This is a genomic window from Nonomuraea sp. NPDC052129 (assembly GCF_040680095.1).
Lineage (GTDB): Bacteria > Actinomycetota > Actinomycetes > Streptosporangiales > Streptosporangiaceae > Nonomuraea.
The window spans coordinates 1-228,500 of record NZ_JBFAVX010000012.1 but is presented as its reverse complement, the minus strand read 5'-3'; the positions used below and the strand labels follow the sequence as shown (position 1 = coordinate 228,500).

208 protein-coding genes and 1 pseudogene (1 of these 209 running past the window's edge) are annotated in these 228,500 nt (G+C 69.2%); 91 read left to right on the top strand and 118 right to left on the bottom strand.

The genetic code is table 11. The features are described from left to right. Window positions 1–2,402: the 5' portion of a S8 family serine peptidase gene (locus tag AB0L53_RS26780; protein WP_363999034.1), read on the bottom strand. 1,396 nt of this gene lie to the left of the window's left edge; only the first 2,402 of its 3,798 coding nucleotides appear in the window; the start codon lies at window positions 2,400–2,402; the stop codon falls past the left edge of the window. Window positions 2,403–2,556: 154 nt separating this feature from the next. On the opposite strand from AB0L53_RS26780, the gene AB0L53_RS26775 reads away from it, so the two are divergent. Further along, window positions 2,557–3,579, top strand: a complete 1,023-nt coding sequence (locus AB0L53_RS26775; RefSeq protein ID WP_363999031.1) for a helix-turn-helix domain-containing protein — start codon at window positions 2,557–2,559, stop codon at window positions 3,577–3,579. Here the strand turns inward: AB0L53_RS26775 and AB0L53_RS26770 are convergent. Beyond that, window positions 3,576–4,085, bottom strand: a complete 510-nt coding sequence (locus tag AB0L53_RS26770; protein WP_363999028.1) for a hypothetical protein — start codon at window positions 4,083–4,085, stop codon at window positions 3,576–3,578. The two genes, AB0L53_RS26775 and AB0L53_RS26770, sit on opposite strands and share 4 nt — an antisense overlap. 146 nt (window positions 4,086–4,231) lie before the next feature. Between AB0L53_RS26770 and AB0L53_RS26765 the strand changes: the two genes are divergently transcribed. The 4 genes from AB0L53_RS26765 to AB0L53_RS26750 all read left to right on the top strand — a co-directional run bounded on the left by AB0L53_RS26765 (window position 4,232) and on the right by AB0L53_RS26750 (window position 9,415). Then, the gene (locus AB0L53_RS26765) at window positions 4,232–5,413 is read left to right on the top strand and encodes a sensor histidine kinase (RefSeq protein WP_363999025.1); all 1,182 of its coding nucleotides are present in this window, start codon (window positions 4,232–4,234) and stop codon (window positions 5,411–5,413) included. Then, window positions 5,413–6,063, top strand: a complete 651-nt coding sequence (locus AB0L53_RS26760) for a response regulator transcription factor (RefSeq protein WP_363999022.1) — start codon at window positions 5,413–5,415, stop codon at window positions 6,061–6,063. The genes AB0L53_RS26765 and AB0L53_RS26760 overlap by 1 nt, the downstream gene beginning before the upstream one ends. Window positions 6,064–6,168: 105 nt before the next feature. Continuing rightward, window positions 6,169–6,921, top strand: coding sequence for an ABC transporter ATP-binding protein (locus AB0L53_RS26755; RefSeq protein ID WP_363999020.1), 753 nt, complete (start codon window positions 6,169–6,171; stop codon window positions 6,919–6,921). Window position 6,922: 1 nt separating this feature from the next. Further along, window positions 6,923–9,415: an FtsX-like permease family protein gene (locus AB0L53_RS26750; RefSeq protein WP_363999017.1), complete on the top strand. Its 2,493-nt coding sequence runs from the start codon at window positions 6,923–6,925 to the stop codon at window positions 9,413–9,415. Window positions 9,416–9,540: 125 nt separating this feature from the next. On the opposite strand, the gene AB0L53_RS26745 is transcribed toward AB0L53_RS26750, so the two are convergent. The 5 genes from AB0L53_RS26745 to rph all read right to left on the bottom strand — a co-directional run bounded on the left by AB0L53_RS26745 (window position 9,541) and on the right by rph (window position 15,013). Next, complete coding sequence (locus AB0L53_RS26745; RefSeq protein ID WP_363999014.1) at window positions 9,541–9,810, bottom strand: hypothetical protein; 270 nt, start codon at window positions 9,808–9,810, stop codon at window positions 9,541–9,543. Beyond that, on the bottom strand, window positions 9,807–10,334 hold the full coding sequence (locus AB0L53_RS26740) for a toxin glutamine deamidase domain-containing protein (RefSeq protein WP_363999011.1): 528 nt from the start codon (window positions 10,332–10,334) through the stop codon (window positions 9,807–9,809). Before AB0L53_RS26740 ends, AB0L53_RS26745 begins: the two co-directional genes overlap by 4 nt. Window positions 10,335–12,025: 1,691 nt before the next feature. After that, window positions 12,026–13,642 (bottom strand): molybdopterin-dependent oxidoreductase, encoded by a 1,617-nt coding sequence (locus AB0L53_RS26735; protein WP_363999008.1) that lies wholly within the window; start codon window positions 13,640–13,642, stop codon window positions 12,026–12,028. A 64-nt stretch (window positions 13,643–13,706) separates the two neighbouring features. After that, complete coding sequence (rdgB, locus tag AB0L53_RS26730) at window positions 13,707–14,297, bottom strand: RdgB/HAM1 family non-canonical purine NTP pyrophosphatase (RefSeq protein ID WP_363999005.1); 591 nt, start codon at window positions 14,295–14,297, stop codon at window positions 13,707–13,709. After that, on the bottom strand, window positions 14,294–15,013 hold the full coding sequence (rph, locus tag AB0L53_RS26725; RefSeq protein ID WP_225290424.1) for a ribonuclease PH: 720 nt from the start codon (window positions 15,011–15,013) through the stop codon (window positions 14,294–14,296). The genes rdgB and rph overlap by 4 nt, the downstream gene beginning before the upstream one ends. Window positions 15,014–15,066: 53 nt before the next feature. Between rph and AB0L53_RS26720 the strand changes: the two genes are divergently transcribed. Continuing rightward, a complete protein-coding gene (locus tag AB0L53_RS26720) occupies window positions 15,067–16,320 on the top strand; it encodes an MFS transporter (protein WP_363999001.1) in 1,254 nt (417 codons plus the stop codon). Window positions 16,321–16,330: 10 nt separating this feature from the next. Here the strand turns inward: AB0L53_RS26720 and AB0L53_RS26715 are convergent, their stop codons facing one another. From AB0L53_RS26715 to AB0L53_RS26705, 3 genes are read right to left on the bottom strand one after another with little or no spacing between them, the layout of a single operon-like run. Beyond that, window positions 16,331–17,083, bottom strand: coding sequence for an MBL fold metallo-hydrolase (locus tag AB0L53_RS26715; protein WP_363998998.1), 753 nt, complete (start codon window positions 17,081–17,083; stop codon window positions 16,331–16,333). Continuing rightward, window positions 17,080–17,904 (bottom strand): glutamate racemase, encoded by an 825-nt coding sequence (gene murI / locus AB0L53_RS26710; RefSeq protein WP_357942769.1) that lies wholly within the window; start codon window positions 17,902–17,904, stop codon window positions 17,080–17,082. The genes AB0L53_RS26715 and murI overlap by 4 nt, the downstream gene beginning before the upstream one ends. Window positions 17,905–17,964: 60 nt before the next feature. Next, window positions 17,965–18,756, bottom strand: a complete 792-nt coding sequence (locus tag AB0L53_RS26705) for a thioesterase family protein (RefSeq protein ID WP_363998994.1) — start codon at window positions 18,754–18,756, stop codon at window positions 17,965–17,967. Between the two features lie 125 nt (window positions 18,757–18,881). Here AB0L53_RS26705 and AB0L53_RS26700 point away from each other — a divergent pair, with 125 nt between their 5' ends. Then, entirely contained in the window at window positions 18,882–19,205 is a 324-nt protein-coding gene (locus AB0L53_RS26700; RefSeq protein WP_363998991.1) for a hypothetical protein, read from the top strand. Between the two features lie 167 nt (window positions 19,206–19,372). Continuing rightward, entirely contained in the window at window positions 19,373–21,214 is a 1,842-nt protein-coding gene (locus AB0L53_RS26695; RefSeq protein ID WP_363998988.1) for a DUF3352 domain-containing protein, read from the top strand. Between the two features lie 70 nt (window positions 21,215–21,284). Here the strand turns inward: AB0L53_RS26695 and AB0L53_RS26690 are convergent, their stop codons facing one another. The 5 genes from AB0L53_RS26690 to clpS all read right to left on the bottom strand — a co-directional run bounded on the left by AB0L53_RS26690 (window position 21,285) and on the right by clpS (window position 23,902). Continuing rightward, window positions 21,285–22,232, bottom strand: coding sequence for a cysteine synthase (locus AB0L53_RS26690; RefSeq protein WP_363998985.1), 948 nt, complete (start codon window positions 22,230–22,232; stop codon window positions 21,285–21,287). A gap of 1 nt (window position 22,233) precedes the next feature. Then, window positions 22,234–22,506, bottom strand: coding sequence for a MoaD/ThiS family protein (locus AB0L53_RS26685; RefSeq protein WP_225290416.1), 273 nt, complete (start codon window positions 22,504–22,506; stop codon window positions 22,234–22,236). Between the two features lie 140 nt (window positions 22,507–22,646). Then, window positions 22,647–23,048 carry a M67 family metallopeptidase gene (locus AB0L53_RS26680; RefSeq protein ID WP_357646593.1) on the bottom strand — a complete coding sequence of 134 codons (402 nt, stop codon included), beginning with the start codon at window positions 23,046–23,048 and terminating at the stop codon, window positions 22,647–22,649. Between the two features lie 10 nt (window positions 23,049–23,058). Next, window positions 23,059–23,589, bottom strand: a complete 531-nt coding sequence (locus AB0L53_RS26675) for a DUF2017 domain-containing protein (RefSeq protein WP_363998980.1) — start codon at window positions 23,587–23,589, stop codon at window positions 23,059–23,061. A gap of 10 nt (window positions 23,590–23,599) precedes the next feature. Beyond that, window positions 23,600–23,902 (bottom strand): ATP-dependent Clp protease adapter ClpS, encoded by a 303-nt coding sequence (gene clpS, locus AB0L53_RS26670; RefSeq protein ID WP_219526749.1) that lies wholly within the window; start codon window positions 23,900–23,902, stop codon window positions 23,600–23,602. Between the two features lie 37 nt (window positions 23,903–23,939). Between clpS and AB0L53_RS26665 the strand changes: the two genes are divergently transcribed. The 3 genes from AB0L53_RS26665 to AB0L53_RS26655 all read left to right on the top strand — a co-directional run bounded on the left by AB0L53_RS26665 (window position 23,940) and on the right by AB0L53_RS26655 (window position 26,655). Beyond that, window positions 23,940–25,223 carry a nicotinate phosphoribosyltransferase gene (locus tag AB0L53_RS26665; protein WP_363998977.1) on the top strand — a complete coding sequence of 428 codons (1,284 nt, stop codon included), beginning with the start codon at window positions 23,940–23,942 and terminating at the stop codon, window positions 25,221–25,223. Between the two features lie 15 nt (window positions 25,224–25,238). After that, complete coding sequence (locus tag AB0L53_RS26660; protein ID WP_363998974.1) at window positions 25,239–25,808, top strand: nicotinamidase; 570 nt, start codon at window positions 25,239–25,241, stop codon at window positions 25,806–25,808. Window positions 25,809–26,010: 202 nt separating this feature from the next. Continuing rightward, on the top strand, window positions 26,011–26,655 hold the full coding sequence (locus tag AB0L53_RS26655) for a hypothetical protein (protein ID WP_363998971.1): 645 nt from the start codon (window positions 26,011–26,013) through the stop codon (window positions 26,653–26,655). On the opposite strand, the gene AB0L53_RS26650 is transcribed toward AB0L53_RS26655, so the two are convergent. Further along, a complete protein-coding gene (locus AB0L53_RS26650; RefSeq protein ID WP_363998968.1) occupies window positions 26,645–27,022 on the bottom strand; it encodes an anti-sigma factor antagonist in 378 nt (125 codons plus the stop codon). The two genes, AB0L53_RS26655 and AB0L53_RS26650, sit on opposite strands and share 11 nt — an antisense overlap. A 270-nt stretch (window positions 27,023–27,292) precedes the next feature. Between AB0L53_RS26650 and AB0L53_RS26645 the strand changes: the two genes are divergently transcribed. After that, on the top strand, window positions 27,293–27,421 hold the full coding sequence (locus tag AB0L53_RS26645; RefSeq protein ID WP_363998965.1) for a hypothetical protein: 129 nt from the start codon (window positions 27,293–27,295) through the stop codon (window positions 27,419–27,421). Here the strand turns inward: AB0L53_RS26645 and AB0L53_RS26640 are convergent. The 6 genes from AB0L53_RS26640 to AB0L53_RS26615 all read right to left on the bottom strand — a co-directional run bounded on the left by AB0L53_RS26640 (window position 27,418) and on the right by AB0L53_RS26615 (window position 35,553). Further along, on the bottom strand, window positions 27,418–29,166 hold the full coding sequence (locus AB0L53_RS26640) for a DEAD/DEAH box helicase (RefSeq protein ID WP_357942745.1): 1,749 nt from the start codon (window positions 29,164–29,166) through the stop codon (window positions 27,418–27,420). The genes AB0L53_RS26645 and AB0L53_RS26640 overlap by 4 nt on opposite strands. Before the next feature lie 133 nt (window positions 29,167–29,299). Continuing rightward, on the bottom strand, window positions 29,300–29,965 hold the full coding sequence (locus AB0L53_RS26635) for a hypothetical protein (protein ID WP_363998961.1): 666 nt from the start codon (window positions 29,963–29,965) through the stop codon (window positions 29,300–29,302). A gap of 844 nt (window positions 29,966–30,809) precedes the next feature. Continuing rightward, the gene (locus AB0L53_RS26630; protein ID WP_363998958.1) at window positions 30,810–32,354 is read right to left on the bottom strand and encodes an MFS transporter; all 1,545 of its coding nucleotides are present in this window, start codon (window positions 32,352–32,354) and stop codon (window positions 30,810–30,812) included. 156 nt (window positions 32,355–32,510) lie between these two features. Continuing rightward, window positions 32,511–33,494 (bottom strand): zinc metalloprotease, encoded by a 984-nt coding sequence (locus tag AB0L53_RS26625; protein ID WP_363998955.1) that lies wholly within the window; start codon window positions 33,492–33,494, stop codon window positions 32,511–32,513. Window positions 33,495–33,571: 77 nt separating this feature from the next. Then, window positions 33,572–33,823 (bottom strand): DUF3039 domain-containing protein, encoded by a 252-nt coding sequence (locus tag AB0L53_RS26620; protein ID WP_357646610.1) that lies wholly within the window; start codon window positions 33,821–33,823, stop codon window positions 33,572–33,574. A gap of 119 nt (window positions 33,824–33,942) precedes the next feature. Continuing rightward, entirely contained in the window at window positions 33,943–35,553 is a 1,611-nt protein-coding gene (locus tag AB0L53_RS26615; RefSeq protein ID WP_363998951.1) for an MFS transporter, read from the bottom strand. A gap of 153 nt (window positions 35,554–35,706) precedes the next feature. On the opposite strand from AB0L53_RS26615, the gene AB0L53_RS26610 reads away from it, so the two are divergent. Beyond that, window positions 35,707–36,318, top strand: coding sequence for a TetR family transcriptional regulator (locus tag AB0L53_RS26610; RefSeq protein WP_363998948.1), 612 nt, complete (start codon window positions 35,707–35,709; stop codon window positions 36,316–36,318). Here the strand turns inward: AB0L53_RS26610 and AB0L53_RS26605 are convergent, their stop codons facing one another. Further along, window positions 36,319–36,897, bottom strand: a complete 579-nt coding sequence (locus AB0L53_RS26605; protein WP_225290402.1) for a YqgE/AlgH family protein — start codon at window positions 36,895–36,897, stop codon at window positions 36,319–36,321. A 121-nt stretch (window positions 36,898–37,018) separates the two neighbouring features. Between AB0L53_RS26605 and AB0L53_RS26600 the strand changes: the two genes are divergently transcribed. Beyond that, complete coding sequence (locus AB0L53_RS26600) at window positions 37,019–37,567, top strand: hypothetical protein (RefSeq protein WP_363998944.1); 549 nt, start codon at window positions 37,019–37,021, stop codon at window positions 37,565–37,567. A 45-nt stretch (window positions 37,568–37,612) separates the two neighbouring features. On the opposite strand, the gene AB0L53_RS26595 is transcribed toward AB0L53_RS26600, so the two are convergent. Beyond that, window positions 37,613–38,224, bottom strand: a complete 612-nt coding sequence (locus tag AB0L53_RS26595) for a TetR/AcrR family transcriptional regulator (protein ID WP_363998941.1) — start codon at window positions 38,222–38,224, stop codon at window positions 37,613–37,615. Window positions 38,225–38,290: 66 nt separating this feature from the next. Here AB0L53_RS26595 and AB0L53_RS26590 point away from each other — a divergent pair, with 66 nt between their 5' ends. Next, on the top strand, window positions 38,291–39,691 hold the full coding sequence (locus AB0L53_RS26590) for an MFS transporter (protein WP_363998938.1): 1,401 nt from the start codon (window positions 38,291–38,293) through the stop codon (window positions 39,689–39,691). A 253-nt stretch (window positions 39,692–39,944) separates the two neighbouring features. Here AB0L53_RS26590 and AB0L53_RS26585 read toward each other — a convergent pair whose 3' ends face one another. Genes AB0L53_RS26585 through AB0L53_RS26570 form a run of 4 tightly spaced genes read right to left on the bottom strand, consistent with a single transcriptional unit; the run spans window position 39,945 to window position 43,523 of the window. Continuing rightward, on the bottom strand, window positions 39,945–41,354 hold the full coding sequence (locus tag AB0L53_RS26585; protein WP_357942727.1) for an NAD-dependent malic enzyme: 1,410 nt from the start codon (window positions 41,352–41,354) through the stop codon (window positions 39,945–39,947). A 56-nt stretch (window positions 41,355–41,410) separates the two neighbouring features. After that, window positions 41,411–42,040: a cytidylate kinase-like family protein gene (locus AB0L53_RS26580; protein WP_363998935.1), complete on the bottom strand. Its 630-nt coding sequence runs from the start codon at window positions 42,038–42,040 to the stop codon at window positions 41,411–41,413. 9 nt (window positions 42,041–42,049) lie between these two features. Beyond that, a complete protein-coding gene (locus AB0L53_RS26575; protein WP_363998932.1) occupies window positions 42,050–42,988 on the bottom strand; it encodes a tetratricopeptide repeat protein in 939 nt (312 codons plus the stop codon). Further along, on the bottom strand, window positions 42,972–43,523 hold the full coding sequence (locus AB0L53_RS26570) for a MarR family transcriptional regulator (RefSeq protein WP_358537253.1): 552 nt from the start codon (window positions 43,521–43,523) through the stop codon (window positions 42,972–42,974). The genes AB0L53_RS26575 and AB0L53_RS26570 overlap by 17 nt, the downstream gene beginning before the upstream one ends. Window positions 43,524–43,755: 232 nt before the next feature. On the opposite strand from AB0L53_RS26570, the gene AB0L53_RS26565 reads away from it, so the two are divergent. The 3 genes from AB0L53_RS26565 to AB0L53_RS26555 all read left to right on the top strand — a co-directional run bounded on the left by AB0L53_RS26565 (window position 43,756) and on the right by AB0L53_RS26555 (window position 46,120). Further along, a complete protein-coding gene (locus AB0L53_RS26565; protein ID WP_363998929.1) occupies window positions 43,756–45,117 on the top strand; it encodes a hypothetical protein in 1,362 nt (453 codons plus the stop codon). Between the two features lie 27 nt (window positions 45,118–45,144). After that, window positions 45,145–45,816, top strand: coding sequence for a DUF4230 domain-containing protein (locus tag AB0L53_RS26560; RefSeq protein WP_363998926.1), 672 nt, complete (start codon window positions 45,145–45,147; stop codon window positions 45,814–45,816). 151 nt (window positions 45,817–45,967) lie between these two features. Then, window positions 45,968–46,120 carry a hypothetical protein gene (locus tag AB0L53_RS26555; protein WP_358427105.1) on the top strand — a complete coding sequence of 51 codons (153 nt, stop codon included), beginning with the start codon at window positions 45,968–45,970 and terminating at the stop codon, window positions 46,118–46,120. Between the two features lie 106 nt (window positions 46,121–46,226). On the opposite strand, the gene AB0L53_RS26550 is transcribed toward AB0L53_RS26555, so the two are convergent. Beyond that, the gene (locus tag AB0L53_RS26550; protein WP_363998923.1) at window positions 46,227–47,411 is read right to left on the bottom strand and encodes an acetyl-CoA C-acetyltransferase; all 1,185 of its coding nucleotides are present in this window, start codon (window positions 47,409–47,411) and stop codon (window positions 46,227–46,229) included. An 84-nt stretch (window positions 47,412–47,495) separates the two neighbouring features. Here AB0L53_RS26550 and mce point away from each other — a divergent pair, with 84 nt between their 5' ends. The 3 genes from mce to AB0L53_RS26535 all read left to right on the top strand — a co-directional run bounded on the left by mce (window position 47,496) and on the right by AB0L53_RS26535 (window position 50,620). Then, entirely contained in the window at window positions 47,496–47,945 is a 450-nt protein-coding gene (gene mce / locus AB0L53_RS26545; protein WP_357942713.1) for a methylmalonyl-CoA epimerase, read from the top strand. Between the two features lie 166 nt (window positions 47,946–48,111). After that, window positions 48,112–49,404 carry a DivIVA domain-containing protein gene (locus AB0L53_RS26540; protein ID WP_363998919.1) on the top strand — a complete coding sequence of 431 codons (1,293 nt, stop codon included), beginning with the start codon at window positions 48,112–48,114 and terminating at the stop codon, window positions 49,402–49,404. A 130-nt stretch (window positions 49,405–49,534) separates the two neighbouring features. Continuing rightward, window positions 49,535–50,620, top strand: coding sequence for an AI-2E family transporter (locus AB0L53_RS26535; protein ID WP_358537239.1), 1,086 nt, complete (start codon window positions 49,535–49,537; stop codon window positions 50,618–50,620). A gap of 125 nt (window positions 50,621–50,745) precedes the next feature. On the opposite strand, the gene AB0L53_RS26530 is transcribed toward AB0L53_RS26535, so the two are convergent. From AB0L53_RS26530 to AB0L53_RS26505, 6 genes are all read right to left on the bottom strand, one after another. Beyond that, window positions 50,746–51,537, bottom strand: coding sequence for an alpha/beta fold hydrolase (locus AB0L53_RS26530; RefSeq protein WP_358427090.1), 792 nt, complete (start codon window positions 51,535–51,537; stop codon window positions 50,746–50,748). A 212-nt stretch (window positions 51,538–51,749) separates the two neighbouring features. After that, entirely contained in the window at window positions 51,750–52,511 is a 762-nt protein-coding gene (locus AB0L53_RS26525) for an SDR family NAD(P)-dependent oxidoreductase (protein ID WP_363998915.1), read from the bottom strand. A 113-nt stretch (window positions 52,512–52,624) separates the two neighbouring features. Continuing rightward, a complete protein-coding gene (locus tag AB0L53_RS26520; protein WP_363998912.1) occupies window positions 52,625–58,762 on the bottom strand; it encodes an RHS repeat-associated core domain-containing protein in 6,138 nt (2,045 codons plus the stop codon). A 138-nt stretch (window positions 58,763–58,900) separates the two neighbouring features. After that, complete coding sequence (locus tag AB0L53_RS26515) at window positions 58,901–62,008, bottom strand: LamG-like jellyroll fold domain-containing protein (protein ID WP_363998909.1); 3,108 nt, start codon at window positions 62,006–62,008, stop codon at window positions 58,901–58,903. Window positions 62,009–62,377: 369 nt separating this feature from the next. Continuing rightward, window positions 62,378–63,082: an alpha/beta fold hydrolase gene (locus AB0L53_RS26510; protein ID WP_357942699.1), complete on the bottom strand. Its 705-nt coding sequence runs from the start codon at window positions 63,080–63,082 to the stop codon at window positions 62,378–62,380. An 80-nt stretch (window positions 63,083–63,162) separates the two neighbouring features. Next, complete coding sequence (locus AB0L53_RS26505; RefSeq protein WP_225290383.1) at window positions 63,163–63,453, bottom strand: ATP/GTP-binding protein; 291 nt, start codon at window positions 63,451–63,453, stop codon at window positions 63,163–63,165. Between the two features lie 134 nt (window positions 63,454–63,587). Between AB0L53_RS26505 and nucS the strand changes: the two genes are divergently transcribed. The 5 genes from nucS to AB0L53_RS26480 all read left to right on the top strand — a co-directional run bounded on the left by nucS (window position 63,588) and on the right by AB0L53_RS26480 (window position 68,390). Beyond that, complete coding sequence (gene nucS, locus AB0L53_RS26500) at window positions 63,588–64,250, top strand: endonuclease NucS (protein WP_358537218.1); 663 nt, start codon at window positions 63,588–63,590, stop codon at window positions 64,248–64,250. 74 nt (window positions 64,251–64,324) lie between these two features. Next, complete coding sequence (locus AB0L53_RS26495; protein ID WP_363998904.1) at window positions 64,325–65,629, top strand: carotenoid oxygenase family protein; 1,305 nt, start codon at window positions 64,325–64,327, stop codon at window positions 65,627–65,629. 3 nt (window positions 65,630–65,632) lie between these two features. After that, a complete protein-coding gene (locus tag AB0L53_RS26490; protein ID WP_363998901.1) occupies window positions 65,633–66,193 on the top strand; it encodes a GNAT family N-acetyltransferase in 561 nt (186 codons plus the stop codon). 37 nt (window positions 66,194–66,230) lie between these two features. Continuing rightward, complete coding sequence (locus tag AB0L53_RS26485; RefSeq protein WP_363998898.1) at window positions 66,231–67,703, top strand: aldehyde dehydrogenase family protein; 1,473 nt, start codon at window positions 66,231–66,233, stop codon at window positions 67,701–67,703. Window positions 67,704–67,847: 144 nt separating this feature from the next. Then, window positions 67,848–68,390 (top strand): TetR/AcrR family transcriptional regulator, encoded by a 543-nt coding sequence (locus AB0L53_RS26480; RefSeq protein ID WP_363998895.1) that lies wholly within the window; start codon window positions 67,848–67,850, stop codon window positions 68,388–68,390. A gap of 201 nt (window positions 68,391–68,591) precedes the next feature. Here the strand turns inward: AB0L53_RS26480 and AB0L53_RS26475 are convergent, their stop codons facing one another. From AB0L53_RS26475 to AB0L53_RS26460, 4 genes are all read right to left on the bottom strand, one after another. Next, window positions 68,592–68,909: an STAS domain-containing protein gene (locus AB0L53_RS26475; RefSeq protein ID WP_363998892.1), complete on the bottom strand. Its 318-nt coding sequence runs from the start codon at window positions 68,907–68,909 to the stop codon at window positions 68,592–68,594. Between the two features lie 87 nt (window positions 68,910–68,996). Beyond that, window positions 68,997–70,166: a histidine kinase gene (locus tag AB0L53_RS26470; RefSeq protein WP_363998889.1), complete on the bottom strand. Its 1,170-nt coding sequence runs from the start codon at window positions 70,164–70,166 to the stop codon at window positions 68,997–68,999. Window positions 70,167–70,201: 35 nt separating this feature from the next. Next, window positions 70,202–71,311, bottom strand: a complete 1,110-nt coding sequence (locus tag AB0L53_RS26465; RefSeq protein WP_363998886.1) for an ABC transporter permease — start codon at window positions 71,309–71,311, stop codon at window positions 70,202–70,204. After that, window positions 71,308–72,204 carry an ATP-binding cassette domain-containing protein gene (locus AB0L53_RS26460; RefSeq protein ID WP_357942680.1) on the bottom strand — a complete coding sequence of 299 codons (897 nt, stop codon included), beginning with the start codon at window positions 72,202–72,204 and terminating at the stop codon, window positions 71,308–71,310. The genes AB0L53_RS26465 and AB0L53_RS26460 overlap by 4 nt, the downstream gene beginning before the upstream one ends. A gap of 127 nt (window positions 72,205–72,331) precedes the next feature. Between AB0L53_RS26460 and AB0L53_RS26455 the strand changes: the two genes are divergently transcribed. Beyond that, window positions 72,332–72,922 (top strand): cob(I)yrinic acid a,c-diamide adenosyltransferase, encoded by a 591-nt coding sequence (locus tag AB0L53_RS26455; RefSeq protein WP_363998883.1) that lies wholly within the window; start codon window positions 72,332–72,334, stop codon window positions 72,920–72,922. Window positions 72,923–72,937: 15 nt separating this feature from the next. Here AB0L53_RS26455 and AB0L53_RS26450 read toward each other — a convergent pair whose 3' ends face one another. The 19 genes from AB0L53_RS26450 to rpmE all read right to left on the bottom strand — a co-directional run bounded on the left by AB0L53_RS26450 (window position 72,938) and on the right by rpmE (window position 90,178). Next, window positions 72,938–73,318 (bottom strand): DUF2550 domain-containing protein, encoded by a 381-nt coding sequence (locus AB0L53_RS26450; RefSeq protein WP_357942676.1) that lies wholly within the window; start codon window positions 73,316–73,318, stop codon window positions 72,938–72,940. Window positions 73,319–73,382: 64 nt separating this feature from the next. Next, complete coding sequence (locus AB0L53_RS26445) at window positions 73,383–73,784, bottom strand: F0F1 ATP synthase subunit epsilon (RefSeq protein ID WP_225290371.1); 402 nt, start codon at window positions 73,782–73,784, stop codon at window positions 73,383–73,385. Window positions 73,785–73,845: 61 nt separating this feature from the next. After that, window positions 73,846–75,291 carry a F0F1 ATP synthase subunit beta gene (atpD, locus tag AB0L53_RS26440; RefSeq protein ID WP_357942674.1) on the bottom strand — a complete coding sequence of 482 codons (1,446 nt, stop codon included), beginning with the start codon at window positions 75,289–75,291 and terminating at the stop codon, window positions 73,846–73,848. A gap of 1 nt (window position 75,292) precedes the next feature. Beyond that, a complete protein-coding gene (locus tag AB0L53_RS26435) occupies window positions 75,293–76,195 on the bottom strand; it encodes a F0F1 ATP synthase subunit gamma (RefSeq protein WP_358427041.1) in 903 nt (300 codons plus the stop codon). 3 nt (window positions 76,196–76,198) lie between these two features. Beyond that, window positions 76,199–77,848 carry a F0F1 ATP synthase subunit alpha gene (gene atpA / locus AB0L53_RS26430; protein ID WP_358427038.1) on the bottom strand — a complete coding sequence of 550 codons (1,650 nt, stop codon included), beginning with the start codon at window positions 77,846–77,848 and terminating at the stop codon, window positions 76,199–76,201. Window positions 77,849–77,872: 24 nt separating this feature from the next. Further along, the gene (locus AB0L53_RS26425; protein ID WP_363998878.1) at window positions 77,873–78,694 is read right to left on the bottom strand and encodes a F0F1 ATP synthase subunit delta; all 822 of its coding nucleotides are present in this window, start codon (window positions 78,692–78,694) and stop codon (window positions 77,873–77,875) included. Next, a complete protein-coding gene (locus tag AB0L53_RS26420; RefSeq protein ID WP_363998875.1) occupies window positions 78,691–79,242 on the bottom strand; it encodes a F0F1 ATP synthase subunit B in 552 nt (183 codons plus the stop codon). The genes AB0L53_RS26425 and AB0L53_RS26420 overlap by 4 nt, the downstream gene beginning before the upstream one ends. A gap of 28 nt (window positions 79,243–79,270) precedes the next feature. Continuing rightward, complete coding sequence (gene atpE / locus AB0L53_RS26415) at window positions 79,271–79,510, bottom strand: ATP synthase F0 subunit C (RefSeq protein ID WP_357942664.1); 240 nt, start codon at window positions 79,508–79,510, stop codon at window positions 79,271–79,273. 74 nt (window positions 79,511–79,584) lie between these two features. Continuing rightward, window positions 79,585–80,376 (bottom strand): F0F1 ATP synthase subunit A, encoded by a 792-nt coding sequence (gene atpB, locus AB0L53_RS26410; protein WP_363998872.1) that lies wholly within the window; start codon window positions 80,374–80,376, stop codon window positions 79,585–79,587. Between the two features lie 67 nt (window positions 80,377–80,443). Next, window positions 80,444–80,659: an AtpZ/AtpI family protein gene (locus AB0L53_RS26405; protein WP_214641702.1), complete on the bottom strand. Its 216-nt coding sequence runs from the start codon at window positions 80,657–80,659 to the stop codon at window positions 80,444–80,446. Between the two features lie 65 nt (window positions 80,660–80,724). After that, entirely contained in the window at window positions 80,725–81,147 is a 423-nt protein-coding gene (locus AB0L53_RS26400; protein ID WP_363998869.1) for a hypothetical protein, read from the bottom strand. 131 nt (window positions 81,148–81,278) lie between these two features. Beyond that, entirely contained in the window at window positions 81,279–82,568 is a 1,290-nt protein-coding gene (locus AB0L53_RS26395; protein ID WP_363998866.1) for an MraY family glycosyltransferase, read from the bottom strand. A gap of 70 nt (window positions 82,569–82,638) precedes the next feature. Further along, complete coding sequence (gene glyA / locus AB0L53_RS26390; protein ID WP_363998863.1) at window positions 82,639–83,904, bottom strand: serine hydroxymethyltransferase; 1,266 nt, start codon at window positions 83,902–83,904, stop codon at window positions 82,639–82,641. Window positions 83,905–84,441: 537 nt separating this feature from the next. Next, window positions 84,442–84,819, bottom strand: coding sequence for a hypothetical protein (locus tag AB0L53_RS26385; protein WP_225290361.1), 378 nt, complete (start codon window positions 84,817–84,819; stop codon window positions 84,442–84,444). Then, window positions 84,819–86,786, bottom strand: coding sequence for a hypothetical protein (locus tag AB0L53_RS26380; protein ID WP_363998860.1), 1,968 nt, complete (start codon window positions 86,784–86,786; stop codon window positions 84,819–84,821). Before AB0L53_RS26380 ends, AB0L53_RS26385 begins: the two co-directional genes overlap by 1 nt. A 415-nt stretch (window positions 86,787–87,201) precedes the next feature. Continuing rightward, window positions 87,202–87,849, bottom strand: coding sequence for an L-threonylcarbamoyladenylate synthase (locus AB0L53_RS26375; RefSeq protein ID WP_363998857.1), 648 nt, complete (start codon window positions 87,847–87,849; stop codon window positions 87,202–87,204). A 117-nt stretch (window positions 87,850–87,966) separates the two neighbouring features. Then, the gene (gene prmC / locus AB0L53_RS26370) at window positions 87,967–88,821 is read right to left on the bottom strand and encodes a peptide chain release factor N(5)-glutamine methyltransferase (RefSeq protein ID WP_363998854.1); all 855 of its coding nucleotides are present in this window, start codon (window positions 88,819–88,821) and stop codon (window positions 87,967–87,969) included. Next, window positions 88,818–89,870 (bottom strand): peptide chain release factor 1, encoded by a 1,053-nt coding sequence (gene prfA, locus AB0L53_RS26365; protein WP_358537171.1) that lies wholly within the window; start codon window positions 89,868–89,870, stop codon window positions 88,818–88,820. Before prfA ends, prmC begins: the two co-directional genes overlap by 4 nt. 89 nt (window positions 89,871–89,959) lie before the next feature. Further along, window positions 89,960–90,178: a 50S ribosomal protein L31 gene (gene rpmE, locus AB0L53_RS26360; protein WP_225290356.1), complete on the bottom strand. Its 219-nt coding sequence runs from the start codon at window positions 90,176–90,178 to the stop codon at window positions 89,960–89,962. Between the two features lie 277 nt (window positions 90,179–90,455). Here rpmE and AB0L53_RS26355 point away from each other — a divergent pair, with 277 nt between their 5' ends. Next, complete coding sequence (locus AB0L53_RS26355) at window positions 90,456–91,430, top strand: hypothetical protein (RefSeq protein WP_363998849.1); 975 nt, start codon at window positions 90,456–90,458, stop codon at window positions 91,428–91,430. A gap of 103 nt (window positions 91,431–91,533) precedes the next feature. Here the strand turns inward: AB0L53_RS26355 and AB0L53_RS26350 are convergent, their stop codons facing one another. From AB0L53_RS26350 to thrC, 5 genes are all read right to left on the bottom strand, one after another. Continuing rightward, entirely contained in the window at window positions 91,534–92,169 is a 636-nt protein-coding gene (locus AB0L53_RS26350; protein ID WP_358427004.1) for a response regulator transcription factor, read from the bottom strand. Between the two features lie 9 nt (window positions 92,170–92,178). Beyond that, window positions 92,179–93,390 carry a sensor domain-containing protein gene (locus AB0L53_RS26345; RefSeq protein WP_363998846.1) on the bottom strand — a complete coding sequence of 404 codons (1,212 nt, stop codon included), beginning with the start codon at window positions 93,388–93,390 and terminating at the stop codon, window positions 92,179–92,181. Between the two features lie 527 nt (window positions 93,391–93,917). Then, the gene (gene rho / locus AB0L53_RS26340; protein WP_363998843.1) at window positions 93,918–96,041 is read right to left on the bottom strand and encodes a transcription termination factor Rho; all 2,124 of its coding nucleotides are present in this window, start codon (window positions 96,039–96,041) and stop codon (window positions 93,918–93,920) included. A gap of 456 nt (window positions 96,042–96,497) precedes the next feature. After that, window positions 96,498–97,469: a homoserine kinase gene (locus AB0L53_RS26335; protein ID WP_363998840.1), complete on the bottom strand. Its 972-nt coding sequence runs from the start codon at window positions 97,467–97,469 to the stop codon at window positions 96,498–96,500. A gap of 191 nt (window positions 97,470–97,660) precedes the next feature. Beyond that, window positions 97,661–98,719, bottom strand: a complete 1,059-nt coding sequence (thrC, locus tag AB0L53_RS26330; RefSeq protein WP_358537157.1) for a threonine synthase — start codon at window positions 98,717–98,719, stop codon at window positions 97,661–97,663. 158 nt (window positions 98,720–98,877) lie between these two features. On the opposite strand from thrC, the gene AB0L53_RS26325 reads away from it, so the two are divergent. Then, window positions 98,878–100,392, top strand: coding sequence for a glycosyltransferase (locus AB0L53_RS26325; protein WP_363998836.1), 1,515 nt, complete (start codon window positions 98,878–98,880; stop codon window positions 100,390–100,392). A 58-nt stretch (window positions 100,393–100,450) separates the two neighbouring features. Here AB0L53_RS26325 and AB0L53_RS26320 read toward each other — a convergent pair whose 3' ends face one another. Next, window positions 100,451–102,100: a glycosyltransferase gene (locus AB0L53_RS26320; RefSeq protein WP_363998833.1), complete on the bottom strand. Its 1,650-nt coding sequence runs from the start codon at window positions 102,098–102,100 to the stop codon at window positions 100,451–100,453. Continuing rightward, window positions 102,097–103,206: a glycosyltransferase gene (locus tag AB0L53_RS26315; RefSeq protein WP_363998830.1), complete on the bottom strand. Its 1,110-nt coding sequence runs from the start codon at window positions 103,204–103,206 to the stop codon at window positions 102,097–102,099. The genes AB0L53_RS26320 and AB0L53_RS26315 overlap by 4 nt, the downstream gene beginning before the upstream one ends. 237 nt (window positions 103,207–103,443) lie before the next feature. Between AB0L53_RS26315 and AB0L53_RS26310 the strand changes: the two genes are divergently transcribed. The 6 genes from AB0L53_RS26310 to AB0L53_RS26285 all read left to right on the top strand — a co-directional run bounded on the left by AB0L53_RS26310 (window position 103,444) and on the right by AB0L53_RS26285 (window position 111,056). Beyond that, on the top strand, window positions 103,444–103,881 hold the full coding sequence (locus AB0L53_RS26310; protein WP_358537146.1) for a hypothetical protein: 438 nt from the start codon (window positions 103,444–103,446) through the stop codon (window positions 103,879–103,881). Then, window positions 103,878–105,374: a glycosyltransferase family 2 protein gene (locus AB0L53_RS26305; RefSeq protein ID WP_363998826.1), complete on the top strand. Its 1,497-nt coding sequence runs from the start codon at window positions 103,878–103,880 to the stop codon at window positions 105,372–105,374. Before AB0L53_RS26310 ends, AB0L53_RS26305 begins: the two co-directional genes overlap by 4 nt. Beyond that, complete coding sequence (locus tag AB0L53_RS26300; protein WP_363998823.1) at window positions 105,371–107,302, top strand: glycosyltransferase; 1,932 nt, start codon at window positions 105,371–105,373, stop codon at window positions 107,300–107,302. Before AB0L53_RS26305 ends, AB0L53_RS26300 begins: the two co-directional genes overlap by 4 nt. Next, complete coding sequence (locus AB0L53_RS26295) at window positions 107,299–108,975, top strand: glycosyltransferase (protein WP_363998820.1); 1,677 nt, start codon at window positions 107,299–107,301, stop codon at window positions 108,973–108,975. Before AB0L53_RS26300 ends, AB0L53_RS26295 begins: the two co-directional genes overlap by 4 nt. Before the next feature lie 213 nt (window positions 108,976–109,188). Then, window positions 109,189–109,641 carry a hypothetical protein gene (locus AB0L53_RS26290; RefSeq protein WP_363998818.1) on the top strand — a complete coding sequence of 151 codons (453 nt, stop codon included), beginning with the start codon at window positions 109,189–109,191 and terminating at the stop codon, window positions 109,639–109,641. 407 nt (window positions 109,642–110,048) lie between these two features. Then, a complete protein-coding gene (locus AB0L53_RS26285) occupies window positions 110,049–111,056 on the top strand; it encodes a phosphotransferase (RefSeq protein WP_363998815.1) in 1,008 nt (335 codons plus the stop codon). Window positions 111,057–111,490: 434 nt separating this feature from the next. Here the strand turns inward: AB0L53_RS26285 and AB0L53_RS26280 are convergent, their stop codons facing one another. Then, window positions 111,491–111,886 (bottom strand): RidA family protein, encoded by a 396-nt coding sequence (locus tag AB0L53_RS26280; protein ID WP_363999175.1) that lies wholly within the window; start codon window positions 111,884–111,886, stop codon window positions 111,491–111,493. Between the two features lie 126 nt (window positions 111,887–112,012). Between AB0L53_RS26280 and AB0L53_RS26275 the strand changes: the two genes are divergently transcribed. Next, window positions 112,013–113,002: a WYL domain-containing protein gene (locus tag AB0L53_RS26275; protein WP_363998812.1), complete on the top strand. Its 990-nt coding sequence runs from the start codon at window positions 112,013–112,015 to the stop codon at window positions 113,000–113,002. A gap of 125 nt (window positions 113,003–113,127) precedes the next feature. After that, window positions 113,128–115,377, top strand: coding sequence for a hypothetical protein (locus AB0L53_RS26270; protein ID WP_363998809.1), 2,250 nt, complete (start codon window positions 113,128–113,130; stop codon window positions 115,375–115,377). A gap of 67 nt (window positions 115,378–115,444) precedes the next feature. Here AB0L53_RS26270 and AB0L53_RS26265 read toward each other — a convergent pair whose 3' ends face one another. Beyond that, window positions 115,445–116,089, bottom strand: a complete 645-nt coding sequence (locus AB0L53_RS26265; RefSeq protein ID WP_363998806.1) for an NYN domain-containing protein — start codon at window positions 116,087–116,089, stop codon at window positions 115,445–115,447. 174 nt (window positions 116,090–116,263) lie between these two features. Continuing rightward, window positions 116,264–116,698, bottom strand: a complete 435-nt coding sequence (locus AB0L53_RS26260; protein WP_363998803.1) for a nitroreductase family deazaflavin-dependent oxidoreductase — start codon at window positions 116,696–116,698, stop codon at window positions 116,264–116,266. 80 nt (window positions 116,699–116,778) lie between these two features. Between AB0L53_RS26260 and AB0L53_RS26255 the strand changes: the two genes are divergently transcribed. Then, complete coding sequence (locus AB0L53_RS26255; RefSeq protein WP_363998800.1) at window positions 116,779–120,147, top strand: serine/threonine-protein kinase; 3,369 nt, start codon at window positions 116,779–116,781, stop codon at window positions 120,145–120,147. On the opposite strand, the gene AB0L53_RS26250 is transcribed toward AB0L53_RS26255, so the two are convergent. Next, window positions 120,144–120,356: a DUF397 domain-containing protein gene (locus AB0L53_RS26250; protein WP_357942597.1), complete on the bottom strand. Its 213-nt coding sequence runs from the start codon at window positions 120,354–120,356 to the stop codon at window positions 120,144–120,146. The genes AB0L53_RS26255 and AB0L53_RS26250 overlap by 4 nt on opposite strands. After that, a complete protein-coding gene (locus tag AB0L53_RS26245) occupies window positions 120,347–121,168 on the bottom strand; it encodes a helix-turn-helix transcriptional regulator (protein ID WP_363998797.1) in 822 nt (273 codons plus the stop codon). Before AB0L53_RS26245 ends, AB0L53_RS26250 begins: the two co-directional genes overlap by 10 nt. A 238-nt stretch (window positions 121,169–121,406) precedes the next feature. Between AB0L53_RS26245 and AB0L53_RS26240 the strand changes: the two genes are divergently transcribed. Continuing rightward, complete coding sequence (locus AB0L53_RS26240; RefSeq protein ID WP_363998795.1) at window positions 121,407–121,817, top strand: ATP-binding protein; 411 nt, start codon at window positions 121,407–121,409, stop codon at window positions 121,815–121,817. A 105-nt stretch (window positions 121,818–121,922) separates the two neighbouring features. Continuing rightward, window positions 121,923–122,138, top strand: a complete 216-nt coding sequence (locus AB0L53_RS26235) for a hypothetical protein (RefSeq protein WP_363998793.1) — start codon at window positions 121,923–121,925, stop codon at window positions 122,136–122,138. A gap of 42 nt (window positions 122,139–122,180) precedes the next feature. Here AB0L53_RS26235 and AB0L53_RS26230 read toward each other — a convergent pair whose 3' ends face one another. After that, complete coding sequence (locus AB0L53_RS26230; RefSeq protein WP_363998790.1) at window positions 122,181–122,702, bottom strand: hypothetical protein; 522 nt, start codon at window positions 122,700–122,702, stop codon at window positions 122,181–122,183. Between the two features lie 103 nt (window positions 122,703–122,805). Next, the gene (locus AB0L53_RS26225; protein WP_363998787.1) at window positions 122,806–123,756 is read right to left on the bottom strand and encodes an NADP-dependent oxidoreductase; all 951 of its coding nucleotides are present in this window, start codon (window positions 123,754–123,756) and stop codon (window positions 122,806–122,808) included. A 48-nt stretch (window positions 123,757–123,804) separates the two neighbouring features. On the opposite strand from AB0L53_RS26225, the gene AB0L53_RS26220 reads away from it, so the two are divergent. From AB0L53_RS26220 to AB0L53_RS26205, 4 genes are all read left to right on the top strand, one after another. Further along, entirely contained in the window at window positions 123,805–124,425 is a 621-nt protein-coding gene (locus AB0L53_RS26220; RefSeq protein ID WP_363998784.1) for a helix-turn-helix domain-containing protein, read from the top strand. Between the two features lie 74 nt (window positions 124,426–124,499). Further along, window positions 124,500–124,859, top strand: coding sequence for a nuclear transport factor 2 family protein (locus AB0L53_RS26215; RefSeq protein WP_363998781.1), 360 nt, complete (start codon window positions 124,500–124,502; stop codon window positions 124,857–124,859). A 93-nt stretch (window positions 124,860–124,952) separates the two neighbouring features. After that, entirely contained in the window at window positions 124,953–125,498 is a 546-nt protein-coding gene (locus AB0L53_RS26210; protein ID WP_363998778.1) for a GNAT family protein, read from the top strand. A 52-nt stretch (window positions 125,499–125,550) separates the two neighbouring features. Beyond that, entirely contained in the window at window positions 125,551–125,781 is a 231-nt protein-coding gene (locus AB0L53_RS26205) for a hypothetical protein (RefSeq protein ID WP_363998775.1), read from the top strand. A gap of 39 nt (window positions 125,782–125,820) precedes the next feature. Here AB0L53_RS26205 and AB0L53_RS26200 read toward each other — a convergent pair whose 3' ends face one another. After that, window positions 125,821–126,393, bottom strand: coding sequence for a helix-turn-helix domain-containing protein (locus tag AB0L53_RS26200; protein WP_363998772.1), 573 nt, complete (start codon window positions 126,391–126,393; stop codon window positions 125,821–125,823). Window positions 126,394–126,503: 110 nt separating this feature from the next. On the opposite strand from AB0L53_RS26200, the gene AB0L53_RS26195 reads away from it, so the two are divergent. After that, the gene (locus AB0L53_RS26195; RefSeq protein ID WP_363998769.1) at window positions 126,504–127,439 is read left to right on the top strand and encodes an SDR family oxidoreductase; all 936 of its coding nucleotides are present in this window, start codon (window positions 126,504–126,506) and stop codon (window positions 127,437–127,439) included. Between the two features lie 103 nt (window positions 127,440–127,542). Here the strand turns inward: AB0L53_RS26195 and AB0L53_RS26190 are convergent, their stop codons facing one another. The 7 genes from AB0L53_RS26190 to AB0L53_RS26160 form a co-directional block, all read right to left on the bottom strand. Beyond that, window positions 127,543–128,316, bottom strand: a complete 774-nt coding sequence (locus AB0L53_RS26190) for a TIGR03084 family metal-binding protein (RefSeq protein WP_363998766.1) — start codon at window positions 128,314–128,316, stop codon at window positions 127,543–127,545. A 257-nt stretch (window positions 128,317–128,573) separates the two neighbouring features. Further along, window positions 128,574–129,173 carry a hypothetical protein gene (locus AB0L53_RS26185; protein WP_363998763.1) on the bottom strand — a complete coding sequence of 200 codons (600 nt, stop codon included), beginning with the start codon at window positions 129,171–129,173 and terminating at the stop codon, window positions 128,574–128,576. A gap of 170 nt (window positions 129,174–129,343) precedes the next feature. After that, entirely contained in the window at window positions 129,344–129,805 is a 462-nt protein-coding gene (locus AB0L53_RS26180; RefSeq protein WP_363998760.1) for a hypothetical protein, read from the bottom strand. A gap of 250 nt (window positions 129,806–130,055) precedes the next feature. Then, window positions 130,056–131,345, bottom strand: coding sequence for a homoserine dehydrogenase (locus AB0L53_RS26175; RefSeq protein WP_358537083.1), 1,290 nt, complete (start codon window positions 131,343–131,345; stop codon window positions 130,056–130,058). After that, the gene (gene lysA / locus AB0L53_RS26170; RefSeq protein ID WP_363998757.1) at window positions 131,342–132,724 is read right to left on the bottom strand and encodes a diaminopimelate decarboxylase; all 1,383 of its coding nucleotides are present in this window, start codon (window positions 132,722–132,724) and stop codon (window positions 131,342–131,344) included. Before lysA ends, AB0L53_RS26175 begins: the two co-directional genes overlap by 4 nt. Window positions 132,725–132,845: 121 nt before the next feature. Continuing rightward, the gene (locus AB0L53_RS26165) at window positions 132,846–133,448 is read right to left on the bottom strand and encodes an anticodon-binding protein (protein ID WP_363998754.1); all 603 of its coding nucleotides are present in this window, start codon (window positions 133,446–133,448) and stop codon (window positions 132,846–132,848) included. A gap of 16 nt (window positions 133,449–133,464) precedes the next feature. Beyond that, on the bottom strand, window positions 133,465–135,312 hold the full coding sequence (locus AB0L53_RS26160; RefSeq protein WP_363998752.1) for a hypothetical protein: 1,848 nt from the start codon (window positions 135,310–135,312) through the stop codon (window positions 133,465–133,467). Window positions 135,313–135,382: 70 nt separating this feature from the next. Here AB0L53_RS26160 and AB0L53_RS26155 point away from each other — a divergent pair, with 70 nt between their 5' ends. Continuing rightward, entirely contained in the window at window positions 135,383–137,017 is a 1,635-nt protein-coding gene (locus AB0L53_RS26155) for an asparagine synthetase B family protein (RefSeq protein WP_363998750.1), read from the top strand. Between the two features lie 261 nt (window positions 137,018–137,278). After that, the gene (gene treS, locus AB0L53_RS26150; RefSeq protein ID WP_363998747.1) at window positions 137,279–138,988 is read left to right on the top strand and encodes a maltose alpha-D-glucosyltransferase; all 1,710 of its coding nucleotides are present in this window, start codon (window positions 137,279–137,281) and stop codon (window positions 138,986–138,988) included. Here the strand turns inward: treS and AB0L53_RS26145 are convergent. From AB0L53_RS26145 to AB0L53_RS26135, 3 genes are read right to left on the bottom strand one after another with little or no spacing between them, the layout of a single operon-like run. After that, window positions 138,980–141,247 carry an FtsX-like permease family protein gene (locus AB0L53_RS26145; protein WP_363998744.1) on the bottom strand — a complete coding sequence of 756 codons (2,268 nt, stop codon included), beginning with the start codon at window positions 141,245–141,247 and terminating at the stop codon, window positions 138,980–138,982. The genes treS and AB0L53_RS26145 overlap by 9 nt on opposite strands. Before the next feature lie 40 nt (window positions 141,248–141,287). Next, a complete protein-coding gene (locus AB0L53_RS26140; RefSeq protein WP_358537066.1) occupies window positions 141,288–142,013 on the bottom strand; it encodes an ABC transporter ATP-binding protein in 726 nt (241 codons plus the stop codon). Then, window positions 142,010–142,516: a PadR family transcriptional regulator gene (locus tag AB0L53_RS26135; protein ID WP_358177959.1), complete on the bottom strand. Its 507-nt coding sequence runs from the start codon at window positions 142,514–142,516 to the stop codon at window positions 142,010–142,012. Before AB0L53_RS26135 ends, AB0L53_RS26140 begins: the two co-directional genes overlap by 4 nt. A gap of 128 nt (window positions 142,517–142,644) precedes the next feature. On the opposite strand from AB0L53_RS26135, the gene AB0L53_RS26130 reads away from it, so the two are divergent. The 8 genes from AB0L53_RS26130 (at window position 142,645) to AB0L53_RS26095 (ending at window position 150,441) form a co-directional block, all read left to right on the top strand. Beyond that, window positions 142,645–143,892: an ABC transporter substrate-binding protein gene (locus AB0L53_RS26130; RefSeq protein WP_363998739.1), complete on the top strand. Its 1,248-nt coding sequence runs from the start codon at window positions 142,645–142,647 to the stop codon at window positions 143,890–143,892. A 7-nt stretch (window positions 143,893–143,899) separates the two neighbouring features. Continuing rightward, window positions 143,900–145,225 carry an ABC transporter substrate-binding protein gene (locus tag AB0L53_RS26125; protein WP_363998736.1) on the top strand — a complete coding sequence of 442 codons (1,326 nt, stop codon included), beginning with the start codon at window positions 143,900–143,902 and terminating at the stop codon, window positions 145,223–145,225. A gap of 11 nt (window positions 145,226–145,236) precedes the next feature. After that, complete coding sequence (locus AB0L53_RS26120; protein ID WP_363998733.1) at window positions 145,237–146,616, top strand: ABC transporter permease subunit; 1,380 nt, start codon at window positions 145,237–145,239, stop codon at window positions 146,614–146,616. After that, window positions 146,613–147,512, top strand: coding sequence for a carbohydrate ABC transporter permease (locus AB0L53_RS26115; RefSeq protein ID WP_363998730.1), 900 nt, complete (start codon window positions 146,613–146,615; stop codon window positions 147,510–147,512). Before AB0L53_RS26120 ends, AB0L53_RS26115 begins: the two co-directional genes overlap by 4 nt. 102 nt (window positions 147,513–147,614) lie before the next feature. Beyond that, window positions 147,615–148,976, top strand: a complete 1,362-nt coding sequence (locus AB0L53_RS26110) for a M1 family metallopeptidase (RefSeq protein ID WP_363998727.1) — start codon at window positions 147,615–147,617, stop codon at window positions 148,974–148,976. Between the two features lie 69 nt (window positions 148,977–149,045). After that, window positions 149,046–149,723 (top strand): uracil-DNA glycosylase, encoded by a 678-nt coding sequence (locus AB0L53_RS26105; protein WP_225290308.1) that lies wholly within the window; start codon window positions 149,046–149,048, stop codon window positions 149,721–149,723. 10 nt (window positions 149,724–149,733) lie between these two features. Continuing rightward, on the top strand, window positions 149,734–150,057 hold the full coding sequence (locus AB0L53_RS26100) for a hypothetical protein (RefSeq protein WP_357646772.1): 324 nt from the start codon (window positions 149,734–149,736) through the stop codon (window positions 150,055–150,057). Window positions 150,058–150,150: 93 nt separating this feature from the next. Next, the gene (locus AB0L53_RS26095) at window positions 150,151–150,441 is read left to right on the top strand and encodes an MTH1187 family thiamine-binding protein (protein ID WP_357942525.1); all 291 of its coding nucleotides are present in this window, start codon (window positions 150,151–150,153) and stop codon (window positions 150,439–150,441) included. A gap of 54 nt (window positions 150,442–150,495) precedes the next feature. Here the strand turns inward: AB0L53_RS26095 and AB0L53_RS26090 are convergent, their stop codons facing one another. Further along, window positions 150,496–151,182: a helix-turn-helix domain-containing protein gene (locus tag AB0L53_RS26090; protein ID WP_363998722.1), complete on the bottom strand. Its 687-nt coding sequence runs from the start codon at window positions 151,180–151,182 to the stop codon at window positions 150,496–150,498. Between the two features lie 187 nt (window positions 151,183–151,369). On the opposite strand from AB0L53_RS26090, the gene AB0L53_RS26085 reads away from it, so the two are divergent. The 3 genes from AB0L53_RS26085 to AB0L53_RS26075 all read left to right on the top strand — a co-directional run bounded on the left by AB0L53_RS26085 (window position 151,370) and on the right by AB0L53_RS26075 (window position 155,379). After that, window positions 151,370–152,551: a cytochrome P450 gene (locus tag AB0L53_RS26085; RefSeq protein ID WP_363998720.1), complete on the top strand. Its 1,182-nt coding sequence runs from the start codon at window positions 151,370–151,372 to the stop codon at window positions 152,549–152,551. A gap of 3 nt (window positions 152,552–152,554) precedes the next feature. Next, window positions 152,555–153,376: an oxidoreductase gene (locus AB0L53_RS26080; RefSeq protein ID WP_363998717.1), complete on the top strand. Its 822-nt coding sequence runs from the start codon at window positions 152,555–152,557 to the stop codon at window positions 153,374–153,376. Between the two features lie 407 nt (window positions 153,377–153,783). Then, window positions 153,784–155,379 carry an FAD-dependent monooxygenase gene (locus tag AB0L53_RS26075; protein WP_363998714.1) on the top strand — a complete coding sequence of 532 codons (1,596 nt, stop codon included), beginning with the start codon at window positions 153,784–153,786 and terminating at the stop codon, window positions 155,377–155,379. Between the two features lie 15 nt (window positions 155,380–155,394). Here the strand turns inward: AB0L53_RS26075 and AB0L53_RS26070 are convergent, their stop codons facing one another. From AB0L53_RS26070 to AB0L53_RS26060, 3 genes are read right to left on the bottom strand one after another with little or no spacing between them, the layout of a single operon-like run. Beyond that, on the bottom strand, window positions 155,395–156,393 hold the full coding sequence (locus AB0L53_RS26070) for an ABC transporter permease (protein WP_363998711.1): 999 nt from the start codon (window positions 156,391–156,393) through the stop codon (window positions 155,395–155,397). A gap of 25 nt (window positions 156,394–156,418) precedes the next feature. After that, window positions 156,419–157,348, bottom strand: coding sequence for an ABC transporter ATP-binding protein (locus AB0L53_RS26065; protein WP_363998708.1), 930 nt, complete (start codon window positions 157,346–157,348; stop codon window positions 156,419–156,421). After that, window positions 157,348–158,145, bottom strand: coding sequence for an ABC transporter permease (locus AB0L53_RS26060; protein ID WP_363998705.1), 798 nt, complete (start codon window positions 158,143–158,145; stop codon window positions 157,348–157,350). The genes AB0L53_RS26065 and AB0L53_RS26060 overlap by 1 nt, the downstream gene beginning before the upstream one ends. Window positions 158,146–158,207: 62 nt before the next feature. On the opposite strand from AB0L53_RS26060, the gene AB0L53_RS26055 reads away from it, so the two are divergent. Next, on the top strand, window positions 158,208–159,131 hold the full coding sequence (locus tag AB0L53_RS26055) for a winged helix-turn-helix transcriptional regulator (RefSeq protein WP_363998702.1): 924 nt from the start codon (window positions 158,208–158,210) through the stop codon (window positions 159,129–159,131). Window positions 159,132–159,286: 155 nt separating this feature from the next. On the opposite strand, the gene AB0L53_RS26050 is transcribed toward AB0L53_RS26055, so the two are convergent. The 6 genes from AB0L53_RS26050 to AB0L53_RS26025 all read right to left on the bottom strand — a co-directional run bounded on the left by AB0L53_RS26050 (window position 159,287) and on the right by AB0L53_RS26025 (window position 168,683). Beyond that, complete coding sequence (locus tag AB0L53_RS26050; RefSeq protein WP_363998699.1) at window positions 159,287–160,237, bottom strand: hypothetical protein; 951 nt, start codon at window positions 160,235–160,237, stop codon at window positions 159,287–159,289. Window positions 160,238–160,486: 249 nt separating this feature from the next. Then, complete coding sequence (locus AB0L53_RS26045) at window positions 160,487–161,692, bottom strand: hypothetical protein (protein WP_363998696.1); 1,206 nt, start codon at window positions 161,690–161,692, stop codon at window positions 160,487–160,489. A gap of 260 nt (window positions 161,693–161,952) precedes the next feature. Beyond that, window positions 161,953–163,704, bottom strand: coding sequence for a malto-oligosyltrehalose trehalohydrolase (treZ, locus tag AB0L53_RS26040; protein ID WP_363998694.1), 1,752 nt, complete (start codon window positions 163,702–163,704; stop codon window positions 161,953–161,955). Then, on the bottom strand, window positions 163,694–165,871 hold the full coding sequence (gene treY / locus AB0L53_RS26035) for a malto-oligosyltrehalose synthase (RefSeq protein ID WP_363998691.1): 2,178 nt from the start codon (window positions 165,869–165,871) through the stop codon (window positions 163,694–163,696). The genes treZ and treY overlap by 11 nt, the downstream gene beginning before the upstream one ends. Continuing rightward, window positions 165,864–167,957, bottom strand: coding sequence for a glycogen debranching protein GlgX (gene glgX / locus AB0L53_RS26030; RefSeq protein WP_363998688.1), 2,094 nt, complete (start codon window positions 167,955–167,957; stop codon window positions 165,864–165,866). The genes treY and glgX overlap by 8 nt, the downstream gene beginning before the upstream one ends. Window positions 167,958–168,131: 174 nt before the next feature. Continuing rightward, on the bottom strand, window positions 168,132–168,683 hold the full coding sequence (locus tag AB0L53_RS26025) for a hypothetical protein (RefSeq protein WP_363998686.1): 552 nt from the start codon (window positions 168,681–168,683) through the stop codon (window positions 168,132–168,134). Between the two features lie 619 nt (window positions 168,684–169,302). On the opposite strand from AB0L53_RS26025, the gene AB0L53_RS26020 reads away from it, so the two are divergent. The 5 genes from AB0L53_RS26020 to AB0L53_RS26000 all read left to right on the top strand — a co-directional run bounded on the left by AB0L53_RS26020 (window position 169,303) and on the right by AB0L53_RS26000 (window position 172,008). Continuing rightward, the gene (locus AB0L53_RS26020; RefSeq protein WP_363998683.1) at window positions 169,303–170,160 is read left to right on the top strand and encodes a helix-turn-helix transcriptional regulator; all 858 of its coding nucleotides are present in this window, start codon (window positions 169,303–169,305) and stop codon (window positions 170,158–170,160) included. A gap of 167 nt (window positions 170,161–170,327) precedes the next feature. Further along, window positions 170,328–170,516: a DUF397 domain-containing protein gene (locus AB0L53_RS26015; RefSeq protein ID WP_358426824.1), complete on the top strand. Its 189-nt coding sequence runs from the start codon at window positions 170,328–170,330 to the stop codon at window positions 170,514–170,516. A 106-nt stretch (window positions 170,517–170,622) separates the two neighbouring features. Then, window positions 170,623–170,853: a DUF397 domain-containing protein gene (locus AB0L53_RS26010; protein ID WP_363998680.1), complete on the top strand. Its 231-nt coding sequence runs from the start codon at window positions 170,623–170,625 to the stop codon at window positions 170,851–170,853. Between the two features lie 79 nt (window positions 170,854–170,932). After that, window positions 170,933–171,352 (top strand): large conductance mechanosensitive channel protein MscL, encoded by a 420-nt coding sequence (gene mscL / locus AB0L53_RS26005; protein ID WP_363998677.1) that lies wholly within the window; start codon window positions 170,933–170,935, stop codon window positions 171,350–171,352. 80 nt (window positions 171,353–171,432) lie between these two features. After that, a complete protein-coding gene (locus tag AB0L53_RS26000) occupies window positions 171,433–172,008 on the top strand; it encodes a hypothetical protein (protein ID WP_363998674.1) in 576 nt (191 codons plus the stop codon). A 13-nt stretch (window positions 172,009–172,021) separates the two neighbouring features. On the opposite strand, the gene AB0L53_RS25995 is transcribed toward AB0L53_RS26000, so the two are convergent. Then, window positions 172,022–172,933: a threonine/serine dehydratase gene (locus AB0L53_RS25995; RefSeq protein ID WP_363998671.1), complete on the bottom strand. Its 912-nt coding sequence runs from the start codon at window positions 172,931–172,933 to the stop codon at window positions 172,022–172,024. 88 nt (window positions 172,934–173,021) lie between these two features. Here AB0L53_RS25995 and pip point away from each other — a divergent pair, with 88 nt between their 5' ends. Beyond that, window positions 173,022–173,993 (top strand): prolyl aminopeptidase, encoded by a 972-nt coding sequence (pip, locus tag AB0L53_RS25990; RefSeq protein WP_363998668.1) that lies wholly within the window; start codon window positions 173,022–173,024, stop codon window positions 173,991–173,993. Here pip and AB0L53_RS25985 read toward each other — a convergent pair. Continuing rightward, window positions 173,938–174,495 (bottom strand): phosphatase PAP2 family protein, encoded by a 558-nt coding sequence (locus AB0L53_RS25985; RefSeq protein WP_363998665.1) that lies wholly within the window; start codon window positions 174,493–174,495, stop codon window positions 173,938–173,940. The genes pip and AB0L53_RS25985 overlap by 56 nt on opposite strands. Before the next feature lie 162 nt (window positions 174,496–174,657). Here AB0L53_RS25985 and AB0L53_RS25980 point away from each other — a divergent pair, with 162 nt between their 5' ends. Then, window positions 174,658–175,452 (top strand): universal stress protein, encoded by a 795-nt coding sequence (locus tag AB0L53_RS25980; RefSeq protein WP_363998662.1) that lies wholly within the window; start codon window positions 174,658–174,660, stop codon window positions 175,450–175,452. On the opposite strand, the gene AB0L53_RS25975 is transcribed toward AB0L53_RS25980, so the two are convergent. Together AB0L53_RS25975 and AB0L53_RS25970 are read right to left on the bottom strand one after the other, a co-directional pair. After that, entirely contained in the window at window positions 175,424–176,554 is a 1,131-nt protein-coding gene (locus AB0L53_RS25975; RefSeq protein WP_363998659.1) for a glycosyltransferase, read from the bottom strand. The genes AB0L53_RS25980 and AB0L53_RS25975 overlap by 29 nt on opposite strands. Next, window positions 176,551–177,522, bottom strand: a complete 972-nt coding sequence (locus AB0L53_RS25970; RefSeq protein ID WP_363998656.1) for a glucosyl-3-phosphoglycerate synthase — start codon at window positions 177,520–177,522, stop codon at window positions 176,551–176,553. The genes AB0L53_RS25975 and AB0L53_RS25970 overlap by 4 nt, the downstream gene beginning before the upstream one ends. Before the next feature lie 105 nt (window positions 177,523–177,627). On the opposite strand from AB0L53_RS25970, the gene AB0L53_RS25965 reads away from it, so the two are divergent. Continuing rightward, window positions 177,628–178,581, top strand: a complete 954-nt coding sequence (locus AB0L53_RS25965) for a Gfo/Idh/MocA family oxidoreductase (protein WP_363998653.1) — start codon at window positions 177,628–177,630, stop codon at window positions 178,579–178,581. Further along, window positions 178,574–179,677, top strand: coding sequence for a zinc-binding alcohol dehydrogenase (locus AB0L53_RS25960; protein ID WP_363998650.1), 1,104 nt, complete (start codon window positions 178,574–178,576; stop codon window positions 179,675–179,677). Before AB0L53_RS25965 ends, AB0L53_RS25960 begins: the two co-directional genes overlap by 8 nt. A 1,184-nt stretch (window positions 179,678–180,861) precedes the next feature. On the opposite strand, the gene AB0L53_RS25955 is transcribed toward AB0L53_RS25960, so the two are convergent. Both AB0L53_RS25955 and AB0L53_RS25950 read right to left on the bottom strand, forming a co-directional pair. Next, on the bottom strand, window positions 180,862–181,647 hold the full coding sequence (locus tag AB0L53_RS25955) for a sugar phosphate isomerase/epimerase family protein (protein WP_358177923.1): 786 nt from the start codon (window positions 181,645–181,647) through the stop codon (window positions 180,862–180,864). After that, a complete protein-coding gene (locus AB0L53_RS25950) occupies window positions 181,644–182,636 on the bottom strand; it encodes a zinc-binding alcohol dehydrogenase (protein WP_363998647.1) in 993 nt (330 codons plus the stop codon). The genes AB0L53_RS25955 and AB0L53_RS25950 overlap by 4 nt, the downstream gene beginning before the upstream one ends. Before the next feature lie 397 nt (window positions 182,637–183,033). On the opposite strand from AB0L53_RS25950, the gene AB0L53_RS25945 reads away from it, so the two are divergent. Genes AB0L53_RS25945 through AB0L53_RS25930 form a run of 4 tightly spaced genes read left to right on the top strand, consistent with a single transcriptional unit; the run spans window position 183,034 to window position 187,307 of the window. Continuing rightward, the gene (locus AB0L53_RS25945; protein ID WP_363998644.1) at window positions 183,034–184,395 is read left to right on the top strand and encodes an extracellular solute-binding protein; all 1,362 of its coding nucleotides are present in this window, start codon (window positions 183,034–183,036) and stop codon (window positions 184,393–184,395) included. Next, entirely contained in the window at window positions 184,392–185,312 is a 921-nt protein-coding gene (locus tag AB0L53_RS25940; RefSeq protein WP_363998641.1) for a sugar ABC transporter permease, read from the top strand. Before AB0L53_RS25945 ends, AB0L53_RS25940 begins: the two co-directional genes overlap by 4 nt. Continuing rightward, on the top strand, window positions 185,299–186,144 hold the full coding sequence (locus AB0L53_RS25935) for a carbohydrate ABC transporter permease (protein ID WP_363998638.1): 846 nt from the start codon (window positions 185,299–185,301) through the stop codon (window positions 186,142–186,144). The genes AB0L53_RS25940 and AB0L53_RS25935 overlap by 14 nt, the downstream gene beginning before the upstream one ends. A gap of 2 nt (window positions 186,145–186,146) precedes the next feature. Next, window positions 186,147–187,307 (top strand): ROK family transcriptional regulator, encoded by a 1,161-nt coding sequence (locus tag AB0L53_RS25930; RefSeq protein ID WP_363998635.1) that lies wholly within the window; start codon window positions 186,147–186,149, stop codon window positions 187,305–187,307. A 64-nt stretch (window positions 187,308–187,371) separates the two neighbouring features. Here the strand turns inward: AB0L53_RS25930 and AB0L53_RS25925 are convergent, their stop codons facing one another. After that, window positions 187,372–188,121, bottom strand: coding sequence for a helical backbone metal receptor (locus AB0L53_RS25925; RefSeq protein WP_363998632.1), 750 nt, complete (start codon window positions 188,119–188,121; stop codon window positions 187,372–187,374). Window positions 188,122–188,265: 144 nt separating this feature from the next. On the opposite strand from AB0L53_RS25925, the gene AB0L53_RS25920 reads away from it, so the two are divergent. Continuing rightward, entirely contained in the window at window positions 188,266–189,069 is an 804-nt protein-coding gene (locus AB0L53_RS25920; RefSeq protein ID WP_363998629.1) for an SAM-dependent methyltransferase, read from the top strand. A 135-nt stretch (window positions 189,070–189,204) separates the two neighbouring features. Here the strand turns inward: AB0L53_RS25920 and tpx are convergent, their stop codons facing one another. Further along, complete coding sequence (tpx, locus tag AB0L53_RS25915; RefSeq protein ID WP_363998627.1) at window positions 189,205–189,705, bottom strand: thiol peroxidase; 501 nt, start codon at window positions 189,703–189,705, stop codon at window positions 189,205–189,207. A 146-nt stretch (window positions 189,706–189,851) separates the two neighbouring features. On the opposite strand from tpx, the gene AB0L53_RS25910 reads away from it, so the two are divergent. Next, window positions 189,852–190,163, top strand: a complete 312-nt coding sequence (locus AB0L53_RS25910) for a hypothetical protein (RefSeq protein ID WP_363998624.1) — start codon at window positions 189,852–189,854, stop codon at window positions 190,161–190,163. 55 nt (window positions 190,164–190,218) lie between these two features. Here AB0L53_RS25910 and icmF read toward each other — a convergent pair whose 3' ends face one another. The 3 genes from icmF to AB0L53_RS25895 all read right to left on the bottom strand — a co-directional run bounded on the left by icmF (window position 190,219) and on the right by AB0L53_RS25895 (window position 195,431). Then, window positions 190,219–193,449: a fused isobutyryl-CoA mutase/GTPase IcmF gene (gene icmF, locus AB0L53_RS25905; protein ID WP_363998621.1), complete on the bottom strand. Its 3,231-nt coding sequence runs from the start codon at window positions 193,447–193,449 to the stop codon at window positions 190,219–190,221. A gap of 141 nt (window positions 193,450–193,590) precedes the next feature. Then, the gene (locus AB0L53_RS25900) at window positions 193,591–194,469 is read right to left on the bottom strand and encodes a CHAP domain-containing protein (RefSeq protein ID WP_363998618.1); all 879 of its coding nucleotides are present in this window, start codon (window positions 194,467–194,469) and stop codon (window positions 193,591–193,593) included. Window positions 194,470–194,660: 191 nt separating this feature from the next. Next, a complete protein-coding gene (locus tag AB0L53_RS25895) occupies window positions 194,661–195,431 on the bottom strand; it encodes a protein phosphatase 2C domain-containing protein (RefSeq protein ID WP_225290266.1) in 771 nt (256 codons plus the stop codon). 76 nt (window positions 195,432–195,507) lie between these two features. On the opposite strand from AB0L53_RS25895, the gene AB0L53_RS25890 reads away from it, so the two are divergent. The 4 genes from AB0L53_RS25890 to AB0L53_RS25875 all read left to right on the top strand — a co-directional run bounded on the left by AB0L53_RS25890 (window position 195,508) and on the right by AB0L53_RS25875 (window position 202,298). Continuing rightward, a complete protein-coding gene (locus tag AB0L53_RS25890; RefSeq protein ID WP_363998614.1) occupies window positions 195,508–197,256 on the top strand; it encodes an N-6 DNA methylase in 1,749 nt (582 codons plus the stop codon). A gap of 43 nt (window positions 197,257–197,299) precedes the next feature. Further along, window positions 197,300–198,190 (top strand): serine/threonine-protein kinase, encoded by an 891-nt coding sequence (locus tag AB0L53_RS25885; RefSeq protein WP_363998611.1) that lies wholly within the window; start codon window positions 197,300–197,302, stop codon window positions 198,188–198,190. Window positions 198,191–198,277: 87 nt separating this feature from the next. Continuing rightward, window positions 198,278–201,133: a BTAD domain-containing putative transcriptional regulator gene (locus AB0L53_RS25880; protein ID WP_363998608.1), complete on the top strand. Its 2,856-nt coding sequence runs from the start codon at window positions 198,278–198,280 to the stop codon at window positions 201,131–201,133. A 169-nt stretch (window positions 201,134–201,302) separates the two neighbouring features. Further along, window positions 201,303–202,298, top strand: a complete 996-nt coding sequence (locus AB0L53_RS25875) for a LacI family DNA-binding transcriptional regulator (protein ID WP_363998605.1) — start codon at window positions 201,303–201,305, stop codon at window positions 202,296–202,298. A gap of 397 nt (window positions 202,299–202,695) precedes the next feature. Here the strand turns inward: AB0L53_RS25875 and AB0L53_RS25870 are convergent, their stop codons facing one another. Beyond that, window positions 202,696–203,028 (bottom strand): hypothetical protein, encoded by a 333-nt coding sequence (locus tag AB0L53_RS25870; RefSeq protein WP_363998602.1) that lies wholly within the window; start codon window positions 203,026–203,028, stop codon window positions 202,696–202,698. A 165-nt stretch (window positions 203,029–203,193) separates the two neighbouring features. On the opposite strand from AB0L53_RS25870, the gene AB0L53_RS25865 reads away from it, so the two are divergent. Together AB0L53_RS25865 and AB0L53_RS25860 are read left to right on the top strand one after the other, a co-directional pair. Then, window positions 203,194–204,642, top strand: coding sequence for an XRE family transcriptional regulator (locus AB0L53_RS25865; protein WP_363998599.1), 1,449 nt, complete (start codon window positions 203,194–203,196; stop codon window positions 204,640–204,642). Window positions 204,643–204,653: 11 nt separating this feature from the next. Then, window positions 204,654–205,130 (top strand): hypothetical protein, encoded by a 477-nt coding sequence (locus tag AB0L53_RS25860; protein WP_357942444.1) that lies wholly within the window; start codon window positions 204,654–204,656, stop codon window positions 205,128–205,130. A 61-nt stretch (window positions 205,131–205,191) separates the two neighbouring features. Here AB0L53_RS25860 and AB0L53_RS25855 read toward each other — a convergent pair whose 3' ends face one another. Further along, window positions 205,192–206,175: a helix-turn-helix domain-containing protein gene (locus AB0L53_RS25855; protein ID WP_363998596.1), complete on the bottom strand. Its 984-nt coding sequence runs from the start codon at window positions 206,173–206,175 to the stop codon at window positions 205,192–205,194. 135 nt (window positions 206,176–206,310) lie between these two features. On the opposite strand from AB0L53_RS25855, the gene AB0L53_RS25850 reads away from it, so the two are divergent. The 3 genes from AB0L53_RS25850 (at window position 206,311) to AB0L53_RS25840 (ending at window position 207,840) form a co-directional block, all read left to right on the top strand. After that, window positions 206,311–206,685 (top strand): glyoxalase, encoded by a 375-nt coding sequence (locus tag AB0L53_RS25850; RefSeq protein WP_363998593.1) that lies wholly within the window; start codon window positions 206,311–206,313, stop codon window positions 206,683–206,685. Between the two features lie 104 nt (window positions 206,686–206,789). Further along, a complete protein-coding gene (locus AB0L53_RS25845; RefSeq protein ID WP_363998590.1) occupies window positions 206,790–207,203 on the top strand; it encodes a VOC family protein in 414 nt (137 codons plus the stop codon). A gap of 172 nt (window positions 207,204–207,375) precedes the next feature. After that, window positions 207,376–207,840: a YdeI/OmpD-associated family protein gene (locus AB0L53_RS25840; RefSeq protein WP_363998587.1), complete on the top strand. Its 465-nt coding sequence runs from the start codon at window positions 207,376–207,378 to the stop codon at window positions 207,838–207,840. 473 nt (window positions 207,841–208,313) lie between these two features. On the opposite strand, the gene AB0L53_RS25835 is transcribed toward AB0L53_RS25840, so the two are convergent. Further along, entirely contained in the window at window positions 208,314–208,451 is a 138-nt protein-coding gene (locus AB0L53_RS25835) for a hypothetical protein (RefSeq protein ID WP_363998584.1), read from the bottom strand. A gap of 47 nt (window positions 208,452–208,498) precedes the next feature. Further along, a complete protein-coding gene (locus AB0L53_RS25830) occupies window positions 208,499–209,098 on the bottom strand; it encodes a dihydrofolate reductase family protein (protein WP_363998582.1) in 600 nt (199 codons plus the stop codon). A gap of 194 nt (window positions 209,099–209,292) precedes the next feature. Between AB0L53_RS25830 and sigJ the strand changes: the two genes are divergently transcribed. Together sigJ and AB0L53_RS25820 are read left to right on the top strand one after the other, a co-directional pair. After that, a complete protein-coding gene (gene sigJ / locus AB0L53_RS25825) occupies window positions 209,293–210,186 on the top strand; it encodes an RNA polymerase sigma factor SigJ (protein ID WP_363998579.1) in 894 nt (297 codons plus the stop codon). Next, a complete protein-coding gene (locus AB0L53_RS25820) occupies window positions 210,183–211,001 on the top strand; it encodes an NAD(P)H-binding protein (protein WP_363998576.1) in 819 nt (272 codons plus the stop codon). Before sigJ ends, AB0L53_RS25820 begins: the two co-directional genes overlap by 4 nt. A gap of 6 nt (window positions 211,002–211,007) precedes the next feature. On the opposite strand, the gene AB0L53_RS25815 is transcribed toward AB0L53_RS25820, so the two are convergent. Next, window positions 211,008–211,784, bottom strand: a complete 777-nt coding sequence (locus AB0L53_RS25815; protein WP_363998574.1) for a hypothetical protein — start codon at window positions 211,782–211,784, stop codon at window positions 211,008–211,010. Between the two features lie 163 nt (window positions 211,785–211,947). Here AB0L53_RS25815 and AB0L53_RS25810 point away from each other — a divergent pair, with 163 nt between their 5' ends. The 4 genes and pseudogenes from AB0L53_RS25810 (at window position 211,948) to AB0L53_RS25795 (ending at window position 214,068) form a co-directional block, all read left to right on the top strand. Next, window positions 211,948–212,298, top strand: a complete 351-nt coding sequence (locus AB0L53_RS25810) for a DoxX family protein (protein ID WP_363998571.1) — start codon at window positions 211,948–211,950, stop codon at window positions 212,296–212,298. Between the two features lie 404 nt (window positions 212,299–212,702). Beyond that, complete coding sequence (locus AB0L53_RS25805) at window positions 212,703–213,032, top strand: carboxymuconolactone decarboxylase family protein (RefSeq protein WP_363998568.1); 330 nt, start codon at window positions 212,703–212,705, stop codon at window positions 213,030–213,032. A 13-nt stretch (window positions 213,033–213,045) separates the two neighbouring features. Further along, a pseudogene (locus tag AB0L53_RS25800) lies at window positions 213,046–213,294 on the top strand (aldo/keto reductase); the annotation flags it as partial. Between the two features lie 72 nt (window positions 213,295–213,366). Then, entirely contained in the window at window positions 213,367–214,068 is a 702-nt protein-coding gene (locus AB0L53_RS25795) for a flavodoxin (protein WP_363999172.1), read from the top strand. A gap of 22 nt (window positions 214,069–214,090) precedes the next feature. Here the strand turns inward: AB0L53_RS25795 and AB0L53_RS25790 are convergent, their stop codons facing one another. Together AB0L53_RS25790 and AB0L53_RS25785 are read right to left on the bottom strand one after the other, a co-directional pair. Continuing rightward, the gene (locus AB0L53_RS25790) at window positions 214,091–215,254 is read right to left on the bottom strand and encodes a hypothetical protein (protein WP_363998565.1); all 1,164 of its coding nucleotides are present in this window, start codon (window positions 215,252–215,254) and stop codon (window positions 214,091–214,093) included. Window positions 215,255–215,495: 241 nt separating this feature from the next. Continuing rightward, the gene (locus AB0L53_RS25785) at window positions 215,496–215,873 is read right to left on the bottom strand and encodes a hypothetical protein (RefSeq protein WP_363998562.1); all 378 of its coding nucleotides are present in this window, start codon (window positions 215,871–215,873) and stop codon (window positions 215,496–215,498) included. Window positions 215,874–216,084: 211 nt separating this feature from the next. On the opposite strand from AB0L53_RS25785, the gene AB0L53_RS25780 reads away from it, so the two are divergent. Then, entirely contained in the window at window positions 216,085–218,088 is a 2,004-nt protein-coding gene (locus AB0L53_RS25780; RefSeq protein WP_363998559.1) for a hypothetical protein, read from the top strand. A gap of 119 nt (window positions 218,089–218,207) precedes the next feature. On the opposite strand, the gene AB0L53_RS25775 is transcribed toward AB0L53_RS25780, so the two are convergent. From AB0L53_RS25775 to AB0L53_RS25745, 7 genes are all read right to left on the bottom strand, one after another. Then, a complete protein-coding gene (locus AB0L53_RS25775; RefSeq protein ID WP_363998556.1) occupies window positions 218,208–218,591 on the bottom strand; it encodes a hypothetical protein in 384 nt (127 codons plus the stop codon). Window positions 218,592–218,639: 48 nt separating this feature from the next. Next, the gene (locus tag AB0L53_RS25770) at window positions 218,640–219,167 is read right to left on the bottom strand and encodes a carboxymuconolactone decarboxylase family protein (protein ID WP_363998553.1); all 528 of its coding nucleotides are present in this window, start codon (window positions 219,165–219,167) and stop codon (window positions 218,640–218,642) included. Next, the gene (locus AB0L53_RS25765; protein ID WP_363998550.1) at window positions 219,164–220,678 is read right to left on the bottom strand and encodes a glycoside hydrolase family 13 protein; all 1,515 of its coding nucleotides are present in this window, start codon (window positions 220,676–220,678) and stop codon (window positions 219,164–219,166) included. The genes AB0L53_RS25770 and AB0L53_RS25765 overlap by 4 nt, the downstream gene beginning before the upstream one ends. 3 nt (window positions 220,679–220,681) lie before the next feature. After that, window positions 220,682–221,614 carry a carbohydrate ABC transporter permease gene (locus tag AB0L53_RS25760; RefSeq protein WP_358177873.1) on the bottom strand — a complete coding sequence of 311 codons (933 nt, stop codon included), beginning with the start codon at window positions 221,612–221,614 and terminating at the stop codon, window positions 220,682–220,684. After that, a complete protein-coding gene (locus tag AB0L53_RS25755) occupies window positions 221,611–222,477 on the bottom strand; it encodes a sugar ABC transporter permease (protein ID WP_357646875.1) in 867 nt (288 codons plus the stop codon). Before AB0L53_RS25755 ends, AB0L53_RS25760 begins: the two co-directional genes overlap by 4 nt. A 5-nt stretch (window positions 222,478–222,482) precedes the next feature. Beyond that, complete coding sequence (locus AB0L53_RS25750) at window positions 222,483–223,832, bottom strand: extracellular solute-binding protein (RefSeq protein WP_363998546.1); 1,350 nt, start codon at window positions 223,830–223,832, stop codon at window positions 222,483–222,485. Window positions 223,833–223,925: 93 nt separating this feature from the next. Continuing rightward, window positions 223,926–224,912, bottom strand: coding sequence for a LacI family DNA-binding transcriptional regulator (locus tag AB0L53_RS25745; protein ID WP_225290240.1), 987 nt, complete (start codon window positions 224,910–224,912; stop codon window positions 223,926–223,928). Between the two features lie 237 nt (window positions 224,913–225,149). Between AB0L53_RS25745 and AB0L53_RS25740 the strand changes: the two genes are divergently transcribed. Beyond that, window positions 225,150–228,413, top strand: a complete 3,264-nt coding sequence (locus tag AB0L53_RS25740; RefSeq protein ID WP_363998543.1) for a discoidin domain-containing protein — start codon at window positions 225,150–225,152, stop codon at window positions 228,411–228,413. Window positions 228,414–228,500 lie beyond the last annotated feature (87 nt).

Sequence of the window (228,500 nt, the reverse complement as noted above, 5' to 3'; positions counted from 1 at the left end):
GGGTCGACGTAGTCGGGGTTCAGCTCCAGCCCGGCGGTACGCAGGGTGATGGCGGGGGCCTCCAAGTGCCAGCGGGTGGCGACGGCGAACCGGCCCTTGGTGACGCGCTTCGTGGGCTGCAGGTAGTACGTCTCGTCGGCGCTCTCGTCCTGGAGGATCGTCTCGGTGAGCGGCGTGCCCTTGGCGGGCGCGCGGGTCCAGATGAGCTTGGTCGCGGTGCCCCTGTTCCGCTTGGTCACGTGGTCGGGCGTGTCGACCCGCATCTCGACCGCCTTGCGGGCGTCGAGCACGACCTTGGTGTCACCGGTGACCTTCAGCTCGGGCTCGCCGGTGAAGCTCAGGTTGAGCACGGTGCCTCGGTCGGCGTAGGCCATGCTGTCGACCGACGGGCGCAGGGTGTTGATGACACCGAGCACGGAGTAGGTGCCGGGCGGCACCAGCACGCACGAGTCACCCGGGTCGCTCTCGCACCGGCGCACCGGGTCCCCTGGCAGCTCGCGGCCGTCGCGGGTCCCGTCGTCCACGTTCAGCGCGGCGGCGTACGCCTGCGCGGGGCGGCCGTCCCTGGCGATCCCGCTCACCCGCAGCCGGACCCGCTTGACCTCGACGTTTCCGGTCAGCGAGGTACGGATCGGCGGCCCTTGGCGCGGCGTCGCGACGAGCTCCGCGCGCTGCCGCCCCGCCTGCGCCTTGGCCGGGTCGAGGGTGACCCGGACCGTCGCCTTCGCCCCGCCGGGCAGGGACAGCTCGGCGGGCGAGACGCTGAACGGGCCGCCGGTGGCCAGGCCGAGAGTGACCGGGGTCTTGCCGGGATTGCGGTAGGTGACCTCGCGGGTCACCGGCTGTCCGGAGGACACTTCGGACAGACCGAAGTCGACCGAGCCCTCGGCGGACAGCACCGGCTCCCCCAGGGCCGTAGCCACGTCCACCCGGCCGGTGCCCCGCTTGTCCACCGGGGTGTCGGGCATGGGCTTGGCCGTACCCATGAGCAGGGACTTCAGCTCCCCGGCCGAGATGCCGGGGCGTGACTGCCGCAGGAGCGCGGCGGCCCCGGCGACGTGCGGAGTGGCCATGGAGGTGCCGGACAGGCGGGTGTAGTACTCGTCCACCGGCTCGCCGAGCGAGGTGCCCTTCGCCCGCGCCGCGACGATGCCGACGCCCGGAGCGGTGATGTCGGGCTTGACCGCGCGCTCCAGCCCGACGGGTCCGAAGCTGGAGAAGTCGGCCAGCCGGTCCTGGCCGTCGACCGCGCCCACGGTCAGCGCGGCGGGGGCGTCTCCGGGGCTCCCGACGCAGGCTTCGCAGCCCCTGTTGCCCGCCGCCACCACGAACAGCGTTCCGTAGCCCGCGTACAGGGCGCCCAAGGCGTCGGTGAGCGGCCCACCGGGGCTGGGGTCGCCCAGGCTCATGTTCACGATGTCGGCGTGCTTCTCCCCCGCCGCCCATTCCATCCCGTCGATGATCCAGGAGCTGAGCCCCTCGCCGTTGGCGTCCAGGACCCGGCCGTTGAGCAGCTTGACGCCGGGCGCGACGCCCTTGCGCGAGCCGCCGGAGGCCGCGCCGCTGCCCGCGATGATGTCGGCGACGTGCGTACCGTGCCCGAACTCGTCGGTGGCGCTGCCGCTGTCGGTGAAGTCACGCTCGTCGGCGACCTTCCCCGCCAGGTCCGGGTGCCCGGTGTCGACGCCGGTGTCCAGGACCGCGACCGTTGTGCCCGCGCCGTCGTAGCCCGCCGACCACGCGGCCGGCGCGCCGATCTGCGGCACGCTGCGGTCCAGCGCCGGTTCCACCTTGCGGTCCAGCCAGATCTTGGTGACGCCGTCGAGCGGGCTCTTCGTACGGCCCGTGGCCAGCGCGGACAGTTCACCGCCGAAGCCCCGCGCCGCGCTCTTGGCCAACCGGACGCCCGAACCGCCGATGCTCTCCAGCGTGCGGACCGCCTTCAGCGCGGGGACGGCCGGCATTGCGCTCTGTTTCCCGTACGTGACGATGAGGGAGATGGCGTCCGACCGCTCGTCGGTGTAGCCCTGCGCGGCGAGGGCGGTCACGTTGAAGAGCTCGGGGTCGAGGCGGCCGGGGACCAGCCCCTCCACGTCGCTGGGCAGCACGGTGAGTTGCCCGGCGTCCTCGGTGATCCGGAAACGGGCTGACGGCCCGTCCCCGCGCGGGGCGGCGGTGACGCTCGCTTTCTGGCGGCCGTCCGCGGCGACGGCGACGTGCACCTGGTCGCCGGTGATCAGCGTGATGTCGTAGCCGTGCTTGGCGGGGTCCGGCGCCAGAGCCGGAGCGCGGTCGGCCCGCGCGAGCGCCGGAGCGTCCGCCCGCGCGCCCGTACCGGTGATCGTGGTGACCGCGGCCACCGCCAGGGAGGCGGCCACCGCTGTCCAACGCCTGGGCCTCATCGGCCACCTCCAGAAGGCGAGAAATGTGCCGACCCAATTCCTAGTGATCTGGGGGCGTTCCGGTCCATAGGTCTCGTCTGGCGAGATCCCGACTTGTCGTAAACCCGCCTGGGCTACGCTCGCGTTCGAGACGACAGGACAGCGGGGGGCTGGCATGGCGCAACGGCGGTTACTGGAGGGCCTCGGCGTCAGCGTCACCGAGGAGACGGCCTACCGTGCGCTGCTCCGCCACGGGCCCGCGACGCTGAGCCAGCTGGCCACCGAGACCGGCGCGTCCACCGCCGCCATCCGCCGGATGCTACCCCGGCTGGAGGACCTCGGGCTGATCTCCCGGGTGGCCGGCCGGCCCCTGCGGCTGATCGCCACGCCGCCGAACATCGCCATCGACGTGCTGGTGGCCCGCCGCCAAGAGGAGATCACGCACAGCCGGGCCGCCGCGGCGCTGCTCGCCACCGAGGTGGCCGACCGCGCCGGACCGCACCCGGAGGAGGTGCTGGAGGTGGTGACCGGCCGTTACGCCGTCGCCCGCCGCTACCTTCAGCTCGAACGCAGCGTCACGGCCGAGATGCTCGTGCTGGTGCGCCCGCCGTACGCGGTCGACATCCTGGACGATCAGGAGAACCAGCAGCGCGCCGCCCACCAGGGCCCGGCCGTCCGCGGCATCTACGGGCCGCTGGCGTTCGAGGAGCCCGGCATGCTGGAGCACACGCGGCAGGCCATCGCCGACGGCGAGCAGGCCCGGCTGGGGCAGGTGCCCGTCAAGCTGGCCATCGCCGACGGCCGCACGGCCATGCTGCCGCTGGTGTCCGACGAGGACCGGGCGGTGGAGAGCGCCCTGGTCGTCCACCCGTCGGCGCTGCTCGACGCGCTCGTCGGGCTGTTCGAGGTGCTGTGGCAGGCGGCCGTGCCACTGCGGCTGTCAGCGGACCCGGCCGCGCACATCGAACGGGACGTGTGGCCGCAGCCGGGCGACACCGAGGTGCTCGCCCTGCTGGCGGTGGGGATGAAGGACGACGCGATCGCGCGGCAGCTCGGTCTCAGCCCGCGTACGGTGCAGCGGCGGGTGCAGGAGCTGTGCGAGCGGCTGGGGGCCCGTACGCGGTTTCACGCCGGGTTCCTGGCCGCGCAGCACGATCTGCTGGTCCTGGATCGCGGGCCTGGTCTGCGGGCGCCTTAACCGGTCTTGGTGGGCATCGGCGTGGGCATGACGCTGGGGGGCATCATCGTAGGCACCACCGTGGGCAACGGATACGGAGTCGCGGGCATCTGATACGGACCGGGGTACGGCGGCAGCCGCCGGCAGTAGCTCCCGCCAGGGCCCGGACGACAGTCCTGGTAGCCGGGATAGCGCTCCCAGTCCTGCCAGTAGACGCGGGCGGTGTCGCCCCGGTGGACCATGCCGCTGATCACCGCCACGGCGCCGCCCCCGAGCACGCCGCCGATGATCAGCCCGATCAGGCCCGCACCGATGATCTGCGTGGGCTTCAGCCGGAAGAAGTCGCGGAAGCTGTCAGAGCGCGGAGGTGGAGCCGTTGTCGCCCAACTGCCTCCGGGCGGCGGGCCCGAGACCCGGGTGGTCGCCGCTTCCGCTTCGGGGGGAGCGGCGGGCCGGTCTCCAGGGGTCGGGTCGCGTGGCGCTTCCTCTTCGCCACGCGACCCGGCGTCACGATCATGATCCGCCATCACGATCTCCCTTTACTCGCCCCTCAGGGCGCTCCCAACGACAAGAGTGCCCTATGCCCCGTAAGGCTGGTGTAAGACCTGAGTCGTACCCAAACCTCCCCCTACAGGCTGACAAACCCATGCCGAAGCCTCCGTATCGTAATGATGTGTTCGGCAGGGTAATGGGATGGTCGGGACGCCATGGCAGGCTCATGGACGCCCTCCGGGTGGCGCCGCTGGCGGTGTTCTGCCTGTTCATGGCCGTGCCGTACGGGAAGAACGGCCCGTTCGACAACGGCAACCTGTACATCGGGGTGGCCGGTTACCTCGGGCTCTGCGCGGTGCTGATCGTCCCGCTGCTGTGGCGGCGTGACTGGCCGCTGACCGTCTTCGCGATCCTCTCACTGGCCTGTTTCGGGCAGTGGCTGGCCAAGATCGATCCGATGCCGGCCAACATCGCGGTGCTGGTGGCGCTCTACTCGGTGGCCTTCCGGTGCGGGTTCCGTTGGGCGATCGCCGCGGGCGCGGTGGCCGAGGTCGGCGTGCTGCTGGTCATGGTGCACTGGCAGGCGCCGACGTTCAGCCTCTTCTTCAGCGGCTCGATCCTCGTCGTGACGGTCTGGCTGACCGGCCTGTACGCCAAGACCCGCAGCCGCTATCTGGAGAGCCTGGAGGAGCGGGCGGAACGGGCCGAGCGCGAGCGCGACCAGCAGGCCCGGATGGCGGCCGCGGCCGAGCGCACCAGGATCGCCAGGGAGTTGCACGACGTGGTGGCCCACAACGTCAGCGTGATGGTGGTCCAGGCCGACGGGGCCGGATACGCCATCGACAGCGACCCTGACCAGGCGCGGCAGGCCGTACACGCCATCTCCAAGACCGGGCGCGAGGCGCTCGCCGAGATGCGCAGGCTGGTCGGCGTGCTGCGGGAAGACGGGTCCGACGGGACGGACTACACGCCGCAGCCGGGCCTCGCGCAGCTGGAGGAGCTGGTGCGCGGCGCGGGGGTGCCCGCGCGGCTGCGGGTCGGAGGGCCGCCGGGCGAGCTGCCCGAGGGGCAGCAGCTCGCGGTCTACCGCATCGTGCAGGAGGCGCTGACGAACGCGCTCAAGCACGGCGGCCCCGGCGTCCGCGCACTGGTCGAGCTGCGGTACGCCGGGCGCGAGCTGGTCGTGCGGGTGACCGACGACGGCAGGGGCGCGGCGGCACCACGCAGCCCCGACGGGCACGGGCTGGTGGGGATGCGCGAGCGGGTCGGCATGTACGGCGGCGAGGTGGCGGCCGGGCCGAGATCAGGTGGCGGGTTCGAGGTGCTGGCCAGGCTGCCGGTGCCGGGCACGAGGGCGGCCTGATGATTCGGGTGATGCTGGTCGACGACCAGGAGTTGCTGCGCGCCGGGTTCAGGATGGTGCTGGGCGCCCAGCCTGACATCGAGGTGGTCGCCGAGGCCGGTGACGGGGTACGGGCGCTGGAGGTGCTGCGCGAGGTCGAGGTGGACGTGGTGCTCATGGACGTACGCATGCCGAGGATGGACGGCGTGGAGGCGACCCGGCGCATCGACGGCCCCAAGGTGCTCATCCTGACCACCTTCGACCTCGACGAGTACGCCTTCGCGGCGGTCAAGGCGGGCGCCTCGGGATTCCTGCTCAAGGACGTGCCGCCGGCCGACCTGCTGACCGCGATCAGGGCGGTGCACGCGGGCGACGCCGTGGTGGCGCCGAGCACGCTCAAGCGGATGCTCACCAAGTTCGCCGCGCAGCTGCCGACGGAGGAGCTCGCGGCCGCGTCGGAGCTGACGCCACGCGAGCGCGAGGTGCTGCTCATGGTGGCCCGCGGCCTGTCCAACCTGGAGATCGCCACCGAGCTGGAGGTGGCGGAGGCCACGGTGAAGACGCACCTGGGCCGGGTGCTGGCCAAGCTGGGGCTGCGGGACCGGGCCCAGGTGGTGGTCTACGCGTACGAGGCGGGCCTGGTGGTCCCGTCACGTCAGCCGAAAGGCTGACCCGGGTCATCTCAGGACCTACACGAAACCCCTCCTCGGGGCCCATATTTCCTGCATTTTCCGCTTCTAGGTTGGTCACGTTCCCGCAGACGACAAGGAGTGAACGTGACCCTCACCGATACCCGCCGACAAGCCCCCGCGGCGGTGGTGGCCAAGGCGCTGACCAAGGTGTACGGCCAAGGCGACGCGCAGGTCCACGCCCTCCACAGTGTGGACGTCGCCTTCGCGACGGGCGCGTTCACCGCGATCATGGGCCCGTCCGGTTCCGGCAAGTCCACGCTGATGCACTGCCTGGCCGGGCTCGACACCGCGACCTCCGGCACCGTGCACATCGGCGATGTGGAGCTCACCGGGCTCAACGACAAACAGCTCACTCTGCTGCGCCGCGAGCGGATCGGCTTCATCTTCCAGGCGTTCAACCTGCTGCCGACGCTGACCGCCGAGCAGAACATCCGCCTGCCCCTGGAGATCTCCGCCCGCCAGCCGGACCGGCTGCTCTTCGTCCGCGTCATCGAGACGGTCGGGCTGCGGGACCGGCTCGCCCACAAGCCGACCGAACTGTCCGGCGGCCAGCAGCAGCGCGTCGCCGTGGCCAGGGCGCTGATCAGCAAGCCTCAGGTGATCTTCGCCGACGAGCCGACGGGCAACCTCGACTCGCGTAGCGGCGCCGAGGTGCTGTCGTTCCTGCGCACGTCCGTACGCGAGCTCGGCCAGACCATCGTCATGGTCACGCACGACCCGGTGGCCGCGGCGTACGCCGACCGCGTGGTGTTCCTGCGCGACGGCGAGCTGGTCAGCGAGATCAGCGCGCCCTCACCGCAGTCGGTGCTCGACACGCTGATGAAACTGGAGGCCTGAGTTGCTGAGGACGACTCTGGCCGGGCTGCGCGCGCACAAACTGCGGCTGCTGCTCACCTCGCTGGCGATCACGCTGGGCGTCGGTTTCATCGCCGGTACGTTCGTGCTGACCGACACCATGAAAGCCGGCCTGTCGCAGCAGGCCACGGCCGAGGCGGACAAGGTCGGTCTGGCCGTACTGCCCGAGGACCGCGAGGCGGTGCTGCCGGAACGCCTGCTCGACCAGGTGCGCGGCCTGCCCGGCGTGCTGGAGGCGCAAGGGCTGATCCGCGGTAGCGCGCCATTGCTGGGCAAGGACGGCAAGGTGGTCGGGAACGCGCCGACCACGGCCGTCTCGATCGTGACCGGCCGGCTCGACCGCACCACCATGATCAGCGGCACCGGCCCCGGATCCGACGACCAGGTGGCGGTGCTCGACAAGAACACCGCCAAGGCCCAGGGCCTCAAGCTCGGCGACACGATCACCGTGCTCGACTCCCGGCACCGCGAGCAGCGGTTCAGGCTGGTCGGCATCATGAACACCGGCCTGGACCAGATGCTGGCCTACACCGGCGCGATCGGCTTCATCCCGGCCACGGCTCAGCGGATGACCGGCGCCAAGGGCTTCGCCGAGATCGACATCGCGGGCGACGGCGCGGGGCTCAAGCAGGCGGTCGCCGCCGCCGCCGGAGCGGGAGCGAAGGTCAAGACGGGCGCGGAGCTCGCCAAGGGCCTGGCGGCCGAGTCCGGCATCCAGATGGAGTCGCTGACCACCGGTCTGCTGCTGTTCGGCCTGGTGGCCATGCTGGTGGCCGCGCTGGTCATCTACAACACCTTCAACATCCTCGTCGCGCAGCGGGCCAGGGAGATGGCGCTGCTGCGCTGCATCGGCGCCACTCGCGGGCAGGTGTTCGGCTCGATCATCCTGGAGTCCACCGCCGTCGGCCTCCTGTCGTCCGCGCTCGGCCTGCTCGCGGGCTACGGCCTGGGCGCGGCCACGCTGGCCGTACTCGGCGCGCTCGACGCCCCGCTGCCCACGAACGCGGCCATCGCGCTGACACCGGTCACGACGCTCAGCGGGCTGGGCCTCGGCCTGCTGGTCACCGTAGGCGCGGCGCTGCTGCCCGCGCGGGCCGCCACCCGGGTCGCGCCGATCGCGGCGCTGCGCACGCAGATGGAGGAGCAGACGTTCCGTACCGGCGTCGTACGTGTGCTCCTCGCCGCATTCTTCCTCGTCGCCGGGCTCGGCACGGCCGGCTACGGGGCGCTGGTGATGGAGCCGGGCCAGATGCTGCCGCTCTTCGTCGTCATGGGCGGTGGCGCGCTGACCTTCCTGGCGGTACTGATCCTCGGACCGGTGCTGGTCAAGCCGCTGAGCGCGCTGATCGGCTGGATCCCGGCCAGGCTGTTCGGCGTGCCGGGACGGCTGGCCGTGGACAACTCCGGACGCAACCCCCGCCGGGCCGCCACCACGACTGTGGCGCTGACCATCGGCGTGACGCTCATGACGCTGATCTCGGTGGTCACCGCCTCGACGCGGGTGACGATGACGGCCAAGCTCGACAACCAGTTCCCCATCGACTATCTGGTGGCCACCCAGGAGCGCGAGGCCGCCGTCCCCCGGTCGGTGGCCGACTCGTTGCGGCGCAGTCCGGAGCTGTCCTCGGTCGTACAGATCCGCGCGGCCAAGGCCAAGATCTCCGGCTCCGGTAATTCGGTGCAGGTCGGCACCTTCAACGGGCCCTTCAAGCCGGAGGTACGGTCCGGTTCGATGGACCGGCTGGAGCCGGGGCAGGTCGCGGTGGCCGCCCCCGCGGCCAGCCGGTTCGGGCTGCGGGTCGGCGGCACGGTCGCGGTGCGGACCGCCAAGGCCGGGACCGTCACGTTGCGGGTGGTCGCCGTTCTCTCGGGCGATGCGTCCCTGCCGATGTTCACCGTGGCCGAGCGGCCCTTCGACGAGTACTTCGGCCAGATACCCGACACGCGGGTGATGGTGAACATCAAGGACGGCGTACCCACCGGACAGGCCCGCAAGGCGGTGGACACGGCGACGGCGGCCTACCCGATGGTCCAGGTGACGAGCGCGACGGAGGTGCGCGGGCAGTTCGACGACACGCTGGACATGTTGCTGATGATCATCACCGGGCTGCTGGGCCTGGCGATCCTGATCTCGCTGCTCGGCATCGCCAACACGCTGTCGCTGTCGGTACATGAACGGACCAGGGAGTCAGCACTGCTGCGGGCCCTCGGGCTGACCAGGCCGCAGCTGCGGCGGATGCTCTCGGTGGAGGCGCTGGTGCTCGGGCTCATCGGGGCGGTGGTCGGCGTGGTGCTCGGCGGCGTGTTCGGGTGGGCGGCGATGCGGGCGATGATCGATGGCGCCTGGTTCGTGCTGCCGGTGGGACAGATCGCGCTGTTCGTGGTGCTGTCGGGGCTGGCCGGGGTGCTGGCCGCGGTACTGCCTGCGCGGCGGGCGGCTCGGGCATCGATCGTGGGCTCACTAGCAACCGGATAAACCCCGACAAATCATGATAAAGGCGACAATTTCCGGAAAGAAACTATGCGGGACGGCGAGCCGCATCCCTCGTCGTCCCGCACCCCGCCTCCGCCGCTCGTCTGGTGAGCGAGGGGTACGGCCGATCAGCGGGGGGTACGGCCGGGCCACAGGTCGGCAACCGTTTCCGGATCGAGAAGCGGCCGGGTGACCACCTCGCCGGACACCTTGTCGATCACGATGCAGCCCCCGCCGACCGTACTGGGCAGGGTCGCCGGGTCATCGAGCTCAGGCTCTCGCACCCAAGCGACATAGCCCTCATTGAACCCATGAATCCCCACCGAGACGGAATCGTCCGCTCGCCGCACCCCGTTGAAGTACTCCTCCGCCAATGCCCTGGCCTGGTCGAGATTCATAGCGGTTGCCCCTGCCTGTCGACGATCACGCAGAACACCCCGGTCACGGTTGTATAGGGCGGCTCGACGGCCATGTGGCCCCGCTGGGCATCGATCCAGATCACCTCGCCGCCCGAGTTGACGGCGTTCCACGCATGAGACCCGCCACCGGGCCAGCGCACCACGATCACGGCCGCCGCCCCGTGCCCCGCCTCCAGCAGCCGCCGCGCCACCATCGGATAGGCGTGCCGCCCTTGCCCCAGGTACTGGAACCGCTGCCCCACCCACCGCTCGATCCGCTCCGTGCCCCCGGTCTCACCGGTGACCTGCGGCCGCCCGATCCGGTCGTACTCCGCCACCCTCGGCGCCGCCGCAGCGGGCTCGCCGTGCCAGGTGGACAGTACGGCCAGCGCGCAGTCAGCGGCATTGGACGCACGAAACGGGTCATCGGCCGGACCGCCACCGTTGATCAGCCTGACCCACGTGCCACGCGGATCGGGAAACCGCGTGCCGAGCGGAATCGCCAGCGCCAGATCGTGCTCCACCTGCGCATCGGGCTTCGCCAGCCCTCCAGGCACCCCGTAGGGCCGGTAACCGACCAACCTCGGCGGCCGATGCGACCGCTCGAACCAGTCCCGCTCAGCGACCGTCTGCCGCCCAGTTGTCCCGGCCCCATTCCCCTGCCACCCAGAACCTCCGGCCCCAAACTCCTGCCGACCAGGACCACTGGTCCCGGCCCCGCCTTCCCGCAGGGCAGCAGACCCGACCCCACCTCCCTGCGGCCCAAGCGCCGCAGTGCCCGAGATCGTCGAAGCGCTGTCGGGTGAGAGCCCCAGAATGGCCGCCGCCGACCCCACCCCGGCTCCGTGCGGGGCAACCGCCCCGACCCCACCTTCTTGGGACCCAACCGCCGCAACGCCCAATCCCGGCGAAACGCTGTCCGGCGAGAGCCCCAGAATGGCCGCCGCCGACCCCCCGAACATCCCCATCCCACCCGTCACCCCAGCGCCCGGCCCACCCGCACCGCCGCTGACCCCGCCACCGCTGACCCCGCCGCCGGTAACCCCTGTGCCCGCCACGAACGCCGAGCCACCTGCTGAGTCCAGCCCACTCCCGGAGCCCAAGCTGCTCCCGGCCACCGAGCCCCGCCCGGAAACGGCACCGCTCCCGGAGACCGAACCGCCCTCAGACCCCCAGCCGCCCTCGGACACCGATCCGGTCCGGGATACCGCGCCACCCCCGGGCGGCGATCCGCCCTCAGAGACCGCGCCGCCCCCGGACACCCGGCCGCTCCCAGGCACCGCTCCGGCTCCGGGCAGCGAGCCACTTCGGGACACCGAGCCGCGCCCGGAGACCACGCCGCTCCCAGACACCCTGCCGCTCCCGGAGACCGAGCCGCTCGCGGGCGCGGGCCCGGGGGCCACAGCGGATTCCCCCACTTGCGCCATGCCACTCGGTACACCGCCCGATGCCGAGTGCCGAGGGGTGGCAGGCGCGCCGTGTCGCCCGACCGACGAGGTGCCCGGCGAGGCCCCCGACCGTATAGACGCAGAACCGGCCGAAGACGTGCTTGGGTGAGCACCCGATGACGCGACGGGCGGAGCACCAGACGGGTCGGCCCACGGCGCGACCGACTCCCCAGCCAGCGGAGTGGCCCCCCGCTCACCCGACCTCCCAGCTCCAGCTGACCCGCCCGCCACGGGCGGCCTCCCAGCTGCGGCCGACCCGCCCGCCACAGCCGACATCCCAGCTACGGTCGACCCGCCAACCACGGCCGACCGTTCCGGCGGGGCCGGCCATCGCGCAGCTGACCGCCCGGTCGACGGACCCGATAGCGCGGTCAGTGAGGCGCCCCACGGAGTCCCCGGCCACTCGGGTGGCGAGTCGGACGATGAGTGGGCGGGAGAAGGTGAGGCGGGGGATACACGACCTGAAGACGGCGATGGGTGGGCGGAAGAGGGCGGGGCCGGGGTCGAGAGGGGGGAGGCGAGTAGGTCCGAGTCGGCGGCGCGCTCATAGTCGCGCCACCTGACCCCGTCACCCACCACAGGGTCGTAATGCCCCTCGGGAAGGACCCACCGCACGCTGGACTTGCGGTCGCGGAACACGTCCTGCCTCCTGTCATGGCTCGACGACCGATCGTAGGGCGACGAGCCATCCCGAGGAGGGGAAGTCAGCAAGTTTTGGCGGTCCCAGCTAGCCCCCGTACCTGCGCAAACAGGGAGAAGGGCCGCGCTCAGGCGACGTTGACCTGGATCGAGTGCCAGCCGCTCGCGCCGTCAGGCGCGGGCGGCGCCTGCTGCTCGGTCTGGGTACGGCCGGCCGCGTCCGTGGCCCGGACCTCGATCGTGTGCTTGCCGGCAGTGAGGTCCCAGTCGAGCGACCACTGACGCCACGTGTCGGGGCCAGGCACCTGGGCCAGCTTCGCCTGCCGCCACTCGCCCCGGTCGACGCGTACCTCCACCGCGTCGATCCCGGTGTGCTGCGCCCAGGCAACCCCCGCGATCGTGGTACGGCCCGCCGTCACCGACGCGCCCGGCTTGGGCAGGTCGATGCGGGACTCCGTCTTGATGGGCCCCTTGGCGGACCAGCCGCGCGGCGTCCAGTACGCCTCGTCCCTGTCGAACCGGGTCACCTTGACGTCCACCACCCACTTGGTCGCCGAGACGTACCCGTAGAGGCCGGGCACCACCTGGCGTACCGGGAAGCCGTGCTCGACGGGCAGGGCCTCGCCGTTCATCGCGATGGCGAACAGCGCGTCGCGCCCGTCCATTACCACGTCGACCGGGGTTCCGGCGGTGAAGCCGTCGTCGGAGGTGGACAGCAGCATGTCGGCGCCGGACTGGAGGCCCGCATCGCGCAGCAGGTCGGCCATCCGGGCGCCGAGCCAGCGGGCGTTGCCGATGTACTCGCCGCCGACCTCGTTGGACACGCAGGTCAGCGTGACGTACGACTCGGTGAGGGGGCGCTTCAGCAGGTCGGCGTACGTGATCTCGACCGGCCGGTCCACCATCCCGTGGATGCGCAGCGTCCACTGCCGGGGATCGACGTGCGGCACGATCAGCGCGGTATCAACCCTATAGAAGTCCTGATTTTTCGTGACGAATGGGGAGAGGCCGCGTATACCGAAATCTGTTCCCTGGGGCAGCGGTTTGGCCGCCACCCTGGGCCTGGGCAGTGCGACCGCCACCCGGGCGGTCTCCGCCGTCTGCCGCCCGCCGAGCACCCGCCCGGCCAGCGTGGCGGCCCCCGCGACCACCACACCGCCCGCGACGCCGCCGAGCAGCCGCCGCCGGTCGAACGAGTACGGCTCCGACCCGGTCCGCATCACGGCAGGCCGCTCAGCCTCATCACCGGGAGCCCCCGAAGCGGACGAGCCAAAGCCCGCCGCCCCCGCACCCTCGTACGACTCCCGCACACCCCGCGCCAACAGCCACGTGAGCGCCCAAGCCCCGACGCCGACCCCCACCAAGGTCGGCACCACGTCGAGCGCTCCCGCGCCCGGCCTGGTCACCACCGCGGCGATGCCCACGACGCCGAACACCCCGAGCCCCACCAGCCCGTACGCCACCCGATGCCGCGCCAGCACCCCGATGACCGCCGCCACCACCGCGAGCACCACCAGCACACCCGCGATGAGCACGGTCTTGTCGTTCGAGCCGAAGTTGCTGATGGCGAACTCTTTGAGCCACGCGGGCGTGTTGTCCACGACCACGTTGCCCACGGCCACCACGGGAAAGGCCGCGGGCTTCAGCACCCCGGCGACGAGCTGCGCGACGCCGAGCGCCACGGCCCCGGCCACCACTCCCGCCAGCGCACCGGCCCAGGCCGGCATCACATCGTTCTTCTGCACAATCCTGACGCTACGCCTCTGGCGGCCGGTGGTTCTTACACGATGGTTACGTCAGCTCGCACAGTCAGCTCGCGATGAGGTCGCGCACGATCGGGGCGAGGGCGCGGAAGGCGCGGCCCCGGTGGCTGATGGCGTCCTTCTCGTCGGCGGACAGCTCGGCCGCGGTGCGGGTCTCGCCCTCGGGCACCAGGATCGGGTCGTAGCCGAACCCGTTGGTACCGCGGGGGGTTGTGACCAGGTGGCCTGGCAGCGTGCCCTCGACCACGCGCCACTCCCCCGACGGCAGCGCCAGCGCGGCCGCGCACGCGAAGTGGGCGGCCAGCTTGTCGGCGGGCACGTCGGAGATCTGCGCCAGCAGCAGGTCGAGGTTGGCCTTGTCGTCGCCGTGACGCCCGGACCAGCGGGCCGAGAACACCCCGGGCATGCCGTTGAGCACGTCGACGCAGAGGCCGGAGTCGTCGGCCACCGCGGGCAGCCCCGAGCCCTGCGCCACGGCGTGCGCCTTGAGCAGGGCGTTTTCCTCGAAGGTGACGCCGGTCTCGGCCACCTCACCGATCGAGGGGAACTCCTCGAGCCCCACGATGTCGAACCCCGACAGGATCCGGCGCAGCTCAGTGATCTTGCCCGCGTTGCGGGTGGCCAGGACGATTTTCATGCTCCCAGCGCCTCCTGCTGGATCAGGGTGAGCTCCTCACAGCCGGTGACGGCCAGATCGAGGAGCTGGTTGAGCGCGGCGCGGTCGAACGGCGCGCCCTCGGCGGTGCCCTGCACCTCGACGAAGCTGCCGGCGCCGGTCATCACCACGTTCATGTCGGTCTCGGCCGCCACGTCCTCGGTGTAGCAGAGGTCGAGCATCGGGACCGAGCCGACCACGCCGACCGAGACGGCGGCCACCGAGTCGACCAGCGGCTCGCCGGGGCACATCCGGCGCTCGCGCATCCACGCGACGGCGTCGGCCAGCGCCACGTAGGCGCCGGTGATCGCGGCGGTCCTGGTGCCGCCGTCGGCCTGCAGGACGTCGCAGTCGAGCAGGACGGAGTTCTCGCCCAAAGCCTTGTAGTCGACGCAGGCCCGCAGCGAGCGCCCGATCAGCCGGGAGATCTCGTGCGTGCGCCCGCCGATCTTCCCGCGGACCGACTCGCGATCATTGCGGGTGTTGGTGGCGCGCGGCAGCATCGCGTACTCGGCCGTGACCCAGCCCTGGCCGCTCCCCCGGCGCCAGCGCGGCACGCTGTCCTGGACCGATGCGGCGCACAGGACCCGGGTGCCACCGAACTCCACCAGCACCGAACCTTCGGCATGGGTAATCCATTGCCTGGTAATGGTGATGGGGCGGAGCTGATCGGGGTTTCGGCCATCCTGTCGCGACATGCAGATCACCCTATCTCCGCGCCGCAACGCTCTTGACCGAATGTGTCCGACACATGGATCCTTACGCAATGACAACGGGGGTGTTGCGAAACCCTGACTTTCTTCGGTTCCTCAGTTCGCACGTGGCCAACGAACTCGGAGCCAACATTTCCCGCGTGGCGCTCCCTTTGGTCGCCGTGCTGGCTCTGCACGCCGGACCCCTTGAGGTCGGCGTGCTCTCGGCGTTGCAGACGGCGGCGTTCCTCGCGATCGGCCTGCCCGCGGGGGTCTGGGTCGACCGATTACGCAGGCGCCGCGTGATGGTGACCTCCGACCTGGTCAGGTGCCTGCTGCTGGCGAGCATCCCGGTCAGCGACGCGCTCGGGCTGCTGTCGGTCGGCATGCTGTACGTGGTCGCGCTGCTGGCCGGCACCGCCCAGGTCTTCAACGACGTCGCCGACCAGACCTACCTGCCGGAGCTGGTGAGCAGAGACCGTCTGAGCGACGGCAACTCCAAGCTGGAGTTCGTCCGGTCGAGCGGCTCGCTCGCCGGTCCCAGCCTGGGCGGCGCGCTCGTACAGCTGATCGGCGCCTCGCGCACGATGCTGGCCACGGCTCTGGCCGCGTTGGGCTCCCTGGTCTTCCTGAGCGCCATCAAGACGCCCGACCAGGCGCCGGTCGCCGAGGAACGCCCGCGGATGCGCCAGGGCATCGCCGAGGGGCTCGAGTTCGTCCGGCGCGACCGGCTGTTACGGGCGATCGTCGTCACGACCGCGGCGACGAACCTGAGTCTCAGCGGCGTGGTCAGCCTGTCCGTGCTGTTCCTGGCCGACGTGGTCCGGCTGCCGCCCGGCCTGATCGGCGTCATGCTCATGTCGGGCGCGGTCGGCGGGCTGCTCGGCGGCCTCACCGGGGGCCGGTTATTCAGCAGGTACGGCACGGCGAGGATGACCTGGCTGGCCATTACCGTCACCTCGCCCTTCGGCCTGCTGCTGCCCATGACGCAGGCCGACTGGCGGGTCGCCTTCTTCGCGATCGCCTCGATCGCGCTCTCATGGGGCGCGATCATCTACAACGTCGGCCAGCTCACCTACCGGCAGACCGTCACACCGGAGCGCATGCTGGGGCGGGTCAACGCGACGGTCAGGTTCATCGTCTGGGGCACGATGCCGCTGGGCGCGTTGCTCGGCGGCATCGTGGCTCAGCACATCGGGGTGCGAGAGGCCCTCTGGGTGTTCATGGGCGCGCGACTGCTGTCGTTCCTGCCGCTGATGTTCTCGCCGCTGCCGCGGCTGCGGGACTTCTCACAGGTTCAGGCCAAGTCGTAGCGAGACAGGCTCAAGCCAGGTCGTAGACGGCCCCGCTGCGGGCCAGGTCGATCGGGCCGCTGTAGCCACCCCGGCAGGCGTCGTCCAGGATCCGCTGCTGGTCGTTCCAGGGGACGAGATGGGTGAGCACCAGCCGGCCCACCCCGGCCTTGGCGGCGTGCTCGGCGGCCTGGCGGCCCGACAGGTGCAGGTCGGTGGGCAGCTCCGGCTGGTCGAGGAACGACGACTCGCACAGCATCAGGTCGACGCCGGCGGACAGCCGCACCACTTCGGCGGACTCACCGGTGTCGCCCGAGTAGGCCAGACTCCGGCCGCCGTGCGTGACGCGGAAGCCGTACGCCTCGACCGGGTGGTTGACCTGACCGGCGACCACCGTGAACGGCCCGACCTCGAACGGGCCCGGTGCGAGCGGTACGAAGTCGAAGGCCGTCTCCATGCCCGGCTCCTCCGGCATGCCGTAGGCGGCGGCCAGGCGGCGCGGCGCGTCGGCGGGCGCGTGGACGGGCACCTTGGGGTACGGCGCGGCCGGCCCGTAGGTCCGGGCCACGTGGTAGGCGCACATGTCGAGGCAGTGGTCGGCATGCAGGTGGCTCAGGCAGATGGCGTCCACGTCGTAGAGCCCGATATGGCGTTGCAGCACTCCCAGGGACCCGTTTCCGAAGTCGAGGAGCAGCCTGAACCCCTCGGCCTCGACGAGATAGCAGGACGAGGGGCTGTCGGGGCCGGGAAAGCTCCCCGAACAGCCGATGATGGTCACCTTCATGCGGGCCTCCCGTTAGAGGTAGTACCCCCCACTGGTGTGACTTCGACCGCATCGATCTCCGGGCCGAGGAAGCGTCGCCCGAGCCGGGCGAAGAGCAAGGAGTCGCCTGTGGCGCGGAAGCGATGCCGGGGGGTGGCCTCGCTCCCTGCCGCCATGTCACGGTCGTGCAGGATGCGGTAGACGTCCTTGGCCGTCTCGTCGGCGCTGGAGACGAGCGTCACCCCGTCACCGGCGACATAGGAGATCGCGCCGGTGAGCAGCGGATAGTGGGTGCAGCCGAGGATCAGCGTGTCGCACCCGGCCGCCCTGATGGGGGCCAGGTAGTCGCGCACGACCTCGATGAGCTCCTCGCTCGCCGTCTCTCCGCGTTCGACGTACTCCACCAGGCGTGGGGCGGCCACGCCGGTGAGCTGTACGTCGGGAGCCGCGGTGAAGGCGTCGTGATAGGCCATGGACTCGATGGTCGCCCTGGTGGCGATCACACCGACCCTGCCGGTGCGGGTGGCGCGCACCGCGCGCCGGGTGGCGGGCTGGATCACCTCGACGACCGGCACGTCGTAACGCTCGCGCGCGTCGCGCAGCACGGCGGCACTGGCGCTGTTGCACGCGATCACGAGCATCTTGACGTCGTTCTCGACGAGGTGGTCCATCACCTCCAGCGCGTAGGCCCGGACCTCGGCCAGGCGTTTGGGCCCGTACGGCTGGCGGGCCGTGTCGGCCACATAGGTGATGGATTCATGGGGCAGCTGGTCGATGATCGCCCTGGCGACCGTCAGCCCGCCAACCCCGCTGTCGAAGATCCCAATGCTCGCGTCCGGCACCTTTAGAGGGTAGGCGACCTGCGACATTCTCACTGCGTAAGAATGCTCACAGTCAGCGCGTCAGCCGCGGCCCACCCGCGCGAGCTGGCGGCACTGGGCGACCAGCCTGCCCTCGGAGTCCCATGCCTCGACCTCTTCGTCGAACCAGCCGTCCGAGATGAGGCGGCCGCTGCCGATCAGCGTGAGCCAGCCCGGGGCGGGCAGCGCCCGCAGGTGCCAGGTGAGGTCCACGGTGGGCGCCCAGCCCCGCGCTCCGGCCGAGAACACCACAGGCGGCAGCGCGTCCACGGCCAGCGCGAGCACGTAGGGGTCGGGGTCCTGGGGCTCGGCCATCCTGAAGTACGCCCTGGACTCGGGCCGGCCGCTGGGCTCGCCGGTCAGCCAGCCGATCGTGGGCGGGTCGAAGAGCATCTCCATCCGGGCGTTGAGCGTCATGTTGGATTCGGGCTTGGGCTCGGGCAGCTTGGCGCATTCTTCCGGCCGCGGCATGACATAGATGGATTTATCGGCGTAAGTGGGCTCGACGTCGTGCAGCGTGGCCGTGGTGATCAGGCTCTCGATCTGCGCCACCCCGTCCTGGATGAGCGTCGCCCTGGTGAAGGCCGCCGTCCTGCCCGCCTTGAGCTGCTCGATCCGTACCCGGGCGGGGCCGGGCACGGGCGCCTTGAGGAACTGGGCGGATGTGCTCACCGGGTGCTCGAACGGCGACGCGTCCACGACCGCGCGCAGGATCACCGCCAGCAGGTAGCCGCCGTTGAGCGGGCCACCGATCACATAGCCGGGGTCGAGGCAGACGTCGTAGGTGGTCTCGTCGACCCGGATCGCCTGCGTGGCCTCGTCGAACTTGGTCATCGGTGCCGCCCTCTAATCAATCCGGAACTATATTCTAGTAGCCACACAGTCTATTGCAGACCCATAACATCGGGCCATCAGCGTGCCTACCTGCGAAAACGCCCTCTCGCTGAGACAGTTCGATCATGGGAAGCGTTACCGAACTCATCGGGCAGTCGGTCTGGGACCCCAACGGGGTGTGGGTCGGCCACGTCGTCGACATCCGCGTGATCAAGCACAGGGGCGAGCTGCAACAGAGCGCCACCGTCTACGGCCTGGTGGTCTCGGCCCACCGCAGGCCCCTGCTCTGCCTGACGCGCGACTTGCACGGCCGCTGGGGCTGGTTCTCCCGGGCGCTGGCGCGGGTGCTTTATGTGGGATCCGCTTTCGTCCCATGGTCGAGCGTCACCGATCACGACGGCGGAGAGGTGCACATCAGCACTTCCCGAAAGGAACTCTCACGCGTCTAAGTACATTGCAAGCGTCCGTCTAGCAACATCAGCTACCGTCTCTGTGGTCATAAGTCCACATTGTGAGTTGAGTGATGTCTGCTAATAATCCCCCGAGTGGCCAGGATCCGAATCGGACGACGGCATACCGCTGGAACCAGGAGCAGCAGCCCGAGAACCCACCGACAATGCCATTGTCATCACAGGGCCAGCCGTATCCTCCACAGCAGTCCTACCAGCAGCCCCAGTACGGCCAGCAAGCCCCGACAGGGCAGCAGCCGTCCTATGGGCAGCAGGCGTCTTACGGGCAGCAGGGCCCCCAGTATGGGCAACAGCCTTCATACGGCCAGCAGCCATATGGCCAGCAACAGCCCCAATATGGGCAGCAGCCGCCTTCGTACGGTCAGCAGTCCCCCCAGTACGGCCAGCAAGCCCCCACAGGACAGCAGCCGTCTTACGGGCAGCAGTCCCCCCAGTACGGGCAGCAGAGCCTTGGGCAACAGAGCCTTGGGCAACAGGCGTTTGGCCAGCAGGAACAGTACGGCCAGGCCGGTTGGCAGCAGCAGGGCCCCGAGGGCTTCGGCCCCGCCGAGCCCGCCAAGAAGAGCCGCAAGGGCTGGATCATCGCCATCGCCTCGGCGCTGGCCGTGGTCCTGCTCGGCGGCGGCGCGGTCTGGGCGGTCGGCGCGATCGGCGGCGGCGGTACGCAGCCGCACGAGGTGCTGCCGGCGAGCTCGATCGCCTATGTACGACTCGACCTGGACCCGGCGGCCAACCAGAAGGTGGCGCTGTTCCAGATCGCCAGGAAGTTCACCGTCACCAAGGACACCTTCAAGGGTGACGACCCGCGCCAGGCGCTCTTCGACCTGACGCAGGACAGCGGTTTCTCCAAGGTCGACTTCGCCAAGGACGTCGACCCCTGGCTCGGCAGCAGGATCGGCCTGGCCATCGTCCCGTCGGGCGGCAAGGAGCCCGACTACGCCGTGGCCGTCCAGGTCAAGGACGAGGCGCAGGCCAAGGCGGGCATCACCAAGCTGATGGGCAAGGAGAAGTTCGGCCTGGCCTTCCGTGACGACTACGCGCTGGTGACCTCCAGCCAGTCGCTGGCCGACAAGTACGCGGCCGAGACCACCAGCCTCGCCGACAACGCCGAGTTCAACGACGACGTGAACGCGCTCGGTGAGCAGGGCGTGCTGTCGTACTGGGCGCACCTCGGCAAGGTCGGCGAGTTGGCGCTGACCGACAAGTCGAGCGAGCAGGCCAAGGCGCTCGAGCAGGTCAAGAACGCCAGGTTCGCCGGAGCGCTCCGCTTCGACAGTTCCTACGCCGAGCTTGCCGGTATCGTCAGCGGCGCCGAGGGCATGATCGACGGCGACCTGGAGCCCACCAAGCTGTCGACGCTCCCCGCTTCCACCGCGGGCGCGCTGTCCTACTCGGGCCTCGACCAGATCATCACCAAGAAGTGGGCCGAGATCGAGCAGTCCGTCGCGGCGTCACCGGCGGGGGCCCAGTTCAAGCAGTTCATCGACCAGGCCAAGCAGACCTACGGCCTGCAGCTGCCCGACGACCTGGCCACGATCCTTGGCAAGAACCTGACCCTCGCGGTCGACGCCCAGGGCCTGGACAGTGACAAGATCAAGGGCGGCCTCCGCATCGCGACGGACCCGGCCAAGGCGCAGGCCGTCTACGACAAGATCCAGAAGGCCATGACGTCCAGCGGCCAGCCCGCTCCCCAGCTCGCCAAGGTCGCGGGTGACGGCACGTTCACCGTGGCGACCACCGACGAGTACGCCAAGGCTCTGGGCGGGGAGGGCACGCTCGGCGAGAGCGAGACCTTCAAGACCGCGATCCCGGACGGCGACGATGCCACCTTCGCCCTGTTCGTGGACCTCGACAAGGTCGAGAAGTACTACCTGCAGAGCATGGAGGGCGACGACAAGGCCAACGCCCAGGTACTGAAGGCGGTCGGTATGAGCGGCAAGCAGACCGCCACCGAGGCCACCTTCTCGCTGCGGGTCCTGTTCAACTAGCACGAACACGAGTGGCCGCCCTCTACCTGGGGGCGGCCATTGTCATGCGGTCACTGTCATGCGGTCACTGTCAGGCCCAGAGCTGGCCTTCGAGGCGGTGCTCGGCCTCGTCCAGGGTGCCTTCATAGGCGCCCGTGGACAGGTACTTCCAGCCTCCGTCGGCGACCACGAAGACGACGTCGGCGCTCTCCCCCGCCTTCACCGCCTTGGCGGCCACGCCCAGGGCGGCGTGCAGCGCCGCCCCCGTGGACACCCCGGCGAAGATCCCCTCCGCGGCGAGCAGTTCCCGGGTACGGCGCAGCGCGTCGACCGAGCCCACCGAGAACCGCGTGGTGAGCACGGACTCGTCGTAGAGCTCCGGGATGAACCCTTCGTCCACGTTCCGCAGCCCGTAGACCAGCTCGCCATAACGCGGCTCGGCGGCCACGATCCGCACGCCGGGCACGCGCTCGCGCAGGAAGCGCCCCACCCCCATGAGCGTCCCCGTCGTGCCGAGTCCGGCGACGAAGTGGGTCACGGTGGGCAGGTCCTCAAGGATCTCGGGTCCGGTCGACTCGTAGTGGGAGCGCCAGTTGGCCGGATTGCCGTACTGGTAGAGCATCACCCAGTCCGGATGCTCGGCCGCGAGCTCCTTGGCCACTCGCACGGCCTCGTTGGAGCCCCCCGCCGCGGCGGACGAGATGATCTCCGCCCCCCACATGCGCAGCAGCTGGCGGCGTTCCTCGGAGGTGTTCTCCGGCATGACGCAGATCAGCTTGTAGCCCTTGAGCTTGGCCGACATCGCCAGGGAGATGCCGGTGTTGCCGCTGGTGGGCTCCAGGATCGTGCAGCCGGGTGTGAGCAGCCCGTCCTTCTCGGCCTGCTCGACCATCCAGAGCGCGGGCCGATCCTTGATCGACCCGGTCGGGTTGCGGTCTTCGAGCTTGGCCCAGAGGCGTACCTCGGCCGACGGCGAGAGCCGGGGAAGGCCGACGAGCGGCGTGCGACCGACCGAGTCGATCAACGATTCGAAGCGCATGTCACCCGCCGGCGACGGCGGGCAGCACGGTCACCGTGTCACCGTCGGACACCGGCGTGCCGAGGCCGCCGAGGAAGCGCACGTCCTCGTCGTTGAGGTAGACGTTGACGAAACGGCGCAGGTTGCCCTGGTCGACCAGGCGGTCCTTGATCCCGGGGTGCAGGGATTCAAGGTTGCTGATCAGCTCGTCGAGGGTGGCGCCCTCGGCGTCGACGGCTTTGGCGCCGGCGGTGTACGTACGAAGGATGGTCGGAATGCGAACCTCGATGGCCATCGCGGTCAGTCTCCTCGGGTCAGGTCGTCGTCCCATCGGCAGCAACGCCGACGGCTGAACACGGATTCCTGATCAGCGACAGTCGTAGACGACGACAGCCGGGGTATGCGCGAAGAGGTAGCTCTGCACCGGCCGGACCATCATGGTACGAACCTTACCTCTTCCTCTGTTATCGCCCCATCGAGGATCCGGTACGAGCGGAACTCCGTCTCGTCCTCGTCCCTCGTCGAGACCAGAACGTAGTGGGCGTCCGGCTCGGAGGCGTAGGTCACGTCGGTGCGCGAAGGGTATGCCTCGGTCGCCGTGTGCGAGTGGTAGATCACGACGGGCTCCTCGTCGCGGTCGTCCATCTCGCGCCAGACGCGCAACTGCTCCAGCGAGTCGAAGCGGTAGAAGGTGGGCGAGCGCTCGGCGTTCTCCATCGGGACGAACCGCTCGGGCACCCCGCCCCGTCCCGCGATCACGCCGCACGCCTCGTCCGGGTGGTCGGCCCGCGCGTGGGCAATGATCTTGTCCACGAGTTCCTGCGAGATCGTCAGCATGTCGGGGAAATTACCAGAGGGCCCGGACCAGGGTGTCCTGCAGGTAGGTCAGCCAGTCGTAGGTGACGTAGGCCGGGTAGCGGGGGTCGTCCTCGGACATCGTGGCGATCTCGTCGTGGATCTCCTCGGTCACCTCGAGCTTGGTGCCGAGAGCCAGCCGTACGTCGTTGAGCGAGCGCAGCCACGCCTGAGCTTGCTCGGGCGACAGCTCGCTGCGGCCCGGCCGGGCGCTGTCGAGCATGGTCTGCGCGTCGGCACGCTTGCCGTCGCGCAGCGTCGCCTCCGTGTAGCGGCGGAACTCCGCCGCCTCCTTCTCGTCCTGGTAGGCCGAGGGGAACAGCCGGGCGAGCACCGGATCGGACGGCGCCGCCCCGGCCCCGATGCCGATCCCGAGCGCCCGCTCCAGCGGGTCGTCGCCCGTCTCGCCCGGCGCCACCAGGCCGAGCACCTGGGTGACCAGCGAGCGCAGGATCGACACCTCCGCCGCCTCGAACTCCGCGATGACGCCGCCGCCGTCCCGCGTCGAGAACCCCGAGTTCACGTGTGCCGCCTCACTTGACCGAATCCGGCTGAACCGTCGCCCACAGCCCGTAGGAGTGGAGGATCTGCACGTCGCGCTCCATCTCCTCCCGGGTGCCGCTGGACACGACGGCTTTGCCTTTCTTGTGCACGTCCATCATGAGTTTTTCGGCCTTCTCCTTGGAGTAGCCGAACACCGTCTGGAAGACGTACGTCACGTAGGACATGAGGTTGACCGGGTCGTTCCAGACGATCGTCACCCATGGCAGGTCGGGCCGGACGTCCGTTGACGGACGCTCGACGGCCATTGGAGCAGTGCTACCCACATCCCCCATCCTGCCCTACCCCGGCCGTAGTCTTCGAGTCGTGGCAATGACCATGAGCACTGCGTTGCTCACAGATCACTATGAACTGACGATGCTTCAGGCGGCACTGCGGAGCGGCGCCGCCCACCGGCGGGCGGTTTTCGAGGTGTTCGCCCGGCATCTACCGGGCGGACGGCGCTACGGGGTTGTCGCCGGGACGGGACGTGTCCTGGACGAGCTGGAGAACTTCCGTTTCGGTGACGAAGAGCTGACCTATCTGCGGGAGAACGAGGTGGTCGACGAGGCGACCGTCGACTTCCTCGCCGGCTACCGGTTCTCCGGAGACGTCTACGGTTACCGCGAGGGCGACGTCTACTTCCCCGCCTCCCCGATCATGGTGGTGGAAGGCACGTTCGCGGAGGCCGTACTCCTGGAGACTTTGACCCTTTCCATCCTCAATCATGACTGCGCCATCGCCTCCGCCGCCTCCCGGATGACGAACGCGGCGGGCAAGCGCCCGATCATCGAGATGGGCTCACGCCGTACGCACGAGTGGGCCGCCGTGGCCGCCGCACGCGCCGCCTACATCGCCGGGTTCGCCTCCACCTCCAACCTGATGGCCGGGCGGGTCTACGGCGTTCCGACGGCCGGTACGGCGGCGCACGCGTTCACGCTGCTGCACGACTCCGAGCGGGACGCGTTCGAGGCCCAGATCGCCACCCTCGGCCCGGAGACCACGCTGCTGGTCGACACCTACGAGGTGGCCGACGCGGTCCGCACGGCGATCGAGCTGGCCGGCGCCAAGCTGGGCGCGGTGCGGATCGACTCGGGCGACCTGGCGGCGGCCGCGCAGGAGGTGCGCGAGCAGCTCGACGCGCTCGGCGCCTTCAACACGCGCATCGTGGTCACCTCCGACCTGGACGAGTACGCCATCGCCGCCCTGGCCGCCGCCCCCGTCGACGGCTACGGCGTGGGCACCTCGCTGGTGACGGGCTCGGGTGTGCCCACCGCCGCGCTGGTCTACAAGCTGGTGGCGCGCGAGACCGCGGCGGGCGTCATGGAGCCGGTCGCCAAGCGGTCGGTCGGCAAGCCGTCGCGTGGGGGGCGCAAGGAGTCCTACCGCCTGTTCGACGAGAGCGGGCACGCCGACACGGAGCTGATCACCACGTCGGGGCCGGCGCCGGAGGGCGGTGTGCGACTGCTGCACCAGCTCGTACGAGACGGCGAGATCATCGGCAGGGAGCCGTTGGCCGCGGCCCGCGAGCGACACGCCGAGACGATCGCACACCTGCCCCAGGAGGCGCTGCACCTTGGCAGGGGGTATGCGGCGATCGCTACGGAGTTCGCCTGACGTAGGGTGCTTCGTATGGGGACCGCGCTGATCATCGTGGACGTGCAGAACGACTTCTGCGAGGGCGGGAGTCTGCCCGTGGCGGGCGGTTCCGAGGTGGCCGCCGCGATCACCCGCTACGTGGACGACCATGGCTATAACCATGTGGTGGCCACCCGCGACTACCACGTCGACCCGGGCGGCCACTTCTCCGACGCCCCCGACTACGTGACGACCTGGCCCGCGCACTGCGTCGCGGGCACGCCGGGGGCGGACTTCCATCCGGCGTTCGACGTCTCGGCGGTGGAGGAGGTCTTCTCCAAGGGCGCCCACGCCGCCGCGTACAGCGGGTTCGAGGGGGCCTCCGGTGACGACGTGTCGCTGGCCGCCTGGCTGGACGAGCACGGGGTGAGCGAGGTGGACGTGGTGGGGATCGCCACGGACCACTGCGTCCGCGCGACGGCGCTCCACGCGGTCCAGCACGGTCTGGCCGTACGCGTGCTGCTCGACCTCACGGCCGGGGTGGCGCGGGAGACCACGGACCGCGCGCTGGCGGAACTGAGGGCCGCGGGCGCCGTCCTGCAGGGCACACCGTCCGTGGGCTGACCTTCCTCCGCGCGCTGACTTTCTTTCGCGCGGCGACTTTCTTTCGCGCGCGCTTTCAGCACGTCGCCTGTGCGCCGACCATCGGCCACGAAGAGTACGCGATGCGCGACGCTGCGGTCATGTGATATCCAGAAGGCGAACGCTCTCCGCGCCCACCCCGCCACGGAGAGCGATATGACTTCTTCCTGGTGTGAGGTTCCCCATGCTCACCTTTTCCCTCGGCCTCGCCTGGCTGCTGCTCGCCCCGCTCAGCCTCTGGGTGCTCGTCCGCGGACGCAACGGAGCCAGGGTCGGGGCGGTGGTGACGCTGGCACTGCTGGAGGTGGCCACGGTCGCGATGACCGCCGAGGAGCGGGAGGCCGCGGTCGTCGCCCATGAGGCACCGCCGAGCGTGTTCTCGATGGCCTGCGCGGCGCGTACGCCGATGCCGCAGACGGCCCGCCTGAGCGGCGCGCGCGACGATCTCACGCTGTCCTGGCCCGCCGCGCCCGACGAGTGCGCGACGGCGCAGGTCACGCTCCGCCCCAAGGGACGCGGGCTGCGCGTCTGGATCCGCGAAGGGCCAACGGTGGGCGAGGGCAAGGGGGCGCGTACGGTGCCCGTACACGTCGTCGGGGGCGCCGCCTCGCTGCGAGTACCGCTCGACCCGCCAGCCTCCGCGCGGCTCAGCCCGGTCGACGGCCGCACCGGCCACCGCATCCCAGCCTCGACCGACGAACATCCTGGCACCCCGACCAGGCCCGAAGAACGGGCCGGCACCTCAGCTGAACGTCCTGGGGCCCCAGCCGTGACCGACGGACACCCTGGCGTGCCGGCCGCGACCGACAGACGACGCCCTATGAGATGACGGAGCCCTGCCGCAGCGCCTCGTCCAGATCGGCGTAGACCTCGAACGCGTGCCGCAGCCCCGTGATGAACAGCACCCGCCCCATGACCCCCTGAACCCCGCCCAGCAGCAACCGGGTCCCCCTGGCCTCGCACCGCTGCAGCACCTCGACCAGCTCGTTCATCCCCAGGGAGTCGCAGAAGGTGATCTCCCGCAGGTCCATGATCAGGACGGGCATCGCCCGGTGCGCCCAGACGCGCTCCATGTGCTCCCGGAAGACGGGCACCGCGGAGGCGTCGAGATCGCCGTTCAGCCGGGTGACGATGGCGTTTCCCGAGAGGCCGGAAGTGACGACGAACGTCGATTTACCCGTGGCCCCAGCTGACATGGAAGAAATCCTTCTGTTCATCCCAAGGCAGCCATCGTGGGTCGTAGCCGATGCGGCTGGGCGTCCACCGAAAGGCCACCGCGGTGTGACCAACCGCGTTACTGACCTCTGGATCGGCACCCGGCACGGCCATGAGCAGGCTCTTCGCTGCCGTGTCCTAACCGTGACACTATTCGGGGCCCATGGCCACCGGATCGCGAAGATCCCTATCACGCCCGGCTTGGGGTCACCCGGCGAGACGGGTTCATCTCCGCCTGCCTGCTCCAGGACGTGGATCATCACGTCGGCCTGCTCCAGGACGTGGACGACCAAATTGGCCTGGCCCAAGACGTGGACGTGGGCGACCAGGTCGGCGGTCGCCCGGCGAGGAGGGAACCCCTCGCCGGGCGGTTGCCCTAGCGTCGCTGGGTGGCCCACTGGCGGATCTTGGCGATCCGCTCCTGGATCTCGGCGGCGGTGGCCTGGGCGATGGGCGGCCCGCCGCACGCCCGGCGCAGGTCCGAGTGGATGACGCCGTGGGGTTGGCCGGTGCGGTGGTTCCAGGCGCCTACGAGGCCGTTGAGCTCCCGCCGGAGCTCGGCGATCTGCTCATGCGGCGCCAGCGCGGGCGGCGCGCTCTCGGCCTTCTTGGCCTTGGCCGCCTGCTGGTCCGACTGCCGCTTGCGCAGCAGCGTGGCCACCTGGTCGGGCTCCAGCAGGCCGGGCAGGCCGAGGAAGTCCTCCTCCTCAGCCGAGCCGACCTCCGCCCCGGTGCCGAACTCGCCGCCGTCGTAGAGCACCCGGTCGAACGTCGCCGAGGTCTCCATCATCTCGAACGGCAGCTCGTCACCGAGGACGTCTGGATTGTCCTTTTTCCTGTTGGCCTGTTCGAGCAGGCTGTCGTCCAGCCCGTCCTCCGGCGGACGGCGGTTGAGCACGTGGTCGCGCTCCAGCTCCATCTCGTTGGCCAGGCCCATGAGGGTCGGCACCGAGGGCAGGAACACCGAGGCCATCTCACCGCGCTTGCGGGCCCGCACGAAGCGCCCGACCGCCTGGGCGAAGAACAGCGGCGTGGAGGTCGAAGTGGCGTAGACCCCGACGCACAGCCGCGGGATGTCGACGCCTTCGGACACCATCCGGACCGCCACCAGCCAGCGATCATTGGACGCGGCGAACTGCTTGATCTTGTTCGACGCCCCCGGATCGTCGGAGAGCACGACGGTGGCGCCCTCGCCGGAGATGTTGCGCAGGTGGCGGGCGTAGGCGCGGGCCGCCTCGTGGTCGGTCGCGATGACCAGGCCACCGGCGTCGGGAACGCCGCGCCGCACCTCCGTCAGCCGCCGGTCGGCCGCCTCCATGACCTGGCGGATCCAGTCGCCCTTGGGGTCGAGCGCGGCGCGCCAGGCCTGGGAGAGCTGGTCCTTGGTGAGCGGCGTGCCCAGCGTGGCGGCGAGCTCGTCGCCCGCGCGGGTGCGCCACTTCATCTCCCCGGAGTAGGCCAGGAAGATGACCGGCCGGACGACCCCGTCGTCGAGGGCCGGGCCGTAGCCGTAGGAGAAGTCGGAGACGCTGCGCTTGAGCCCCTCGGTGTCCTCCTCGTAGCCGACGAACGGGATCGGGTTGTCGTCGGACCTGAACGGCGTGCCGGTCAGCTGGAGCCTGCGGGTGGCCGGCTCGAACGCCTCACGGATGCCGTCGCCCCACGACTTGGCGTCGCCCGCGTGGTGGATCTCGTCGAAGATGATGAGCGTCTTGCGGGCCTCCGTGCGCGCCCTGTGAAGGGCCGGGTGCATGGCGACCTGAGCGTAGGTCACGGCCACGCCGGTGTAGTCGCGGGAGGTGGCGCCCTGGCTGTTCTTGAACTCGGGGTCGATGCCGATGCCGACCTTGCTGGCGGCGTCGGCCCACTGGCGCTTGAGGTGCTCGGTGGGAGTGACGATGGTGATCGCCCGGATCACCCCATTGGCGAGCAGCTCGCTGGCGATGCGCAGGGCGTAGGTCGTCTTGCCCGCGCCCGGCGTCGCCACGGTGAGGAAGTCACGCGGCTCGCGCCTGAAATACAGGTCGAACGCCTCCTGCTGCCAGGCACGCAACTTGGGGGCGGTGCCCCATGCGGCGCGGTCGGGGTAGGAAGGCGAAAGGTGGGATGCGGCGAAGGTGCTCACCGCATCACCTCTGGGGTTCGTGTGCTTCGCTGTCTCACAGTGACCCAAGAGTAATCGGGCCCACCGACAAGACGTGCCGTGCACCGGGGATCCTGGCCAAGCTCATCCTTGCGTGCTAAGGGGCGTACGGGGCTTATCGCACGCTCGACATCACCGCGTCGAGCGCCTGCCTTCTGGTGGTTTCTTCGGGTTGGAGCAGGCCAACGAGCAGCACCGCCTTGCCGTCCCGGGTGAGGAGTGTGACACGTAGGTAGGCGGGTGTGTTCGCCACATCCTGGTATTGCGCTCGTAGCGCACGCGTGTGCCCTTGCGGGAGAACTTTGTCCTCCACGATGTCGACCTTGTCGCCTTTGAGCAGCAGCCTGGAGTACAGCTCCGCCGCGTCCTTTGTGGCCTTCGTCACGTCGGCCGTGGGATCGGGGACCGGCTTGGCCATGATGAGCGCGCCACCGCTCCTGGCGGCCGAAGTGAATCCGGTCACAGGCGGCACCCCGGCCTCCTGCCACCCCGCCGGCAACGTGATCGTCACCCCCGCCCGGGAGTCGCTCAACCGCGCCGTCGCGGGCGGTGGGACGACCAGCCGCAGCACGACCATGACCAGCGCCGCGATCAGCCCGGTGGACAGGAGCAGGGTGAGCACCGCCCCGGCAGGCCGCCGCCACCGGCGCCCCCGTACCCGCCCCGACAGGCCGGGATCGGCGGGCACCCCGTAGTGGCGGGCGGACGGGGGCAGGGACTCCCAGGGCACCTGCGGATCGCCGTCGTCCCGCTCGAGCCCCCGCCCGGCGGTCCGCCGCAACCGCGGATTCCAGAGATCCTCCGGCTCGTCCCCCTCCTCGCTCTCGGGATCGCCCCTCCCGTGCCACGAATACCCCCCACCGACCTCGTCATCGTCGCTTGCAGACCCCCGCCGCACCCACCCGAGCCCACCGGCCAAGGGACCTCGCCGCACGGCCCCGCCATCGCGCCCGCGGCCCCGCTGTGAGGAACCGTCATCGTCTAGGGGGTCCCGCCGTGAAGCCTGTCCCTCGCGCAGGGGGTTCCGCGGCGCGGCCCCGCCAGCGCGCTCGGGGTCGCGCGCGGCACTGTCCTCGCGCACGGGATCCCGCTGTGAGGACCCATCACCGCGCAGGGGGTCCCGCCGTGAAGCCCGGCCATCGCGTACGGGCTCCCGCCGCCCGACCCGCGGGTACGGATCCCCGCCCCTGCGCCCCGGACTCGGCGCCTCCTCGCGCCGCTGAGGCGTCGTGTCGGATGACCGCTGGGCCTCGGTGCCGGTCGACCGCTGAGGCGCCGTGTCGGACGACCGCTGAGGCGCGGGGGCAGGTGGCCGCAGGGGCGCCGTGTCGGACAACCACCGTGACGCCGTGCCAGATGGCCGCTGGGGCTCGGGGTCAGACGGCTGCTGGGGCTGAGGGGCAGATGAGCGTTGGGGCTGGGGCTCGGACGACTGCTGGGGCTCGGGGTCGTCGGGCGGAGGTGCGGGAGGTGTGCGGCGGTGCCTGGCTCCCGAGCTCGGCGGCCAAACGCGGCGATCGTCCTCCATGACACCTCCTGCCCGCTGTCCTATCACTCCCTGCCGCGCAGGTCCGGCGTTCCGTGATCGCTGTGACAGGAGGGACAAGAATCACCCTTGAACCGGGTCAGTCGGAACGAGTGCGAGAGGCGAGAAGGGTCGCGCCGAGGGATACGGCCGACATCAGACAGCAGATGACCACGAAGCCCCGCGCGATCATCCCCGGGCTGTGCCCGATGACGTTGATCAACGCGCCGCCGAGCCCCACCGCCAGCGCGGACCCCAGCATGTCCGTCACCGAGAGCGCGGCGGAGTTGGCCCCCTGCTCGCTGACCGGCGACTGCTTGAGCGCCGTGACGCTGACCGTGGTCATTCCTATGCCCATGCCGAACCCCGCCACGATCCACGCCGGCACCGCGACCCAGCCGGTGACCCCGGGCAGGACCGACAGCAGCCCGAGCAGTACCCCCGTCATGACGCAGGCGGCTCCCATCCGGATCCGCCTGTGCGGCTCGACCGAGCGCCTGCTCTGCAGGTAGGACCCGGTCGACCAGCCGAGGGCCCCGGTCGTGAGCGCGATGCCCGCCGCCGTGGGGCCGAACGATTTGACCTGCTGGAGGGCGAGGGGAATGAAGGAGTTCACGCCGAAGAAGGCCGCCGAGAACAGGCCGCGCATCATGATCGTGGTCGGCAGCCCCCGGCTGAAGCGCAGGGCGCCCGGCGGCAGCAGCTTGGCCAGGCCGTACCCAAGGCAGACCAGCCCCACCAGGACCGCGACGGCGCTCGGCACCGGGGAGACATGAAGCTTGTCCACGCCGTACAGCAGCACGCCCGCCCCACCAGCTGAGGCGGTGGCGGCCACGGTCATCGCGAACGGCCTGGAACGCGCCCCTTCCACTGACCCACCACCCGCACCAGACGAGCCAGACGAGTCGGATGAGCCGAGCAAGCCCGATGACCCGGACGACCCGGACGGCCCCGACGAGCCGGGCAAGTCGGCCGAGCCCGCGTCCCCAGAGGTGTGGGACACGCCCGCGTCCCCGGAGGCGTGGGACGCGTCCGGCTCGTGGGCGGGCTTGTTCAGGGCGGGAACCAGCATGACCAGGGCAGGCACCACGAGCGGGATGATCCCGAAGAACACCCACCGCCACCCCAACGTGTCCGCCACGAACCCGGCCACGGCCGGCCCGACCATTGCGGGCACCACCCACGCCGCCGACAGCCCCGCGAACACCTTGGGCCGCACGTCGGCCGGATAGACCCGGGCGATCATCACGTACACGGCGACGATCGTGCATCCCGCGCCCAGCCCCTGCACCGCCCGCGCGGCCAGGAACAACACCTTGGTCGACGCCGCCCCCGCCAGCCCCATCCCGACCACGAACAGCACCACCCCGACCAGGAACGGGATCGTGTAGCCCCGCCGGTCCGACCAGAGCCCGGACACCACGTTCGCGAACAGGCTGGCGATGAGGAAGGCCGAGAAGCTCAGGCCGTAGAGGTCGAGCGCGTCGAGTTGCTGGGAGATGACCGGCATGACCACGCCCACCGACATGCCCTCGAAGGCGATCAGCGTGATCACCAGCAGGATGCCGATGGTGGCCGTCCGATAGGCCGAACCGAAGATGCGAGGTTGATCGTACGGAGTGTCGAGTGCCTTCGGTGCTGTCACCCAAACATCCTAGTTGTGCCGCTATTTCAGGACGACGCACCCGTCAGCGCGACACACATGCCAAGGCGCCTCACCCGTCAAGGCAGCGAACATGCCACCGCGCGCATGTCAACGCGACGGGACACGTCAACGCAACATAGATGTCAACGCGACCCGTCAGAGGGCGGACAGCGACCCGCGGCCCCGGTAGACGGCCCACATCTGGTGCATGCGTTTCGCCTGCTCAGCCGTGAACTCCCACATGCACCGGTCATGCGCGTAGTCCATGTAGTTGTGGATGGGGTCCAGGCCCCGCTCCGCGCAGGTCTCCTTGGAGTCTGGGCAGCCTTCCGTGGGCCTGGCCTCGGGTGGGGTGTCGGCGATGCCGTCGCCCGGGTACGCGCAGCCGTTCTCGAAGGTGTGGAAGAGGCCGAGCCAGTGGCCGATCTCGTGTACGCCGGTGTAGCCGCGGTTGTAGTTGACCAGCGTGCCGCCGGGCAGGCTGCGCCAGTCGATGACGACGCCGTCGAGGGTGGGGCTGTCCTTGTACCAGTAGGGGTAGGTGGAGAAGCCGAGGACGAGGTCGCCCAGTTGGCCGATGTAGAGGTTCAGGGTCTCGGGGCCGCCCCGGCGCAGGGCGGACTTCATGGCGCGCTCGTTGCCGATCGGGTCGATGAACCAGGAGGCGTCCTCCTTGACCGAGATGCCGTCGAGGCGAAAGCGCACCCCGGTGGCGGCACCGCCCAGCGCGCCGCTGTAGGCGGAGTTGAGCGCGTCGATCTGCGCCCTGACGTCCGCGTTGGAGGCCCGCCTGGCGCCGTCGGTGAGTACGTGTACCCAGGTAGGAACGATGACCTCGTCCGGGACCGTCACCCCGGCGAGCCGCTGGGCGAGCTCGTCCAGCACCTGCTCGACGTCCCGTGGCCTGGGCTGCCGCGGCCCCAAGGACCGCGGATCGTCCCCCAGCCCCCAACCCGGCTTGGACAACCCACCGTCACGGGCCACGGCGCCATCGTGGGCAGCGCGCAGACCCACCTCGCGCGGCGAGTCCGCGGCGGCACAGTCAGGTGCGGCCGGGGCCCCCGAGGCGGGACGGAGCGGCGGTGTGAGCCCGGCCGCGAGCAGGCATGCCAACGAGACGGCGGTCGCGCGCCGGGCCATGCAATCCCCCGTTACGGTATGAGTAGGTCCGTATGCAGACCGTAGCCCTACCGTGGGTGATCACACGTGATCAACACTCACTCGTTGTCGTCGTCGCCGCCCGACGGCAGCCCCTCGTAGATCTCCTTGCACTCGGGGCACACCGGATATTTCTTGGGGTCGCGGCTGGGCACCCAGACCTTGCCGCACAGGGCCCGGATCGGCGTGCCGGTTACCATGCTCTCGGTGATCTTGTGCTTGTCCGCGTAGTGCGCGAACCGCTCATGATCGCCGTCGCCATGCGACGTCCGCGGGGTGGTCTCCTGCTCAGGGAGGATCTTCGTGCTCACGCCACCGAGTCTATGCCCGCCTCCGAGCGCGTCTTCCCGGTCGAGATCGTTCAGCCCACCCCTTGGACACGCGTACGGCCCCCGCCACCAGGCGAGGGCCGTACAGATGAAAAGAAGGGTCAGCCCATGTGCACCGGCGCGCCCTCGGTCTTGCGGCCACTCTTGACGAACAGCGCCAGAACCGCGGTGAGGACCGCGATGCAGGTGCTGACCAGGAAGGCCAGGTGCATGCCGTCCATGAACGCGTTGTGCACGGCCCCGCCCACCAGCTGCTGGAGCTGCTGCGGGGTGCCGGCCGGGAGCCCGCCGAACGCGGCGGCCTTCTCCAGCAGCGGCAGCTGCTCCGCCGGGATCCCCTTGGCCGCCGAGCCGAGGTAGCCGGGCAGCTTGCTGGAGATCTCGGAGGCCATGACGGCGCCCAGGATCGCGGTACCGAGCGCGCCGCCGACCTGCATGGCCGACTGCTGCAGACCGCCCGCGACACCACTGAGCTGGATCGGGGCGTTGCCCACGATGATCTCGGTGGCGCCGACGAAGACCGGCGAGAGGCCGAACGCCAGCAGCACGAACGGAATGCCGCTCTCGATGAACGAGGCGTCGATGCTCAGCTGCGACATGAGGAACATCGCGGCCGCGGTGATCAGCAGACCGGTGGCCATCGTGATCTTCGGGCCGACCCTGCCGATCATCATGCCGGCCAGCGGCGAGGCCACGATCATGCCGGCGCTCATCGGCAGCATGCGCAGGCCCGCGTCCAGCGGGCTCAGACCGTGAACGCCCTGGAAGAAGAAGCCGAGGAAGAACATCGCGCCGAACATCGCGAACGCCACCATCATCATCAGCACGGTGCCGATGGAGATGGACGGGTTCTTGAACAGCGACAACGGGACCAGCGGCTGCTTGGCCTTGCTCTGCCAGAAGACGAAGGCGGCGATGAGCACCACGAACCCGGCGATGAAGGTGAGCGTCGTGCTGTCGCCCCAGCCCCACTCGGGGGCCTTGATGATCGTCCAGACGAGCGAGAACATCGCGCCCGACAGCAGCACCACGCCGAGCCAGTCGATCCTGGCCAGCGACGGGATGCGGTTCTCCTTGATGAGGAAGATGCCCAGGATCAGCGCGATGATCCCCACCGGCGCGTTGATGAAGAAGACGGACTGCCAGCTGACGTTCTCGACCAGGACGCCGCCCACGATCGGGCCGGCCGCGCTGGACAGGCCGATGATGGCGCCCCAGGCACCCATGGCCGCGTTCAGCTTCTCACCGGGGAAGGCACCGCGCAGCAGAGCCAGGGCGGCGGGCTGAAGCAGGGCGCCGAACAGGCCCTGCAGCACCCGCAGGCCGATCAGCGCGCCGATCGGCGACACGCCCGGGACGATGTCCGCCAGCTCCTGGCTGAGGCCGATACCGATCGAGGACAGCGCGAACCCGGCGACACCGATCAGGAAGACCCGCTTGTGTCCGAACAGGTCCCCGAGCTTGCCCGCCGTGATCAGGAACACCGCCAGCGCCAGCAGGTAACCGCTGGTCACCCACTGCAGATCGGACAGCGACGCGCCCAGATCGTGCTGGATGGACGGGTTGGCGATGCCGACCACGGTGCCGTCGAGCATCACCATGATGACGCCCAGGCAGACCGCCAGAAGCACCAGCCATGGGTTGCCGCCCCCGGTCCCCGTCCCCCTGGGGCCGGGCGACGACGGCGCGTCGACCGTCCTCGCGTGAGCCATGAAGTCCCCCTCAATGCCGCCCCATAACGGGGCATAAGTCACTTAAGCCTCAGGTAATATATGGCAGTCCATGACAGATGACAAACGAGTTTTATTTGTCGGACTATGACTTATGGCACACTATGACAGGAAGGTTTCTAGGGAGTGACGCAAGTGGGTCTAAGGGAACGCAAGAAGGAGAAGACGCGTCTGGCGATCCTCGACGCCGCGCTCGACCTGTTCCTCGAACAAGGGTACGACTCGACCACCGTGGACCAGATAGCGGGGTCGGTCGAGATCTCCCCGCGGACGTTCTTCCGCTACTTCACCAGCAAGGACCATCTCGTGCTGTGGTACCACGACCAGGGCGAGGAGATCATGCAGGAGACCCTGCGGAGCCGCCCGGCCGATGAGCCTCCGTTCACCTCGATGATCCACGCGGTGCGCGCGGTCGCGCACGACATGGACGACTCAACGCCCGAGGACACGGCGAGATTCCTGAAGTTGCGGCGGCTTCTTGAGGAGAATCCGCGCCTGGTCGGCCTGTCCGTCGCCAGAGGCTCGGAGACGGAGCGGCGCCTGGCCGTCGAGATCGCGGCCCGCAGGGGCGTCGACGTTACGACCGATCAGCGTTCGCACCTTATCGTCGCGTTCGCGATGTCGATCCTCCGGGTCGGGTTCGAGTGCCCGCAGGCCGACTTGACGGACGTGCGGATCATCGTGGACCGCATGGAGGAGACCCTCGAACTCGCCCAGAACGCCTTCCGCCCCGGCTGGGACGTCTAGCTAGTTCAGTGTCGGGTCGTCCGGGCAGGTTGCCACGAAGGCCAGTTCGCCCGGCTGACGCCGGAGGACGTTGCGCCACAGGGAGCCGGGGTCGGTGTGGAAGGTGTCGCCTACCTCCGAGTCGACGACGTACCAGGCTCCTTCGGCGATCTCGCTCGCCAGTTGCCCGGACGTCCAGCCGGCGTAACCGGCGAAGATTCGCATCTGCGCGATCTCGCCCTGCAGGATCTCGGGCGGCGCGTCCAGGTCGACGGTGCCCAGGCGGGAGACGGCAGGCGTGCCCGCGTGCAGCCTGCGCCAGCCCAGCGGCTCCTCGCCGCTCGGCACCGCGGCCAGCGCCAGCGCGCTGTCGGTCTGCACCGGACCACCCTCGAACAGCACAGGTGGCCCGGTCACCAGTGGGTCCCACACCGGCAGCACCTGCGTCACCGAGATGTCGCTCGGCCTGTTCAGCACTACGCCGAGAGTGCCACCGTCGAGGTCGTGTTCGAGGATCAGCACGACGCTACGACGGAAGTTGGGGTCGTCGAGAAGCGGCGTCGCCACCAGTAAACCGCCGACGTAGATCGCTTCCGCCATACCTCCATCATGAAGGGTCAACCCCACATCTCGCTCCCCCACCACCTGGATGTTACTTTCTGTAGTCATACGGGCACTATAGGTACCAAAGATCGCTATCCTGCGGGCTCGGGAGGAGCTAATGCGCATCGCGAACCGTCGCACGCTCGCTCTCCTGCCGCTCGGCGCGTGGCTGCTCCTCCCCGCGACGGTGGGGGCCTGGGCGAGATCGTCCGATCACGGCGACCGTTTCACGATGTCCGCCGGGCGGACCGACTGCGGGAGCGGGCAGGCGCTGGTCACGTTGCGCAACCAGACCCGCCGGCCGGCCCGCTTCGACCTCAAGGCCGACTCGGCCAGTGTCGCCACCGGGTCCATCCCCGCCCGCAAGTCGGTGACCCGGAAGGTTCATGTCGGCCGGGGCCACAGCATGGAGATCGAGGCGTTCTCGGTCACCGCCGGCCAGCCCGACACGCTGATCGACTCGACGCGGGTACGCAACACCTGCTCCGGACGCCAGGGCCGCCACCTCCCCCGCACGAGCCGCCACCTCCCCCGCACGAGCCGCCATCTCCCCCGCACCGGCCCGCCGACCGACCTGCTCGCCAAACTGGCCACCGCGGGTGGGCTGCTCCTCACCGGCGCGGCCTTCTGGTGGTACAGCTCCATCTGGCCACGCGGGTCCTTCTGATCCCGCACGACCTCATCCCGTACGGCGACACGACCGGCAAGGTCGTCAACCGACGAAGGCCCCATTGCGGGCCGCCACCAGAGCGCGCGTCGCCGACCGCTCGGCCGTCGCCTTGTCCACCGGCTCCTTGGTGACCAGCAGGCGGTAGTAGAGGGGGGCCGAGATCGCCCGGATGACCTCGTGGCCGTCGGTGCCCTCCGGGAGTTCGCCGCGCTGGATCGCCAGGTCAATCGATTTGCCCCACTCCGTGATCCGGCGCTCGTAGAAGGTGCTCAGGGCGGCCGCCGCCTCCTTGTCGCAGGTGGCCGCCGCGATGACGGCCTGCAGCGTGGCGCCCAGACGTTCGTCCGTGATGGCGGCCAGGACGCTCAGGGCGTTGGCGCGCAGGTCCTCCTCGATCGTGCCGGTGTCCGCGTGCGCGGCGGACTGGTCGGCCAGTTCCGTCATGAGGTCGGCCACCAGGCCCGCCGTACCGGCCCAGCGGCGGTAGACCGTGGTCTTCCCGACGCCCGCCCGGGCGGCCACCGCGTCCATGCTGAGGCCGTGGAAGCCATGGAGCACCAGCTCGTCCTGGGTGGCTTCCAGAACCGCCGCCCGGACCCGGGCCGTGCGGCCGCCGGGGCGCACCGTTCCAGCCAAACGGGAATCCTGTTCCATTAAGACTCCTTAGCGTGCTAGCGTCATCTCATCTTAACGGAACTAGAGACCCATTAGGGGGATGACATGTCCGTGGCCTTGCAAGCCGTCCGGATGACGGGGCGGCAGCGGCTGGTCCTGGTGCTGTTGCTCGGCTCCCAGTTCATGCTCGCCGTCGACTTCTCCATCCTGAACGTCGCCCTGCCGGTGATCGGCGCCGGACTCGGGTTCGAACTGGCCGACCTGCAGTGGGTGGCGACTGCGTTCGCGCTCGCGGCGGCCGGGTTCACGTTGCTGTTCGGCCGGATCGCGGACCTGTTCGGGCGGCGCCGGTTGTTCCTGGGCGGGATGGCGCTGCTCGGGCTCTCCTCGCTGGCCGGCGGGCTGGCCACCTCGCACGGCATGCTTCTGGTCGCCAGAGTGGCCCAGGGGCTGGCCACCGCCGCCGTCACCCCGGCCGCTCTGGCGCTGCTGACCACCTCGTTCCCCGAGGGGCCGCTGCGGGCGCGGGCGCTGGGGCTGAACGGGGCGCTGATGTCGGCCGGTTTCACCTCCGGCGCGATCCTGGGCGGGCTGCTGACCGACCTGCTGAGCTGGCGGTGGGCGTTCTTCGTGAACGTCCCGGTCGCGCTCGCCGTCCTGGCCGCCGCCCCGGCCCTGCCCGCCGAGAGCCGCCCCGCGGACCGACCCAAGATGGACCTTCCGGGCGCGGTGACGGTGACCACGGGCTTGCTGGCCCTGGTGTACGGGCTCACCCGCGCGGGCGAACACGGCTTCGCCGACCCGGCCGGAATCGGCGGGCTCCTGGCAGGGGCGGGGCTGCTGGTCGCCTTCTGGTTCGTCGAACGGCGGGCGCAGGCACCACTGGTGCCGGTGACGATCCTGGCCAGGGCCAGCGTGAAGTGGGGCAACCTCGCGGGGTTGGTCGCGTTCGCCACGGAGACCTCACTGGTCTTCCTCATGACCCTCTACCTGCAGAAGGTCCTCGGCTACTCGCCCCTGGCCACGGGACTGGCGTTCGGAGTGCTCGGGCTCGGCACGGTTCTCGGCGGGCTCGCGGCCCCGCGCGTGCTGTCCCGCCTCGGCAACCGCAGGACACTGGCGACCGGCTTCGCGGTGCAGGCCGCGGCGACGGCGGCGTTGGCCCTGCTCGGCCCGGAGGCAGGCTGGATCTGGCTGCTCCTGGTGGCCACCTTCGTCGGCGGCGTCGGCAACATGCTGGCGATCGTCGCCTTCATGATGACCGCCACCTCTGGCCTGCGCGCCTCCGAACAGGGCCTGGCGACGGGCCTGGCCACCATGACGCAGCAGATCGGCATCACGATGGGCATCCCGATCATGAGCGCGATAGCGACGGCCGCCATGGGCACGATCCTGCAAGGAGTGACAACCGCGGTCCTGATCAACGCGGCCCTGGTCCTGGCCATCGCCGCCCACACCGCCCTCAGAAGGGAAGACCGCGCAGGAACGCAGCCGACCGGCCGCTGAACGTCCCCGACGAGGCGGGCGCCGGGAACCGGTCACCACCCACGGCCGGCGCCACAACCTCGTCCTCCGGGCGAACTACCGCATCATCCCGCCGGTCCCGGAAGAGTCGCCACCGGCCCAGAAGACGCCGTAACGGCGCCCCGCCACGCACCGGTCAGCGGCCGTCTTCCTGGAGGCCCTCAACCCCGGTCGGCGGGTGGCGGTGGGAGCGGCTGTGCCGTAAAGAAGGCGATTGTCTGCTTCTAAAAAGCAATCAGGCTTCCGTGAAGCCCCGCGCACGCCCGCCCGCCGAGTCGCGGACGGCGGCGGCCACGGCCGTCGCCACGTCCGGGTGGAACACGCTGGGCACGATGTAGTTGGGCCCGAGCTCCTCCGGAGACACCACGGCCGCCAGCGCGTGCGCCGCCGCCAGCAGCATCTCCTGGCTCACCTCGGTCGCCTGGGCGTCGAGCAGGCCGCGGAACACGCCCGGGAACGCCAGCACGTTGTTGATCTGGTTGGGATAGTCGGAGCGTCCGGTCGCCACCACGGCCGCGTGCTCGCGGGCGTCGTCGGGCGACACCTCGGGCTCCGGGTTGGCCAGGGCGAACACCACCGCGCCGTCGGCCATCGTGGCGATGTCGTCGCCGGTCAGGATGCCTGGCGCGGACACCCCGATGAACACGTCGGCACCCTTGACCGCCCCGCGCAGGTCGCCCGAGTAGCCTTCGGCGTTGGTGTGGTCGGCGATCCAGTGGAGCGACTCGTCGAGGTCGTCGCGGCCCTTGTGCACGGCGCCGAGGTAGTCGCAGACGATGACGTTGCGCGCGCCCGCCGCGAGCAGCAGGCGCAGCACCGCGTTGCCCGCCGCGCCCGCGCCCGCCATGGCGATCTTGACGCCCTCGATGGGCTTGCCCACCACGCGCAGCGCGTTGGTGAGCGCGGCCAGCACGCAGATGGCGGTGCCGTGCTGGTCGTCGTGGAAGACCGGGATGTCGAGCAGCTCGCGCAGCCGCCGCTCGACCTCGAAGCAGCGCGGCGCGCCGATGTCCTCGAGGTTGATGCCGCCGAAGCCGGGCGCGATGACCTGGACCGTGCGGACGATCTCGTCGACGTCCTGCGTGTCGAGGCAGATCGGCCAGGCGTCGATGCCGGCGAAGCGTTTGAACAGGGCCGCCTTGCCCTCCATGACCGGCAGCGCCGCCTCCGGGCCGATGTTGCCCAGGCCGAGCACGGCGGAGCCGTCGGTGACGACGGCGACCGTGTTGCGCTTGATGGTCAGGCGCCGCGCGTCCTCCTTGTTGCGCGCGATGGCCATCGACACGCGCGCCACACCGGGGGTGTAGGCCATGGACAGCTCGTCGCGGTTGCGCAACGGGACCTTCGACACCATCTCGATCTTGCCGCCGAGGTGCATGAGGAAGGTGCGGTCGGAGACCTTGTGGATGACCACGCCGTCGACGGATTCGAGCTGGTCGACGATCTCCTGCGCGTGGTCGGTGTCCCTGGCCGCGCAGGTGACGTCGATGCGCAGCTTCTCGTGACCCGCGTTGGTGACGTCGAGCGCGGTGACCACACCACCCGCCGACTCCACGGCGTGGGTGAGCTGGCTGACGGCCTTGCCGCCTGCGGGCACCTCAAGCCGCACGGTGATCGAGTACGAGACACTAGGGACGGTCGCCACGTCAATTGCTCCTTCGGGACTGACCAAGAAGTTATCCCATGGTAGGGCGGGTTCGGTCAGTCGAGTGCCTCGGCCGCCGTCGCGATCAAATCTACGCACGTCGCTACAGGAATGCTCGTACTATCGATAACCAGGTGATATAGGGACGAATCCGACGGGTCCGCCCGGTAGAAGTGGCGCACGTACGCCGTGCGCGCGCGGTCGTTGTCCTCGACGATCTTGCGCGCCTCGCGCTCGCTGAGCTCGCCCAGCGTGGCGGTCTGCCGCACCCGGCGTTTGAGCGGAGCGTCGAGCCTGACGTGCAGCGCGCCGGGATGGTCGGCCAGCACCAGGGCCCCCGCCCTGCCCAGGAAGACACCGCCCCGATCCCGCGCAGTGTCCACGAGCAGGCGTTCGGTACGGCGGACGAACTCCTCCTGAGCGATCGGCATCGCGCCGGGAACGTACATGTCGACACCGCCGAAGGTGACCGTCGGCAGCCGCATCGCGCCGGAGAACAGCCGGCCGAGACCGTGTTCGGCCCGGTCGTCGTGGGCCAGCGCCTCCTCCAGCGTGCAGCCGAGCTCCTCGGCGACGGCGCTGGGAATGGCCCGGTCGACGAAGGGCACGCCCAGGCGTTCGGCCACGGCCGGACCTATGTGGCTACCGGCCGTGCCATATGTCGCCGAGATCGTGACGACCCGCATATGTCCAGGTTAGAACAACGCGCTGGACAAAGCTCTACGTGCCTTGGCCAAAGAAGGGTCTTCGGCGGGTAGCGCGTCGAACAGGCCGAGCAGGTGGCGCCGGGCCTTGTCCCGGTCGTCGCCCGAGGTGCGCTTGACCACGCCGATGATCCGGTCGAACGCCTCGTCGATCGCGCCCGACAGCATCTCCAGGTCGGCGGCGAGCAGCTGGGCGTCGATGTCGGCCGGGTCCTGCAGGCGACGCTGCACGTCGGCCGGGTCGACGTCGGCGGTCCGCTTGATCAGGCCGACCCCCGCCAGCCCCATCTTCGCGTCCTCGTTGGCCGGCGAACGGGCCAGCAGCCGCTGGTAGGCCGCCTCGGCGGCGTCGAGGTCGCCCTTGTCGACGGCCTCCTCGGCGGCCAGCACGTCGGGGTCGGCGGGCGGGCCGGCGGGCTCGTCCTGCTGCTCTCCCACCTCGGCCGGGCGAGCGTCAGGGTTGGCCTGGTAGAACTGCTCGACGGCGCCCATCAGCTCGTCGAGCCAGCGGCGCACCTCCTGCTCGGGCAGCACCTGCTGGAAGCCGGTGACGGCCTGCCCCTGGAAGATGGCCAGCACGGTCGGCACCGCCTGCACCCGCAGCGCCTGCGCGATCTGCGGGCTGCCGTCGACGTTGACCTTGGCCAGGATCGCCCGGCCGCCCATGTCGCCGACCACTTTCTCCAGCACCGGACTGAGCTGGGCGCTGCCGGGAGCACGTGGCGACCACAGGTCGAGGACGACCGGCACGCTCATCGAGCGGTCGATGACCTCGGTAGTGAACGTCTCCTCGGTCACGTCGATGATCGAACCCGACGCGGCCGCCTGGGGACCCCCGGCCTCCCGCCGGGACTGTGCCTCGAGTGCCTGCTTACGCGCGCCCAGATCAACGGCTCCGTAGAGCGACCCAGGCCTAGAGAAGTCCGCCATGCTCCTCATCTTGCCGCATGGACGCGGCGGAGAAGTCACCCGCCGCCACCCTCAGCGTGCGCAACCGGTCAAAGAGCTGCCGCAGCTCGTCCTCGCCGTACATGGTCAGACCGAAGTCCGCCGCCATCAGATCGGCCGTGGCCCGTTGCACGACATCACGTCCGGCGTCGGTGATCTCGGCGAGCACCCCTCGGCCGTCCTGCGGATTGGGCATCCGGCAGACGAATCCCGACTTCTCCAGCCGGTCGATGGTGTTGGTCACACTCGTCGGATGCACCATGAGCCGCTCGCCGATCTTCCACAGCGGAAGGGCGCCGGCCTTGCTGAAGGTCAGCAGCACCAGGGCCTCGTACCTGGCGAAGGTCAGCCCGTACGGCTTGAGGAGCGAGTCGAGTTGCGACAGCAGGATCTGGTGGGCTCTCATGATCGAGGTGACGGCGGCCATGGCGGAGGAGGCCCCGAAGTGAGCGCGCCAGGTCTCCGCGGCGCGGTCGATGGGATCGAACGGCAGGTTGAGCGGCTTGGGCTGCGACACAGCGCTACCGTAGCGCGCCGCTCGTCCTGATTAGTATGGTTACGGAGAGCGATCGGACTCACGGCTTAACCAAGAATCCGGACGTCAATCATCACGCTCCGTTATGGTTCTCGCATCGATGGTGACGCGGAAGCCAAGTTCACTCGCCGTGGGGACCGGCCTGAACTGAATCGCTTCCGCCGCGCCGACACGGGGCACGGGGGGTGCTTGGTGATCTTCAATGGAAAAACGGGTGCGTGAGCACGCGGGCGTTACACGTGAGGAGTTGAAGCAGAGCGCGGCCGTCACGGTTGCCGTGCTCCTTGCGCTCGGCTTGATCGCGGCGTGGAGCGTCCTGATTCCTGGTGTAGACGCGTGGGAAAATATCGTGGCCGCGGTCATCGGTTCGCTCCGGCTGACCGGACCCGTGGCCGCCGCCTTCGCCGCGTGGGTGGCGATGCGCAAGCGCAGGGCGCTGCGCGGCCGCTCACTGACGACCTGGCGGGCGCTGAAGGCCCCGCTGGCGATCGTCGTGGTGGTGCTGGGCTCGTTCAGCGCGACCGTGCTGGTGCTGGCCATCAAGACGGTGCTCACCGAGCAGTCGGGCCGGCTGAGCCTGGCCGGGCTCGGCGTGGGCATGGCCGGGCTGGCCCTCTACTCGGTGATCGGGTGGATCACGGGCTGGCTGGTGCCCAGGGCCTACACGCCGCCGCTGGCCGGGCTGGCCTGCTACGGGCTGTTCACCTGGCTGGCCGGCGGCCGGGGCTGGGCCGACAAGCTGGCGCCCGGCACGGGCGAGCCGTACGACCTGTTCCAGGGACTCGGCGGCACGGCGTTCCTAGACCAGACGGTCTGGTTGCTGGGCATCACGGCGGCGCTGCTGCTGGGCTGGGCGGCGGTGGTGACCAGGCAGGCCCTGGTGCTGGCGTGCGCTCTGCTGGCCGTGCTCGCCGCGGGTACGGGGGTGGCCCGGCTGCTGGGCGCGACCAAGCCCGCCGCCGCCCAGGGGATCGCCTACAGCTGCCAGGACTGGCCGATCACGGTCTGCCTGCATCCGGGCATGCGCGCGGGCCTGACCGAGCTGGGCGCGGCCTTCACCAAGATCGCGTCCCGGCTGGCGGGCACGCCCGCCGGGTTCACCCGGGTCGAGCAACGGCCGCTGGAAGAGCCGCTGCAGCCGTCCGCCGGGCTCGCGCAGATCCACGTGCCCGACCTGTCGGCGGGCTTCGCCGACGAGGCCGTGTACGAGTACGTCGAGTCGCTGGCCGCCAAGTGCCCCGACACGCCCGCCGGCGGCTACCGCGAGATCGTGGTGGCCTGGCTGCGCGGTGAGCCGCTGCCGGGCGGGCCGCTGCCGGAGCACCAGTATGCGGCGGCCTGGTTCTCCGGGCTGAGCGAGCACCAGCGGCGCGAGTGGCTGCGCATGTTCTTCAGCGACTTCCAGGCGTGCAAGCTGTCGAGTACGCACTTCGGCGGCGGCCCGGCCGGTGCTGCGGCGGCTCCGGTGGCGGCCTCGACGGGCTCGCCACAGGTCTATCCGGTCTATCCGAATCCCAGCGACGAAGAGCGCTCTACCAACTGGGGATCGGAGATGTCACCTAAAAGCTGGCAATGATGATCGATCGTCGGGTAGTCAACCGGCATGACGACTTCCCAAACGGCGCCCCCCGCGGTCACCCCGCAGCGGCGCCGCCGGTGGCGATATCTGGCCGGGTTCCTGGTCGTGGTGGTTCTGCTCGTGGTCGGCGGCCGCCTGGCCTGGTCCTGGCTCAACCCGTTCGGCGAGCAGACCATCGACCGCAGCCAGCCGGTGCTCCTGCAGTCCATCAAGGACCTGAGCCGGTTCGAGGCGGCGACCGGCAACTTTCAGGTCGTGGTCGACCTGGAGAAGGACGCCCGCTTCCTGCCCGACGCCATCAAGGGCAGCCGGACGCTGTTCGTGGGGGCGGGCAACGTGGACGCCTATGTCGACTTCTCCGGCATGGCGGCCAACGGCGTGACGGTCTCGAAGGACCGTAAGGAGGCCACGATCCGCCTGCCCCGCGCGCAGCTGGAGAAGCCGAACCTCGACAACCGGCGTTCCTACGTCTTCGCGCAGCAGCGCGGGCTGCTGGACCGCGTACAGGGCTTCCTGTCGTCGTCTCCGAACGACCAGCGGGAGCTGTACGTCCTGGCCGAGACCAAGATCGCCGAGGCCGCGGCGTCCAGCGACCTGCGAGCCCGCGCCGACACCAACACCAAGGCCATGCTCGAAGGGATGCTCAAGTCGCTCGGGTTCGCCAAGGCGACGGTGAAGTTCGCCGACCAGCCCTAGGTGCCTTAGGCCCTCCGACCGGAGCCCTAGGTATCTCCTCATGTCGGCCTACGACCGCAGATAGGGCATCCGCCCGATGTGGCGGCAGGGGCCTTAGGAGCAATCTAGAAAGTGCCAGGGAAGAGGACCGAAAGAAACCGGGAGCATTCGGATGAACGCCGAACTCGAATACGTCGTCATGAAGAACCACGCGGACGAGCTGCGCGAGGCCGCGGCCGAGCACCGCCGGGTACGCGAGGCGCTGAAGGGACAGAAGGCCGAGCGTCGTCACCGCTCGGTGTTCGCCAAGCTCCTCTCGTCATGACCACCGCCAAGAAGCCCGGCCGCAACCTCCCTCGCGGCCGGGCCTACCTACCTCCGTAGGCCGAAGGGGTGAGAGCCGAGCTCTCACCCCTTCCGCTTATGCGGTTTTACGCGGGTACGCGGATGATGAGCGCGTCGCCCTGACCGCCACCGCCGCACAGCCCGGCCGCGCCCAGGCCGCCACCCCGGCGCTTGAGCTCGTAGGCCAGCGTGAGCACGATGCGCGCGCCCGAGGCGCCGATCGGGTGGCCGAGCGCGATGCCGCCGCCGTTGACGTTGACCCGGTCGAGGGGCACGCCCAGCTCCTTGGCCGACTGGAGCACCACGCTGGCGAACGCCTCGTTGATCTCCACCAGATCGAGGTCGCCGACGCTCAGGCCCTGCTTGGCCAGGGCCTGCTTGATGGCGTTGGCCGGCTGCGACTGCAGCGAGGTGTCGGGCCCCGCGACGTTGCCGTGCCTGCCGATCTCCGCCAGCCAGGGCAGCCCCAGCTCCTCGGCCTTGGCCTTGGACATCACGACCACGGCGCAGGCGCCGTCGGAGATCTGCGAGGCCGAACCGGCGGTGATCGTGCCGTCGGCGGCGAACGCCGGCCGCAGCCCGGCCAGCGTGTCCACGGTGGTGTCGCCGCGGATGCCCTCGTCCTCCTTGACGACCACCGGCTCGCCGCGCCGCTGCGGCAGCTCCACCGGCACGATCTCGTCCTCGAAGACGCCGTTCTTGGTGGCCGCGGCGGCCAGCTGGTGGGAGCGGGCGGAGAGCGCGTCCTGCTCCTCGCGGCCGATGCCGAGGCGGGCGTTGTAGCGCTCGGTGGACTCGCCCATCGCGCACTGGTCGAACGCGCAGAACAGCCCGTCGTGCGCCATCGAGTCGAGCACTTCGGCGCCGCCGTACTTGACGCCCTTGCGCATGCCCGGCAGCAGGTGCGGCGCGTTCGTCATCGACTCCATGCCGCCCGCCACCACGATGTCGAACTCGCCCGCGCGGATGAGCTGGTCGGCCAGGGCGATGGCGTCGAGCCCCGACAGGCAGACCTTGTTGATGGTGAGCGACGGGACGGTCATGGGGATGCCCGCCTTGACCGCGGCCTGGCGGGAGGGGATCTGCCCGGCGCCCGCCTGGAGCACCTGGCCCATGATCACGTATTCGACGTCCTCCGGCGACACGCCGGCGCGCTCCAGGGCGGCCTTGATGGCGATGCCCCCGAGCTCCACGGCGGGCAGCCCGGACAGGGCGCCCAGCAGTCTGCCGATCGGCGTACGAGCTCCGGCTACGATGACGGACCCAGACATGGCGACGGCCTCCTGTGCACGTGAGGGGTTCTTTGACACCATACCCACGAGTAGGTGCACGCTCGCTATGGAGGCAGGCCACACATGTTCATGCGGATCGACCACATCGGTATCGCCTGTCATGACCTCGACGCCAAGATCGCGCTATTCTCGGACACGTTCGAGCTGACCGTCGTGGCGCGCGAGGTGAATGAGGAGCAGGGGGTCCGGGAGGCCATGCTCCACATCGCCGACGGCGAGGGCGGGAGCTCCTACATTCAGTTGCTGGAGCCGTTGTCCCCCGACACGCCGGTGGGAAAGTTCCTGGCGAGACGGGGCGAGGGGGTGCATCACGTGGCGTTCGGCGTGCCGGACGTGGCCGAGGCGATGGATCGGTTGGCGGGCAAGGGTGTGCGGCTGCTCGATGAGCGCCCGCGGCACGGCTCGATGGGGTCGGAGATCGCGTTTGTGCACCCCAAGGACGTGGGAGGAATGCTCACTGAGCTCGTACAGGCCACCGAGTCCCCAGCAAACCCCAAAACCGCTCGTATGTAACTAGTCACGCAGATAGTCGGACGGGGCTTCTCAGGCGGCACTGGCGGAGTACGCTGGCTTTCCACCGGACAAGGCGCCTGCCGCGAGGCACAGGCTCCTGGCTCGGCTGTCCCGAACCCCCCGTCCGGCCCGTGTAGCCGTCTCGACAACCCAGGATCGAGCCTCCATGCAGTCCGACATCGACGCCCAGCTCAACAATTTCTTCGAGGATGCCCCAGCACGCGAGTTCGACGTCGTGCTGCGTGGTTATGACCGCCACCAGGTCCACGATCATCTGAAGCAGCTCGACGGCGAGCTTCGCCAGTCCCGCGAGCAGGTGACGTCCCTGCAGCGCGATCTATCCGACTCCCAGCGCCAGTTGCAGGAGCAGGAGCGCCCGACCTACTCAGGTCTCGGCGCCCGCATCGAGCAGCTGCTGCGCCTGGCCGAAGAGCAGGCCACCGAGCTCGTCCAGGCCGCGCGGTCCGAGGCCAACGAGATCAAGGCCGCCGCCAAGGTCGAGGCCGCCGACGTACGGGCCGCCGCCGAGGCCGAGGCCGCCGACAAGCGGGCGCAGGCGACGCGTGAGAGCGACGAGATGCGCACCAGCGCCGAGCGCGACGCGGAGGAGACCCGCTCGACCGCTCGCCGCCTTGCCGACGAGCTGACCAACACCACCGAGCGCGAGGTCGCCAAGCTGCGGGCCACCGCCGACCACGAGGTGGCGGAGAAGCGCGCCGACGCCGAGCGTGAGATCGCCAAGCTGCGCACGACGACCGAGCGCGAAGTGGCGCAGCTGCGGGCCTCGACCAAGCGCGAGCGCGACGAGGTGCTGACCACCGCGAAGCGGCAGGCCGACGAGATGCGGGCGCAGGCTCAGCGGGTGCTGGAGGAGTCCGAGGCCAAGCGGGCGCAGGACGAGGCGGAGTTCGAGATCCAGCTCGCGTCGCGGCGTGAGGAGGCCGAGCGCCAGGAGGCCGAGCGCCACGCCACCGCGCAGGCCAACACGCAGAAGCTGGTCGCCGAGGCCGAGCAGCGCGCGGCCACGGCCGAGTCGCGGGCCACGAAGGCCACCCAGCAGGCCGACCAGACCAGGCGCGAGGCCGACCTGCACGCCAAGCAGCTGGTCGCCAACGCCCGCAAGAGCTCCGAGACGATCGTCGCCGAGGCCAAGTCCAGCGCCGACACCATAGTGACCGAGGCGAAGAACGACGCCGAGCGCACGCGCACCGCGATGCAGCGCCAGGTCGACGAGCTCACCCGCCAGCGCGACAGCATCACCAGCCACCTGGCGCAGCTGCGTCAGCTGCTCGGTGGCGCCGCTCTGCCGGGCATGGAGCCCGAGCCCGCCGTCACGGCGGCTCCGCCGAAGCCGGCGATCGCGGCAGCGGCCCCCGCACCGGTCAGCGACAAGCCCGCACCGGCCCCCGCCAAGGCGGAGTCCAAGGGCGAGGACGACGCGGAGTGGTGGCAGGAGTAGCCGTCACATAACCGACTACACGGGGTGGGCTGACGGCTGAAGAGAGCCTGGTGACCTTGGGGTCGCTAGGCTCTCTTTGTTGTTCCGAACGGCATGTGTCGTGGTTTGTCGTAATTCCCAGGAGACCCCCGTGTCAGCAGAAGCCGAATCCCCTGCCGTGGCGGACGTCGCCAAGGCGCCGTCGTACGCGCTGCCGCTGTCCCGGGGACCGTTCACGTTCGGGCTGATCGGCGGGCTGGGTGTGCTGACCGCCATCGCGATCGCGCAGATGGTCGTCAGCTCGTTGAGCGTGATCGTCCTGATCGTGGTGGCGATGTTCCTGGCGGTCGGGCTGAACCCGGCCGTGGAGGCGTTGCAACGGCGCGGGCTGGCCAGGCGGGGGGCGATCTCGATCGTGTTCGCCGGGGTGATCGTGGCGTTCGCGCTGTTCGGGCTGGCCGTGGTGCCGCCGGTGAGCAAGCAGCTGGCCGAGTTCATCGCGGCCGTGCCCGGCTACGTGACCGAGCTCAGCAACCATCCGACGCTCCGGCAGCTCGACGCCGACTACCAGATCCTGCCGAAGCTGGCCACGTTCGTCACCAGCGAGCTGGGACCCTCGCTGGCCAGCGGGGTCGTGGGGGCGGGGCTGGTGGTGCTGGACGGCGTGTTCACCACGGTGACGCTGCTGGTGCTCATGCTCTACTTCCTCGGCTCCCTGCACACCATCAAGTCGTACATGCTCAAGCTGGTCCCGGCCTCCCGGCGGGAGCGGACCGGTGAGATCACCGAGCAGATTCTCGACGGCATCGGCGGCTATGTCGCCGGCAACGTCCTCATCTCGGTCATCGCGGGCGTGCTGACCTGGATCTTCCTGTCGATCGTTGGCGTGAAGTACGCGCTGGCGCTGGCGCTGGTGGTCGCGCTCACGGACCTGATCCCACTCGTCGGCGCGACCATCGGAGCGGTGCTGGTGACGGGGGTCGGGCTGCTCCAGTCGCTGCCCGTGGGGATCGCGTGCGCGGTGTTCTTCGTGATCTACCAGCAGGTCGAGAACTACCTGATCTACCCGCGCGTCATGAAGCGCTCCGTGGACGTGGCGCCGGCCGTCACGGTGATCGCCGCGCTGTTCGGCGGCGCGCTGCTCGGGATCGTGGGCGCGCTGGTGGCCATTCCGGTCGCGGCCGCCATCGCGCTGATCATCCGCGAGTTCGTCCTCCCCCGCCAAGCCCGCGCCTGACCGCCCGTCGGCCCGCTACGGGCCGACGGACACGGCACGGAGCCCGACGGACGCGGCACGGAGCCCGACGGACTCGGCACGGAGCCGCCAGACGCCGCACGAGCCGTCAGACGCGGTGCGGGCCGTCAGCGAGGTCGGGTGGCGCCGCCGAGTTCGGTGTCGAGGAACTTCGCCACGGCCGCGTTGAACGCCTCCGGCTGCTCGACCGCCGACAGGTGCCCGGCCTTCGGGATGATCTCCAGCCGGCCGTCGGGTACGGCCCGCGCCATCGCCTCCGCGTCGGCCACGGTCGCCAGCTCGTCCTCCTCCCCCACCACGACCAGCAGCGGCACCTTGAGCGCGGCCAGCGTGTCGAAGGAGTCGGGCCGCCCGGCCATGGCCCGCTGCGCCCACGCCACCGCGCCGGGCGGCGCCGACTGCACGAGCCCCTTGACCCGCCCGAACACCATGGCCCGGCGCTCCTTGGTGGTGGGCCCGATCAGGGCGGGCAGCACCTCGGACACGAGCACCGCGCTGCCGTCGGACAGGACCGCCTGGGCGATACGCTCCCTGTTCGCGCGGGCGGGCTCGGGATCCGGGCTCGCCTTCGTGTCGGCGAGTATCACGCCCAGCACCCGGTCGGGATGGCGACGGCAGAACGCCATCGTCACGTAGCCGCCCATGGACAGGCCGCCGACGACCGCCCGGTCGATTCCCTCTGCGTCGAGCAACCTGGCGACGTCGTCGGCCATGACCTCGACCGACGGCTCTTCCTCCCCCAGGCGCGACCCCCCGAAGCCGCGCAGGTCAGGCGTGATCACACGGCATGACCTGGCCAATCCTTCGCGCTGTGCCAGCCACATGGCCGACGAGAGCGGAAAGGCGTGAAGCAGTACGACCGGGAGTCCCGTACCGGCTGATCTCGTGTAAAGCTGCACGGACGATACGGTAGACCTCTTCGCCCCGACAATCACTGCACGGCTTATGCCGATATTCGCTGCTGTGCTGACCGCTTTCTGTAACACCAGTCTTTTTACGGCCGGCAGTGGCCGGCCCCACCCGCCATACGCGGCCGGGCCCCCTCCAGGGAAACGCTCCTCCGGTTCCCCGGCTGAGCGCCGTGACGTGCGCGTTCTTGACCGTCCCTGCCCTATCCGATGGCCGTGGCGCCCCCATCGATGAACAGCACCTGGCCCGTCATATAGGCAGAAGCCGGACTAGCCAGAAAAACCGCCGGGTGAGCCATTTCCTGCACCGTCCCCCAACGACGCATCGGGACACTGGACACCGTCGCCTCGTTCGCCGCGGCGTCTTCCCACAGGTTCCGGTTCAGGCCCGTGGCCGTCCACCCCGGGCACAGGGCGTTGACCCGTACCCCGGCCCGCGCCCATTCCACGGCCAGGGTCTTGGTCAGCGCCACGACGCCTGCCTTCGCCGCCGCGTAGGAGGCGAGGAACGGCGCGCCCAGCGCCGCCACCGACGCCACGTTGATGACCGAGCCGGTGCCCCGGCCCAGCAGGTGAGGCGCCACCGCGTGACAGACCGCCATGGCCGAGTCGAGGTTGAGCCGGATGATCTTGTCCCAGCCGGACAGGCGCAGGTCCTTGAACTCGACCAGGAAATTCGACCCGCCCGCGTTGTTGACGACGATGTCGAGGTGGCCGAGCCCGTCGATCGCCCCCGCCACGGCGCCCACGGCCGCGTCGCGGTCGGTGAGGTCGGCGGGCAGGACGACGGCGCGCCGACCCAGCGCCTCGACCTCCTTGGCGACCTCGGCCAGGGCGTCGGCCGAGCGGGACACGAGCGCCACGTCGGCCCCCGCCTCGGCGTAGGCCAGCGCGATGGCCCGCCCGATCCCCTTCGACGCCCCGGTGACCATGGCCTGCTTACCGGTGAGATCGAACGCGCCCATGGGGGCCTCCTCGCCTCGGAACCGAACAAGATTCTAGGGGCCAGTGTCCGGGAACGCCACCGGCGCGGGGCTGCGAGAGCCCCGCGCCGGTCCATCATCGGCTGAACAGAGTGCTAACCCAAGCCACCCAGGATGGTGTCGATCGTGTCGATGACGTTGTCCACGATCTTCTGGCTTCGGGCGCCCAGTTCGGCGATCGCGCCGGACCTCCTGGTCAACTCGATCTCCTCATTCCGCCAGAGCTGTTTCTCTGCCTGTCCGGAGCCGCCGCGCGCCGGGAGGTTCGTCGGCGGCCGGCCTTCGGGGTACATCCTGCCGTTGCCGTAAACGGTGTAGGACTGGGTCGGCTGGGTGGTGCCGTCGTTGCGATAGACCTGGCTCGGTCTTGGCTGTGCCGGCTGCCGGCTCGCCCTGGGCGGCGACTGCCGCTGTACCGCACGTTGGCTGGTCGGCCGGTGCGCCGGACGTTGCCGTGCCTGCTGGATCCCGCGCGGGAGCCGGCCTGCCCGGTGGTTTCGCGCCCTGGCCGCCGCCGCGGCCCGCCTCTTCGCCGCCGCTTCAGCGGCCTCCCTTCTGGCCTGCCGTTTCGCCGCCGCCGCGGCCCGTCGTCTCGCCGCCGCGGCAGCGGCCTTCTTGGCCTTCTCAGCCGCCTTCTTCCTGGCCGCCGCCAGCGCCTTCTTCTTGGCCGCCGCCGCGGCCTTCTTCTTGGCCAGCTCCAGGGCCTTCTTCCTGGCCAGTGCCGCCGCCCGGCGCTTGGCCGCCGCGATGGCCGCGCGTCTGGCCGCCGCCCGTGCCGCCGCGAGTGCCGCCCGCCTGGCCGCCGCCTGGGCCAGCTTCCTGGCGATGATCCGGGCCGCGATCCTGGCCGCGATGCCGACGGCGATCCAGAACAGCTGCCCGTCGGGGTCGCTCATGGTGACGGGGCTGTTGTTGGCGTAGGCGTAGGCGTTGAGCTGCTGCGGGTCCTCCTCATCGATGATGGGGTCGACCGACAGGAAGCGGCCGTTCTTGGAGTCGTACTCGCGGGCGCCGAGGTGGACCAGCCCGGTCGTCGGGTCGTTGCCGCCGCCGACGAAGCCGCGCTGGCCAGGCCACCAGGGTGGTGCCGACCCCCGGTCCTCGCCGAACGGCGTCATCCTCCTGACGGCCAGCTCACCGGTCCCGGCGTTGACCGCGGCCTGTCCGGTGCCCTGGTGGTCGTTGGCCAGGAAGTAGACCTGGTTGTCCGGTGTGCGGACCGCGATGGGCTGGTCGTTGATGGTGTAGTAGCGGGTCTGCTCGACCGCGTCCTTGGCGAAGTCGAAGCGCAGCTCCATGTCGTCGACGTACAGGGTGGCGTCGGTCGTGGTCTTGCGGAGCAGCCGCTCGCCGTCCGCGTCGTACACGAACGAGGTCGTCTTGCCCGCCTCCGTCACCGACTCCAGGTTGCCCTCGGCGTCCCAGACCAGGGATTGGTCCGAGTTGCCGACCTTGCGCCTGGTGGTGTTGCCCGCCTCGTCATAGGCGAACACGTCCGCCCCGACGCTCTGGAGCGCGTGCGGCTGCTTGCCGCCCGCCGCCGGGTAGGCGGAGGTGCGGACGGATTCGGCCGCGCCGCCCCAGGCGTGCTTGGTCTCCTTGGTGCGGTTGCCGGTGGCGTCGTAGGTGTAGCTGGTCGCGTAGGGGGCCACACCGCCGATCTTGTCCGACTGCGGGGTGCCGCTGGCGCAGTCGTCGGTGGCCGTCCACGCCGAGGTCATACGGCGCAGATGGTCGTACTTGAAGCACTGCGTGTCCTGACCGCCCGCCCGCTCGGCGATCTTGGTGACGTTGCCCACGGCGTCGTAGGTGTAGTTGAGGTCGAGGTCGGTGGCGGCCGCGCTCTCCCTGTCCAGCCGCATCCTGGTCAGCCTGCGGGTGGCCTCGTCGTGGGTGTAGGTGAGCCAGGTCTTCTTCCCACCGGTGCCCAGCTCGTACTGCAGGGTCTCGCCCAGCTTGGAGTAGCGGGTCGCGGTCACGTACGACGACAGTCCGGTGACCTTGGTCGGCTGGCTGAGCTCGTCGTAGGAGTAGACGACCGACTCCTCCGCCAGGCCGCCCGCCGCGGGGAAGCTGACGGACTGGACCTGGTCGTCGAGCGTGTAGCGGGTGTTGAGCTGGTACGAACCGGCCAGCTTGCCCTCCCGCTCGGGGACGGTGACGGTCTGGCGCAGCGAGCGGTAGCTCGAGTCGATGGCGTTGATCTCCGCCTTGTACGCCTGCCCGCCCGCGTAGCGGATGCTGGCGTTCAGGTGCCCCTTGGCCAGCGCGTCGTACTTCCACTCGGCCAGCAGCGGACCGGTCGCGGAGCCGTCACGCAGCTCCTTCTTACGGCCCAGCTCGTCGTAGCCGTACCAGAGGGTCTTGCCACGGGCGTCGGTCGTGGTGACCAGTTCGTCGGCGTCGTTGTAGGTCATCGAGGTGACGCCCTTGTCGGGGTCCTCGGTCTTGATCTCCCGTCCGCGCAGGTCGTAGTGGTGGCGCCACACGTTGCCCGCGGGGTCGGTCACGGTGGACAGCTGTCCCCCGGGGTCGTAGGTGTACTTGGTGGACTCGTACTCGCCGGTCGGGGTCGCGCCCTTGTACTGGCGCAGCTCGATGAGGCGGTCGTCGGCGTCGCCGATACGGGTCGTCGCGGTGCCACCGGGCGGCGGCGTCACGTGGATCCGGTCGCCCTCCTGCGTGGCGCTGACCCGGTACTTCTCCACGCCCTTCGCCTTGAGGACCTGGGCGTTGACGTCGCCGGCGCCGTCGAAGGACGACACGACCTGGGTCGGCACGTCGGCGTCGGCCACCGCGAGCAGCTCGGTGGACGGCGTTCCGGTGGCGAAGTAGCCCGTGTTGGACTTGGCCGCCTCGCCGAGCGAGTTGTAGACGGTGTCGGTGATCGTGCGCCCGTCACGCAGCGCGGGGTCCTGCGTCTGGTCGTCGCGGGGCGCGGGCTCCTGGGTCTGGCGCTCACGCATCAGACCGTCGTACAGCTCGTGGCTGGTGGTGTAGCCGCCGTCCGCGCGCAGCGTCTTCGTGGTGACGACACTGGGGCCGTCGTTGCGCATCAGGTAGGAGTACTCGGTGTTCGGCGTCTGCCCGGCCGACTTGCTCCGGTCGGGCTGCCAGACCTTGACCAGGCGGCCGAGCGCGTCGTGCTCCATGTCGACGCGACGGTTGTTCGCGTCGATCTCGGCGACGGGCTCGCCCCAGGCCGGTTCGAGCAGCGTACGGTCGACGTGGCCGAGCTGGTTGGTCTCCGTGATCTCCGTCGCGGGCGCGCCCGCGGTCGGGGTGTAGGTGGTCACGGACTTGGTGCCGACCGCGTCGGTCTCGCTGGTCTCGCGGCCGTAGGTGTCGTAGGTGTGGGTGCTGTCGGTGGTCGTCGTGCCGTCCCCGGTGGCGAGCTGGACGGCGGTCACGTCGCCCTTGCTCGGTGCCTGGCCGTACGCCTTACCGTCGTACTGGACCCGCTGGTCGGAGATCACGTCACCGGCGGCCAGCGCGGACACTCCGGTGCCGCAGCCGGCGGCGACCTTCTGGATCCTGCTGGTGTAGTCGAGCATCCAGGCCGTGTCGTTGCGGGCGTAGGTGTAGCGGGTGCACTGGTCGTCGTCGGCGCTGGCCAGGTCCCCCTTCTCCTCCACCTGGGTCAGCAGGCCCTTGGCGTCGTACGCGCGCTCCTCGCCGGTACGCCGCCACTTGCCGCCGCTCAACGCGGTGCGGGTGACCATCGACTTGGGCTCGACCGCGTACGCGGTCTTGGTGACGCCGCCCTGCGTGGACTCGGCGGTCTTGAGGGACCACGGCTCCTCGGCGGTCGCGGTCAGGATGGCCCCACCGTCGCCGTCGTAGAGGATCTCCTCCCGCTCGAACCCGGACAGCTGGTCGAGGTCGTCCAGCTTGCCGCCCTCGGTGTCCACGACCTGCGCGCTGCGCTTGGAGCCGTCGGCCTGACGGTCGCCGTCCATGCCGCGGAAGTACCTGAACTCCGTGAGCGTGCGCTTGGTGTCCTGGCCGTCGCCCTCGCGCACCCGTACCCGGCCGAACCCGCGCCAGTCCGACCATGTGCGGTGCTCGGGCTTGACGAGGATGTTCTCGGCGTAGCGCCAGGCGCCGCCGTCCAGATACTCGTAGTCGGTGACCACGTTCGGCGAGCCCGCGACCCGGTCGGCCTCCACCGTCTGCGTCACCACGTACTTGTGGAACCAGTCGGTGACCTCGGCCTCGTTCGCCGGGGCCCAGCGCTGCGGGAAGCAGCGCCTGGTGTTCTTGTCGGCGGCCGGGAGGTCGCCCGGCTTGCAGTCGGCCGGGGCGTAGTTGACGCGCAGCTCGCCGCCGCTCTCGTTGTTCACGCCCTGGACGCGCCACTTGACCAGCGGGGCGCGGCCCTCGTTGGCGTCCACCCTGTTGGGCAGCTGGACACCGGTGAAGGTGATCTTGGGCAGCGTGATCGTGCCGCCCACGTGACCGCTCTGCTGGATCGAGGCCAGCCACAGCGACGGGCTGAGGCCGTCACCGGTGGCGGGGAACTGGTGCGTCAGCGTCCAGGAGTCCACCGGGCAGTACTGCGCGCCCCCGCACTTGGCGGTGTCGGTGTTGACCACCTGGGTGGTGACCTTCGACAGCCGCTTGCGCGTGAAGAACGTCGGCGACAGGCGGTCGGTGCACTTCACACCGGAGTCACAGATCTGGTCGAACGGGACATCCGGCCAGCTGCTCGCGGTCTCCTTCTTCAGCTGGTCGGCGGCACAGGTGATCGTCCCGCTGGGCAGGCAGCGCTCGGCCACGTCGAAGACCACGCGGGCCGCGGGCGCCTTGGTGAACAGCTCGTTCTGCAGGTAGCCGTAGTCGATGCGGGTGAGGTAGCCGCTGCGCGCGTACAGGGTGCCCAGCTCGGGCTTCATGTTGCGGCCGTAGTAGTTGTTCTCCAGGGCGTACCAGTAGGTGGTGGCGTTGCCGTGGGTGTCCACCGCGTAGTCCAGGTTCCACCGGTAGGCCTGCTGGCACCAGGCGTTGGCCGGGGTGCTGGAGTAGCAGGGCTCGCCGCTGTTGTTGCCGAACACCGGCACGGTCTGGACGGACTTCGTCTCCGGCTTGCCGGTGGCCCAGCCGGGCAGGCGGTTCAGGCCGAAGGTGAACTGGGTGCCGTCCGCGGTCGTGACGCGCCAGTACTCACCGTTGTTGTCGCCGTTCACGGCTCCGGTGAGGTATTCGATCCGGGTGCCGTCGTCGCGCTTGGGCCGCCACTGCTTGGTCGTGGCGTCCTTGACCAGCTCGACGGCGGAGTTACCGAGGGAGAGGGTCGCGTTGTCCTGGTCCCAGCACAGGTCGCCGGTCTTCTTGCCGTCGATCATGCAGGACTTGTAGCGGCGTTCGACGTAGCCGCTGGGGTTCAGCTCGAAGCCCTCACCGGCCCAGGAGGGCTGGTTGTTGGTGGAGGCGGTACGGCCGTCCACGCTCTGGGAGGAGTAGTCGATCGACAGGTCCGGCTCGTCGCCACCCAGCGCGGGCGGCGCGCGCAGCTCGTAACCCCAGCTGAAGTCGCCGGACTGGGCGCCGACGCTCCACTGTGCCGAAGGAGCGAGCGAGGTGGACGCGTGGTCGCCCGACGAGCCCGAAGGGGCCGCCGTCAGCGCGTACATCGCCGGCATGTCCACGTCGGCGGTCAGCGTGCCCGCCTTGGTGTCGTTGTCGCCCGGCACCGGCTGCGGCTGCGGGCAGCCGGTCGCGGTGGCGGTCAGTACGCACTCGTCCAGCCGTACGAGCCGCAGCCGGGCGCCGTAGTCGCCGCCGGAGGCGTAGCGGAAGCCCGAGTAGTCGATCGCCAGGCGGGTCTTCCCGCTCTTGGCCGCCAGTCCCTGCCCCGGTGAGACCCGCAGGGCCAGGCCGAGCAGGCCGGCCCGCTGGGTCTGGGCGGGGTCCAGCAGCTCGACGCGGGCGGGGGTGGGAGAGGCCGCCGCCTTGGCGGTTTTCGTGCCTGCCTTCGGGGCGGCCAGGCGGATCGGGAAGGTGTCGGCGCCGAGCGTTCTGGCCTGCGCGTCGCCGGTCGTGGTCAGCTCGACCGTCTGCGCCTTCGGCCAGGTCGTGCCTGGTGGCGCCTTCCACGCCTGTTTCTGCGCCGGATCGGCCTGCGGCGGCAGCACCGGGACCTTCTTCCCGGTTACCGGCGTCTCTTTCTGCACGTTCGGCGCGGAACGGGTCGCGGCCTGGGCGGGCATCCCCGACACCAGTGTCGAGACCATGACCACGGTCAGTGTGGCCGCCAGCCGGCGGGGCCACGACGACCGTTTCGCGGGTTGCTGTAAACGATTCCAGTAGGCTTCCGGCAGGTCTAACTCGCTCGGTTGATCCATTTCGACCTCTCCCGGTCTATATGGGGGTTACTGGGCGGCTAGTTGGGAGATTTGTTCGGCGTTGAGCACACCGTCATAGGTACGGACGTCGTCCACGGTCCCCGGCCAGTAGCCGGCGAAGACGCCTGCGGTCTTGGCCCGTCCAAGCTGGAGCGGGCCGGTGGCGTTCCACGCGCTTACGTGGTCAGTGATGGTGCTGGTCGACAGGCGGCCGTTGACGTATACGCGCAGCTCGCCCTGGAGCGGGTCATAGACCCCGGCCACATGGGTCCACTCCATCGGCGCGGGTACGGCGTCGGACCGCGTGCGCACCAGCGCGGCGGTGTCGGTGTCGGCGGCGGCCATGCCGAGCACCCAACGCCCCTGCTCCTTGTCGAAGCCGAGCTGGAAACCGCTGGCCCGGGTGCCGGACTGGGAGACCGCGGCGGCGTCGCGGGTCGGCAGGTAGTCGAGCTGCGTCCAGAGCGCGACGGTGAACCCGGCCTTGGTGTTGACGGCGGGCGCGCCGGCCTGCGCGTGGCCGTTGACCCCGTCGAGCGCCAACCCGCCGTCCAGCCAGCCCTCACCCCAGGTCGCGGCGCCGGCCAGTGTCGCGGCCGTGCCCTTGCCGGAGGAGTCGGCGGCGGTGGTGCCGGACTCCTCGTCCAGCTTCCAGTGCCCGACCAGCGTCGCGGCGCTGTTCACCAGGTCGGCGACCTCGTCGGCGAACATGGCCCGCCCATAGACGCGGACCTCGTCGAGGTCGCCGGGCCAGAATTCGGCCGCCGCCCCGTTGACCGTCCCCCTGCCGATGGCCAGCGCCCCGGTCGCGTCCCACGGCTGGGTGAACGGGACCGTCGACTCCAGCCGTCCGTTGACGTACAGGGACAGCTCCCTGGCCGCCGCGTCGTACACGCCGGTGAGGTGGGTCCACTCGCCGAGCCTCGGCGCCGCCGCCGACAGCGCGCGCACGCTCTGCGCCCCGTCTGCGTCCGCGACGGTACGGCTCAGCGCCCAGCGGTCGTCGGCCTTGGAGTACTGCAGCGCGAAGCCGCCGGCCCGCGTACCGCCCTGGCTGACCGCTGTCGCGGTGGCGTTCGCGCTGGTCAGCCGGGCCCAGGTGGTGACGGTGAAGTTGCCCTGGGTGGACACGGCGGGGCCGTTGGTCTGCGCCTGGCCGCTCACTCCGTCCAGCCGCAGGCCCAGCCCGGTCCTGCCGGTCGACCAGGTGGCCTGGCCGGACAGGGTGGCGTGGTGGGCGTTCGTACGGTCGGCGGCCACGGTGCCCTGGCCCTCGTCGAGTGCCCAGTGGCCGTCGGGGCCGGTGCCCGCGTTGACGTTGAACAGGTAGGTGCGGATCGGGCCCTGCTGTCCGGCGCGGTCCTTGCTGCGTACCGACAGCACGTTGGGGCCGTCGTGCCGCGGGGTCAGCTGGATCGTCGCCGTGCCGTCCGTCTGGCCGGCCGCGACCTCCGTCTTCGGCGTGGTGTCGAGCCCGTAGACGTAGGTGGCGACGTCGGAGACGCCGTTGGGGGTGAAGGTGAAGGAGCCGGCCCGGCCGACGCCGTCGTTCCAGCCGCCCTCGGGATACTGCGACGACGTCACGCCCGGCTCCTTGCCGGGGGCGGAGGCGTCGACCGTGGCCTCGCACCAGGGGCCCCAGGCGCTGTTGGCCTTGCCGTCCTCGGCGCGGACCCGCCAGCGGATCACCGAACCGTCTGCGTAGGCGCCCGCGGGAACCTGCGCGTAGAAGGCGCTGCCCGTGCTCTGCAGCCCGGTGACGTACTCGCTGACCTTCACACCGGCCCCGGTCCACCACTCGAACCGGCCCTTGACCGAGTTGTCGACGTCACGCAGCTTGGCCCACAGCTTCGGCGTCGTGCCGCCGATGACCGGCCGCGCGTCGCCGGAGACGCAGGCGCCGCCCGGGTCCGACCACATGTCGGCCGCGACGGGCGCGGACGGTAGCGAGTTGTACTCGATCACCAGGCTGGGGTTGTTCTTGAACTTCTTCCAGCCGTAGTTGTCGCCCTCGTCCGTCGCCCTGAGCCCGATGGTGATGTTGGGCCAGCTCTTCGCGGCGGCATCCACGACCTGGCTGGTGACATTGAACTCCACGCCACCGGGCAGGCAGGACGATCCCCAGCCCTTCGCCACGTTCTGGGTGTCGAGGAGCTTGACCCAGGTCGGCTGCTTGTTCCAGGTGGTGGCCTTGCTGATGGAGTTGGTGGACCAGGCTTCGACCGGCCGCTTGGTGCACGAGTAGGACCACGTCTCGTACGTCCGCAGCGTCCCCTTGATGATCTGCTTGCCGTGGATGGTCGAGCCGGTGTTCATCTGGAAGAACGACCTGTTGGTCTGCCCGGGGACGTGTCCCGCCCTGGCGACGTCGTTGGCGTTGAGGAAGTTGGAGGTGGGGTTGTTGCTCCAGACGGAGGTCCACGCGCCCCGGGCCGCCGAGAAGAACGGGTCGAGGTAGACGGGATAGCGGGTCGCCGGGTCCTCGATCATGCCGCGGTGCGGCTTGAGCAGCAGCTTCTTGCCCACGAGCCGCAGGCCCATCACCTCGTGCCGGGCGTCGGCGGGTGAGCCTTCCCCGGCGGCCAGCGTGCGCGCGGCCGAGGATCCGGAGGAGTCCCACATCATCGGCGGCGAGGCGGTGAAGATCGTGCCGCCGTTCGCGTCGTTGGCTTCGAGGTTGCCGCCTTCGGTGGACTTCATCGACAGGCCGGTGGTCGAGATCGGGAAGCTCAGCTCGGTCAGGGCCTTGTTCTCGGCCGCCGCCCGCGACTTGACCACCAGGAGATGCGAGAAGCCGTCGACGTCCGCCTTCACCTGGAGGTCCACGCCCGGCAGCACTTCGGCGTAGGTCGCGGTGTCACCGCTCAGCGTCGGCTTGGGCAACTGCCCCGGCCAGCTGAGTTCGAGTGCCTTGCCGCCGCGGGCCATCCGGGCGAGCGGCGCGCCGCCCCCGCCGGAGAACCGGAGATCCACCGAGGTGGCGACCGGGGCGATCGTCCCATCCGGCTGAAACCGGAGCGCCGCGTCCGCGGACACCCAGCCGCCCGCCTTGCGGACGCGTACCGGCCGCGCGTACTGCTCCAGGAGGAGGGTGCCGCCCGGCTGGGCGAAGACCTGGCGCGTCTCGGTGCGCATCGCCTCCACCTCGACCGGCCGGCCATCACGGCGGGCCAGTGCGAGAGCGGACCTCTCCCCGGGGGTCCCGTTCGTGCTCTGTTCTCGAAGGGTGGTGTCGGTGCTCTTGTGTCGCGCACTGGCGACGGCGTCCAGATGATCAAGGGGCCCTGCCACTACCGCCCCTGCCAACATCACCACGACCAGCCCACGAACTACGCGCATTCACCCTCGCCGCTGCTGAGCAAGAGACGCCACGCAGGTCAGGCCCGCCTGGCGTCTCCTCGATCTTCAATTGACGATCGGATTGTCACCCGGCGCAGACGATTCGTCTAGATCTTTCGGCGGATTTCATCAAGAACTGCACGGTGTCCGAAAATAATCGCCAACTCAGGCGTCGACGGGCAGCGGGGCCGCGGCCGGGTTCACCCGGCTGACGATCTGATCCAGCACGATGCGTACGTACGGCTCGCCCACCCACAGGTGCTTGGCCCCGTCGACCCCGATGACCTCGGCCTGCGGCACCCGCGCGAAGCGCCGCCTGGCCTCCTCGGGCCGCAGGTAATCGTCGAACTCCGGCACCAGCGCCACCAACGGCCGGCCGAATTCGGCCCACGCGTCCAGGTCCTCGTCCGTGGCCCGGTGCAGCGGCGGCGAGAGGAGGATGGCGCCCTCCACGAGCGGGTCGCGGGCCCATTTCAGCGTCAGCTCGGTGCCGAACGACCAGCCGACCGCCCACACGTGCGGCAGGTCGTGGTATTCGGCGTACTCCAGCGCCGCCGCCACGTCGAACCGCTCCCCCTCCCCTCCGTCGAAGGTGCCGGAGGAGGTGCCGCGCTCGGAGGAGGTGCCGCGCGTGTTGAAGCGGAGCACGGCCAGGTCGGCCAGGGCGGGCAGGCGGTTGGCCGCCTTCTTGAAGACATGGCTGTCCATGAACCCGCCATGGGTGGGCAGCGGGTGGAAGGTGACCAGTGTCGCCACGGGGGGCCGGTCGAGGGGCAGGGCCAGCTCCCCGACCAGGGTCTGGCCGTCGGCCGTGTGCAACTCGATCGGCTCTCGCCGGGCGGGCAGCACCGTCGCCGCGCGAATCTCCAAAGTCGGTCCCTTCAGTGTGATCTTGCCCCTGGGGAGGGGCTTGTCGTGGCCGCTCAGCAGCGGACACGGCGGAGGGCCGCTCAGTAGCGGCTGCGGCCGGGGCCGCGGTCCAGTCTCTTTCGCCAGCAGGCCGGATGCCAATGGCGGCGCTCGTCGTCGCCGCCGCTCCAGCTCGGCCAGGCCACCAGGTGCGGCTGGCCGCCGCGGATCTCCTGGTCGCAGCCGGGGCAACGGTAGTCCTTGGTCGAGGAGGAGCCGGTGAGCATGCGTACTTTCCAGTCGCCGTCCGGCCATTCCTCCACCCGCTCCATGCCCCCGGGCAGGCCGAGCGGGCGAGAGGACTCCCTGCGGCGGGCGCGGCGCGGGCTCATGGCTCCGCCCGTACGAATGGCTCCGCCCGTACGGACATCTCGCCGGCCCCCGCGCCCCTTGGGCCGGGGGCGACCACTCCCACCATCGCGAACGCCATGCGTCCAGTTTTCCAGAGCCGGTAGGGTTGGCCGTCATGCGGCTGGTCATCGCGCGATGCAGCGTGGATTACATCGGACGGCTCACGGCTCACCTGCCGATGGCGCCGAGGCTCATTCTCATCAAGGCGGACGGCAGCGTGTCCATCCACGCCGACGACCGGGCTTTCAAGCCGCTCAACTGGATGAACCCGCCGTGCAAGCTCAAGGAGGACGGCCAGACCTGGACCGTCACCCACGGCAAGTCCGGCGAGAAGCTGGTCCTGACGATGGACGAGGTCCTCCACGACTCCAGCCACGAGCTCGGCGTCGACCCCGGCCTGATCAAGGACGGCGTCGAGGCGCACCTTCAGGAGTTGCTCGCCGAGCACATCACGACGCTGGGCGCCGGCTACACGCTGGTCCGCCGCGAGTACATGACGGCGATCGGCCCGGTCGACATCCTGTGCCGCGACGCGGTCGGCGCGACGGTGGCGGTCGAGATCAAGCGCCGCGGCGAGATCGACGGCGTCGAGCAGCTGACCCGCTATCTGGAGCTGCTCAACCGCGACCCGCTGCTGACCCCGGTCCGCGGCGTCTTCGCCGCCCAGGAGATCAAGCCCCAGGCTCGCGTGCTGGCCACCGACCGGGGCATTCACTGCGTCACGCTCGACTACGACGCGCTGCGCGGGATCGAACCGGAGAACCCCACGCTCTTCTGATACAGGCCACGTTCCTGTGTTGACATGTCACGACTAGAAATTCTAGTTTTGACCTATCAAGATTGGAGCGTGATATGACGACGCCCTTCTACCTGAGTGGCAACCTCGCCCCCGTCTCCGACGAGACCGAGGCCCACGACCTCCCCGTCTCCGGCGCCCTGCCCACCGAGTTGACCGGGCGATATTTCCGAAACGGACCCAATCCAAAGCCGGGCTTCGACCCCGGCCACTGGTTCGGCGGAGCGGGGATGCTGCACGGCGTACGGATCGACCGGGGCCGGGCGGAGTGGTACCGAAACCGGTGGGTCCGCACCAAGAAGTTCACCGACGACGCGCCCTTCATCGGCGAGCGCGGCGTGGACCTGGCCGCCGTCACGGCCAACACCTCCGTGATCCGGCACGCCGACCGGATCTTCGCGCTCGTCGAGAACGGCCTGCCGTACGAGATGACGCCGGAGCTGGCCACGGTCGGCCCGTGCGACTTCGGCGGGCGGCTGACCACGGCCATGACCGCGCATCCCAAGGAGGACCCGACCACCGGCGAGCTGCACTTCTTCGGCTACGGCTACACCCCGCCGTACGTCACCTACCATCGCCTGTCGGCGGGCGGCGAGCTGGTGGAGAGCCGGGAGATCGAGGTGCCGAAGTCGACGATGATGCACGACTTCGCCGTCACCGAGCACTACCTGGTCTGGCTGGACCTGCCCTTCGTGTTCGAGGCCGGGCGCGCGGGCGGCATGCCGTACGCCTGGGAGGACGGATACGGCGCGCGGATCGGCGTGACGCCCAGGCAGGGCGGCCCGACCCAGTGGTTCGAGGTCGACCCGTGCTATGTCTTCCACGTCGGCAACGCGTGGGAGGACGTGGACGGCCGGATCGTGCTCAACGGCGCCCGCTACTCGCGGGAGTCCTTCACCCAGGTCTGGGCGCGCATCGGCAACACCGGCGACCCGGCCAGGCACGCGGCCACGATCGGCGCCGCGACACTGCACCAGTGGACGCTCGACCCGGCGTCCGGCCTGGTCAAGGAGGAGGCGCGGGACGACCGGGGCATCGAGTTCCCCACGTTCAACGACTCCCTGCTCGGCCGCGCGAGCCGCTACCTCTACACGGTGGGCCGCGACTCCATCGTCAAGTACGACCACCGGACCGGCACGGCCCAGGTCAGGGTGACCGGCGACGACACGGGCGAGGCGGTGTTCGTGGCAGCCGAGGGGGCGCGGGCCGAGGACGAGGGCTGGCTGCTGTCGGTGGTCACCACGGGCGGCAGCTCCGAGCTGCTGGTCCTCGATGCGACCGACCTCTCGGACGTGGCGTCGATCCGGCTGCCGCAGCGCGTTCCGGCCGGCTTCCACGGGGCGTGGCTGGCGGAGGGCTGAGCCGTGGACCTCGCACTCGTCGCGGACCCGGCCGTCATCGAGCTGGCCGGCGAGGTGCTGGCCAGGGCGTTCCACGATGACCCGGTGGTCAGGTGGCTGCTGCCGGACGATCCGGGCACGGCGCTGATGTTCACCGCCCTCGCCCGCTACAGTCACGCGATCACCGAGGCCGCCTACGACGCCGAGGGCGCGATGGCGGGGGCCGCGCTCTGGGATCCGCCGGGTCACCAGCCGGACGAGGCCGGCCTGCCCGGCTTCGTCGAGGCCATGGGCGAGCGGGTGTCGTACGGCATGGTGCTGGAGGAGACGTTCGCCGCGCACCGGCCCGCCGAGCCGCACTGGTACCTGGCGCAGATCGGCACGCTGCCCGAAGTGCGGGGCCGCGGCGTGGGCGGGGCGCTGCTGCGAACCGGTCTGGCCCGATGCACCGGGCTGCCCGTCTACCTGGAGTGCAGCAAGCAATCCAACGTGCCCCTCTACGAGAAGTACGGATTCCACGTCACCGAAGAGTTCCGGCTCCCCGACGGGCCGCTCGTGTGGGGCATGTGGCGGGCGGCGTCCTGAGCTGGTAAGTGACGGCTTACCGGTCTAGGGTGACGCCATGACCACGCTGACGTTCGACTCACTGAACCCGGCGACCGGCGAGGTCGTCGGAAGTCACCCCAAGCAGTCCGCCGACGACGTGCGCGCGGCCGTCGGCCGGGCCGAGCAGGCCGCGACCTGGTGGGCCGGGCTGGCCCCCGCCGAGCGCAGGCGCCGCCTGCTCGACTACAAGGCCGTGCTCACCCAGCACCTCAAGGAGCTGGCCGGGCTCGTGCACGAGGAGACGGGCAAGCCGGTCGGCGACGCCACGCTGGAGATGGTGCTGGCGATCACGCACCTCGACTGGGCGGCCCGCAACGCGGCCAAGGTCCTGGGGCGGCGCCGCGTCTCGACCGGGATGATCGGCCTCAACCTGGCCGCCACGCTCGAATACCTGCCGCTGGGCGTGGTCGGCGTGATCGGGCCGTGGAACTACCCGGTCTTCACGCCGATGGGCTCGATCGCGTACGCGCTCGCGGCTGGCAACGCGGTCGTCTTCAAGCCCAGCGAGCTCACTCCCGGCGTCGGCGTACGTCTGGCGGAGCTGTTCGCCGAGTCGGTGCCGGAGCAGCCGGTGTTCCAGACCGTGACCGGGCTCGGGGAGACGGGCGCGCTGCTGGCGAAGGACCCGCGGGTCAAGAAGGTGGCCTTCACCGGCTCGACCGCCACGGCCAAGCGGGTCATGGCGGCCTGCGCCGAGAACCTGACGCCGATCGTGGCCGAGTGCGGCGGCAAGGACGCGTTCATCGTCGACGCCGACGCCGACCTGAAGGCCGCCGCCGACGCCTGCCTGTGGGGGGCGATGTCCAATGCCGGGCAGACGTGCGTGGGTGTCGAGCGGGTGTACGTCGTGGACGCGGTCTATGAAACTTTCATGCGCGAACTGTCGGAGCGGGTCGCCACGGTCAAAGCCGGCGAGGACTACGGGCCGATCACCATGCCGGGCCAGCTGGACATCATCCGGCGCCACATCGACGACGCCACCAAGTCCGGAAAAGTCGTGACAGGCGGCCCCGATTCGGTGCGCGCGCCGTACGTCGACCCGGTGATCGTCGAAGACGTGCCGGAGGACTCCCCTGCGGTACGCGAGGAGACGTTCGGCCCGACGATCACCGTGCGGCGCACCCGCGACGCGCGGGAGGCGCTGGAGCTGGCCAACGCCTCGGCATACGGGCTGGCCGGCACGGTCTTCTCCGGCAACGCGCGCCGGGCGACGGAGCTGGCCCGGCTGATGCGTACCGGGATGACGGCCGTCAACTCGGTCATCTCGTTCGCCGGAGTGCCCGCGCTGCCGTTCGGCGGAATCGGCGATTCGGGCTTCGGGCGCATCCACGGGGCCGACGGGTTGCGGGAGTTCGCCAGGCCCAAAGCGATCAGCCGTCAACGCTTCGCGATGCCCGGTATGAACCTGACTTCGTTCAGCAGAGCCCCCGCTGAGCTTGAGCGGCTGATCAGGCTTGTCACGTTCTTGCACGGCCGACGTAAGAGATAAAGTATATGCTCTTTCCCAAAACGGATCATCCGTCCATAATTGTGTGCTCTGGGGGCCACGATCATGTTGGACGGGTGGAATGTGAACCGGTCTTACCGGGGAATGTCGGCTGAGCAAAGGCTGGCGGACAGACGCGAGCGGCTGATGACAGCCGCCTACACGCTATACGCGAAGCCAGGTTTCGTGGCTACGACCATCGAAAGGCTGTGCTCGGAGGCCCGGATCTCGAACCGCGCCTTCTACGAATGTTTCGGCGGCCGTGAGGAACTTCTTCAGGCGCTGCACGAGCGGTGCGCGGAGGAAACCCTCGCCGTTGTGGCCAAGGCGTTACAAGAGGCGCCTGCGACCCTGGACGACAGGATGCAGGCCGGGATTCGCGCATATATCGAGTTCTCCACGGCCGACTGGCGTCGCGCCCGCATCATGCACCTTGAGGTACGCAGGTCGGGCGACATTCTGACCGCTTCCCGGCAGCGGGCCGTCGACTCCTTCGCCCGCCTTGTCGAGGAGGCGGCGGCGGAATTCCCCCTGGCCGCCGAACCGAATCGACGCCTGGTGGCGCTCGGGGTTATTGGAGCGCTACAAGAGCTGCTCATCGAATGGCTGCTGTCGGAGGAGCCACCGTCCATCGACGAACTGGTCGGTGTGGCCGTACACATCTTCGGCAGATGCCTCGGTTCGCCGTGAGGCGCTGATTACGGTTCGTGTTTATATGGCGATCTGGTAAGGAGATAATCACCAAGCTAAAGGGTGATATCTGAGTTCCAGAAACTACTACGGCGTGTGGGAGTATGGCCGGGGAAAAGAGGGCGAGCAGCGGCTGATCGCTGCTCGCCCCTATATATCGCGACATCCCGGCGCACTCCCGAGCACCCGCCGGGCGCCGCTTCAGGCCACCGCGGCTGCCTGAACCTCTACCCGCAGGACCCGATTCAGCCGGGTCACCGCCAGGACCCGCATGATCCGCGGTGGCACCCCCCGAAGAACGAGGTGGCGTTGCACGCTGAGCGCGCGCCTATGCGTGCCCACGAGCACTCCGAGACCGGTGGCGTCGATCATCTCCAGCTTGGAGAGGTCGAGGATCAGGTCGCCCTCGCCGGAGTCGACCGCGTCGTGCAGACGTTCCCGCACCCCCGCCGACGTGCCCGCGTCGAGCCGCGCTCCGATCCGCACCACCTGGGCCTTGGGATTGCCCCGGACGCGCATGCCACCTCCTCAGTCACGCCGCACCTCACGCGGCGTATTCATACCCTTCCGCAGGGCGTCCGCCGAGGTGAACCCGGCACCGTCCCCCTACCCACGCAGCGGAAGTGACACAACCGCCCGCACAAGGAACTCCCCATCGCCTGTGGGACGGGCCGTCACCTTGCCGCCGATGTCCGCCAGCCGCTCCCCCATGCCCGTCAGGCCGCTGCCCAGGTCGGACACCTGATGGCGGACCACCCCGTCGTTGCGCACGCTCAGCTCCGCCTCCTCCTCGGTGAAGCGGAGCGTGATCTCGCAGAACGAGGCCGTGCTGTGCTTGAGCACGTTCGTCGCCGCCTCGCGGACCGCGTAGGCGAACACGGGCGCCACGCCGCCGGGCGGCTCGCGGTAGGGCAACAGCAGCTCGCAACGGACGCCGGCCGCTTCGAGTACGCCTTTCACGCTATTCAGCTCAGCGCTCAGGTCAAGTTCGCGATAGCCGCGCACCGCCTGGCGCAGCTCCCGCAGCGCCGTCCTGGTCAGGGCGTTCACCGCCACCATCTCCGCCTTCGCGGCGACGGCGTCGGCGGCCGACAGCCGTACGGCCAGCTCGGTCTTGACCGCGATGGCCGACAGTTGGTGCCCCACGAGATCGTGCAGGTCCCTGGCGAAGCGCAGCCGCTCCTCCGCGACCGCCAGCCGGGTGTGCGCCTCCCTGCCCTCGTGAGCCTGTACGGCGAGCGTGTAGATCCACGCCCAGAACCGGTTGGACGGCGGCAGCAGGGCGCACATGATCGCGTAGACGAGTCCCAGGGCGAGGACCGCCCCATCGTCGTACGGAACGAGGATCGACACGAGAGGCTGTCCCATGAGGAGGGTGACGACGCCCAGCCCGGTGCCGACCGCGGCCGTACCCACTGCCAGGCCCACAGCCGCCCACACGCGGATATTGATCAGCGCCACGGACACCCAGGCCAGCAGCCCGAAGCCCCATCCGAACGGGTCGGCGCCCCCCAACACCGCGGCGAGGACGGCGAGAGCGCCGGCCGCCACCACCTCTCTCGTGAGGTAGCGGCGCTCCAGGACGGCGCGGGTGATGCGCAGGAAGAGCCAGGTGAAGACGATCAAGGCGATCATCGCGGGCACGATGCGCAGCCAGGAGAGCGTGCCGGTGGCGAGGCCGCCGAGGGTCGCCAGGGCGATGCCGACCCACATCATCACGATCATGGAGTTCAGCACGCACAGGGAGATGCGCCGCGCCCGCCTGATCGCATCCATCTATTTCGCGTCCATCTATTTCGCGCTATTTCGCGCTATTTCGCGCGCAGCACGTCGCCGAGCTTGACCCTGGCCCCGGTCCGCAGCACCGCCCGCTCGTACACCTTCGCGCCGAACGACAGCACTCCCGCCACGGCGAGCAGCATCAGCACCGTGGACAGCCCGATCTCCCAGAGCGGCACGTCGGCGGCGGCCATCCGCACCGGCATGACCATCGAGGAGAACGGCGGGACGAGCGAGGCGACCTTGGCCAGTGTCCCGGTGGGGTCGGTGGTGGCGTAGAAGGCCCCGAAGTAGGTCACCATGATCAGCATGGTCAGGGGCGACATCACGTTGCTCACCTCCTCCTGCCGGGAGACCAGCGAGCTGAGTGCGGCCGCGAGCGTGGCGAAGAAAGCGTAGCCGAGCACGAACCAGAGCAGCACCCCCGCCACGATCCCCGGCAGGCCGGGCGGGAAGTCCACCGCGATGCCCGAGACGAGCGAGGCCGACACGCCGACCACCAGAATCGTGACGAGGTTGATCAGGCCGAGCACGCCCAGGCCGATGATCTTGCCGGCGAGCAGCTGCCACGGCCGGACCGAGCTGAGCAGGATCTCCACGATCCGGCTGCCCTTCTCCTCCACCACTCCCATGGCGACCATCATGACCTGTCCGATGATCAGCATGAAGAGCACGAGGACGAGCACCACGGCGATCCCGGTCCTGGCGGCCTGGTAGCGAGTGTCGGCACCCACGGACACCATCTGGAGCGGGGGGATCGACACGCCCGCGGCGCCCAGCTTGAGCTCCCGGTTGGTGCTCTGCAGCAGCACGCCGAGCTCGGACTCGATCTCGCCGTCGGTGAGCACCTTGGCGTTGTTCACCAGCGCCGCGTCCACGTCGCCGTCGAGCACCGCCTTCTTGGCCGCCGCCTCGTCGGGGAACGTGCGCCACTCGAACTCCGCCTCCGGCAGGGCCGCCTTGAGCGGCAGTTGCTGGGAGTTCACAGTGCCGATCTTGTACGAATCAGGGCGGTCCAGGACCTTCGGCGCGAACGCCACCGCACACACCAGCACGGCGGTGATGAGCAGTCCGATGACGAAGGCTTTCGTCCGGATATGGGTGGTGATCTCGCGCCTCGCCACCAGCATCACGCTGTTCACGCCACGGCCTCCTTGAAGATCTCGGTCAGGGTCGGCTGCTCGGCACCAAAGTGCTCGACCTGCCCGGCCTTCATGGCGCGGCGCAGGATCTCCTGGCCATCCCCGTCGGTGGTGAGCAGCACGTGCCGGTCGCCGGTGACGGTGACAGTGCCTGGCAGGCCGTCGGCCCACCCGGGCGCCGGGTCGCGGACCACGACACGGAGCGTACGGCTCTCCGCCGCCCGCAGATCGCCGACCGTGCCGCTGGCCACCATCCGGCCCGCCGACACGATGCCGACCGAGTCGCACAGCCGCTCCACCAGCTCCAGCTGATGGCTGGAGAAGATGACCGGTACGCCCCCGCGACACCGCTCCTGCAACACCGTGGCCAGCGCGTCCACCGCGATCGGGTCGAGCCCGGAGAACGGCTCGTCGAGCACCAGCACCTCGGGATCGTGCACCAGCGCCACCGCGAGCTGCACGCGCTGCTGGTTGCCCAGCGACAGCGCCTCGACCGCGTCACCCCGCCGCTCGGTCAGGCCCAGCCGCTCCAGCAGGTCGCCGGCCGCCGTCCTGGCCGCCGCGGCGTCCATGCCGTGCAACCGGCCGAAGTACTCGACCTGCTCGGCGACCCGCATCTTCTGGTACAGCCCCCGCTCCTCGGGCATGTAGCCGAACCGCCGCCGGTCGTTGTACTCCAGCGGCCGGCCCTGCCAGCCGACCGAGCCTTCGTCGGGCTGCAGCACACCCATGACGATCCGCATGGTGGTCGTCTTGCCGGCGCCGTTCGCGCCGACGAACCCGAACATCTCGCCCGCCCGTACGGCGAAGCTGATCCCGTCGAGGGCCACCTTGCCCTCCGGCGCGTCCGGCCCACCGGCGAAGCGCTTACGCAGCTCGCTGATCTCGAGCATCAGATCCTCTCCTTCGTCATGCAAGCAATCGTCTCGGGTGGCGACCCACGCTGGTAGTCGTGGAAATCACCGACGCCGTATGCGCCCCGCGTCCGTTCCGGGTGACTTTTGTCATTACGCTGACCTCATGACGCGTGCCGACAAGGACAAGCCGGTCGTCCTCTCCCGGATCTACACCCGCACCGGAGACGACGGCACGACCACGCTGAGCGACATGAGCCGCACCTCGAAGACAGACCTCCGCCTGGCGGCCTACGCGGACGTGGAGGAGGCGAACGCCCATCTGGGCCTGGCCATGTCGCACGGCACGCTGCCGATGGAGCTGACGGCGGTGCTGATCCGCGTCCAGAACGAGCTCTTCGACGTGGGCGCCGATCTGGCGACGCCGGTCACGGACAATCCGGAGTTCCCGCCGCTGAGGGTCGAGCAGTCCTACATCGACTGGCTGGAGGCGCGGTGCGATGAGTTCAACGAGCAGCTCAAGCCGCTGCGCAGCTTCATCCTCCCCGGCGGCGACCCGTCGATAGCCGGGCTGCACGTGGCAAGGGTCACAGTCCGGCGCGCCGAACGTACGACGTGGGCGGCGCTGGAAGCGCACGAGGACATGAACCCGCTGACGGCCAGATACCTCAACCGCCTGTCAGACCTGCTGTTCATCCTGTGCAGGGTCGCCCACGCGGGCGCCGAGATCCTCTGGAAGCCAGGCGGCACCCGCTAGCCCGGTGCCGGGGATCTAGGCGACGTCCAGATAAGCGCTCGGCGGCGCCGATTCGAGCCAGGCCAGAAACCCGGTCAGCGCGTCCGCACTCATCGCCAGCGAGATGTCCCGCGTGGTGCCAGAGCAGTCCACCGCGAAGAACCCGCTGTCCAGTTCCCGCCGCGAGGAAACGACGAGGCCCCGCCTCGCGATAGCGTGGCGGGGCCTGAGTCGCAGACCTATGAGCGGGATCCAATGGAGCTCCCCGTCGGCGTAGCGGGCTACCCCGCGCTGCCAGCCGTGGTCTCCCACGCGCAGGCGGCAGGGCACACTCCCACGGGAGCGCGCCACCAGGAGCCCGCGCAACACCACCAGGACGGCGACCAGCAGCACACAGATGAGAACCGTCGCTACCAAGCCGCCCCCTTGCATCAAACCCGCATCAAAAAACTAGACCTCAAGGATCTAGACCTCAAAGGATCTAGACCTCTTCGCCGGCCGCACGCAGCCGGGCCTTGGCACGCTTGGCCTCGACGGCCGCGTCGGCGTCCGCCTGGTCGGCCTCGATCGAGGCCTGCGCCCGTTCGAGAGCGTCACGGGCCGCCGCGATGTCGACCTCCGAGCCGAGCTCGGCGACCTCGGCGAGCACGGACACCTCGTCGTCGGCCACGGAGATGAATCCGCCGTGGACCGCCGCGACCAGGTCGCCCTTGCCCTCCCGCTTCACGCGCAGCACGCCGCCCTCGACGAGGACGCCGAGCACAGGTGCGTGTTGCGGCATAATACCGATCTCGCCGTCCACGGTCTTGGCAATCACCATGTCGGCCTCGCCCGACCAGATCTCACGCTCGGGCGAGACAACGCCTACTCGTAGCTTCGCCACGTAGGCTCCTTTCCGGACAGGAGTGGGGGTACGGCTCGCGCCATACCCCCACCACGGGCGATCAGCGCTCGAGTTCCTTGGCCTTGGCGATGGCCTGGTCGATGCCGCCCACCATGAAGAACGCCTGCTCGGGCAGGTGGTCGTACTCGCCCGCGCACAGGCCCTTGAAGGAGCGGATGGTCTCCTCCAGCGGCACGTTCTCGCCGGGCTGGCCGGTGAACGCCTCGGCGGCGTACATCGGGTGCGACAGGAACCGCTCGATACGGCGGGCCCGCTGGACGGTGACCTTGTCCTCTTCCGACAGTTCGTCGATACCGAGGATGGCGATGATGTCCTGGAGCTCGCGGTACTTCTGCAGGATCCGCTTGGTCTCCTGGGCCACCGCGTAGTGCTCCTCGCCCACGATCTGCGGGTCGAGGATGCGGGAGTTGGAGTCGAGCGGGTCCACCGCGGGGTAGATGCCCTTCTCCGAGATCGGCCGGGAGAGCACGGTCTGCGCGTCGAGGTGGGCGAACGCGTTGTGCGGGGCCGGGTCGGTGATGTCGTCGGCGGGCACGTAGATCGCCTGCATGGAGGTGATCGAGTGACCACGCGTCGAGGTGATGCGCTCCTGGAGCACACCCATCTCGTCGGCCAGCGTGGGCTGGTAACCCACGGCCGACGGCATACGGCCGAGGAGCGTGGACACCTCGGAGCCGGCCTGCGTGAAGCGGAAGATGTTGTCGATGAAGAGCAGCACGTCCTGCTTCTGCACGTCGCGGAAGTACTCCGCCATCGTCAGCGCCGACAGGGCGACCCGCAGACGGGTGCCCGGCGGCTCGTCCATCTGACCGAAGACGAGCGCGGTGTCCTTGAGGACGTCCGCCTCCTCCATCTCCAGCCAGAGGTCGTTGCCCTCACGGGTACGCTCGCCGACGCCGGCGAACACCGAGGTGCCACCGAAGTTGCGGGCGACCCGGCGGATCATCTCCTGGATGAGGACGGTCTTGCCCACACCCGCGCCGCCGAACAGGCCGATCTTGCCACCCTGTACGTACGGCGTGAGCAGGTCGATGACCTTGATGCCCGTGACGAGCAGCTCGGTGCGCGACTCGAGCTGGTCGAACGGCGGCGACGGCCGGTGGATGCCCCACTTCTCGTTGATCTTGAGAGAAGCGGTCGGCACGTCCAGCGACTCGCCGAGCGTGTTCCACACGTGACCCTTGACGACGTCGCCGACGGGCACCGAGATCGGCAGGCCGGTGTCCGTGACGGCCGCACCCCGGACCACACCGTCGGTGGGCTGCATGGAGATGGCCCGGACGATGTTGTCACCGAGGTGCTGGGCGACCTCGAGGGTCAGCAGCTTGGTGTCCTCACCGAGGGTTACGTCGATGGTCAGCGCATTGTAGATGTCGGGCATCGCCTCGACGGGGAACTCCACGTCGACGACGGGCCCTGTGACCCGAGCCACGCGGCCGACACCGGCCGCGGGGGTCTCAACGGTCTCAACAGCCTCTGCAGTCATTTCACTCTTTCCCCGCTGCGGCGTCAGCGAGCGCGTTGGCGCCACCGACGATCTCGCTGATTTCCTGGGTGATCTCCGCCTGACGAGCCTGGTTCATCTGCATGGTGAACACGCGGATCAGCTCGTTGGCGTTGTCCGTGGCGGACTTCATCGCGCGGCGACGCGCGGCCTCCTCTGAAGCCGCCGACTCCAGCAGCGCCGTGAAGATGCGGGACTCCACGTAACGCGGCAGCAGCGACTCGAGTACGTCGGCCGCGGTGGGCTCGAACTCGAAGTAGGGCGGGATCGCGTCGCTCTCACTCGCCTCGGTCTCCTCGACCTCCAGCGGCAGGATGCGCTTGACCACGACGTTCTGCGTGAGCATCGAGACGAACTCGGTCGAGACGATGTGGATCTCGTCGATCCCGTTCTCGTCCTTGAACGACTCGATCAGCAGCTCGGCGATCTCCTTGGCGTCGCTGTAGGCGGGCTTCCTGGAGAAGCCGACCCACTGCCCGCCCATCGTCCGGTTACGGAAGGAGTGCCAGGTGACACCCTTACGGCCGGTGACGAACGGGACGACCTCAAGCCCGCGGCTCTTCAGCAGTCCGCGCAGGGCCTCGGCCTCGCGCAGGACGTTGGCGTTGAAGCCGCCGCAGAACCCGCTGTCGCTGGTGACGACGAGCACGCCCGCCTTGGTGGGATTGTCCTTCGCCACGGTCAGCGGATGGTCGACGCTCGCCGCGTTGCTGACGACGCCGGTGACGGCGCGAGTGATCTCACGCTCGTACGGCAGCGCCGCCTGCATCCGCATCTGCGCCTTCACGATCCGCGAAGAGGCGATGAGCTCCTGAGCGCGGGTGATCTTGGCGGTCGACTTGACCGACTTGATCCGCCGCCGCAGCAGCCTTAGCTGGGCACCCATGGGCTACTTCTTCTCCGCCGAGCGGACGACCTTGCGAATCTTCTCCTGGCCGACCTCGCCCTCTTCGAGCGGTGCGACCGGCTCGTCCTTGACCAGGAGCTCGCCGGAGAAGGTGGTGAAGGACTTCTTGAACTCCGTGATGGCGTCCTTGAGGACGGTCACCGTGTCGTCCAGCAGATCGTTGGTCTCGCGGATGCTGTCGAAGACACCCTTGTGCTTGCTCTGCAGGTAGTCCAGGAACTCCGACTCGAAGCGGCGGATGTCCTCGACCGGCACCTCGTCGAGCTCACCGGTGGTGCCGGCCCAGACCGACACGACCTCGCGCTCGACCGAGAACGGCGAGTATTGGGCCTGCTTGAGCAGCTCGGTCAGGCGCTGACCGCGCTCCAGCTGAGCCTTGGACGCCGCGTCGAGGTCGGACGCGAAGGCCGCGAAGGCCTCCAGGTCGCGATACTGCGACAGCGACAGACGCAGCGTGCCCGCGACCTTCCGCATCGCCTTGATCTGCGCCGAGCCACCGACTCGCGAGACCGAGATACCGACGTTGATGGCGGGGCGGATACCGGCGTTGAAGTAGTCGGTCTCCAGGAAGCACTGCCCGTCGGTGATGGAGATGACGTTGGTCGGGATGAACGCCGAGACGTCGTTGCCCTTCGTCTCGATGATCGGCAGACCGGTCATCGACCCCGCGCCCATGTCGTTGGAGAGCTTGGCGCAGCGCTCCAGCAGGCGGGAGTGGAGGTAGAAGACGTCGCCCGGGAAGGCCTCACGGCCCGGCGGACGGCGCAGCAGCAGCGAGACCGCGCGGTAGGCGTCGGCCTGCTTGGTCAGGTCGTCGAAGACGATGAGAACGTGCTTGCCCTGGTACATCCAGTGCTGCCCGATGGCGGAACCGGTGTAGGGCGAAATGTACTTGTAGCCCGCGGGGTCGGACGCCGGAGCGGCGACGATCGTGGTGTACTCGAGCGCGCCCGCCTCCTCGAGGCGAGCCCGCACCTGGGCGATCGTCGAGCCCTTCTGGCCGACCGCGACGTAGACGCAGCGCACCTGCTTGTCCGGGTCACCGGACGCCCAGTTGTCGCGCTGGTTGATGATGGTGTCCACGGCGATCGCGGTCTTGCCGGTGCCACGGTCACCGATGATCAGCTGACGCTGGCCACGGCCGATCGGCGTCATGGCGTCGATCGCCTTGATGCCGGTCTGCAGCGGCTGCTTCACCGGCTGCCGCTGGACGACCGACGGGGCCTGGAGTTCGAGGGCGCGCAGGCCCTCGGACTCGATGGCACCCTTGCCGTCGAGCGGGTTGCCGAGGGGGTCGACCACGCGGCCGAGGAAGCCATCGCCGACGGGCACGGACAGGACCTCGCCCGTCCGGCGGACCGTCTGGCCCTCCTCGATGCTGCTGAAGTCGCCCAGGACCACGACACCGATCTCGCGGGTGTCGAGGTTGAGTGCCAGGCCGCGCGTGCCGTCCTCGAACTCGAGCAGCTCGTTCGCCATCGCCGAGGGAAGGCCGGAGACATGGGCGATGCCGTCGCCACAGTCGACGACGGTCCCGATCTCCTCGCGCGCGGCGCCTTCCGGTTCGTACGCCTGGACGAAGCGCTCAAGCGCGTCCCGGATCTCGTCCGGCCGGATCGTAAGCTCCGCCATCTCTTCTCTGTCTCCTCTATCGCCCTAGCCGGCCAACCGGCGGCGGACTTCTTCGATTCGTCCCACAATGGTGGTGTCGATGATCTCGTCGCCGATGCGGACCGAGAAACCACCGAGCACTCGGGGATCCACTTCGACGTTGACGTGCACGTCGCGACCGTAAGAGGTGCGCAGCCACGCCGTGAGGCGCTGCTTCTGCTCCCCGGTCAGCTCGACCGCGGTGCGCACCGTCGCGACGAGGCGCTGGCGCTGCTGCGCGACCAGCCGGCTGAACTCCTCCAGGCCTGCCTCCAGGCTACGCCCACGAGGATGCACGACCACCTGCGTGATCAGGCGCAGCGTGGTGGGGGCGACCCGGCCGCCGAGCAGGTCCTGCAGCAGTTGCCGCTTGCCCTCCTCGGGAGCGGCCGCGTCGGTGAGGGCCAGGCGGAGCTCGAGGTTGGCGGCGACGATCCGGCCGAAGCGGAAGAGCTCGTCCTCCACGTCGTCCAGCTTGCCCTGCGCCTCGGCCTCCGCGGCCGCGGCGACGACGCCGAGCCGTTCGAGCACGTCGGCCAGGTCCCCGGCGCGCGACCACTTGACCTCGACCGCGGCCTCGGCCGTGGCGAGCGCGGCCGCGCTGACCTTGCCATCGAGCAGATTCCGGATGACCTGCGCCTTCTGAGCACCGGGCCTGGCCGGGTCCGACAGGGCCCGGCGCAGTCCGTGCTCACGGTCCAGCAGGTCCGCGATCGCGTTGAGGTCCTCGGCCAGCCGGCCCAGGTCCGCCGAGCCCGCCACAGCGTTGAACCGCTCCTCGACCACGGCGAGCGAGTCCTTGCTGAGGCCCCTCATCTGGTCGCTCACCGCACCGCCTGCGCGTCCGAGCGCTCCAGCTCGTCGAGGAAGCGGTCGACGACGCGGCTCTGCCGGGCCTCGTCCTCCAGGGACTCACCGACGATGCGGCCGGCCAGGTCGGTCGACAGACGGCCGATCTCGGTACGGAGCTGGGCGAACGCCGCCTGCCGGTCCGCCTCGATCTGAGCGTGCGCCGCCTCGACGAGACGGCGGGCCTCGGCCTGCGCCTCCTCGCGGAGCTCCGCCCGGATCTCCGCGGCCTGCTCGCGAGCCTCCTCACGGAGACGAGCCGCTTCCTGCCTGGCCTCGGCCAGCTGTTCGCGGTACTGCTTCTGCAGGTTCAGGGCCTCGGCCTGAGCGTCTTCCGCTCTCTTTATGCCGCCTTCGATAGCTTCGGTCCGCTCGGCCAGCGTCTTCTGGATGCGGGGGACGAGCAGCTTACCGACTACAAAAAGGACGACGAAGAACGAGAAGATACCGACGACGAGCTCGAATGTGTGCGGGATGAGGGGGTTCGACCCCTCCTCCGCGGCCAGGAGCGTAGCTGCCTTGATCATGGATGCAGCCTTTCGTCAGAAGGGGTGATCAGGAGGCGCCGATGTTCTGGAAGATGAACGGCGCGACCAGACCGAGCAGGGCCAGGGCCTCGGTGAGGACGAAGCCGAGGAGCATGTTCTGGCGGATCAGGCCGTAGGCCTCGGGCTGACGCGCGATGGCCTGCACGCCCTGACCGAAGATGATGCCGACGCCGATGCCGGGGCCGATGGCGGCAAGACCGTAACCGATGGCGGTGACGTTGCCGGAGACCTCAGCGAGAACGCTCATTGCTGTATTCCTTTACTGGACGGCCGGTGAAGCGGTGTCTCCACCGGTCATGGATATTCCGGTATGGATGGTTCTCAGTGCTCGGGGTGAAGTGCGTTGCCGATGTACATCGAGGCCAGCATGGCGAACAGGAACGCCTGCAGGAACTGGATGAAAATCTCGAAGCCGGTGAAGATGATGGTCATGATCACGCCGATGACGCCGACGGGGGCGCCCAGCGGGGTCAGCTTCTCGAACAGGAACCAGAAGCCCACCATGCTGAAGAACGCGAGGAGCATGTGGCCGGCGAACATGTTCGCGAACAGTCGGACCGCGTGCGTGAACGGCGCGATGATCAGGTTCGACAGGAACTCGATCGGCGACAGCAGGATGTAGATCGGCTTGGGCAGTCCCGGCGGGAACATCATGTTCTTGAAGTAGCCGATCGCCCCCTGGTGCTTGATGCCCAGGTAGACCTTGAGCACGTAGATCGAGATCGCGAGCACGGCCGGGAAGGCGATGTGCGAGGCCACGGGGAACTGGAGCAGCGGGACGACGCCCATGATGTTCCACACGAAGACCAGGAAGAACAGCGTCAGCAGCAGGCCCATCCACCGGTCGGCGTCCTTGCCCAGGAAGGGCCGGGCGACCTGGTCGCGGACGAACATGTAGCCGTATTCGGCAGCATTCTGGACGCCCCGTGGCACGACCTTCGGGTTGGCGAAGGCCGCCCAGCAGAAGCCGATCACGATGATCGAGCTGAGGATCGCGAGAAGAACCGGCTTGGTGAACCAGTCCACCCCGGGAATGATGGGGGCGAAAGTGAACAGTTCATCAGGCGACGGCGCCTTGAACTGATCGTCGGCGAGGACCGTCAGCGCACTCACGCGGCGTTCCCTTCAACGTCGTAGCGGATCACAAGGGTTTCCTCAGCGAAGTGGTCGCGCCGTGCGGCTAGCGACCGTACTTGCGGTAGACCAGGTACACGGACAGCACGATCCCCAGGACGACGCCTATAGGGAAGAACGCGGACGTGTCGAGCCAACGGTCCAGCAACCAGCCGCCGCCGCCGTAGATCGCCATCCCGGCGAGCAGATAGCTGGGGATCGACCATGCGGCGTTGGCGAAGTCCTGACCGTCGTCTTCCGGTCGGCGTTCCTGTTCGCTCATCGCGGGGCCGACGATAGCAGGCAAGTAGAGGACTAGTCATATCGGACCCCATCCCTTTACCAGCCTCATGGGCCACCGTTCCCCGGGACCTTGGCTTCGGGGTCGACATAAAGCATTTTTGTCTTCATGAACGCCCGGACCTCGAAGGCCGTCCAGACGAGCGTGCATACCACGACGGACCAGGCAAAAGCCTTGTTGTTCCACGCCGTGGTGTCGCCGAAGGCCGCCAGCATCGCCATGATGGCGATGACTTTGATGAGATAGCTCACCATGGCGACGATGGCCATGATTTGCGGGGACACTCGGGCCGCGTAGGAGACGGCCACCACGCTGATGCTGAAGAAGACACCGACGAGCGCCGTGCCGATGGCCGCGCCCAGCGCTCCCTTCGCTCCCGCCAGGAGCAGGGCCACGACCACGGCGACCACCCCAACCGCGAGGGTGGGGATCGCGGCACTCTTGAGTACGCGCACGTCGTTGGCCTGCATCGGTGCTCCAGTAAGCATGTTATCAAGCGAGCGTTTGCTACCCCCAAAGCCGGTGCATTGGGGGCCCCTGCTCGTGAAAGATATCACAAGCTCACTGAAGACCGCTTTTACCTGCCGTTTCTAGTTCGCGATCATGAACGGCCTGGAACAGCAGGAATGACCGGTTTCGCCGCGGCGTTCGCGCGCTCCTGCGACGGGCCGGGCGGCGGGCCGACGGGGGGCGGGTCCTGCCGCCTGACCTCGGCTTCCGGCACGATCGGCGGCATGGGGCCGGTGGGCGGGCCGTCGTCGTCGGACCTGCCGCGGGAGTGGAGGCCGCCCCTGCCCCGCCAGCGCGGCGCGGCCATCAGGACCAGCACGCCGAGCGCGAGCAGGATGACCACCGGGAACAGCAGGACGGGCACGCCGATCGTGGACAGCGCGACGATGCCGAACGCGAACAGGAACGTCCACGCGTACATGATCAGCACGGTGCGGCGGTGGGAGTGGCCGATGTCGAGCAGGCGATGGTGCAGGTGACCGCGGTCGGGCGCGAACGGCGACATGCCGTGCGAGGTGCGCCGCACGACGGCGGTGACCAGGTCGATGAGCGGGAGCACCAGCACCGCGGCGGGCACGAGCAGCGGCAGCAGCACCGGCACCTTGTTCATGCCCTCGATGATCGACGGGTCGACCGGCGTCACGGTGACGATCGAGGAGGCGAGCACGAGCCCGATGAGCATCGCCCCGGTGTCGCCCATGAAGATCTTCGCGGGATGGAAGTTGTGCGGCAGGAATCCCAGGCAGCAGCCGATGAGGATGGCGGCGATGGCCGCCGTGGTGGCGATGCGGTCGCCGCTGATGCTCTGTTTGAGGAAGATCGAGTAGGCCCAGGTGGCCATGCCCGCGATGCAGACGATGCCCGCCGCCAGGCCGTCGAGGCCGTCGACGAAGTTGACCGCGTTGATCGCCACCACCACGACCATGATCGTGATGACGGTGCTCAGCGTGTAGTCGAGGCTGGTGGAGCCACCCCAGTCCTTGGGCAGCGGGATGTAGGTGAGCCGCAGGCCGAACCAGACGAGCACGCCGGCGGCCGCGATCTGGCCGGCCAGCTTGATGAAGGCGTCCATGCCCCACCAGTCGTCGAGGAACCCCGTCAACGTGATGAGGCCGCCCGAGATGATCAACGCCATCACCGGGTTGCCTTCGGCCTCGCTCAGCACCTTGCCGGTGTTGGTCAGCTCGCTGGCCACCAGCAGCCCGACGACCAGCCCGCCGTACATGGCCAGACCGCCCAGTCTCGGCGTCGGCGTGGTGTGCACGTCGCGTTCGCGGACCTCGGGCATGGCGCCGATGCGGATGGCGAAGCGGCGCACCAGGGGGACGAGCAGATACGTCACCGCTGCCGCAATGAGCGCCATGAACAGGTATTCGCGCACGGACCTAGTTTCCTGGATGCTCCGACCGGCTGTGACCGGAAATCGACACACACCAGCTTAATTTTGGCTCTTAATATTGGCTGTCATATGGCTGGAAGGCCCCCAGCAGGGCCGCGACCCGCCCCTTGACCTCGGCCGCAGTGCCCGGATGGCGTACGGCCTGCACGAGCAGGGCCCCCACTTCCTTCAACTCCTGGGGCCCCATCCCCTGAGTGGTGAGACACGGCGTGCCGACACGTATCCCGGAGGTCACGGCCGGAGGCTCCGGATCGTAGGGGATCACGTTCCGGTTGAGCGTGATCCCCGCCGCGGCGCACCGCCGCTCGGCCTCGGCGCCCGACACGCCCAGTTCGCGCAGGTCGATGAGCATCAGATGTGTCTCCGTACCGCCTGACACCGGCCGCATCCCCTCGGCCGCCAGAGAGTCGCACAGGGCCTGGGCGTTGGCGACCACCTGCTTGGCGTACTCGCCGAACTCGGGCCGCAGCGCCTCGCCGAACGCCACCGCCTTGGCCGCCACGGCGTGCATGAGGGGACCGCTCTGGATGAACGGGTACACCGCCCGGTCGATCCGCGCGGCGAGCTCCGCCGTACAGAGGATGCCGCCCCCGCGCGGTCCGCGCAGCGCCTTATGCGTGGTGTAGGTGACCACGTCCGCGTACGGGACGGCGGACGGAATGGCGCCACCGGCCATCAGCCCGATCGGATGCGCCACGTCGGCGAGCAGCCAGGCGCCCACCTCGTCCGCGATGCCACGGAAGGCGGCGAAGTCGATCAGCCGGGCGTAGGAGGTGGCGCCGCAGACGATCACCTTCGGCTGGTGCCGCAGCGCGAGGTCCCGCACTTCGTCGTAGTCGATGAGTTCGGTGTCCCGTCGCACCCCGTATGACACGACGTCGAACCATCTTCCCGAGAAGTTCACCTTCGAGCCATGGGTGAGATGACCGCCATGCAGCAGATCCATGGCCAGCATGGTGTCGCCGGGCTGCAGCAGGGCCGCGTACGCCGCGAGATTGGCGGAGGCCCCCGAATGGGGCTGCACGTTGGCATGCTCGGCCCCGAACAACCTCAAGGCCCGCTCTATCGCCAGCCGCTCCGCCCGGTCGACGACCTCGCAGCCGCCGTAGTAGCGATGGCCCGGGTAACCTTCGGCGTACTTGTTGGTGAGGGTGGATCCGAGGGCGGCCAGGACCGCCGGGGAAGCGAGATTCTCACTCGCGATCAGCTGGAGACCGCCGCGGACCCGTTCCAGCTCGTCGAGCAGCACCTGAGCCAGCTCGGGGTCCTGCTGCTGGAGCCGTCCGAAGTCGGGACCGTAGTAGGGCACTACACCCATGCTCCCACTGTACGGCCATTTGTCCGTTTTTCCCATGCCCCACCGCCGGTCCGGCAGTCAGGCGGGCGTCAGTGCGCCGCTCCACGAACGTGCGCCGGACATCCGTCCTTTCTCTGCCCGACGGGGACCCAACCACGACGGACCGTCATCTTCCACTCCCCCGACGGAGAACCCGCCCGAAGAGACCCCAGCCACCACGGACCGCCTCCCCCTGCCAACAGGGCCCGCGTGAAGGGATCCCGAGCCACCACAAACCGTCTCCTCTGCTCCCCCGGGGGCCGCTCGAAGGGACCCCAACCACCATGGACCGTCTTCCCCTACTCCCCGCAGGGGATATCCCTCCAAAAGACCCCAGCCAGGTCAGACCGTCACCGAGATTGAGACGGACGGGTGACGAAACACCGGGGGCCCCTTGGGGCCCCGAGGAGGCGACCAGCCGAGCAGCCGGTGTGGCGGCCAGTCGAGTGAATGGGCCCGGCAGCGGCCCAGCCGAGCGGTCAGTGGGGCGGTCAGGTAGGCGGTCAGTGGATCGGGCTGTCAGGAGAACGCGTGAGGGGCGCCGATCGCGCTGGGCACCCAGCGGGGCGTGTCGGCGGCCTCCTCGCTGATCGACGTCAGCACGGCCTGGCGGTAGAGGGCGAGCCTGGAGCGCCACGCGCCGATGTCCTCGACGTAGCGGGTGCCCACAGGGGCGTCCCACGTCTGCGGGCTCTTGGCAAGCTGGTACGCCTTGTCAAGGGCCGTTGTGAGGCTCTCTAGTAGGGGTAGGACGGTCTGCCAGGCGGTGACCAGGCGCTGATACTCGGGATTGAACTCCCAGGCCCTTGGATGGGCTTCCAGGGGGTTTCCGTTGCCATTGACGGGTGGGTTCTCGCCCGGCTGTCGGGGTTGAGGGGCGGGCGGGTCCAGGTACATCACACGCTCCTCTCGTGGGTCCCCGGCTCGATCGTGCCGGGCGGCCCATCAGGCTGAATGTCTCTGAGCGCCCACTCGCCCTTGCCGTACTCGCCCTGCGGCACCTGCACGCCCGGCATGTCCATGGGCTGAACGTCACGGGCGTGTTCGACCAGGGTCCTGAGCGCGTCGGTGTCCAGCGGCTTCACGTCGATGGAGACGACGTCGCCGGCCCACTTCCCGGTATCTGCCCCTTGCGCCGCGTAAACGGTCGTAGCGGTGGTCTCGCGGGTGGAGGTGTCGGCGGGCGGGGGCGTCGCGCTGTCGGTGGCAGGCGGCGGGGTGGAGCCACCCTGATCCGCCGACGGCTCGGTAGGAGGCACCACGACCGGTTCACCGACAGTGGGCATCGAGACATCCGTGGCCCGCTGCCCCGAGGGGTTGGTCGGTGTCGTGTCACCTGCTCTGTTGTCGGGCACCTGCTGGCCTGGCGGATTGGTCGGTGTTGTGTCACCAGCCCTGTGATCCGGCACCTGCTGCCCCGGCGGGTTGGTCGGCGTCGCATCCCCCGCCCTCTGGTCAGGAACCTGCTGACCCGGCGGATCCGTCGGTGTGACCACCGACCCGTCGCCGGTCGAGCGCGTTCCCGTGTCCGTTCCCTGGCACTCGCCCGTGTCGGTCGTGGCCGTGGGTGCGTCCGCCGTCGCGGTGGAGCCTGTGGTCGCCGTGGAGTCTGTGGTCGGGGCCGTTGGGGTGGAGTCGGCCGTCTGGGCCGTGGCGGCCGTGTCCGCTGTCGAGCCCGATATGTTGTCTATGGACGGCGTGCCGGTTGCGGAGGCTATATCCCCAGTTGATGGGGTGTGGTGGCCTGTGGATGAGGCTGTGCTGCCGGGGTCGATCGTCCCCGGCTGGCCGTCGGGGCTGATGTGCCTGGGTGCCCACTCGCCCGTGCCGTACTCGCCCGCCGGGACCTCCACTCTCGGCATCTCGGCCGGCTGGATGTCGCGCGCGTGGTCCACCACCGTCGACACCGCGCCGGGGTCCATTGGCTTGGCATCGATGGACACCGCGTCGCTGCCGTCGTTGGCCCAGGCGTTGACGTCCGTGCCGTGCGTGGACGCGTCGCCGGAGACCGAGGGCATCTCGGCGGGCTGCACCTTCTCGATGTCGTCGAGCAGCGCCCGCAGCTCTTCGGCCGTGGGCGGATCAATGGGCACCTGGAGCACCTTGACACCGTCGACCACGATGACCCGAGGTTTGTGCGGGTCGGAGTCGTCGGGATGGTCCTTGGCCGGGGTGTCGATGATCCCGCTGTCGGAGTCGGCACCGCGATCTCGCCTACTGGCGATGTCGTCGTCCTTAGGCTCGTCACCGGTGTCGGGCGTGATGTTGTCGACATCCGGTTTGTCGTCACCCGTCTTGGCGTCCGGCTTGTCCTCACCGGTCTTGGCATCCGGTTTGTTGTCATCGCAAGCCTTAGCATCAGGCTTGTCTTCGCCCGTCTTCGCGTCCGGCTTGTCGCCCGTCTTCGCGTCCGGCTTGTCGTCCGCCTTGGCATCCGGCTTGTCGGCCGTCTTCGTGTCGGGCTTGTCCTCGCCGGTTTTGGCGTCCGGCTTGTCAGCAGGGGTGCCGTCGTCCGCTCGCGGGTTCTCGTACTTGGACCGCTCATCGCCTCGGTCCTTCTTGGGCTCGTCACCGTCCTTGGCGTCGCTGCCCACCGTCGGCGCGGCCTCCTTGGCCTGATCCCCCACCCGCGGGTGATCGGCCTTCTTCTCCAGCAGCCCAAGCCGGGCCGTCACGTCGCGGACCATCACCTCGGCGGCATCGGCCACCTGGACCGGGCGATGGGTGGTCTGGGTGGCCAGACCCGCGCCGCTCATGACCTGCCCGACACGCCCCTCGACCGACCGCATCTGCGTGACCGCGTGCTTAACCTCGGCCAGCAGATCACGGACCAGCTTGGGATCCATGCCGTCGAACTTGCCCATGGGTCACTCCCGGACGTCTCGCCGCTCCGGACTTCACCGTAAGGGCCTGCTGGCATCACCGCAGCCGGGATAATCAGACGGTATACGTCAGGCGCCCGTCCAAGCCGTACACGCCGACTGTACGAACGAATGCATCAACCGACCGGACGAGCAGACCAGACAAGCCGACTAGGCCCAACCGGACGGACGGGGCGACGCGGGCAGGCATGCAGGCGGGCCAGCCGGGCGGACCGGATAGGGCCGCCGGACAAAACAGGCGGACGGACATACTGACGGGCCGCGTGGCCAGACCGACCAGGCAGACAGGCCGTGCCGACCAGGCCGATGAGCCGGACCGACCAGGCGGACCGACCAGGCGGACGGGCCAGGCGGACAGACGGGCCGCGTGGACGGACCAGACCGACAGGCCCTGTGGTCAGTCGTCCGTGGCGACGTAGCCGATGATGCCCCGTAGTTTCTCCACCGGGATCGCCCCCCGCCTGAGCATCCGCGGCACCGCCGTGGTCAGGTCCAGGATCGTGGAGGGTGTGTTGTCCGTGGTCTTGCCGCCGTCCAGATAGACCGCGACCGACTCACCCAGCTGCTCCTCGGCCTCCGCCGCCGTCATGGCCGCCGGGGCGCCCGAGCGGTTGGCGCTGGAGACGGCCATCGGGCCGGTCTCCTTCAGCAAGTCGAGCGCGACCGGGTGGAGCGGCATGCGCAGCGCGACCGTGCCCTTGGTCTCGCCCAGGTCCCAGGACAGCGCCCGGTTGGCCTTGCAGACGAGCGTGAGCGGGCCGGGCCAGAAGGCGTCGATGAGGTCCTGACCGTACGGTCCCAGGTCGTCGACCAGGGCGTTGGCCGCCCTGACGGTGCCGACGAGGACCGGTGGCGGCATGTCGCGGCCGCGGCCCTTGGCCTCGAGCAAGGCAGTGATCGCCGCGGGGGTGAAGGCGTCGGCGCCTATCCCGTAGACCGTGTCGGTCGGCAGCACCACCAGCTCGCCGCGGCGTACGGCGGAGGCGGCCTCCGTCAGGCCCTCGGCCCGCTGCTCCATGTCCGTGCAGTCAAAGCGTCTTCCCACGGTCTTATCGCCTCGCTCCGCTCGGCGGGGAGCGGCGCTCTCGAGGCTCCCCCCTCCTCATTCGGTCACTTCGCGGCCTCTCGCCGTCAGGAGAAGGCCGCGCCGCTCGCGTGCATCCTAGTCCTGGCCAAGTCTGGCCGTGACGAAGCGGTCCCTGCGGGTCAGATCCTGCCGCAGTCGTACGTCCCGCCAGCCGTTGTCCTCAGGGAACGTCAGGTAGACGGCCCTACCCTGCTCGTCGGCGTGTTCGACGGAGACCCAGCCACCGGGGCGCAGCAGGCGGCGCGCGGTACGTTCGACGGCGCGTACCTCGCCCAGACCGTCGTCCCCGGTGCCGTAGAGGGCCCGCGAGGGGTCGTAGTCGCGCACCTCGGGGTCACGCGGAATCGCGCCAGGAGGGATGTAGGGCGGGTTGGAGATGACCAGGTCGACCTTGCCGTTGAGCTCGGGCAGGGCTTCGGCCAGGTCATCCGGATGCAGGTGGGTGCGGCCCTGGCCGTGTTCGGAGATGTTGCGCTTGGCCCAGCCGTACGCGCCCGGGTCGACCTCGACCGCGTGCACCTCGGAGAGCGCGACCTCCTGGGCGATCGACAGCGCGATCGCGCCCGAGCCGGTGCCGAGGTCGACGACCAGGGGCGCGGCGACGTCCATCGCGCGCAGCGTCTCGATGGCCCAGCCCGCCATGACCTCGGTCTCGGGCCGGGGTACGAACACGCCGGGCCCGACCGCGAGCTCCAGGTAGCGGAAATAGGCGTGGCCGGTGATGTGCTGCAGCGGCTCGCGGGCCTCGCGTCTGGCGACGCCCTCCCAGAAGAGCGCGTCGAAGTCGGCGTCCTTGACCATGTGCAGCTCGCTCCTGCGCACGGCGTGGACGAAGGCCGCGATCTCCTCCGCGTCCGTACGCGGTGAGGGCACACCTGCCTCGGCCAGCCGTGCGGTGGCGAGGGCGATTTCGTCCAGCAGAAATGTCATGAGTGTTGTGCGAGCTTCTCCGCCATTTCGGCGTCGATGAGGGCCTGGGTGACGGCGGTGAGCTCGCCGTCGAGAACTTGGTCGAGGTTATACGCCTTGAAGCCGACTCGGTGGTCGGAGATGCGGTTTTCCGGGAAGTTGTACGTGCGAACCCGCTCGGAGCGGTCGACCGTGCGCACCTGCGACTTGCGTTCGGCCTGCGCGGCGGCCTCGGCCTGCTCCTGGGCGATGGCCAGCAGCCGGGCGCGCAGGATGCGCAGCGCCGACTCCTTGTTCTGGAGCTGGCTCTTCTCGTTCTGGCAGGAGACCACGGTGCCCGTGGGCAGGTGGGTGATCCGGACCGCCGAGTCGGTGGTGTTGACGCTCTGGCCGCCGGGGCCGCTGGAGCGGTAGACGTCGATGCGCAGCTCGTTGGGGTCGATCTGGACCTCGACGTCCTCGGCCTCGGGGTAGATGAGCACGCCCGCGGCGCTGGTGTGGATGCGGCCCTGCGACTCGGTGACAGGCACCCGCTGCACACGGTGTACGCCGCCCTCGAACTTGAGCCTGGACCACACGCCCTCGTCGCCCTTGGCCTTGATCGCGACCGTGACGTCCTTGTAGCCGCCCAGGTCGGAGTGCTGGGTGTCGATGATTTCGGTCTTCCAGCCGAGCCGCTCCGCGTAACGCAGATACATCCTGAGCAGGTCGCCGGCGAACAGCGCGGACTCCTCGCCGCCCTCGCCCGCCTTGATCTCCATGATGATGTCTTTGTCATCGTTGGGGTCACGCGGGATGAGCAGGTGTTTGAGCCGCTCTTCGAGGCGCGGGATGCGCTCCTCGATCTCGGCCGCCTCCGCGGCGAAGCCCTCGTCCTCGCCCGCCAGCTCCTTGGCCGCGACCAGGTCGTCGCGGGCCGACGCCAGCTCCCGGTAGGTGCCCACGATCGGGGTCAGCTGCCGGTAACGCCTGCCGAGAGTGCGGGCCTTGTTCTGGTCGGCGTGCACGGCGGGATCGGCGAGCTGCAGCTCCAGCTCGGAATACTCCTTGAGCAACTCGTCGAGATTCACCGTGCGTCCTTCGTCTGGGGTGTAACGGTCTCTTCACCAAGAACGCCGACCCGGCGCACGTGAGTGCGTCCGGGTCGGCGTCGGTGAAGCTAGTTGCCCGAGGACTTCTTGCCGAAGCGCTTCTCGAAGCGCGCGACCCGGCCGCCGGTGTCGAGGATCTTCTGCTTGCCCGTGTAGAACGGGTGGCAGGCCGAGCACACGTCGGCGTGGATGACGCCGTTCTTGGCGGTGCTGCGGGTGGTGAACGTGTTGCCACAGGTGCAGGAGACCTGGGTCACGTTGTAGGCGGGGTGGATGTCGGGCTTCATTGCTGTCCTTTCGAGGTGCGGTCGCCGGGTCGCCAGAAGTCGCGATCAAACGCGGGCGGGAGCCGGAACCGCTGCGGGTCAGCTACCAGTGTGCCAGATGCTGTAACCGTCCCAGGCCACTGGACATTCCCGGAACCTTATAGCGGACTCACTGTCGTCACATTAGGCTCCCGCGCACAAACCATTACTTTTATCCCATAAGGACTGCGATCAGATGAAGAAGGGGCTGCGGTCGCTACTCGCGACCGCTACGGGGGCCGCGCTTCTCCTCGGATGCGTGAACCTCTCGGCCGCGCAGGCGGCCAGTGCTGGAAGCGACTTCAACGGGGCTGCCACGTCGGACGCGTTCATCCCGGTCGACCGGGACATCGAAGTCAGCGTCACTCTCAGGCTGAAGGACCCGGCGACCGTCACGGCGGCCGTCACCGGCAGCATCACTCCGCCCGGTAAGTCGGGACGAGACGTGGACTTCGACTTCCGGCCGTCTCCGACGAGCAAGGCCACTGAGACGACGATCACCGGCAGGTTCGGCATCGGCAAGGACGACCCCGCCGGCGACTGGAAGCTGAACGTCAGTGTCCCGCGTGCCTCGGGCACCGGAAGCAATGCCTTCGTCCTCAATGTCTCCGGCAAGCAGGGCATCACCAGCGGCGGCGTCACGCCCAACCCGGTGCGCCTGGTCAAGGGCAAGGACGTCAAGGTCTCGGTGAAGGCTTCGGTGACCGATGCGGAGTCGGTCTCCGCCAAGCTCATCAGCGAGGAGTCCAACGAGTCCTACGACCTGGGCGACCTGGAGCGCGGCTCCGACGGCTATTACCGCGGCAGCACGTTCTTCAGCGACGACACGCCTCCCGGGGACTGGACGCTGGAGGTGTACGCCAACCGCGGCGGCCAGTCGCTCAAGGGCGTCAGCTCCTTCACCGTCGTCGCCCCGGTGGGCGGCGCCTCGAAGAAGGCCAAGGTCAGGATCACGATCAAGGCCCCGGCCAAGGTACGGAAGGGTGCCTCCGTCACGGTCTCCGGCAAGGTCTATCGCGGCTCCAAGGGGTATCCGAACAAGAAGCTGGAGGTCTACTTCAAGACCAAGGGCACCAAGACGTACAAGCTCCTGCGCTTCGTGAAGACGAACTCAACCGGCAAGTACGCCAAGTCCTTCGCCATGAAGAAGGACGGCTACTTCCGCGTCAAGGCGCCCGGCACGAGCAGGACCCGCAGCGCGCTGTCGCCGCAGGAGTTCGTGGACGTCAGGTAGTCGGCGCGTCCCGCACATCCGTGGGACGTCAGGTGCTCACCGCCCCACACAATCCGTGGACGTCAGGTGGCCAACGTCACAGATGCTCGTGGGCGTCAGGTGGTCAACGGCCCAGATAGGTGAGTACGGCGAGCACTCGCCGATGGTCCTCGGGCGCCGGCCCGAGGGCCAGCTTGGCGAAGATCCCGGAGATGTGCTTCTCCACGGCCCCTTCGGTGACGACCAGCCGGGCGGCGATGGCCGTGTTGGAGCGGCCCTCGGCCATCAGCGCCAGCACCTCGCGCTCGCGCCGGGAGAGCGTGTCGAGCGGGGCGCCACGCCGCTGCCTGCTGAGGAGCTGCATCACCACCTCGGGGTCGATGACCGTGCCGCCCGCCGCCACCTGCCGCACGGCCTCCAGGAACTCGGCCACGTCGGCCACCCGCTCCTTCAGCAGATAGCCGACGGCCGGGCCGATGAGCTCGCCCGCGTAGCGTTCCTCGACGTATTGCGACAGCACCAGGATCGGGAAGTCCGGCCTGGCCGCCCGCACCTTCAGCGCGGCGCGCAGGCCCTCGTCGGTGTGGCTCGGCGGCATCCGGACGTCGACGATCGCCAGGTCGGGCGCATGCTCCTTGACCGCGGTGATCAGGGACGGCCCATCGGAGACCGCCGCGACGGTCTCGATGCCTCCGTCGGCGAGCAGCCGGGCCAGCCCCTCACGGAGCAGTACGGAATCCTCGGCGATGACCACGCGCATGTGCAATGCCTACCACTCGCAGGGCAACTCCGCGCGCACGAGGGTGGGACCGCCGACGGGGCTGTGCAGGATGAGCACCCCGTCTATGGTGGCCGCCCGGTCGGCTAACCCCGCCAGGCCGCCGCCCGCGCTGACCAGGGCGCCGCCGATGCCGTTGTCCCACACGTCGACGATCACCTGCCGGTTTTCCTTGGTCACCCGTACGGACGCCTCGGTGGCGGCCGAGTGTTTGGCCATGTTGGCCAGGGCCTCGGCCACGATGAAGTAGGCGATGCTCTCCACGGCCGGGGGCGGCCGCTCGTCGGCCGTGCCGAGCTCGACCGCCACGTCCACGTGCACCGGCGCCCGCGCGGCCAGCCCGGACAGCGCCGCGTCGAGCCCTCGGTCGCTCAAGATGGCCGGATGGATGCCCCTGGCCAGGTCGCGTAGCTCGGCGATCGCGGCCTTCGTGCCACGGTGCGCCTGGGCGATCAGCAGCCGGGCCTCTTCGGGGGCGTGGTCGAGCTTGGCCTGCGCCCGTCCGAGGTCCACCGCTACGGACAGCAGCCGCTGCTGGGCGCCGTCGTGCAGGTCGCGTTCGATCCTGCGGCGCTCCGCCTCGGCCGCGTCGATGCCCCTGGCCCTGCTGGCCCGCAGTCGCTCCTCCTCGCTCCCGCTGAGCAGCACCACGGCCAGCGTGCCGTGCAGCCAGGCCATCCCGCGTACGGCATAGGCGGTCACTGCCAGCATGCAGAAGCCCAAGATCGTACCGAGCACCGCCCCCGGCCAGCTGTCGAGGGCCAGGGCGTCGTTGAATCGCAGCACCTCACCCTGCGCGTGCCAGAAGGGCGCGGTGATCAGCGTGAGGGTCCCCACCCATGACAGGGCGGACACCACGAACTCCACCAGGCTCAGCGGAAACAGCAGTAACAGATAGCCGAGGTCCTTCCAGGTGGCCGGATCCTTGAACAACCACCCCATGTGGGCGCCGATCCCCCGCTCGGGCCGGGCGCGGTAGGGATCGGCGATCCGTACGCCCAGCGCGGCCCACAGCACCCGGCGCTCCAGCATCGCCGCTCCGCGCCACGTGAACATGGTCAGCAGCACCAGCGGGATGCCCACCCACAGGACCACCAGCGCGACGGAGAACGGCACCGCCACGGCCAGCACGGCGAACCAGCCGACCCCGAAGGCCAGACTGACCAGCATGTAGGGCACGGCCCGCCACGTGGCCGGATCCACCACAACGCCAATGGGCCCCCGGGGCCCCAACGGCACGCGCTCCCTCAACGGCACAGCAACCATGCCATCAAGGGTGCCCGTCCAACGGGCCGCTGAGAATGTGGCGGACTTCCGTCCTCAGGTGGGGTTATCCCCAGTGGCCGATCTCACCGCCTCGTCACAGCGGGCCACCCTCTGCTGCGGATCAGCGGCTGTGCCCGTGCAATGGCTCCCCGGGTACTCCTTCACACGACCGCCTCGATCCCTGTGACGGTCCGTGCGTGGCTGGGGTCCTTCGCAGGGATATCCCCTCCGGGGGGAAGGAAGAAGACGTCCGTCGTGGCTGGGGTCCCTAACGAAGGATGCCCCCTCAGGGGGAGGGAGCGAAGACGGCCCGTCCTCGCAGGCCGCCCCTGGTGGAGGCAGCGGCCGTGTCCCTGGAGGCCCCAGACCCCGCGTGGGGCTCGTGATGCATGCCGCACCAAAGAGAGAAGGCCGTACAAAGAGAAAGGGGCGGCAGAGAGAACTCTGCCGCCCCTTCACCAGCGTCAGTCGCGGTCGTTGCTCACCGTGGTCTTCTGGACCTGCAGGAGGAACTCGGCGTTGGACTTGGTCTCCTTCATCTTCTCCAGGAGCAGCTCCAGCGCCTGCTGCATGTCGAGCGCGTGGAGCACCCGGCGCAGCTTCCAGACGATCTGGAGCTCGTCCTTGGCCATGAGGATCTCTTCCTTACGGGTGCTGGACGCGTCGACGTCCACCGCGGGGAAGATGCGCTTGTCGGCCAGGGAGCGGCTGAGCTTGAGCTCCATGTTGCCGGTGCCCTTGAACTCCTCGAAGATGACCTCGTCCATCTTGGACCCGGTCTCGACCAGGGCCGTGGCGAGGATCGTCAGCGAGCCGCCGTTCTCGATGTTGCGGGCGGCGCCGAAGAAGCGCTTGGGCGGGTAGAGCGCGGTCGAGTCGACACCACCCGACAGGATGCGCCCGCTCGCGGGAGCCGCGAGGTTGTAGGCGCGCCCGAGGCGGGTGATCGAGTCGAGCAGCACGACCACGTCGTGGCCCAGCTCCACCAGGCGCTTGGCCCGCTCGATGGCGAGCTCGGCGACCGTGGTGTGGTCCTCGGCGGGACGGTCGAAGGTCGAGTGGATGACCTCGCCCTTGACCGACCGCTGCATGTCGGTGACCTCTTCAGGCCGTTCGTCCACCAGCACGACCATCAGGTGGCACTCGGTGTTGTTGCGGGTGATCGCGTTGGCGATCGCCTGGAGGACCATCGTCTTACCGGCCTTGGGCGGCGAGACGATGAGGCCGCGCTGGCCCTTGCCGATCGGCGAGACGAGGTCGATGATCCGCGTGGTGAGGATGTTCGGCTCGGTCTCGAGGCGCAGGCGGTCCTGCGGGTAGAGCGGCGTGAGCTTGTTGAAGTCGGGCCGGTTGCGGGCCTGCTCCGGGTCCATGCCGTTGACGGTGTCGAGGCGGACCAGGGCGTTGAACTTCTCGCGGCGCTCGCCGTCGCGCGGCTGCCGTACGGCGCCGGTGATGACGTCGCCCTTGCGCAGGCCGTTGCGGCGGATCTGGGCGAGCGAGACGTAGACGTCGTTGCTACCGGGCAGGTAGCCGCTCGTCCTGACGAACGCGTAGTTGTCGAGGATGTCGAGGATGCCGGCGATCGGGATGAGTACGTCGTCGTCGCCGATCACGGGCTCGTTGCTCTCGAAGCGCTCACGGCCACGGCCGCGGTTGCGCTCCCTGAACCGGCCCCGCCTGCCACGACCGCCGCGGTCGTCGTCGTCGCCGCCACCGCGCGGATCGTTGCGCGAGTCGCCCCGCTGATCGTTGCGGGAGTCGCTGCGCTGGTCACCGCGCTGGTCGTTGCCGCCACGCGGGTCACCGCCGCGACCGCCGTCGGCGACGCGCTCACGCTGGTCCACGCGACCGCCGTCACGGCCACCATCACGGTTGTCACGGCCATCCCGGCCGTCGCGGCTGTCACGAACGTCACGGCTGCTCTCGCCACGGCTGTCACGGCTGTCGCGAACATCGCGGCTGTCGCGGCTGTCGCGACTGTCGCGACCGTCACGAACATCGCGGCCGCCCTCACCGCGGTCGTTGCCGGAACGGTCGCTGCCGCCACGGTCACCACGCTCACGGCGCTCGCCCCTGGTGCGCCGCTCACGGCGGCTCTCACCACGGTCGCCACGCGGGTCGAGCTGGGTGTCGGCGGGCTGTGCCTGCTCCACGACCGGCTCGGCCGGGGCGGCGGCGGCCACGGGCTCGGGGGCCGCGGCCACCGGCTCGGGAGCCTGCGCGACGGGCTCTTCAACGGTCTTGGGGCGGGAACGTTCCCGGCGTGCCCTGGTGGGCCGCTCCGCGGCGGGCGCCGCGTCGGCGGCGGCCGGGGCCTCGGCTACGGCAGCGGGCGCGCCTTCTCCGGTGCTGCCACCCTGCTTCTCCTGGATGGCCGCGATGAGCTGGCTCTTCCGCATGCGCCCGGTGCCGCTGATGCCCAGCTCAGCGGCCATTTTCTGCAGCTCGGGCAGCACCTTGGCGGACAGGCCGGTGCCGGAGCGACGCGCACGGGGCTTGGCCGCGGCGCGGGTGGGGGTGTCGCCGGACGCGGGCTGCGCAGGTGAGCCTGGTGCGTCGGAGAGGAGTTCGGTGGTGTCGCTCAACTAAAGGTCCTTCCCAGGGGTCGGGCGCCGGTTTTGTTCTGCCGGGCGTCCCGGAGGTGCTTGCGATCCGGCGGGACAGACCGGGTCGGGGTGCACGTTGCGATCTTCGGCCGCCGCTGGGGACGACCGCCACTCTTGGGGAGAGGCACGTCCAAGCGGCCACAGGACAGTGACGCGTGGATGACACCCCTCAGATTGCTGTCGCCAGCCAGATGTCGAGGTGATTCGAACGCGCAGACCCCCGTCGTCGCCGCCTCACGTTGGGCCAACCGGGTGTGGGCCAACCGGAGGCAACGGATTCCGGGGAGACAGCCGCGCCGCACACGCCTCGCGACGTGCAGCATTATGCAGCGATGTGTGGCTGACAAGCACGCACCCACCAAGGGGGCATCTGGTGCGGCTATCAGCCTAACATCACCAGCGCACACGGCTATTCCCTGAAGGTCTAAAGAGGCATCAGCGTGTCTCGGGGAACTGAACGTTCGCACCAACTGGGTCGACGTCCATAAGCTGGATGTGCCAGTCATTACCCACTTCTGGCGCGATCAAATCCTGCGAATCCGATGTCGAAAACGCAAGAACTGTGGGACCTGCTCCCGAAACGACCGCAGGCACGCCCACTGCACGGAGACGTTCTACCAGATCCGCGCTGGCCCGCATCGCAGGCGCACGGTATTTCTGGTGAAGTCGGTCTTCGGTGGCGGCGAGCAGCAGCCCGCGCTCCGGCCGCTGAGTCAGCGCCGCGATCAGCAGCGCAGACCTGCCGGCGTTGAAAGAGGCGTCCTTGTGGGGCACGTCCTTCGGCAACAACCCCCGTGCGGTCTCCGTGGCCAGACGCGTCGCCGGAACGAACACGACAGGCCGGATGCGCACATCCGGGAGCAGTTTCACCATACGCGGTGATCCGGAGTGGTCGGTCCACGCAATCGTCAAGCCTCCGGCCAGGCATGGCGCGACATTGTCCGGATGCCCTTCCATCTCGGTGGCCAGGGCGAACACCTCGTCGTCGGAAAGGCCGTATCCGGCGGGGAATCCGGCCGCGCGCGGCCCCCCGTCGCCGGTATCCGCACGTGTAGATTCGCCGGGCCGCGCCAGCGCTCGGGCGGCCAGGATGCCCGCGCAGATCGCGGCCGAGGACGAACCCAGGCCGCGGGCGTGCGGGATGCGGTTGAGGCAGTGCAGCCGGATGCCCTCGGGCTGGGCGGCCCCCATGCGGTCGAACGTCCTGCGCATGGCCTTGACGACCAGGTGTCCTTCGCCGAGGTCGAGCTCGCCTTCGCCCTGTCCTTCGACGGTGACGTGGACGCCCCGCTCGCCGGTCAGCGTGGCCCGGACCTCGTCGTACAGGCCCAAGGCCAGGCCCAGGGTGTCGAAGCCGGGGCCCAGGTTCGCCGACGTGGCAGGCACACGGATGTCAACGGTGCTCATTCGCCTGATCTTTCCCCCGCCGCCTTCAGCGGCGACGGGCCTGTTTTCCGTACGGCAAAGCATCCGTGCGGCAAAGCTTCCCGTACGGCAACGCTTCCGTATGGCAACGCTTCCGTATGACAAAGCATCCGTATGGCAAGCAGAGCGCAGGCCACGGCATGCGCCCGCACGCAGTACGAGCCCCGGCGCTTCTAGCCCAGGTTGAGGGCGGCCGCGGCGGCGTGGACGTCGATGGGGATGGTGACCGGAGCCGGCGCGCCGGCGATCGCCCAGTCAGGGTCCTTGAGGCCGTTGCCCGTGACCGTGCAGACGATGCGCTGCCCGGGCTCGATGAGCCCGCGCGCGTGCGCCTGAAGGAGACCGGCGACGCTGGCCGCCGAGGCGAGCTCGACGAAGACGCCCTCCTCCTGGGCCAGCAGTTTGTACGCGGCCGCGATCTGCCGGTCCGTGACCGACTCGATGGCGCCCCCGGACTCGTCGCGCGCCGCCGTGGCGAGCTGCCAGGAGGCGGGATTGCCGATGCGGATGGCCGTGGCGATCGTGTGCGGGTGGGCGACGGGCCCGCCGTTGACGATGGGTGCCGCGCCGCTGGCCTGGAAGCCGAACATGCGCGGCGCCTTGGTGGCGATCCCGTCGGCGGCGTATTCGCGGTAGCCCATCCAGTAGGCCGAGATGTTGCCCGCGTTGCCCACCGGGATGCAGTGGATGTCGGGCGCGTCGCCGAGCGTGTCGACGATCTCGAAGGCGGCCGTCTTCTGGCCCTGCAGCCGGAACGGGTTGACCGAGTTGACCAGCGCGATCGGATAGCTGGACGACAGCTTGCGGGTCATCTCCAGGCAGTCGTCGAACGAGCCCTCGACCTGGAGCAGCGTGGCCCCGTGGACGAGCGCCTGGGCCAGCTTGCCCATCGCGATCTTGCCGCGTGGCACCAGCACGGCGCAGGTGAGCCCGGCGCGTACGGCGTAGGCGGCGGCCGAGGCCGAGGTGTTGCCGGTGGAGGCGCAGATGACCGCCTTGGCCCCCTCTTCGACGGCCTTGCTGATGGCCATCGTCATGCCGCGGTCCTTGAAGCTGCCCGTCGGATTGGCGCCCTCCACCTTGAGGTAGACGTCACACCCGGTCAGCGCGGAGACGCGGTGCGCGGGCACCAGCGGCGTGCCGCCCTCCAGCAGCGTGATGACGGGCGTCTTCGTGGTGACCGGAAGACGCTCTCGGTACTCCTCGATGAGGCCACGCCACGACCTGCTCATATTGACTCCCTACCTGCGGTCTTGGGCACCGAGTGTACGGGGTCCCGGCGGTGTTCACGGAGTCGAGTCCCGGGCCGCCGAGCCTCGGCCGCAACAACCCATATTTCAGGAAATTCTCAGCATCTCCCGGTAAGGTCCCCGGCAGGGGGGTCACCACCATGAACGCGCGTCCTGCCATGACGCAGAACGACTATTCTCCGCTGTCGCCGCCAGAGCTCGGCACCTGGTCACCGGCCCTGTCCGTGAGCGTGGTGATACCCGCGCACGGCGGGCCCCATCTGGAGCTGACGCTGGCCGCGCTGGCCGCTCAGACGTACCCGGACCACCTCATGGAGGTCCTGGTCGTGGACGACGGCAGCGAGCCGCCGATCCGGCTGCCGGAGATCCGGCCGGTCAACACCCGGATCGTCCCGGTGAAGACCGGCTGGGGCATCTCGAACGCCGTCAACACCGGCGCCAAGGCCGCCGACGGCGAGATCATCCAGCGCCTAGACGCCGACATGGTGGCCTGCCGCGAGCACATCGAGGCCCTGGCCCGCTGGCACCACGTGACCGACTATCTGGTCACGATCGGGATGAAGCGCTTCATCGAGGTGCCGACGATCACCGCCGAGCAGGTCTTCCGGGCGGGACACCTGGGAGACGTGTTCGACCTGGCGTCGGGCGTGTCGAGCTCCACCGAGGCGACGATCGCCAAGACCGACGGGCTCCGCAAGAGCCGCAATCCCTACCACGTGTGCACGGGACCGACCTTCGCCCTTCCCCGTGAGGTCTTCCACGCCGTGGGCGGTCTCGACCCGAACGTCGTACGCGGTGAGGACACCGAGTTCGCCTACCGGCTGGCCATGCACGGCGTCGTGTTCATCCCGGACATGGAAGCGCAGGCCGTACACCTCGGGCTGCCTGCTCAGCACCGTGACCGGGATCGCGCCGTGCGGGCCGTCGAGCCGTACCTTGCGCACCGGGTTCCGCTCCGCCGCGACCTGCGCAAGGACCAGGGCCGCCGCTGGCTCGTGCCGTACGTGGAGATCGTCCTGGACGTCACGGACACCTCGGAAGCGGTGGTCCGGCAGGCGGTGGCGGCGGCGCTCGACGGCAAGCTTCAGGACGTCGTGGTGACGCTGGTGGGTCCCTGGGCACGACTGCACGACGGGCGGCGGGCCGTGCTCAGCGACCCGCTCTTCGAGATGCGGCTGATGCGCGACCTGTTCGCCCACGACGACCGGATCCGGCTGATCGACGAGGCGGCCCCGACGCCGGCACCCGCGCCGTTCCGCTACCGGGGCCCGATCGACGTACCGCTGCACAAGGCGACGCTGGAGCGGATGATCGAGACGGTGCAGAAGGACCTGACGGGTGTGCTCGTCGTGGACCTGCCCGACGGCCGCGCGGCCCGCCTCGAACGCACCTCCGCCCTGGGCCGCGCCCTGCTGCTCGCCGCGCCGGGCGACGATCTCGACGAGATCATCCAGACCACGCACGGCGTACGGCACGAGGACCCGGACCGCTACTGGCCCCCGGCCCCGCAGCCGAAACCCACAGCCGAGAAGACCACGGCTCCGAAGGTGGCGCCTCAGAAGCCCGCCGCGCCGCTACCGCCGATCGTCACGGTTCCCGCCGCCGAGGAACGGACCCTCCTGGGCCGCCTCAAGTCGGCGCTCCGGCCCAGCTGAGCACGCAGCCTCAGGGCGCGCTCGAACCGGTTAGGCACCGCAGCGTCCGCCCGGGACGCTAGCCGCGCAGCCTCTTGCCCAGGGCGCGCTTGACCGTGGTGGCCAGCAGGACGCGCATGCTCTGCTGGGCCCGGTTGGCGGCGGCCAGCTGACGGCGCAGCGTACTGACATCGCGCCGCAGCTCCACCGCGCTCTTGCGCCAGCGCCCCGCCTCGTCGCGCCACTTGGTCACCTGCGCGCGCAGCCGTTCGGCCTCCTTGGTCAGCCGCGCCACGTCGGCCTCCGCCTTGAGCCTGGCCCGGTAGGCGCTGCGGCGGCCGAGCAGTTCCGCCGTTTCCTCGGCGAACCCGTACGTTTCGCCCTCCACCCACGCGACGCCCGCCACGTCGTCCACCGCGTCGTCGAGCTCCTCGTCGGGGCGTACGACGATCCGCGCACGGGCGAAGGAGGAGGCGCGCTCCAGCCGAGCGGCCACGACGCCGTCCTTGGACTCGTGGAGCAGGACGTTCACCAGCCCCAGCCCTTCGCCACGGGCCAGGTCGAGCAGCCTGGCCAGGCTGTCCTCCCCCGGCACCCAGCCGGCGGGCAGCCGCAGCACGTACGGCACGCCCGGGTCGACCTCGCCGGAGACCGCGAGCCGTACCCGGCCCTCGTGCAGGTAGTGGCCGTGGACCAGCACCAGGTCGAGGTCGGGGTCCTTCAGCGGGGCCCGGCGCTCGCGCCCGAGGGAGTCCCAGGGACCGACCACGACGACGGACAGGTCCAGCATGGTGCCCGCCAGCAGGGCGTCGACCGTGGCGCGGACCTGCTCGTAGCCGGCGGTGCCGTCGACGACGATCGCGACGTACGGGACCTTCCACTGGCGGGAGGGGTGCGAGCGGAGCCACCGGTAGGCGGGGATGCGGTCGGCGACGAACGCGTAGCTCACCCGGTCGATAGGCCGCTGGTCGCGCATGCGCATGGTCGGCCCGAGATGGTAGGCGCGGGCCTTGGGCTCCGGTACGAACACCGCCCCGGCCTGGTAGAGCCGGTAGCCCATCTCCGTGTCCTGGCCGAGGATCAGCTCGTCGTCCATCGTCCCGGCGGCGGCGACCAGCCGGGCGTTGACCGAGGTCGCACCGCCGACGTGCAGGCTGAAGGGGCGCTGGGTGTTGTCGGTGAGGCCGTTCGTCCGCTCGATGAGGTCGACGATCCAGGCGTGCGGCTCGGCCGGCTCGAAGGCCTTCTCCAGGTCATCGGGCAGCTCGGCGGGAAGCGGCGCGTCGGTGAACCTGATGTAGCTGGTCACGGCCAGATAAGGCGCGGCGTGGTGCCAGCGCATGTGCGCCTCGATCGAGCCGGAGGTGAGCACGACGTCGGAGTCGAGCCAGTGGATCACGTCGCCGGTGGCCTCGGCGAGCCCGGCGTTGCGCGCGCCGGCCCGGCCCGGATCGTGACAGACGATCAGCCGGGCGCCTTCGGGGCGTTCGTCCGGCAGCCGCAGGGGCGGGGAGCTGCCGTTGTCGACGACGATGACCTCGATCAGCCCGGCGGGGTAGGTCTGCCGGGCGAGCCCGGCCAGTGCCAGGTCGAGCTTGTCCTGGCCGCCGTACGCGGGCACGACCACGCTGACCCGCAGCGTCGGCGTGTAGGTCTCCGGCGGTTCGAGCATCCGGTAGTCGTTGCCGCGAACCCTCGTGCCGCTTCCAGAAGCAGGCTCGGCCCTCATGCCGCTTCCAGGAGCAGGCTCGGGCGGAAGCCGCGCCACTGGTTCGTGGCGACCTTCAGGAAGTGGGCGAGCGGGAGTTGCCAGGTGTGCTGGTCGCTCAGCGTGCGCCGGAGCACGTAGCCGAGGCCGTGGGTGCGGTAGATGCCGGCCCCGGCCGCCTGGGCGGCCTTGAGGAAGTCTCTGTCCACCGCCCGCGGCTGGGCCGGAAATCCCCCTAGGTCCTGAAATATCGTTCTTGAGGCGAGAATCGTGCCGCCTGCCACATGATCGCTGGAGACCTCGCTCGGATAAGCGGCGCCGCTGGCGAACGTGGTACGTCTGATCGTGGCGTGCAACGGCTCCAGGTAAAAGAATTCGGCCGTCGTGCCCACGATGTCGGCCCCCGAATAGGACGCCGCCATGATCAGGTCGGCGAGGTGGTCGGGGCCGTACCAATCGTCGTCGTCCCACTTGGCCACGTAGTCGCCGGCCGCCAGCGCCGCGGCCTCGTTCAGCACCTCGCCGAAGGACGTCGTGGCCGGGGCCTCGACCCAGGTCACAGGCAGGGGGCAGCTCTCGACCGCTTGCCGTACCTGCTCGAAGGGGACACCGTGCAGGCCCAGCAATACCTCGATGTCGGTGTCGCGCTGCCGGGCCATCTGCGCGAGCGCCCCGGCGACCAGCGCCGGGCGCCTGGTGGACATGACCACGCTGATCCGCGGCGTACGCGAGGGCGGCAGGCGGTGGGTCAGGCGGCGCAGCCGGACGCTGTGCTCCTCGCGGCGTAAGTCGGCCAGCGACCTGGGGCCGGTCCCGGTGTGAGCGAGCCAGTCGCGGTCCGTGACCAGTGCCGCCAGCTCCGGGGGGACCCACGCGGGGGCGTCGTCGGCGGTCAGTGGCACGCCCGCCGCCGCCAGCCGGACCAGTCCGGCGAGTGGCACCTGGTGATCGGGCCACTCGATCTCCAGGCCGCGCAGCGGACGCAGGGACGGCACGTCGGGCTCATGGCCGTCGACGGCCCATCCGGTGAAGGCCCCGGGCAGCTCGGCGGGGCGGCCCTCACTCCAATGCAGGCGAGCGAGCCCCTTCTCCGGGGTACGCGCGAAGCCGCAGGGGGTGACGGACATGGTGCTCCTCGACCGACGGGGACTCAGTCGGCGCCTACCTTACGCCGGTCTGACACCATCTGAGATGTTGAGTTCACCTTAGGGGTTGATGCCGGCGCGGACGGCGATCTGAGCTGAACTAGCAGGATCCTCCCAGTTTTTGTCCAGGAAGCTATGGCACGGTAGTGGCGAATGTTTATTAAGGTGTCAATATCCCATTGTCACCAGATACGTCATGACTACGAAAGGTATGCGCGGATGTTCTCGCCCCGCCGCCTGGCAGCGACCGCCGCAATCCTCGGAGTTCTGGGCGTCGCCGTGCTCGTGCTGCTCGTCCTCACCGATCTGCTCACGCTCGGCGCCGCCGCCGCTTCGGGGGCGTTCGCCGTCACGCTGGCCGGGCTCGCCGTGCTCGTGCTGACCGTACGACGCCTCGACGGCAAGGCCCAGCGCATCGACCTGCGAGCCAAGAAGCACGAGGCCGAGCTGGCCAAGACCGCCACCGCGCTCAAGCGCATCGAGGGCCGGCTGGACCGCCTGACCGAGGCCATCGAGCAGTCGGCGACGCGGCGCGAGGAGGATCTCGGCGCGATCCTGGCCTCGCTGGGCGAGGACCGGGTCAACGCCATGACGCGGGCGCGAGAGGTGGAGGAGCTGCGCGAGGAAGTCCGCGCGCTGGCCAAGGACCCGGTATGACGCGGATCAGGCACAACGACTGGGGCACGCTGGATCCGCCGGCCATCGGCGCCTGGCAGCCCGCGCTGACCGTCTCCGTGGTGATCCCCGCCTACAACTGCGCCGCGGCACTCGCCCGGACCGTGGCCGCGCTGGCGGAGCAGACCTATCCGGCCCGATTGGTCGAGGTCGTCGTCGCCGACGACGGCAGCGAGCCGCCCATCGACCTGCCCGGCGTCCGGGTCGTCCGGGTGAGCGAGGGCTGGGGGCGCGGCGCCGCCAGGGAGACCGGCCGGCTGGCCGCCACCGGCGACGTGATCCACTGGCTCGACGCGGACATGATCCTGGCTCCTGACCACCTGGAAGCGCACATGCGCTGGCACCACCTCATCGACCACGCCGTCGTGATCGGCGACACCCGGTTCGTGGCGGCGCTGGGCGAGGAGGGCACCCGGACCGAGTACACCCGCGCGACCCTGGAGTCCACCAGGATGCTCAAGGACGCGGGTTCGAGCGCGTACCTGCTGCACACCGGCGCCTCCTCCTCCGTCCGCGCCGACCTGCTGCGCGACGCGGGCGGCGTCGACCGGACCCTGAACATGGCCGAGGACACCGAGCTGGGCTACCGGCTGGCACAGGCCGGGGCGGTGTTCATCCCCGACGAGCAGGCGCGCGCCTGGCATGTCGGGCAGTCCACCGTGATGCGCCGCGAGAAGGACGTACACCGGCACAACTGGTCGTTCCTCGGCGATCTGATCCCCGATCTGCGCTGGCTGCGCGGCCATCCGCGTCGCCGCTGGCTCGTGCCGTACATCCAGGTCGTCGTGGCGGCGACCGGCTACGAGGAGACGCGCGCCGGCGTGGACTCCGCGCTGGCGGGCACGATCGCCGACACGGCCGTGGCGATCGTCGGCCCCTGGGACAAGCTGACGGACGAGCGCCGCGACAGCCTCGACGACCCGCTGCTCGACCTGCGCCTCATCCACAACCTCTACCGGAACGAGCCGCGCGTCACGTTCGTGACGGCCGCCCCCGACTCGGCCGCGCCCTCCCCCTTCCTGCTCACACTCCCGTCCGGCTGGGCGCTGGGCGCCGACACGCTGTCCCGGCTCGTACGGCTGGCGGAACAGGACACGCTGGGACTCGTCTGCGCCGCGCTCGCCGAGGCCGAGACCGGGGTCGTGACCGCCAGGCTGGAGCGCACCGCGGCCTTCTCCCGCGCGGCCCTGTTCCATGGGGGGACCGACGACCTGGTGGACGAGATGTTCGGGTCGGTCTGGGTGAGCGGGGCCGAGTACGGCTTCGCCGCGGAGGACCAGGCCGAGCCGCTGGCCGGAGACACCGCCAAGTGGCGGGCGCTGGCCGGCAAGCGGCAGAACGAGGTGAAGGAGCTGCGCGCCGAGATCGACCGGCTGGCGGCCGAGGTGGACCGGCTGGCGGCCGATCCCGCCCCCGACACAGTCGCCACCGGACCGCTGACCTCGCTCATCAGGCATCTGCGGAGCGCCGGATGATCCGCGAGCTGCTGGCCGAGATGCCCAAGGCGCGCATCTTCCTGGCCGGGGTCGAGCACGACGTCACCGCCGTGGACCTGGACCGGGACCTGCTGGAGCCGTCGGCGGACACGGAACGGGTGCATGAGGTGCTCGTGCTCGCCCGTACCCCCGCCGACCTGCGCCGGGCCGCCACGCTGCACAAGCTGCTGCCGGAGGCCCGGCGGGTGGTCGTGGCCGTGCTCGACACGCCCGCCTCCCATCCGGCCCCCGTGCCCACCCCGACGCCCGCGCACCGCTGGCGCTCGCTCACGGATCTGCGGGTCTACCAGCCGAAGGACCGGGTGTGGGTGGTGGACGCGCGGTTCTCGGCGCCCACTCCCGCCGGCCGTACGGTGACGGCGACGGCTCGGGCGTTCGCCGGGCACCGGCTCGATGTCATCACGGCGCCCGCGGCGGCGATCGCGGGCGTCGGCGCGGCGGCCTGGCGTCCCGGGGACCCGAACGCGACGCCCTCCGAGGTCACCGGGCCGGTGCCGGAACGGGTCGGCGCCCCGGGCAGCGACGTCGTACTCCGCACAGTCGACGCTTCCGGAACAGTTTCTGGAATGGCTTCCGGACCAGCTTCCAGATCCGAGGAGGGCTCGGACGACACGGCCGTGGCCGGCTGGTCCGGGTCGCAGACGCCGATCGAGCGGCCGACCGCACGGTCCGCGAGCTGGGAGCGGCTCGGCCGTCCCGGCGGCGCCGCGCTGTCCCTGGCCGACCCCGACGTGCTCGGTCAGCCGTCCATGATCCCGCCGGTCGACGAGCGGCTGGTGAACCCGCAGGGCTTCGTCACCACCCCGTCCCGCGGCCTGGCCTCCCTGGTGGAGCGCGACGGCCGCTGGTCGGTCGTGCTCGACGGGAAGATGGTGACGGCGTTCGCCGAGTCGGGCGGCGTCACGGACGCCGACGTGGGCAGGCTCAGGCAGCTGCGCGGTGTGGAGATCGACTGGCACCACGCCCACAGCGGCCCTCTCGCCGCCGTCCGCGTGCTCACGGGCCTGGCCGCGGCCGGCGTGCCGCTGATCGCGGACATGGTGCCGCGCTGGGCGGGCGCACTCGGCGACGAGCTCGCCCGGCTGCTGATGTCCGATCCCGACCTCTCCGACGAGCTCCGCCGCGAGGAGCACAGCATCCGGCTACGCCGCGAGGCGCTGCGCACCCATGGCGTCGCGGCCCGCTGGGAGCAGCTCGGCGCCCCCGCCCCCGCTCCCCCGCTGACCTCGGTGCTGCTGGCCACCCGGCGCACCGACATGGTCGGGTTCGCGCTCGACCAGGTCGCCCAGCAGCGCGACGCCCAGCTCGAAGTGATCCTCGCCCTGCACGGCGTGCCCCAGGGCCATCCGGACGTGGCCGCGGCCATCGCCGGCTTCGACGGCCCGCTGACCGTCCTGGAGGCCGACCACCAGGCGGTGTTCGGCCAGGTGCTCAACGACGCGGCGGCGCGGGCCTCGGGCTCGTTCCTGCTGAAGATGGACGACGACGACTGGTACGGCCCCGACTTCCTGGCCGACCTGCTGCTCGCGCACTCCTACTCGGGGGCCCAGGTGGTGGGCACCGTGCCGGAATTCGTCTACCTGTCGTCGATCGACGTCACCGTGCACCGCAAGCAGATCACCGAGCAGATCACCAGCTTCGTCGCGGGCGGCACGATCCTGGTGGAGCGCTCGGCGTTCCAGGCGGTGGGTGGTTTCCGGCCGCTGCGCCGCTCGGTCGACACCCAGTTCCAGGAGGCGCTGCAGGCGGCCGGCGGGCAGATCTACCGTACGCACGGGCTCGGCTACATCCTGCGCCGCGGCCCCGCCGCCAACCACACCTGGCAGGAGCCGATCGGCACGTTCCTGCAGCGCAACAGGAACCAGTGGCGTGGCTTCCACCCCAGCCTTCTCATGGAACTACCGTGACTCCTCGTATCCGCCGCAACGACTACGGGGTGCTCACCCCGCCCCTGCTCGGCCAGTGGACACCCGAGCTGACCGTCACCGTCGTCATCCCGGCCCACGACCGCCAGGAGACCCTCGACCTCACCCTGGCCGCGCTGTCGGCGCAGAGCTATCCGGCCGAGCTCATGGACGTCATCGTCGTGGACGACGGCAGCGCGGTGCCGGTGCGCCTGCCCGACCTCGTCCCGGCGCGTACCCGCCTCATCACCAGCCCGCCCGGCGGCTGGGGCCGGGCCTGGGCCGTCCAGACCGGCGTCGACGCCGCCACCGGCGAGATCGTCTTCGTGCTGGACGCCGACATGGTGCCCCATCGCCACCACGTCGAGGCCCAGCTCCGCTGGCACCACCTGGCCCCGTACCTGGTCGTGCTGGGCTGGATCGACTTCACCGTCGGCGACGTGCTGCCCACCCCCGGCGAGGTGCGCCAGGCGCTGGAGGACGGGCACGAGGACAAGCTGTTCCCCCTCTCCCCGCACCGCCACGACTGGGCCGAGAAGATCATCCTCGACCACGACGGCCTGCGCACCGCCCCGAACTCCCTGGCCACCCGCATCCACGTCGGCGCCACCGTCTCCTACCCCGCCTCGCTACTGCGCTCGATCGGCGGGCTGGACACCTCCCTGGTGCTGGCGGAGGACACGGAACTCGGCTACCGGCTCACGCAGGCGGGCGCCGTGTACGTACCGGACCCGGACTCGCGCGTGTGGCACATCGGGCTGCCGACGGCCATGCGTGATTTCCTGTCGTTGAAGCGGTACAACGACCCTTATGTGGCGGACCGCGTACCGTACCGGCGCTATCTACGCACGGACCCGGGCCGGCAGTGGCTCGTCCCGTACGTGGACGCGGTCGTCCCCGCGGCAGGCTACGAGGACGTCCGCGCGACGGTCGACGCCCTGCTGGCCGGCTCGCTGCCGGACGTCGCGATCACCATCACCGGCCCCTGGTCCGCGCTGGGCGACGGCCGCCGCTCCCCGCTCCGCGACCCCGACCTGGACCTCCGCCTCATCCACGCCACCTTCGAACACGACCCCCGGGTACGGCTGGCCGACACCACGGATCCTTCCGGCGTCGTGTCACCGTTCCGCCTCCTCATGCCGCCCGGCTGGGTCCCGGCTCGCGACGCCCTTGAGCGCTTGGTCGACCACCTGGAAGAGCACGACGGCGGCGCCCTGTGCGTCGCCCTCGACGAAACCGACCAGGGCGTCACCGTGGCCAGACTCGAACGCACCGCCGCCCTCTCCCGCGCCGCCCTGGTGGCCCGCCCCGGCGAACACCTGGACACCGTCCTGGACGAGGTCTTCGGCCTGGAATGGGTGGACGGCGACACCTGGGGCTTCACCCGCCGCCCCCCGATCTACCCACCCCGCCGCCGCCCCGTGCCCGAACTGGACCGCGTCACGGCCCAGTACGAGAAGGAGCTCACCCGCCTGCGCAAGCGCACCACCCTCATGCAGGCCGAACTCGCTCAACTCCGCAGGGAGGCGGGCAAAGGCCGCAGGGACGCGGAACGGTGGCGCGAGAAGGCCGAGTCATGGCGCCGCGAGGCGGTCCGCCTGTCCCGCGCCCAGGACCGCACGGTACTCAAACGCGCCGTCAAGCGAGTCCGCAACCTGGCCTTTCCCGACAGCTAACCCCCTAACTGCATGGCCTTCTCTTATGGGGGCGCTTCGCGCCTATTGGAACTCAGACTGTGTCTATTGGGGCTGCGCCCCAAACCCCATCGAGGGGCTGCCGCCCCTCGAGCTCCCCGCCCGGTGGGCCGGAGCGGATGGACAGCGAATTGACATCCTCCCCGGCCTGAAGGCCGAGGCTTTCTGCGGACCTTCGGTAAAGGGGATGGCGAAATGATGCGCATCGTCGGGAAGGCCGCGGCAATGCTCAGCGGGGCCGGCCTGTCGCTCGTCCTGTCAGCCTCCGCCGCACACGCCACCACTGTTCCGGTGCATCACGTCAAGGCGAGTTGCACCATGAGCGATGGCCAGAAGGCGGACTTCGAGCTGAAATACCGGACGTCCAGCGGGCACCACCGCGTCTCCGACATCATCTACCGATGGAACTCCGAGGTACCGATCCGCCTGAAGACCGCACACCTTCGCCTGATGGTCGAACGACGCGGCAAGGACAAGAAGGTCTTCGGGGAGACCGTCCATGAGAAGCACGCCTCCACTGACATCTCCTACGACATCGTCGTCGACGTCAAGGTCCCGGCCAAGAGGAAGCTCTATCTCGTCGTCGACTCCACGTTCGTGAAGAAGGGCAAGACCATGCGCTGCGCGGGGCACAATGCCAGCGTTTGACGCGCTCCCCGGTGTGAACCGGGTTGAGGCGTCTTCCCACAACTTCACGATCGCTGGATACTTACCGCCCAGACCTCGGCGAACTCCAAGAACCGAGCCAGCGCGTGCTTAGGACCAGGTCATGACCAGCTGGGTATGGCGTTTGCGGAAGATGCGGCCTACGGCAGGCGCAGGCGGGGCAACCTCGGCGGGGTAAAGGGCAAACGTCGGGATGGGGTGGTCTGGCCAGTGGCGGTACCAGGTCAGGACGTGATCGTGAAGTTGCTGTCCTGGCTCAGCGAAAGTGATGCGGCTCAGCCAAGCTGACGTCGTGACTCAGTAGGTTTGATGTCGGCTCAGTGAAACTGATGCGGGGCGCGCCTATAACCGGTTGCGCGCCAGTCTGGGCATGCCGCCAGAATTGGCGCGTGAGCGCGCCCGCCGATCTGGAGTTCCTGCCCCGGCTGCTGGCCGCGTGGGGTTTCCCCCCGGGCACGACGATCATCCGAGCCGAGCAGGGGACCAATAACCAGACGTTCATGCTCCGCCAGGCGGACCTCCGATTTGTGCTCCAGGTCAGCCAGTCCCTGTCCGCCGCGCAGGTGGACGCCGAGCACCGGATCTTGCGGTGGCTAGGGCAGGCCGGACTTCCCTTCCAGGTGCCTGAGCCAGTCGCCGCGCTCAGCGGGGACACGGTGATCGAGACCGCGGTCGGGCCCGCCACCGTCTGCCGGTGGATCCCCGGCGTGCGGCCCGACCTCACGGGCCAGGCGGCACTCGAGCGCTTCGGGCGGGCGGCCGGGCTGCTCGGCGAGGCGATGCTGGGCGTGCCGCCAGAAGACGGGCTGGGGGACTGGCGCGGTAATCCTCTGACGCACCCCGCCGTGCCGCACGTTGGCGCCCTTTGCCGTCAGCTGCGCGCCGCCGGGATCAGCGCGGAGCGGGTCGCCCGTCTCGACGCCGTGGCGCGCCGCGTCGAGCAGGAGTGGCTTGCGGGCGGCGGCGCGCTGCCGACCCAGGTCATCCACGGTGACCTGGCGGCCTCGAACGTGCTGGTCGACAAGGACACCGGGGAGGTGAGCGGGCTGCTTGACTTCGAGTTTGCCGGGGTCGGCTTCCTGGTTCAGGAGGTGATGGCGGCGCTGTTCTACAGCGGGGCCTTGGAGACGCACGACTGGCAACTCCGCACGGCGGCCTTTCTCCGGGGGTACGCCTCGGTCCGCCCGCTGGACGCCGCCGAGGCCGACGCGCTGCCCCGGTTGCTCCTCGCTCGGGCCGTCGGTAGCGCCCTGTCGCGAGGGGGCCGCTGGCTGAACGGGAAGGCACAGCTCGGCGAGGTCGCCGACCGGATCCGCAAGCTGGTAGACACGACCCGCTGGCTCGATGCCAACGGCGTGAAGCTCCGATCACTCGCGACCGCCGGCGGGAACGGGTGACTCTGAAGTGCGGCTGGCGCGAGCCCCACGACGGGGCTCGGTTCCTCGATATTTGCGCAGGTCAGAGAGTTCAGGATCCGCTCACGGCCGGAATTCCGGTTATCTCGGCTGACCCCGATCTTCTGCGCGCATCAGCTTCGCTGAGCCGCATGGCTTCTTCGTGGATCAGCGCAACTGATGCACTCCAGGTCGGCGCCATGCTCATGCATCAGATTCGGTGAGTCGAGACAGTTGCCGGGCGAGTTCAGCGCCGACGCGACCATAGCCGCAGACGCCGAACTCCCACCGCTGCGGTGCGGCCTCGTCGCGATCAGGCTCTCGGATCGTGAGCGCGGCGGCGGTCGGCGCCGAAGCCGCCACCGCACTCCCCGGCTAGGGCCATGTCGATGCCGGTTCCCGCCTCCGGCAGCCCTGCCGGAGGCGGCGAGGTCGCATCACGCGACGGCGGTACCCTCAAGTTCGATCATCAGAGTGGGGATCGCCAGCCGTGTCACCCCGAGCATCGTGGTGGACGGCGCCACCCCGGCGGCGCCCAACCGCGACGCCAGCACGCCGTAGTGCTGGAAAAGCAGATCGACGTCGGTGGTGTAGACGTTGAGCCGGACGAGGTTCGCGAGGGACATGCCGGCCTCGCCGAGCACGGCCTCCAGGTTGTCGAGGGTCAGCGCCAACTGCGCCGCCATGTCGCCGTCATGCTGGGGCTTGCCGTCATCGCTCATCGCGGTCTGCCCGGAGCAGTAGAGGGTCCGGGTGTGCCCGGAGACGATCTCCCCCTGGTTGTACCCCATCTCCACCGACCACGCCCACGGGTTGACCGCCGTTCGCTCCATTGCCATATCAGCTCCATTCGATTCGTCGACATCACGTACGTCGATCGGCTCGGTAGCCGCTCGCGCTTGATGAGCCTCCCAACAAATCACGACATCCTGTGTCGTATATTTCGCTAAAGTTCTTGTATGCGCGCCGACCGGTTGGTCTCGCTGGTGCTGCTGCTGCGCCAGCACGGTCGGCTGTCCGCAGCCGCGCTGGCCCGCGAGCTCGAGGTATCCACCCGCACTGTGCTGCGCGACATCGAGGCGTTGTCCGCGGCCGGTGTCCCGGTCTACGCCGAACGCGGCCGGCACGGCGGTTTCGCGTTGTTGCCGGGTTTCCGTACCGAGCTCACCGGACTGAACCCCGACGAGGCCCTTGCCCTGCTGGTCGCCGGATCGCGGCGCGGCGCGCAGGCGTTCGGCCTCGGCTCGGCGCTGGCTTCGGCGATGCTCAAGGTGGTTGACGCGCTGCCCGAAAGCTATCGGGACACCGCGGCCGGCGCGGCCGAGCGCTTGCTCATCGACCCGGAGACCGATTTGCTCTCGCGTCGGCTGGTCGCTGAGGAGGTACCTGACGCCATAGCGGCCGAGGTCCTGCGCGCGGTGTTCGCCGGGCACAAGCTGCGGATCCACTACGCGGCCATGGACCAGACCCCGGAATGGCGCACGGTGGACCCGATCGGCCTGGTGACCATACGCGACCGGGGCTATTTGCTGGCCACGAGGTCTGGCGCGGACCGTACGTACCGGCTGTCCCGGATCTTGGCCGCCGAGGAACTCGCCGAACCCGCACAGCGACCAGACCGGGTCGACCTGGACCGAGCCTGGCAGGAACGCAGCACCCGGTTTCGAGCCGGCGGCGACCAGGTCACCGTGCTGGTACGGATGAACCCGGCGCGGCGGGAGGAGCTGCTGGGCACCGCGCTGGCCGTCCACGCTGAAGAAGCCGACACCGAAGAAGCCGGCGCAGACGGCTGGCTGCGGCTGGAGGTGACCTTCCAAGACGCGAGACACGCCGAATGGGCGCTGTGGCAGCTCAGCACGGGCGCGGAAGCCCTGGCCCCGCAGTGGTTGCGCACCTCCCTGCACAACCGCGCCACCGCGATCGCCACCCGCTACGAAATCTCCTCCTGAGAGTTGTCGCCTTCTACGGGCCCGATCACTCGGACTGAGACCGGCGTACGCCTCCGGTTCCGGAAGCGTAGGGGCCTGATCATCCCGCCCGTGCCTGCCGGGGTCGCGCTCAATAGGCTGATCACATGCTTGATGAGGCAACCTTATTCCGGGCCTGTGCGACCGGTCAGGTCCTTCGGGCGCAGGACGGCGCGGAGTTCGTCGTCCAGAGCCGCCTGCTGCGTGAGCTGTGCCGGCGGGGCAGCGCGGACATCGACCCGCGCGGGTTGGCCATCGAGGGGGCGAGGATCGCCGGCGACCTCGACCTGAGCGGCATGCAGGTGCCCTATCCGCTGCGCTTCGTGAACTGCGTGTTCGACCGTCCGCTCGCCCTGGACGGCGCCGAGTTGCACCTGCTGGTGCTGGACGGCTGCACGGTGCCCGGCATTCTCGCCAACGGGCTGCGCGTACGCCGCGACCTGGATCTGTCCAGGTCACGGATCCACGGCGGCCTGTGGACCTCGGCCAGCACCTCCTGCAGCGCGGCGGTGTGGTTGTGCGAGTCGGAAATCGGCGGCCGCCTGATCTGCTTGGACACCGTCATAGACGCCGACATGCGGGCCGTACAGGCGGACCGGATGCGGGTCGGCGGGACGATCCGGTTGTTGCACGGCTTCGAGGCGCGTGGCGGGATGCGGCTGCTCGGCGTCGAGCTGGCGGGCTCGCTGGACCTGACCGGTGCCCGGCTGACCCGGCCGGACCGAGGGCTGGCCCTGGATCTGGGCGACGCCCAGATCGGCGGCAGCGTCTTCCTCATCGACGACCAGACGGGCCGCCGTCCGCTGATCGACGGCCGCCTCACCATGAGCAACGCCAGGGTCGCCGGGAAGTTCCTCATCCGCAACGCCGACTTCAGACCCAGCGAAACGATCACAGGTGCGGGCTACTCCAGCCAGCGCGACGGCGGGACCGCGATCAGCGCGCCGGGCCTTTTCGTGGGCGGAGATCTCAGCGTCGAAGGCGAGTGCCGGATCGGCGGCGGCGTGGATCTGTCCATGGGGTCCTTCAGCACCATCCAGATCCGCAAGGGGTGCGAGTTGGCCGTCGCCGGCGGGCGCGCCCTCGACCTGACGAACGCCGAGCTGCGGTCAAGTCTCTTCTTCGAAGAAGGAGCGGCGGTCCAGGGCACGCTAAAGCTGACCGGGGCCCACATCAAGGGATCCCTCACCCTCCGGGGAACCCGGTGGAGCGAGCCAGAGGACGGCTCGCTCATCTCAGCGCAAGGCGTGATCGTCGACAGCGCGGTGAACCTGCGGGACGTGGAGACCACGAGTGGCAGACTGCTGTTCCGCTCGGCGACCGTCGGCGGCATCCTGGACGCCCACCGCGCCCGGCTGCACAACCCCGATGGCGAGGCACTCTCGCTCCAGCGGGTGGTGGCCAGAGGGTCGATACATCTCACCGGCGGGTTCACCGCCCACGGCCTCGTGTCGCTGAACCGGTGCGTGGTGGAAGGGCGGCTCGACTGCGCGGACGGCACGTTCACCGACGGGATCGAGGCGGTGTCGGCCACGGTCCGCGGCGGCATGCACCTGCATTGGAAGGACGTCCCGAAGTCGGTGGACCTGACGGGCGCGGTCACCACCGTGCTCGACGACGACCCGGCCAGGTGGCCGAGGCGTTCGGCGATCGCCGGATTCGCGTACGACCGCTTCGACGGCCCCTGGGACTGGCGGACGCGTCGCGACTGGCTGCGCGCCATGGTCCCGTTCGACGCGGGACCGTACGAGCAGGCGGCCAGGGTGTTCCGCCAGCACGGCCATCCCGCCGAGGCCGAGCGCCTGCTCATCGAGCAGCGCAAGCGGGCCAGGCAGGAGCAGCCACCAGGTGGCCGCTCGCCGGGCCGCCGGCTTCGCGACCTACGGGATCTTCTGTATGGGATCACTGTCGGCTACGGCTACCGTCCGGGCCGTACTTTGTGGCTGCTGGGCGCCCTGCTCGCCTTGGTCGGCGTCATGATGCTGACTCCCGCGGTCCAGCAGACGCTGCGCGCCACCGACCCCCGCGGGAACGTGTACGCGGTCGATGGCCGCCTGGTCACCGTGAACGGGACGTCGGCGGCGACGGCGACGGACGGCACCGCGACACCGGCCCGGCTCGCCGCCCGCCCTGGGCCGTGCGGCGACGGTCAGGTGCGCTGCTTCGACCCGGTGTTCTACACGGTGGACACCGTCATCCCGCTCCTCTCTCTGGGCCAGCGCGCCACCTGGTACGCCGAGACGCGCAGCTCAGCGGGCGCCCTCACCTTTACACTCCTGAACCTGGCCAGCATGCTGGGCTGGCTCCTGTCGACCGTCGTCGTCCTGTCCTTCGCCCGGCTGGCCCGACCGGCGTAGCTCCCCTATCCGTCGGCCACCTGGAACGGCCTTGTCGTGGACCCAAGCCGCGCCGCTTCTATTACCGTCACCCGCTCCACTTCGCCGGGCGCTGGTAGATGCGCCCATCTGGACCCGGAACAGCCTCAGGCAGCAGGGAGGCTTGAAGGTGCTTCTCAGGTATCGCAAACGAGAACACCTGTCCCATGAAGTCATGCTTCGGACCAACGCGGCCGGGTGGGCAGGCGATCATCACCGGCCGGGCAGGGGCCAGCCGAAGCGATGCCTCGACTGCGGGGCGAAAGTCGGTGTCAGTCGACATGAGCAGCGACATATCACCGTAAGCGGATGCCGCATCCATGGTCATCGCCACTGCCAGCGCCACGTCTGTCAGCTTCTCCTCGTATGTATGGAACGTCTGCACGGGATGACACGCGCACGTCCATCGAGAACCGCAGTCTCTGCACCGAGCGGTCTTCTTCTTGAAGTGGCCGCGGATGATCTCCACCTCTGCGCAGTAGGCAGTCAGAGCAGCCAGGTAGGTCTCCTGCCTCAGTGCCGCGTCAGGCTCACCCTTGACGATCGCAGTGAAGTACCGGACTTTGAGGACTACATCATGCTGGCGCATCTGCCGTACCAGCTCGACGAGATCAAGCCACAAGTACGCACGCCCGTACTTGCTCTTCAGCCCGTGATACAGGTTGAAGCCGTCGATGTACGCGACCACATTCACCAGCAGACACCTCCAACATTGGCCAGCCTCGCCGATGGTAGCTACGATGGAGGTACACGAAGTTGGTTACGGCCAACTGGGCGGCCCCGCGAGGGGCCGCATTTTTATGTGATGTCCCGAGTCGCCGGGGTGGTCGATGCCAGACCCGACCGCGCGCTGCTGGAGATCAGTTGATCAGCGCTCCAGGATCACCAAGGGGATCTCTCGCTCGGCTTTCCCCTGATAGGTGTCATAGAGCGGGAAGACCGACGCCATGATCCGCCACAACGACGACCTCTCGGCACCGGTGACAGTGCGGGCTCGGGCGGTGAACACATCCGCGAGCACCTGCACCGTCACCTCGGGATCGGCGACCAGGTTGAGATACCACGCCGGATGGCTGTCCGACCCGCCATTGGACGCCACCAGCAGGTAACGGTCACCGTCCCGGCCGTAGATCAAGGCCGTACGGCGCAGTTTGCCGGACTTCCGGCCGCGCGTGCTGAGCAGCAGCGTCGGCCATTCCTGGTACAGGTGGCCGTCCCGGCCGTCCGTCTCCACGTATCGGCGGATGTGGTCGGCCACCCAGTCGGTCGGGCTGTCGAGCACTTCTTCGCTGTTCTCCGTCATAGCGAACAGGCTCCTCCCTGAACTGGGGTTTAAGTCAAGCGCCCCGCAACCATCTGGTCGGACCGGTAGTCCAACCGGACATGGGAAGCACGTTGCTCGACGGGGACCCGCAGCGCCTCGGCGAATATTGGCTGGCCGCGCGGATCGGGGCGGGCGGGCAGGGTGTCGTCTACGAGGCCTACGATCCGGCGGGGGCCAGGGTCGCGGTCAAGGTGCTTCATGGCGACCCGGCCAACCAGAACGAGCTGCGCGGTCGCATGGCCAAGGAGGCGGTCGCGACGCAGCGGGTGGCCTCGTTCTGTACGGCCAGGGTGCTCGGCGTCCATCTCGAAGGGTCCAGGCCGTACATCGTCAGCGAGTACGTCGAAGGCCCGAGCCTGCGGAAGGCCGGGCGGGTGTTCCGGGGCGACGACCTGCACCGGCTGGCCACGGCGATCGCCACCGCGCTGACCGCCATCCATGACGCGGGCGTCGTACACCGTGACCTCAAGCCCGACAACGTGCTGCTCGGCCCCGACGGGCCCCGGGTGATCGACTTCGGGGTGGCCCGCACGCTGGAGATGTCGCTCACCGCCTCGGGAGTGGTGGCGGGCACGCCCAATTACATGGCGCCGGAGGTGTTCTCGGGCCAGCGGGCGGGGACGGCCGCGGACGTGTTCGCGTGGGGCGCGGTCATCCTGTACGCCGCCACCGGCGAGGACCCGTTCACCGCGGAGGCCCTGGGCGCGGTCATGCACCGCGTACTCTCCCACGAACCCGACCTGGACGCGCTGCCCGACTCACTGCGTCACCTGGTACGCGCGGCGCTGGCCAAGGAACCGGCCGGCCGTCCCACCGCGCGCGAACTGCTGCTCGGCCTGGTCAACGGCGACGGCATCCTCGACACCTCGCGGCTGCTCGCCTTGGGCGCCGGCGACGGCCGGCGGGTCGGGATCGCCGCCGACGGCGAGCGGGTCGGGGCCGCCGCCGACGACCCCGCGCTCGGCGTCATCGCCGAGGACGCCTACGCCGCGCTCTCCCCCGCCGACAAGGAGCTGGTCCCCGAGCTGTTCCTGCGGCTGGTCACGGTGATGGCCAACGATGAGCTGGCGCTGCGCGAACTACGCAGGTCCGAGCTCCCCGACGACATCGAGCGGGTGCTGGACGCGTTCACGTACCTGGTCTCGAAAGGCGATCCGGTACGGCTGCTGCGTCCCGCCCTCCCCCTGGCCTGGCCCCGGCTGCGCACCTGGATCGCCACGAACCGGGACGGTCTGGTCATGCACCGCCAGATCTGGACGGCCGCCGAACGCTGGCAGGAGCACGGACGCCGGGACGCCGACCTGTTCCACGGCAGCTCGCTGGACGACGCGCTGCGCTGGGCCGCGGCCGAGCGCCGGAACATCACCCTCACCCCCAGCGAGCGGGACTTCCTCTCGGCGGCCGCCGCGCTCACCAGGCGACGGTCCCGCAGGACCAGGCTCCTGTCCATCGGCCTGGCCGTGCTCCTGGTGCTGGCCCTGGTGGCGGGAGGTCTGGCCGTACGGCAAAGCGTCATGCTCGCTGAGCAGCGCGACTCGGCCGAGTCCGCGCGGCTGGCCGGAGTGGCCGACACCGTGAGAGGCGCGAACCCTGTGCTGGGCATGCTGCTCAGCGCCACGGCCGCGCGCCTGTCCCCCACGGCCGAGGCCCGGTCGAGCCTGTTCGCCTCGGTCGCCGACCAGGGCCGCGCCGCCTTTCGCGACCCGGACACCGGCCCCGACGTGGTGCGCGCCCTCAGCGCCGACGGCCGGTCACTGATCAGCGTCAGCCCCGACGAGGTCAAGGTGTGGGACGTGTCGTCCGGCAGGCGGACCGGCGGCTTCACCGGGCTCGGCACCATCAGCAGGCCCCTGCGCAAGGCCGCGGTCAGCGAGGACGGGCGGCTGCTGGCCGTCGGCGACAGCAAGAGCGTCCGGCTCTGGGACCTGGCCAGCGGCAAGCGCACGGGCCCGCGCGTGCTCGCCTCCGACATGGGCGACCTGGAGCTCAGTTTCAGCGGCGGCCTCCTCATCATCGACTGGGGACAGGGAAAGACCGTCTACAACCCGCGTACCGGAAAGACGACCGCGCTGCCCGCGCTGGCCAGGGCCGCGATCCACCCAGGCGGCGACTACGCCGTGGCCGGAAACCAGCGCTGGGCGCTCCCGTCAGGCAAGGAACAGCCCGGATTTCCCGGCATCTGCTCCGACTGCCTCCCCTACTCGGCCTTCAGCCGCGACGGACGGCTGCTCGCCGTCAGCGGCAACAACGGCCTCACCGTCTTCGACACCCATTCTCGCAAGGAGATCACCTCGATCTGGGACTGGGAGGGCATGGGGGTGCCGGTGTTCAGCCCTGATGGCAAGGTGCTCGCGGGGTTCGGCTCGACGGTCAAGCTCTACCGGCTGAACGCCGACGAGCCGCTGATGCTCAAACGCGACATGGTGGACCCGGTGTCCGCGGTCGCCTTCGGCCCGACCGGGCCGCGTTACCTGAGCGAGGACACGGTCGTCACGCTCCAGCCGTACTTCGCCGGGGAAGAGGCCCTGGACGAGATACAGTTCAGCGCCGACGGCAAACTCCTCGCCACCCACGCGCTGGATTCCACCAAGATCACGCTGAACGGCAGGGACTTCGAGGCAGGGGCGTTCCAGAGCTACGACACCGACCTCTCCTTCAGCCGGGACGGCGGGCGACTGGCGATCAAACGCGGCAACGATGTCACCGTCTGGGACACCGCCACCCGGCGCGAGCTGGCGAAGGTCCCGGCCGTCACCGGTTCGGACGGCGTACTGCTGGCCCCGGTCGGGCTCTGGACGCCCGATGAGAAGACCTTCACGCTCTGGCAGGTCCCCGGCGGCCGACGCCTCAAGCAGGTGACCAGACCACGCCTGCTCGGCTGGACGGTCGCCCCCGACGGACATCTCATCGGCCTGGACGCGAGCCTGCTGCGCCTGGTCGACCTCGAGTCCGGCCGACCGTTCGGGCCGAAACTCCTGTTCTCCGGTACGGCGGAGGAGGTCTGGTTCAGTGCCGACCTGAAGCTGGTCGCGGCGAACTTCGCCGGCAAGGTGGGCATATGGGACACGAGCACGGGCGCGCAGGTCGGCGATTGGCTACGGGCAGGCCAGGCAGCGTGGACCGGCGCGTTCTCCGCCGACGACCGGCTGTTCGCGTTCGCGTCCCAGGAAAAGTCGCTGACCGTCTGGGACGTGCGGCTGGGGCGGCGGATCGGGCCCGAGATCCAGCTTCCGGACGACGCGCGATCGATCGCCTTCTCCGCCGACTCCGCCGAACTGCTGGCCATGGGCAGGGCGGGCCGTCTGACCCGCCTGCCCATGGCGATCGAACCCCTGATGAAGGCGGTGTGCGCACGAGCCGGACGAGCACTGACCGAGGCCGAATGGACCCGCTATCTGCCCGACCAGCCGTTTAGAAAGGTCTGCTAAAAGTCGAATTCGCCGTTTCGCCAGCCCTTGCCGAAGGCTGCCCAGACTGAGCCGCTGACGACCCACGGCTCCAGGTCGGGACGCTCGGTGTCCCGCATCGCGACCCGCCCACCGCTCAACGGAGCGACCTCGATGCAGTTTCCGCCGTTGTCACCGGAGAATGAGGATTTGCGCCAGGCCGCAGTCCTCAGTTCTTCGTTCAGCTCCATGCTGTCACCAGTCTCTCTTTGATCACCTTGAGCGACACATGCTGCGGAAGCGCCTCCGCGCATATCGCGTCGTATCTAACACTCAGCGCGGCGACCTCGTCTGGAGCGTCCCGCACTTGGCCTTGTCCAGCCGACTCAAGATAGGCAGCCTCCGGCATTCCGTTGACTTTCGCCAGCATGAACCCACCGAGGAGGCCAGTGGTGGACAGGGCGGAGTAGGGAAGCACTTGAATGGTGATTCGCGTGCTTTCAGCCAATACGATGAGATGTTCGAACTGGAGGCGAGTCACCGTCTCGCCTCCAACTGGACGGTACAGGATTCCTTCATCCAGAACAGCCCAAAACATCGGCGGCTTCGAGCGCGCGAGGATGGCTTGCCGCTCCATTCGAGCCGCTAGCGCCTCTTCTACCTGCTCGGGGGTTGTACCTGGCTTGCCGGTGAAAATGGCGCGCGCGTAATCGGTGGTCTGGAGCAGCCCTGGGACGATGAGCGGCTCCCATGTCCGCAAGGTCGTGGCGCTCTGCTCGATCTCCAGCCACGGCCGGAACCATTTGGGGCTTCGTTCCCGGCTTATGCTCGGCCAGCGGGCGAGAAGTTCGCCGGACAGGCCCAGCGCCTCCTCGCAACGCTCGGTGAAGTCCTTGCTCGGGTTTCTGGTGGCCCGCTCGACGCTACCGACGAGGCTCGGACTGAAACCGACCCTGTTCGCGAGTTGATCGATGGTCAGCCCTTTGTCGATACGGAATTTCCGCAGCTCGTATCCGAACCAAGCCAGCGGCCCAGCGTCCGGGTCCAATTCACTAACGCTCACCACGAACCTCCGCCGTTCTGTCGCCACGAAACCACACAGGACGACACACACAACATGTGCCCAATCTGTGCGGAGATTGTCCCGCTGATCCCTCACTTAACGTAGCCGTTCGCTGGCACCGTGAGAGGTGACTTTCGAGAGACATCGCGTGAATTGAGGCTGGCTCATACGCCAGAAAAGCGATCTTGTGTGCAGACGACAAACGTAGCAACAGGACAAACTCGGGGATTTCATGCTCATGCGAACAGAGACGGTAACCCTCATCGGAGCGACCAGGCTGCGCCGTGGCGACAAGGCTCCGAAGCAGGCCCGGGCGGCCATGACGTGGTGGCTCACGACCGGCCATGCCATGCTGCTTGACGCGCAACAGGTCGTCAGCGAACTGGTCACGAACGCCTGCACTCACGTGGAGGGTGGCGTACACCGCGAATGGGTCATGGTAATCGCCAGTCGCGGCCCTGGCTTTCTTCGCATTGAGGTCACCGATCCGGGCGCGTTCGCGTCCGAGCCACACGTTCCCCAATGCCCTTCTCCAGAGATCGAGTCAGGGCGAGGCATTCACATTGTGCGGGAACTGTCCGACGGAAACTGGGGGACCTTCGTCAATTCAGCGGGCCACCGCGTGGTGTGGGCCGACCTGAGGTACTAGTCCCGCGAGGGGAGGCCGGGCCGAAATTCGGACCGTGGGTGGATGGCGGCGGCGACGCGTTCTTGAACACTAGGCCAGGCCAAATCCCCGAAGGAAGGTCTGTCCGTGTTCGAACGGCTCTCCGATCGCGCCGCGTCGATCGTTTTCATCGTCCTGGCGCTCACGATCTCGCTGGGCACCGCCAACATCGCCGATGGGCTCGTCCTCGCCTTATCGCCGCTGCTCGTCGTGCTGGCGATGCTGCTCGTCGTCACGCGAGAGGGATACTCCGGAGGCGGTTGGCGCCGGCTCGGCATGGGGCGGCTCGGAAGCCCAGGATAGAGCGGACGATCCTCTCCGATTGCCCGGCGAACGACGCGGGGGCTAGTACTTGACGCAGTCCTGCGTGGCCAGAACCAGGCTCATGTCGGCCACCTTGTTGTGCGACACATAGAACATGTAGAACGCCTTCTTGTTGCCCGGCACGGTGGCGGTCGGATACCCACCCGGACCACGGCGCAGACCGGGGTAGGCGGCCTTCAGTTGCGCGTTGCTGGAGCCGAGTCCGATGCCCTGAGGCGTCTTCAGGCCGGGCGGCGCGACGATCATGGAGAGACCGCGCTTCTTGGAGATGTAGATCCCCACCCGGTACTCACCGTACGGGTTCTCCTTGAGGTCCCAGCCCGTGCACCTGGCGTTGTCTCCGACCGCTTTGGGGACGATCCGCTTGGTCCTCATAGCGAACTTGGTGTTCATACCAAGCTTCAGATTGCCGTACCCGTACGGCCCCAGTGTCGCCTTCCGCGCGGCGAGCGCCGGGGACGCGACGCCGGCCGTCGCGACACCTCCCGCCAGCGCCACCACCAGCATTGAACGGCCGATCCGCCGGGCGATCGTCTGCTTCACCAGGTTCCTCCTCGATCTTTGACTTGATCACCTTAGTGAGGGTTCGGATAGGTTGTTGACCATTTGCCGGATTACGGACAGGCGAACGGCCACGGGCGGCCGATCAGTTCACCAGCACGATCTTTCCGCGGGCGTGGCGGCTTTCGCTGAGTTCGTGCGCGGCCGCGGCCTCGTCGAGCGGGAACGCCGCCGCGACCGGCACCCGCAGCCGACCCTCCGCGGCGAGCGTGACCGCGATCGCGAGGCCATGCACCGCCTGCGGGTCGGCGGGGGCTCCCACGGCCGTGCCCGTCTCCTCGGCCGGCGCTCCGTGCGACATGTGTACGCCATGGGCCGCCGCGGTGAAGTCGGCGATCGTCACCACGCGCGCCGTGTCGCCGGCGATGGCGATGAGGTCGGGCAGCGCCCCTCCGGCGCAGTCGAACACCGCGTCCACCCCGGCCGGCGCCAGCGCGCGGACCCGTTCGACGAGCCCCGGTCCGTACGTCGTCGGCTCCGCGCCGAGGGAACGCAGGAAGTCGTGGTTGTGCTCGCTCGCCGTACCGATGACGGTGGCGCCGCGGGCGACCGCGAGCTGGACGGCGACGGTGCCCACCGCACCGGCCGCGCCCTGTACGAGCACGGTGTGCCCGGCACCGACCGCGAGCCGGTCGAGGACCCGGGTGGCCGTCTCGACGCTGCCCGCAGCGCCGCCCGCCTCCTCCCAGCTCCACGCGGCCGGTTTGGGCGCCCAGGCGGCCAGGACCGCGAAGTCGGCATTGACGCCGCGCGCGAGCGTGTCGGCCATGCCGAACACCTCGTCGCCCACGCTCACGCCCGTGACGCCGTCGCCGACCTCGTCGACCACGCCCGCTGCGTCGAATCCGGTCCGATACGGGAACGTCGTGGGCACCATGTCACGCAGTGCCCCGGAGCGGATGTACGTCTCCCCGGGCGAGACTCCGGAGGCCCGTACGGAGACGCGGATCTCGCCCGGCCCGGCGTGCGGCGCCTCCACCTCGGCGACGTGCACAACACTGGGCGGGCCGTACTCGGTGAATTGAATCGCTCTCATGCGCCGAACGTAACGGAGCACCCTCTCCGTTTAGCTAAAGTGAGAGCGATGACGGCCCAAGTGATAACCCATCTCCGCTCGGACGCCCGCGACAACCGCGAGCGCATCCTCGCGGTCGCTCGCGCGGCCTTCGCCGCCGAGGGCCTCGACGTGCCGATGCGGGAGATCGCCCGGCGCGCCGAGGTCGGTGTCGCGACCGTCTACCGGCACTTCCAGACCAAGGAAGCGCTGATGGCCGAGGCCTTCGCCGAGCAGATGGCTTCTTGCTCGGCGATCGTGGAGGAGGGCATGGCGGCGGGCGACCCGTGGCGCGGGTTCCGCCTGGTGATCGAGAGGCTCATGGAGGTACACGCCCTCGACCGAGGCTTCGCCCGCGCATTCACCTCGCAACTCCCCCAATCGGCCGACTTCGCCGCGGAGCACGCTCGCACGCTGCGTCAACTGCTCGAACTGGTACGGCGCGCGAAGGAAGCAGGCCCTTTGCGGAAGGATTTCGTGCTGGAGGACATCAGCCTGGCGCTGATGGCGAACGACGGCATCCGCGCCGAGTCACCCGAGATGAGAGTGGCGGCGTCGCGCCGTTTCGCGGCCCTGATGATCCAGTCGTTCCAGGCCAACCCGGTCCCGACGCCGCTTCCGCCGCCCGTCCGACTGCCCCTCCTCAGGTGAGAGTACCTGCCGGGAGATGTCAGGTATGGCTGGCAGCCTGAGCCGTGCAGGGCACAACTGGAGGAGCAGGCAAGATGAGCGAGATCGAAAAGACGCTGCTGGAAATCGAGCAGCGAATGCTGAACGCCGACGCGGCTTACGATGAGAAATTCTTCGAGGAGTATTGTGCCGACGACTTCATGGCCATGGGAAATTATGGCATCGTGTCGAGGCAGCAGGTGCTCCAGATGTACACCCAGGGGAGCGGAAATCCGAACCGGCGCAACCAGGCAAACGATGCCGCCGTCAAGTTGCTCGGCGACTCCGGCGCCATTATCGCCTACACACTGACCAGCACCACCGGCGAAGAGACGACCTCGTGGTACGCGACGACCGCATATCGCCACACCCCCGAAGGCTGGCGGGTCGTCCTCATCCATCAGACACCGATGTAATCGATGGCGGGCGTAAACGAGGAATTGGATACGCTCTCTGCGCGAGCACCCTGAAGCGGCGATTCCCGGAGTTCACCGCCCATGAATCCAGTAATGATCACCTCCCCGCGCGCCAACCTCCGCGAGTTCGCCCCGGCCGACGTGGATGCCCTTCTGGCCATCTACGGCGACCCGACGGTGGTGAAGCACATGTCCTTCGAGCCGCGCAGCCGCGAGCAGGTCCAGGCCACGATCGACACCTTGATGACGTTGGCTCAAGCGGAACCGCGGCTCGAATACTCCCTGGCCGGGACCGACCCGGGCGGGCAGTTGGTGGCGTTCGCGCGGCTGGCGATCGACGTCGGCCATCCGCTGCAGAGCAGCGGTCAGATCGGCTTCGCACTTCGGGCTGACCGGTGGGGGCAGGGCCTCGGCGCCGCAGTGGTAGCGCTCCTGCTGCGGCTGGCCTTCGACGAGCTCGGCCTGTATCGAGTCTGGGGCGCGCGTAGCCCGGCGAATGAGCCCTCGGCCCGGGTGATGGGCAAGCTCCGCATGGTCGAGGAGGGCCGCATTCGCGGGCATATCCGTGTCCGGGACGGATGGCGAGACTCGATCATCCATTCCATTCTGGCTCCAGAATGGACCAGCGGATTGGGGTGACTCGGGCCGGCCCGTGAGACGCTGCCGGACGCTCACGAAGGATCACGCACCATTGCCCGACGGCGACCTGGACTTCTTCTTCAAAATGCTGTGGGACGCGGCATACAACCACCGAGAGATGGAGCCCTACGACGTACTGACGGTGACCATGGACGAGTTCCTCGATGAGGACCATCTCGTCCAGGCGGACTATGACGTCGAGGTCACCGATCCGCGTTGGTTGGCGGCGCTGGTCCCCGGCCATAGCCGGGGAACCCCGGTGTATTCGAGCGCGGCCGACTAGAACACGACACGACCGGAGACGGCGGGCCAGGTGATGGGCCTAGGTGACCCCCGCGCCCGCGGTCAGCGCCTTCAGCTCGTCGAATGAGTCGCGGATGAGTTGCGGGAAGTCCGGCTGGCCGGTGGCGAGCCAGCGGACGAACGCGATCTTGAAGACCGCGACCCCCGCCTCGGCGGCCAGGCTCGCGGCCGTGTCCGCGACGCCGCGCAGGCGCAAGGCGTCGGCGAGCGCCGAGGCGAACGACTCGAGTTTGATCAGCTCACGCTCTCGAAGCTCCGCGTTCGCGGCGATGATGGCCTGGCGCTGCAGGGAGTGTTCGCGGCGCTCCTGAAGCTGGGCGGCGGCGGCCTCAAAGGCCGCGGCGACCGCGTCGATCGGCGCTGTGGAATCAGGGGCGTCGGCGACGGAGCTCACAAGGAGCTCTTGCAGCGCGCCCCCGCCCCAGAACAGCACCTCGCGCTTGTCGGCGAAATGCCGGAAGAACGTTCGCTCCGTGAGCCCCGCCCGGTTGGCGATCTCGGCCACCGTGGTCTGTTCGTACCCGCGTTCGCCGTAGAGCTCCATTGCCGCTTGCACCAGCCGGCCGCGCGCGTTCGGCTCCCATCGCCCCATGCCCCGATCGTACCTTGATGACAGTGACTGACATTGCTTGCTACTCTGATGACAGCAACTGACATCAGTCGGCCGCTCACCTGTGCGCCGACTTACCTGGAGGTCTTCTCATGCGCGTTTTCGTCACCGGCGCGTCCGGCTGGATCGGCTCCGCCGTCGTTCCCGAGCTCATCGGCGCGGGCCATCAGGTCACCGGGCTGGCACGCTCGGACACCTCGGCCGCCGCCCTCACCGCGGCCGGGGCTCAGGTGCATCACGGCACACTCGATGATCTCGACGGCCTGCGGAAAGCGGCCGCCGCGTCGGACGGCGTGATCCACCTCGCGTTCAAGCACGACCTCGCCTTCTCTGGAAACTTCCAGAGCGCTGTCGAGGCGGACCGTCGCGCCGTCGAAACGATGGGCGAGGCGCTCGCGGGTTCTGATCGACCGTTCGTCCTCGCCTCCGGGCTGCTCGGGCTGGCACCAGGGCGGGTGGCGACCGAGCAGGACGGGCGTGGTCCCGCATCGGATGCGGGGCAGCCGGGCAGCGGTCCGCATGCTCGTCAGGCCACCGCGCGGCTGACGCTCGCCCTCGCTTCCCGCGGCGTCCGCTCGTCGGTCCTGCGGCTCCCCCCGACGGTGCACGGCGAAGGCGACTACGGCTTCATGGCGGCCATAGTCGGCATCGCCCGCGACAAGGGCGTCTCCGGCTATATCGGCGATGGGGCCAACCGCTGGCCCGCCGTGCACCGGCTCGACGCCGCCCGCCTGTTCCGTCTGGCGCTGGAGCAGGCCCCGGCGGGATCGGCGCTGCACCCTGTCGCCGACGAGGGTGTGCCGATCCGCGCCATCGCCGAAGTGATCGGCCGGCATCTCGGCATCCCGGTGGGCGCCGTCTCACCGGAGAACGCAGGAGAGCATTTCAGCTGGCTGGCCGGTTTCCTCTCGACCGACAGCCCGGCCTCGAGCACGCTGACCCGCGAGCTACTGGGGTGGCAGCCGACCCAGCCCGGACTCATCGACGACCTCGACAAGGGGCACTACTTCCACAATTCATCCGCTTGATCGGCTGCGGCTCTCTCTAGAGGAGCCTGCTAACGGACGCGCTCAGGGCAAAGGTCCGCCTGCGTTCAGGAGGGCGGACCTGAGCTGATCTCCACTTGCCTCCTCAGAGGAAGACGCGAGCGATCTCAAGCCACTTCTGCGCGTCCTCGCCTACTGCCTTGAGGTCAGTCTGGGTTCGGGACCTGCGCTGGGTGACTCGAAGGCAGAAGTCGAGGGCGCTGCCCTGAACCCGTTGTCCGGCATCTTCTGGGCCCCATACCCAGGTTCGGCCGTCGGGAGCGGTCAGCTCGACACGGAACGGCTCTGCCGGAGTGGGCAATTGGGCGGCGTAGAACGACAGTTCTCGCCCTATCACTCCCAACGAGGCCACATGCTGGAGCCGGCCCGTCGGACGGCGTGAGACACCCAGCGCGTCGAAAACGTCCTGCCCGTGAGCCCACGTTTCCATCAGTCGAAGCGGCACCATGAGCGCCGGGGTCAACTGCGAGCCGTACCACGGGAACCCATGGTCCAGTGGAACGTCACGTAGCGCCGCCGCCACCTCGGTTCGACCGGCGCGCCACTGTTCCAGCAGCACCGATCGCGGCTTGGCCGCTCCCGCCGCGGCGTCGAGATCAGCGTATTGGCTGCCCGCGGCTTCCGCCTGCTTCAGCACAGTGTCGAACGCCTCTGGCGTCCGAATGGCGATGAGAACGTTCGCATCAGCTGAAGCAAGGTGAGCGACCTGGTGGGCGATCGTCCACCCCACTGCCGGCGTCGGCTTCGACCAGTCGGCCTCCGCCGATACCAGGGCGTCAAGCTCATCCCCTTCAGCCACCAAGTCGGGCAGAGCCCGGTCGAGCTCTACACCGGACAGGTCAAGGCCATAGTTCAACATCGGTGTCACCTCCACACACTGACGAATAAAGTTGATCTAGGGTGGGCAAGCTACCTGAGGTTGATCTCGGCAAGCCGAACTCGTTCCCGGCCCCTGACCGGTTGGGAGCCGTGGACTCCCGGCCACGAGACCAGGCGCAGCCAGGCCGCTCCGGCACGGGCTGTCCGGCAACCGCCGGACAGCGCCCAGTGGCGGGCAGTACGGCCGTGGACCTCACGACCGCCCTGCGCGCCTGCGTTGCGGGCCAGGTCGGGTGGTCACGTGATGCGCTTCGCCTTGTCCGCCGTCTTGCGGAACTGCGTGCCGTCCCACTTGTAGGTTTGGCTGACCATCAGGTCTGGACAGCACCTGGGAGCCTCGTCGCTGAGAGCCTTGCCGTGCAGCTCCACACGCCCGCCCTGGATCGCGACCTTCAGGGACTTGAAGTAGCGGTTCTTGCCAAGTTTCCCGAGCAGGCGCGGAGCCGAGGGCTTGGAGGCTCCGTCGTAGACAAAGGCGATCAAGGGATTGCTCGACGTCGAGCTCGGGCACGACGACACGACGACGGTCTCACGCTTGCCGTCACGGGTGAGGTCGCCGACGGCGGCTACGCGGGCGCGCACGACGTACCAGGCGGCACGCGGCCTCGGTTTGGGGCAGTTCAGAGCCGGCTCCACAACGGACGCCCAGTCGATCCGGCCGGCGGCATTCGCCGCGATGGTGGTGGTGGCCGGTGCCGCCGCACTGTCCACGGTGGCCGCGTTGGCGATACCCCCGCCGAGGACGACCGTCAGGCAGGCGGCCAGGGAGGCGGCACTGGTCCAGGCTCCGTATCGGCGGGCTCTCGGGCGGCTCGTGCGCTCGGTAAGTGAGGTCATAGTCAGTCCGACGCGGGAAACCTCGGAGATGTTGTGAGCTATTTGTTCCTGCCGTGAGACAAATGCCGATCCCATCGTGATGCTCGAACCTCATCGGCCCTGCTTGGGGCGGGGGTCCGCGGGCTGAGCCGGGCTCGATGTCACGTCCCGGTCATCTCCGCGCTTTGGGCTCACGGTGTGAACACCTCGCCGTGATCCTCATCGGGCAGGGGCCGGCCCGTCTGTGCGGCCAAAGCCGGATCAGCCAGGATTCGGGCAGTCGCCCGCCATTCAGCCGTAATTCGATGCAACGTGGCATGCACGTCGAGATCGACGACGTCGCGAGTGGCGTCGACGATGTCACGGACGAATTCCTGACGCTCGCCAACCGAAAGATGGCGAGCCCACGGGAAAACCACCGGCAGGGCACGTTCGACCGCCCGCGCCCCCTCATCGCTCGCGACCAATGCGGCAAGCATGCGAGACACGACGTCGGCCGTCTCCTCCCGCTCCCGATCGTGCTGCGCGGTGGTGATGTACAGGTCTTCGCCGTCGCGGCGCTTGACCTGCAATCGATGCACTCGGTCGAGCGTGTCTGCCACTCGTTTGGAGTGCTTCGAGAGGTCGGAGAAAGGCATGGTCGGAGTAGCCATACCGCGACGCTACTTCGGAACAAATTCCAAAGTCATGGGAACGCCCGGCCGATCAAGGCGGTCCCAGATTGCTGTCGGACGCGCTCAGGCCAAAGGTCCGCCTCCGCAGGAGGGCGGAGCCCTCCTGCGGAGGGACGCCCGAGCGCAGCGAGGACCATGCCTTTGTGGGGGTGTGGGGGGCGCCGAGCCCCCCACAGAACACAGCCCGACCCTCAGAGCGCGAAGCGCCCCAAGGGGAGGACCATGCTTGTCAGAGGTCGCCCTCGACCCGCATCACGCTGGCGATCGCCCGCACGATGTCGAGGTCTCGCAACCCCTCCATGGTGGCCGACAGTGCCGCGTCCGTTGCCCGGTGGGTCACGATGACGAGTTGGGCGTCGTCCCCGTGGCCCTCCTGGCGTACCGTCTGGATCGATACGTCGTGCTTGGCGAACAGGTCCGCCACCCGGGCCAGCACGCCGGGCTTGTCCGCCACGTCCAGCGCCACGTGGCACCTCGTGACGGTCTCTCCCATGGGGTGCACGGGCAGGTCGGCGTACGTCGACTCCGAGGGGCCGCGCGTGCCCGCCAGGCGGTTGCGGGCCACCGCCACCAGGTCGCCGAGCACGGCCGAGGCCGTCGGCGCGCCGCCCGCGCCCTTGCCGTAGAACATGAGCTGGCCCGCCGACGCCGCCTCCACGAAGACCGCGTTGTACGCCTCGCGTACGCCGGCCAGCGGGTGCGTCCGGGGAATCATCGCCGGGTGTACGCGGACCCCGACCGAGCGGCCGTCGTCGGAGCGGGCGCAGATGGCCAGCAGCTTGATGACGTAGCCCATGGCCTTGGCCGAGGCCACGTCGGTGGCGGTGATCTCGGTGATGCCCTCGCGGTGCACCTCTTCCGCCGTCACCCGGCTGTGGAAGGCCAGGCCGGCCAGGATCGCGGCCTTGGCGGCGGCGTCGAAGCCCTCGATGTCGGCCGTGGGGTCGGCTTCGGCGTAGCCGAGCGTCTGGGCCTCCTCCAGGGCGTCGGTGAACGAGGCGCCCGTGGAGTCCATCTTGTCGAGGATGTAGTTGGTGGTGCCGTTGACGATGCCGAGGACCTGTTTGACGTGGTCGCCGGCGAGTGATTCGCGCAGCGGGCGCAGCAGCGGGATGGCTCCGGCCACGCTGGCTTCGAAGTAGAGGTCGCCGCCCCCCGTGCGGGCGGCCTCGTGCAGGGTCGCGCCGTCCTCGGCGAGCAGGGCCTTGTTGGCGGTGACGACCGACTTGCCGCTGGACAGGGCGGACACGATCAGCGAGCGGGCGGGCTCGATGCCGCCGATGACCTCGATCACGATGTCGACGTCGTCGCGGGTGACCAGCGACTCGGCGTCGGTGGTCAGGAGTTCGGGGGCCACCTCGACGTCGCGCTTGCGGCCCAGCCGGCGTACGGCCACACCGGCCAGCTCCAGCGGTGCCCCGATGCGGGCGGCCAGGTCGTCGCCCTGCTCGTGGATCAGCCGGATGACCTGCGAGCCCACCACCCCGCAGCCCAGCAGGGCCACTTTCAGCGGTTTCACAACTGCCCCCTCAACAGGTCGTCCTCGGTCTCGCCCCGCACGATGACACGTGCCTCGCCGTCGGTGACGGACACCACGGCGGGCTTGGGCAGATAGTTGTAGTTGCTGGCCAGCGACCGGCAGTAGGCACCGGTGGCCGCCACGGCGATCAGGTCGCCCGGCGCGAGGTCGGCGGGCAGGAAGCAGTCGCGCACGATGATGTCACCGCTCTCGCAGTGCTTGCCGACCAGGCGGCTGAGCATCGGCTCGGCGGAGCTCTCGCGGCTGGCCAGCACGGCGGTGTATTCGGCCCCGTAGAGCGCGGTGCGCACGTTGTCGCTCATGCCGCCGTCGACGCTGACGTACGTGCGCAGCCCCTCGACGTCCTTGACCGTCCCGACCTCGTAGAGGGTGATCCCGCCGGGCCCGATGATGGTGCGGCCGGGCTCCACGGTCAGCCTCGGCACCGGCAGCCCGGCGTCGGTGCAGACCTTGGTGACGATCTCGCGCAGGCCGTCGGCGATCTCCTTGATGTCGGGGGCCTCGTCACCCTCGACGTAGGCGATGCCGTAGCCGCCGCCCAGGTCGAGCTCGGGCAGCACCACGTCGTGCTCGTCCTTGATCTGCACGAGCAGCGTGGCGAGGCGGCGCGCCGCCACCTCGAACCCGGCCGTGTCGACGATCTGCGAGCCGATGTGCGAGTGGAGCCCGACGAGCTCCAGCGAGGGCAGCGCGAGAATGCGGCGTACGGCCTCGGCGGCGGCCCCGGTGTTGAGCGACAGGCCGAACTTCTGGTCGTCGTGCGCGGTGGCGATGAACTCGTGCGTGTGCGCCTCGACCCCGGTCGTCACCCGGATCATGACCTTGGGCCGCGTGCCGTGCTTCTCGGCGAGGAACCCGAGCCGGGCGATCTCCTCGTAGGAGTCGACGACGATGTGCCCGACGCCCGCTTCCAGCGCCCTGGACAGCTCGGCGGCCGACTTGTTGTTGCCGTGCAGCGTGATGCGCGCGGCCGGGAAGCCGACGCTGAGCGCCACCGCCAGCTCGCCGCCGCTGGCCACGTCGAGGCCGAGGCCCTCGTCCTTGAGCCAGCGGACGATCTCCTTGCACAGGAACGCCTTGCCGGCGTAGTGGACCTCGGAGCCTGCGAAGGCCGTGGCGTAGTCGCGCATGCGCGAGCGCACGTCGTCCTCGTCGAACACGTAGAGGGGCGTGCCGTGGTCGCGGGCCAGATCGCGGACGTCCACGCCGCCGATCGTGAGCGCGCCATCGGTCCGGCTCGACGTTCGCGGCCAGATCGAGGGATTGATCCGGTTGAGGTCGGCGGGCGCCAGCGGTGGGCGCTCGTGGGGCAGCATCTCTGCGTGCCGGTCCCCGGCGGGATGGACGAATCGACTCACCCGAACGAGGCTATCGGAACCGTCGAACCGCCCGGACCCGCTGCCCACGTATCGAGACGCGATCAAGCTCCAGGAGGGATATTTTTACGATTTTTCGCCCTTTGGCCGGATATTTTGCCAATCACAGACGCTCCGGGCCCGGCAGCACCTTCAGCACCGCCGCCGCCAGCCGGACGCGCGCCGTGTGCACCGGTGCGGGTGGATCGTCTCCCATGGGTACGGCGGGGGCCAGCTCATGGGCGTCGTGGTACGCCGTCGCCAGCCGTACCAGATAAGGCTCCCACCCCGGAGACCTGCTCAGCCGCCGCCCCGGCAGCTCGGCCAGGAGGCGGAGCACGGCGCGGTCACGCGGGTCGGCTAGCAGCTCCGGGTGGAAGGGTTCGGCTGGGACACCCAGGTCGCGCGCCCATCGCTGGACTGCCGCCGCCCGCGCGTGGGCGTAACGGACGACGAAGCCCGGGTTCGCCCATGTGCGGGGGAAGTCCGGCCAGGGGTCCTCAGGTACGTCGAGCGGCTCCACGGAGTCCACGAGCGTCCCCGGTACGTCCACGACGATCCGCAGGAATCCGTTGTCCAGGACCTCGCCGGAGACGCGCGCCGCCAGGGAGGCGGGGGGTACGCCGCGACGGAGGGCGGCGGCCGAGATGTAGACCGCCTCCCGCTCCCACGTCCCCTCCGGCACCGGCGGCTCCCCCAGCACCTCGGCCAGCTGCTCCGGCGTCACAGGGCGCTCCTGGACGCTAGATGAGCGCGTGTGGCTCGGCGGAGCCGTACTCGACCAGTTGGGCGGCCCCCAGGAGCCACCGGTCCTCCTCGCGTACCCGCACATAGCCGAACCGGTCGGCCGAGAACACCCTGATCCCGTCCGCCCGGCACTGCCGCATCAGCACCTCGTCCCACCCGTCCGTGAGGTCGGCGAAGCCGAGCTCACGCAGCGTGTTGCGGCGGGCCAGGAGCGTGGCGCCGGCGATCTCCGGCAGGTAGGAGTATTCGGCGTCCGGCTGCTTGAGCAGGGTCGCCTGCGGCTTGCGGAGGTGGGCGTAGAAGGCGGCCTTGCCGACGATGCCGGCCGTGCTGAACAGGAACGCCCTGCGCAGGTCGGTCAGATAGTGGGCGCCGTAGACGTCGCGCGGGTCCATCACCGCGACCAGGTCGGCCTCGCACAGGTCGAGACCGTGGTTGAGCATGGCGCCCGTGCTGGCGGCCGGGTCGAGGTCGCGGAAGACCACGTCGACGCCCGTCAGAACCTCGCGGACGCGCTGCTCGGCCCCGCGCCAGGCGAACACCACCACCTGGGTGACCCCCGACTGCCTGGCCACCTGGGCCAGCGCGTGCTCCAACAGCGCCGAGTCGGGCACCGGCAGCAGCACCGAGACGTTGAGCGTGGCGCGTACGGCGGGCAGGCCGATGGCCTCCAGCAGCTCGTCGGTCCGCTCGGACATCGTGCCGGTGGCGTGGGCGCGGCGCAGGGCCGCGTGCGCGCGGCGCGCGTCGGGCTCGGTGCCGATCGAGGTGTTGCAGGCCGCGAGCTCGGCCAGCACCCACTGCGGGGTACCGGGCGGGCAGTCGACGGAGGCGGGCCAGCGGTAGGAGGTCAGCACGTCGGGGTAGGTCAGGTGCCCGGGCAGCAGCTGGTCGAGCGTGAGCACCCGGTCGATGCGGCCGCCCGAGAGCGGGATCGGGTTGTGCACCCGCGGCTGCACCCCGAAGTGCAGGCGCGGCCAGCCCACGGTGAGATCGTTGGTGAAGCGGTGCTCGAACAGCTCGGCGGCGGCCGCGTAGGGGGTCACGTCGCCCTGCGTGTGCCAGAACACCGTGCGGATGCCCCGCTCGGCGCACCAGGCCAGCAGGGCCTTGAGCCCTTCGCCCGGCTCGCCGGTGATCTCCTCGGCCCACGGACCCTGGGTGACCGACTCGACCACAAGCAGGTGCGGCACCTCCAGCGGCAGCACCCTGGCGAAGTCGCGCGGCGTGAAGCCGGTCGTCTGCCGCCACTCGTAGCGCAGCAGCGCCTCGGTGTGCGGGTCGGCGATCACCGCGGCGGTCAGGTGCGGGCGGGTGTTGGGCCCGGTGGGCACGCGGAACGGCTTGAGCTTGAACGAGGCGCCGTTGAGCGTACGCACGGAGGTGGTGGCCTGGTAGGCGGCGCCCGGCCGCTCGTCCTTGTCCTTGGCCGCGGCGGCGACCGGCTTGCGCTTGGGCGCGGTGGGTCGTTTGACCGGTTTGGCGGCGCCCTTGAGACCCCTGGCCAGGCGGACCGGGTTGCTCTTGCCGCTCCTGATCGCGTCGCCGAGCCGGTTCCAGCGGGCCACCTTGATCGAGGAGAGCTTCCAGTTGGCCACCTCGGCCTGGAAGCGCTGCTCGGCCAGCTCCTTGCGGAGCTTCTCCGCGGCGGCGCGCTCGATCTCCAGCCGCTCCTCCGCGTCGGTGAGCCGCTCGGCGAGCGCCTTGGCCTCAGCGGTGTGGTGCTCGGCCTCCACGAGCCGCGCCTGGGCCGCGTCCAGCAGCCTGGCCAGCTCGGCCGCGTGCTCGGCCTGGGCGATCGCCTCACGCAGCGCTCGCCTAGTGCTCTCCAGCTCAGTGCTCACCGAGACCTCCGATTCCTAGCCCGGCAAAGGATACTCTTTTGCGGGAAGCAGCTCGAAGGGATGAGATCCGGTGCAGTTCAACGTGCGGCCCTATGTCTGCGGCGGTCTCGGCCGGATCGACACCGTCATACTCGGCAAACTCGCCGCCGCGGGGCCTCGGGTCAGACCGGCGCTCCAGACGGCCGAGGCGGCCCTGTACAGCTCGACGCCGCTGCCGCCCTATCACCGCGCAGGGGGCTCGTTCGCGTTCTCCTGGGGTGAGCGCAGGCCCTCGGCTCTCGACGGCTGGATGTCCATCGCCGAGACGTACGAGGTGCCGGGGCTGATCGGCGACGGCCCGCGGGTCACGCTGCACGCGGGCGCGCTCGGGCTGGTCGACGTCTATTACGTACGGCACGGCGACGCGATCTACTTCTCGTCCCTGATCCAGCCGTTGCTGTCGCTGGTCCCGGTCGAGATCGACTGGTCGGCCTGGGCCTCGATCATCCAGGTGACGTTCCCGCTCGGCGAGGCGACGCCCTACCAGCGGATCAAGCGGCTGCCGGGGTCGAGCGCGCTGGTGTTCGACGGCGAGCGGCTGGCCACGGAGCGCGGGCTGCCGCGCTGGCTGCGCCGCGAGCCGTACGAGAGGTGGACCAGCGCCCACGAGATCGTCGAGCTGCTGCACGAGGTCTACAAGGACTACGACGGGCGCAAACTGCTGGTGCCGGTCAGCGGCGGCTACGACTCGCGGCTGCTGGCCAGCGTGGCGAAGGCGCGCGGCTTCGACGTGGAGTCCTGGACGACCAGCCCCGACGAGGGCACCGACACCGACATCGCCTTCGCCCGCTCGATCACCCGCGAGCTGGGCATCCCGCACCGGGTGATCACCCAGTCCGCCGACGACTACCCCGGCGACGCGGCCGAGGTGGCGCGCCGGCTCGAATACCTGACGCCGCACCACGCCTGGTACGCCCCGTTCGCCAAGGAGGTGCAGCGGGCGGGCCGGGTGCTGGTCGACGGCCTGGCCGGCGGCCCGCTGCTGAAGAACTTCATGGTGAGCGGGGCCGCGCTGGAGGCCACCTCGCAGGCCGAGCGGTCGGCCGCGGTGCTGAAGTCGCTCAGCCTCGGCGCCCCGTCACAGCCGTTCCTGTCGGCGGCGGCCGGCGCCTGGATGGAGGAGGCGGTGCGCGAGCAGTTCGCCGCGGCGACCTCCATGCTGCACGGGCACCGGGCCGAGCTGCCGCTGTCGGTGCTGCACACCCGCACCGTGCGGGGCATCGCCCGCTCGGCGGTCAACCTGGTCGGGCCCGAGGCGTCGTTCGCGGCGCCGTTCATCCACCCCGACTTCTTCGACGCGGCGTTGTCGGTAGGGGTGGCCCGGAAAGACAAGGGTCGCTTCTACCGCGAGATATTGCACGCCGCCAACCCGCGGGTGGCGGCCCTGCCGTCCACGAACGTGGTCAAGCAGCCGCTACTGCGGGTTCCGCTGCGCTCCACGGCCGCTCCCGCGCGGGCGTACGCGCACCGCATGCTGGAGACCGTCGCCGCGCGGGTGCCCGAAATGCTGTCGGACGAGTTGCACATGGTCATCGCGGGCGGCCCCGACGCGCTGACCCGGTTCAGCGGGTGGAACGACCGGTTCTGGGTGCGGGGGCTGGTGCTTTTCGGGCTCTGGCTGGGCGACTTCGAGAACGATCTCAGTGATGTGTCGTCCCCTTTCTGATGAACTCTCGGTAACATCACGGTTACACAGTGATCTCGTGGGTATTAACTCGAGCACAGCACAAGCGGGTTCCGGAAAGCCAACGGGCTGGTAGTGTTCGGCCCGTAAGCGCCGCACAAGCGGGCACCGGGTCACAAATCCGGTCCGTTCAGGGCATGAGGTTCGCAGGGATGACGACCTCAGGCGGCGCGGTCACCAGCTAGTTAGCGCCGGGGAAACCGGTGACTCCGTCCTGCCCACATCTCCTTCTGTGAGCGACATATGATCAACGCATCCCCAGCACCGGAGCCGATTTCCGAGGCGTTCGTCTCGGAGGATCCCTCCTGGTACAAGCGGGCGGTGTTCTACGAGGTTCTTGTCCGAGGGTTCAAGGACTCCAACGGCGACGGCACCGGAGACCTGCGTGGTCTCACGGAGAAGCTCGGCTATCTGGAATGGCTGGGCGTCGACTGCCTTTGGCTACTGCCCTTGTACGAGTCGCCGCTGCGCGATGGCGGGTATGACATTTCCGACTATATGAAGATCCTTCCGGACTTCGGGGACCTCGGGGATTTCGTCCATCTGATCGAGTCGGCGCACGAGCGCGGGCTGCGGATCATCACCGACCTGGTGATGAACCACACGAGCGACCGTCATCCCTGGTTCCAGGCGTCGCGGCACGACCCGGAAGGGCCGTACGGCGACTTCTACGTGTGGTCCGACGAGCCGACCGGTTTTCCCGACGCCCCGATCATCTTCATCGGCGCGGAGGAGTCCAACTGGACCTACGACCCCGTGCGCAAGCAGTACTACTGGCATCGCTTCTTCCACCACCAGCCGGACCTGAACTATGACAACCCGGCCGTGCAGGAGGCCATGCTGGAGGTGCTGCGGTTCTGGCTGGACCTCGGCATCGACGGCTTCCGGCTGGACGCGGTGCCCTACCTGTTCGAGCGCGAGGGCACGGCGTGCGCGGGGCTGCCCGAGACGCACGCGTACCTGAAGAAGGTCCGCGCCGAGGTCGACCGCCTCTACCCTGACCGGGTGCTGCTGGCCGAGGCGAACGGCTGGCCCGAGGACGTCGTCGAATACTTCGGCGACCCCACCGTGGGCGGCGACGAGTGCCACATGGCCTTCCACTTCCCGCTCATGCCGCGCATCTACATGGCGGTCAAGAAGGAGACGCGCGAGCCCATCTCGGAGATCATGTCGCGCACCCCCAAGCTGCCCGACACGGCCCAGTGGGGCATCTTCCTGCGCAACCACGACGAGCTCACGCTCGAGACGGTGACCGAGGAAGAGCGCGACTACATGCACAGCGAGTACGCCAAGGACCCGCGCATGCGGGCCTACCTGGGCATCCGCCGCCGGCTCGCGCCGCTGCTGGACAACGACAGGGACCGGATCGAGCTGTTCACGGCCCTGCTGCTGAGCCTGCCGGGCTCGCCGATCATGTACTACGGCGACGAGATCGGCATGGGCGACAACATCTGGCTGGAGGACCGCGACGCGGTGCGCACGCCGATGCAGTGGAGCCCCGACCGCAACGCCGGCTTCTCCTCCGCCGACCCGGGACGGCTCTACCTGCCCGCGGTCATGGACCCGATCTACGGCTTCCAGGCGGTCAATGTGGAGGCGCAGCAGCGCAGCGAGGGTTCGCTGCTCCACTTCACCCGCAAGATGCTGGAGATCCGCCGCAGTCACCCGGTGTTCGGCCTCGGCGCCTACACCGAAATGTGGTCCTCCAACAACAGCGTGCTCACCTACGTCCGCGAGTACGGCGACGACGTCATGCTGTGCGTGAACAACCTGTCGAAGTATCCCCAGCCGGTGGAGCTCGACCTGCGCCGCTTCACGGGCATGACGCCGGTGGAGGCGCGGGGCGGGGTGCACTTCCCGGTGATCGGCGAGCTGCCTTACCTGCTCACGCTGCCGAGCCACGGGTTCTACTGGTTCGCGCTGAAGAACTTCAAGGACGACGCCTCAGCGTGAGGTGACGGGCACCTGGGCGCGGGCCGCGCGGCGAGCCGGGATGAGCGCGACCGCGAGCGCCGCGCCCACGGCGACCAGCACGGCGACGATCAGCGTGAGGACCGAGGGCGGGCGGCCGATGCCCGCCCCGACTCCGCTGGTGTAGCCCTGGAGGTCGATCAGCCCGGTCACCACCGAGGCGCCGGCCGCCGTGCCGGCCACGATGCCCAGCACGACCAGCAGCCCGGTGCCCGTCACCAGGGTGGCCATCACCTGCCGCGGGGTCAGCCCCATCGCCTTGAGCACAGCCAGATCGAAGGCGTGGTCGCGCAGCCCCAGGGCGCTGGCCGTGAGCAGGTTGGCCAGGCCGATCAACGCCAGCACCGCGATCAGCGCCACGATCACCACCCGGATGACCGACAGCCGGTCGGCCGGGTTGACCACCCGCTGCACGTCGAGGCTCTCCCCCGAGGCCGCCAGCAGCCTGTCGCGCACCTCGCCCGGATCGGCGCCCTGGCGTAGCGCGAGGGCGTAGAACTCGGGCGGCACGGAGTCCTTGGCCGCCAGGCTGTCGAGCCCCACGGACAGCACCTCGCCGTCGAGGTCCGGCTCCACGGTGCGGCCGACGATCCGTACGATCAGCGGCGAGCCGCCGACGGTCAGCCGGATCCGGTCACCGATCCTGGCGCCGAGCAGGTTGAGCAGCCCCTGCCCCGCGACGGCCTCGCCGGGCTGGCCGTACATGCGGCCTTCGACGACCGGGAACGGGTAGGGGTCGGCCGAACTGCCGATGGCCCGGACCCTGACCGAGCGGGCCGCTCCGGGGGCCAGGGCGTTGACGTCGGTGCCCGGGTAGACGCTCTGGACGGCCCTGTCGGACTCGGCGATGCGCTGGGCGTCGGCCGCCTCCAGCTTGCCCGGCCGGACGTACAGGCTGGCGTGCTGGCCGACCTGCTCGGGGTGGCTGAGGAAGTTGTCGAGCGTGGCCCAGACGCCGAGCCCGATCGTGATCATCATCATCGGCACGGCCAGGCCGAACGCGGTCAGGAACGCCGGCAGCCGCCTGGTGAAGGCGTCGCGGGTGCCGAGAATGAGCGCGGGTGGCAGCCGTACGAGCAGGGCCAGCCTGGCCAGACGGGACAGGTGGCCGCGCGGCGGCGCCGCCGGGGCACCGGGGATGGGCGGCGTGCGCCCACCGCGCCAGGCGGGCACTCCGACCGCGGCGAGCACGGTCAGCGCGGTGCCACCGACGATGGCCAGCACGGGCACGGGCGCGACGGAGGTCGTGCCGAGCACCGCCACCGTCGCCGCCCATCCGGCGAGCGTGCCGACGCCGACGCCGAGCAGGCCGAGTGCGCCGTGCTCGACCAGGAGCAGCAGGGCGACCTGGCCCCTGGTGAAGCCCATCGACTTGAGCGTGGCCAGGTCGCGCAGTTGGCCGAGCACCCGCCCACCGGCCGCGTTGGCCAGCGCCAGAGCGGCGGCGACCAGCCCGACCACACCGAACAGCGCCAGCAGCGTGCCGAGCAGCCGGTTGTCGAGCTCCATCGCGGCGCGTACCTCGCGCCAGGTGTAGACGCGCTGCAGCTGGTCCTCCAGCATGACCACGACGCGCTGGGAGACGACCTGGGTGGCGTCGGGGTCGGCCAGGCGCAGGCCGGTCACCCACTCGCTGCGGCCGAGCATGGGCTCGATCCGGTCGAGCGTCGCCGGCAGCACCCAGGCCAGGCCGGGCGTCCATTCGGGGTAGAAGCCCTGCTCGGCGGAGTCGGCGATGCCGCGTACGTACAGGGTGTGGCGCTCGCCGCTCAGCGCGATGATGGAGAAGGCGTCGCCGAGCTTGAGCCGCAGCGCCCTGGCGAAGGAGCGCTCGACCACCACGCCGTCGGACTGGGCGGGGTCGAGCCAGCGGCCCTCGGCCACGACCGGGTGCGCCACCCGGGGCAGCGCGGCGGGCATCGCGCGCAGCGCCGCGGGCTCCTTCTTGCCGTCCTGGACCACGGTGACGGGCGCGGACCTGTAGGGCCCCGCGGTCTGGCTGACGCCGTCGATGCCGCCCAGCCCGACCTGGGGGCTGTCCTTGGTGTAGAACCACACGTGGGCGCCGTCAGTCTGGGCGAACAGGCTGCGCCACGGGTTGGTGCCGTCTTCCAGCAGGGTGACCGCGGTGATCAGCGCGGCCACGATCCCGGCCACGGCGAGCACGGTGAGCAGCGCCTGGCCCCGCCTGGCCCGCAGGTCGGCCCTGATCCACCGGCTGCCCGCCCTGGCCGTGCTCATTCTCTGAGGCTCATTTCGCTGAGGCTCATTTCTCTGAGGCTCATCGGAGGTCGATCACCTCGCCGGCCGTGCCCGTACGCCTGCGGGCGATCCGGCCGTCGTCGACGATCTCGCCGTCGAACAGCGACACCAGGCGGTCCGCGAGGGCGGCCACCCGGGCGTCGTGGGTGACCATGACGATGGTCTGGCCGTCCTTGTGCACGTCGCTGAGCAGCCGGAGCACGTCGCGGGTGTTGCGGCTGTCGAGGTTGCCGGTCGGCTCGTCGGCCAGCAGCACGCTCGGCTGGTTGGCCAGCGCGCGGGCCAGCGCGACCCGCTGCTGCTCACCGCCGGAGAGCTGGCCGGGCGCGGCGTCGGCGCGTTCGGTGAGGTTGAGGGCGCCCAGGAGGCTCTCGCGGCGTTCGCGGGCGTCTTTGGGCGAGGCTCCGGCCAGCAGCGCCGGCAGCTCCACGTTGTCGGCCACGGTCATGTTGGCGACCAGGTTGAAGAACTGGAAGACGAAGCCGACCTTCTTGCGCCGCAGCAGCGCCCAGGCACTTTCCGAGAGCGTGTCGACGCGCTTCTCGTCGAGCCAGATCTCACCGCTCGTACGAGCGTCCAGCCCGCCGAGCATGTGCACCAGCGTCGACTTGCCCGACCCCGACGGCCCCATGATCGCGACGAACTCGCCCGGCTCCACCCGCAGATCCACCCCGCGTACGGCCGGCACGGGCACCGCCCCATCGGAGTAGATCTTCACCAGGTTGACGGTCTTGATCACGCTCATGCCAGATCCTCCTGACACCGTGCCAGCCAGTCGAGGTCGGCCTGCAGGTGCAGCATGGCCCCCTCGATGAGCAGGACCGCCACGGTGTCGGCGGGCGCCGTGCGGGAGAGGAGGTCGTTGAGGTCGCTCATGAGCGAAAGATAGTGCCGGCGCTGCCGGTTGATGAGGGCCATCCGGTCGGCGATGCCGGTGAGCGGGGCCAGCACGAGCTTCATGAAGAACTCGTCGCGCACCCGAGGACCCTCGGTCGGCTCGTCCACCCAGGTGGTGAGCACGTCGCGGCCCTTGGCCGTCAGGTAGTAGACCTTCTTGTTCGGCCGGTTGGACTGCTCCACGTCGACGGCCCTGACCAGGCCGTCCTTCTCCAGCCTGCCGAGGGTCACATAGATCTGGCCGATGTTGGGAGAGGGATAGGCGCTGCCGAAGGTCTGCTCAAGGGCCTGTTTGAGCTCGTACCCGTGGGCAGGTTCCTTGGCCAGGAGCGCCAGCAGGTGCAACCGCAAGCCCCACCTCCCCCTTGTGTTACGGATGCGTTACGCGCTTCTCCGTTGACCGCCAGATTACATGTGTGCATAACATGAATGCATCTACCTAACACGAATGTAATCCTTCTGAACTGGGAGGTCATCGGGTGCATCGCTCGTTGCCGATCGTGCTGGCCGTCTCTCTGGCGGCCGGGTGCGCGGCGACGGGTGACGAGGTCGGCGGCGATACCGGCACGGGCGGCACCGGCCCGATCACCTTCGCCACCGGACGCGACACGACGGCGTACCTGCAACCCCTGCTGGATCGCTGGAACCAGGCCCACCCGGCCGAGAAGGTGACGCTCCTCGAACTCCCCGAGGCCGCCGACGAGCAGCGCGCGCAGATGGTGGCCAATCTCCAGGCCCGGAGCAACCGCTACGACGTGCTCGGGCTGGACGTGGTGTGGACCGCCGAGTTCGCGGAGAACGGCTGGATCATCCCCCTGGAGCGCGGGCTCTTCCCGCTCGACAGGCTCCTGCCGCCCGTCGTGGACACCGCGGTCTACAAGAACAAGCTGTGGGCGGTGCCGTACACGAGCAATGCCGGCCTGCTCTACTACCGAACCGACCTGATCAAGAAACCGCCGCGCACCTGGGCGGAGCTTCGCGAAAAAGCCCTAGAGGTCACGAAAAAGCGGGACATCGGGGGTTACGCCGGGCAGTTCCTCGCGTACGAGGGGCTGACCGTGAACTTCTCCGAGGCCGTGCAGTCGGCGGGCGGGCAGATACTCAGCCCCGACGGCACGGAGGTGACCCTCGACCCGGCCAAGGCCAGGATCGCGCTGGACTTCCTCATCCAGGGCCTGCGCGAGGGCTGGATCCCCAAGGAGTCGCTGTCGTACAAGGAGGAGGAGTCCCGCCTGGCCTTCCAGGAAGGGCGGCTGGCCTTCGCCCGCAACTGGCCCCACGCCTACGGCCCGGCGACGGCCAAGCTCGGCGGCAAGTTCGCGGTGACCAGGCTTCCCGGGCTCAACGGCCCGGGGTCGAGCACGCTCGGCGGGGTCAACCTGGCCATCAGCGCCTACTCCAAGCACCAGCACACCGCCCAGGAGTTCATCCGCTACTTCACGGGCCTGGAGAACGAGCGGCGGGTGCTCACCGACGGCTCGTTCCCGCCGGTGTGGACCGAGCTCTACGACGACCCGGCCCTGATCAAGCGCTTCCCCTACCTGCCCGTACTCAAGGAGAGCATCCTCGCCGCCAAGGCGCGGCCGGTCAGCGCGAACTACAACCAGCTCAGCCTGGTGATCGCCAGCTCGGTCGCCAAGGCGCTGAGCCCTCCCTACACCGAGTCCGCCGACGACGTCGCGGTCTCCATGAAGTCCGAACTGCAAGAGATCATCAGCACACAGTGAGGCAGCCATGCGAAAAGCCAGAGCAGCAGCGATCCTGGCCGGGCTCGCGGTAGCGGTCGCCGCCTGCGGAAACGCGCCGACGACCACCCAGCCCACAGCGTCGGGCTCGGCGCCGGCGAGCGACGGCGGGAGCAAGACACTCCAGGGCGTCAAGCTCGAGATCGCCGCCAAGTGGACCGGCGAGGAGCAGAAGAACTTCGAAAAGGTGCTCAAGGCTTTCTCCGACAAGACCGGCGCCACGGTCACCTATGCCTCCACCGGCGAGGACACCGGTGCCTACCTCGGCCCGCGCATCCAGGGCGGCAACCCGCCCGACGTGGCCGTCCTGCCGCAGCCGGGCCTGGTGCAGCAGTACGCCAAGCAGAACGCGCTGAAGCCGCTGACCCCCGAGGTCACCAAGGAGATCGACACCAACTACACGCCGTACTGGAAGGAGCTGGGCTCCGCCGACGGCAAGCCCTACGGTGTGCTGATCAAGGCCGCGCACAAGTCGCTGGTCTGGTACCGCGCGCCGGCGTTCGAGGACGCGGGCGTGCAGCCGCCGACGAACTGGGACGAGCTGATCAAGGCCGCCCAGACGATCGCCGACTCCGGCACGGCGCCGTTCTCCCTCTGCGGCGCCCACGGCTGGACGCTGACCGACCTGTTCGAGAACGTCTACCTGTCGAGCGCGGGCCCGGACAACTACGACAAGCTCTCCAAGCACGAGATCCCCTGGACCGACCCCAGCGTGGCCACCGCGCTGCAGAAGATCCAGCAGATCGTGGGCAAGAAGGAGTTCGTCCTCGACGGCAACTCCGGCGCGCTGCAGACCGACTTCCCGACCTGCGTGACCAAGGTGTTCGGCCAGAAGAAGGCGGCCATGGTCATCGAGGCCGACTTCGTCGCCACCCAGGCGACGCAGGACGGCGCCAAGGTCGGCGAGGACGCCAAGTTCTTCCCGTTCCCCAAGGTCGGTGACACGGCTCCGGTCGTGCTGGGCGGCGACGTGGCGGTCGCGATGAAGGACTCCCCCGGCGCCATGGCGCTGCTGCAGTTCCTCGCCTCCAAGGAGGGCGGCGAGATCTGGGCCAAGCTGCCCGGTTACCTGTCGCCCAACAAGAACGTCTCCCCTGACAACTACCCGGACCCGCTGACCAAGCAACTCGGGCAGACGATCATCTCGGCCGGTGACGCCGTCCGCTATGACATGTCCGACCTGGCGCCCAGCGCCTTCGGCGGCACCGACGGCAAGGGCGAGTGGAAGGTGCTCCAGGACTTCCTGCGCAACCCGAGTGACATCAAGGGCGCGCAGACCAAGCTCGAAGATGAGGCCAAGAAGGCCTGGAAGTAAGAGGTAAGGCCGTGACCGAAAAGGTGGACGGCCCGAAGGCCCCGCGCGAGGACGACACCTCGCGCGGGCCCGCCTCCGGACCGGCTGAAACCCCCCGCACGCAACGACGCCTCGGCCCTTCGCCGACGGTCGCGATCGCCTTCCTTCTCCCCGCGGCCCTGCTGCTGGGAATCTGGGTGGTCTACCCCATCGTCTATTCGATCTTCCGCAGCCTGTTCGACGCGGCCGGCAGCGGATTCGTGGGCCTGGGCAACTACGCCACGATCTTCACCGACGCGGGCATGCTCACCACGATCAGGAACAACCTGATCTGGGTGGTCGTCGCCCCGATCGTGGTGACGACGCTGGGCCTGATCTTCGCGGTGCTCACCGAGCGCATCAAGTGGGCGACCGCGTTCAAGCTGATCGTCTTCATGCCGATGGCGGTCTCGCTGATGGCCGCGGGCGTGATCTTCCGGATCGTGTACGACGAGGACCCGGGCAAGGGCGTCGCCAACGCCATCCTGACCACGGTGCACGACACGTTCTCCTCCTCCAAGGGCTACCCGGACGCGCGGCCCCGCGAGGGCGACCAGTCGGGCGTCGTGGCGGACAAGGGCGCGATCGTCACCAAGCAGCCCGTCCAGTCGGGCCAGCCGGTGCTGATCCCGATCGTCGGCATCAAGCCGAACATCATGCCGAGCGCCGCCCAGCCCGCCAAGGCCGCGCCGCCGGGCAACGCCCTGTCCGGAACGGTGTGGTTCGACTTCACTCCGGGCGGCGGCGGCAAGAACGGCACGCCCGACGCCACCGAGAAGGGCCTGCCCGGCATGACCGTGGAGGCGGTCAAGGACGGCCAGGTGGCCGGCACCGCGACGACGGCCGACGACGGCTCCTTTCGCTTCGACGGGCTGGCCGCGGGTTCCTATGTCGTACGGCTGCCGCAGTCGAACTTCGAGGCGGCCTACCACGGCCTGACCTGGCTCGGCCCGACGCTCATCACCCCCGCGATCATCGGCGCGTTCGTCTGGGTGTGGGCCGGGTTCGCCATGGTGCTGATCGCGGCCGGTCTGGCGGCCATCCCGCGTGACGCGCTGGAGGCGGCCCGCATCGACGGCGCCACGGAGTGGCAGGTGTTCCGCCGGATCACTGTACCGCTGCTGTCACCGGTGCTGCTCGTCGTCTTCGTGACGATGATCATCAATACGTTGAAGGTATTCGACCTGGTCTTCATCATCGCGCCGCCATCGGTCCAGCCGCAGTCGAACGTGGTCGCGCTGGAGATGTGGCGGGTCTCGTTCGGCGGTGGGAACAACCAGGGGCTGGGCAGTGCGCTCGCCATCTTCCTGCTCATCCTGGTCCTCCCCTTCATGATCATGAATATCCGCCGGTTCAGAAGGGAAGACACGTGACCACGGCAACCGCCCCGGCTCCTGCCGAGGTCCATACGGGCGCTCCCCGCCGGAGTGTGATCACGCGCATCGTCGACCGTCTCGGCGGTGGCGCCATCCAGGTCGTGATGGTGCTGCTGGGCCTGTTCTGGCTGGTCCCGACGCTCGGCCTGATGGTCGTCTCGCTGCGCACCCCGGCGGTCAACGGCGCCGAGGGCTGGTGGACCATCTTCACCAAGCCCGCCGAGCTGACCATCGAGAACTACAAGAACCTCCTGGCCAGCGGTTTCACCTCCTCCTTCTGGAACACCGTGTTCATCACGGTGCCGACCACGGTCCTGGTGATCGGGATCGCCGCGATGGCCGCCTACGCGTTCGCGTGGATGGACTTCCCGGGCCGTGACCTGTCGTTCCTGGTCGTGGTCGGGCTGCTCATCGTGCCGATTCAGATCGCGCTGATCCCGGTCGCCATCTTCTACGGCGGCGTCGGCATCTTCGGCACGATCCCCGGCGTGGTGCTGTTCCACGTGGCGTTCGGGCTGCCGTTCGCGATCTTCCTGCTCCGGAACTTCTTCGTCGGCATCCCGGCCTCCTTGCTGGAGGCGGCGCGGATGGACGGGGCGTCGGAGCTGAAGATCTTCGTACGGGTGGTGTTCCCGCTCGGCAAGCCGGCGATCGCCTCGCTCGGCATCTTCCAGTTCTTGTGGGTCTGGAACGACATGCTCATCGCGCTGGTCTTCGCCGACACGGACAACCAGCCGATGACCAAGCAGCTCCAGTCTCAGATGCGGCAGTTCGGGTCGAACGTCGACATCCTCTCGTCGGGCGCCTTCCTGTCGTTGATCATCCCGTTGGTCCTCTTCTTCGCGTTCCAGCGGTACTTCGTGCAGGGCATGATGGCCGGTTCTGTGAAGTAGCTCCACATGTGCCGGCCAGATGCGGGGGCATGGGCACCCGCCTGCCAAGGGGGGCAGGCGGGCGCCCGTAACGCTCTCTCTGACGGCCCCTAAAATTCACTCATGAAGCTCCTCGCGGCGGCGGTCGCCACCTTCATCGCTCTTGGCCCCGGCTCCGCCGGTGCGGGCGCCGGCGCCGAGGGCGCGGGTGATCCGTACTTCCCCAAGCAGGGCAACGGGGGCTACGACGCCACGCACTACGACCTCGCGCTGGGCTACGAGCCGGGATCCAACCAGCTGAGCGGCGTGGCGACGATCACCGCCCGGGCCACGCAGGAGCTGAGCCGCTTCGACCTGGATCTGGTCGACACCCTGACCGTGCGGTCCGTGGTGGTGAACGGCGCGGCGGCCTCCTTCCGGCGCAGCGGTCCTGAGCTCGTGGTCACCCCGCCCGGCAGGCTGGCCTCCGGGCGCCCCTTCTCCGTCGTGGTCCGGTACGACGGCAAGCCCACGTACGTCGTCGACCCGGACGGCTCACACGACGGCTGGATCCGTACGGATGACGGGGTGTTCAACGCCAACGAGCCGCAGGGGGCCATGACCTGGTATCCCGGCAATCACCACATGACCGACAAAGCCACGTACCGTTTCACGGTGACCGTGCCGAGCACGCGGGTCGCGGTGGCGAACGGCGACCTGGTGTCGAAGACGTCCCAAGGCGGTCGCACGACGTACGTGTGGGACGAGAGAGAGCCGATGGCCAGCTACCTCTCAACCGTCACCATCGGAAAATTCCAGCTTTCCGACACCAAGATCGGAAATTTCCGGGTAATCACCGCCGTGGACCCGCGGAACGCTGCGAAAGCCGGAGACTTCGCGAAGCGCCACAAGCCCATCCTTGACTACTTCGGCTCGCTCTTCGGTCCCTACCCGTTCTCCTCGACCGGCGGCATCATCGACCGCGCGTCGGACGTCGGCTACTCGCTGGAGACGCAGACCCGCCCGATCTACCCCCAGGTGCCGAGCGAGCCGCTGCTCTCCCACGAGCTCGCCCACCAGTGGTTCGGCGACGCCGTGACGCCGACACGCTGGAAGGACATCTGGCTCAACGAGGGCTTCGCCACCTACGCCGAATGGCTCTGGCAGGACAAGCTGGGCACCAAGAAGCTCCAGGACTCCTTCGACGAGGCGTACAGCCGTACCCCGGAGGACGAGTTCTGGCAGACGCCCCCCGCCGACCCGGGCGGCGCGGCCGGGCTCTTCAAGGACGCCGTCTACTCCCGCGGCGCGATGACGCTGCACGTCCTGCGCGGCGCGGTCAGTGACCGCGCGTTCTTCACCATCCTCAGGACCTGGGTCAACGACCACAAGTACGGCAACGCGGACACCGCCGCCTTCATCGCCCTGGCCCAGCGGGTCTCGGGCCGGGATCTCGGCACGCTCTTCGACCAGTGGCTGTTCCAGCGGGGCAAGCCCACGCTGTGATCATTCTGGTACGGCCGCCCACCGGATTCGGACCGCAAGCCGTACCAGACCTGGCTAAGCTCAACAGCCATGGCCAGTCGTCCCTTGAACGAAGTCGTCGAAGCCGGATGGGCCAGTGCGCTGGAGCCCGTCTCCGAGCGCATCTCCCATATGGGCGAGTTCCTCCGCAATGAGATCGCCGAAGGCCGGCAATACCTCCCCGCGGGCGCCAACGTACTGCGCGCCTTCAACCAGCCCTTCGACGAGGTCAAGGTGCTGATCGTGGGCCAGGACCCCTACCCCACGCCCGGTCACCCCATCGGGCTGTCGTTCTCCGTCGCCGCCGACGTGCGGCCGCTGCCCGGCAGCCTGCTCAACATCTACAAGGAGATGGAGACCGACCTCGGGCTGCCGCGGCCGTCCAACGGCGACCTGACCCCCTGGGCCGACCAGGGCGTACTCCTGCTCAACAGGGTGCTCACCGTGATGCCCGGCAAGCCCGCCTCCCACCGGGGCAAGGGCTGGGAAGAGGTCACCGAGCAGGCCATCCGCGCGCTGGTCGCCCGCGACAAGCCGATGGTCGCGATCCTGTGGGGCCGCGACGCGCGCAACCTGGCGCCGATGCTCGGCAGCGTGCCGCGCATCGAGTCCGCGCACCCGTCTCCGCTGTCGGCGCGCAACGGATTCTTCGGTTCCCGGCCCTTCAGCCGTGCCAACGAGCTTCTCGTTCAGCAAGGCGCCGGTCCTGTCGAGTGGAAGCTGCCCTAGCATCTTCGCCATGAGTGATAACGAGAAGTTCCTGCGCCTGACGGTCGAGCTGACCGTCGAGGTGCTCGACGTGGACGCGCTGCAGGCCGCGGCGCTGGCCGAAATCCGGCACCCCGACGCCGACCTCACCGAGGAAGAGCGGGCCGAGCAGGTGGAGCTCGTCAACTCCGACGACACCGGCGCGTCCGCCCTGCAGTGGCTGATCGAGCCGGACCACGTCCTGCAGCTCGTCGACCACATCGACGAGATCGAGCCGCGCGAGGCCGTCCTGGGCGTCGAGCCCTCCGACGGTCCCAGCGAGGAAGAGGAAGAGGACGACCACGAGCACGCCTGAGTCCAGTGCGGGCCACGAGGTCTGTTCGATCGAGCACCGATTGGCTTCGATCGGCATCGTGGCCCGCGCTGTGAGCTTTGAGAGGACATTGAGTTGATCGTCGCGTTCTCGATCACGCCGCTGGGCGTCGGCGAGGGGGTCGCCGAGCCGGTCGCGCGCGCCGTCAAGGTGGTGCGGGAGAGCGGGCTGCCCAACCGGACGGACTCCATGTTCACCACCATCGAGGGTGAGTGGGATGAGGTCATGGCGGTGGTCAAGCAGGCGGTGGACGCGGTGGCCGAGGTGGCGCCGCGGGTCAGCCTGGTGCTGAAGGCCGACCTCAGGGCCGGTGTCACTGACGGCATGACCAGCAAGATCGAGTCCCTCGAACGCCACCTGTCCTGACCGCTGGGGACGACAGCTTGGGCACGCGGCGCTGCCGGCGGGCGGCAGCGGCGCCTAGTCGGCGAGGGCGTGCCGCCAGTGCTCGGCGGCTTGGGCCATGTCCTGGTGAAGGTGCTGGAAGAACCGGCTGGCGGTGTGCATGCGGGAGCCCGCCGGGTTGGTCACGCCGTAGATCTGGGCTCCCTGCCGGGTGAAGTCCGCCCACAGGACCATGCCCTGGAGGCTGGCCAGCCAGGCCTGATAGCAGACGTGGTCGTCGATCAGGTACCTTTCGCGCCGTCCCTGGCGTTCGCGGGCGACCAGCCCGCGCTGGTCGAGCCAGGCGACCGCCTTGGAGACCGAGGCGGGGCTCACCCGCAGCCGGGCGACGAGTTCGGCGGCGGTGGCGCCGCCGCTATCGCTGACGAACAGGCAGACGAGGACCTTGGCCATCATGGCCGGAATCCCGGTCTGGGTCATCATCGTCGCGAAGCGCTCCTCGAAATCCCGCACCGATTCCGGGTCCCACCCGGGCGCGTCCGCGTGGGCGACGGGCGCGACGTGCGCGACCGGCCTGTGGCGACGGGCCCGCCACTGCGTGGCCTGCTGGGCCTGGTTGGCCCGGTAGCGGTGGTGTCCGCCATTGCGGGCGACCTCGCGAATGATCGTGGACTTGGACCGTCCGAGCCGGCGGGCGATCTCGGCATACGGAAGGCCCGCGGTCAACCCGGCCGCGACCTGCTGGCGCTCCTCGAAGGTCATCCGGCCTCCTGCCATCGTCACTCCTCTCCTCCGGCCGATCACGCCTGCCGGTGCATTCAGCTGCAGAGTCAACGCATCGACCGCGTCGCTTCTAGCTCGGCTTATCGCCGCGACTTGTTGTTTCTGATGGAACCACATTCCTAGCGTTTCGCTCATCGCAAACACAGCACACGACAAGGAGACCGCTATGAGCGCAACATTGCCGACCGAGCGGAGCGCGGGCCACCCGTTCGACCCGCCCACGGGATTGGCCGAGCTCCGCGAGCAGCGCCCGCTGAGCCGGCTGGCCTACCCCGACGGTCACGAAGGTTGGCTGGTCACCAGCCACGCCCTGGTGCGCGCGGTGCTGGCCGACTCGCGGTTCAGCGTCCGGGCCGAGCTACGGCACATGCCGATCTCCGGGGCCCCGGACAGCGACCAGCCCCCACCTCCAGGGATGTTCGGCGGCATGGACGCACCGGACCATACGCGCTACCGCAACCTGCTCACCGGGAAGTTCACCGTTCGCCGCATGCGCCAGTTGAGCGAGCGGGTCACGCAGATCACCGAAGAGCACCTGGCCGCGATGGAGCGGCAGATCGGCCCGGTGGACCTGGTGACGGCCCTGGCACAGCCGGTCCCCGCGCAGATGATCTGTGAACTGCTCGGCGTGCCGTACCAGGACCGGGCCCGATTCCAGCAGCACGCGCTGGACTTGTTCCGCCTGAACGCCCCGCCGGAGGAACTGGCGGCAGCCTACGGAGCGGTGCACGCGTTCGTCCAGGAGCTGGTCGCGGCCAAGCGCACGACCCCCACCGACGACCTGCTCAGCGATCTGACCGAAACCGACCTCACCGACGAGGAACTGGTCAACATCGGCTTCTCGCTCCTGGGCGCCGGCATGGACACCACGGCCAACATGCTCGCGCTCGGCGTGTTCGCGCTGCTCGTCCATCCCGACCAGCTCGCCGCCCTGCGCGCGAACCCCGGCATCGCCGACCGCGCGGTCGAGGAACTGCTGCGGTACGCGAGCATCATCCCGTTCACCATCCGCACGGCCCTGACCGACGTGGAGCTGAACGGCGAGGTGATCAAGGCCGGGGAGACGGTCACCATCTCGGTACCGGCGGCCAACCGCGATCCCGCGCATTTCGCCGACCCCGACACCCTCGACCTGCTCCGCTCGACCAGCGGCCACGTGGCCTTCGGCCACGGCGTGCACCAGTGCCTCGGTCAGCAGCTCGCGCGGGTGGAACTCCAGGTCGCGCTGCCCGCGCTGATCACCAGGTTCCCGGGCCTGCGGCTGGCCGTCCCGGTTCAGGATGTGGCCCTGCGCACCGACATGCTCATCTACGGCGTGCACGCGCTGCCCGTCGTCTGGGGAGTGTGACCCATGCCGAAGGTCTGCCTGGTCACCGGGGCATCGGCCGGTATCGGTCTGACGACCGCCCTGGAACTACTGCGCGCCGGCCACGTCGTGTACGGGGCCGCCCGGCGCGTACGGAAGATGGACGTCCTGCGCGAGGCCGGCGGGCACGTTCTGGAGATGGACGTGCGCCGCGACGCCGACCTCGACCGGGTGATCGCCACGATCCTGCGGGAGCAGGGCCGGATCGACGTTCTGGTCAACAACGCCGGAACGGTCCTGCACGGCGCGGTCGAGGACGTCCCCCTGGACCGGGCGCGCGACCAGTTCGAGGTCAACGTCCTGGCTCCCGCCCGATTGATCCAGCTCGTCCTGCCGCACATGCGCGAACAGGGATCCGGGGTGATCGTCAACGTATCCTCGATCGGCGGCGAGATCAGCCTGCCGCTGGGCGCCTGGTACTACGCCGCCAAACACGCCCTGGAGGCCCTCTCCGACACGCTGCGCATGGAGGTCGCGCCGTTCGGGATCAACGTCGTGATCGTTCAGCCCGGCATCATCAAGACCGAGTTCGAGGACCAGACCGCCGCGCAACTGCGCGAGCACTCCGGGCTCGGCGCCTACCGTTCGATGGCCGAGGCGATGGCCGAACGCAGCGAGAACGGGCTCGCCGAGGGCTCCGATCCTCGGGTCGTCGCCGAGACCATCCGCGCGGCAGTCGAATCCGACGCTCCGCAGACCCGCTACGCCGTCGGCTGGCTCGCCGACAAGCTCCTGGAACTCAACCGGACCCTGCCTGACCGCGAGTTCGACGCACTCGCGAGCCGCTCGATCACCCTTCCCCCGTAGGGGTCTCCCCAGGGACCCCAACCGCGACAGACCGCCTTCCTCTTCTCCTCCGAAGGAGGCATCCCTCCGGAAGGGCCCCAGCCACCACGAACCGCCTCCATCCGCTCCTCCGAAGGAGGTTTCCCTCCACAAGGACCTCGGCCACCACGGACCGTCACAGGAGATCGAGACGGTCGTGTAGCGAACCGCCCGGGGAACCCCACCTCATGGGGCGGCCCCTAACCGGCGCAGTGCCGGTCAGCCGTTGCGGCGGCCCCCAGCCGTCTGCTCCCGGTCCACTACTTACGGGGTTTCGCCCTTCCGCCCTCTAGTACATTTCGAGATATGTCTTGACCCACCACACAGACGCGACATATCGTGTCGCTCGAGCGATAACGCGATACTACGCGTTCCAGGAGGTGGGTTGAGTGCACGAGCGAGTACCCGTTCTCGTCGTCGGTGGCGGTTACGCCGGGCTGAGTGCGGCAGCGCTGCTGGCGTGGCGTGGAGTGCCTGTCATGCTGGTCGAACGGCACCCCAGTACGTCGGTCCAGCCCAAGGCGTTCGGGATAGGCCCCAGAGCCGTCGAGTTACTGCGGCCGGTGCCCGGGGTCGAGCAGTCGCTGCGGGACATCTGGCAGGGCATCGGTGACGGCATGCGCATCGCGATCGCGGCGAACCTGGCCGACCCGAACCCGCACATGATCGTGACCGGCGACAAGGACGACTTCGCCTTCCTCGCCGACGTCACGCCCGTCGTCCAGGTGGGCGCCCCTCAGGCGGAGGTCGAGCGGGTGCTGCGGGCCAAGGCCGAGGAGCTGGGAGCCGACCTGCGGTTCTCCACCGAGCTGGTCTCGCTGGAGCAGGACGCCGAGGGTGTCACGGCGGTCATCCGCGCCGACGGCGTCGACAGTGTCGTACGGGCCGACTACGTGGTGGCCGCCGACGGCTTCCGCAGCCCGCTCCGCGCTCAGCTCGGCATCCCCACTTCGGGGAAGGGCGAGCTGGGGCTGATGTGCTCGATCATGTTCGATGCCGACCTGACCGGGCTGGTACGGGAGCGCGAGGTCACGCTCTGGTACCTGCAGAACGAGGTCTTCACCGGCGTCATCGTGACCGGCACGGGCGTGGGTGCGCACGTGGTGGGCGTCAACTACGACCCCGCCAAGGGTGAGAGCGAGGCCGACTTCACCGATGAGCGCTGCGTCGAGCTGGTACGGGTGGCGACCGGCGTGCCCGACCTCGACGTACGGGTGCTCGACAAGACCACCTTCGCCATGGCGCACGTCGTGGCCGACCGCTACCGCGACGGGCGGGTGTTCCTGGCCGGCGACGCGGCTCACACGATGCCGCCCACCGGTGGGCAGGGCGGCAGCACGGCGCTCCAGGACGGCTGCGACATCGCGTGGCGGCTCTGGCTGGTGGCGACCGGGCAGGCCGGGCCGGATTTCCTCGACACCTACGACGCCGAACGCCGTCCCATCGGCACGCTGACGGCCGACGCCCAGCTCGCGAACCTCGGCTTCCGGATGCCTCCCGCGATGCGTACCGAGTACCCGGAACCGCTCGAAGACCCTATGGCCGCCATGATCGGATACCGCTACCACTCGACGGCGATCCTGGAGGAGCCCGATGACGACGGGTCGATCCTGGAGGATCCGCGCGTACCGACCGGGCGTCCGGGCAGCCGCGCCCCGCATGTGCCGCTCGACTGGGACGGGCAGCTGATCTCGACCATCGACCTGTTCGGGTCCGGTTTCGTGCTGATCGCCGGGCCTGGGGGGCAGCACTGGATGGACGCGGGGCGGCTGATCAAGGAGCGGCTGCGCATCCAGCTCACGCGCGTGCTGGTGGATGAGGAACTGATGGACGTCGAAGGCTGCTGGGCGGAGAGGTACGGCGTGGACAGGGGTGGCGCCGTGCTGATCCGGCCCGACGGCTACGTCGCCTGGCGCTCGCCGTACGCCGACCCGGACCCCGCGACCACCCTCGAACGGGTGCTCCGGCAGGTGCTCAGCCGCTAGTTTCCCTCGGTCATCTCAGAAGAGGCGCAGCTGCCCGGTCCGCTGGGCTCGTGCCTCTCCCAGCCGGAGCGCGACGACCGCCGCGAGCAGCAGGGCTCCGGACAGTACGGCCAGCCCGGTCAGCTCCCCGGCCAGGTCGCCGATGCCCTGGCCGTCGAGCAGCGCACCACGTACGACCGCCAGGCTGCCGGTGAGCGGGAGCACCGAGCCGACGGCCCGGATCCAGCCGGGCAGCGCGAACACCGGCAGCCGCACCCCGCTGGCGAACCACATCGGATCGTCCAGCAGCGTGTAGAGGAAGGCGGCGTCCCTGGAGAAGATCAGCAGACTGTTCAGGAACGCCCCCCACGCGACCGCGGGCACCAGCATGGCCAGGAAGACCACCGCGTACATGGCCGGGTGTGCCACGTTCACCACGTCCAGCAGCGTGAACATCGCCACCGCGAAACAGGCGAACAGCCAGGCGTTCTGCACCAGCGCGCCGAACCCGTTGGCGACGACCACGACCAGCCGGTTCGCGGGTGACAGGAAGAGGAGTTCCAGCGTTCCGGTCTGACGCTCGAAGGAGAAGTGCCAGGCCGACTGCACCAGCGAGAAGAAGAACGTGAACCCGAGCGCCCCCGTGGCCAGGAAGGCGAGCAGCCGTTCCGGGTCGGCGGCGAGTGGCCAGCGCTCGGCGATGCCCGGCGTGGCGGCCAGCGGTCGGAGCGTGTAGTAGGTCTCGGCGAGCTTCAACAACGGCCAGACCAGCATCGAGAACAGGACCAGCTTGCTGCCGAAGATCTGGCGATGCTGCTTGAGCGCCTCGGCCCGCATGACCTTCATCGCGTGCCTCACGTCATCACCTGCCACCGGCTGGTGGTGCGGCTGCCGAGCGCACAGGCCGTACAGCCGGTGCCGGTCTCGGTGCGACACCACGCCGGCGTCGTACCGACCTCCGCGCGGGTCCACGGCGGAGTGACGCCCATCCGGAGGCGGCACCACGTCGACGTCACGCCCAACCCCGTGCGGCACGGCGACCAGCTCGTGTGCGGCGCGATCACGCGACCACCTCCAGGGAGCGGTCGCTCAGCGCGAGGATCGCGTCCTCGAGGGACGGCTCGACGATCTCCAGCCCGCCGAGCGCGCCGCCCGCCTCGATGATCGTCGTGGTCAGCGCCCCGGTCAGGTCGTCCGGATGGTTCAGCTCGATCACCCCACCCGGTGCGAGCCGTACGCGGCTGTCGAAGGCCCGTACGGCAGCCTCGATCCGGGGCGACAGGTTCGTGACCGTGACCCGGACCGTACGATGGCAACCGGTCTGGGCCATCAGCTCGGCCGGCGAGCCTGCCGCGAGGTGGCGGCCGTCGCCGATCACGTACACGTGCTCGCAGAGCTGCTCGACCTCGGCCAGGTAGTGGCTGGTGAGGAGCACGCCCTTGCCCCGCTCGGCCAGCCCGGCCACGACCTTGCGCAGGTCACGGGCGATCGGCGCGTCGAGCCCCAGCGTGGGCTCGTCGAGCAGCAGGTAGTCGGGCTCGTTGATCAGCCCCCGGGCGATGGACAGGCGCTGGGTCATGCCGCGCGAATACTGTTCGACCCGCGTGGCGGCGGCGTCTGTCAGACCGACGAGTGCGAGCAGCTCTTCGATGCGCGGTTTGAGGACCTTTGTGGGGATGTCATAGAGCTGGCCGAAGTACCAGAGATTCTCCCGGCCGGTCATCCGTGCGTAGACCATGCGCTCGCCGCCGGCGATCAGGTTGATCCTCTTGCGTACGGCATGCGACTGCCTGATCGGGTCGAGGCCGCCCACGCTGACAGTGCCGGACGTCTGCCGGAGCAGGGTGGCCAAGATCTTGATGGTGGTGGTCTTGCCCGCGCCGTTCAGCCCGAGCAGCCCGGTGACGCGGCCGCTGGGGATCGACAGGTTCAAGCCGTCAACGGCCACCTTCGCCCCGAACTCCTTGCGCAGGTTCACGGTCTCGATCATCAATAACTCCGTTCCATAGCCCTGCGCTCCGCCCAGGGCATCGCGAGTAATCCGGCGGCGGCGTAGGCGAGACCGAGCGCGACGGCGACAGCGAGGCGGCCGGGATCCAGTCCGGTGCCGCCGGTGAAGACGCCGCGGATCACGTCCATGGCGGCCGTCACCGGCACGACCTCGCCGAGCCATCGGACCGCTTCAGGCAGGTACTCCCTCGGAAAGGTGAACCCGGACAGCAGGGCGATCGCGTGGAACACACTGTTCTGGGTGATGTGCGCCTCACCGGCGACGATCATCACGTTGCTCAGCACGGCCGACATCCCGAACACCGCCAGAGCCAGCCCCGCCACGGCCAGCACGGCGTCCACCGCCCCCGTGGGCACCGGCCGTACCCCGAACAATGCCGCGCACCCGAACAACACGGCCACCTCGACCGCCACTGCGGTGAAGGCGAACGCCGAGAACCCCAGCAGGTACGGCAGGCGCCGCGCCGGAGCGACGAGCAGCGCGCCCATGGTGCCTTCGCGCTGCTCCTGGATCATCGCCTTGCCGGTCCAGAGGATGCCGTGGACGACGAACATGTACGCGCTGGCGCCCACGGCGATGTACCCGAGATAGTCGCCGGTGCCCGCCTTTCCGCGGAACTCCGCGGATATCTCCCCGCCCGCCACGGCCCGCAGCCCCAGGTAGGCCAGCCCGATGGTGAAGACACCCAGCAACAAGGTGCCGATGAAGTATGACCATGGGTAGGCCCGCCTGGTCACCAACCACGACCGTCTCAGGGTCGCCCATGCCACGCTCATAAGTCTCCTTTGGGAACTGACTAAGTTTCTATCAGAGACTCACTTGGCGGTAAAGTCGGGGAATGGCCAGAGAGCTGCGCTCGCAGGACGCCGACTGCTCGATCGCCCAGGCGGCCGCCGTGATGGGTGATTGGTGGAGCCTGCTCATCGTCCGCGAGGTGACCCGCGGACATCGCCGGTTCGACGACCTACTGGGCGAGCTGGGCATTTCCCGCAAAGTCCTGACGGAACGCCTCAAGCACCTGGTGGAGCACGGGGTGCTGACGCGTGAGCCGTATCAGAGCGGGCCGGTGCGGTACGAGTACGTACTCACGGACGCGGGCTGGGCACTGGCGCCCATGCTGATCACGATGCAGGACTGGGCAGACCGCTGGCTCCTCGGCGACGGCACTGTCACGGGGGTGGCAGCCCCGCGAAGCCAGGAAGCCGCCCGCGTCCACGCCCTACTGGGCACCCACATCCCGGACCCGCTGCGACTGCCCGCCGCCATCGATCGTCCATCGGTCGCCGTGGGACGAACCGCCTCCACGGGTGAGCGAACGGCGTCGCTCGATGTCGTGGCGGATGCGCGGGCGACGGTCCTGTTCGCGTACCCGTCGACAGGTATGCCCGCGCCGCTACCGCCCGGCTGGAATCAAGTCCCCGGAGCAGTGGGCTGCACGCTCGAGAACCGCATCTTCCGTGACAGGCACCCCGAGTTCGCCGCCCATGACATCGCCATCCACGGAGTGAGCACGCAACGCCCCGACGAGCAGGCCGCCTTCGCTGCCGCTGAAGACATCTCGTTCCCCCTGCTCTCGGACATGGACCTGCGCCTGGCGGCGGCTCTCCGCCTCCCCACCTTCCGCGCCGGCCAGGCCTTGCGGCTCAAGCGCCTGATCCTGGTCGTGGACCGTTTCCGGGTGATCCGCCACGTCATCTTCCCCGTACTGGACATCCCGGCCGCCATCACCGAGGCACTGACAGCCGCCGAAGCCATCAGCTGACGCAACGCAGGCACCCGACGCAACGCAGACACCTGCCGATCCTCGTCCGGCATCCCCTCAGGCCCATCCCCCGGCCCTCGTCCAGCACCCCTCGCACCATTCCCGGGCTCTCCTCCAGCACCCCCTCAGGCCCATCCCCGATGCTCGCCAGAGGGTCAGTTGGCGAGTAGTTGCTCGCGCTCTGCCAGCAGTGCTCTGTGCTGGGCTTCCAGTTGCGTACTGCGACCGGCCAAGGCCTGTACGGTCTCGGTGACCCACTGGGAGATCGAGGCCACCGCGTCGCGCGTCTTGTTGATGCGCTGGTGTTTGAGTGCGTCAGTGATGATGTTGTCGAAGAACGAGTCCACGAACCACCGCGTGTCCACCTTGGGCATCTGGAGGTCGCCGACCCACCCGATGTCCGCCAGTTCGCGGGAGAAGACGTCGAGCGCCCGCTGGGCGTGCCAGGCTGCCTGGTCCGCCCTCGACAGATGGCCGTGTTCGATCGCGTCGGCCAGCACACCGCCGCCGAGCATGTCCCAGGTCGACGCGCCGCGTGCCTTGCTCAGCAGTGTCAGGACGATGCCCAGCGCCTTGCCCGCGGCCTTGCCTGCTTGCCAAGCTTCGAGGTGTTCCCTGATGTCGGCTTGCGTGTCGGCCAGTTTCTTCGATGTCCCGAGCAGCTTCTGACCGCGTTCGTCGCCCAGCCCGATCAGCAGCCGCTCCTTGTCGGCCAGCAGTTTCTCGTACGCCTGATGTGCCCCCGAGATCGAGGCCAGTTCGCGGTCGGTGACCTCCAGGTCGGCGGTCAGATCCTCGAGCCGCCTCCGCTGGCCGTGCAGCCGCTCCCAGGCGGCCTCGGCTTCGGCTCGTTCCCTGGCCAGCCTGTCCTCCTTGGAGCCCGCGACGGGGGCCGCGAGTAGGGCCAGAAAGCCGCCTAGCCTGCCTTCCAGGCGGGCGACGTCGTGCTGCTCTTTGGCCAGTTGTGTCTCCAACTGGCCGGTCAGCTTGGTGACCTCCCGGATCTGGTCGGCTGTCGCCTGCCGCCGGGTGGTCAGGTGGTCGAATCGGCGAATCTGCTCGCGTGACTCACGTAATTTGCGGTCAACGTCTTCGAAAGCGTCCACATGGGTTCTACGAATGGCAACCATACGGGGTTCCTCTTGTAAGGGTGCGGGCCGGTTTACGCCACCAGGGTTGGGGGCCGGTTCTGTCAGCTCACTGCCAATGACGACCGATATGTCGCATGCCGGGCTTCCTCCTGAAAGGTTGTGGACTGGTTTATGTCACTGAGGCTGAGACGGATCCATTTGGTCACTGCCGACGATGGCCGACAGATGGCAGGCCGGGCTTCCCCCTGGAAGGTGTGGGGCGGTTTACGCCGCGAGAACTTGGAATGGGTCCGTCAAGTCGCAGCCGAGGACGGTCGGCATGGCGTGGGTGGTGCGGTGGGTGGCGCACAGCCAGTCGTTGAGGGAGCCGCTGAAGCCCGATGGTGGGCCCACCTTGAGGTGGGTGACCTGGCCGGTGCCCGGAGGTGGGTCGGCCCTTAGGTAGGCGACCTGGCCCGCGCCTGGAACCGGGGCGACCTTGAGCCGGCCGATGCGGCCGTGGCTGGTCGGGTCGGTGTCGCAGGGGGTGAGGTGGACGGTGAAGGGTGAGCCGCCGTGCCCGGCTGAGGTCGCTATTCGCACATGGTCGTCGATCGAGCGCTCGGTGGCGTCCGGGTGGGTCGCGAGGAAGGCCAGGTGATCGGTGACGAGGTGGTGTGCCACTCTGCGGAGCAGGCTCGTGGCGCACAGGCTGTGGGCGCAGGCTGCGCCGTCCAAGGTGATCTCGGGCAGGGCGAAGCGACGCAGTCCCCGGGAGGTGACGCGCAGGCAGTCGCAGGCGCCGGTGTCAGCCGGGTCCCACGGCGGGCAGGTGGCGTCCCCGTGCACCTGCACGTCCCAGCCCAGCCAGTCGTCGGCCAGGCGGAACACGGGCGACTCACCGATTGCCGGGAAGGCGACCGGGTCGTCTCCCCGCCGACGACCGACCGCCCCGGACACCGGCCCGGCGACGACCGACCCAGAAGCCGATCCGGACACCGGCCCAGAGACCGGCCTGGATATCGGCCCGGACACCGGTTCAGAGGTTGGTTGGAAGCCGCCGGTGCTGGGTGGTGGCGAGGGAGTGGTCGGGATGCCGGTGTGTCGATCGCAGGTGAGCAGTGTGATGCCAGTCAGCGGATCTATGACCAGCCCCTCGCACTCCTGCGCCACCGCACGCGCCGCCGCACGGGCTACCTGGATGCTGGTGGGCAAGGCGTGCGGGGGTGCTGTGGAGGAGACCAGGACGTGCTGCTGGGCTCGGCGGAGCAGGTGGCGCTCCTCGATCGCGAGCGTGACACCGGCCGGTCTCCAGGGTGAGCGGTGATGGGTGACGGTCAGGAGCGGGCTGCCCAGGGCGGCGCTCACCGCCCGTCTGTAGGGTCTGCCGACCCGCCATGGCATGAACGACTCGATGTCGAAAGGGACATGCACGACGGGGACGACGAAGTGGGACGTCAGGAGGGCAGGCAGGGGGAGAGTGATCTTCACGAGAGCCTCCGGGGGTGCGGTGGGGCACCAGGATCGGTGATCGGGAGGTGGAGGCGTGGAGGCGAACGGCGTTCTGGGGATAAGTCTCGGCAGATGGGGCATGGGCTGTGGACAACAAACGACAGGCCAAGGGAATCCGTCCGCCGAGACCCCTGCGGGCCGCCAGAGCAATGCCGAACCGATCAGCGATATTCAAAACATGATCCAGGTCCGCTCACCAGAAGTTCAGACACGTGATCCACGCCCGCTCTTCTGGATGGTCAGACAGGTGATCCAGGTCCGCTCTTCTGCCCACCGGGAGATCTGAAGATCGCCATGCTCTGCCCAGGCAGCCAAACCCCGTCCTCACCAGCGGTGACCGGCTCATCAGAGGCCAGCAGGGCCGCCCCCACCGACACCGGCAACGTCACCGAGTCCGCCCCGAAATTGACGGCGACGCACAGCGATCCCCGCCACATCACCAGCCACTTCCCGTCCGGGTCGAACTCCACCCGGACGCTGTCGAAATGCGGGTCCGACAGCTCGGGCAGCGCCTTACGCAGTGCGATCAGGTCGCGGTACCAGCAGAGCAGCGACCAGTGGACCTCCTGTTTCACCTCATCCCAGTCCAGCTTGGAGCGCAGGAACGTCTCCTCACGCGAGGGGTCGGGAGCGTCCCAGGCGTACCCGAAGCCGTCGAACTCCTGCTCCCTGCGCCCGCCCTCGCTCTCCCGCAGTTGCGGGTCGACGTGGTCGGAGAAGAACAGGAACGGCGTACCGGCACCCCACTCCTCCCCCATGAACAGCATCGGGGTGAACGGCGAGGTCAGCAGCAGCCCGGCGCCGAGTTTGAGCGCGGAGACGGGCAGCCGGTCGCCCAGGGGCCGGTTGCCGATCTGGTCGTGGTTCTGCAGGCAGGCGACCAGCCGGTGGCCGGGCACCCCGGCGTACGGCGCCCCATGCGTGCGGCCGCGGAAGCTCGACCAGCCGCCCTCGTGTACGACACCGCGGGTCAGTGCCTTGGCCAGCGCGGACAGGTCGGTGAAGTCGGCGTAGTAGCCGTGGCTCTCGCCGCTCACCGCGCAGTGCAGCGCGTGGTGGACGTCGTCGTCCCACTGCGCGGTCATTCCCAGCCCGCCCGCGTCGAGGGAGCGGACCATGTGCGGGTCGTTGAGGTCGGATTCGGCGATGAGCGACAGCGGTTTGCCCACCGCGCAGGACAGCGCGTCCACCTGGTCGGACAGCTCGGCCAGCAGGTGTGTGGCGCGCTTGTCGTGCAGCGCGTGCACGGCGTCGAGCCGCAGGCCGTCGATGTGATAGTCGCGCAGCCACTGCAGGGCGTTCTCGATGAAGTAGCGGCGTACCTCGTCGGACCCCGGCCCGTCGAGATTGACCGCCTCGCCCCAATAGCTCCCGCTGAACCCGGCGAAGTAGGGCCCGAAGGGGTGCAGGAAGTTGCCCGACGGTCCCAGGTGGTTGTAGACGACGTCGAGCAGGACGCCGATGCCGGCGCGATGGCAGGCGTCGACGAACGACTTGAGCCCGTCGGGGCCACCATATGTCTCGTTCACCGCGTACAGGTCCACCCCGTCGTAGCCCCAGTTGCGTCCCCCGGGCACCGGGGCCACCGGCATGACCTCCACGAAGTCCACGGACAGCTCGACGAGATGCGGCAGCTTCTCGATGGCCGCCTCGAACGTGCCCGTCTGGGTGAACGTCCCGATGTGCAGCTCGTAGATCACCGAGCCGCGCAGGTCACGGCCGGTCCACTCGTGGTCGGCCCACGTGTAGCGCGCGTGGTCGTAGACGGCGCTGGGCCCGAAGACGCCATCGGGCTGGCGGCGGGAGCGGGGGTCGGGGTACGGGCCTTCGCCGTCGAGTACGTACCGGTAGCAAGTCCCATGCCCGGCCTCGGGTACGTCGGCCGCCCACCAGCCGCCCGCACCGGCGGTCATCGCGCGGCGCCCGTCGAGGACGTCGTCCAGGTCTACCTCCACGGTCGTGGCGTTCGGAGCCCACACCTCAAAGATCATGTCTCTCCAGCAGCGCGACGGGGTATCGGGCGAGCAGGTGAGCGAGCGGGACGCGGCCGGTGAAGACGCCGCCGGTCAGTAGTTCGCGCCAGGTGCCGGTCGGGAGGGTCAGCGTGGTACCGCCCCAGCCGAGACACATCTCCCGCTCCCCAGGCCATACCTCCGCGGCCTGAGCGCGGCGGGCGAGGCGGACGGGCAGACGCGTGGCGACCGCGACCGCGCGCGGCGGTTCGTCACCGCGCGCGAAGGCGATCGCGTGCTCCGCCGCCTCCCCTTCCGCCAGAAGCGGTGTGTACGGCGCCGCGGGGTCGAGCCGGCGCCGCAGCCGCAGCGCCTGGGTCGTCACGGCGAGCTTGGCCTCGTCCCACCGGGACACCGGCGACCGCCCGAACGTCACCGGCCGCCGATTGTCCGGGTCGACCAGCGAGAAGTCGGTCATCTCGTTGCCCTGGTAGACGTCCGGCACCCCGGGCATCATCAGCTGGACGAGCTTGGCCCCGAGCGAGTTGGCCATGGCGAAGGCGTCGATGCGCTCGGTGAACTCACCCACCGGCAGCTTCACGGCCGCCGAAGAAAAGTCGCGAAGCCGCTGTTCATACCCCGGATCCGGATTTATCCAGGAAATGGAGGTCTTCGCCTCCCGCGCCGCCTTGAGCAGGTATTCGGCGAACCGTTCGCCGGAGATCGGCCAGGCCGCCATGAGGTTCTGCCAGGCCAGGTAGTCGAGCCGCGGATCGAAGCTCACGGCCGCCGACCATTCCGACACCGCGTCCGCCCACTCACCGGGCAGCTCTGACAGCACCGCCAGCCGGGCGCGTACATCCTCCGACCGCTTGGTGTCGTGCGTGGACAGCGTGGTCATCGTGTACGGCCGCAGGTCACGGCAGAACGCGTGGAAGTCCGGCACCGAGACGCCGAACAGGTCCGGATCGCCGCCGACCTCGTTCAGACACGACAGGGGGAACCACCGGTACAGCGCCGTGTCCTCGACCCCCTTGGCCATGACCGGCCCGCAGGTCTGCTGGAAACGCGTGATCACGTCGGCGGGGCCGTACAGGACCTGCTGAACGAACGGTTGCACGGCGGGTGAGCACGCGTCGGCGGCGCGCTCGACGATCTCCACCGATGCGGGCGGCGGCGGCTCGCCCGGCACCATGTACGCCCGGTACACCGGCATCGCGGCGAGCAGCTCGGCGACGGCGGCCGGCGCGCAACCAGCGGCGCGCGCCAGACGGCGCACCTCGGCGCCGAAGAACAGCTCGATCACCTCGCGCTTGGCCTCCGCCACCACCGGCCGGGAATCGCCGGGCAGGCCGGTGAGCCGGGTGAACAGCTCGATCAGCGGCGCCTCGCCGGCCGGGTCGACGAACAGGCCGTTGACCCGGTTCAGCACCTCGTAGCCGGTGGTGCCCTCGCAGTCCCAGTCCTCGGGCAGCCGCTCGTCGCCGATCAGGATCTTCTCCACGACCGTCCAGGCGCCGCCGGACCTGGCGCGCAGGCGTTCGAGGTAGCCGCGCGGATCGGCGAGCCCGTCCGGATGATCGACGCGCAGCCCGTCTACCAGGCCCTCGTCGAGCAGCCAGAAGATCACCTCGTGCGTGGCGAAGAGCACCTCGGGGTCCTCGACCCGCAGCCCGATCAGCGTCGACACGTCGAAGAAGCGGCGGTAGCCCGGCCCCTGACGCCAGTCGACCAGCCGGTAGTGCCCGGGGTGGGGGAAGACGTGCTCGTGGTAGCGCAGCACGTCGCCGTCGACCACCGGCTCGACGTCGTCGCCGAGCACCGGCAGCGCCACCTTCCCTCCGTCCCAGTCGATGTCGAACCAGGCGGCGTACGGGGAGGCCGGGCCTTCGGCGAGTACGGACCAGAACTGGGCGTTGATCGTGTTCATGTGGTTGGGCACGATGTCGAGGACGATGCCGAGATCCTGTGCCGCCAGCTGCTCGGCCATCTCACGGAACCCCTTGGCGCCACCGAACTCCGCTCTGATCCGGGAGTGGTCCGTGACGTCGTAGCCATGCAGCGAGCCGGGCGTCGCCTGCAGGATCGGCGACAGGAACACGTGGCTGACCCCCAGGTCCCGCAGATACGCGGCGATCTCCCCCACCTGGGCGAACCCGAAGTCGGGCGTCAGCTGGACCCGATAGGTCGAGACCGGCCTAGACACGACGGAGCACCCGTACGCTGCGACCAGGCACCGCGACCCCTTCCCCGGCTCGGCACATCCGGACGTCGAGGATGATCGGCATGGCGGTGTCGATCTCGGTCTGCCACATCTCGCCGTAGTCCTTGGGGACCGTGAACGTGATCATGTCGTGGTGGGCGTTGAACAGCAGCAGGAACGAGTCATCCCGGATCGGCCGCCCGCGTCGGTCGGGCTCGGTGATGGCCTCGCCGTTGAGGAAGACGGCCAGCGACTTGGCGTAGCCGACGTTCCAGTCGCTGTCGGTCATCTCCTCCCCCGACGGGGTGAGCCAGGCGATGTCGTTCAGGCCGCGTACCGGTTTGCCGTAGAAGAAGCGCCTGCGCCGGAAGACCGGATGCTTCTTGCGCAGCGCGGCCAGCCTCTGGGTGAACTCCAGCAGCAGCCAGTTCTCCCTGACGTCGGACCAGTCGACCCAGGTCAGCTCGTTGTCCTGGCAGTAGCCGTTGTTGTTGCCGTGCTGGGTGCGGCCCAGCTCGTCGCCGTGGGAGAGCATCGGCACGCCCTGCGACAGGAAGAGCGTGGTCAGGAAGTTGCGCTTCTGCTGCTCGCGCAGCGACTCGATGGCCAGGCCCGCCGGGCCCTCCGCGCCGCAGTTCCAGGACCGGTTGTCGTCGGTGCCGTCGCGGTTGCCCTCCTTGTTGGCCTCGTTGTGCTTGACGTCGTACGAGACCAGATCCTGAAGGGTGAAACCGTCGTGACAGGTGACGAAGTTGATCGAGGCGGCGGGCCGGCGGCTGTCGTCCAGGTAGAGGTCGCTGGAGCCGGTGAACCTGGAGCCGAACTCGGGCAGCGTCGCGGGCTGCCCGCGCCACAGGTCGCGGATGGTGTCGCGGTAGCGGCCGTTCCACTCCGTCCATCGCGACGGGAAGTTGCCCACCTGGTAACCGCCCGGCCCGAGGTCCCACGGCTCGGCGATCAGCTTGACCTGCGACAACACCGGGTCCTGCTGGACCAGGTCGAAGAAGGAGCTCAGCCGGTCGACCTCGTGCAGCTCACGGGCCAGGGTCGAGGCCAGGTCGAAGCGGAACCCGTCGACGTGCATCTCGATGACCCAGTAGCGGAGCGAATCCATGATCATCTGAAGCGCGTGGGGCGAACGCATGAGCAGGCTGTTGCCGGTGCCCGTGGTGTCCAGGTAGTAACGCTTGTCGCCGTCGACCAGCCGGTAGTAGTCGGGGTTGTCGATGCCCCTGAGGGAAAGCGTCGGCCCGAGGTGGTTGCCCTCGGCCGTGTGGTTGTACACGACGTCAAGGATGACCTCGATCCCCGCCTCGTGCAGCGCCCGCACCATGGCCTTGAACTCCAGCACCTGACCACCCCGCTGCCCCTGGCTGGAGTAGCGGTTGTGCGGCGCGAAGAAGCCGATCGAGTTGTAGCCCCAGTAGTTGGACAGCCCGCGCTGCTCCAGGAGGTCGTCGGTGACGTACTGATGGACGGGCATCAGTTCGAGCGCCGTCACGCCGAGCTTGGTGAGGTGATCGATGATCTCCGGGTGGCCGAGCGCGGCGTACGTGCCGCGCAGGTGCTCGGGGATCTTCGGGTTGCTGATCGTCAGGCCGCGCACGTGCGCCTCGTAGATCACGGTGTCGTGGTACGGCGTGGCGGGCGGCCGGTCGTGCCCCCACCCGAAGAACGGATTTATCACGATAGAGCGGTGTACATAGGGCGCTGAGTCGGCGTCATTGCGCGCGTCGGGCTGGCCGAAAGGGTAACCGTAGACCGCCTCGTTCCAGGTGACGCCACCCTCGATCGCCATCGCGTACGGGTCGATCAGCAGCTTGGCCGGATTGCACCGCAAGCCCCGCTCCGGCTCGTAGGGCCCGTGGACGCGATAGCCGTAGCGCTGGCCCGGACCTATCCCCGGCAGGTAACCGTGCCAGATGAACCCGTCAACCTCGGTCAGCGGCACCCTGGACTCGACGTTGGCCTCGTCGAAAAAGCACAGTTCGACCTTGTCCGCGACCTCCGTATAAAGCGAGAAATTGGTGCCTGCCCCGTCATATGTCGCACCGAGAGGATAGGGGTCTCCCGGCCAGATTTCGATCATCGAGGCTCCCTTGCCGTCTTTCCCCATGTTCCGTTCCCGCGCTCCGCCGGACAAGCCCGGCCTCGAAGGAGGCGTCCGGCCCTGGCTGATCACAGGTCCTTCCCACCAGACGGCTTCGCACGCTTCCCGCCGGCGGGCCGCCCCTGACGGCGCGGTATCAGAGGCGACCCACGTTCACAGCATGCCTCGGGCGTGCCGAGCTTTCTCAGGGAGGGTTCGGAGGGAACGGCCCCGCCGGATGACTTCGAGCAGCACCCAGTGCGGGCTGCCGGCGCCCGGCCGGACGACCACCTCGGTGGCCCAGCAGGCGGCCGCGATGACCTCACGACCCTGCTCGAGGGTGGAAGGCGTGGTCCCGGCCCGGCACCACAGCCAGGCGCGCTCCCCGAACGGCGCCGGCGCGCACCACACGATGACCGGGATCTTGCCTCGCCTGTTGACGACGTACGCCTCGACGAGTCCAACGCGGATCCGGTGCGCGGTGACCACACACCGGATCCGCCCCCACGCCCCTGACCGCGCGGGCGGCCAGAGGACGATCACGGCGGGCACGGCCATGGCCGCCAGGGAGATGGGGCCGAACGAGGCCACGATCAGGTACGCGAGGAGTGGCAGGCAGATGACCGTCGCGACCTCATACCGCCACCGCCACAGCACGACCAAGGGGTTCGGCCGTGATATCGGGGTGGTGGCGCGGTTCAGTTCATCGAGGAACCGCCGGTTCATGGCCGCACTCTGCCCAGCCCCAGGCAGGCGCGGCACAGACCCTGCCTGGTGACGCCTTCGCCTTCGCAGGCGGCACACCGTACGTAGGTGTCGAACTCGGGGGCTCGATAGACCCTCACAAGCAGGGCGGGCCGGCGCACCTGCCAGCCCCGTCCCCTGGCTCTGGCGTCCAACTCGGCGAACGCCCAGGCATCGAGGACTTCGAGGATGCTGACGAGGAGGCGACGGACGGGATTACGAACCGTTGATTTTAGGGTTATGTTGCTAACATCCATGGCGGATCGTCCTTCTGCTCTGGCAGCGGGGGATGATCATCCTTCAGCTGGGCCGGTGCGCCTACACCGGTCCAGCTTCGTGTCCGGTCGGCGATTCCGGCCCCAGCGGCGCTGGTCCAAGCCGCCCCCCGGGACCGAGTCGCTCCTCCTACGGGCATCACGCCCTCCTTCTCTCGGCGTCCCTTTGGGGGCTGTTTACCCGTAAATGCGGATGCCTATGGCAATTGCCATAGGAACATGTCGGTGACGTTTGCCTTACTCACATGCCACCGGCAATCACCTCGGCATAGGATCTCGGCACGGCGTCACGAAGAGGTGATCGGCCATGGCCAGATGGATGAGGGATGATGGCGAACCCGACCCTGCGCCAGCGGCAGCTGGCCGCCCGGCTGCGCGAGATGCGCACCGAAGCCGGGCTGAGCATCGCCGAAGTCGCCGAGCAACTGCTCTGCTCCCCAGCCAAGATCAGCCGCATCGAGACCAGCCAACGGCGGGCCAGCCTGCGCGACGTTCGCGACCTGTGCGGACTCTACGGAGTCGCCGACCCGTCGGAGCTGATGGCGTTCGCCAGGGAGGCGCAACAGCTGAGCTGGTGGCAGGACTCCGAGGACGTGGGCTTCCGCCCGCTCATCGGGCTGGAGGCCGAGGCCGTCGAGATCTCCGAGTATGAGACCACGACGATTCCAGGACTGCTCCAGACCGAGGATTACGCCAGAGCCGTGATCCAGGGTTTCCTGCCGCGCATCGCGGGCGACGTGCTCGATGAGCGCGTGGCCGTCCGCATGAAGCGCCAGGAGATCCTGCACAAGTCGTCGCCGCCGCGCTACTGGGTCCTGCTCGACCAATCCGCACTGCATCGCCATGTCGGCAGCCAGCAGATCATGGCAGAGCAGCTGACCCAACTCGCCGAGCTGAGCCATCTGCCGGACGTCACCATTCAGGTCGTTCCGTACACCGTCGGCGCTCACATGGGGTTCGACAGCGCCTTCATGCTACTGGCGTTCGACCCGAACGCGGGGGTGGCCGACACCGTCTACCTGGACACGCTCGCCGGGCAGATCTTTCTGGAGAAGCCCAACCAGCTCATCCGGTTTCGGGAGGTGCTCAACCACCTTCGAGCCGCGGCGCTCCGCCCCGACGACTCCAGAAAACGGATACTGGAGCACCGCGACCTATTCGCCGCCCAAAAAGGCGGAAAATGATTCAGCAAGCGCAGACAAATGGCAGCGACAACCGACAGGAAGGGCTTAGCATGTGAGGTTAGGCCCGAACTTCAAGCGCGCCGTTTTCGCATGTCAGGGGCTCACTTTGCCATCGGCCTGGCGCGCTCCTGCTAGGATTCTCGCCATTCCTAGGCAGGAGAGTGACAATGACCTCGCATCCTCAGCTGGAGCCTATGTGGAGGATCTCCTCCCACTGCAACAACGGCAGTTGTGTCGCTGTGGCCAAGCTTCCAAACGGTCGAATCGCCATTCGTGACACCAAGGTAGCTGAGGGCGACATCCTGCAGTTCTCTCCTGAAGAGTGGGCCAGCTTCATCGGGAGCATCAAGGGGTAACTCTCGAAGACATGCGGAGGGCAGGCATGAGCCGCCTGCCCCTTCCGTTGCATATGACCCATCAATCCCAGTATGGGGTAGATGCCGGGTTACGATTGCGAGCACAATGCCCTGTCGCCGACCCCCTGCGAGGTACCGCATGAGTTCCCCCCAGGCTCCGCGTGATCTGACCTGGCACTCGTGCAACAACGGCAATTGCGTCGAGGTGGCAAAGCAAGCCGACAGAGTGCTCGTCCGAGTCGGGACCGACTCCACGGGCGTACATCTGTCGTTGACCCGGCAAGACTGGGAAGGCTTCCGGGACGGCGTCAAAGCCGGGACCTTCGACGCCGTCTAGCTGTCCCCTCATTCGCGCTATATGCCCGTAGCAGCGGGGAAAGGTTTGACTCTTCCTTGCCCGGCTATTTACCCAGGCCATGGGCGGATTCAAGAAGTTCCTGCTGCGTGGCAACATCGTCGAGCTGGCGATCGCGGTGATCGTCGGAGCGACCTTCAGCGGGCTGGTTCAGGCGCTGGTCGCCGACCTGGTCACCCCGCTGATCGGGGCGGTCACCGGAGGGAGGCAGCCGAACTTCGCCGAATACTCCTTCACCGTCAACGGGAGCGAGTTCAAGTACGGCGACTTCCTCAACCACCTGCTCACCTTCCTGATCATCGCGGCGGTGGTCTACTGGCTGATCGTTCTGCCGATGAACCGGCTGATCAGCCTGTTCGACAAGAACGAGGCCGCGACGACCCGGCCGTGCCCGGAATGTCTGAGTGACATCCCCCTTGAGGCGCGCCGATGCGCTCACTGCACGGCACAGCTGGTTCCGGAGTCGGAGAAGCCGCGCTAGACGCGGTCATGAAGCCGGGCGTTCCCGCTTGTGCGGGGGTGAGTGCCACCAACTGCTGCTCAATCCGACAAGATGAGCGGGTGAGCGTTGAGTTGATGGTCTGGGACGAGTCCGCGCCGATCAGCCGGGATCAGGCGCGGGCCGCCTACCTGGCGGTCAAGAAGACCGAACCCGTCGCGGGCGAGGTGCCGGAGGTGGCCAAGGAGCTGCCCGGCGAGGTCACGGTCTATCCGGGACATCTCCTGGTGACGATGGACCTCGACACGATGGACGAGATGTCGGCACAGGTGTTCACCGTCGCACGGGCTCATGGTCTCGTCTGCTACGACCCGCAGCGTGATCTCGTGCACAACGTGGCGCCGCTCGGTGTCTACGAGGGCATGCAGCTCCACACCGGTGACGGGATGATCGTCCACGATCCGGACCTCGGGCTGGTGCACGACGTGCTGGCTACCATGTCGCCGCAGAACCCGTTCGTCACGCTGGTGAACTTCGGGCGCCACTTCATCCAGGTCTCCCCCGGCTACGAGCTGGAGTACAAGGAGGCGGCGCTGGCGCGGACGATGGTGGCCGAGCTGGCGGAGGTGCAGCGGGCCTTCCAGGAGTACGCCACCGGGGACCGGTCGTTCCTGGCCCGCCACGAGTGGACCGCCTGAACAACTGGACGTCTTAGACCACCTCGCGCAGCAGGTCCGGGTTGACGTTGCCGCCGGACAGCACCAGGACCGTCCGGCCCTCGGGGACGCGGCCCGACAGGTAGGCCGCCGTCGTGACCGCTCCGCTCGGCTCGGCCACCAGGCGGGCCGAGCGGGCCAGGTGGCCCATGGCGTGGCGGATCTCGTCCTCCGACACGGTGACGATGCCGTCGAGGTGCTCGCGCAGGTGCGCGAACGTCAGCTCCGACAGATCGGCCCGCAACCCGTCGGCGATCGTACGGAAGGTCCGGGCCGGCTCCCAGGGGACCACGTGGCCGACCGCCAGGCTCTCGGCCGCGTCGGCGGCGAGTTCGGGTTCGACGCCCAGCACGGTGACCTCCGGCCGCAGCGCCTTGACGGCCGCGGCGATGCCCGAGGCGAGTCCGCCGCCGCTGACCGGTACGACCACCACCTCGACGTCCGGCAGGTCCGCGACGATCTCCAGCCCGATGGTGCCCTGCCCGGCGATCACCGCCAGATGGTCGTACGGCGGGATCATAGTGAGCCCCCGCTCCTCGGCCAGCTTGAGTGCCCCGGCGATCCGCTGCTCGGGCGGCACGACGACCAACTCGGCGCCATGCCCCTTGATCGCCGCCGCCTTGACCTCGGGCGTCCCCTCGGGCACCACGACGACGCACGGCACCCCGAACTGCTTGGCCGCGTACGCCAGCGCCTGGCCGTGATTGCCGGAGGAGTGGGTGACGACCCCGTCGGGCCGCAGCGCCGCAACGGCGTTGTAGGCACCGCGGATCTTGAACGATCCGACCCGCTGCAGGCTCTCCGGCTTGACCCAGACCTCCCCCATGGGCACCAGCGGGGTCCGCACCGCGACCGGCTTGATGCGCTGGGCCGCGTCCCGGATGTCATCAATCGTCACCAGCTCCATACCCGCACCCTAATCTTCGGTGATCGGCACCAGGCGAGAGCAGGCGGTATCGGATAAGTTCCGGAAAGAATCGACCACAGGAGCGCGCATGAGAAACCTGTATCCCCCCATCGAGCCCTACGACTCGGGCCTGCTCGACGTGGGCGACGGCAACCAGATCTACTGGGAGGTCTGCGGCAACCCGGACGGCAAGCCCGCGGTCATGCTCCACGGCGGCCCCGGCGGCGGCTGCAGCGCCAAGCACCGCCGCCAGTGGAACCCGGAGCTGTATCGCATCGTCCTGTTCGACCAGCGCAACTGCGGTCGTAGCCTGCCGCATGCCAGCGACCCGGGCGTCTCACTGGAGGCCAACACCACCTGGCACCTGGTCGCCGACATGGAACGGCTGCGCGAGCACCTGGGCATCGACAGGTGGCAGGTGTTCGGCGGATCGTGGGGCAGCACGCTCGCCCTGGCGTACGCGCAGACGCATCCGGACAGGACCACCGAGCTGGTGCTGCGCGGCATCTTCACCCTCCGCCCCGAGGAACTGGGCTGGTTCTACCAGGAGGGCACCTCCCGTCTCTTCCCCGACGTGTGGGAGTCGTTCATCGCGCCGATCCCCGTCGAGGAGCGCGGCGATCTGATCGCCGCCTTCCGTGCCCGGCTGGAGGGGGACGATCCCGAGGCGCGGCTGGCCGCGGCCAAGGCGTGGGCGCAGTGGGAGGGCAGCACGGTCACGTTGCGGCCCGATCCCGAACTGGTCGCCGAGTTCGGTGAGGAGAAGATGGCACTGGCGTTTGCGCGGATCGAGAACCACTACTTCACCCATCTGGGCTGGTTCGAGCCCGAGCAGCTGATCGCGAACGTGGACCGGATCCGTCACATCCCCGCCGTCATCGTGCAGGGCCGCTACGACGTGTGCACGCCCATGGCCACCGCCTGGGACCTGCACAAGGCGTGGCCGGAGGCGCGGTTCGAGGTGGTGGACGACGCCGGGCACGCCGCCACCGAGCCGGGCATCGTCAGTCGGCTCGTTGCGGCGACAGACGGGTTCGCGCCAGTCGTACCATCGGCGTGACGGCCCCCACCAGCAGCAGCGTGAAGAGCGGGGCCAGCGCCAAGCCGATCAGGAAGCCCGCGGCGACGTCGTGCGGGTAGTGCACGCCGACGAACACCCGCGAGAACGCCATCACCGCCGCCAGCGGGAGCACCACCCAGGCCAGAGCGCGCCAGGCCAGGATGAGCGCCCCGGCGGCGCCGGCGGCGATGACGGAGTGATTGCTCGGGAACGACCAGTCGCTCGAGGGCGGGCATTCGGCGATCGTCGGGATCCCGCCCCGGCACGGCCGGTCCTCCCTGACGAAGGTCTTCACTACCTCGCTGAAGACGTACGCGCACACCACACCGGCGGGTCCGGCGATCGTGATGGCCAGGTCGCGCGCCGGCGCGTTCCTCTCCCGCCACCAGCACCACGCGAACAGCGCCGCGAAGAGGAACAGCCCGGCGTCGGTGCCCTTCTCGGCGAGAGTGTGCAGCCACGCGGGCGTGGAGAGGGCGAAGTCGACGATGTCGCGGTACAACAGGTGTCCAATCCGTGAACGGGCAATGGACATAAACCCTATGGAACGATCACCCCTCGCCGCCTCCCCCGAACGTCCAAAGGTGCTGAAAGCCGGCCGATCCCCCCGGAGAGGTCCGGCAGGCTCGCGTAGTCCCAGTTCAGAGCGGGTAGGGAGGCAGTCGTGATCGGAGAGCACGTGGTCGTCGGCTATACCGACGAGTCAGGGGGACGCGACGCGCTCGCCCTGGGTGCCGCGATCACGCGGGTCACCGGTGGCGAGCTCACCGTGGCCGCCATCTACCCGCCGGGCAGCCCGGGGTTGGCGGTAGAGGCACAGGCCGGCCTGGCGCACGCGGCGGAGGAGCTCGGCGATGTGCCGGCCGAGTACATCACGTTCGAGAGCAGGGGCGCGGGTCGCGGGCTGTCGGTGCTGGCCGGCCGGATCAAGGCCGATCTGATCGTGGCCGGCTCGGCGGGCGGCGGGCAGGCCGGGCGCATCTCGATCGGGGCGACCTCCGACAGCCTGCTCCACCTGTCGTCCGAGGCGGTGATGCTGACGCCCGCCGGCTACCGGCCGCCGGCCGAGCCCTCGCGGCTCACGCTCGCCTACGTCCACCGCCCGCAGTGTGACGAGGCCGTCGAGCGGATCGCGCAGGCCGCGCTCCGGCTCGGCGTGCCGCTCCGGCTGATCACGCTCGACCTGCGTACGGACGATCCGGGCCGGCTCGGGGACGACCTGGCGCTGGCCGTACGACTGGCCTGGGAGTCGAGCGGGATCGAGGCCGAGACGGAGATCGCCGAGGGGCACAACGTGACCGCGGCGCTGGAGGCGATCGAGTGGCTGCCGGGTGAGCTGCTGGTCTGCGCGGCCAGCGAGGACGCGCAGCCGCACCGGGTGTTCCTCGGGGAGCTGGCGATGAAGGTGCTGCGGGCGTCGTCGTGTCCCGTCACGGTGCTGCCGCGCGGCTTCTCGTGACTTCCGTGTACAGCTCCAGGTAGCGCTCGGCCATGACGGCCGGTGAGAAGCGGCGGCGGGCCTCCCGGCGGCACTCCTCAGGGTCGATCTCCGCCACCCGCAGCACCCACTCGGCCAGCTCCTCCTCGGTGTCGGCGAGGAACCCGGTCCGGCCGTGGTCGATGATCTCGGGCAGGCAGCCGCGGCGCAGCCCCACGGGCGGCACGCCCAGGGCGAGGGCCTCGACGACGGCGGTGCCGCCGGGCTCGTCCCACTGGATGGGGAACAGGGCGGCGCGGGCCGAGGCGTAGAGCTGGTCGCGGGCCTCGCCCCCCACGGAGCCGACCCATCTGACCAGGTCTCCGTCGAGGTAGGGGGTGACCGCGTGCACGTGGTAGCGGACGTCGGGGTGGCCGTTCAGCGGATGGTCCGGGTCCTGGACGACGGCGTCCAGCTCGGCGGGGGTGTTCAGGCCGCTCACCGGGCCCGCGAGGACCAGCGGGAGGCCGAGCTTCTGGCAGAGCCTGGCGGCCACGTGCGTGCCCTTGAGGCCGCAGACGCGGCCCATCGCGACGAGGTGCTCGCCGCGTTCGGTACGCAGGTCGCGGTCGGCGAGCGGGGTGGCCAGGTGGATGGCGCCGAGCGAGGCGGCGCGCAGCGCGTCGGGCGCGCGGGCCAGCTGGGAGTTCGAGACGCCGTTGACCGCGATCGACCGTGGGAAGGCCCCGTAGAAGGCGGCGTGCTTGCGCAGGTCCCAGTGCAGGGTGTGCAGGACCGGCGGGCCGCCGAGCGCGGACAGCACGGCCGGGCCGACCACCTCCAGGTGGTCGTGGACGAGGTCGAGGTCGTCGCGACGGCCGATTTCGAGCGCCACGCGGGCCTGGTGCGCGTGCGCGAGGCCCATCACCTGGTTGTACGGCTTCTGCAGCTCGGCGAACTGGCCGTCATCGAAGACGCCGATCAGCTCGTCCACCTCGAGTGTGCTCGATCCCACGGAGGCCAGGACCACTCGCACCCCGCGCTCGCGCAGGGCGGGGACCAGTGTGGCCACCACGTTCTCGATCCCGCCGTAACCCGGTGGCGGCACCCGCAGCCACGGTCCGGCGTTCACCAGGACGTTCATGCCACGTCCTCGACGGCGAGGGAGGCCAGCGGCGGGCGCTCGGCCACGGACATGTCCACCAGGTCGACCTGCCCGTCGAGCCCGAACTGCAGCAGCCTGCGGTCGGGGGACGTGGCGGACAGCACGCGGCCCTGGCGCTCCAGCCGCGACCACGCGGTGAGCATGATCTGGCCGGCCATCCGGCCGAGCGCGGGCATGGCCTGGTGCCCGTGTGCCCGGACGCCCAGGTCCACCTGGGCCATCGCGTCCAGCCCCACCAGCTCCAGCAGGTCCACCAGCAGCCCGAACTCCACCCCGTACTCGGTGACGAACGGGACCCGTTCCAGCACCGCGCGGCGGGCGGCGTACTCCCCGCCGAGCGGCTGGACGAAGCCTGCCAGCTCCGGCCAGAACATGTTGATCAGCGGCCTGGCGACCAGCTCGGTCACCCGTCCGCCCCCGCCGCGCCACAACACCCCGTCCGCGCCGGTGAAGGGCCGCTCGTAGGCGGCCTTGACGAACTGGATGGCGTTGTCGGCGAGCAGCGGCCCGAGCAGCCCGGAGACGAAGTGCGCGCCGAAATTGCGCAGATCGGAGTCCACGAACACGATCAGATCCCCGCTGGAGGCCGCCAGCCCCTTCCACAGCGCCTCTCCCTTGCCGCTCAGCGGCGGCAGATGCGAGAGAACGGCGCCCTGCGCCACCACGCGGGCCCCCGCCGCGGCCGCTCGGGCGGCGGTCGCGTCGGTGGAGTTCGAATCGACCACGATGATCTCGTCCACGAGCGGCGCCCGCTCGACGAGGTCGCGACGGAGCACGGTGACGATCTCGCCGACCGTCCGCTCCTCGTCGCGAGCGGGCAGGATGACGCTTACCGCGGTCCTGCCCTTGGCCCGGAGCAGCGCCTCTACCGGCCACTCGGCTGCGACGCTCGAGTGGGGTCCGTACCAGTCCTGGACCCTGGCCAAGGCGCGCAGATCTGTCTCCATACGGTTAGCCCCGATCTCATTTGGTCAGGTTGGCGACATCTGCCCCGACGACGCATCATCGAACATGTTTGTTTCATTCTCCGTAAATGTGGGATAAGCCGGTCTGTGTTCCCCATCACTCGGGTCGGCATCATCGGTGCCGGAAATGTCGCCGCTCGCCACGCGGATGTCCTGTCAGGTTTCTCCGACGTGGTGATCGCGGGAATCGCCGACACAGATCCCCGAAGAGCCGGGGCTCTGGCCGCACGGCATGGCTCCCCTGCCTACGGCAGCCATGCCGACCTTCTGGATGTCGGCGGATTGGACGCGGTCTATGTCTGTGTTCCTCCTTTTGCGCACGGTAACCCGGAAAAGGATGTTCTAGCATGCAATCTGCCGATTTTTGTAGAAAAGCCGCTTTCGCTTGACCTGTCGACAGCGGAAAAGATCGCCGATGAAATTGATCGCCGGGGCCTGCCTTCGGCCGTCGGACATCATTGGCGTTACCTGGACATCGTTGACCAGGCACGCGAAGTCCTGGGCGACCGTCCAGTACGGCTGGCGCTGGGCCACTGGCTGGACAAAGTACCGCCGGTCGGTTGGTGGCTGAAGCCTGAGATGTCGGGCGGCCAGCTGGTCGAACAGGCCATCCACATCCTCGACCTGGCCAGAGTCCTGGTGGGCGAGGTGACGATGGTGCATGCCGTACCGGCGGACAACGACACGGACGGCGAGGTCGACCGGGCCACGGCGGCGGTGCTGCGGTTCGCGGGCGGCGCGGCGGGGCTGCTCGCCGCGACCAGCCTGCTCGCGCGCAAGCACCGGGCGGGGCTGGAGGTGCATGCCGAGGGGGTCTCGCTCGACCTGAGCGAAGACCGGCTACTGGTGGACGGCGAGACCACCGTCCAGGACGGCGGAGCGGCGAAGGTGCGGGTGGACCGGACCTTCATCGACGCCGTACAGGGCAAGGAAGCCGACGTACGCGTGCCGTACCGGGAGGCGCTGAAGACCCACCGACTCGCGCTCGCCCTGGCGCGGTCCGCGGCGTCACGGAAGCCGGTGACGACGCTCGATGGATGAGGTGCTGAGCATAGAGGCGCCCGGCGAGGTCAGGCTGGTCGGGGAGAAGCTCGGCGCCGTGCCGGAGGGCGGGTTCCGGGTGGTCACCACGCACAGCGGGATCTCGGCGGGCACCGAGCTCACCTACGTCAAGGGCAGCAACCCCTACCTGGCCGCGACCTGGGATCCGGCGCTCGGGCTGTTCGCCGAGGGCACCCCGTCGATCGGCTATCCGGTGCGCGGCATCGGGTACATGCAGGTGGGCCGGGTGGTCGAGACACGCACCCGGGCCGTCCGCGAGGGCGCACTGGTCGCAATGGCCTACGGGCACCGCACCGGCTACGTGGCCGACCCGATGAACGACCGATTCGTGGAGCTGCCCGGCGACCTCGACCCGATGCTCGGCGTCTTCGTCGCCCACATGGGGCCGATCTGCGCGAACGGGCTGCTGCACGCGGCCACCGACCTGCACGGTCCCGGTGTCGCGGACCTGGGTGACGGGGTACGCGGGCGGCGCGTGGCCGTCGTCGGCGCGGGCGTGGTCGGCCTGCTGACCGCCTCCTTCGCCCTCTCGTACGGCGCGGCGGAGGTGGTGGTCGTGGACGAGACCCCGGCCAGGCTGGACATCGCCGAGGCGCTCGGCGCCGGGACCCTGGCCTTCGACGAAGACCCGGCCATCGAGCTGAAGCGGCGCTGGCGGCACGCGCCCAGCGACCGCGGCGCTGACGTGGTCTTCCAGTGCCGCGGCAGGCCCCGCGCCCTCGCTCTGGCGCTGAAGCTGCTCAGGCCGCAGGGCACGGTGATCGACCTGGCCTTCTACACCGACGGCGCCGACGAGGTGCGGCTGGGTGAGGAGTTCCACCACAACGGCCTGTCGCTGCGCTGCGCCCAGATCGGCCGGGTGCCGCGCGGGCTGGCCCACGCCTGGGACCGGGAGCGGCTGTCGTACGAGACGATCGCGCTGCTCCGGCGGCGGGGCGACCTGCTACGCGAGCACCTGATCACCGATGTCGTCGGTTTCGCCGACGCCCCCCAGCTCCTGGCCGATCTCGCCGCCCGTAGGAGGCATACCGTCCAGGCCGTGCTCCGCGACCACGTCGAGGATGAGCGCGGCTGACCAGCTGAAGTCGCGGCAGCCGTGGCCCTGCAGGGTGAACGGGTCGAAGTACTCGCGGAAGCCGGACTCGGTGACCGCCCTGATCATGCCGTCGGCCAGCGGGTCGGCCAGGTCCGGGCGGCGGTCTCGCAGGCCCTGCCAGACCAGCCAGGTCAGGTTGATCCAGCTCGGCCCGCGCCAGTAACGCGCCGGGTCGAACTCCGGCGCGGCGGGCGCGAAGCTGGGCAGCACGCCGTCCTTCAGCCCGAACCGGTCGAGCGCCGTGCCGATCAGCGCGTTGACGATGTCGCGCGGCAGGTCGGGCAGCATGAGCGGGACCAGCCCGGCGGCGCTGTTGGAGCGGATCGGGCAGCCGGTGAGCACGTCGCGGGCATGGAACAGGCCGTCGTCGTAGAGATGCTCGACCATGGCCGCGGTGACCGCGGCGGCCTCGCGCAGGTGCGGCTCCGGGTCGCCGCCGCACACCTTCGCGATCTCCGCCAGCGTCAGCTCCGCCACGCCGTACGCGGCGTTGAACAGCGGGTCCTCGACACAGAACGCGCCGGCCCGGCGGTAGCCGGTGTCGCGGTAGGCGCGGGCGAGCGCGATGTAGCGCTCGTAGTCCAGGTCGGTGGGCCGCTCGTCGGCGCTGACGGTGTCCAGATCCCGGCGCGTGAACGCGACGGACCCCGCGTCGACGGCGGCCAGCGGGACGTCCCAGGCCGGGCTGTTGTCCATGCCCGACTCCCACGGGTGCACGATCGAGATCAGCCCCTCGGGAGAGCGCCGCGCGTTGCGCAGGTATTGCTGCTGCGCCACCAGCCGGGGATAGAGCCGGCGCAGGAAGGTCGGGTCCGGCTCGGCCTGGTGCACCCGCCAGACGGCCAGGGCGTGCACGGGCGGCTGCACGATGCCGGAGGTCGCCGACCCGGACGGGGCCCGTGACTGCCAGAACTCGGGGCCGGGGAAGTAGGCGCCCTCGGGCACCCTGGGGTTGAACGCGATGTGCGGCACCCTGCCGTCGCGCCACTGCGAGCCGAACAGGGCCAGCAGCTCCGACCTGGCCCGGCGCGGGGACCAGCGGGCGTTGCCGATCGCGACGAAGGCGGAGTCCCAGCTCCACTGGTGGGGATAGAGACGCCGGGAAGGAACCGTGTAGCTGCCGTCCCAGTTGGCCACCAGCACGCGCACGGCGTCGCGGATGATCACAGGAACTTCCTGATGAAGGCAGCCGTCTGCGGCAGGACGATCTCGGGCTCGCCGCGCAGGCGGCATTCGAGCGCGAGGTAGCCGTCATAGCCGAGGGCGTCGAGCGTTGCCAGCTGCGCGCCCCAGTCGAGATGGCCGGTCCCGGGCTCGTTCCGGTTGGACTCGCTGATCTGCATGTGAGCGAGGTAGGGGGCCGCCTCGATCAGCGAGCGGCAGGGATCGTCCTCTTCGATGTTCATGTGGTAGGTGTCGCCGACGACCTTGATGGAGTCCATCGAGCAGTACGACACGGCATCGGCGAGGGTGTTGACCATGTGGTTCTCGTAGCGGTTGAGCGGCTCCAGCATGATCAGCACGCCGTTGCGCTGCGCGTGCTCGCCGAGCACCCCCAGCGCCTCGGTGAGCACCTCGCGGTCCTCCGCCGCGCTGCGCGGCGGCTCGAACGGCGGCAGCCGGCGCGAGAACTGGCCCCAGGAGGCGGGCGTCATCACCCCGACGCCGCCGAGCTCGGCGATGACGGTGAGCTGCGATCTGAGCTGCTGGATCGCGTCCGTGCGCTTGGCGGGGTCGAAGTCGCCGATGAAGTGCGGCATGTCCACGCACACCGTCGGCATGACCACGCCGTCAGCCAGCGCCCGTTTGAGCTCGGTCAGGCGGTTGGCGAAGTGGAAGTCCCCCTTCCCGCGCAGCTCGATCGCGTCGAACCCGGCCTCGGTCGCGAACGCGAACTTCTCCTGCAGGGAACGGCCGGGCAGCAGCTGCTCCTGTGCCGCGAGCTTCACTGTGACTCCTCCTCTTGCGATGGCTCCTCTTGCGATGGCTCCTTCTCGAAGGCGAAGACGAGCTGGAGCACCTCGGACGGGTGCTTGTCGAGCAGGTCGAAGGCCTCGGGAGCGCTGCCGACGGGTACGACGTGGCTGATCAGGCCGGTCACGTCGACCTCGCCCGTGTATATGAGGTCCATGAACGTGCGCTGCAGGCGTTCGACGTCCCAGCGGTGGGCCAGCCAGGAGGCGACGCCGCCGATCTGGGAGGAGACGAGCTGCACCTGGTTGTGGTGGAACTCCTCGCCCAGCCGCAGCCCGATGCCTTCGCCCTGGTAGAAGCCGCCGGCCACGACCCGGCCGCCCTTGCGGACGGTCCTGATCGCCTCGTGCAGGCCCAGGTTGCTGCCGCTCAGCTCGATGGCGGTGTCGGCGCCCTCGATCCGCTTGCGGACGAACTCGGCAACGGAGCCGGACGCGATGTCGAACGTCTCGGTCGCGCCGTAACGCCTGGCGAGTTCGAGGCGGGCGGGGATCGCGTCGGCGGCCACCACCCGGGCGCCGCTCAGCACGGCGAGGCGGGTGGCCAGCAGGCCGATGACGCCCTGCCCGAAGATCGCGACCTGGTCGCCCAGGTGCACGTCGGCGGCGTGCACGGCGTTGAGCGCGATGGCGCCCACGCGGGCGAAGACACCGCTCAGCGGATCGGCACCCGGCGGCAGCACGTGGCCGACCAGCTTCTCGGCGGGCACCACAGCCTCGGCCCGGTGACCCCAGACGCCCCAGACCAGGTGGCCGACCGGCGGATCGGTGACATCGGGCGCGGCCTCCACCACCTCACCGACCTCCTGGTAGCCCCAGCCGGTCAGCGGGTAGGCGTGCGTCTGGCCGTCGAGGAACAGCCGCTGCTCTGTGTCCCACTTTCGGGTGAGATAGGGATTTGTGCCGCGATAGGCGGTCAGTTCGGTGCCAGCGGAGACGCCCGAGTAGATCGTGCGAACCCGCACGCAACCCGGTTCAAGCTCGGCGGGCGACTCCAGGCTGACGCGGACACGGCCTGGCTCTTCAAAGGTGATGACGCGCATTCCCCACACTTACGCTTTATGATCAATCGCAACTTAAAGGTTTAGTAGGTGTTTCTATACCATAGTTGCTCTCCCGACACCCTTAAGTCAAATGACGGCCACCGCCGGCAACTAGCGAATTAGGGGTTTCTCTCCGACGGTCTTCCGGTAAGCGATCTTACCGACATAACCCGCCCGGAGATCGCTTTCCGTGATCGACGCGCCAGAAAGCCCGGGACGGAACACGGACGGAGTACAGACGGATCTCGGAATCGCCTGCGTAGTTGCGTCTTCTCGCATGGGGGTAAGTGCGGCATATCCCCGGACGTAGGAGCGCGCCATGCCGAAGAAGGTAGTCGCTGTCCTCTCCATCGCGCTGCTGGCCGCGGCCTCGACCGCCGCGTGTGGCGATGACAGCAAGAAGGCCGCCAACGAGATCACGGTCTGGACCGAGGAGAACCTCGACGATCGCATGACCGTGCAGAACCAGATCATCGCCGACTTCACCCAGAAGACCGGCATCAAGGTCAAGCTGGTCGGTGTGGCCGAGGACCAGTTCAGCCAGGTGATCACGTCTGCCGCGGCCGCGGGGGACCTGCCCGACGTGATCGGAGCCCTCCCTCTGGCCTCCATCAGGGAACTGGAGGCCAACGACCTGCTCGACACGGAGACACCGGGCCAGGTCGTCGACAAGCTCGGCAGGAGCGGCTTCTCGGCGCGGGCCCTGGAGCTCGACAGCGCGGGCGGGAAGCTGCTGGCCGTACCAAGTGACGCGTGGGCACAGCTGATCCTCTACCGCAAGGACCTGTTCCAGAAGGCCGGGCTGGAGCGGCCCGACACCTACGAGGCGCTGGAGGCGGCGGCCGCGAAGCTCAACGCGGGTGGGGTCGCCGGCATCACGCTGGCCATCGCGCCGAAGGACTCGTTCACGGCGCAGAGCTTCGAGCACGTGGCGCTGGCCAACGGCTGCCAGCTTGTCGACAATTCCGGAAATGTCACCCTTTCCTCCCCGCAGTGCGTGAAAGCGTTCGCGTACTACGCGAAGCTGGCGAAGGACTACTCGGTCAAGGGCAAGCAGGACGTCGACTCCACCAGGGCCACCTACTTCGCCGGCAAGGCGGCGATGACCATCTGGTCGTCGTTCATCCTGGACGAGCTGGCGGGGCTGCGTAACGACGCGAAGCCCAGCTGCGCCGAGTGCAGGACCGACCCCGAGTGGCTGGCCAAGAACACCGGCGTGGTCACGGCGCTGAAGGGCCCCGACGGCACACCCGCCCAGTACGGGGAGATCGTCTCCTGGGCCGTCACCCGGGACGCCGCCAAGGATGCCGCCGCGCAGTTCGTCACGTACCTGATGAACGAGGGCTACGAGCGGTGGATCGGGATGGCACCCGAGGGCAAGTTCCCGATCCGGAAGGGCTTCGCGGAGAAGTGGAACAAGCTGCCCGCCGGGGTCGACGCCAAGAAGCCGCTCGCGGACGTCTACCCGGCCGAGGTGCTCGACGCGCTGCGCCGGAGCCCTGACACCTTCGCCCGCTGGGGCATCCCCCAGGGGCAGGGCAAGCTGGTCGGAGCCACGATGGGCGAGCTGCCCGTGCCCAAGGCGCTGAGCGCGGTCGTGGACGGCTCGCTCACCCCGCAGGCCGCGGCGGTGCGGGCCAAGACCGACGTGGAGACCATCAAGCGCGGGATCCGGCAGTGACGGGACGGCGTGGCGGGACACTACGGGAGCAGGAGGGCAGGGCGGGGCTGGCGCTGATCTCCCCCACGCTGATCATCACGCTGGTCGTGGTGGTGCTGCCGCTGCTCTGGGCGATCATGCTGGCGTTCCAGGACACGCGGCTGATCAACATCCGCCGGGTGGGCGTCTTCGGGCACTACACGCTGGACAACTTCGGCTACGTCATGTCCGAGCCGGGATTCTGGACGTCGCTGGTCAACACGCTCGTCTACACGGTGGTGGGCACCGCGCTGTCGATCGCGATCGGGCTGGTGGCCGCCCTGGCGCTGCGCGACCGCTTCCGGGGCCGCACGTTGGTCAGGGCCTCGATCCTGGTGCCGTACGTGGCGCCGGTGGTGGCGGTGGCCTTCCTGTGGGAGACGATGCTGAACCCCCAGTTCGGCATCGTGAACTCCTGGCTGAGCACCCCCATCGCCTTCCTCACCCAGGCCAAGGGCAGCTTTCTCGGCATCCAGGTGCCGGTGGCGCTGCTCACCGTGATCGCGTTCGAGGCGTGGCGGTATTTCCCGTTCGCCTTCCTGTTCATCCTGGCCCGGCTGCAGGCACTGCCGGCCGAGCTGGACGAGGCGGCCGTGGTCGACGGCGCCACGCCGACGCAGCGCTTCCGGCATGTGATCCTGCCGCAGCTCTGGCGGATCATCGCGCTGCTGTCGGTGCTGCGGTTCGTGTTCACCTTCACCAAGTTCGACGACGTCTACCTGCTCACCGGCGGTGGGGCCGGCACGGAGGTGGTGAGCGTGCGGGTCTACAACTTCCTGACCGCGCGCGACGACATCGGCGCCTCGGCCGCCCAGGCGATCGTGCTGGCGGTCGTCCTGGTCGTGTTCCTGACCCTGTATCTGAGGTTCTTCTCGGGAGGTGAGCGTGACCAGGGATAGATTTGAGCGCGGGTTGTTCCGGGTGCTGAAGCCGCTGGTGATCCTCTTTCTGTTCGTGATCACCGCGTTCCCGTTCGTCTACATGGTGATACTGTCCTTCCGCGACATCCAGGAGCTGATCCTGGACCCCGGCTCGATCTGGCCGCGCAGCTTCACCTTCAACACCTACGCCAACGTGCTGACCAGGCAGGGCTTCCTGACCTTCATGCGCAACAGCGCCATCGTGGCGGTCTCCTCGGTGGCGGTCACGCTGTTGATCTCGATCCCGGGCGCGTACGCTGTGGCCAGACTGCGGTTTTTCGGGCGGCGGCAGGTGCATTTCGTGTTCCTGGCCGTGTACCTGTTTCCGGCGATCGTGCTGGCAATCCCGCTGTTCGTGCTCTTCACGATGCTCGGACTTCGCGGATCCTTGCTGGGATTGATCCTGGTTTATATCGCACAGACGGTTCCTGTCACGGTATACATGCTCCGAAATTACTTCGAGACTGTGCCGCAGAGCGTGGAGGAGGCCGCGGCGATCGACGGCTGCACGCGCCTGTCGACCATTTGGCGGGTGGTGCTCCCGCTGTCCAAGCCCGCGCTCATGGCCACCGGCCTCTACGCGTTCATGATCGCCTGGAACGAGTTCCTGTTCGCCCTGCTCTTCCTCGTCGAGAAACGGGAGAGCTGGACGGTCTCGCTGGGGCTCTCCCAGCTCGCGGGCAGTATCGAGATCCCGACGACGGTTCTCATGGCAGGATCGGTGGTTCTGACGCTGCCGATCGTGATCGTGTTCTTCGCCGGCGAGCGGCTCCTGACCGAAGGACTCACGGCGGGAGCGGAGAAGGGATAACCATGCTGACGGCAGGGCAGATCCTCCAGCTGATCCGCAATGGCACCTGCCGCACCCGCAAGGAACTCATCGCCTACACCGGGCTGTCCCGCTCGACGATCACCGAACGGGTGGACCGGCTGATCGAGGCCGGATACATCCACGAGTCCGGCTTCGCCATCTCCGGGGGCGGGCGACCGCCCTCAGTGCTCGACATCGACGCGACGAAGCGCCTGGTGCTGGTGGCCGACCTGGGCGCCGGCCACGCGCGGGTGGCGCTGACCGACCTCGCGGCCCGGCCACTGGTCGAGGAGCACTCCGAGATCCGCATCGACCGCGGCCCCAAGGTCGTCCTGTCCTGGGTACAGCGGGCGTTCCAGCGCCTGCTCGACCGCTCGGGACGAGTGCCGGACCAGGTGTGCGGCATCGGCCTGGACCTGCCGGGCTCGGTCGACCACGCCTCCGGCCGGGTGATCAGGTCGTTCCTCATGCCCGGCTGGGACGACCACCCGATCGGCGAGACGCTGCGGGAGGCGTTCGACGTGCCGGTCCTGGTCGAGAACGACGCCAACGCGATGGCCTTCGGCGAGTGGTGGTCCTCCTGGCGGCGGAGCCGGTCGCTGATCCTCATCAAGGTCTCCACGGGCGTTGGCACCGGCATCATCCTCGACGGCCGGATCTACCGCGGCGTCGAGGACGCCGCCGGGAACATCGGCCACGTCCGCCTGCGCGACAGCGACGACCGCGTCTGCACCTGCGGCTCCCGGGGCTGCGTCGCCTCGCTGGCCAGCGGCCACGCGCTCGCCGCCGACCTCGGCAGGGGGACCAGCCGCGAGGTCGTCCGCCTGGTCCAGGCCGGCGACCCGACGGCCATCGCCCTCACCCAGGAGGCCGGCCGCACGATCGGCATCGTCCTCGCCACGGCGGTCAGCCTGCTCAACCCCTCCGTCCTGGTGCTGGCCGGCGACATGGCCGAGACCAGGGAGCACTACCTGACGGGCATCAGAGAGAGCGTGTACCGCCGCAGCCTGCCGTTCACCACCCGCAACCTGGAGATCGTGACGAGCACACTGGGCGACCGCGCGGGGATCGTGGGGACCGCGGTGATCGTCATCGACCACGTGCTGTCCCCCGCCGCCGTGGACGCCGCCTTCGCCAGTCCCCCGACGACGAACGTCGTGTGACGCCGCCGGTCGGTCGTCGTGTGACGCCGCTGGTCGGCCCAGCCTGTCGACGGCCCGGCTTCGGTCAGCCCAGGCTCGTGACGAGGCGGTCGCGCGCCTGGACGAGAGAGGGGCCGTACCAGGTCAGATCGCGTCCGCTCACCAGCGCGCACCGGTGGCCGGGAAACGACTCCGGCCCGTCCTCGGCGCTGAACGCGTAGGGCTCGTCAGGCAGGACCACCAGGTCGGCACCCTGGGCCACCAGCTCGGCCAGCGGGATCTTGGGATAGCGCTCGGCATGACCGGCGTAAAGGTTGCCCACCCCGAGCCGCGCGAGCACGTCGCCGGTGAACGTGTCGCGTCCCACCACCATCCACGGCCGCCGCCAGATCGGGATGATCGCCGTCCGGCGCACCTTCACCGGCTCGGCCCACACCGACTCCGCCCGGTCGAGCCAGCCGGGCCGCCCGGTGCGGCAGGCGTACCGGAACATCCGGTCGAGCGACCTGAACGCCTCGTCCACCGTCTCGATCCTGGTGACCCACACCGCGAGGCCCGCCGCCCGCAACGCGTCGACGTCCGGCTGCCGGTTCTCCTCGGCGTTGGCGAGCACCACGTCGGGGGCGAGCCGCCGGATGGCGTCGAGATCGGGGTTCTTGGTCCCCCGCACCCTGACCACGTCCAGGTCGGCCGGGTGCGAGCACCAGTCGGTCGCGCCGACCAGCGCCTCGGGGAGGGTCGCGGCCACGGACTCGGTGAGTGAAGGCACCAGCGACACGATCCGCCGGACGTTCGAGGGAACGGGGACGGGTGCACCGGTGTCGTCAAGGCTCACACTCGCACCTTAGACCGCCACCCGCACGACAAAAGGGACTAAAGGCAAGTAACGCCCAGCGTGCGGGAATATCACCCCAAGGCAGGTCACATATCCGTAGAATCCCGAGAAAAGATCGTTAACTCTCGATCGGGGGATCGTTGGGTGGAGCGAGAATCGCTGGGCTTCGACCCGAACACGCCCAACGTCGCCCGGCTGTACGACTACTACCTCGGCGGGAAGGATCATTTCCCGGCCGACCGGCGAGCCGCTGAACGGCTGCTGCGGGTGGCTCCCGAGGTCCGTACCGCCGCCCGCGCCAACCGGGCCTTCCTCGGTCGTGCCGTACGCTTCCTCGCCGGCGCCGGCGTCACCCAGTTCCTCGACATCGGCACGGGCCTGCCGACGCGGGGCAACGTCCATGAGGTGGCCAGAGCGGTCGCGCCGCAGTCGCGGGTGGTCTATGTCGACCATGACCCCGTCGTGCTGGTCCATGCCAGGGCGCTGCTGGCGGGCAGCGAAGGGATCACCGTGGTGGACGGCGATCTCCGCGATCCCCACGATCTGCTGAAAAATCCGGACGTGGTGGGGGCGTTGGACTTCGACCAGCCGGTGGGCGTCCTGCTCGTCGCGATCATGCACTTCATCGGCGAGGCCGACGACCCCCTGCGCATCATGGCCGCCATCCGCGAATCGCTGGCCCCCGGCAGCTATGTCGTCATGTCCCACGGCACGAGCGACGCCCGCGCCGCCGCCGTCAGCAAGGGCACAGAGGTCTATCGCCGGGCCAGCGCTCCCCTGACCCTGCGTACCCGCCGGCGGATCGAGGAGCTGTGGGCGGGGCTCGAGCTGGTCGAGCCGGGCCTGACCTGGCTGCCGCAGTGGCGCCCCGACGAGGCCGACCTGATCGACCTTGCGGCCGGCCCCGAGTCGTCGCTCATCCTCTGCGGGGTGGGCAGGAAGAACTGAGACCCGGGGGCGGACCGGTGTGCGGCTTGACCGAGCGCCGGGGGCGACCCCGCGTACGGCCTGATCGAGCGCCAGGGCGGCCCGGCGGACGGCCTGATCGAGCGCCGGGGCGGCCCGGCGGACGGCCTGGTCGGCCTACTTGAGTGCGCCCAGCGCGCCCTCGTAGTCCGGCTCCTGGGTGATCTCGGGCACCAGCTCGGAGTAGATGACGCGGTTGTCGCCGTCGAGCACGACCACCGCGCGGGCGGCCAGCCCGGCCAGCGGCCCGCTCTCCTGCGCCACGCCGTAGTCGCGCAGGAACTCGCGGCCCCGCATGAGCGACAGCATGGTCACGTTGTCGAGCCCCTCGGCGGCGCAGAACCGCTTCTGCGCGAACGGCAGGTCGGCCGAGACGCACAGCACCGCGACGCCGGGGTGTCCGGCGGCCACCTCGTTGAAGCGGCGCACCGAGGCGGCGCAGACGCCCGTGTCGAGGCTCGGGAAGATGTTGAGCACCTTGGTCGCGGAGCCGAACCCGGCCAGCGTGGTGTCAGCGAGATCCCCGCCCACCAGCTGGAACGCGGGCGCCTGGTCGCCGGGCTTCAGAAACGTCCCGCCCACGGTGACCGGATTGCCCTTGAAAGTGACGTCAGACATGAATACCTCCAGTTAGCGATAGTGCCCCGACCCGCAATCCTATCGACGCCCACGGGACCCCACAGAACCTCAACAGATCCTCAACACCCGCGGACCTACCTTCCTCTCATCGAGCACATCGAGCACATCGAGAGAGGAACACGACAATGAACATCACCCTCCGCAAGTCGGTCGCCGCCCTGGTCATCGCCGGAGCCGCGTCCGCCGGCCTGGTGGCCGCCGCCCCCGCACAGGCCAGCGCGCTGGGCAAGGTCCCGTCCTGCGTGAGCGTCTGGCAGAAGACCGGCACTGTCCACAAGACCGGTTACGCCTACAACGGGTGCGGCCGCTGGATGAACATGAAGATCGTCTGGGCGCACGGCTCCGATGGCGGCTGCCACTCCGTGGCCCCGAAGGGGACCATCTGGAGCACGGTGCCCAGGGGCGTCCGCACGTTCGACGGCGCCAAGTACTGCTGACTCAGCACGGTGCGCCGGTTCAGAACGTTGGGCCGGTTCAGAACGTTGGGCCGGTTCAGACGTTGCGGCGGTACTGTCCCCCGGCCTCGAACAGCGCGTCCGTGATCTGGCCGAGCGAGCAGACGCGGGCCGCCTCCATCAACACCTCGAAGGCGTTGCCATCGGTCATGGCGACGTCCCGCAACCGGGCCAGCGCCACGGGGGCCTCGGCCCGGTTGCGGTCATGGAAGGCGTGCAGGCGGTCGAGCTGGGACCGCTTCTCCTCCTCGGTCCCCCTGGCGAGCTCCACCTTCTTCTCGTGGGGCTCGTCGCCGCGCGGGTTGCGGAAGGTGTTGACACCGATGATGGGCAGCGAGCCGTCGTGCTTGCGCGACTCGTACAGCATCGACTCGTCCTGGATCCTGCCCCGCTGGTAGCCGGTCTCCATGGCGCCCAGCACGCCGCCCCGGTCCGACAGCCGCTCGAACTCCTGCAGCACCGCCTCCTCCACCAGGTCGGTGAGCTCGTCGATGATGAACGAGCCTTGGAGCGGGTTCTCGTTGCGGGCCAGGCCCCATTCGCGGTTGATGATGAGCTGGATCGCCATCGCCCGGCGCACCGAGTCGGCCGACGGCGTGGTCACGGCCTCGTCGAAGGCGTTGGTGTGCAGGCTGTTGCAGTTGTCGTAGATGGCGATCAGCGCCTGCAGCGTGGTGCGGATGTCGTTGAAGTCCATCTCCTGGGCGTGCAGGGACCGGCCCGAGGTCTGGATGTGGTACTTCAGCTTCTGCGAGCGCTCCGCCGCGCCGTACTTCTCCCGCATCGCGACCGCCCAGACGCGGCGGGCCACCCGCCCGAGCACGCTGTACTCGGGGTCCATGCCGTTGGAGAAGAAGAACGACAGGTTCGGCGCGAAGTCGTCGATCCGCATCCCCCTCGCCAGGTACGCCTCCACATAGGTGAAGCCGTTGGCCAGGGTGAAGGCGAGCTGGCTGATCGGATTGGCCCCGGCCTCGGCGATGTGGTAGCCGGAGATCGACACCGAGTAGAAGTTGCGGACGCTGTTCAGGGTGAACCACTGCTGGATGTCGGCCATCATCCGCAGCGAGAACTCCGTGGAGAAGATGCAGGTGTTCTGGCCCTGGTCCTCCTTGAGGATGTCCGCCTGCACGGTCCCCCTGACGGTGGCGAGGGTCCGTGCGCGCAGCTCGCGCTCCTCCTCCGCGGACGGCCGGCGCCCGTGTTCGGCCTCGAACCGGTCGAGGGTCTGGTCGATCGCGGCGTTGAGGAAGAAGGCGAGGATCGTCGGAGCCGGGCCGTTGATCGTCATCGACACCGAGGTGCTGGGGCTCGTCAGGTCGAACCCGTCGTAGAGCACCTTCATGTCGTCCAGCGTCGCGATGGACACGCCGGACGTGCCCACCTTGCCGTAGATGTCGGGCCGCAGATCCGGGTCGTGGCCGTACAGGGTCACCGAGTCGAACGCGGTGGACAGCCTGGTCGCGGGCTGGCCCTCGGACAGCAGCTTGAAGCGCCTGTTGGTGCGGAACGGGTCGCCCTCTCCGGCGAACATCCTGGTGGGGTCCTCGTCGTCCCGCTTGAACGCGAACACCCCGGCGGTGAACGGGAACCGGCCCGGCAGGTTCTCGCCGCGCAGGAACCTGAGGAGCTCGCCGTGGTCGGTGTAGCGGGGCAGGGCCACGCGGGGGATGCGGTTGCCCGAGAGGGTCTCGCGCCAGAGGGGGGTGTGGATCTCCCGGTCGCGTACCTTCACGACCAGCTCGTCGGCGGAGTACTGCTCCCTGGTGGCGGGCCAGTCGTCGAGGAGCGCGCGGCTCTCGTCGCTCAGCTCCCGCTCGGCCCCGGCTGCGAGCTCGGCCAGCCTGTCGTCGGCCGCGCCCTCTGCGCCACTGCCCAGGAGTGCCTGGACGGCCGTGAGCTGCTGGCGGCGACGGGCCACCTCCGCCTGGGCGAGCGTCTCCGCGTGGTAGTCGCGGACGGTCTCGGCGATCTCGGCCAGGTAGCGGACGCGCGCCGGGGGGACGATCGCGGCGGCCACCTGGGACGTACGGCCGCGCACCGGTGCCAGCAGGCCCGGCCCGGCCCGTAGGCCCTTGTCCGCCAGCTGCGCCTTCAGGTGGTGATAGAGCGCCGTGACACCGGCGTCGTTGTAGCGGGCGGCGATCGTGCCGAACACCGGCATGTCGTCGGGCGCCACCCCGAAGGCCGCGCGGTTACGCACCATCTGGCGGCGGACGTCGCGCAGGGCGTCCTCGGCGCCGCGCCGCTCGTACTTGTTGATCACGACGGCCTCGGCGAAGTCGAGCATGTCGATCTTCTCCAGCTGGGAGGCCGCGCCGAACTCCGGGGTCATGACATAGATGGGCACGTCCACATGCGGCACGATCCCGGCGTCGCCCTGCCCGATGCCCGGGGTCTCCACGATGACCAGGTCGTATCCGGCGGCCCGGCAGGCGGCGATCACGTCGTCGAGGCAGACGGGGACCTCGTTGGCGGCGCCCCTCGTGGCCAGCGAGCGGAAGTAGGTCTGGGGGCCGAGGCTGTTCATCCGGATGCGGTCGCCGAGCAGCGCTCCCCCGCCGCGCCTGCGGGTCGGGTCGATCGCGATGATGGCGACGCGCAGCTTGTCGTCGTTGTCCACGCGCAAGCGGTGTACGAGCTCGTCGGTGAGCGAGGACTTCCCGGAACCGCCCGTACCGGTGATGCCGAGCACGGGAGCGCGGTTGTCGCCCGAGCCGGGAGCGGCGCGCAGGCCGTCCAGGAGCTCGGCCGGGGCGCGGCCCGACTCGATCAGGGTGATCGCCCTGGCCAGGGCCGCCTGGTCGCCGGAGCCGACGGCCTCGGCCGAGGGAACGCCGTCCAGCTCGACGTCGCACTCCTCGATCAGCTTGTTGATCATGCCGGGCAGGCCGTACCGCTGGCCGTCCTCCGGCGAGAAGATGCGGGTGACGCCACGGGAGTGCAGCAGGTCGATCTCGTCCTGGACGATGACGCCACCGCCACCGCCGTAGACCTTCACGTGCCCGGCGCCGCGCTCGCGCAGCAGATCCACCAGGTAGGTGAAGAACTCCACGTGACCGCCCTGGTAGGAGCTGATCGCCACACCCTGGACATCCTCCTGGACGGCGGCGGTGACGATCTCGTCCACCGATCGGTTGTGCCCGAGATGGATGACCTCCGCCCCCTGCGACTGGAGGATCCGCCGCATGATGTTGATCGCCGCGTCATGGCCGTCGTACAGCGCCGCGGCGGTCACGAAACGGACAGGGTTCGCCGGAACGTGCACGCCTGATCACTCCTTTGTGAGGGGTCCTATTACAAGATACTAGGACGTCCTACTAAATCCCAAGGTTTCAGGCGGGTAGCGATCCGGCATGCGAACAGGGCCGGGTTCTGGTTTCGGGAGGTTGTCAGCGGCTTGTGCTGGTCAGGGCCGCTCGTACGGATTGCGGCGGGTGGTGGATCGGTGGGCGGCCACGAGTGTTCTGGCCGGAGCGGGAGTCGCGTCCGGGTCGGGCGGACCACCCACCCGGACCGGCTCGGGCGGTGCCTCCGCGTAGCTGGCGGACCTCGTCTTCTTCCCGACGGTCTTCTTCTCGCCGGTCTTCTTCCCGACGGTCTTCTTCTCGATGGCCTTCTTCTCGATGGTCTTCTTCTCGATGGTCTTCTTCTCGACGGCGGCGGCGCGCGTCTCCACCTTGGTGTGGCTGCCGCGACGGCGGCCCGCGAGGCGGAAGGAGACCACGACAGTGGTGAGCACCATCATGGTGAGCAGGGCCAGCGGGGACCCCAGGACGTCCATCGGCGATCCCTGCGACACCGGCTCCGGCTGGCGGGCCAGCGGCTGCTCGGTGGTCCGGATCTCGTTCAGCGTGGCGTTGGCCTTCACCAGGCGGGGTAAGCCGTAGCCCACGACCTTGTCCGTGTCACGGAACTTTCGCTTGAGCCAGACGTGGTCGACGTTGGCCTCGATCGTGTGGATCTTCTTGCCGTCGACCCGCTCGACGATGCCGACGTGGTCGATGCCCTTGTAGCTCTTGCCGCCGCCCCAGTCGAAGAAGACAAGGGCTCCGGGCTCGGGCTGCTGGGACCAGGCGCGCTGCTTCATGAACCAGGACGCGTGCGAGGGGGTCCAGGCGAACTGGCCGACGTAGTCACCGACCCCGGCCTTGTCGGCCGCCCAGGCGATGAACATGTCGCACCACGGCGCGTCCCGGTATTGCGGGTCCTTGACGCGATCCGCGTACCACTGCCCGAACTTGGTGAGCTGGCCGCCCTTCTCGCGGTAGCCGACTTCCCCACGCACCTCTTTCAGCAGATTTTCCGCGATCGGGTCCAGAGCCCACTCCTCCCAGAAAAACCGGCAGATCAGGATGGACTGTAATAGCGGCATCCCGCTTGCGCGCCGAACAATGGGAAAGTGTCAACCTATGAGCCGAAATTTCGGCTATGTGGCTGGTGTGACTCCTGAGGCTCCGTACCAAGGTGAGATCGTTTTCAGGCCCCCGCGCCCACCCGGAAGATCTGCTCGTCGCCCGCGCCCGGCGCCACCACGTCGGCGACGATCACGGTCACGTTGTCGGGTGAGCCGCCCTCGTTGGCCAGGTCGATCAACCGCTGGACGGCCGCCGCCGGGTCTGTCACCGTGGTCAGCACCTCGTGCAGGACCTCGGGCCCGAGCACGGTCGTCAGCCCGTCCGAACAGAGGAGGTAGCGATCATCCGGCTCGGACTCGCGCAGCGCCATGTCGGGCTCCGCCCTGCCCTCGCTGCCCAGCACGCGCAGCACCATCGACCGGCGCGGGTGCACGGCCGCTTGATCCTCTGTTATCCGTCCTTCGTCCACCATGGACTGCACAAGTGTGTGATCCTTGGTCATCTGGTAGAGAGCACCATCGCGCAGCAGGTATCCGCGGGAGTCACCAAGATGAGCAAGGGCGAACCGGTAACCGTCCCACAGCATGGCGGTCACGGTGGTCCCCATCCCCCTGCGCGCGGGGTCGATGTCGGCCAGCTCCACCAGCCTGCGGGCCGCCTCGTGCACGGCGCCCTCCAGGGCCGCCTCCAGGTCCGAGCCCGTCTCGGGAAGCGTGGCATCCAGCTCGCGCATGACCGCGATCGCGGCCGAGCTCGCCAGCTCGCCGGCCGCGTGTCCGCCCATCCCGTCGGCCACCACGAGCAATCGGCCACTCGCGTAGCCGGAATCCTCGTTCTGCTCCCTGCGGCGGCCCACGTCTGATCCGGCGGCATAGCGGATGTTGTGCTTCATACCCAGCAGTAAATCATTGGTTGAAAGACTTCACAAGCAGATGCACTGAAGACTCTTGTGAACTACTGTGGGCTCCATGACCCACGACCCGACCGTGAACGCCGGGGACATAGCCCGGCTCGCCGGTGTCGGGCGGGCCGCGGTGAGCAACTGGCGCCGCCGCCACGACGACTTCCCACTGCCCATCGGCGGCACCGCCAATCAACCGTTGTTCTCGCTGCGCCAGGTCGAGTCATGGTTGCGGCGCTATGGGAAGTCCTACCAGGTCTCGCTGGGTGATCGCGTGTGGCAACGCCTGAAAGCCGCCGGCGATTTGCGGCTGGGCGAGTTGGTCGCGCAGGCCGGTGTGCTGCTGACCACGGGCGATAGCAAGCTGGAGCCCGAGCTGGCCGGGCTGGTGTCCGAGCTGGCCGAGCAGCACGATCCGCTCACCGCCTACGAATTCCTCTGTGAGCGCTACCTGGAGGCGCACTCCAGGCAGCTGTCCGTCACGCGTGACGACGTGGCCGAGCTGATGGTCGGGCTGGTCCGCACCGACGACGCGACGATCCTCGACCCCGCCTGCGGCGTCGGCACGCTCCTGCTCAACTCCGGCGCGGTCAAGGTGCTCGGCCAGGACCTCAGCGAGACCTCGGCGATCATCACCGCCGCGCGGCTGCGGCTGCGCGGCGCCGAGGCGGAGGTCGTGCCCGGCGACTCGATGCGCCACGACGGCTTCGCCGGCGTGAAGGCCGACGCGGTCGTCTGCGACCCGCCGTTCAACGAGCGGGCCTGGGGCTACGAGGAGCTGACCGGCGACCCCCGATGGGAGTACGGCCTGCCGCCGCGCGGGGAGCCGGAGCTGGCCTGGGTCCAGCACTGCCTCACCCATGTCAGGCCCGGCGGCATGGTGGCCGTGCTGATGCCCCCGGCCGCGGCCAGCCGCAAGGCGGGGCGGCGGATCCGGGCCAACCTGCTGCGCGCCGGCGCCCTGCGCGCCGTGATCGCGCTGACGGGCTCCGACCTGTGGCTGCTGCGCCGCCCGGCCGCGGGCGAGCGCCCGCCGTCCGACGTGCTGATCGTCGACGCCACGGCCGATCTGTCCATCGTCGATCCCGCGTGGCGGGCCTACCTCGACGAGCGTTCCGACCAGACCGTACGCATCATCGACCTGCTGGCCGATGAGGTGGACATGACCCCGGCCCGCCACCAGCGCCGCGACGACCTCGGCCGGGCCTTCACCGAGGCGCGCGACCGGTTCCTGGCCGCGGCGGCCACCCCGCCCGATCTCAAGGTGCTCGACGAGCCGCTCGACCAGCCCGTCACCACGGTCGGCGACCTGATCAAGGAGGGTCTGCTGACCACGCTGCAGGCGCCGCCCAAGATGGCGACCGGCGGCGGCGACCTGCCGATGCTCACCGCCGACGACGTGACCGGCGGTGGCGCCGCCTCCGGCCGGGCTCCGGCGCAGCAGGGGCTCGTCCCGATCCAGCCGGGCGACGTGGTGGCGTCCTATTCCAGCGTGCGGGTGATGACCGAGGGCGGCTGCGTGCTCGGCCCGCATCTGACGCTCTACCGGGTCGACGCGCGCCGGCTCGACCCCGATTTCCTGGCCGGCCACCTGCGGGCGGCCGGCGGGCGCGCGACCACCGGCTCCAGCCGCTTCGACGTGCGCCGCACCCGCCTGCCCCGCCTGTCGCTCAAGGACCAGAAGTCCTACGGCGAAGCCTTCCGGCAGCTGGCCGTGCTCGAAGACGCCTTGCGCGAGACCTCGGCCCTCGGCCAGGCGCTGATCCGCCTCGGCCTCGACGGCCTGACCGACGGCCACCTGCGTCCGCAGTCCTGACGGTGTAGCTTTTTCCGGGAAAAGGCGGGGCTGGGAGGGGCAAATGGTCATCGGTGACCGCTATGTGCTCGACCATCTCCCGCTTGGCCAGGGCGGCATGGGCGCCGTCTACGCGGGTCATGATCGTCATCTCGATCGCCGGGTGGCGGTGAAGCTGCTCCACCTGCCGGGCGGCCCCGACGAGGAGCTCGAACGCCGCTTCATCCGCGAAGCCCGCATCCTGGCCCGGCTGGAGCATCCGGGCGCGCCGGTGCTCTACGACTTCGGCGCCCACGAACAGCGTCTCTACCAGGTGATGCAGTTCATCGAGGGCGTCACGGTGGCCGACGTGGTCAGCGAGCACGGCCCGCTGCCCGTGCCGTGGGCCGCCGCCATCGCGGCACAGGCGTGCGCGGTCCTGTCGGCCGCCCACGCCCTGTCGATCTGCCATCGTGACCTCAAGCCGACCAACCTGATGCTCTGCCCCGACGGCAGCGTGAAGGTGCTCGACTTCGGCCTGGCCCTGCTGCGCGACGCCGACGTCACCACGTTCACCAGGATCGGCCAGATACTCGGCACGCCCGCGTACATGGCTCCCGAGCAGATCCAGCACGGGGTCGCCGAGCCGCGCAGCGACCTCTACGCGCTCGGCTGTGTGCTGCACGAGATGCTGACGGGGCGGCAGCTGTTCACCGGGCCGACCGACTACGTGGTCTTCGAGAAGCAGGTCAAGGAGCGGCCGCCCGCGATCCCGGGCCTGCCGGACGCGCTGGGCGCGCTCCTGGCCGGGCTGCTGGAGAAGACGCCGGGCAACCGTCCCGCCGACGCCGACACGCTGTACGAGCGGCTGGAACCGTTCGCCGTCGGGCTGCCGATGCTGCCCGGCTTCCTGGCCAGGTCGCCGAGTCCGGGCCGGATGTACGCGCGGATGGTCGGCCGCGTCCTTAGTGGCTAGCCGAAATCCTCTGCTCGTTCATGGGAACAAATCTGTTAAGTCCCCATACAATCGCCACAAAATGGTTACAGCAGGGAGCGGAGCCCGTTGGCTGATGCCATCTTCGGCGTCCTCGGTCCCGTTCGCGCACGTCACGCGACCGGGCGCCACATCCGTCTGAGCGGCAGGCAGCGCGCCGTCCTGGCCACCGTGCTGCTCAACGTCAACACGACCGTCTCCCGCGACCGCCTCATAGCCGCCGTCTGGGACGACCCGCCCCCGTCCGCCGTGGCCAACCTCCAGACGTACGTGGCCCAGTTGCGCAGGGCGCTGCAGCCGGAGGCCCGGCTGCACACCAGCGGCGCGGGCTACCTCTTCGAGGCCGCGCCCGATGAGCTCGACCTGCTCCTGTTCGAGGACGAGGTACGGCGGGCCCGGGTCGAATCCGACCCCGCGTCGGCCGCCCGGCGGCTGGAACACGCCCTGGCCCTGTGGCGCGGCCGGCCCGCCGAGGACGCCTCGCTGGGCAACGCCATGACCCCCCGGCTGACCGAGCTGGAGGAGCGGCTGGCCGACGTCCGCGCCGACTGGGCCGACCTGCGACTCCAGCTGGGCATGCACGATGAGGTGATCGGCGCGTTACGCGTGTTCGTGGCCGAGCAACCACTGCGCGAGCGGGCCTGGCAGCAGCTCATGCTGGCGCTGGCGCGCTCCGGCCGGCGGGCCGAGGCGCTGGAGACCTACCGGCAGGCCCGCGAGACGCTGGTCACCGAGCTGGGCATCGAGCCAGGACCCGAGCTGCGGCTGCTCCAGGCCGCCGTCCTGTCCGGCACGCCGTCCGCGAACAGACCGGAGCAGCGGGGCGCGATCTGCCAGCTGCCGGCCGACATCGCCGACTTCGTGGGCCGGTCCGAGGAACTGACCGCCATCACCACGCTCCTGCGGCCCGAGATCACGCCCACCGCCCTCCCGATCGTCACCGTCACGGGACCTCCGGGAGTCGGCAAGAGCACCCTGGCCGTACATGCCGCGCACCTGCTGCGCGAGGACTTCCCCGACGGCCAGCTCTACCTGCGGCTCTCCGGCGCCTCGCCGGCGCCGCAGGAGCCCGGCGCGCTGCTGGCGGAGTTGCTGCGGGCCTTGCGCGTCGAGGGCGACTCGATCCCCGACACGGTGGCCGAGCGGGCCGCGCTCTACCGGTCGCTGCTCGCCGACAAGGCCGTGCTCGTGGTGCTCGACGACGCCGCCGACGGGCTCCAGGTGGCGCCACTGCTCCCGGGTACGCCACGCTGCGCCGTACTGGTGACGAGCAGGGGTCCGCTCATCGCCCTGCCCGGCGCGGTCGCGGTCTCTCTGGGCGTGCCACCGGAGCGCGAGGCCCGGGAACTGCTGGAGAGCGTGGCGGGCGGCTCGCGCGTACGGGACGAACCCGACGCGGCGCGAGCCATCCTGCACGCCTGCGGGCGGCTGCCGCTGGCCGTCAGGATCGCCGGCGCCCGCCTGGCCGCCAGGCCCGCCTGGTCGCTGAGGGACCTCGCCGCGCGACTGGCCGTCACCGGAGCGCCGCTCGACGAGCTGGCGCTCGGCGGCCAGAACGTGCGGGCCCACTTCGTGGCGAGTTACGAGGTGCTGTCCGCGCCCGCGCGCCGCGCCTTCCGCCTGCTGGGGCTGGCCGGGCTGGAGAGCGCCGCGGACTGGAGCGTGGCGGCGCTGATGGGCGTACCGCGGCGCGAGGCGGAATCCGCGGTCGAGACGCTGGCGCTGGCCGGGCTGGTCACGGCGAACGAGGTGGACGAGAGCGGCCAGCCCCGTTACCGCATGCACGACCTGCTGCGCGCCTTCGCCCGCGAGCGCGCGGAGGCAGAGGAGAGCCCGGCCGGACGGGCCGCCGCGCTCCTGGGGTTCGTCGAGGAGTGCCTGGCCCGATTACGCGCGGCGGCGCTGGAGTACCCCCCGCCCATGAGGCCGCCCATGGACAGCGTGCCGCCACCCGTGGAGTCCGCGCGGGTGGACGGCGGCTGGCAGCGGGCGTGGCTGCACGCCGAGCGCAAGACGCTGGCCGACGCCGTCGCACTGGCCGAGCCCGTCACCGCCGCCGAACTCGCCCAGCGGCTGGCGCCGTTCCTCGTGGCGCACGGCTTCTTCGCCGAGGCGATCGGCCTGCTGGAGAACGTCGCCGAACGGACCGGCGACACCCATACGACCATGCTGATCCGCCTGGTCAGGGCCGACATCCTCACCGACCGCCGCCGGACCGCGCTCGCCGAGCCCGAGCTGCGACTGCTGATCGACTACTTCGAGGGCGCGGGCGACCGGCACGCGGTCGCGTACGCGCTGGCCACGCTGGCCATCTGCGAGCTGATCTCCGGCCGGCACGAAAGCGCTCTCACGCTCGTCACCCGCTCCTTGCCGCTCTTCGAGGCGTACGGGGACACCAACGGGCTGATCAGCGCGCTGGTCACGACCTCAGGGATCCACCTCGACCGGTCCGAGTACGACCTGGCGATAGCGACCTGCCGGCGCGGCCTGGAGCTGGCGGCCGACCCGCGCTTCGCCGACTTCGCGATCAGGTTCCGCCGCGTGCTCGGCATCGCGCACTTCGAGCTGGGCGAGGTCGAGACCGCGATCGGGCACTACGAGGCGAGCATCGAGGCCAGCCGCGAGCTGGGCTGGGGCACCGGCGAGCGGATGGCGCTGCGCAGGCTCGGCCAGGCGTACTCCGAGCTGGGCCGGTACGAGCTCGCCGCCACGACGCTCGACCGGTGCGCGGCCATGTTCGCTCAGGCGGGCGACGGCCACGGCCAGGGGATGACGTTCTACGCGCGAGGCGAGGTCAGCCTGAAGCAGGGCCGACCCGACGAGGCGCTGCACTACTTCCGGCTCTGTCTCGACCAGGTCGAGGAGCCGATCTGGCGGGCGAGGGCGGCCGAGATGGTCGAGCGCCTGCGCCACGACCCGGCCTGAAAGCGCCGGCTCGGGTACCCAAGGACAGTGCGCTGTGGTAGCGGGGCGTGATCCGCAGGAACGGCCTGTAGATTCCTTCCGTGCTCTCCCACATGGCGAACTTCCTCGCTGAGACGGTGCGGCCGACCGTGGATTCGGTCGGCGTCCGCGCCGAGACGGTGGTGCGGTCGTGAGGCGGCCGACGTTGGAGGCGGTCGCCGCCCGCGCGGGGGTCTCGCGCGCCACCGCGTCCCGGGTCGTCAACGGGCAGACGACGGTGGCGCCGCACATCCGCGACGCCGTCCTGCGCGCCATCGACGAGCTGGGCTACCTGCCCAACCCGGCGGCGCGCAGCCTGGTCACCCAGCGCACCGACTCCGTCGCCTTGGTCGTCTCCGAACCGCCGACCAGGGTGTTCTCCGAGGACCCGCTGTTCGCCACGGCCATCCGCTCGGCCAGCGTCGAGCTGGAGGCGGCCGACAAGCAGGTCGTCCTCATGCTGGCCTCCTCCCCCAAGAGCCATGCGCGAGTGGAGCGCTACATCGCGGGCGGCCACGTGGACGGCGTCATGCTCATCTCCATGCACGGCGCCGACCCCCTCCCCACCGCACTGTCCCGCCTGCGCGTCCCGGTCGTCTCGTACGGCAGACCCGCCGTACCCGTCAACATCCCGTACGTCGACAACGACAACGTCGGCGGCGCCGAGGCGGCGGTCCGCCATCTGGTCGAGGCGGGCAGACGCAGAATCGCCACGATCGCCGGCCCCCAGGACATGATCGGCGGCCAGGACCGCCTCACGGGCTACCGCAACATCCTGCGCGACTCCGACCGCCGCTCCATCGTCGCGGTGGGCGACTTCACCCGGCAGTCCGGCGCGGTGGCCATGCGCCAACTGCTGGGCGACGACCCAAGTCTGGACGCCGTCTTCGTGGCGAACGACCTGATGGCGGTAGGCGCTCTACAGTCACTCCGGTTGGCCGGCCGACGCGTGCCGGACGACGTGGCCGTGGTGGGCTTCGACGACATAGAGGCCGCCAAATACACCGAACCCCCGCTGACCACGGTGCGACACCCGGTGCCCGAACAGGCGGCAGCCATGGTGCGATTGCTGCTGGGCTTGTTCACAGGCGGCTCCGCCGAACCCATCATCCTGCCCACTGAGCTGGTCGTCCGCGAATCCGCCTGAAGGCAATGACCTCCCCTATGGGGCGCTTCGCGCTTTGGGCTTCGGGCTGTGCTGCCGGGGGCTGACGCCCCCCATTTACCAGCAAGGTCCTCGCTCTTCGCTCGGGCTGTCTTCTTGGGGGCTTCGCCATTCGGCGGGGGCCTGCCGGCCCCCGCACCCCCGGCGGTTAACCACTTCCGGGAGGGACTTTGATGACCCATGTCCCGGATGAGGGGCAGGGGCCGCGCTAGACGGCTCAGCGCGGCCCCGCCTCGCCCGGAGACTGCGCTCCACCGGACGTATTGGAGGCGGCCCCGCAGCGTTCCTCCGGTCGCAGCCTTCGGGACTGCGAACCAACGAGTCACGGGGCCACCAACCTGGCCCGCCACGACGGGGGCGACGCGGCGGGCCGGGCAGTTCATGTGCCGAACATGTTGTGTGCTCGGCAGTTGTGCACGAGAGCCGACTGCCAAGCCAGCGTCGCCGCGAGCGCGATCGCGTCCGGCTGCCGGACGCACTGCACAACCCCCGCCGCCACCATTTCGACGGTGACCACCTTGCGCAGCTCGGCTGTCCACCACATCCGGCCGGTCGGGTCGCGCTCGAAGCCGATGTCCCACCCGGGATAGGTGCTGCACAACACCGAGAGCTGGCGGCCTCTCAAATCCTCCAGGACCGCCGCCTGCGCCATGGCGTCTCGGACGCTCTGGCTGGCATCGCGATGGAGCGCGATTAGCTCGTCGTCGGTCATTGCTTTTCCGACCAACCCGCCTTTATCGACTATCAGGCTGCGGTCCTCCGTTGCGTCCCGTTGCACGTGTTCATCACAGCGCTGCTTTGAGCCTCTGCGATAGGTGCGATTGAGGGACACTGAGAGTGGCAAGCATGTCACCCTCTGCAACGAAGGTGCGATGGCATGACCCAAGTCGGAGACGACAGGCTGCCCCCTTGGGCGGCGCGCATTCGCAACGAACGACGCATGCGGGGCTGGTCCCAGAAGCAGCTGGCGGCGCACATGTTCCAAGTGGCCGACAAAGACATTGTGCTGCCCGAATTCGGCTCAGTCCTCCGCCGAATCAAAGATCACGAGGCGGGCAAGAACCGGCCGAAAGACCCGTACCCGATGGTTTATTGCCGGGCGTTCGAGATATCGGAAGCTAAGCTGTTCGAGGCCCCGGAATCTCCGCTGGTTCTGCTCGACGAGAGCGACAACGACTCTGGAGCCGTGACGGTCACCTCACCTGCCCTACCTTGGATTTGGGAACCAGGACCGACAGCGGATGCTATCTACGACATCACCAGAAGCGATCTCATGCTTGACCGCCGCCAAGCCGTAAAGGCACTCGCGATAACAGCGGGCCTCCCGCTTGTGGACCCCGTGCAGCGCTGGCTTTCCAGGACCGGGAGCGAGCCCGTGACGACGTCCCAGAGCGGGCGAATCGGCGCAGACGAGGTCGAACAGCTTGAGAAGAGCACCAACATGTTCCGCACCTGGGACGACTCCCACGGCGGCGGGCACGCCCGTAAGGCCGTGGTCGGCCAACTGAACGAAGTTGCGGACCTCCTTAGGGACCACCATCCGCGCGAGATCACGTTGCGGCTGTTCCACGTGATGGCGCAACTCTCGAAACTCGCCGCGACGATGTCTTGGGACTGCGGTATGCAGACCGCGGCCCAGAAGTACTACACGCTCGGCCTCCAGGCAGCTAAGCCGACCGGGGACCGGCCGTTCGGTGCGAGCATCCTCGCGTCCATGGCCCGCCAACTGCTCTACCTCGAACGGCCGCAGGATGCGCTTGAGCTGGTGCGTCTCGCGCTTGACGGTGTTCGTACCACTGCGACACCGCGACTGCGCGCCATGCTGCACACGCGAGAGGCGTGGGCGTACGCGAAGATGGGCAGGCCCGAGGCTTTCCGTCGTGCGACCGACGCCGCCGAAGTCGCATTCACAGAGATCCGATCGGACGACCCAGATCCGGAATGGATCGCCTACTTTGACGCTGCCGAACTCGCCGGAGTAACCGGCGGTCGCTACCTGGACCTGTCCCAGCAGAAAAGCCAGTATGCGGCCGACGCCCTCACCTACATCAGTCGAGCCTGTCAACTGCGCCAGCGTTCGAGCATGCGCAGCCTCGCCCTCGATCAGGTAGGGCTGGCTTTCGCGCACCTGATCAACGGGGACCTCGATGAGGCCGTCTCCGTAGGCAGCGCCGCGACGGATACAGCCGGACAGGTCCAGTCAGATCGAGTGCGCGTGCAACTCCGCGAGTTCTACCTTGAGGTCAAGACTCGCGATGATCCTGCGGCGGCGGGCCTGAGCCAGCAGATCCGCGACACACTGGCCGCTAGGGATCACCTGACGTGAAGGGTATGGCTATGCGGATCGGCGTGACCGGCCACATGAACCTGACTGAAAGCACGAGTTCCCTCGTGTTCGCAGCGATTCGCGAGCACCTCGCGCAGGTGGGCGACGACCTGACGGGCGTGTCCTGCATCGCTCGCGGCGCCGACTCGCTGTTCGCCGACGCCGTCTTGGCAGCTGGCGGGACACTCGAAGTGGTCCTCCCGTCGCGCGATTACCGACAGGCCAAGGTGAAGGCGGACCACGCCGAGCAGTTCGACCGGCTGATGGACGTCGCGAAGCTGGTCCGCGTCATGGATTTCGATCACGCGAACAGGGGTGCGTACGAGGCGGCCAATGAAGCCATGCTCGGATCTGTGGACGAGATAGTCGCCGTCTGGGATGGCCGGCCGGGGACCGGGGCAGGCGGGACGGCTGAGGCGGTCGCCGAGGCCAGGACGCGCGGGGTGAAGGTGGTCGTGATCTGGCCAGAGGGTGCGGCCCGGGAATAGTGCGAGCGTGGGCCGGAGCCGCCTCGGTCCCGGCGGTGACGAAGGTGAACACATCGAAGGGTCAGTTCCGTTCGCGGCGGAAGTCGGCGGGGGTGCGGCCGTACCAGCGGTGGAAGGCGCGGCGCAGCGCTCGCACGTCGATGTAGCCGACGCGGGCGGCGATCGTGTCGATGGTGAGTCCGGTGTCGCGGAGAAGGCGGGTGGCCTCGGCCTCGCGGACCTTCTCCACCTCCTCGCGCCAGCTGGTGCCCTCCTCGTGCAGCCTGCGCTGAAAGGTGCGGGAGCTCATGGCCATCCGCTTGGCGACCCTGTCGAGCGCCGGCGGTCCGTCTGCGAAGCTCGCGGCGATCTCGGCGTGCACCTTGTCCAGCCAGCCCAGGATCAGCCTGGCGTTGGCGACCGTATGGACAGCATGGTCACGCACGATGGCCGCCAGGGCGGGGTCGGCGCCGGGCAGCGGCGCGGTCGCGTCGGGGGCGGAGAAGGCAACCGATGAGACCGGCGCGTTGAACTGGACGTCCGTCGTACCGTACATGTCGAGGAGATCGCTGCGCGATCGCGGTGGCTCACCGGCGACGGTGATGGCGACGGGCGTGACTGGGCGGCCCAGCGCGGTGCCGGCCTGCTGGATCAGCAGGCCCAGGACGAACTCGCCGATCAGTTCGCCGACGCGGCCGAAGGTGGAGACCGGCCGGGTGGCAACGGTCAGGCGGCCCGCCGGGTCTTGCTGGACGATGAACGCGCTGTGGGGGTCGGTGATGGCGGGAATGTGCTGTGCCGCGAGTTCGAATGCCTCGGTCAGGTCGGTCGAGGACTTGATGACGTAGTCCCAGACGTGGAACCGGCCGGGAGTCCACAGCCGGGCGACCCGGGGGGCACCCCCTGCCTCGGCGAATGCGGCGGAGGAGATCTCCCAGACACGCGTCAGCATCTTCGTCGGCACGCGGATGCCCTCCTGGTCGAGGACACCTACTCCGGGGAGACGCTTGAGCTCCTCCTCAGAGACACCTGCGGTTCTCGCCGCTTCGAGGACAAGACGCACCACATGGGGGGGCATAGACCCTTTTGTCACGCCTAGCACCCTAGGGCCGGCATTGGCGGATTCGGATCCGTTCGTGGCGCGTTCTGGTCTCATCGCTGGCGCACCGCGATCCATACCGTTGTTCACACACGGCGACAAGTGTTCAACGACGACAAGGAGAGCGGAGACATCGTGCCGACCGCGAAGATGATCATCTACCCGGTCAGTGACCTAACCAAGGCCAAAGAGGTGTTCACCCCGCTCATCGGGGTCGAGCCCTACGTGGACGAGGTCTACTACGTCGGCTACCGGACCGGCGATCAGGAGATCGGCTTGAACCCCCGCGGGCATCGGCAGGGTGTGGCGAGACCAGTCTGCTACTGGAAGGTCGAGAACATCCAGCAGACCCTGCGGCGCCTCCTCGCCACCGGGGCCGTTCTGCGGCAGGACGTCACCGACGTCGGCGGCGGCCGCCTGGTGGCCACCATTGCCGATGCCGACGGCAACGACCTCGGCCTCCTGCAGGACCAGTGAGCATCGCGCTCGCGACCAGTCTCACCGGCGAACAAACGCGCCGGGGTGACGTCCCGGGCCCTGCCTGCACATATCACCCAGCACCACATAACAAGGAGTAAGACATGAAGGCACACGTCAGCTCGATCCTTCTTGGCGTCCGGGACATGGACCGGGCCAAGCAGTTCTACACCGAGGGGCTCGGCTGGAAGATCCAGAACGACTACGGCATCTCCGTGTTCTTCGAATCAGACGGAGCCTCGCCCGTCGGCTTCTACGGCCGCAAAGGCCTGGCCGACCAGGTGGGCACGGACCAGGAAGGCAGCGGCTTCAGCGGACTGGTTCTGACCTACGTCGTCCGCAGTGAGACGCGGGTCGACGAGATCATGGCGGAGGCCGAGAAGGCCGGCGCCACGGTCCTCAAGCCCGCCGGCGCTCTGCCTTGGGGTGGGTACGGCGGCTCCTTCGCGGACCCGGACGGCTATATCTGGAGTCTCGGCTACAGCGTCCAAGGAACCGACCAGCCCTACGCGGAGTAGCCGCGATCTTTGTCTCACAGCCGTCCGGGACGGCGGGGCGCGTGCCGCTGCCGTCCCGGACGGGCTGTGCCCCCGGGTGCGGGGAAGCGGGGAGCACTACCGTCCCGGACGGCTGTAACCCCGGGAGCGAGAAGCGGGAGCGGCGATCGGAGCCGGGCGGGCGGGATCCGCGGTGAACCGGCAGGACGAACAGGAGAAGATCATGAAGTTTCGGGCCTACGTTGAGCCACCTGAGCCCATGCGGGGTCTAGAAGTTCCGTCCGAGGTGGTAGCAGCGCTCGGTGGGGGCACGCGGCCGCCGGTGACGATCACAGTCAACGGGCATTCCTGGAAGAGCCGGGTCGCCCTCCTGCGCGGCCGCCACTTGCTCGGCCTCAGCAATGCCAACCGGCGGGCCGCGGGTGTTGCGATCGGCGACGAGGTCGAGGTCGAACTGGAGCTCGACACCGAGCCGCGCGTCGTTGTCGAGCCAGAGGACTTCGCCCGCGCCCTGGACGAGGACCCCGTCGCCCGCGCCGCGTACGACGATCTCGCGTACAGCCACAAGCGCGAGCACGTGCGTGCGATCGAGACCGCGAAGAAGCCCGAGACACGTCGGCGGCGTATCGAGAAGGCCATTTCCACCCTCGGGGCTTGAGCAGCAACCAAGCGGCCAGTCACGTTAGTGAGCTCGGCGGGCGTTGCTAATCGTGACTGGTCTTTCCGATGTGGGTGGTTGTTGTCTTCGACCCAGTCAGCGTGCCGCGCGGCGCGGATCTCGGCGTCGGCGACTTCGTCGGCGAGGAGGGTGTAGAGCTGGGTGGTCTCGGTGGAGGCGTCGCTTCGTCGTCTCGTCCCGGACCCTCACGACCAGCCGGGCCCGCAACTGGCCGCTCGGTTGCTGCTCAACCCCCGCCGCCACCATTTCGACGGCGACCGCCTTGCGCACCTCGCTCCCCGGTGCGCAGGGTCTGGTGGTTGACCCCGGCACGCCCTGCGACCGACCCAGTGAGCAGGAACGGCTCCTGAATCTCATGCGACATACGTGCCCCCCGTCAGCCACCACGCCCCGGCCCGTGCTGTCGCCGTCGAAAAAGCCTCTCATGATCGGTCGTCCAGCCACCTGCGGGTTCACGCCGACGAGACTGCCCGCACGACCTCCGCGAACAACGCGTCGAACTCGGCCACCCGCAGCGGCTGCTCGGCGGTGGGCAGGGTGCACTCCGAGGGGACCCACTGCTGGCCAAGGGCTATGTCCTGGTGTGTCATACCTCGACGGTAAACCTGGACCTAAGTACCGGATGCAAGTTCCGCCGCTACCGGAGCACGCGATATGTCAGGTGTGTGACCAGACCGGTGCCCGACACCTCGCCGGCCGGTTCGAGGTTGGTGTCCCCGACGCCGTCGAACAGCCGCTCTCCCCTGCCGAGGATCACCGGCGCGACGTGCAGGCGCAGCTCGTCGATGAGCCCCGCTGCCAGGTACTGATTCACCGTCTGCGCGCCGCCCGCGATGGCCACGTCGCGGTCTCCGGCGGCCTCGCGGGCCTGCGCCAGGGCCGCCTCGATCCCCTCAGTGACGAAGTTGAACACCGTGCCGCCCTGCATCGGCAACGGCTCGCGCGGGTGGTGGGTGAGGACGAAGACCGGTGCGTGGTACGGCGGCTCATCGCCCCACCAGCCCTTCCAGTCCATGTCCCAGGCGTCCCGACTCGGGCCGAACATGTTGCGGCCCATGATGAAGGCCCCCGCCGCGGTGATGCCCTCGATCACGGCCGCGTGGGCCTCGGGCTCGTCGAACATCCACCGGTGCAGGCGCTCCTCCGCGCCCTCGCCGAGCGGTTTCTCCAGGCTCTGGTTCGGCCCTGCTACGAAGCCGTCGAGGGACATCGCGATGTCACAGGTGACCTTGCTCATCTCACTGCCTCCCACATTCCGGCGCTCGTCTCGCGCCGCTCATGAGGGAGTCGGAGCCGTCCGCGTGTTCTGTACATGCCGGGCGAAATTCTTCCAGTGAGATGCCGGTCACATTCGCGGGGAACGGGTCACACTCCAGGGTGCGGCGCGGCTCTCCATTGATGACCCCGTGGCCCGGAAGGGAGGAGCGCACAATGAGCGAACAGGCGACAAGCGTCTTCACAGGTTATCGCGAGCTGCTGTTCTCGATCGTCTACAACATGCTGGGCAGCGTTGCCGACACCGAGGACGTGCTGCAGGAGACCTGGCTGGCCTGGGCGCCCAGGAGCGAGGCGGGCGAGGAGATCCTCAATCCGCGCGCGTACCTGGTGCGGATCGCCGTCAATCGGGCGCTGGCCCGGCAGGAGAGCATCAGCCGGCGCCGGGAGGACTACGTCGGCCCTTGGTTGCCCGAACCGCTCATCACCCAGCAGCCGGATGCCGTGGATCCGGCGGTGCGGGCCGAGTCGGTGTCGATGGCGCTGCTCGTGGTGCTGGAGACGCTCACCCCGCTGGAGCGGGCGGTGTTCGTCCTGAATGAGGTATTCGGGTACGCCCACACCGAGATCGCCGGCATCCTGAACCGCAGCCCGACGGCGATCCGCCAGCTCGCTCACCGCGCCCGCGAACATGTGCACGCCCGCCGCCCGCGTTACCAGGCCGACCCGCGGATCCGCCAGGAAGTGACGGAGCGGTTCATCGCGGCCGTGGCCGGCGGTGACCTCGACGCGCTCATGCGGGTCCTGGCGCCGGACGTGGTCATGTGGGCCGACGGCGGGGGCAAGGCACGGGCCGCCGGGCTGCGGCCGCTCCACGGGCGGGACAAGATCGCCCGTCTGATCGTCGGCAACGCGACCCGGCATCCTGTCGATGATCTCAACATCCGCTTCCGGACGGTCAACGGCGATCCGTCGGCGCTGCTGCTGTCCGGTGACACCACGTTCGCGGTCATCGTTCTCGACCTCGTCCCCGACGGGACTGAGGTATGCGGCATCTACGCCGTGACCAACCCCGACAAACTCTCCCACCTGGAAAGAGGAACCGCATGATTCTGGTATCCGGAGCCACCGGCAACATCGGCCGTCCGCTCGTCGCCGAGCTGGCAGCCAAGGGTGTGAAGGTACGCGCCCTGACCCGTACCCCCGAGACGGCCCGCTTCCCTGAGGGAGTCGAGGCCTGCGACAGCGCCAAGCCCGACTTCGACGGCGTGACCGCCCTCGTCCTGAACATCTCGGGCGGCTCCGTCGCCCTGCTGGAGGCGGCCAGGACGGCCGAGGTACGGCGGGTCGTCACCGTCTCGGCCCTGGTCGTCGCCGAGGAGCAGAACCCGGAGGAGGGCAGCAACGCCGCGATCCACCGGGAGCTTGAGGCGGCGGTGGAGGCCGCCGTCCCGGAATGGACGCATCTGCGCCCCGGCGCCTTCGCCGCGAACTCCTTGCGCTGGACGCCCCAGCTCCAGGCCGGAGACGTGGTCCGCGGACCGTACGCCCAGGCCCGTACCTCGCCGATCCACGAGGCGGACATCGCCGCCGTCGCCCTACGGGCACTGCTCGGCGACGAACTGCTGGGCCAGGCGCCGACGCTGACCGGGCCGCAGGGGCTGTCCTTCGCGGAGCAGGTGGAGATCATTGGCTCGGTGGTGGGCCGGCCGCTGCGGTACGAGGAGATCAGCCCGGAGATGGCCGCGCAGGCGATGGTGGCGCACGGAGTGCCCAGGGAGCAGGCCGACTCCTTGCTGAGCTACTTCGCGGACAGCATCGGGAAGCCCGTACCGATCACGGGCGAGGTGGAGCGGATCCTCGGCCGCCCCCCGCGCACCTACGCCGAGTGGGTCGCTGACAACGCCGACGCTTTCCGGCGGTGATCCGGGCTACCGGCCCGTCTTCGTAGACCAGAGCGGCGTTCTGCCGTCGTAGATGACGACATTGCCGTCATCCTGCATTTCGAGTCGCGCCCCGGGGTTCTTGCCGGTCTCGGAGTTCCACAGCGGCGTCTTGCCCAGGTAGACGACCAGATTTCCGTCTTTCTGCATCTGGGTGACGGCCCCGGGGTTGCCTCCCGTCTTGGAGCTCCACAGGGCCCGGCGGGCGCGGTAGAGCACCAGATTGCCGTCCTCCTGCTGGACGAGCTGGTAGTCGCCGTTGCGGGAGCGGACGTACTGGTTCGGCTTGAGCGCGTAGCCCGGTGCGAGCACGCTGATCGTGGCATGGCGGTTCCACACCGGCGTCTTGCCGTCGTAGATCACCAGGTTGCCGTCGTCCTGCACCGCGAGGCGGGCACCTGGACTGTCTCCGGTGTTGGACGCCCACAGGGGCGTCCTCCCCCGGTAGACGACCAGATTGCCGTCGCTCTGCATGGCGGCGAACGCGCCGGGACTGTCGCCGGTCTGGCTGCTCCACAGCGGCGTCTTGCCCCGGTACAGGACCAGGTTGCCGTCCTCCTGCTGCTGCAGGAGATAGGCGCCGTCGGATGAGCGTACGGAGTCGCCGGCCCTCAACGTCTGACCGGGGTTCAGCCATACGGTACGGTCGGCGCTCACCGCCGCCGTGGCGCGCTTCGCCTCCGCCCAGGCCGCTGGTGAGACCGAGGCCACGGCCATCGTGCTCGCCAGCGCCAGTGCACCGATGTGCATCGACGTTCTTCGCATGCGTTCCCCCTGCGTGTGGATGATCAAGCGAGAAGGACGCTATCCAGACATGGTCGGCGATCGGCCCATTTCGAAATGCCTGGAACTTTCGCCAAGGTTGTCCGCGTCGGGGTCGATGATCGACAGTGGTCAGGACAGACCCGCTGATTCCTGGAGAACTCCAATGCTCACCGCGACCATCGTCCTGTCGCTACTGCTCGGCCCGCTGTTCATCGTGACGGGTGGATTGAAGGCGCTGAGCGTTCCGCGGTCGCTGGCCATTCGCGATCATCTGGGTGTCCGGCCGCAGTTGTGGCGCGTGGTCGGTGTCTGTGAAGCGGCGGGTGGCGTCGGTCTCCTCGCCGGACTTGCGATTCCGATGCTCGGCGTGGCCGCGTCCATCGGCCTGATCGTGCTGATGATCGGCGCGATCGTCAGCCGGGTCCGGGTCGCCGACCCGGTCACGATGATCTCCGTCGACGTTCTGGTCCTGGTGCTGGTGGTCGCCCTCGTGACCGTACGCGCACTGGCCTGACCTCATGCGGGCCGGCGGTGACCGCCAGGGCGTCCACTTGGTCACAGCGCTCCGATCACCACGGCGACCAGGATCAAGGTGACGAGGGCGAAACGGAGCACTACGGAGAGGACCGGGTGCCGGTCACTCATGAGGGGCCCTGCCAGGACGTTATTCCGGAACGCGGACGACTGGTGTGCGCCATTCGTCAACCATAGGTTGACGAATGGCATTGGTCAACCCAAGGTTGACCTCGTCAGCTTGTCACCTGCGGCGCAGTCGTGAGGGGGGCCGTGTCATTACCCTGAAGAGCCCGCCCTGCCACATCGACGCGATCTGAGCGAAGGTGAAGGGCGAAGACACCGGCTCTCCGTCCGGTCACCGGTCACGCCGGTCTTTCCGCCCGCCACAGATCAGGAGTCGATATGTCGTCTGCCGAGCCGTCGCCCGCCCAAAAGCTGCTCGGTGACTTCGCACCGAAGATGGTCCAGCTGACCGACGACGTCCTGTTCGGCGACGTCTGGAAACGACAGGGCCTCTCCCCGCGGGACCGTAGCTTGATCACCGTCGCGGTCCTGGCCGCCACCTCGCGCCCCGACCAGCTGGCGAGCCACCTGCGCCTGGGCCTGGACAACGGGCTCACCCGGGAAGAGCTCGTCGAGGCCCTCACCCACATCGCCTTCTACGCGGGATGGCCCAGCGGCATGGGCGGCCTCACCCAGCTCAAGGCCATCGTCGAGAAGCACGAGAAGTAGCAGCACGGAGGAGGCCGTCGGGCAGGCGATCAAGAGCAGTGGCATCGCACGCGAGGAGCTGTTCGTCACCACCAAGCTGTGGGTCCAGGACGCCCCCGCCCAGGAGAACACCCGCCGCGCCTTCGAGACGTCCCTGAGCAAGCTGGGCCTGAACTACCTCGACCTGTACCTGATGCACCAGCCCTTCGGCGACGTCTACGGCCAGTGGCGCGCCATGGAAGCCCTCAACCGCGAGGGCCACGCCAAGGCGATCGGCGTCGCCAACTTCTACCCCGCTTGCTGTCGCTTGCCCCACTCGCCTCCGCCGCCAGCTCCGTCCGCGAAGGGCCCATCTGTGACTCGGCAGAACCCCACCACCGCGGCACGGCGCACCTTTCTGCGCGCCGCGCTGCTGACAGGAATCACGGCCGTGACCGTACCCCACCTCACCAGCTGCTCAGCCGCGAAGAATGACGACACCCGCAACGGCCGGCAGACATCGCCGAGCACGCCCGCGACCGGCAAGGCACGGAGCAAGGTGCTGCTCGCCTACTTCTCCCGCCCGGGTGAGAACTACTACTACGGCGGGCGCACCACGCTCAAGGTCGGCAACACCGAAGTAATGGCCGGCAAGATCCGCGCTCTCATCGACTGCGACGTGTACCGGATCGAGGCCACCGACCCTTATCCGGCGGACTACGACGCGACCGTCCGGCGCAACGTCCGCGAGCAGGAGGCCGACGTCCGCCCCGCCATCAAGGGCACGCTGCCCGACCTGGACGGCTACGACACGGTGCTGCTGGGCAGCCCCATCTGGAACGTGCGCGCGCCCATGATCATGATGACGTTCGCCGAGAAGCTCGATCTCTCCGGCAAGATCGTCGTTCCCTTCACGACCCACGCCATGAGCGGCCTGGGCACCACCGCACGGGACTACACAGCCTCCTGCCCTGGCGCGACCTTCGCCGAGGGACTGGCGGTCCAGGGTGAAGAAGTCGAGCACGCCGACGACGACATCAACGCCTGGCTACAACGCATCGGTCTTACTGTCTCCTGAGCGAACCCTGGAGGCGAGCTGGTCAGTAACCGCTGGTGACCCGTACCCCGGAGCCGATCGAGCGTGGGATGCCGACGTTGTCGACCAGGTTGCCGGTCGACGCGATGGACAGCGCGTTACCCCTGCCCCTCCTGAACAGCAGGCCGGTCTCCTGTCTGGTGCCGTGGCCGAGGATGGTGTTGCCCGTCACGGCGGCGTGTCCTTTGCCGTAGTTCACATCGTCGAGGGCGAGGAAGACGAAGCGAGCGTCCTGCTGTGTCGTCCTCGACTGGGCCATGTTGCCGAATTTGTGGATGCGGTTGTTGGAGATCGTGGTGGCTGCTTCGCCCTGGAGATCGCAGCGGATGCCGTAATAGGTCTGCCTCGCGGTGGCCTTCGTGCCGAAGTCCTCGATGTAGTTGTCGCGGATGGAGGTGCCGAAGCAGCGGTGGGCGTCGATGGCGTGCTTCGGCGTCGCGTACAGGTGCAGGTCACTGAACGTCCACCCGGCCGAGTTCTCCGCGTCGACGCCGCTCTCCCCGCTGAAGCCGATCCATGAGCGCTGGAACGTCCAGTCGGTCACGGCGTTGCCGGGGTCGACCACCTTGAGGCCGGAACCGCCCGCCCGCTCTATGTAGACGTCGCTGATCACGCTGTTGACCATGGTGTTGCGGAGCCGGGTGCCGTTCTTGGAGGGGTTGCTGACGCGGATGCCGTCGCTGGGTGTGCCGAGGATGTCCACGTCATAGATCCGGCTGTCCCACGAGCGCAGCATCAGGCCCACGGTGCCGGTGTTGTGGTCGCGGTTGCCGTCCAGTGTCAGCCGCTCGATGCGTACGGGGTCGGAGCTGTACGCCTGGTCGGTGACCCAGGACTCCGAGGCCAGCATGGCGGGCAGGTTCGCGCCGTCTGCCTGCTTGATCACCGTTCCGGCCTTGGCGTCGCCCCGGTACGTCCGGCGGCCGCGCAGGGTGATGGTCCTGTTGATCAGGCACGGCCCCTTGAACACGACCTCGTCGCCCTCCTTGGAGGCGTCGATGGCGGCCTGGATGGTCCTGGCGTCGGTGGCCGTGTTGGCGCAGGTGGCGTTCACCCTTGCGGCTATGGCCGGGGCCGGGGCCAGCGGCTGGATCACCACCGCGCTGCCGGAGGCGGCCAGCGTCAGGGCGATGGCCCCCGCGGTCTGGCGTGAGCATGGTTGAGGCACGTGCAATCCCCTTCCGGGCATTCCGGAAATGACCTGAGGACCGCGGCGTGTGAACGTCCCCCGACGCCCCTGCGGTCTCCGGTGCCGAGCCTCATGGATGCTCTCCGATCCGCTCGGGAGAACTCCCCAGACCTGCCCGAAACTTGGTGCCTAGCCGAATGGTTCCAGTGACTCTCCAGTGGTTCCGGTAGTTTCCGGTTGCGTCCCGGCCCCTGCCTGACGCATGGCCGGGCGCGAGTGGTCAGCGGGGTGAGGGTGCGAGGCGGACGGTCGCCGAGTTCTGGGTGATCGACAGCACTCGTACGGTCAGCGCGCCGACCGAGCCGTTGCCGCCCGCGCTCAGCTGTGTGGACGAAGAGACGCCGGGCCCCGTGCCCTTGACCTCTACGGTGTAGCCGATGCGCGCGATCGACAGCGTGGTGAAGCCAAGGGTGCTGGAGACGGGGAAGCTCACCGGCTTGGTGATGGTGATCTTGCACTTCCCGTCGAAGCACGCGCTGACGTCGTGCGTCTTCCCCGCCGAGGTCGCGGCCGAAGCCGAAGCCGCGGCGACGGACGCGCCGGAGACGACGACGGCGGCGAGGGCGGTGGCGGCGAATGCCAGGCAGGTTGTGGCCATCCGATGCATGGTGTCCCTTTCGGTGGTCTCCGTCAGGTCAAGCGACCTGATGTGACTGATCAGCTACCAAGGGTAGTGACGCGAAGAACGCCTAGACGTGGAAGACACGCAGCTGGAGCGCCAGCGTGGTGTAGTAGCCGAACAGCGTGGTCAGCTCGAACACCACGGCCGTGACTCGCCGGGCACACCGGAAACGTGCTACCCGTTGGGGATGCCCAACGAAGATGATCTTTACATCGGAGTGTCGGAGGAGCACGTCGATGCCGTCACCGCGGTCGCGGTCTCCCCGGACGGAAAGATGGGGGCGACCGGCGCGCGCTCCGGCGAGATCCGGCTGTGGGATCTGCGCCATGGCCTGCTGACCGCCTATGTGGGAGGGCTGCAAGGCGGACCTGTGAACAGCGCCGCGTTCATCGGCAACGCCAGGCAGCCCAAGTTACTGACCACAGGCCCATCGGCCTCGCTATGGACGGTGAACGCCGAGGCCCTGGAATGGCGGCAGCTCCCCTGGGACGGCGGACGGCTCCTCACGTCCTCGGACCGAGAGGCGGTGCTCAGGCAGTGTGGAGACCTTAGCTGGCTGGGCGTCTTCGGCCCCCTCTCCGGCAGCATCAAGTCGAACTCCCCGATGGCATTGGGACGCACCGCCTCCGGCCTGATCGTCGTGAGCAGTGACGAGGGCCTGATCAGGGCCTGGCGGCGGCCTTCTGGGGAGACCTACGGCGACGCCGGGCTCGTGTGGGCCTTCGGCGGCGATGCAGCGGACCAGCGGCTGACGCGCTGTTGCGACCGGTGGCGGCTCGTGGTGTCCCCGCGTCGCGGCCGGGTGGTCGTTCTCGACGCGGAGACCGGGGCGGCCGTGACCGCGTTCGCCCCGCCCGCCCGGCCGGCGGCGATCGCGGCGCACCCGGACCGGCCGCTGGTGGTGCTCGGCGGGCGGGACGGTTCGCTGTCGTGGTGGGATGCCCGCTCGGGGCACTGCCTTGGGCGCGTTCAGGCGCATGGCGGCCGCGTCCGGGCGTTGGCGCTCGCCACCGGCACGGACCTGGTGATGTCGGTTTCCCAGGATGGGACGGCCGCGCTCTGGCGGCTGCACGGCCGTGGGCCCGTCGGCCGCTTCACGCCCCCCACGCCCTCTGGCCCCCGGGAGCTGACCCATGTGGCCGGTACGCCGGACGGGCGGTGCTGGCTGATCGGCGGGCGCGGCGGCCAGGTTCACGTTCTCCACTGGTCAGGCCATGCCGGGCTCGTGCCGCAACGCGTCGGCCGCCCCTCCCGGGTGATGGAGGGTGGTGACGTGGAGACCCTGCTCGACGATATCCGCCACCACTGGGACGACGGCGCGGCGAGCGTGGCAGCGGTCCGTGGACTGGTTTCGGGTGACCTCGACGAGGCCTGGCACGGGACGGCGGCGAACGCGCTGGCGGACCTGATCGTGAACGGTGCGGATCCGGCGGCCCGGGAGGCCGCAGTGATCGCGCTGGCGGGGATCGACGAGGACAAAGCCACCACCGCCCTCTACCAGATGTTCGCTCGTCATGACTGCCGCGGTTCTGCCGGGCGGTTGCTGGCGTATTTCACCGGCGAGGACGAGTCCACGACGGAGGAGCTCATCGCGAGCCTGCCTGGGATCGGCAACTTCCTCGGTGTGCTGGCCTCGGCCACCTTGGGTGAACGGGGCGCTGCCGCGGTCCCGGCGGTGCATGCGGCGCTCCGCGCGTTTCCCTTCCCGGCCCGGGAAGACGCCGAGCACTGGTTCCGTGATGAGTCGACCAAGTACCGGCTGATGTACGCCCTCAGGCGGGCCGGTGCGGCCGCGGCGCCCGCGACGCCAACCCTGCTGGCCGTGCTGGAGGACGATAAGATCTACCGGGACACCCGGCACCAGGCGGAGGTGACCCTGCAGGCGATTGGCCTCCGGGAGACCGCCGACACGATCGCCGCGGAGGTCCGGCGCCGGGCCGTCCTCGTCGTCCACGACGAGGACGACGAGACGGAAGACTGCGGCCTCCTGCTCGAGGTGCTGCTGGGTATGCCGCCCGCGGCTCTGGCGGCCTCCCACGAGGTCGGACCGGCGCTGAAGGCGGTGCGGCGCCGCTTCGGCGACGGCATCAGGACGTACGAGGACAACGGCGAGATTCGCGAGTACACGGTCCTTGAGATTCGGCTCGCCGACTACATCGACGAGAAGATCGCCGAGCAGATCAAGGGGTGAGCGGCCTGCGGACGTGGGAGACGACCGCGTCGCGCCCGGGTGATGGCCGGGCGACTGAAGGAGCACGGTGTCACCGCGCACCGGATACCCTCGCCGACGTTCGGTGCGGTGGAAGCAGGTCAGCGTGGGGCGAGGCGGACGGTCGCCGACTTCTGGGTGACCGACACCCTCACCGACAGGTTGTTGATCGTCCCCCGGCCGCCCGAGCCGAGCACTACTGTCGAGGAGACGCCGGGCCCCGTACCCCGCACCTTCACCATGCCGGAACCGACTCGCGCGATGGACAGCCGGGTGAAGCCGTACCGGCTGGAGATGCGGAATCTCACCGCCTTGGTGATCGTGATCTTGCACTGCCCGTCGAAGCACGCGCGTACATTCGGCGGCTTCGCGACCGCGGCCGCGGCCGCGGTCGGAGCGGCGGCTGATGCCGGAGCGGCGAAGATGGGGACGGCGGTAATGGCGGCGAAAGCGAGTGTCAGGCAGGTTGTGGCCGTTCGATGCATGTTGTCCCTTTCGTTGATCTCAACATACGGTTCGGACGGCTCAACGGCCTAGACGCGGAAGACACGCAGTTGGAGTGCCAGCGTGGTGTAGTAGCCGACCAACGTGGTCAGCTCGAACACCACGCGCTCCCCCAGCCGCGCGTACTCCGCGTCGTCGAGGTCGGCCCGTGTCACCAGCGCCCGGGTGACGCCGAGCACCGCGGCCTCCTCCGGATCCGGCAGTTCCAGCGGCGCGCCGGTGCGCAGTGCCGCGAGGTCGTCGTCGGTCAGGCCGAGGCCGCGCCCGATCTCCTCGTGTACGCGCTGCTCGAAGGCGCTGTCGCAGTGGCCGGCCACGACCAGGATCGCGATCTCCCTGGCGCGGGCGCTCAGCACGGAGCGGTAGCGGATCGCCGCGCCGAGCTCCTGCAGCGCGTCGCCCACCGGCGGGCTGAGCAGCATCGCGTTGAACGGGCCGATCAGTCCACCCGCGTCGTCGAGCATCGAGGTGCCGCGTGGGCCCGCGATGATCTTCTCATAGAGGGTCAGGGCATCGGGGTCGAGGTGGGCCGGTGGCTTGGACGGCAGGCGTTTCACGCCAGCGATGTTAGCCAGACGGTCGTGTCGGACGGCAGGGCGCCGTCCTCCAAGGGTCCGCTGGTCAGAAGCACCCGGCCCGGTGGCAGTGGTACGGGAGCCGTGCCGAGGTTGGACACGCAGGTCAGGCCGGACTCCCGGGTGAAGGCCAGGACGTCCGGACCCATCGTGAGCCACCTGAGCGTGCCGTCGCCGAGGAGGTCGCGGCGGTGGGCGAGCGCGGTGCGGTAGAGGTTGAGCATCGAGCCGAGGTCGGCCGACTGGGCCTCCGCCGTGACCTTGCGCCAGCTCTCAGGTTGCGGCAGCCAAGTATGAAAACCGCCGAAGCCGAACGGCGGCTCGTCGCCCGCCCACGGGAGCGGCACCCGGCAGCCGTCCCTGCCCCGGTTGGTGCCGCCCGAGCGGTGGTACATGGGGTCCTGGCGCTGGTCGTCGGGCAGATCCTCGACCTCCGGCAAACCGAGCTCCTCGCCCTGGTAGACGTAGACGCTGCCGGGCAGCGCCATGGCCAGCAGGGCCGCCGCCCTGGCCCGGCGGTGGCCGAGCTCCGGGTCGGAGGGCACGCCGTGCAGGCGCCCGCCGTGCGCGAACGTCGTGTCGGCCCGGCCGTACCTGGTCACCGGGCGGGTGACGTCGTGGTTGGACAGGACCCAGGTCGGCGGGGCGCCGACCGGCGCGTGCGTGGTCAGCGTGAGGTCGATGACCCGGCGCAGCTCGGCGGGCTCCCACGGGCAGGCCAGGAAGTCAAAGTTGAAGGCGGTGTGCAGCTCGTCGGGGCGCAGGTAGCGGGTGAAGCGTTCCTGGTCGGGCAGCCACACCTCGCCGATCAGCACTCGGTCGCCGTACTCGTCGGCGACCTCGCGCCAGCGCCGGTAGACCTCGTGCACCTCGTCGAGGTCCTCGTAGGAGGTGTCCGACTTGAACAGCAGGGCCGCCGAGTCGATCCGGAAGCCGTCGACGCCGCGCTCGAACCAGAAGCGCAGCACGTCCTCGAACTCGCGGTGGACCGCCGGATTGTCCCAGTTGAAATCCGGCTGTTCTGGAGCGAAGAGGTGTAGGTACCACTGCCCGTCGGCGACCTGTGTCCAGGCGGGCCCGCCGAAGATCGACTGCCAGTCGTTCGGCTCGTCGCGGAACCAGAACCGGTCCCTGGCCTCGCGGTCGGTCAGCGCCTCCTGGAACCAGGCGCTCGCCGTGGAGCTGTGGTTCGGCACCACGTCGATGATGACCTTGATGTCGAGTTCGTGCGCCTCCTCGATGAACGTCTCCGCCTCGGCCAGCGTGCCGAACACCGGCTCGATGCCCCGGTAGTCGGCCACGTCGTAGCCGCCGTCGGCCATCGGCGACGGGTACCACGGGTTCAGCCAGATGGCGTCGATGCCGAGATCCTTCAGGTACGGCAGGCGCGAGCGCAGCCCGGCGAGGTCGCCGATGCCGTCACCGTTGCCGTCGGCGAAGCTGCGCAGGTAGACCTGGTAGATCGCGGCCCCCCGCCACCACGTTTGCGACATGCGCTATCCCTTAATGCTCCCGGCGGTGAGGCCCGCCATGATGTGCCGTTGGAAGATGAAGAAAACGATGATCATCGGGATACTGGAGATGACCAGGCCGCCCATGATCTGGTTCTGGCTCACCGCGCCGGCGGTCTGCGACAGGCCGACGCTGACCGTCATGTTCTCGCTGTCGGTCATGACCAGCAGCGGGAGCAGGAAGTCCTTGAAGGCGGTGACGATGGTGAAGATGGAGACCACGCCGAGGATCGGCCGGGAGATCGGCAGGATCACCGACCACAGGACCCGCAGCGGTCCGGCGCCGTCGATCTGGGCCGCCTCGACCAGTTCCCGTGGGATGGAGTCGAAAAAGCGCTTGAGCAGGAAGATGTTGAAGCCGTTGGCCGCCGCGGGGAACCACAGGCCCCAGGCGTTGTTCAGCAGGTGCAGGTCGACGATCGTGACGTACAACGGGATGATCACCACCATCGGCGGGATCATCAGCGTGGCCAGCATCGCGCCCAGCACCACGTTCCCGAACATGGGCCGCAGCTTCGACAGCGCGTACGCCGCCGCGACGTCCACGGCCATGGAGAACAGCCAGGCGCCCAGCGCGTAGAAGGCGGTGTTCTTCAGCAGTACGCCGATGTCGAACAGGTCCCACGCCTCGATGAAGGCGTCGAACGTGGGGTGGGCGGGGAACAGGGTCGGCGGCATCTGGGCGATCTCCTCGCCCGTCTTCATGGCGCCGGTGATCATCCAGTAGAGCGGGAAGACGAAGACCAGGGTGGAGCCGGTGACGACCGCGATCAGGACGGTCCAGTAGATGCGCCGCCCCCATCTGCTGTTGAGCTGGTGCGGCGAGACGATGGTCCTGAACTGAACCTCGATCCGCTTCGGCGCTCTCTTCTCCCGTCGCCTCCCGGTAGTCGACGCCCGGGCACCGACGGAGATCATGCCTTGTCCTCCCTGGTCAGGCGCAGCTGGAAGGCCGCGAAGGCGAGGAGCACGATCATGAGCATCATGCCGAGCGCGCCGCCCGCGCCGTAGTCCTGGAGCGTGAACGCGAACTGGTACATCTGAAAGGCGACGGTCATCGTGGCGTCCTCCGGGCCGCCGCCGGTGAGCATGTACGGCTCGATGAACACCTGCATGGTGGCCACGACCTGCAGCATCAGCATGAGCAGCAGGATCAGCCGGGTCTGCGGGATGGTGACGTGCCTGATCCGCTTGAAGATGCCGGCCCCGTCGAGCTCGGCCGCCTCGTACAGCTCGGGCGGGATGTTCTGCAGCGCGGCCAGGTAGATCAGGGTCGCGCTGCCCATGTTCATCCAGGTCGCGACGATGACCAGGGAGATCAGCGCGGTCGAGGAGGAGTCGAGCCAGGCCAGCGCCGGCAGGTGGAAGAAGTCGAGCAGCTGGTTGAACAGCCCGGGCCCGGGATCGAAGAACCACCTGAACAGCAGCACCGCGACGATCGGCGGCAGCATGACCGGCAGGTAGACCACGAACCGCAGGTAGGCCCGGGCGTGGCGCAACTCGTTGAGCACCAGGGCCATGACGAACGGCACGGCGTAGCCGCAGAGCAGGGCGAGTGCCGTGAACTCCACGGTGTTCAGCCACGCTTTGCCGAACGACGGGTTCTGGACGACGGTCAGGAAGTTGTCCAGTCCCACCCAGGTGGGCGGGTTGACCAGGGTGGTCTTCTGGAAGCTGAGGACGAACTCCCTGATCATCGGGTACCACGCGAACACCGCGAAGCACGCCAGCGCCGCGCACAGGAACCCGTAGGCCGTCAGATTGCGCCTGAGGACACGCATTCAGGTCAGCCCTTGGTCGCCAGCATCGAGTTGGCCTTGGTCTCGGCGTCGGAGAGCAGGCTGTCGATGTTGGCGTCCTGGCGGCTCAGCACGCCCGACATGGCCACGTCGAGGATGGCGTACAGCTCCTGGGCGTGCACCGGCTCGGCCTTCGGCGGGATGGTGGCGGCGGCATCCACGTACGGCTGGTAGTTCGCGACCGGCAGCGTGGCGTTCGCCGTGCGGTCCTGCTTGATCGCCTTGCCGGTGGCCGAGTCGCCGTAGACATCGTTGTCGGGTACGCCGACGGGGTTGCCGAGCGTCTTGCCGCGGGCGAAGTCGAAGCGGCCCTTGCCCGCGGTGTTGAAGCGGAAGTCGACCCACTCCAGTCCCGCCTTGGCCTCGGCGGGGGTGGCCTTCGGGTTGATCATGTACGCCTCGCCGCCGCTCAGCGACGCCTTGGCCTCGGGGAAGCCGGTGATGCCGTAGTCGGCGACGCTGCCCTTGAACTTGTTGACGACGTCGGTGACCACGTCGGGCGCGCCGAGCATCATGCCGACCTTGCCGCTGCCCATCGCCATCATCAGCGACTCCCAGCCGACCAGGAGCTTGTTGCCCATGCTGTTGTCGACCCAGCGCATGTCGTGCAGGTTCTGCAGCACGGCCTTGCCCTCGGGCGAGTTGAACGCGGCCTTCTTTCCGTCGTCGGTCACCATGCTGCCGCCCCGGCCGTAGATGGCCTGGGTGAAGTGCCAGCCACCGGTGTTGCCGCCGGAGTATTCGCCGTAGCCGACATATCCGGCGCCGAGCCCGGCGATCTTCTTGGCCGCCTCGCGGACCTCGGCCCACGTCTTGGGCGGTGTGTTCGGGTCAAGCCCGGCCTTGGTGAACAGCGCGCGGTTGTAGACCAGGCCGACGCCGTAGTGCACGTTCGGCACGCCGTACACCTTGCCGTCCTTGGTGACCAGCTGCCTGACGTCGGGCCGCAGGTCGTTCCAGTTCTTGATCTCGCTGGTGTACGGGGTGATGTCCAGCGCCTGGCCTTGGCCGATCACGTCGTTGTAGTTCGTCACGGGCACCACGAAGACGGTCTCCATCTGGCCACCCGCCAGCTTGGGCCCGAACGTCTTGGGGTCGTAACACGGCTGCTGGTCCGTGCTCTTCACCGTCACGCCGGGGTGCGCCTTCATGAACGTGGCCACGTCGTCGTCCCAGGCCTGCCGCTCCTTGGGCGCGGACTTCGCCGGCTGGCAGGCCACCGTGATCGACACGGGGGCGGCTCCGCCCGCCGTCGACTTGGCGGGCTCGCCCGAACCACAGGCCGTGGCGGACAGGCCGAGAACGGTGACGACTAACAGTCCTGTGGATCTCTGCATGGGCTGACCCTTCTAATGCGAGGTGCCCACACCATAGGTTCGCCGACCGATCTCCGCAATATTCCGACTGTGTATTGCAAGATAACGACTGGATTAAGCCTTGCGCGCCGTGGACGCTCGTACGACCAGCTCCGGCTCGAACAGCAGCTCGTCGGCGGGGACCACGGCCTTGTCGATCTGGGCGACCAGCAGGTCCACGGCGGCCCGGCCCATCGCGTCGATCGGCTGGCGGACCGTGGTCAGGGGCGGGTCGGTGCAGTTCATCAGCGCCGAGTCGTCGAAGCCGATGACCGACACGTCGGCCGGCACGGTCAGCCCCGCGCGCCGGGCGGCCCGGACCGTGCCGAGCGCGAGCAGGTCGCTGGCGCAGATGACGCCGCTCACTCCCCGCCTGACCAGCCTCGCGGCCGCCGCGTGCCCGCCCTCCAGCGAGAACATCGTGTGCTCGACCAGCTCGGGATCGCCGCCACCCGCGAGGAACGTCTCCAGCTTGCGCCGCGACGGCATGTGGTCCTTCGGCCCGAGCACCATGCCGACGCGCTCGTGACCGAGCGCCCGCAGGTGGGCCAGGGCCATCTCGGCGGCCACGATGTCGTCGCACGACACCTGCGGGAAGTCGAGGTGGGCGACGGCCGCGTTGACCAGGACCGTGGGCAGCTTGCGCTCGTGCAGCAGCGCGTAATGGGCGTGCGAGGCGTCGGCCTGCGCGTAGTGACCCCCGGCGAAGACCACGCCGCTGACCTGCTGCTGGAGCAACAGATCGACGTAGTCGGCCTCGGAGACGCCGCCGACCGTCCTGGTGCAGAGCACCGAGGTGAAGCCCTGCTGGGCCAGCGCGCCGCCGACCACCTCGGCGAACGCGGGGAAGATGGGGTTCTGCAGCTCGGGCAGTACCAGGCCGACCAGCCGGGCCCGGTCGCCGCGCAGCTGGGTGGGGCGCTCGTAGCCGAGGACGTCGAGCGCGGTCAGCACGGCCTCGCGGGTCGCCTCGGACACCCCGGGCTTGCCGTTGAGCACGCGGCTCACGGTCGCCTCGCTCACCCCGACCTTCTTGGCCACCTCTGCGAGTCGTCGTGTCATGCGCAAACTATAAGGCCGATCACGCAAGCACTTGCAACCGCTTACGTGGATCCGACGTCTTCTGCTTGCGGCCGGTCACCGCCGATATTCAGCGCGTCCAGCGCTCTGACCAGCCGTCCCGGTGGGTAGGAGACCGCAGTTGTCAGTCAATTCTTTGCGAAATGTCGTCGAAATATTGCTGCTATCTGCTGGACATCTTATGGTTCGGCCATCGTCTTCCTCGAAGGGCCATCCCCCATGAGAGCTGTCCTAGCCGCCCTTGCGTTAGTCATCGGAGTCCTGGCCGCCCCCGCGTGGGCGGCCGACACCAACCTGTCCGCCGGTAAGACCGCCACCGCGAGCAGCTTCACCGACGTCTATCCGGCCCCCAACGTCACCGACGGCAACCAGGCGACCTACTGGGAGTCGGCCAACAACGCCTTCCCGCAGTGGGTGCAGGTGGACCTCGGCTCGGCCGCCACCGTGAACCAGCTGACGCTCAAGCTCCCGAGCGGCTGGCCGAGCCGTACGCAGACGCTCACCGTGCTGGGCAGCGCGAACGGGACGAGCTTCAGCACCATCAAGGACGCGGCCACCTACACCTTCAACCCCACGGCGACGATCCCCGTCAGCGCCTCGGGAACGCGCTACGTCCGCCTCCAGATCACCGCGAACAGCGCCTGGCCCGCCGGTCAGCTCTCCGAGTTCGAGGTGTACGGCGAGGCAGGCGGTGAGGATCCCGGTGACGGGACGAACCTGGCGAGCGGCAAGCCGATCATCGAGTCGTCGCACACCCACACCTACGTGGCGGCCAACGCCAACGACGGCAACGTCCAGACGTACTGGGAAGGCGCCGCCTACCCCAACACGCTGACCGTGCAGCTCGGCGCGAACGCCGACCTCACCTCCATCGTGCTCAAGCTCAACCCCGACCCCGCCTGGGCCAGGCGTACGCAGACCATCCAGGTGCTCGGCCGCGAGCAGAGCGCCAGCGGCCTGTCGAGCCTGGTGGCACAGGCCGTCTACACCTTCGACCCGGCCACCGGGAACTCCGTGACGATCCCGGTGACGGCCAAGGTCGCGGACGTGCAGCTCAAGATCACCGCGAACTCGGGAGCGCCCGGCGGGCAGATCGCCGAGTTCCAGGTCTTCGGCACCCCGTCGGCCAACCCCGACCTCACGGTCAGCGGGCTGACCTCGTCGCCGGCGGCTCCGGTCGAGACCGACGCGGTCACGCTGTCGGCCACCGTGAAGAACTCCGGCACCGCCCCCTCCGCCGCGACCTCCGTCAACTTCTACCTGGGCACCGTCAAGGCGGGCACCGCGAACGTGGGCGCCCTGGCCGCCGGGGCCTCGGCCACCGTGTCGAGCGCCATCGGCACACGGGACGCGGGCACCTACCAGGTGAGCGCCAAGGTCGACGAGGACGGCAAGGTCGTCGAGCTGAACGAGGGCAACAACACGGCCACCGCCTCGCTGACCGTGAAGCCCGTCGACACCGCCGACCTGATCGCGGCACCGGTGGCCTGGACGCCGGGCAATCCCGGCCAGGGCGACACCGTGGCGTTCTCGGTGGGGATCAAGAACCAGGGCACCATCGCCTCCAGCGGCGGCTCCCATGGCATCACGCTGACCGTCGCCGACGAATCCGGCACGGTCGTCAAGACGCTGACCGGCTCGACCAGCGGCGCGATCGCCCCGGGCGCCACCGCCGGACCGGCCGGGCTCGGCACCTGGACCGCGGCCAACGGCAAGTTCACGGTCAAGGTGGTGCTGGCCGACGACGCCAACGAGCTGCCGGTCAAGCGGGCCAACAACACCAGTACGCAGCAGCTGTTCGTCGGGCGCGGCGCGCACATGCCGTACGACACCTATGAGGCGGAGGACGCGGCCATCGGCGGCGGCGCCACCCGGATCGGCCCGAACAGGACCATCGGCGACCTGGCCGGCGAGGCGTCCGGACGCCGGGCGGTGACGTTGGGGACGAACGGCTCCTACGTCGAGTTCACCACCAGGGCGGCCACGAACACGCTGGTCACCAGGTTCTCCATCCCGGACGCGGCGGGCGGTGGCGGGAACAGCTCGACGCTGAACGTCTACGTCGACGGCACCTTCCTCAAGACGATCGACCTGACCTCCCGCTACGCCTGGCTCTACGGCCCCGAGGCGGGTCCCGGCAACTCCCCCGGTTCCGGGGCGCCGCGGCACATCTACGACGAGGCCAACCTGCTGCTCGGCACCACGGTCCAGGCGGGACACAAGATCAAGCTGCAGAAGGACGCGGCCAACGGCTCGACGTACACGATCGACTTCGTGGACCTGGAGCAGGTGACGCAGATCCCGAACCCGGACCCGGCGCACTATGCCGTACCGGCCGGATTCACCCACCAGGACGTGCAGAACGCGCTCGACAAGGCGCGCCAGGACAGCACGCTCGTCGGCGTCTACCTGCCCGCGGGCGACTACGAGACGGCCAGTAAGTTCCAGGTGTACGGCAAGGCGGTCAAGGTCGTCGGGGCCGGGCCGTGGTTCACCAGGTTCGTCTCACCGTCGGGCCAGGAGAACACCGACACCGGCTTCCGCGCGGACGCCACGGCCAACGGATCGACGTTCGCGAACTTCGCCTCCTTCGGCAACTACACCTCGCGCAACGACGGCCCCGGCAAGGTCTTCGACCTGGCCAATGTGGCGAACATGGTGATCGACAACATCTGGGTGGAGCACCAGATGTGCCTGCTCTGGGGCACCAATACCGACAACATGACGATCAAGAACTCGCGCATCCGCGACACGTTCGCGGACGGCGTCAACATGACCAACGGCAGCACCGGCAACCTGGTCACGAACATCGAGGCCCGCTCGACGGGCGACGACAGCTTCGCGCTGTTCTCGGCGATCGACATCAACAACGGCGAGCAGCGGGACAACGTCTTCGAGAACCTGACGTCGCTGCTGACCTGGCGGGCCGCTGGTGTGGCGGTCTATGGCGGGTACGCCAACACGTTCCGGAACATCTATGTCGCCGACACGCTGGTCTACTCGGGCGTCACGATCAGCTCGCTGGACTTCGGCATCCCGATGCTCGGGTTCGGGGCCAGCCCGCCCACGAGCTTCGAGAACATCTCGCTGGTCAGGGCCGGCGGCCATTTCTGGGGGCAGCAGACCTTCCCGGCGATGTGGGTGTTCTCCGCTTCCAAGGTGTTCCAGGGGATCAGGGTCAGCAATCTGGACATCGTCGATCCGACTTACCACGGGATCATGTTCCAGACGAACTACGTGGGCAACCAGCCGCAGAACCCGGTCAAGGACACGATCTTCACGAACGTGTCGATCAGCGGGGCTCAAAAGAGTGGTGACGCCTTCGACGCCAAGTCCGGCTTCGGGGTCTGGGCCAACGAGCTGCCTGAGCCGGGTCAGGGGCCGGCTGTGGGGGCTGTGACGTTCAACAATCTGCGGTTCGGTAACAACGCGCAGAACATCAAGAACACGACGTCTACCTTCACGATCAACGTCAACCCCTGACAACGGCTCTCCCGGGGGTCCGTCACCCGGACTGGCGCTGTCCGAGGGCACGGAACGTTCGGGCGACGAGCTGTTCACGGTGCCGTC

Bases quoted from the DNA above. Each gene is read 5' to 3' on its own strand.
- AB0L53_RS26210 (WP_363998778.1), top strand. From the start codon at position 124,953: ATGATCACCTCCCCGCGCGCCAACCTCCGCGAGTTCGCCCCGGCCGAC.
- AB0L53_RS26770 (WP_363999028.1), bottom strand. From the start codon at position 4,085: ATGGCGGATCATGATCGTGACGCCGGGTCGCGTGGCGAAGAGGAAGCG.
- AB0L53_RS26055 (WP_363998702.1), top strand. From the start codon at position 158,208: ATGGCCAGAGAGCTGCGCTCGCAGGACGCCGACTGCTCGATCGCCCAG.
- AB0L53_RS26225 (WP_363998787.1), bottom strand. From the start codon at position 123,756: ATGAGAGCGATTCAATTCACCGAGTACGGCCCGCCCAGTGTTGTGCAC.
- AB0L53_RS26215 (WP_363998781.1), top strand. From the start codon at position 124,500: ATGAGCGAGATCGAAAAGACGCTGCTGGAAATCGAGCAGCGAATGCTG.
- AB0L53_RS26185 (WP_363998763.1), bottom strand. From the start codon at position 129,173: ATGACCTCACTTACCGAGCGCACGAGCCGCCCGAGAGCCCGCCGATAC.
- AB0L53_RS25785 (WP_363998562.1), bottom strand. From the start codon at position 215,873: ATGGCCACAACCTGCCTGGCATTCGCCGCCACCGCCCTCGCCGCCGTC.
- AB0L53_RS26655 (WP_363998971.1), top strand. From the start codon at position 26,011: ATGCTCACCTTTTCCCTCGGCCTCGCCTGGCTGCTGCTCGCCCCGCTC.
- AB0L53_RS26195 (WP_363998769.1), top strand. From the start codon at position 126,504: ATGCGCGTTTTCGTCACCGGCGCGTCCGGCTGGATCGGCTCCGCCGTC.
- AB0L53_RS25775 (WP_363998556.1), bottom strand. From the start codon at position 218,591: ATGCATCGAACGGCCACAACCTGCCTGACACTCGCTTTCGCCGCCATT.
- AB0L53_RS25755 (WP_357646875.1), bottom strand. From the start codon at position 222,477: ATGCGTGTCCTCAGGCGCAATCTGACGGCCTACGGGTTCCTGTGCGCG.
- AB0L53_RS25765 (WP_363998550.1), bottom strand. From the start codon at position 220,678: ATGTCGCAAACGTGGTGGCGGGGGGCCGCGATCTACCAGGTCTACCTG.
- AB0L53_RS26270 (WP_363998809.1), top strand. From the start codon at position 113,128: ATGCTTGATGAGGCAACCTTATTCCGGGCCTGTGCGACCGGTCAGGTC.
- AB0L53_RS26100 (WP_357646772.1), top strand. From the start codon at position 149,734: ATGAGTGATAACGAGAAGTTCCTGCGCCTGACGGTCGAGCTGACCGTC.
- rpmE (WP_225290356.1), bottom strand. From the start codon at position 90,178: ATGAAGCCCGACATCCACCCCGCCTACAACGTGACCCAGGTCTCCTGC.
- AB0L53_RS26720 (WP_363999001.1), top strand. From the start codon at position 15,067: ATGGATCCTTACGCAATGACAACGGGGGTGTTGCGAAACCCTGACTTT.
- glgX (WP_363998688.1), bottom strand. From the start codon at position 167,957: ATGATCGAAATCTGGCCGGGAGACCCCTATCCTCTCGGTGCGACATAT.
- AB0L53_RS25760 (WP_358177873.1), bottom strand. From the start codon at position 221,614: ATGATCTCCGTCGGTGCCCGGGCGTCGACTACCGGGAGGCGACGGGAG.
- AB0L53_RS26685 (WP_225290416.1), bottom strand. From the start codon at position 22,506: ATGGCCATCGAGGTTCGCATTCCGACCATCCTTCGTACGTACACCGCC.
- AB0L53_RS26015 (WP_358426824.1), top strand. From the start codon at position 170,328: ATGACCTCGCATCCTCAGCTGGAGCCTATGTGGAGGATCTCCTCCCAC.
- AB0L53_RS26650 (WP_363998968.1), bottom strand. From the start codon at position 27,022: ATGTCAGCTGGGGCCACGGGTAAATCGACGTTCGTCGTCACTTCCGGC.
- AB0L53_RS26260 (WP_363998803.1), bottom strand. From the start codon at position 116,698: ATGACGGAGAACAGCGAAGAAGTGCTCGACAGCCCGACCGACTGGGTG.
- AB0L53_RS26085 (WP_363998720.1), top strand. From the start codon at position 151,370: ATGAGCGCAACATTGCCGACCGAGCGGAGCGCGGGCCACCCGTTCGAC.
- AB0L53_RS26595 (WP_363998941.1), bottom strand. From the start codon at position 38,224: ATGGAACAGGATTCCCGTTTGGCTGGAACGGTGCGCCCCGGCGGCCGC.
- AB0L53_RS26700 (WP_363998991.1), top strand. From the start codon at position 18,882: ATGGGAAGCGTTACCGAACTCATCGGGCAGTCGGTCTGGGACCCCAAC.
- AB0L53_RS25870 (WP_363998602.1), bottom strand. From the start codon at position 203,028: ATGACCGACGACGAGCTAATCGCGCTCCATCGCGATGCCAGCCAGAGC.
- AB0L53_RS26400 (WP_363998869.1), bottom strand. From the start codon at position 81,147: ATGCAGGCCAACGACGTGCGCGTACTCAAGAGTGCCGCGATCCCCACC.
- prmC (WP_363998854.1), bottom strand. From the start codon at position 88,821: ATGACATTTCTGCTGGACGAAATCGCCCTCGCCACCGCACGGCTGGCC.
- AB0L53_RS25810 (WP_363998571.1), top strand. From the start codon at position 211,948: ATGCTCACCGCGACCATCGTCCTGTCGCTACTGCTCGGCCCGCTGTTC.
- AB0L53_RS26405 (WP_214641702.1), bottom strand. From the start codon at position 80,659: ATGAGCGAACAGGAACGCCGACCGGAAGACGACGGTCAGGACTTCGCC.
- AB0L53_RS26290 (WP_363998818.1), top strand. From the start codon at position 109,189: ATGATGCGCATCGTCGGGAAGGCCGCGGCAATGCTCAGCGGGGCCGGC.
- AB0L53_RS26690 (WP_363998985.1), bottom strand. From the start codon at position 22,232: ATGCGCTTCGAATCGTTGATCGACTCGGTCGGTCGCACGCCGCTCGTC.
- AB0L53_RS26695 (WP_363998988.1), top strand. From the start codon at position 19,373: ATGCCATTGTCATCACAGGGCCAGCCGTATCCTCCACAGCAGTCCTAC.
- AB0L53_RS26060 (WP_363998705.1), bottom strand. From the start codon at position 158,145: ATGAGCGTGGCATGGGCGACCCTGAGACGGTCGTGGTTGGTGACCAGG.
- AB0L53_RS26600 (WP_363998944.1), top strand. From the start codon at position 37,019: ATGCGCATCGCGAACCGTCGCACGCTCGCTCTCCTGCCGCTCGGCGCG.
- AB0L53_RS26090 (WP_363998722.1), bottom strand. From the start codon at position 151,182: ATGACCTTCGAGGAGCGCCAGCAGGTCGCGGCCGGGTTGACCGCGGGC.
- AB0L53_RS25930 (WP_363998635.1), top strand. From the start codon at position 186,147: ATGCTGACGGCAGGGCAGATCCTCCAGCTGATCCGCAATGGCACCTGC.
- AB0L53_RS26110 (WP_363998727.1), top strand. From the start codon at position 147,615: ATGAAGCTCCTCGCGGCGGCGGTCGCCACCTTCATCGCTCTTGGCCCC.
- clpS (WP_219526749.1), bottom strand. From the start codon at position 23,902: ATGGGGGATGTGGGTAGCACTGCTCCAATGGCCGTCGAGCGTCCGTCA.
- AB0L53_RS26300 (WP_363998823.1), top strand. From the start codon at position 105,371: ATGATCCGCGAGCTGCTGGCCGAGATGCCCAAGGCGCGCATCTTCCTG.
- AB0L53_RS26480 (WP_363998895.1), top strand. From the start codon at position 67,848: ATGACAGCCGCCTACACGCTATACGCGAAGCCAGGTTTCGTGGCTACG.
- AB0L53_RS25830 (WP_363998582.1), bottom strand. From the start codon at position 209,098: ATGAGCAAGGTCACCTGTGACATCGCGATGTCCCTCGACGGCTTCGTA.
- AB0L53_RS26495 (WP_363998904.1), top strand. From the start codon at position 64,325: ATGACGACGCCCTTCTACCTGAGTGGCAACCTCGCCCCCGTCTCCGAC.
- AB0L53_RS26455 (WP_363998883.1), top strand. From the start codon at position 72,332: ATGACGCGTGCCGACAAGGACAAGCCGGTCGTCCTCTCCCGGATCTAC.
- AB0L53_RS26275 (WP_363998812.1), top strand. From the start codon at position 112,013: ATGCGCGCCGACCGGTTGGTCTCGCTGGTGCTGCTGCTGCGCCAGCAC.
- AB0L53_RS26310 (WP_358537146.1), top strand. From the start codon at position 103,444: ATGTTCTCGCCCCGCCGCCTGGCAGCGACCGCCGCAATCCTCGGAGTT.
- AB0L53_RS26470 (WP_363998889.1), bottom strand. From the start codon at position 70,166: ATGGATGCGATCAGGCGGGCGCGGCGCATCTCCCTGTGCGTGCTGAAC.
- AB0L53_RS25740 (WP_363998543.1), top strand. From the start codon at position 225,150: ATGAGAGCTGTCCTAGCCGCCCTTGCGTTAGTCATCGGAGTCCTGGCC.
- AB0L53_RS26460 (WP_357942680.1), bottom strand. From the start codon at position 72,204: ATGCTCGAGATCAGCGAGCTGCGTAAGCGCTTCGCCGGTGGGCCGGAC.
- AB0L53_RS25780 (WP_363998559.1), top strand. From the start codon at position 216,085: ATGCCCAACGAAGATGATCTTTACATCGGAGTGTCGGAGGAGCACGTC.
- treS (WP_363998747.1), top strand. From the start codon at position 137,279: ATGATCAACGCATCCCCAGCACCGGAGCCGATTTCCGAGGCGTTCGTC.
- AB0L53_RS26745 (WP_363999014.1), bottom strand. From the start codon at position 9,810: ATGAATCTCGACCAGGCCAGGGCATTGGCGGAGGAGTACTTCAACGGG.
- AB0L53_RS25865 (WP_363998599.1), top strand. From the start codon at position 203,194: ATGACCCAAGTCGGAGACGACAGGCTGCCCCCTTGGGCGGCGCGCATT.
- AB0L53_RS26385 (WP_225290361.1), bottom strand. From the start codon at position 84,819: ATGTACCTGGACCCGCCCGCCCCTCAACCCCGACAGCCGGGCGAGAAC.
- AB0L53_RS25820 (WP_363998576.1), top strand. From the start codon at position 210,183: ATGATTCTGGTATCCGGAGCCACCGGCAACATCGGCCGTCCGCTCGTC.
- AB0L53_RS26280 (WP_363999175.1), bottom strand. From the start codon at position 111,886: ATGGAGCGAACGGCGGTCAACCCGTGGGCGTGGTCGGTGGAGATGGGG.
- AB0L53_RS25975 (WP_363998659.1), bottom strand. From the start codon at position 176,554: ATGAACGTCCTGGTGAACGCCGGACCGTGGCTGCGGGTGCCGCCACCG.
- AB0L53_RS26580 (WP_363998935.1), bottom strand. From the start codon at position 42,040: ATGCGGGTCGTCACGATCTCGGCGACATATGGCACGGCCGGTAGCCAC.
- AB0L53_RS26555 (WP_358427105.1), top strand. From the start codon at position 45,968: ATGAACGCCGAACTCGAATACGTCGTCATGAAGAACCACGCGGACGAG.
- AB0L53_RS26250 (WP_357942597.1), bottom strand. From the start codon at position 120,356: ATGGAGCTGAACGAAGAACTGAGGACTGCGGCCTGGCGCAAATCCTCA.
- AB0L53_RS26240 (WP_363998795.1), top strand. From the start codon at position 121,407: ATGCGAACAGAGACGGTAACCCTCATCGGAGCGACCAGGCTGCGCCGT.
- AB0L53_RS26010 (WP_363998680.1), top strand. From the start codon at position 170,623: ATGCCCTGTCGCCGACCCCCTGCGAGGTACCGCATGAGTTCCCCCCAG.
- AB0L53_RS26560 (WP_363998926.1), top strand. From the start codon at position 45,145: ATGACGACTTCCCAAACGGCGCCCCCCGCGGTCACCCCGCAGCGGCGC.
- AB0L53_RS26305 (WP_363998826.1), top strand. From the start codon at position 103,878: ATGACGCGGATCAGGCACAACGACTGGGGCACGCTGGATCCGCCGGCC.
- AB0L53_RS26525 (WP_363998915.1), bottom strand. From the start codon at position 52,511: ATGGGCGCGTTCGATCTCACCGGTAAGCAGGCCATGGTCACCGGGGCG.
- AB0L53_RS26550 (WP_363998923.1), bottom strand. From the start codon at position 47,411: ATGTCTGGGTCCGTCATCGTAGCCGGAGCTCGTACGCCGATCGGCAGA.
- AB0L53_RS26540 (WP_363998919.1), top strand. From the start codon at position 48,112: ATGCAGTCCGACATCGACGCCCAGCTCAACAATTTCTTCGAGGATGCC.
- AB0L53_RS26315 (WP_363998830.1), bottom strand. From the start codon at position 103,206: ATGTCCGTCACCCCCTGCGGCTTCGCGCGTACCCCGGAGAAGGGGCTC.
- AB0L53_RS26615 (WP_363998951.1), bottom strand. From the start codon at position 35,553: ATGGCTCACGCGAGGACGGTCGACGCGCCGTCGTCGCCCGGCCCCAGG.
- AB0L53_RS26485 (WP_363998898.1), top strand. From the start codon at position 66,231: ATGACCACGCTGACGTTCGACTCACTGAACCCGGCGACCGGCGAGGTC.
- tpx (WP_363998627.1), bottom strand. From the start codon at position 189,705: ATGTCTGACGTCACTTTCAAGGGCAATCCGGTCACCGTGGGCGGGACG.
- AB0L53_RS26380 (WP_363998860.1), bottom strand. From the start codon at position 86,786: ATGGGCAAGTTCGACGGCATGGATCCCAAGCTGGTCCGTGATCTGCTG.
- sigJ (WP_363998579.1), top strand. From the start codon at position 209,293: ATGAGCGAACAGGCGACAAGCGTCTTCACAGGTTATCGCGAGCTGCTG.
- AB0L53_RS25995 (WP_363998671.1), bottom strand. From the start codon at position 172,933: ATGGAGCTGGTGACGATTGATGACATCCGGGACGCGGCCCAGCGCATC.
- AB0L53_RS26590 (WP_363998938.1), top strand. From the start codon at position 38,291: ATGTCCGTGGCCTTGCAAGCCGTCCGGATGACGGGGCGGCAGCGGCTG.
- AB0L53_RS26220 (WP_363998784.1), top strand. From the start codon at position 123,805: ATGACGGCCCAAGTGATAACCCATCTCCGCTCGGACGCCCGCGACAAC.
- AB0L53_RS25845 (WP_363998590.1), top strand. From the start codon at position 206,790: ATGAAGGCACACGTCAGCTCGATCCTTCTTGGCGTCCGGGACATGGAC.
- AB0L53_RS26140 (WP_358537066.1), bottom strand. From the start codon at position 142,013: ATGAGCGTGATCAAGACCGTCAACCTGGTGAAGATCTACTCCGATGGG.
- atpA (WP_358427038.1), bottom strand. From the start codon at position 77,848: ATGGCGGAGCTTACGATCCGGCCGGACGAGATCCGGGACGCGCTTGAG.
- thrC (WP_358537157.1), bottom strand. From the start codon at position 98,719: ATGAGCAGGTCGTGGCGTGGCCTCATCGAGGAGTACCGAGAGCGTCTT.
- AB0L53_RS25890 (WP_363998614.1), top strand. From the start codon at position 195,508: ATGACCCACGACCCGACCGTGAACGCCGGGGACATAGCCCGGCTCGCC.
- AB0L53_RS25805 (WP_363998568.1), top strand. From the start codon at position 212,703: ATGTCGTCTGCCGAGCCGTCGCCCGCCCAAAAGCTGCTCGGTGACTTC.
- atpE (WP_357942664.1), bottom strand. From the start codon at position 79,510: ATGAGCGTTCTCGCTGAGGTCTCCGGCAACGTCACCGCCATCGGTTAC.
- pip (WP_363998668.1), top strand. From the start codon at position 173,022: ATGAGAAACCTGTATCCCCCCATCGAGCCCTACGACTCGGGCCTGCTC.
- mce (WP_357942713.1), top strand. From the start codon at position 47,496: ATGTTCATGCGGATCGACCACATCGGTATCGCCTGTCATGACCTCGAC.
- AB0L53_RS26435 (WP_358427041.1), bottom strand. From the start codon at position 76,195: ATGGGTGCCCAGCTAAGGCTGCTGCGGCGGCGGATCAAGTCGGTCAAG.
- glyA (WP_363998863.1), bottom strand. From the start codon at position 83,904: ATGGGTGTAGTGCCCTACTACGGTCCCGACTTCGGACGGCTCCAGCAG.
- AB0L53_RS26520 (WP_363998912.1), bottom strand. From the start codon at position 58,762: ATGGTCTCGACACTGGTGTCGGGGATGCCCGCCCAGGCCGCGACCCGT.
- AB0L53_RS26625 (WP_363998955.1), bottom strand. From the start codon at position 33,494: ATGGCCCGGCGCGCGACCGCCGTCTCGTTGGCATGCCTGCTCGCGGCC.
- AB0L53_RS26320 (WP_363998833.1), bottom strand. From the start codon at position 102,100: ATGAGGGCCGAGCCTGCTTCTGGAAGCGGCACGAGGGTTCGCGGCAAC.
- AB0L53_RS26335 (WP_363998840.1), bottom strand. From the start codon at position 97,469: ATGAGCACCGTTGACATCCGTGTGCCTGCCACGTCGGCGAACCTGGGC.
- AB0L53_RS26680 (WP_357646593.1), bottom strand. From the start codon at position 23,048: ATGCTGACGATCTCGCAGGAACTCGTGGACAAGATCATTGCCCACGCG.
- AB0L53_RS25860 (WP_357942444.1), top strand. From the start codon at position 204,654: ATGCGGATCGGCGTGACCGGCCACATGAACCTGACTGAAAGCACGAGT.
- AB0L53_RS26660 (WP_363998974.1), top strand. From the start codon at position 25,239: ATGGGGACCGCGCTGATCATCGTGGACGTGCAGAACGACTTCTGCGAG.
- AB0L53_RS26475 (WP_363998892.1), bottom strand. From the start codon at position 68,909: ATGCGCGTCCGGGGCAATCCCAAGGCCCAGGTGGTGCGGATCGGAGCG.
- AB0L53_RS25815 (WP_363998574.1), bottom strand. From the start codon at position 211,784: ATGCGAAGAACGTCGATGCACATCGGTGCACTGGCGCTGGCGAGCACG.
- rdgB (WP_363999005.1), bottom strand. From the start codon at position 14,297: ATGAAAATCGTCCTGGCCACCCGCAACGCGGGCAAGATCACTGAGCTG.
- AB0L53_RS26665 (WP_363998977.1), top strand. From the start codon at position 23,940: ATGACCATGAGCACTGCGTTGCTCACAGATCACTATGAACTGACGATG.
- AB0L53_RS26325 (WP_363998836.1), top strand. From the start codon at position 98,878: ATGAACGCGCGTCCTGCCATGACGCAGAACGACTATTCTCCGCTGTCG.
- AB0L53_RS26145 (WP_363998744.1), bottom strand. From the start codon at position 141,247: ATGAGCACGGCCAGGGCGGGCAGCCGGTGGATCAGGGCCGACCTGCGG.
- AB0L53_RS26105 (WP_225290308.1), top strand. From the start codon at position 149,046: ATGGCCAGTCGTCCCTTGAACGAAGTCGTCGAAGCCGGATGGGCCAGT.
- mscL (WP_363998677.1), top strand. From the start codon at position 170,933: ATGGGCGGATTCAAGAAGTTCCTGCTGCGTGGCAACATCGTCGAGCTG.
- AB0L53_RS26180 (WP_363998760.1), bottom strand. From the start codon at position 129,805: ATGGCTACTCCGACCATGCCTTTCTCCGACCTCTCGAAGCACTCCAAA.
- AB0L53_RS26420 (WP_363998875.1), bottom strand. From the start codon at position 79,242: ATGATCAAGGCAGCTACGCTCCTGGCCGCGGAGGAGGGGTCGAACCCC.
- AB0L53_RS25835 (WP_363998584.1), bottom strand. From the start codon at position 208,451: ATGACACACCAGGACATAGCCCTTGGCCAGCAGTGGGTCCCCTCGGAG.
- AB0L53_RS25750 (WP_363998546.1), bottom strand. From the start codon at position 223,832: ATGCAGAGATCCACAGGACTGTTAGTCGTCACCGTTCTCGGCCTGTCC.
- rph (WP_225290424.1), bottom strand. From the start codon at position 15,013: ATGTCGCGACAGGATGGCCGAAACCCCGATCAGCTCCGCCCCATCACC.
- AB0L53_RS26605 (WP_225290402.1), bottom strand. From the start codon at position 36,897: ATGGCGGAAGCGATCTACGTCGGCGGTTTACTGGTGGCGACGCCGCTT.
- AB0L53_RS25895 (WP_225290266.1), bottom strand. From the start codon at position 195,431: ATGAAGCACAACATCCGCTATGCCGCCGGATCAGACGTGGGCCGCCGC.
- AB0L53_RS26080 (WP_363998717.1), top strand. From the start codon at position 152,555: ATGCCGAAGGTCTGCCTGGTCACCGGGGCATCGGCCGGTATCGGTCTG.
- AB0L53_RS26065 (WP_363998708.1), bottom strand. From the start codon at position 157,348: ATGATCGAGACCGTGAACCTGCGCAAGGAGTTCGGGGCGAAGGTGGCC.
- AB0L53_RS26705 (WP_363998994.1), bottom strand. From the start codon at position 18,756: ATGACCAAGTTCGACGAGGCCACGCAGGCGATCCGGGTCGACGAGACC.
- treZ (WP_363998694.1), bottom strand. From the start codon at position 163,704: ATGATCTTTGAGGTGTGGGCTCCGAACGCCACGACCGTGGAGGTAGAC.
- AB0L53_RS25960 (WP_363998650.1), top strand. From the start codon at position 178,574: ATGGATGAGGTGCTGAGCATAGAGGCGCCCGGCGAGGTCAGGCTGGTC.
- AB0L53_RS25970 (WP_363998656.1), bottom strand. From the start codon at position 177,522: ATGGAGACAGATCTGCGCGCCTTGGCCAGGGTCCAGGACTGGTACGGA.
- AB0L53_RS26255 (WP_363998800.1), top strand. From the start codon at position 116,779: ATGGGAAGCACGTTGCTCGACGGGGACCCGCAGCGCCTCGGCGAATAT.
- AB0L53_RS26200 (WP_363998772.1), bottom strand. From the start codon at position 126,393: ATGGGGCGATGGGAGCCGAACGCGCGCGGCCGGCTGGTGCAAGCGGCA.
- AB0L53_RS26350 (WP_358427004.1), bottom strand. From the start codon at position 92,169: ATGCGCGTGGTCATCGCCGAGGATTCCGTACTGCTCCGTGAGGGGCTG.
- AB0L53_RS26575 (WP_363998932.1), bottom strand. From the start codon at position 42,988: ATGGCGGACTTCTCTAGGCCTGGGTCGCTCTACGGAGCCGTTGATCTG.
- atpD (WP_357942674.1), bottom strand. From the start codon at position 75,291: ATGACTGCAGAGGCTGTTGAGACCGTTGAGACCCCCGCGGCCGGTGTC.
- AB0L53_RS25945 (WP_363998644.1), top strand. From the start codon at position 183,034: ATGCCGAAGAAGGTAGTCGCTGTCCTCTCCATCGCGCTGCTGGCCGCG.
- AB0L53_RS26775 (WP_363999031.1), top strand. From the start codon at position 2,557: ATGGCGCAACGGCGGTTACTGGAGGGCCTCGGCGTCAGCGTCACCGAG.
- AB0L53_RS25910 (WP_363998624.1), top strand. From the start codon at position 189,852: ATGAACATCACCCTCCGCAAGTCGGTCGCCGCCCTGGTCATCGCCGGA.
- AB0L53_RS25885 (WP_363998611.1), top strand. From the start codon at position 197,300: ATGGTCATCGGTGACCGCTATGTGCTCGACCATCTCCCGCTTGGCCAG.
- AB0L53_RS25745 (WP_225290240.1), bottom strand. From the start codon at position 224,912: ATGACACGACGACTCGCAGAGGTGGCCAAGAAGGTCGGGGTGAGCGAG.
- nucS (WP_358537218.1), top strand. From the start codon at position 63,588: ATGCGGCTGGTCATCGCGCGATGCAGCGTGGATTACATCGGACGGCTC.
- AB0L53_RS26025 (WP_363998686.1), bottom strand. From the start codon at position 168,683: ATGAACCGGCGGTTCCTCGATGAACTGAACCGCGCCACCACCCCGATA.
- AB0L53_RS26505 (WP_225290383.1), bottom strand. From the start codon at position 63,453: ATGAGCCCGCGCCGCGCCCGCCGCAGGGAGTCCTCTCGCCCGCTCGGC.
- AB0L53_RS26760 (WP_363999022.1), top strand. From the start codon at position 5,413: ATGATTCGGGTGATGCTGGTCGACGACCAGGAGTTGCTGCGCGCCGGG.
- AB0L53_RS26715 (WP_363998998.1), bottom strand. From the start codon at position 17,083: ATGAAGGTGACCATCATCGGCTGTTCGGGGAGCTTTCCCGGCCCCGAC.
- AB0L53_RS26515 (WP_363998909.1), bottom strand. From the start codon at position 62,008: ATGCGCACCGAGACGCGCCAGGTCTTCGCCCAGCCGGGCGGCACCCTC.
- AB0L53_RS26190 (WP_363998766.1), bottom strand. From the start codon at position 128,316: ATGTTGAACTATGGCCTTGACCTGTCCGGTGTAGAGCTCGACCGGGCT.
- AB0L53_RS26020 (WP_363998683.1), top strand. From the start codon at position 169,303: ATGATGGCGAACCCGACCCTGCGCCAGCGGCAGCTGGCCGCCCGGCTG.
- AB0L53_RS26125 (WP_363998736.1), top strand. From the start codon at position 143,900: ATGCGAAAAGCCAGAGCAGCAGCGATCCTGGCCGGGCTCGCGGTAGCG.